We start from the raw sequence: 230686 nt of genomic DNA on the forward strand, positions 1-230686 counted from the left end.
AGGTAATTATGGCTAATATCAACATCGGTACAAAGTCCCATTTCACTTGCGCAAAACTCGCACCTTCCAAATACACCCGTTGTACCAAGTCTATGCCAAAGCGTAGCGGGTTGGCATAAGTCAGCCAATTCAACACTTCTGGCATATTTTGTACAGGAGTTAGTAAACCAGATAAAAGTGTCAAAGGCATGATCAAAAAGAAAGTATACAGCATGGCTTGTTGCATATTGAGTGCAATTGCTGAAATCGACAGTCCCACACCCACAACAGCAATATTAAAGGCAAATAATCCAAAATAAAGTAAGGCCAAGGAGCCATTCATCGGGATCTGGAACCAGAACAGAATAATTGCCAAAATAATGGAAGATTGAATAACCCCAATAATAATCGGCGGAATGGCCTTCCCAATCATAATCTGCGTCGGGGTATAAGGTGTAACTAAGAGCTGATCAAAAGTCCCTTGTTCACGCTCGCGTGCTACTGAAAGTGCCGAAAGTAACAGTGTCTGCATCATACTTAAAGTTGCAATCAGAGATGGCATGATGCCCCATCTCGACTCGACATTCGGGTTATACCATGTCCGCGCTTGTACCGTGATCGCGGAGTTGGTTCCCAAACGTTCTTGATTGACCTGCCCCACCACACTGCTGATGTAGGAGCCCGCCATACTTGCGGTCGATGAGTTTCTCCCATCTAGAATCACTTGAATCGGCGAAGCCTCTTGATTATTGAGCTTATCCTCAAAATCAGCAGGAATGATGATGACCGCCAAGGCTGTTCGATCATTAATCACCTGTTGGATTTGTTGATTATTTTGCAAATCTGCTGTTCGTTTAAAAATTCCTGAACCATCTAAATGTGCTAAAACTTGTTGTGAGCTTTGGCTTCGGCTTTGATCCAGCACAGCATAATCAACATGATTCACATCATAACTTGCGGCATAACCAAACAAGACCGCTTGGATAAATACAGGCGCGATTAAGGTCACCCGATTGGCAGGATCGACTAAAATGGCTAAAAACTCTTTTCGGATCAGCACCCAAAGATAAAGAAACCAGCGTATTAACGTTGCCATAACACCATTTTTCCTTTCGCTAGCCCAAACGCTTTTTCAGCGTACGCGCGGTCATTGCTGTGAATAGCAGAATATAAATCAATAAAATGCCACATTCTTTGAACCATAAAGACCAATCATCACCACCGAGTAATAATGTTTTAATCAAAGTCATATAGTGTGTTGCCGGTAAAACATTGCTGATGATTTGCACAATTAGGGGTAGGTTTCGTGTGTCGAACACAAAACCTGAAAGCATCAAAGCGGGCATGAAGCTGGCAAGCAGTGCCATTTGACTGGCTTGAAACTGACTTTTTGATAGGCCTGAAATCATCAGACCCAGCAGTAACGACACCATTAAATATAAAAAAGAGGCACTCATAACAGAGAGCAGTGATGCGCGAATGGGTACATCAAACAGAACATGTGCTGCAACTAAGCACATTACAATATCGATCATGCCAATTACGATATAGGGCGCCAGTTTTGAAAGTACAATTTCTAGAGGACGTACGGGCGTAACATATAATGCTTCTAAAGTGCCACGCTCGCGCTCACGTGCAATCAGCAAACCTGTTAAAAATGCGCCGACCAAGGTCAAAATTAGGACAATTAAACCCGGTACTAAAAACCACGTACTATTTGCGGACTCGTTAAACCACATACGTTGTTCAACCGTGATGATGCTAGCCATCGAAACTGCATTTGTTCGGTCTGCTTGTATCAAACTGGTGGTATTGAGCGCACTGGTAATATAACCCTGCAAGGCCGAAGCAATACTGGTGGAACGGCCATTGGTAATGACCTGAACAGCACCCGTTCCCTTTGCATATTGCTCCGCAAAGTTACTCGGTATATTGACGATGGCATCAATTTCAGCCTTGCCCATTGCGGCTTCGGCTTGGCTAAAGCTAGGATAATGCTTGACGGTAATGTATCTAGAGCCGTTTAAGCCACTCATCAGTTGCTGACTCTGTGGTGTGGGTTGTTGCTCCACCACCCCGACGCGTCCGTTGGTTAAGTCGAAAGACAGCCCATAACCAAACAACAAAATTAAAATAATCGGTAAAATGAAACCGATCGCCATACTACTTTTATCACGAAGCAGCTGTTTGGATTCTTTACGTGTCAAGGCAAACAGTCGTGTCCAGAAAGCTGAGAAATGATTCATCTGACGCTCCTCAGTGAACCTGCATGTCCGCACGGGACTGTTCAACGATGGCAATAAAAGCACTGTTCATATCATTGACACCTTCGCCATGCACCATACTTCGAATGTCTTTGGGTGTACCAAGTGCCAACATTTTCCCTGCATCCTGAATCGCGATACGATCGCAATATTCTGCTTCTTCCATAAAATGTGTGGTGATAATAATAGTAATGCCTTGATTGGCGAGCTCACCAATGGTGTACCAGAACGCACGTCGCGCCAATGGGTCGATACCACTAGTCGGTTCATCTAAAAACACAATTTCAGGCTGATGTAACAGTGCTGCTGCCATCGACAAACGCTGTTTAAAGCCATTTGGTAAATCACCACTTTTAGCATGTGGCTTGAGTTCAAACTGATGTAATGCCTGATCAATTTGTTGCTTTAGATGTTTGCCTGATAATCCATACGCACCGCCAAAAAACTTTAAGTTATCCAAAACACTTAAGTTGCCATATAGGGCGAATTTCTGAGATACATAACCAATTTTGGCTCTCGCTTGTGCACGTGCTGTACGCAGATTCATCCCTGCTACTTCGAGTACACCACTACTGGCAGGAAGCAGACCACACAGCATACGAAACGTCGTGGTTTTGCCTGCACCATTTGGCCCGAGCAATCCGAAAATTTCCCCGCGTGATACATCAAACGAGGTACTGGCCACGGCGGTAAAATCACCAAATGTACGCACAAGATCCTGAACCACAATGACAGGTGCTTCTGCGTTACTATCTAAATCTGCGTTGCTGTCTAAACGCGCTTCCTTATTCGGGACTTTTTCAGCATTGATCGGTTTGGTCTGAACGATGTTCGCATTAATGCTCTGATCATTGCTTTGGGCATAGCTTTGATCTGTGTTTAATCCTGTTATCGCCAGTTCGTTATTCTCAGCCACACCTGAGTCTACGGTGTTTTTTTCTACATGCTTTGCTTCATGCAAAAGCAACATAAATGCATCTTCAAGTTCTGCTGCTCTCGCTTCTGCAACAACACCTTGTGGCAGTTGATCAGGCGGAAGAATCGGATGTTCAGTTCGGGTAATAAAACGTACCACATCGCCTTTAGGCACTGCATCTGCAATGTATTTGTGATTATCCAGTAGATGTGCTTGTAACACCCTCGCCTTCATCCCTTGACTCGGTTTCACTTGCCATGTTTGACCTTTGGCATAGTCTGTCAGTGCTTCAGGTGAACCCTGTTTGAGGACTTGCCCTTCCAACATGACATACACATCATGACAACGTTCCGCTTCATCCATATACGCTGTGCTGATAATGACACTCAAGTTCTCATCTTTCACTAACTGTTCAATGATGATCCACAAATCACGGCGTGATAGCGGGTCAACCCCAACACTGGGTTCATCGAGCAGTAATAACTCTGGTGAACGAACTAAAGTACAAGCCAAGCCCAACTTTTGCTTCATCCCTCCAGATAACTTCCCCGCAGGTCGCTCTGAAAATCGTGCTAAATCGGTAATTTTAAGCAAGCGATCAAAACGTTCTTTACGTACATCCGCAGGTACACCATGTAGGTCGGCATATAAATCTAAATTTTCTTGAATGCTTAAATCTTCATATAAACCAAATTTCTGAGGCATATAGCTGATACGATCTTGTACAGACTGAGGGTCTTTGGCCACATCAATCCCAAGAACTTCCAAGCTTCCAGCAGTAGGCTCATACAAACCTGCAATCAATCTCAGCAATGTGGTTTTCCCCGCGCCATCAGGCCCAACCAAAGCAGCCAATTGTCCTGCCTTGATTTGCATATTCAGTCCTTGCAGCGCATACACATCTTCAGCGCCTTTTTGCTCAGCTTTGAAAACTTGCTTTAAATCCTGAGCGATCATCACGCAATCTGAAGACATCGACTTACTCGCTTGTTTTTGCTTTGGAAGATTTATCAATATTGACCGTCACAGGTTGTCCCATTTTCAACTGGTCATTCAGATCATTGACATAAATACGAACTTCATAGACCAACGTGGTACGAATGTCCTCGGTCTGAACGGTTTTCGGGGTAAATTCAGCAACAGACGAGATATAACCAATTTTTCCAGTGATTGGCTGATCTGGTTGTGAATCACGCAGAATGGTGGCCGTTGACCCCATTTTGATTTGTCCAAGCTCTGTCTCACTGGCATAGACGCGTACCCATTTTGGATCAGTTAAAGCAATGGTATAAACCGATTTGCTAGATGTCGTCATATCGCCCACCTCTTGTAAGCGTGCCCGTACAACACCATCCACAGGTGAGCGTAATTCACTTTGTGCAATTTGATATTTGATCAAATCCAAACTCGCTTTAGTCGAATCATATTGTGCTTTTGCCGCTTCGCGATCTTCTTTGCGCACCCCTTTTAACAGCAACTGCAAATTGGCTTCACTTTCACGCAAAGCTGCTTCGGCTGTTTTCATAGTGCTTTTAGCTGTATCAACTTCTTGCTTACTCACCGCTTGGCCTAGCGAACTATTGTTTAACACCGCTAGACGTTGATATTGTTTATCGGCATTTTCGAGTTGTGCTTTAGCTGATCCAACTTGTGCCTTTGCTTGGGCAATCTCTTCAGGTCGATTGCCCGCGGCTTGCTCATTTAAAGTTTGCTGTTGAACCTGCAATTGCGCATCCGCTTGTTGGGCTTGGATACTTAAAGATTCAGTATTTAAATGCGCTAGCACTTGGCCTTTTTTGACACGATCACCTTCCTGAACAGTCATATTTTTAATACGCCCTGCGGTTTCAAAAGCAAGAGAGACTTGTCGAATATCAACATTGCCATACAACACGATGTGCTGTGCATCGTCCTTATCTCGATTCAACCACCAATATGCGACTGCCGATCCAAGCAAGACCAATCCAATCAGCACCGCGACGTGACTCTTTTTCATGCACACCAGACCTTTGCTTATTTTTAATACAAGTTTAAATTTAAATTAAATTTAAACTACAATAATTAAGTAAAAAAAGATATACTCCTCTCATAATTTTTTACGCAGAGTAAACAATGTCTAGAGCTGGACGTAGCGATGGTGACTTAACCAAGTCGAAAATTTTGGATGCAGCAGGTCGTTTAATTGCTCAGAATGGTTTTGCAAAAACCACCAGCAAAGCGATTGCGAAGCTTGCCGAAGTCGATTTGGCTGCCATTAACTATCACTTCGACGGTCGTGATGGTCTATATCGTGCCGTATTAGCCGAAGCACATACGCATTATATTGATGAAGAAAAGCTGTTGGCTTTATTAAACAGCTCCCGCACCCCAACTGAAAAACTAGAAGTTTTTTTTGAAACCCTGATCAGCAAATTGGTTGAAACGGATGTGTGGCACAGCAAAGTATTTATTCGTGAACTTTTTTCGCCCACCACACATTTATACGATTTTATGCAAACTGAGGGCGCAAGAAAATTTCTATTAATCAAAAAGATCATTAGCCAAGTCTCAGGTATTGATGAAAACCACCCTGCATTATTAGCCTGCGTTTTGAGCACAGTTGCACCGTGCATGATGCTGATTATCGCTGATTCAAACTTACCTGGACCACTTAAAAATGTTTCGAAAGTTGAACCTGCGCTTTTGGTCAAACATCTCATGACCTTTTCAGTCGCAGGTTTAGCCGCCGCTAAACAACTTTATCGTTGATAAACCAACTGTCCTTGCTTATAAGTTGCAAGGACTTTGATGTCTTTGATTTTAGACGGTTCAATAGTGATTGGATTGGCGCTTAAAATAACAAAGTCACCGTATTTCCCTGTACTTAATGTGCCTTTAATATCTTCTTCAAAATACTGATATGCAGCCCAGTCTGTCATCGTTTTAAGTCCGATATACGGGCTGACTTTCTGCGCCTCACCCAAAACTTTTCCTGTTCGCGTAGTGCGATTAACCGTTGCATCCAGTACCATCATGCTTTTCGGTGGGATGACAGGAGCATCATGATGCTCGGTGAAAATTATGCCTTTTCTTAAAGCTGAACCTGTCGGTGAAATATGTTCAGCACGCTTTTCACCTAATGTTTGTGCCACATGCCAATCCCCCCAGTAGTAGGTATGCAAAGAAAAAAATGAGGGAATTAGGTGAAGCTGTTTCGCCCGATCCAGTTGATCTTCACGCATGGTTTGCGCATGAATAATCACATCACGTCGCTTTGAAGCATCATACTTCTTTTGCGCATTAGCAATCACATTGAGGTATTGATCAATCGCGGCATCACCATTGGCATGTGCCAAAATAGGCCATTGTTTCTCGAAAGCCAAATCAATCATTTGCTGAACTGTTTTTTGTTCTGGAAATGCAGGATAACCACGATAGTTTTTATCTTTCCCTTCGGGTGGAACCACATAAGGTTCGGTTAACCATGCTGTTTTACCTTGGGGTGAACCATCTAAGCTAATTTTCACGCCACCAATTCTAAAGTGATTCACATAATTTTTACTTACTCCTTTTTCAAGCATATATGCCTGTTCAGAACTAATATCGGGATAAGAGACAACATCAATCGCTAATTTGTTTTGATTGGCCAAACTACGCCAAAGCTCTGAAGTGCCACGATCAGCTCGTCCCTCTTGTACCGTGGTATAGCCATTTGCCATATAGGTCTGTACTGCAGTCAATGCCATCTGTTGCATGATTTCAGGTGGTACGGTTTTAAAAGCTTGCAGCATTGCCTCAATCACGACACTTTCTTCCAGTACACCATTTGGAATATTTGTCCCGACCACGCGTCGAATCACCCCACCACTAGGATTGCTACTTTTTTCATTAATGCCTAACAATTCGAGTGCCTTGTGATTTGCAGAGGCCAAATGTCCAGACTGATGCAAAATCAGCACGGGTTGAGTCGTTGAAATCTGATCTAAGTCCGAGGCTGTCGGATGGGCTTTCTCTTGTAGCTGGGCGTCATCATAACCATTGCCAATCATCCAACCAGAAGTGGCTTTTATAAACTGTGGATTTTGCTTTGCCCACGCCTTCATTTCTTGAACCAATGTGGCAATACTGACCACCTTACCATCTGGTGGCGGATATAAATTAGCCACGGTTTGCTGCATACCGACAGAATTTAAATGACTATGTGCATCAATAATGCCTGGGATGACTGTCTTGTGATTCAAATTCAGACGTTTCGCCTGTGGCGCAAGCTTTTCAGCCGTGGACAATGCGCCTGTATAACGGATCGTTCCATCTTGAATTAACATGGCATCGACATAGCTGGGCTGCATGCCTTGCATGGTTAAAATGGGGCCACCATAGACCAACAAGGCATTTTTCATTTGTTGTTGTGTATTTGAAACCGTACTAGACGGACTGGATGTACAACCGCTTGTCAACAACACAGAGGAAGAAAGCACAGTTGTGAGTGCAAAAGAAACTTTATTAAAAAACATGGGCTAAACACCTCATATCACTAAATATTATATTTTTACTCTGTACGAGCATTCCTTATATCTATAAAACTTGGATACATCACATCATTACTCTACCTTAGCACTTTAGGTCAGCGCTTGTCAGGCAGAATAAAGTGCTAGATATACAACAGATTATTGTAATAATTTTAAAATGTGCTGCAAACGGATGTGATCTATATTTTCTTTATACACTGCATAAATGGGTGCAATACACGGATTATTGGCCTTGAGCGCTTTATAAACAATCTGCTTATTCCAAAAGTCACGGATGGCTTCAGGCACGATGGATAAGCCAATTCCGGCAGCAATCAAATTTAAACTTGAAGTTAAACGTGGTGCTTCTTGTACGATTTTTGGACTAAAACCTGCTTGATAACAACTGGCCAAAATATTATCGAATAGATCTTGCCCAGCTAAACGTCGGTATAGCACAAAATCATGCGGTTCAAGATCCAGCAAATGAATCGGTTCGGCTTGCTCAGCCAAAGGATGATTGTTGGGTAGAGCCACAATGAGCGGCTCATCCAGTACATGCAAACTGGTTAAACCGAGGCCAATAGGTGCAGGTTTGCGTAAGAACACAATGTCATTTTTTTCATTGCTAATGGAATCAATCAGCGAGCTACTGCCATCTTCTTCCAAATGAATTGAAACACGTGGAAAAGTTTCCCGAAAGTTACGCAGCAACGCTGGTAAAAATGGATGTAAGCCAACCGAGTTGGTAAAGCCAATATTAATCTGACCTTCGACCCCCAAAGAAATATCCTGCACACGTTTGGGAATTAACTGTGCATGCGCCAATATCGCAAGGGCTTCTTTGTACAAAACCTTACCTGCTTCTGTGACCTCAACACCACGCGGCAAACGCTTTAATAGCTGCGCATTCAGTTCTTCTTCCAAGCTTTTGATAATCCGTGTCAACGGTGGTTGTTGCATATTCAAACGAACAGCGGCATGCGAAATATTACTTTCTTCTACCACTGCAACAAATGCTCTGAGTTTATGGATATCAATCATGTCCGCCCCATCAAACATACTTTTTCAGTATATATAACGTCAAAAATAGCATTTTTCAACATATCTCTACAGGTTCATACTGAGCTCATTCAACAAAAGGTGAAAGACATGAACACTGAAGTGCTCCCTGCTGAACAAATAACCCACCCGACTTCTCGGGAACTATTTGCAGGCTTTATGAAGCTGGGACTCATGGGCTTTGGTGGTGTATTGCCACTTGCACACCAAATGGTTGTAGAAGACCAAAAATGGCTCAACACGGAAGAGTTCACGCACTTATTGGGTGTCTGTCAAATCCTCCCTGGTGGAAACATCATCAATATGGCTGTTGCGATTGGCTATGAATTTCAGGGAGTTAAAGGTGCGATTAGTGCCGTTCTCGGATTAATTTTTGCACCGACGGTGATTGTGATTTTGCTGTATGAACTTTATGCACAATTTCAAAGTATCCCCGTGATTCAGCACATGATTCAGGGGCTGGCAGCAGCGGCAGCAGGTTTACTGTTTGCCATGGGTTTAAAAATGTTGAAACCGATTCTGAAAAGCTACCTCACAATCTTTACTATCGCGCTAACCATCGTCTTTATGTTGATCATTAAAATTCCACTGGCACTGACTTTACTGATTTTAGTAGGCATCAATGTCGCTGTCTTAAGCTTGAAAAAAAGAGGAAAAAACGCATGATTTTACTCACCTTAGCCATCGTTTTTACCCAGCTTTCTATATTGGCCTTTGGTGGAGGCAATGCCATTTTGCCTGAGATGCAACATCAGGTGGTTGAAGTGCATCGCTGGCTTACTGCTACAGAGTTCAGCACCATGTTTGCCATGGCTCAAGCGGCTCCTGGCCCCAATATGATGATTGTACCTTTGGTCGGCTGGCATGTGGCTGGGCCTGCTGGACTGTTCGTGACTTCACTGGCGAAGTTTGGGCCCTCTTCTGTACTGACTGTATTTGCACTCAAATTTTGGAATCAGTTTAAGGATCACCCACTACGTAGCATGTTTGAAAAGGCATTGAAACCCATTACCGTCGGCTTGGTTTTGGTTAGTGCCTATATTATTGCCGCTGCATCTGCTCAGAACTGGTTACTCATCGCAATCGTTATCGTCGCTACTGGTTTAAGCTTAGTGAAAAAACTTCATCCACTGTGGGTCATGCTCTTTGGGGCAGTATCAGGTGCACTGTTTTTATAAACAGTCTGTTCATTATAATCAGTATCCAATAACACATACTTTCTGTTTCACCGTTACTTTCAAATAAATAGTTTAAGCCTTGCATCTGAAAACCAAGATGCAAGGCTTTGCCATTTGAGTCAATAAACATGTGAAAAAAGCAAGGGTTAGGAAATATTTCCACCCAATGCAGTGATTAATTGCGCTGTATTTTTTAATTGGATTTGTTGCAACTCTAATGTGCTCTGTTCAGCTTGTAGCCTTAAATTCTGCGCCGTGACCACTTCCAAATAACTGACTAAACCTGCGTTATAACGTCGCATCACCACTTGTTCATTTTCTTTGCTCAGTTGTAGCAACTGAGCTTGTTCCAATTGTTGTTGCTTCAAACTTGAAGTCTGCATTAAGGCATCATCGACTTCCTTCCAGCCCGTAAGTACAGCTTGCTTATAGGCTGCTAATTTTTCGTCATAGCTTGCCTGCGCTTGAGCAATTTCAGCTTGACGTTTTCCACCATCAAAAATAACCGAAGCCGCTTCTAATCCCGTAGACCATAAGTATGCAGGGGCTTGGAACAATTGGCCCAACACTTGACTATTTAAACTCGCATTAAGACTAATACTAAGATCTGGTAACCAAGCCGTTTGCGCTAAACCCAACTGCGCATGTGTGCTCGCAAGCTCCCGCTCTGCACGAATCACGTCGGGACGTTGCATGAGTAAACGACTGGGTAGCTGCGCAGGTACAGCAGGAATACTCAAACGTTGCTGACGTTTTGCCAATTGAAACTGAGCCACACTTTTACCCTGTAAGACTGACAGCACATTTTCCTGTAAATTGCGTTCACGCTGCGTTTCGATTTGCTGTATTTGCACTTGTTTCAACTGCGTTTCTGCCTGTATTACATCTGCCCGCGCAATCATCCCTGCTGTATATTGATTTTTTAAAATTTGCACCGAACGTAGGTAACTTTTTTGGGTTTGCTGCAATACATCAAGTTGCGCATCCAAAACACGAATGTTCCAATAAGCCTCAGTCGCCAATAACTGCTGATTTAACTTGACTGCGGCTAAGTCAGCCTGCACCGCTTCTAAATTTGCCTGTTGTTCCTCTATCTCTTTTGCTACACGTCCCCACACATCGGGAATCCAACTGGCCTGAACCCCTGTACTAAACTGGCTATTTGGAGAAACATGCTTTGCACCATTACGGTTGGCAGCGCCTTCTAAGCTTAGATTGACAGAACGACTGGCTTTTTGCTGCTCAAGTAAAGCATTGGCTTGTCTATAGCGTGCTTCGGCCTGTTTTAGATTTAAGTTTTCTGCATTTAACTGTTGCAACAGTTGACTTAAAATAGAGTCTTGATAAATGTCCCACCATGCAACTGCCTTACCTTTTAACTTTGCGGTTTCTGTCCAATTAAGCATCGCATATTTGTATTGATCAGCCACTTGAATTATCGGTGTTTTATATTCAGGAGGACGTACGACCGCCGTAGAACTACATGCTGTCAACAACAATACACAACTTAGGCTGAAGACATTTTTATAAACCAAACCTGACATTCTATTTTCCTATTTCTTTATCTATTTGCCTAAGCTTTGCAGCACAAATTTACGTTTAAATCTTGAACAAGATTCAGCCCATTTTTCAAAGAGCAAATACAAAACAGGCGTTGTATACAAAGTTAAAAGCTGTCCAAGCGCCAAACCACCCACAATGACCACACCCAAAGGTTGACGTAACTCTGCCCCTTCACCCCAACTACAAGCCAGCGGAATCGCACCTAATAATGCTGCGGTATTGGTCATTAAAATCGGACGAAAACGTAGAGCCGCAGCAGACAACACAGCTTGATATGCTGACTTTCCTGCACGCCGTTCATATAAAGTAAAATCAATCAATAAAATGGCATTTTTCACCACGATACCAATAAGTAAAAACATGCCCAATAATGCAATCAGGGTAAACTCAAAGTTAAATATCCATAAGGTCAACAGTGCACCCAAAGCCACAGCAGGTATAGTCGATAAAATCGTTAATGGATGCACCACACTTTCATAGGTCACCCCAAGCACGATATAAATCAGCACAATCACCGCAAGAATCAGTAAGGGGGTGCTTAATCCCGCTTGTAAACTTTCTGCCTCGACATCTTTATCTGTGGTCATAAAAACGTTGTTTGGCAACATCACTTCAGTGAGGACAGATCGGATCGCGGCATCAGCCTGTTCATAGCTATAGCCCTGTTTCACCACATAACCAATACCCATCGCGGCGTATTGATTACGTCGATACACCCGATCATTGGTAATTCCATAAGACCATGTCGCAAAGTTACGCAGTGGCACAGCCTGTCCATCTTTATTGGGAACCTGTACATTGGCTAAGGATTCAGGATGTTCCGTGAAGTGTTTATCTACTTCCATGACCACATGAAACTGTTGGGTCTGATCATAAATGGTTGAAATCTGGCGCTGTGAAAATGAATTATTCAATACACTCGAAATGCTTTCAATATCAACGCCCAAACGACGTGCTGCTTCACGGTCTACATCTAGGGTGACATGCTGTGCACCTTCATCCCCCATGGTTTCGACTTCCTCAAGTTCAGGCAGTTTTTGCATGGCCTGTGCAACTTTCGGCACCCATTGGCGTAGCTGTGCAACCTCATCTGACTGTAGTAACAGCATATAATCTTGACCACTGCCACTTGAAAAAGGATCATCCAGTTCTAACTCCTGTTCCACACGCGCTGAGAAAATTGCCCCAGCCTGCCACGGCGCATTTTGTTTCATGCGCTCGACAATGGCATGTGAACTTTGCCCCTCACGTTCCGATTTGGGTTTTAAACTCACCATGAAAAAGGAATTGGTGGTTCCACCTGCTCCCCCTGAAGTTCCAACCACATCTTTTACAGCAGGATCACTCAACAAGCTTTGGCTAAAGGCTGCAATTTTGGGTTGCATAATTTGAAAAGAAAACCCGTCATCACCACGAATAAAAGCCTCAACTCGTCCTGTATCTTGCTCAGGCAATACTCGTTTAGGGAGGTGCTGATAGACATAGAATGAGGCCCCAATCGCACCTAGCCAAAATAAAATCACGACATAGCCATGTGCTAGCATCCATTTTAAAGATATTAAATAAGCATGATTGAACTGCTGCATGCAACGATGGCTAAATTGATATAAAAGCTGATGTTGGTCGCTCTCTAACGGTTTTAAACAACGTGCAGATAAGCTTGGTGTTAACACCAAGGACACAAAAACGGATAACACTACAATAAAAACTAAGGTCAGTGAAAACTCACGGAACAGCCGCTCAATCACACCGCCCATAAACAGCACTGAAATGAAAATCACTACCAATGCCAAATTCATGGCCACTAAAGTCAGCCCCACCTCCTGAATCCCTTTAATGGCGGCCTGTACAGGAGAGTCTCCCTGCTCAATATGACGCTCAATATTTTCCAGCACCACAATCGCATCATCCACCACCAATCCAATAGCGACAATCACCGCCATAATGGAGAGGTTATTGAGCGAAAAACCTGCCAAATACACTAAACTACACGCCCCGACCAAAGTCACCAGCATGGCAATACTTGGTACAAGGGCGCTTTGTACACGCCCTAACATTAAAGCAACGACAATAATCACCAACAGCATGGAAAACAACAGCGTATCTCGGGCTTCCGCTAAGCCTGCGCGAATGATTTCAGAACCATCCATCACCGTAGTCAATTGTGCGTCTGCGGGTATGAGTGATTTTAGTTCAGGCAGTTTTTCTTTGATTTGATCAATGGTCGCAACAGTATTGGCATTGGGTTGACGGCTGATTTTGATAATCACCGCGGGTTTACCATTATGAAAACCACTGACATAACGGTTTTCAACAGAATCTTGCACCTCCGCCACATCTTTTAAACGCACAATTGCTTGAGCATTACGATGAATCACCAAGTTGGCAAAATCTTGCGCTTGTTTTAAATCATGCGACAGTGCAACTTGCCAACGAAGTTGATCGCTTTCAACCACACCTAAAGCTTGTACCGTATTACTTTTTTCAATTGCAGTACGAACTTGTTCCAATGAAACACCCTGTGCAATGAGTGCATTCGGATTTAAGGTGATCCGCACCGCAGGCATAGACGCGCCATCAATTTCAACCTCACCAACTCCACTTATCTGCGCAAGATTGGGCTGGAGTTGATTGCTGGCAATTTCATATAATTTACCCGCAGATAAATGCTCTGAACTGAATGCCAAATAAAAAATTGGGCTTTGGCTGGGATTAACCTTGAAATATTCAGGTGGGCTAGGCATCCCCGATGGAAGCTGCGACATTGCAGCATTAATCGCAGCCTGTACTTCTCTCGCTGCTTCATTAATGTCCGTATCTAAGTCAAAGTGCAAAGTGACTTGCGTTGCATTTTGACTACTAGAGGAATTAATCGCTTTTACCCCAGAAACGCCCATCATGGCCCGTTCTAAAGGTGTTGCAACGGTTGCCGACATACTTTCAGGACTTGCTCCAGGTAAACTGGCCCGCACCACAATGGTCGGAATATCTGCCTGAGGTAAGGACGCCACGGGTAAGCGGAAATACGCCAATACACCAAGCAACACAATTGCAATGCCCAATAACACACTGGCAACAGGACGATGAACCAAAGCAGAGAGCAGTTTCAAGACTCGCTCCTTGTTTCATCAAATTCAGCTAAAGGCAGCTTTGGTTTTTGAAAAGCATGCTGTAAACGGTCAAAAAACAAATAGACCACAGGCGTGGTAAATAAGGTCAGCACCTGACTTAAAATCAAACCACCAACCATGACAATCCCCAGAGGCTGGCGTAATTCAGCCCCTGAACCAGATGCCAACATGAGTGGAATTGCACCGACCAATGCCGCCAATGTCGTCATTAAAATGGGGCGGAATCGCATCAACGCTGCCTGATAAATCGCTTGCTGAGGTGAAAGACCCTCTTGGCGCTGCGCTGCCAAAGCAAAGTCCACCATCATGATGCCGTTTTTCTTCACCAAACCGATCAATAAAATAATGCCGATTAAAGCAATCATATCGAGTGGTCGACCTACCATAAACAGCGCCAATAAAGCCCCGATTGCGGCAGACGGTAAGGTTGAAAGAATAGTGATGGGATGAATAAAGCTCTCATACAACATCCCAAGCACGATATACATGGTCACAATCGCTGCAATCACCAACCAAAAGGTATGCTGTTGCGAGTTTTCAAATGCAGCAGCAGCCCCTTGTAGCTGAAGCTTAACTTCAGCAGGTAAATTGAGCTGCTGTTCTACACGTTGAATGGCTTGGATGGCATCTCCCAAAGCGACGCCTGTTGCAAGGTTGAAAGAGATACCGTTGGCAGGAAATTGAGCTTGCTGCTGTAAAATAATTGGGACACGTTTTTGCACAATACTGGCCACAGAACTGAGTAAAATCGGCTCTCCGCTGGCATTATGGATATAGCTTTGTTCTAAAGCTTGTATACCTTGAGTTAATTCTGGCGCCAGCTCGAGCACAATGCGGTACTGATTCGACTGGGTATATAAAGTTGCAATTTGTCGCTGTGCAAATAGATTTTGCAAAGCCAAACTAATGTCTTCTACTGTTAAGCCGAATCTCGCTGCTGCATCTCGATTGACATCAATATACGCCTGTAAACCTTGCCCAGCATTTTCACTGCTCACTTCTGCAAACTCAGGTTGTTGGCGTAAAGCATCTACCAAGACAGGTGTCCATAGCGCTAAATCTGTGTTTTTTGCTGCTGTCAAACTGAGCTGATATTGGGTTCGACTAATTTTATCTTCAATACTTAACTCCTGCACAGGTTGCATCCAAGCTTGAATACCCTGAACATGAACCAACTCTTCACGCAGACGTGCCATCACTTGATCTGCACCCGCTCGTTCTGCATGGGACTTTAAGTTAATAAGAATTCGGCCATTACTGAGTTTCGGGTTATTGGCATCAATACCAATAAATGAAGACAGGCTTTCAACAGCGGGATCTTTTAAAATTTTAGCCGCTAGTGCTTGCTGGCGCTCACTCATGGCTTGAAATGAAATATCGTCTGGGGCTTCGGTCACTACTTGGATAACACCACTGTCCTGCACAGGGAAAAAGCCTTTCGGAATCATCCAATACAAGAACCCTGCGAATAACACTGTACTGAGCATAACTGTCAGTGTCAGGGTTTGATGCCGAAATACCCATTGTAAAGCTTTTCCATACTGCTGAATGATGCCATCCAAACTCCATCTATTCGCTGAAGTTTGATGCTCTGCTTCTTTTAGTGAAGCTTTGCCTTTGAGCAAATAAGCACACATCATCGGCGTTAAGGTTAAAGAGACCACTAGAGAAATCGCAATTGCAGCCGCCAAAGTCACTGCAAACTCATGGAATAATCGACCTACTACATCGCCCATAAACAACAGTGGAATGAGAACTGCGATCAATGAAATGGTTAAAGAAATGAGCGTAAAACCAATTTCCTTCGACCCTTTGAATGCCGCTTGCATCAGGCTTTCACCCGCTTCACGATGTCGTGCAATATTTTCCAACATCACAATCGCATCATCCACTACAAAGCCTGTGGCAATGGTCAGCGCCATTAAAGTCAGGTTGTTGACTGAAAAACCTAAAAAATACATCAGTACAAACGTACCAATGATTGAAAGTGGAACGGCAATACTCGGAATAATGGTGGCAGATAAATTTCTCAAAAAGAGAAAAGTCACCATGACGACTAAACAGACTGCAAAAACCAATTCCTTTTGTACATCGTGGATTGAACTACGAATACTCTCGGTACGATCGGTCAGTACACGAATTTTGACGTTTTCGGGCAGGTTCTTTTGCAGCTCAGGCAACAACTGCTTAATCTGATCGGCCACTTGAATCACGTTGGCATTCGGTTGGCGCTGTACATTCACCAAAATGGCGGCTTGACTGTCTGCCCATGCCGCCATATAGCGGTCTTCACTGCCTTCAATCACCTGTGCCACATCTTTTAATCGAATTGGGGCACCGTTATTCCAGCGTAAAATAAGGCTTTCATAGTCTCCAATTGAACGAATTTGATCATTGGCATCCAGCATCGTACTGCGATATGGCCCATCAAAACTGCCTTTGGGTTGACTGGCATTGGCGGCATTGATTGCCGTGCGGACATCTTCGGCACTTATTTTATAAGCGGCAAGTGCAGCAGGATTCATTTGCACCCGTATTGCTGGTCGTTGCCCACCAGCAAGGCTCACCATCCCCACACCCGTCAGTTGAGATAGCTTTTGTGCCACCCGAGTATCCACCATGTCATAAACCGTGGTGAGGGGTAAAGTTTCTGAACTAATTGCTAAGGTAATGACCGGCACATCGGCCGGATTGACCTTTCGATATACGGGTGGTGTTGGCAAATCACTTGGCAATTTACTGCTGGCAGTGCTTAGTGCAGATTGTACTTCTTGCTCCACTACACCCAATTCAGCACTTAACTCAAACTGTAAGGTAATGACAGATGCCCCAACAGAACTCTGCGAAGACATTTGTTTTAAGCCCGCAATTTTGCCCATTTCCCGTTCAAGCGGTGCAGTGATAGTCCGTTGTACCGTGTCGGGGTTTGCCCCAGGCTGAAAGGTATAGACCTGAATAATGGGATAGTCGACCTGTGGTAGGGCTGATACGGGTAAAAGTCGCCAAATCAATAGTCCACTAAACAGCAATGCCAACATCAACAACGTGGTTGCGACTGGACGGACAATAAAGAACTTTGAAATATTCATGTCTTATCCAACAGCAGGTTTTGATGTGGCCATCGCTTGAGGTTGATCCGAGACAATTTGAACTTCTTTGCCTTCTGCAAGACGATCAATCCCTTCTAAAACCACCTGCTCCGTTCCGTTTAAACCTGTTAAAACTTGAATCTGACCGTTAGAACTTAAACCCAAAGTGAGCATACGAATTTCTGCTTTTTTCTTCGGATTAACGATATACACATAAGTCCCTTTGGCCCCATGTTGCACGGCGTCACTTGGAATGCTGACAGCGTTTCGAATAGTGTGTGCATTTAAACGAACATTGACAAACTGATTGGGAAATAAGACATCATCACGATTATCAAAAATGGCTTTAATCTTTAATGTGCCTGTATTGGCATCAATCTGGTTATCCAACGCCTGTACATGACCAACCGCAAGCTGCTTTTGTTCTGCTTTATCCCATGCCTTGACTGGGACTTGATGTCCCTGTTTCATGTTGTTACGCAAATGAGCCAAATCATGTTCAGCCACTGAAAACTGTACATAAATAGGATGAACTTGAGTGATGCTGACCAAACCTGTCGTGTCATTGGCCTGTATTAAATTACCTGCATCTTTCTGCTGAAAACCAACTCGACCATTAATCGGCGAATAAATTTTGGTATAAGACAATTGTAATTTGGCTGCATCAACCTCAGCTTGATTGGCCTGTATTTTCCCTTTCAACTGATTGACTAAAGCTTGCTGTTGCTCTACTTGTTGTTTAGCAATTGAGTCTTGCTTAAAAAGCAGTTGATAACGTGCTAACTCCGTTCCTGCATTTCGGAGTTGCGCTAAGTTTTGCTGTTGTGTGCCTTCTGCCTGTGCCAAAGCCACTTGAAATGGTGCAGGGTCAACTTGAGCAAGAAGTTGTCCTTTTTGAACCGTCTGACCTTCTTTAAAATAAATCTGCTTGAGAACACCAGAAACCTGAGTTTGCACATTCACTGTATGGGTCGGAACAACTGTACCGATGGCTTTAATTTCCACCTGCAAGTCTTGTCGCTGTACAGACACGATACGTACAGGCACAGGTTTATCCCATTGACTATATTCTTCGCTAGGCTGCGACATAGTATTTTTCCAATACAGCCCTCCCATGCCTAACAACAAAATGACAATAATCAAGCCAATATAATATGTTCGACGATGAAGAAAATGCTTTGCTGGGTCGTTATTGTTCAATGGCTCACTCATTACATTTCCTATTCATTACAAAAAATTCTCGCCCAACACGTACTGTTCAAAACGATAAGACCCATACAATTTTTTAAAATTTGATCAAATTAAGTATTTAAAAAATTGACACTTCTTATTACAAATCACGCATATCTATTTATAAGACGGATGAAAACCTAAAAAAGCTCACAGCAAATGTTGCGTTTTGTAATTGCATTTAATAATGATTATCATTAATATTCAACCATTCATTTACTTATTCCACTTTTACTGCTGAGATTCAGGATATTTTTCTAGGGTCATGAGTTGAAAATATGAACTTAAATGTCCAAAAAAAAATGTGGTTTAGCCAGATATACAGCACACACCAAACCACGCTGTTGTCATGGTTTAAACATAAATTGCAACATCATCATCAGTCTGAAGACCTGAGTCAGGAGGTGTTTTATCGTGCACTTAAAAGTGAATACTGTTTTGAAAAAATTAAAGAGCCTCAAGCATGGCTCTTGGGTATTGCAAAACATGTGATTATTGATCACTGGCGACATCAACATGTTGAAAGGTTGTATTTAGATGCTTTGACTCAGTTACCTGAAAACTACTACCCTTCGGCAGAGCATGAGGTGTGCATTCGAGAAACGCTTTATCAAGTACATCGCATGCTTGAGAAGCTACCGACGCGTACAGCACAGGTCTTTCTAATGTCCCAGTTAGATGGTCTCACCTATCGGGTGATTAGTGAGAAATTGAATATTTCTGAAGCAACGGTAAAAAGAGATATGAAACAGGCTTTTTTAGCTTGTATAAGTCTTTTATAATCCTGTTGATTAATTCATCTTATTATAACACTTATGCCACAGCACTCTTCTTTACCTAATCATATCCTAGATGAAGCAGCCGATTGGCTGGTACTGATTCATTCTGGAGAGGTAACCGAGGAACAACGAGAGCAATTTGAGCAGTGGAAGTCAAAAAATAAAGAACATGCTTTGGCTATTTCACAGATTGAACGTTTTACACAAGGATTGTCTGATTTACCCAATTCTTTCCAACCAGATACCTTAGTTAAGTCTAAACATACATTTAGCACCTCTTTAAAGCACAATATGCTGTTTGGATTATCAGGGTTCTGCATTATTGGCTTAAGCCTTTATTGTATCCCTTGGGCAAAGCTACAAGCTGATTACCATAGCCAAGTGGGTGAAATTAAAACTGTGCCTTTAGCGGATGGCACAGAATTGATTTTAGCCAGTAATAGTTATGTCAATATCGACTTTTCAAAACAAACCAGACAAGTTGAATTGGTTGAAGGTGAGATTTATATTCAGACGGCAAAAGATCCGAAGCATCGCCCATTTATAGTCACGACCAAAGATGGAAAGATTGAAGCCTTAGGTACACAGTTTACAGTTCGCCAAGAAGACGAATATCGCACTAAAGTCAAAGTTTATGAACATGCGGTAGCCTTATATCCTGCCAAAACAGATACACGCAAACTTCTACAACAAGGTCAACGTACCAGTTTTGATGCCGATACAATTTCAGCCATCAATCCACTGAAGAATGAGCAACCGTATTGGACGCAACATCTACTGGTTGTGGAGCAATGGCCACTTAAAAAAGTGTTAGATGAATTGTACCGTTATCAAAATGGAACCTATTTTCTCGCTCCTGAGCTTGAAAATGTGCATGTTTCAGGCGTATTTTCATTAAAAAACCCAAAACAAAGCCTAGAGAACTTGGCCTATACCCATCAGCTTGAGCTGGATTATTACAGTTCATATCTATTAAAAATAAAAAAAAGATAAAAATATGACCCTTTTTTTGAGCTGACTCGACTTATACAGAAATACACTCCCAGTCGAGAACACCGCATGAAGGATTATCAGGCAAAAAGTAGATTAGCAATGGCTATTCGGGCAGTTTTATGGGGCATGCCACTAATGGCAGGAAGCCTTACCACTACTGCTATTTATGCTGCCACAACTTATCCTGTGAATATTACAAAACTCCCTTTGGATCAGGCATTGAAGCAACTCGCAATCCAAACGGGTACCACGATCAGCTATGACGCAAAGACACTCTCAAGTTTGCAAGCCAAAGCACTAAAAGGTAATTATGCAGTCGATGAGGCTCTGGCTGTATTATTACAGCCTTATGCTTTGGTTGCAGTAAAAGTAAATCATGGTGGTTACAGCATTCAAGCGAAACAACGAGTTCAAGCTGAAACACGAGATGTTCAACTCGAAGCTATTCATAGCCAAGCCAATAAAAATGCTCAAAGTAGTCAGGCGACGAATCCAGATGGATCAGCTCAACTTGCAACTATTTCCCTTAAAGCAGATCAAGGCAATAATTTAACAACCGAAGGTTCTGGCCTTTATACAGCTAAAGCAACCACTGCATCTACAGGTTTAGCACTATCACTAAAAGAAACGCCACAATTGGTGAGTGTCATTACCCGCCAACAAATGGAAGATCAAAACCTGACGCAACTGACCGATGTTGTTTCACAAGCCGCAGGTTTAACCATTAGCCAAAATGGTAATATCGGCAGTGATAACTCACCTATTTATGCACGCGGTCAAACAGTTGATAACTATTTGCTTGATGGCGTAAAGCTGATGAGTTCATATACCAGTATCTTTCAAAGCCAAGACACTGCTTTATTTGACCGTGTTGAAGTGGTGCGTGGCGCCAATGGTTTAATGACTGGTGCAGGCTCTGCCAGTGCCAGTATTAATATGGTGCGGAAAAACCTTTGCAAGATTTTAAAGCTTCCGTCAGCACCAGTGCAGGTTCTTGGGACACCTATCGTACCGATATTGATGTCTCTGCACCATTAAACCAAGCAGGCACGATCCGTGGACGTACTGTTCTAGCCTACCAAACGGGCGATTCTTATATTGACCGTTATAGTGAGGAACGTAAAATTGCCTATGGAGTGGTTGAAGCAGACCTTACAGAAAAAACCAAAGCCAGTTTAGGGGTCAGCTACCAACAAATAGATATTTCAGGCATTGCTCGTGGTGGTTTACCTTCATTTTATACCGATGGTAGTCTCATCAACTGGTCACGTTCAGATTCGAATGCTGCAAGTTGGAGTAGTTCTGACCGAACAACAACTGCATATTTTGCAGATATTGAGCACCAATTTAACGAACGTTGGAAACTGAAAGGCACTGCATCTCGAACAATTACCGCTTCTGATGAAATTGTCGGTTATGGGTACTCACGCTCAGGAATTAATAAAGAAACAGGGGCTGGTACTTTACTTTATGGATCTCATTGGGACTATGAACCAACTCAGGACTTATTTAACTTAACCTTAAATGGTTCATTTGACTTACTCAACCAAACCCATGATGTGGTTTTAGGTACAACCTATGCCAGAAGTAAAAATAAACGCCCAACCTATTCGGGTTGGAGTGTAAATACTTTAGATAATATTTTCGAGTGGGATGGAAATACACCTACACGCCCTGAAATGCCAATTGGCGGCTGGTACAGCAATGATGAGAAAAGCCTATCTGTATTTGGTGCAGTACGTCTAAAACTAGCAGATCCCCTAGCTGTGATTTTAGGAACACGTGTTGAAAATTGGCAACGTACAGATAATGAGTACACGTACTCAAGTCAAACTCTGGATGCTTCAAAACGCGAAGAAAAAGGTAAAGTCATTCCTTATGTGGGCATTACTTATGATTTCACAGAGCAATGGACAGGTTATGCAAGTTATACCAATATTTTCTTACCACAAGACAAGAAATCAGTCTCAGGTGGCTATGTTGATCCACTGGTAGGAAATAGTACGGAACTCGGTATTAAAGGTGAATTCTTTGATAACCAATTAAACATTGGTGCCGCACTCTATCAAACCCAAGAAGATAATAAAGCCATTGCTTTAGATGAACCAGATTCAGATGGCAATACGGTTTACCGTACCGAATCTGGCACAAAAAGTCGTGGTTTTGAAATAGAAGGCACAGGCAAGTTAACAGATACATGGCAAGTTTCTGCAAGTTTTTCACGAAATATCTCTCAGGACAAAGATGGTAATAATTTAAATACCAACATTCCAAATAATACCGCTAAATTATTTAGCACTTATACTCTGCCTTATTTCAATGAAGCATTAACTGTTGGTGGTGGACTACGCTGGCAAAGTGAGATTTATCAAGATAATGGGCCAAACGGTACTCGTTTCACACAAGACAGCTATGCATTGGTTGACTTGATGGCGCGCTATAAGATCAATGAAAACCTACTGCTGAACTTCAATTTAAATAACTTATTTAATGAAAAATATCATCTATCAACCACCAACAGCTATTATGGTGCACCTACCAACTTTAGAGTAGGTCTGAAATACGACTGGTAAACTTAAATCTAAGAAATAAGTTATACCAATCTTTCACTCATCATTGAGTTCTATATCTGCGGCATTATTTTTGTATGAAAGTAATGCCGCTTTTTTATGTATTATTTTTCTCTAATGAAACGCGTCAGCTAGACAAAACGTTATCTCTTGTCCAAAAGTGCCTTCAAATTTTGTTGTACTGCAGGCCATTCAGTTTTTAAAATACTGTACACATACGTATCTCTTAAAATATCGTTTTGTACAATTTGATGACTTCTAAGCACCCCATCTAATTTTGCCCCCAAACGCTCAATTGCCGTCCGACTTTTAAAATTAAAAGAGGATGTACGGAACTCAACCGCAATACAATTCAAAATATCAAATGCATGCGTAAGCAGCAGATTTTTACACTCCGTATTGACATAACTGCGCTGCGCGGACTGGCTATACCATGTTGAACCAATTTCAACACGGCGGTGCTGGACTTCTATATTCATAAAAGTCGTCATCCCTAACAGCCTCCCACTGTCTCGTTCTTCCACCGTAAATGGCAACATACTCCCCAACTGCTGTAAATCTAGGCGGCGTTGGATTTCCGCCGTCATCTGCTCAGGTGAAGGAATGCGGGTATACCACAGTTTCCATAGCTCGCCATCACGTACTGCATCACACAGTGCTGGTGCATGTTCCAACTTAAGCGGTTTTAATGTAATTCGTTCACCCTGTAAAACTACAGGTTTGAAGCACTGCATGGCTCACTCCTTATATTTCAATTATTTAACACAGCTCAAAATATTGTTATATGGACGTATTTTTTGCTGCTGCAATCAGATGCATCGCGTCTGCAATCTCAACCTGCCCGGTTTCTTTCAGTGCATTTGCCACACCTAGAACATCTCGCTGATCTTTGTTTTGTCCAAGTTTCAATTTGCCCTGCAAACGCGTAATTTCAATTTCAATCCCTACAATTGCTTTTAACATGGGTTCAAGATAATCCTTAGGTGCATCCGACATTTTCCATGGCTCTGGCTGTGTTGCTTCATAAGTTCGTGTCAAACGTGCCACCACACCACGCACATAACGCTCATCATCTCGAATAGTTACTCGACCATAAGCATGTACCACTCGATAGTTCCATGTCGGCACTTGCTGATGATGATCTTGTTTGCTGGGATACCACTGCGGTGAGATATAAGCATCTCCCGCTCGAAAGACCACCATCACTTCATCACCATTATTCACATCCTGCCAAACAAGATTATGTCGAGAAACATGAGCATGTAATATCCCAAGTTCAGTATGATCGACTTGTAACTCAAAAGGTAAATGGTTTGCATCTAAACCACTTCGTCCATGGGTAAACAAAATACCCAATGGATAATTCTGTATGAGCTGATGTAGCTCTTCAACTTGGGTTACTTCAAATTCTGCAGGGATATACACAGCTTTGCCTCCTTGAGCTCATTATTGCTGTATTTGTTGTTGTAAATTCTCTGGTTTAATTGGATTATTCAAAAGTACCAGTATGTATTACTTTGAGTAGACCAGAATTATGGCAAGAATGGCAAAAGTCGTAGAACTTCCTTCTATCACAAAGCTTAATAAAATACAGGGACAAATAGCCGCTCAACTGATTCAAGCCTTACGACAAGCAGTACAAAATGGCGATTTACAAGCGGGCGACCCTTTACCCTCGTCACGTGAATTGGCGATCACATTAAGTGTCTCACGGGGCACCATAATTGAAGTATATGATCAACTCTTAGCTGAGGGCGTTTTAGAAGCACGTGAGCGTCAAGGCACTTTTGTTTCAGATAACTTGGCACGTTCAAAGCGTCAGCAAACTCAGAAGTGGACAAACACACACGCTACTCAAATTCAGCTAACACCAGCAGCTCAGGCCTATGCTGAAGTATTGAAAGAATTTAAACCACTTCCCCATCTTCCCTTTGCAGTCTCTGTACCTGTTGGACGCACCCAACCAAATGATATTTGGAGAAAATTTGGCAATCGCTACCGCGCACGGGGCGTCGCAGCACCCTCTGGGTATGATGACCCACAAGGTGTATTTTCCTTACGTGTTGCAATTGCTGACTATGTACGACGCTCTCGTTCAGTACACTGTGAAGCTGAACAAATAGTCATTACTAGTGGCATCCAACAGGCACTCTATATCTGTAGTCAGATTCTATTTAAAGCACAAGATCAAGTCTGGGTCGAAGACCCTGCTTATCGAGGGACAACTGCCCTATTAGAAAACTCAATACAACCCTTAAATATTGTTCGCGTGCCCGTAGATGAAGAAGGAATTCAAGTCGATACAGGTATAAACCTTGCGCCAAATGCCCGTGCAGCCTTTGTCACCCCATCTCACCAATATCCAATTGGCATGCCCATGAGTTTAGCCAGAAGAACCGCATTACTCGCTTGGGCCAAACAGCAAAGCGCTTGGATTATTGAGGATGATTATGACAGTGAACTGCGCTACAGTGGTCAGCCTTTTCCAGCCTTGCAAGGGTTAGCACCTGAACAAGTCATCTATTTAGGGACATTTAGCAAAGTACTGTTTCCATCACTGCGACTCGGCTATGCCGTACTGCCCAAAGCTTTGGTGTCCCCTTTTTGTGGATTACGTGTTCTGATCGACCGTCATCCTCCCTCTGCTGATCAGCATGTTCTGGCTGCCTTTATTCAAGAAGGTTATTTAGAACGCCACATTCGACGGATTCGCAATGTCTATGCTGAGAACCGTCGATATTTGATTGGCATGATTGAGCGTTATATTCCAAAACACTTAGGTTATTTACAAGCTGGAGATCAAGGTATGCATATGGTGCTATGGCTTGCAGATTACATGGATGATCGGGAAATTGCTCAAGCGGCACTAGATGCTGGCATTGCAATTAAAGCGGTTTCCCCGACCTTTTCGTTAGAACGTAAACGCTCTGGATTAGTGCTTGGTTTAGGAGATTTTGATCAGGATCAGATAAAAAAAGCTATCCAAACTGTAGCAATTATTTTGAAATCTCATGCCAAACCGAACCGGATTGAAAGAAGTTAAATTAATATTTATTTCACGTGATATATCATTATATTGCGTATAATACACATGAAATGACATTCAGAGATAAAGCTACATTGTCGATAAAATGAAGCTCTCTCCCCTAAACAAAACTGCTCCATTCAGCGAATAGGTAAAAGATACAAACGAAATGAATTCAAAAAAAGCAACATTGATTGGTCTAGGTGCGATTTTATTATGGAGTTTAATTGTTGCCCTGATTAAAGAAGTAAGCCATGCTTTTGGCGCTGTTGGTGGAGCCGCCCTCATTTATTCATTGGCTTCTGTTTTTTTGCTGCTCTCCTTTGGTTGGACTCGGTTAAAAGAATTTCCTCTTCCTTATCTGATATGGGGAAGTTTACTGTTTGTCTCTTATGAAATTTGCCTTGCCCTGTCCATTGGTTACTCAACCAGTAGTCGACAAGCCATTGAAGTTGGTATGGTGAACTACCTGTGGCCGACCTTTACCATTATCTTTGCGATTGTATTTAATAAACAAAAAGCCAATTTTCTCATCGTACCCGGCTTTTTTATCTCACTAGTTGGAATTTGTTGGGTATTAGGCGGTGATCAAGGATTAAGCCTTAAGGGCATGCTAAGCAACGTTCAAAATAACCCTCTAAGTTATGGCTTAGCATTACTCGGCACCGTACTTTGGGCGTCTTATTGCACCATCACCGCAAAAATGGCAAATGGTAAAAATGGGGTGACGCTCTTTTTCATTTTAGTTTCAATTGTGCTGTGGGTTAAATGGTTGTTGTTAGGTGAAGGCACTTTGATTTTTGAACTGCAACCCACCATTTATTTAGTCCTTGCAGCCTTTGCGATGGGTATGGGCTATGGTGCATGGAATATTGGTATATTGCATGGCAATGTCACCCTATTGGCTGCTGCGTCGTATTTTATTCCTGTATTTTCCGCTGTAGTTTCCGCTGTCATTTTAAGTACGCATTTAACTTTCAGTTTTTGGCAAGGTGCTTTGATGGTCTGTCTCGGCGCTTTATTGTGTTGGGTTTCAACCAAAACCAAAGCTTAAATTCTTAACAATAGAGTCTATTTCAGGAAAATTTTCAGCTCTAACGCTTATCCTTAAAACCCGTAACTTAATAAAAAAGCCAACGATGACATTACATGCGTTGGCTTTTTTATTGTTTCAAAACAGTGGATGGATATTAGCGTTCACGCAGTGCTTCTTTGGCTTTGTTAAACGGTTTAATTAAATAGTCCAGCACCGTCTTGTGCCCTGTTTTAATATCTACGACTGCCACCATACCTGGTGTAATGTTAAATTGTTTACCCTGCTTATTGATGAGTTTGTCTGAATCTGTACGGATATAAGCACGATAATAGAACTGATCTTGTTTAACTTCATCTCTTAATGTATCGGGTGAAATGACCGTCACTTTCCCATGTAAACCGCCATAGATTGAATAATCATAGGCTGTCACTTTCACCAAAGCTTCTTGGTCAGGTCGAATAAAAGCAATATCGCGTGGCGATATACGGGCCTCAATTAAAAGCTGTTCATCTAAAGGAACGATGGTCATCAATTTTCCATTTTGTGGAATGACTCCACCAATGGTCATGACATCAATTTCTTTGACAATGCCCCGTACAGGTGTCTTGAATACAGTACGCTGCAAGGTATCCGTTTTGCCTTTAATCACCTGTGCTTGAGTTTCAATATCAATATTGGCTTTGGCCAATTCTTCCCGTGCTTTGACATAATATTGATTGCGAATATCGTTCATCTGATTTCGAAGGTCATTGGCCTCTCGTTTCAAACGAAGTACCTCAACTTCGCTGGCTGCCCCTTTTGCAACAAGGGGTTCTGTCATCGCAAGCTCCTGTTCCACTAAAACCAAAGCCTGACTTAAGCCAGATATCGAATCATTTAAATTCGAACGGCGAGATTGATATAATGCAGTTTCTTCACTGACTAGCTTCGGAATTTTTAATACATCTTCAGAGAACACCAAGGGGGTAGAATTGACCTCCGCACGAAGTCGTGCCGCTGTCGCTTTTGACGCAATTAAGAGCGACTCTGACTCACCTACATTTGAAGCAAAACGAGTCGGGTCCAACTGTGCTAAGATTTGCCCTTGCTTGACAATTTCCCCTTCACTGACATACAGCTTGGTTAATATGCCACCTTCTAAAGATTGAATCGACTGTTCTTTAGAAGATGGAATCACTTTGCCTGTACCCGTAGAGACTTCTTCTAATTCAAAAACCATGCCCAAGCCAGCAAAACGAGCAATCCAATACAAATCATCCAGATGAACTTGCTAACACTCGGCAAAGGCGGTTGAAAGTTGAGAGCAGAAACGCTTTTTTTAGTAGACTCCGTTTGACTCATGACTTCAGCACCTCAGCAGTTTTTTGTTGTTTTGATTGATTTAGAATCTGATCTCGCGGTCCATCCATCACGATCTTTCCATCATTCACCACAATAATCCGATCAACAAGTTCTAAGACCGCACGACGATGCGTCGCGATAATCATGGTTTTTGGTCTTAGCCATTGCTTCAAATGATCAATTAATTGTTTTTCTGTGACTTCATCTAAAAATGATGTTGGTTCATCAAGCAATAAAATATTCGGCTGACAAATTAATAAGCGCGCCATTAACAAAGCTTGACGTTGTCCACCTGAAAACCCAGTACCACCTTCTAAAATTTGAAAGTCGAGTCCTTCTTTCTTGGCTTGGATAAAATCGAATGCGCCTGTAATTTTTAAGACATTTAAAATTTCTTGATCACTGGCCAAGGGTGCACCCAGCGTCAAATTCTCTCTCACTGTACCAAAAAAGAGATGTGCATTTTGATTGAGCAACCCCATATCCCGTCTTACATCAGCAGGATCAATCAGCCTTAATTCAAGCCCATCAAGTTTAATTTTGCCTTGTGTAGGTTCTTGCATTCCGGATAACAATTGCAGAAGGGTCGATTTACCTGCACCATTTCGTCCAAGAATTGCAATCTTTTCACCAGGTATTATAACGAGTTGAGAAATATATAAATTGGTTTTTTCATCTCCATCACTGTATTTAAAACTGACATCTGTTAACTCATAGTTACCATTAATCACAGGACGATGAATTAAATGCACCCGATCAGGTTGATCGACCGAGCGTTTCATCAATTCATCTAGACCTGTTTTTGCAACTTTTGCCTGTTGGAAACGGCCAAGTACACCTGTAATTTGAGCTATAGGTCCAAGCATGCGGGAAGACAGCATTGAACACGCCACTAGTGCCCCTGTGGTCATTTCACCTTTCATCACAGCAAAACAACCTACTAAGACGACAACTGCAAAGGTCAACCCTTGAATCTTCTGTGTCCATGCATTCAAAACACCTACCAACTTTCTCTGACGCATAGAAATATCCGCAGAAATTTCATTCATTCGGTTCCATTGATTTTGAAACCTAGACTCAGCTCTCAATAGTTTAATGTCTTCAATGCCCTGTACCACTTCAACGAGCATGGCATTACGAATCGCACCCTCACGCATACCTTCTTTAGCCAGTTCTGCTAAAGGCTTTTGAATCAGCAGACCTGGTAAAATCATCAGGGGGACAACCACAAGCATGACCCAAAACAGATTGCCGCCAATGAGCCAAAAAATAACTAAGAACATTAAGAAGAAAGGTAAGTCGGCAATTGCTGAAATGGTGGTTGAGGTGACTAGTTCACGAACCCCTTCTAATTCTCTAATTTGAGAAATAAATGTCCCAGTAGATTTTGAACGTTCTTTATTTTTAATGCGTAAAGCATGACCAAATACCCGATCCGATATTTTTAAATCTGCTCTTTTACCGATAATGTCCGATAAAAGAACCCGTGCAACGCGTATCGAAAACTCAAAAATTGCGGCAATTAATACTCCACCTGCCAGTACCCACAACGTTGGGATTGACTGTGCAGGAATAACACGGTCATAGACATTCATAGAAAATACAACGGTTGCTAATGCAAGGATATTTGCCATTAATGAGGCAAACATAATGTCGATATAACGTTTCCAGTCCTGTAATACAATGCCCCAAAACCAACTGGCTTCATAAGGCTTGATATATTCATCAACACGGACATCACTCACCGATTTTTCAGGTCTAATGATATAAACAAAGCGAATATGTTCTTGTAGTTTAGTAATGGTATAGGTTTGTGTAAGCCCTTCGTCAGCACTGAACTGGATGCTGATATTGCCATCTGAATCTGCTTTTTCAATTACTGCAACTTGTCCATCTGATAACTCGACAACGACAGGTAACAACCATGGGTTGAGTAAATCTTGACTGAATGGCACTTGACGTAAACTCATCCCCAGTTGACGGGTTATGAGTGTCAGGGTCTCCGCGATAGAATCACTCTGATTCCAGTTCAGTTGCAAACGCAGTTGTTCTTCTGATGTTTCGATACGATAGTGCTTTGCAATACGAAGCACTGCTTTTAGCCATGGTTGGTAATTCAATGAACTGCTCATGACACCACCTCAAGCCCCTGAATAGGCGTATTATTTAACTGATAAACCGCTCTACTACGTCCAGTAATTTCAATGTATCGAATCAGTGCTGTATAAATATCATAGCGCGCAGCCTCAATTTCCTGAGCTGCACCATGTATTGCTTGTTCTGCATTGAGCAAGTCAATAACAGTTCGTGTTCCTAATTTATATTGTTCTTGATAGAGTTCTTTGGTTCGTTTTGTAGTTTCACGTCGTTGAGCAAGAACCACCATTTGCTTTTGCTTACTTTCTACTTCTGTCTGAATCAAACGAGTTTGATCAAGCACATCTAAATAAACGGTGCTCACTTGCGCTTTAGCTGCTTCTTCTGCATAGCTGGCAGCGCGGTTTCTCGCACTAATCGCGCCCCCTTGGAAAAAGGTGCTTGAAGCTTCAAGCATGATTGAATTATAAAAACCATCATCTTCGTTATTATTGGGATTGCGCCCATTTACCGCCTGACTCAGGCTGCCTTTAATATTTAATGTTGGATAGATATTTAATTTGGTTTGTTGCTTCTGAAATTTCGCAATCTGAACCGCTGTTTGCGCTGCCATCATTTTGGAAACGTTATTAAAATCAATTTCTTCGTATAACCCTGCTTTTTCAACTAAAAAACTTGGCATATTTACATTTACATTTGAAACGTCGTAGCCCAATAAAGTTCTTAGTTTTTGTTGGTATTGATGTAATTGAGCCTCCTGAACCACTTTAGTCGATTGTGCGGCTTCTAAATTTGATTGCGCCTGTATTGGGTCTGCTTGACTGCTGATACCTGCTTGTGCGCGTAACCTCGCAATTTCGGCGATACGACCAATACCGCTGATTTGCTGATCGGCAATTTTTACGAGCTCTTCATAGCGTTTGATATTCACAATCGCGTTGGCGACCTGATGTGAAATATCATCTATTTCAAGCAATAACTGCGCCTGATCTTGCATCAGTTTCGCTTGCTCTACCGTCACTGCACTTTTTACTTTTCCGAAGTCATACAACATTTGTGTCGCTGAAATACTAAAAACTTGTCGGCCACGCTCTCCCGTCGTAAAGTCGCCAGTATTGAATCCTCCTGAAATTTGAGGAAAATACTGTGATTTGACGGTATCAATATTTGCTTGCTGCTGAGCAACTTCTGCGATGCCTTGAGTAATTTCAGGGCGACGTTGCAATGCCTGCCGAATCGCATCTAAAAAATCCAGTTGGCTTCTTTTTGTTACAGCGACAGACCTTACACGACTACTTGGTATGTCAGTCGTCACTGCATCGCTTATTTTTGGTAACTCTTGGGCTGACGATGTATTACTAAATAACCGATTAAAATCATTAATTTTAATCGTATTGGCTCGATCATCAGGTTTAGGCTGCCATATTTGGCTGATTTTACTTTTAACAGGAGATGATTGCTCTGTATTGGCACTTGCGAATGTCGCGGAAAACAATAAAGCTAAACTTAAATATAAAGATAAGTGCCAAAGACCAAATCTCTTAAACATATAAACATAATGTGTTCTTTTTTCGGCAATAGATCCTTTGTTCTTTAAAATAATTGATTCAGAGTTTGATCCAGAGCGAATCATGTCCTTTTTTTTCATTGATAGAATTTCTCATTTGCCAACATGCGCACTTGCTGTGTTTTCGGATACTTTTTTTCTGTTAGCAATTTCTGCATAGCCTCCAACCCTTGTTTTTTATATGTTTTACAATAGGTTGCTGCGACAGCCAATTCATCTAATGCGCGCCATTCATAGACACTAGCATCAACAAATAAACCATCAGTTGGTACAGGGATGTCAATTGCCTGAACTGCAAAATAGCAAGCTAGATCAAAATCTTTTTTTAATCGGTGAAAACGAGCTAACTCGTAAAGTGGTTCTGCACGATGTTGCTTTGCAAGCCAACTCTTTAAATATTCACGATGTACAACTCCCTCATCCAAACCCAAACGATCAGCCATTTGTGCTGCACGGAACTGTGCCATCCAACGCTCTTCTTCCCAACCCTCTGCTGCTGCTCGTTTTAAATAGAACTCTCGACTCTTTTCAAGCATCCCAGCATCACGATAACTTTGAGCAAGATAAAAAACGTAGCGCAAATTATCTGGTTCATCTTTTAAACCCTGCTCAAGTAGTACAATGTCCTTTAAATAAGTGTCCTTGGTCTGTGCACGAGCACCGTCATGCTGAACAAAAATATTAAGTCCTTCTAATGTTTGCCAACGATGGAGTTGCTCAGAATGAAGATATTCATGTAATACACCTTTCCAACTCCACTCTAGAGCTGTAGAAATCATGGCATTGCGTCGATAACGCAATGCTCCATAAATCACAGGAAAATAATAGGCTCTCGCCGTAAGTGCAGGTAAAACAAAATCTTCAGCGGCTTGCAGTTGTTCATCCGCATCAATAAATAAAAGATAGTCCGCACTAGAAAGGTCTTCAGATACGGCAAGTTGTAGTGCCTCTGTACGGTTGTACCCAAAATTTTTCCAAGGCCGTTCATATAACTGCCCAGGAATGTCTTTTAAATAATCTTGAATAATCTCCTGCGTGCCATCTGTCGATCCTGTATCTACAATGCACCATGAATCTATCCAAGGTCTAACCGACGCCAAACATCTTAAGATGACATGCGCCTCATTTTTCACAATCATATTTAGGCGTATATGCTTTTTCATTTTTTACTTATATCCAATTCATCAAATACATAGAGAAGAGATGCTTTGTGTTTAAGCCCACAAAGCATCCTTTTTATTCATTTCCTGCTATTTAGAAAATGATTTGATTATTGTCTAACAGTGTTTTGAGTTGATCTTCGGCAGTTGCACCTAAAGAACTAGCCGTAATATTTTCTAGCACCAACAGGTCTGATTTGACAGTAAAGTTCGTTCCACTACCATCACGGTCAATTGCAATCACTGCATGTCCATTCACATCAGTTGTAACAGAAATGTAGTTTCCTATATTCGTCGCAGTCTGATGACCATCGAGCAATGCAGAGACATCAATTTTATCTGCCCCTAAACCGACCGTAAAATCAGTCCAAGTGTCAGTGCCATTACCACCTCTAGCATCTAAATTATCTAGAAGTTCATATAGCGCTGTGTCATTACCCGTTCCACCAGTGAGTCTGTCATTGCCTGACCCTCCGATCAGCAAGTCATTCCCTGCGCCACCAATGAGCGTGTCATTTCCATCACCGCCACGTAACAGATCATTACCAGCACCACCCGTTAATGTGTCATTCCCAGCATAGCCATATAAACGTACACCTTCTGTTGCCGCAGAATGGTTTAGATTGTCAGTGACATTGGAACCTTCGAAGATAAATTCATCGCCATTGCTGAAACTATCGAGCAAGTTCACATCAATTAAGCTACCGCCACTTGCTGATGAGGAGGCTCCTTGACTATCAATGGCAGTCATTGAAACCGAGTCGAGAACATTCGCAGTCAACAAATTACCTGTGAGCAATGTGCCATCTTCCGCTCTCATTTCAACAGCGGCTAAAAGCTCATTGATGGCTAAATTACTGATTGTTCCACCATCTAGCGCAGTAATAATCAACGTATTGCTATAGCCGAGTAGATTGAGTAAACCACCATCTGTCACTAAGGTCACTTTCAAACCTAGCTCAGCAGCCAACTCTGCACTTACAGTAAAGTAAGCGCGTGTTAAGCCAACATTGACTACAGGTTGATAAACCAATTCAACGCGTTGTAAGTTATTGTTTACATCGACAACCGAATAAGCTTGGCGACTTAGATCAAGTAGACCTAATGCATCTACACCGATTAGACCTAAGAGCGTAGATACTTCTAGGCTAATCTCTGGGGCTACATTATTTGAATCAAAGTCTGGTTGATACTTATTGGCATCCTCTAAACTGCCAACGGTTATGTCCACACTATGCGTATCGGTGTCTCCATCGCCATCTTTGACTTCAATGTCGATATTCAGGTGATCATCAGCTTTGATTGCATCATAGGTGCCTTGGTCAAGGGTCTGCTCACCGATAACTAATTTTCCAGATTTGAGCAAGTATGAAATGATTTCTTCTTGGCTGGCGAATTGTCCAACAAAGCCTGTTACGCCATTTAGAACAATAATTTGATCTACACCACTTACAAGATTACCTGTCGTACTGATATGGATTTCTGTATGACCTGAAACCTCAATAAACGAAACATACTTTCCAATGTTGACTGAGTTTGTACCTACGCGGTCTGCTAAAGGTAGCAAGCTTGATAGATCAAGAGCGTCTCCGCCTTGAGCAACAGATCGAATATCAAAGTCTGTGATCGTATCCCGTGCAGGTGTAGCTATAGTGCCCTGATCTCCAGACTCCCACTTAAAGACATCACGACCTAAGCCACCTGTGAGAATATCGTCACCCTTACCACCAATAATAATGTCGTTACCTGCACCAGCATTAATCGTATCAATTCCAGCACCCCCACGAATAATGTCAGCAAAGTTACTACCAGTGATGGTGTCGTTACCATCTAAACCATAAATGCGGACAGAATCAGTAGCTCCACTTTGATTTATTATGTTTGCACCTACCGTACCAGTAATAATAGCTCCTTTAGATTCATTATTCGAACCTAATAGTCCACCCAATACATCCGCACTAATTAAATTGCTATGAGTTGAAGTATCTGTAGCGTTACTACTATCAGTTGCTTTAATTGTAAAAGTTGGGGCCACACCAGTTTGTGCTAAACCACCCAAAGCGCTTGTCGCAACGTTAACAGATCCCAATAACTCATTAAACTTTTGAGCAGCGGCTTCGGGGTCACTAGTAGTAATTGTAAGGGTTTGTCCATAAATATACCCACTACCATTTGGATTTGGGATAAAAGTTGCATTTGCAGAACTCTTCGTTACAGTTAAACCCAGTTCTGTCGCTAGTATGGTTGAATAATCCAAAGAATATTGACTCAGACCCAAAGCAGAAGTCAACGAACCTAGTACACTTCCTGCATAGTTTAAAACTGCGGTTATGCCTAATGTATTCAATAGACCTGAAAGAATTCCACCAATAACAGGAATACCAGCAACTGCATTACTTATTACGGCTGACCCTAATTCAGTTGTAATTGATATTTCAACAGTTTTTAGATTTTCATTAGTATCACTTACACTAAACATTTGAGATTTCGATAAATCAACAATACCCAATACATTTGCATCAACGACGCCTAACAATCCGCCGCTAGAATTGATTGTGGCCTCAGGTGCTTCATTGACTGCAAGACCTTGACCAGTTACTTCCACTGTGTAATTTCCAGTGTCCAGATTCACTGTAACCGTTTCACCACGAGCTGTGGTAACAACCAAGGATGTCCCTGAACTATCTGATACAGTATGTGAGGCAACAACACCTGAGTTACCAAAGCCATTAGGCGTTGTCACTGTCGTACCATCATAAGTAAAGTCAACACCTTCAATGGTGACTTTACTTACATGTGCTCCATCTGCATCACCACCAAAGGTTTCAACTGCTGAACCACGATAAGTTTGCGGTATACTGATATCTAGCGTTTCTGAACCTTGAGTTATTTGTTGTGTTAAATTTGCAGTCTTATCTGTAGCTGCAACAGGAACACCATCAACTACTTCTAGTTTCAGTACATCATGCGCAGCACCAGCATCTAGAACTGGAATAGTAATCGTAATTTTGTCTGTACCGACTAAATGGTGGTCAAGGCTATGATTCTGAACAATCGTATAGTCACCATTATTATTAATGCTAATACTTAGAACAATATCAGTACCCGCTTTTGCAACAAATGGATTTGCTAGAGTTCCTGTTCCACTCCATGTCAAAGCAACGCCACCCACCATCAGTGATACTGGATTACCATTTCCATCAACTGCTGTTACTGGAGCTGCGGTATTGTCCATAGCTAGGCTTGTACCTGTTTTAACAGTACTACCTGTAACTGGTGGATTTACACCAACTCCTGCAAGTATGGAGTCATTCAGCACTGCTGGAATGTCTAAGGTATAGGCTGCATCATCGACTGCTGGCACTGATGTATTACCTGCTGCATCTATAAATACTGCCTCTACATTTACGCTACCTGCACCATCTGCAAATTGACTGCCTGAGATCGTTGCTGTCCATGTCCCTGTCAATGGGTTTACATTCGCCTGATAATCTTGCCCATTCACCGTTACCGTGATTACGGTTGTTAAAACACCATTAGGTATAGTCACTGTACCTGTAACAGTAATGTTGCCACTTGCTTCACTTGCATCTACTACATCATTGCCAGCGATTGGTGTATTAATTGACACTAAACCACCTATCGGTGCAACAGTATCAATCTCAAAACTCAATGATGGTGATTGAGCAGTAACATTATTATTACTATCAGAAACCGTATATGTAATTACATAATTTGCATCACCCCAAGCAAGCGAAGGTGTATAACTCCATTTACCATCTGCTTGCACAATAATAGGGGTTCCTGCTCCAGTCACCGCTGTACCATTGACATAAAGCGTTATGATTTCTCCTGGCAGACGCCCACTACCTGTAATTTCTGGACGATTATCATTGGTCACTGAACCATTAGAAATATTGCCTATATGCAATGGAATATCGTCAATAGCAATTGGAGCCAATGTAGGAGAATCAGGTGGTAAAGCATCAACGATGATGGAATCTGATATACGATCTACATTGCTCCATTCATCTATAGCTGTAACCTCAATCGGGTTTTGGCCTTCCCTTACCGATACATTGACATTTAACGTTTTATTGTTCACTTCCGCTACATTCAGAATATATTTGTCACCATTTACGACAACAATATCTCCAACTTTAGCATCAGTGCCTAAAGTAATTTTTATAGGGGTATAGTTTTTGCCATTTATTTCAATGGCGTTGAGCGTACCATCTACATTCGTATCACTAGTAAACGCAATAGACTCCACAATATTGCGCGCAGCACCATCAACTTGAATATCTTTCGATGTATTGTCTAAGGAAACGCCTGTGCCTGTTGAAATGTCAACTTGTAAGGTTTCCTTTTGTCCTTGAGTCACAGGCACATCATTAAAATCTACATAGCCATTGCTTATATCTGCAGCAATTACTATATGGTTAGGACTTACGCATTGACGGATTCAAAAAAGTATTAAAATACTTTATAAAGTATCTGTGATCAGACGAATTAAACATGCTTCTACAGCAACTTGTACATTACCCATTTATATGGGCTTTCTCATGACAGAACCGAACTCTATTAGCTGCACACAACTTGCCGAGACTTATAATATCTCGCATGATAGTGTAAATCGCTTTCTAGAGCGTGAAGACTACACACCTCACGACCTATATCAAGAATCAATTCAACATATTGATAATAATAAACTTATAGTCAGTATTGATGATACTGTTTTAGATAAACCATATAGTCAACATATGGACTTGGTTAGCTATTTTTGGTCAGGCAAACACCACCGATCCGTCAAGGGTATTAATCTCATTACCTTGTATGCGACAGATCGAAATGGTCAAAATATTCCAATTAATTTCCGAATTTATGACAAATCTGAAAGTAAAACCAAGAATGATTACTTTATGGATATGTTAAGTGAAGTACTCAGTTGGGGTGCAAAGATTCAATTTATTACAGGTGATAGTTGGTATTCATCGACTGGAAATCTAAAAACCATAAGAAAATATGGTATTCGATTTATGTTTGGTATCGACTGTAACCGTAAGGTTTCCCCAGAAAAAGGACAATGGTTTCAACTGCGCTTATTGCCAGATTTCCATCAGGGTCAAGTGATCTGGCTCAAAGATTTTGGCTTTGTACAATTATTTAAGACTCAGTTAAAAGAACAGCAGAGGTTTTATATTGTGCATCAAGATGAAGATGATTTATTGTCCTTTGAAGGTTTTCATGAATTACATTCAAGTCATTGGAAAATAGAGCAATATCACCGGGTGATTAAACAGGTTTGTCATATTGAAAAGTTTCAAGTAAGACGATCTAAACTGATTTTGAATCATATTTTTTCAGCCTTGATGGCCTACGTTGAGATACAAAAGAACCAGTTTGAGCGGATCTTTGAAAATATATATCGTTGGCAGAAGAAATTATTTAGACCAATTATCAAAAACTTCATTGATGACTTTATTCTCGATAAAAATCATCTGCTACCACAGAGAATCTATAAGTAATAGTGCGTAAGTCCTAATGGTTTATACCATCCAAAGTAACAACATCACCGACTCGAACATCTGCACCAAGCTGTACACGTACATCTATATTGCCACCTGCTGCACTAAGTTCGCTGTTATCAATAATGTTATTTCCATTAGTGTCACTAATAACATTGACATCACCAATGTATTTACCGTCTAACACTTCAAAGAATTTGAAGTCAATGTCTGTTTGCCCTTTAGGATTGAAAGCATCTACCCGTATGAAATTCAGTCCATCGACGACAGGTACAAGAACCGTTATTAATTGCGCATTGACATCTTGCTGAGTCAGTATATGAGGTGTTCCATTTACAACAATGGTATCACCCTCTTTTGCATCTGTACCCAAAGCAATAGTGACTGTATTTGGTGAGTCTCGAAGTTCACCCTGACTCAACTTACCATTTAAATCAACATCTGAGTTTAAAGTAATACCCGTAATCAGATTAGCCGCTCCACTTACGCCAGTAGAACCCGCTTCACCTGTACTACCCGTGGCTCCAGTTGCTCCCGTTGCGCCAGTAGAACCTGCTTCACCTGTACCACCCGTGGCTCCAGTTGCTCCCGTTGCGCCAGTAGAACCTGCTTCACCTGTACTACCCGTGGCTCCAGTTGCACCCGTTGCGCCAGTAGAACCTGCTTCACCTGTACCACCCGTGGCTCCAGTTGCACCCGTTGCGCCAGTAGAACCTGCTTCACCTGTACCACCCGTGGCTCCAGTTGCACCCGTTGCGCCAGTAGAACCTGCTTCACCTGTACTACCCGTGGCTCCAGTTGCTCCCGTTGCGCCAGTAGAACCTGCTTCACCTGTACTACCCGTGGCTCCAGTTGCACCCGTTGCGCCAGTAGAACCTGCTTCACCTGTACCACCCGTGGCTCCAGTTGCACCCGTTGCGCCAGTAGAACCTGCTTCACCTGTACTACCCGTGGCTCCAGTTGCTCCCGTTGCGCCAGTAGAACCTGCTTCACCTGTACCACCCGTGGCTCCAGTTGCACCCGTTGCGCCAGTAGAACCTGCTTCACCTGTACTACCCGTGGCTCCAGTTGCACCCGTTGCGCCAGTAGAACCTGCTTCACCTGTACTACCCGTGGCTCCAGTTGCTCCCGTTGCGCCAGTAGAACCTGCTTCACCTGCAGCGCCCGTTGCTCCTGTCGCACCATCCGCGCCTTTGAGGTAATCAATCAGGTCGTTAATGTCTGAACCCGATGGTAATTCACCTGCTTCGATCAACAATTCTAGGGCTGATTTGCCATCTGCACCTGCAGCGCCCGTTGCTCCTGTCGCACCATCCGCGCCTTTGAGGTAATCAATCAGATCATTAATGTCTGAACCCGATGGTAATTCACCTGCTTCGATCAACAATTCTAGGGCTGATTTGCCATCTGCACCTGCAGCGCCCGTTGCTCCTGTCGCACCATCCGCGCCTTTGAGGTAATCAATCAGGTCGTTAATGTCTGAACCCGATGGTAATTCACCTGCTTCGATCAACAATTCTAGGGCTGATTTGCCATCTGCACCTGCAGCGCCCGTTGCTCCTGTCGCACCATCCGCGCCTTTGAGGTAATCAATCAGATCATTAATGTCTGAACCCGATGGTAATTCACCTGCTTCGATCAACAATTCTAGGGCTGATTTGCCATCTGCACCTGCAGCGCCCGTTGCTCCTGTCGCACCATCCGCGCCTTTGAGGTAATCAATCAGGTCGTTAATGTCTGAACCCGATGGTAATTCACCTGCTTCGATCAACAATTCTAGGGCTGATTTGCCATCTGCACCTGCAACGCCCGTTGCTCCTGTCGCACCATCCGCGCCTTTGAGGTAATCAATCAGATCATTAATGTCTGAACCCGATGGTAATTCACCTGCTTCGATCAACAATTCTAGGGCTGATTTGCCATCTGCACCTGCAGCGCCCGTTGCTCCTGTCGCACCATCCGCGCCTTTGAGGTAATCAATCAGGTCGTTAATGTCTGAACCCGATGGTAATTCACCTGCTTCGATCAACAATTCTAGGGCTGATTTGCCATCTGCACCTGCAGCGCCCGTTGCTCCTGTCGCACCATCCGCGCCTTTGAGGTAATCAATCAGGTCGTTAATGTCTGAACCCGATGGTAATTCACCTGCTTCGATCAACAATTCTAGGGCTGATTTGCCATCTGCACCTGCAGCGCCCGTTGCTCCTGTCGCACCATCCGCGCCTTTGAGGTAATCAATCAGGTCGTTAATGTCTGAACCCGATGGTAATTCACCTGCTTCGATCAACAATTCTAGGGCTGATTTGCCATCTGCACCTGCAGCGCCCGTTGCTCCTGTCGCACCATCCGCGCCTTTGAGGTAATCAATCAGGTCGTTAATGTCTGAACCCGATGGTAATTCACCTGCTTCGATCAACAATTCTAGGGCTGATTTGCCATCTGCACCTGCAGCGCCCGTTGCTCCTGTCGCACCATCCGCGCCTTTGAGGTAATCAATCAGGTCGTTAATGTCTGAACCTGGCGGTAATTTACCCTCATCTATCAAAAGCTCTAAAAGTGATTTGCCATCTGCACCCGTGGCACCGGTACCGCCTGTAGCACCATTTTCACCAGTAGCACCCGTTGCGCCAGTAGATCCAGTGGCACCATTTTCGCCTGTGGTACCCGTTTCACCTGTAGCACCTTTAGAACCAGAACCTGAATCATCATCTGAATCATTTGCTGCCCAAGCTATCATGCCTCCCGCAGCTAATGGAATGGCAATCCACGCTAATGCAGACATTCCATTATCATCGTAAAGTAAAGGTTCAATATCACTTAAAGTTGAATATGTTGCATTTATAGCATCACCATTAGCAACAAAATCTACCCATACTAAGGCATTACTACCTTCTAAAACTAAACTATTATCCGATGTGAAAAAACCAACAATTGTTATAACCTCTCCATTATTTAAAATAACCTTGAGATCATTCCCTTCTTTTGAGAAACTCTTTACATTATCTTTATTCAGTTGGAGCTTGACTACTGAGGGATTCCCTTTTAATAACTGAACTTTGTTTGATTCTCCCATATTAGCTACAGCTTCTTTATGAGATTCCTTGCCTACTATTGAAACTTGAATAACCATACAAATAACCCTCTGAAATGATATTGATTTGTTATTTCCACTCAAGAATAAAAAACGTTTTTTTGTCTTATTTAAAATTAGATGACTTTCAGCTACTCACAATCTGTACATTCTTATGGTTCATTAAATAAAAAATGAGTATTAAAAGTAAATTCCTTCTTCACTCAATGGTTTTACACTAGTTTATTATTCTTTAAAATACACATGTATAAACTAACTCATGTCTCAAAAAAATTATTAAGTTTTTTTTAAATATTCTTTAAAATTTTTTAAATTCATATATTAAATTAATGTTAATTAAAATTTTTTACCTATAAAAAACAATTATATATGAATTTAAAATATTTCTTGAAAAGTGAAATAATCTATTTTATAAATTATTTACATGGAAAATAAAATTGTTTTTTTATGTAACATAAAGAATAAAAAAGCACATTTTTTATATGGTTTTTTTTGAGAACAAAATCACATTAATATATATTTAATGCATTTAAAAACACAATGTATCTCTCACCAAGATTTACCCATTAACAAAACCAAAAAATCAGTATTTTGATATTCCACATACTTTTTTATTTTAGATAACTGTACATTCAATCTTTAAATTAAATTAAAAAAATTTATCTTTTCCGAATAAAAATTACTTATACAAAATTTATATATCATCTTTATCAGTTAAAAAAACTAGAGAGAATTTTACTAATAAACTCTAGCTTTTTAGTTCCAATAGATCATACTTTGAAGAGCTAAACAAAAGATAACTGGGGTGTTACCTTATCTTCCTTTAAAACTATTTCAAGCTGGCTCAATAATGCTTCTATATGCTCTTGTGTGGTATATATTCCAAAACTAAAGCGCACCGTATATTCAGCCAGTTCCTCATTCAGTCCTAAAGCATTTAATACATGAGACTGAGTTGCATGATGTGAATTACAGGCCGATCCACTCGAAACCGCAGCAATCTGTTTAACCGCTGAAAAAATAGAATTGGCCTGCTCACCAAAAAAACTGACATTCAAATAATTGGCAACATGTTTGTTCGGATGACCATTAAGTTTCACAGGAGTTAAAGCCTGTAAACTCGTTAAAAATTGATTCCTTAATTTTTGAATACGTTGTTGTTCTTAAACTAAGTTTATTTTAGCCAGTCTACAGGCTTCCCCCATCCCAACAATTTGATGTGTCGCTAAAGTTCCTGAACGCAAACCCTGTTCATGCCCACCGCCATGAATTTGAGTCTTGATTTGTTTTTGAATGCCTTGACGCACATAGAGCGCACCAATGCCTTTGGGGCCATATATTTTGTGGGCGGATAGGCTGAGTAAATCAATATGCATCGCATGAACATCAATCTCTGTTTTTCCTGCAGCTTGTGCCGCATCAACATGAAATAAAATTTGATGCTGATGCGCCAATAGTCCAATGGCTTGAATATCAGTTAATGTACCAATTTCGTTATTGACCATCATCAGCGAAATTAAAACCGTATTGGGTTGAATAGCCTGTTCCACCTGTTCTGAGTGAATCACGCCTGTACCTAATTCAGGTTGTAAATAAGTCACCTGAAAACCGAGGTTTTCGAGGTCTGCACAGGTATCCAAAACGGCTTTATGTTCTATTTTGCTGGTAATAATGTGTTTATTTTGATTTTTATAACGATCTAAAGTTCCTTTGATCGCGAGGTTATTTGACTCTGTTGCACCAGAAGTCCAAATAATTTCTTGCGGATTGGCATGAATTAAATCAGCCACATGCTGCCTAGATGTGGCGATATGTTTTGCAGCATCCCAACCATAATGATGCGATTGTGAAGCAGGATTTCCAAAATCACCTTCTACAGACAAACATCGAATCATTGCTTGAGAGATTTCAGGGAGAATAGGTGTTGTTGCTGCATAATCCAAATAAATTAATCTGCTCATTTTAATCACTATTAAAAATAAATTTAGAATGATTATAAAGGATGAAATTTATTCTATTTATATGGATTTAATCATACCTTATCAACAATATTAAGCTTATAAAAAAAATCGTCAGCTCTAACATTCACTAACGATTTTAATATAGAAAATTACCTGATTTATATTTAAAAAAATAAGATTTAAAATTATAAAACCCGAGACAAGAAGTTTTGAGTACGCTCCTCTTTGGGATGCTCCAGAACCTGTTGAACGCTACCTTGTTCAACTATTCTCCCCTGATCCATAAACACCACATGGTCGGCAACTTCTCGTGCAAAAGCAATTTCATGCGTTACAATTACCATGGTTTTACCTAATTTCGCCAAGCTTTTGATTACATTCAAGACCTCTCCTACCAACTCAGGATCCAAGGCGGACGTTGGCTCATCAAATAAGATCACTTTGGGGTCTAATGCTAAAGCTCTGGCAATCGCAACACGCTGCTGCTGACCACCAGAAAGTTGTTTGGGCCATGCTTCAACTTTATCTCTTAGCCCCACTAAACCCAATAATTGATTGGCTTTTAAAATGGCTTGATCTTTACTGAGTTTTTTATGGGCCAATGGTGCTTCAATAATATTTTGCAAAACATTTAAATGTGGAAATAAATTAAAATTCTGAAACACATAACCGACAGATTTACGCTGTTTTAAAATATCTCGTTCTTTTAACTCATAAAGTTTATCACCTTTTTTACGATAGCCGATAAACTCATCATCAATTTGAATAAATCCTGCATCCACACGTTCTAAATGATTTATCGTTCGTAATAACGTTGATTTACCTGACCCTGAAGGACCAATAATTACCGTGACAGAGCCCGCAGGAATATCAAGGCTAATATCGTGTAATGCCGCATGTCCTGCATAGTTTTTAAATACATGGCTCACTTGAATATGACCATTTGCAGGAGATGTTGCTTGATTAATGATCATAACTAGCTCCTATACGCGGTTGAGTCGTGTGTGGCTGCGTTTTCTTGAAAAAAGCAAAACTATTAATGGCTGATTTCCGCTCGCCTTTTGCCAATATTTTTTCGATATACCATTGGACGATGGAAAAAACACTGGTGACGATGACATACCAAACGGCAGCAACCATCAACAATGGAATCACTTCTTGGTTACGGTTATAGATCATTTGTACGGTGTAAAAGAGTTCAGGCATTGCTAAAACATACACAATTGATGTGCCTTTAGATAAACCGACACATTCGTTGATAATCGCTGGAATGATACTGCGAATAGATTGCGGTAAAATAATACGTGTTGTACGACGCCACCATGACAAACCCAACGCCGCTGCTGCTTCAAATTGACCATGATCGACCGACAAAATCCCACCACGGATGACTTCCGCGGTATAAGCGCTTTGTACAATCACCAAACCGACTAAAGCCGTTGAAAATTGATCCAATGCATTAATGGTTTTAAACTGGGCAAAGACCGTGTCGGTAAACGGTACACCGACATTAATATATTCATATAAATAAGAAAAGTTATAGAGAATAATCAATACCAACAGCAGTGGTAATGATCTGAACATCCAGATATACACCCATGCCAATGAGCGAATTAACCATGAGGAAGACAGTCTCATCATGGCTACAATGGTGCCCAAAATTAAACTAAACACGATTGACCAAAAGGTCAGTTTCAGAGTCATCAACAAACCCTGAAGAATCGCAGGGTCAAAGAACCACTGTCTAAAAACAGGCCATCCCCAGTTTTTGTTGGAAAAAATCGACTCAGCAACCACTGCAATAATTAATATCGAAAATGCGACGCCAATGTAACGTAGCGGATGACGCGCTGGAACGATTTTATAGTGCTCTAAACTCATGCGACCTCCTTTTGCAGTAAGGTCTTTCTAAAAGGAAGCCCACCGTGTAAAGGTGCGCCAATATAGCGATCAAAATTAAAATCTGGGGTGAGTTCAAACTGCGGTTCATAGCCTAGACTCAAATACAATTTCACGGCTGGAATTTGTTTAAACCCTGTGGTAAGAAAAATCTTGCTATACCCCGCAGCAAGCGCACTTCGTTCCAGCTCTTTGACTATTTTTGCAGCCAGCCCTTGTTTACGTAAGTTTTGATGTGACCAAATCCGTTTCAGCTCTGCGGTTTCTGCGTCATAGCGTTTATAGGCACCCATTGCAATCACTTCATCATCACGTTTCAGTACCACAAACAATCCATGTGGCGGTAAAAAATCTTCCGCCCCTTCATAGCGTTCCCGATGTGTGGCTTTTTTACGTTCATCAATGACTTGAGCATCTTGACGTGAAAAAAAATCACCATAAATTTCTTCATATTCAGCAAATAACTGATCCAGTAAAGGCTGTGCTTCAGGCACATCAACAGGCATTTGGATAAATTTTTCTTGCATAATGACCTCTTATTTATCCTGAATCAGTGGGTTAATCACTGATTGTGGAATTCCTTCATTTTGTAAATTCCAACGTGATAGGGCTTGGGTATATGTCCCATTCGCAATGACCCCGTTTATAGATGATTGAACAGCATTCACTAAGCCTGTACCCTTTTTCACAGCAACAGCAACCGACCACGTCCCATCTAATGCGCCCACGGCTTTAATATTGGCACCATTGGCTTGTTGCCATACACCCATTACATTGGGAATGAGGTAGGCATCGACACGGCCAGATTGCAATGCCAAAGCCGCAGCTGCACCATCTTCCAAATAAATGGGCTGTGCTGGGTTCAACCCTTTTTGTCGATTGTTTTCAATCCAGTTCAACAGTAGCCGTTCTTGATTGGTGCCAGAACCAACCACAATTTTGAGTCCAGCAATATCATCAGGCATTCTAATTGCTTGGATTTTGCTATCTTTGGTCACATAAAAAGCCAACATATCCTGACGATAGGTTGCAAAATCGTATTTCTGCTTACGTTGTTCTGTGACCGCAATATTACTGAATACAGCATCGAATTTTCCCGATGCCAAACCAAGTGGCCAGTTTTCCCACGAGGTTGGAATCACTCGGAGCTTGAGACCTAAACTGTCGGCAATTAACTGTGCAATATCAATTTCACTACCTATACGGGTCTGGTTATCTTCGGCCAGAACATGGAGGGGTGGAAAACTGTTGGTTCCCACAGCAACAGTAAAATAACCCTCATTTACAAACTTAAAACCTTGAGGCAATTGAGCAATTGCCTCTAGATTTTTAGTCGTATGAATAGCCACCGTGTTATTTCTTAAAGTCTGTTGCTCTTTTTCCGAAAAAGCAGTTTTCAAATGATTTTCTTGCACATGAGTTGCTGTCTCATTGTTATAGCAACCCATCACACTTAAAGTCGCCAGTGTCAGACCAAAAGCCACCGCTGTCTGGGCGTTATACATTTTAGTCTCCCAGTCCTGGCGGGTTAATGACAGAATGTTGAATCGCTTCTGCCTGTGCTCCCCACCGTTCTAAGACTTTTTGATATTCTCCCGTTTGAATTACCCCGTTTAAAGCCGTCTGTACCGCATCAACCAAACCACTGCCTTTTTTGAGTGTGACACCCAATTCGGCAGATCGTGTTCCTCCCCCAAGTGCTGTCCCTGCCAAACGGATTTTTGCACCATTTGCCGCTTGCCATGCATAGGCAACATTAGGACCAAATAAAGCATCAACTCGCCCAGACTGGAGCGCCAAACTTGCAGATGCACCATCATCGTAATAAAGAGCCTGCCCTGGTGGCAGCCCTTTCTTTTTATTGTCCTCAATCCAGTCCAGCAGTACTTTTTCCTGATTGGTACCAGAACCAACGATCACTTTTAAACCAGAAATATCATCAGGGCCTTTGATCGTTTTAACTTTACTTTTCTCTGCGACGTAAAAAGCCAATACATCTTGGCGATAAGTCGCAAAATCAAATTTCTCTTTACGTTCTTTGGTCACGGTGACATTGGCAATGGCAGCATCATATTTGCCACTAATCACCCCGAGTGGCCAGTCCTCCCAAGACGTTCGAACTAATTTGAGCTTTAAACCCAAACTGTCTGCAATCAAACGGGCAATATCAATTTCAGTACCAATATATGTTTGATTATCAGGCCCCAATACACTTAAAGGTGGCGCTCCTGAAATAGCCGCAACGGTAAAATAACCCGTATTTACAAACTTAAAATCTTTTGGAATTTTTTGACTGGCTTCCGCATTGTGAGCAACATGAATCGGCGTCATATTCTCTTTCAACTTTGCAAGCTCACGGCTATAAAAATCGGTTTTATCAGCCGATTTTGTAGACTCGGCTGTTGAGCTGACCGTTTGTGTAGATGCCTGTTCTTTACCACATCCAACCAGAGAAATGCCTAGAAACAGTGCCAAAGCAATCGTCAAAGGTGTTTTATTCAACCGCATGAATCTGTTCCTTTTCTGATCGTTCAAATTGATTTTCTGGTCGCTTTAAACCAAAACTAGAGCGTAAAGTGGTCCCTGGATATTCGGTACGATATAGCCCGCGCTGTTGTAGCAATGGCACAACTTTTTCGATGAAGGTATCTAAAGTTTTAGGGGTTGCACCCGCAATAATGAAGCCATCTGTCGCCTCTTCTTTTACCCACAGTTCTAACTGATCTGCGACTTCTTCTACCGTTCCAGCAAAAGGTGGACGTGGTGTGGCAGATTGAAGTGCGACCTGACGTAGGGTTAAATTCTTTGCTTTGGCTTTGCGTTTAATTTCATCAGTACCACTTTTGAAGCTGTTTTCACCCAGTGTGCCTAGTTCTGGAAATGGTGCATCGAGTTCATACTGAGAAAAATCATGGTGTTCAAAGAAGCGCCCCAAATAATTCAGTGCGTCCTCTATCGTCACCAAAGCAGCAGTTTCAAGATATTGACGCTCTACGTCCTCAGCAGAATCTCCAATCAAGACTCCAATGCCTTGGAAAATCAGCAAATCATCTGCGTCACGACCATTCTTAATCACTTGTTGTTTCACATCTAAGTAAAATGCTTGTGCTTCTTCCAAAGAGGCTTGATGGGTAAAAATCGCATCGGCATGTTTCGCGGCTAATGCACGACCTGCACCTGATGCCCCTGCTTGGAATAGAATCGGGCGGTCTTGTGGCGAACGCTCTACATTGAGTGGCCCTGCCACTTCAAAATGTTTACCTTTATGATTCAAGGTATGTAATTTACTGCGTTCAAAGAATTGCCCTGTTCCTTTATTGCGAACGAAAGCACCCTCACCCCACGAGTCCCAAAGCCCTTTGGCCACTTGCAAATATTCATCTGCAATTTCATAACGTTGACTGTGCTCAGGATGCTGTTTGCGGGTATGATTTTTTGCAGTACCTTCAAGTGGTGTCGTTACGACATTCCATCCCGCACGTCCGCCACTTAAATGATCCAGACTGGCAAACTGACGCGCAATGGTAAACGGCTCGCTATACGAGGTCGACACCGTACCCACCAAACCAATATTTTGCGTCACACTGGCTAGGGCTGAAAGCAACGTAATCGGTTCAAAACGATTCAGAAAATGAGGAATTGATTTTTCATTGATATATAGACCATCAGCCACAAAGACAAAATCAAACTTTGCCTGTTCTGCCTGAAGCGCTACATTTTTGGCAAATTCAAAATTAATACTAGCATCGACCACCGCTTCAGGATGGCGCCATGCAGACATATTTCCGTTTGCACCGTGTAAGATAGTTCCAAGGCGAATTTGTTTGTTATTACTCATGTTAGACCTCTGCATGTTTATGAATAGACTCAAGTGCTTGTGTTGCTAAGGCAGCAAAGTACTGAGCAGCTGGATAAATTAAAGATTCATTGGGTTGATATTGTGGGTGGTGCAAACCGAAGTGACTGGCACTGCCGATACTGACAAATGCACCGGGGATCTGTTCTAAATAGGCGCCAAAATCTTCGCCGATCAAATAAAGCGGCGCCTCTTGCACCTCATAACCTTGCGCATGTGCAACGCTTTGACTCAGTTCAGCCCATGTTGCAGTGTTGATTAATGCAGCGGGGCCATTGTCCCAATCCACAGCAATCTCAACTGAATGAGCAAGTGCAAGACCTTGTGCAATTTGTTTAAGTTTTTGTTCAACGGCTAGGCGAACCTCTGGAGAATGGGTTCGTACCGTGCCCTCCAAGTGCGCTTCTTCTGGCAAGATGTTCCAACTGGTGCCTGCATGCACTTGGGTGATACTGACCACACAGGTATCCAAATTATTTATGCTGCGACTGGCAATGGTTTGCGCTGCACTAATCAACTGTGCCGCGACAACGATTGGATCTTTGGTTTCATGCGGACGCCCTGCATGACCGCCCTTGCCTTTAATCACAATTTTGAAGCGGTCAACGTTGGCATAAAATGCACCAGCACGTGTCGCAAAAGTGCCTAGAGGCAACTCAGGGACATTATGAAAACCGAAAATGGCGGATACATCTTCCAAGGCGCCACTATTGATTACCTCATAAGCACCACTATAGGTTTCTTCAGCGGGCTGAAAAATAACGCGCACCGTACCTTTTAGTTCAGACACTTGCGCTTGAAGTAAAATCGCAGCGCCTAAAATGGTCGAGCTATGTAAATCATGTCCGCAGGCATGCATGATCCCATCATGAGTCGAACGAAAGTCTTGTTCGATTTCCTCATGAATGGGTAAAGCGTCGATGTCTGCTCGAATAGCGACAATTGGATGACCCGTGCCAATATCCGCAATCAGTCCCGTTTTTAAACCCCAAGTTGAGGTTTCAATGCCATATTCAGACAACCATTGTTTTAACTTATCGGTGGTTCGAAACTCTTGCCCAGATAATTCTGGATGACGATGTAATTCATGTCTCCAACGGAGCAACTGCTGTTCCAGTAATGATCTATTTGGCATCAATTTCCCCAACTCAGGCTGCAAGCACAGCATGCTGTGCCAGTAAAGTTAGAGATTTCAGACGTGTTGCATGATCCAACAGTGGCGATTCCACAATAAATTCATGGATACCAAATTGTTGATGCAAAGCATGTAATTGCTGATGAACATCATCGACCGTCCCTTTGATAATATTCAGTTGCTCTTTTTTAAGGCTTTTAATTGCAGATTGAGCTTGTCTCGAAAACTCTTGCCCGCTTTGTTCATTCGGTATCTTTACGCGTTGACCATTCTCAAGCTCCAACGTCCAAACAGATAGTCCTGCTGCCAGTTCTTCCGCTTGATCGCGGCTATCTGCCACAATAATTTGTGCAGCAACAATCGCCTTTTTCCCAGAGGAGTAGCTTGAGTAAGTTTGCAAAGCATCTTGAAGCAAGTTGGCATCGCCATTCAAATGCGCAGCAAATACGAAATTCCAGCCTAAATCTGCTGCAAGTCGAGCACTTTCAATGCTCGCACCCAATAAGAACTTTTCTGCAAGTTGCTGAGGTGCTGGTGTTGCAGCAACCTGATCAGGCTGATTTCGATCTAACTTTGCATGTAAATAATGATCTAATGCTTGTAACTGCGCCTTAAAGTCGCCCTTTTGTGTCTGATCTAAACCAAGCTGTAATGCTTGAGTTGAAACAGGAAAACCACCAGGTGCTTTGCCTACACCCAAGTCCACGCGGTTATGCGCAAGACTGGCCAAAACATTAAAATTTTCCGCAACTTTATAAGGACTGTAGTGCTGCAACATCACCCCACCCGAGCCAATTCGAATACTTTTAGTCTGTGCCAACAACCATGCAATCAAGATTTCAGGTGATGGACTAGATAACAAAGCCGTGGAATGGTGCTCAGCAACCCAATAACGATAGAAACCTAACGCTTCTGCTGTTTGAGCAATTTGCAATGCATTTTTAAATGACTGTTCCGCACTGATGCCTTCAGCTTTTGGGCATTTATCCAGTATGCTTAATTTATAACTCAGCCCCATTTTCTATTTTCCAGAAGATTTAAAGTTGGAACCTATTAAACAAATTTACGGTTTGAAAATTAAATATTAAATAAACTTAAAGTTATATAAAAAAGAGCAAAAACTAATTTTAAATAATCTATTATAAAAAATAATGAATTACTTATTTAAAAACACAAAAAAACTTTTAATTAAAAATGATATTAAAATGACTATTTAATATTTAACAATAAAAAAACAGTCTATATATTGACTCACAGAATATACACATTCTTTCGTTTATTGACTCAAACAAAGCCATCCAAATCACATCAGTGGAAAACATAATGCTGCAATTCAAGTTAAAACAGCCTCTGCCTGAAAAGCCGGGTTTTAAAATATCCCCTCTCTATCAATCCATTTTTTTTGCATTAACTTGCGGAGTGACAGGTTCTCTCTATGCTGAAGATATTCAGCAAAAAGATGTGACACCTGTTGAAAAAGAAGATGTTCAACAACTCGAAAGTGTAGTGGTGGTAGGTAACCGTGGTGGTATTCGTACCATCACTGAAAGTCCCGCACCTGTGGACATCATTAGTGGTGAACAACTCGTCAAACAAGGTAACACCCTTGCTTTAAGAGATATTTTGGCAAAAGTGATTCCCTCTTTTAGTGTGGCTACCGTACCTAGCCAACCCGATGGTTATGGGGCTGTTGCACGTTCTGCGGGTTTACGTGGCTTAGGTGGTGGGCATACACTCGTGCTGGTCAACGGTAAACGTCGCCATGTCGGTGCTTTGGCCATTAACAAATATGGTTTTGGCGAGGGCTACCAAGCAGCGGACTTAGATCTGATTCCAATTGGTGCTATTGCACGAGTTGAAGTTTTACGTGATGGAGCAGCCGCTCAATATGGCTCCGATGCGATTGCAGGGGTAATCAATATTGTGCTCAAATCAGCAGATCATGGTGGCAATATTAGTGCCACCTATGGTGGTCGCGAGCATTATTCAGGCACTGACCGCAATGGAGAAACCTTCCAACTGAATGCCAACGTTGGTGCACCATTGGGTCAAGACGGATTTATTAATTTTGGTTTTGACCTAAAAAATCAGGATGCTACCACCCGTGCAGGGGCCGTTTCGGGCAACATTTATTCAAAAGTAAATGGTCAAGATGACCCGCGTGAAGCAACTGTAGATCGTAATTTAAATAAATTAGGTCTGCCATCAGTTGAACAGTTTAATGTTTCTGCAAATGCTGAGCTTCCTCTAAGCGATGCAGCCACGTTATATAGTTACACCACCGCGGGCTGGCGTGATGCCTCGACTGGTGCATCTTACCGTCGTCCAAATTCCAGATCAGGCATTGTTGAAATCTTTCCAAATGGTACAACCCCCGATGTCATTTTAAGTGAAACGGATGTGCAAACCGTTTGGGGACTAAAAGGAGATAACGTGCTCGGTTGGGCATGGGATGTGAGTAGTTCTTATGGTAAAAATACACAAGACCACTCCACTGAAAACAACTTAAATCCATCTCTTGGGCCGTCTAGCCCAACATCATTTGGCTTACAAAAATACGATGCCTATCAATGGGTCAGTAATCTTGATTTTAAAAAGACCTTTGATATTGGAATTGGTGCAACGCCACTAAATGTTGCTTGGGGACTAGACTATCGTAAAGAAGGTTGGTCTTCTAAAGCCACCGACCCTTTAGCCTATAAAAATGGCGGTTATATTATTCCTACAGGTGATAATGCGGGTTTAACTGCGACTGTGGGAACTTTTGGTGCTCGTGTACTGTTACCTGAAGATGAAGCCGATATTAGCCGTAGTAACACCGCCGCCTATTTAGACTTGGGCTTAGATGTAACCGAAAACTGGTTTGTAGGTTTAGCGGGCCGTTTTGAGCATTATGATGACAGTTCAGGCGATACCTTTAACGGTAAAATTAACAGCCGTTATGAGTTCAATCCTCAACTGGCGATACGTGGGACAGCCAGTACAGGCTTCATTGCACCCTCTTTATACCAACAAGGTTTTGCCAGTACAGGTATTGTCAGTACTGTAAACAATGGTGTTCGCTCCGATGTCTACAGTAAGTCAGTACGTACCGACTCTGCGCTGGGTCAAGCTCTCGGTGCAGAAGCACTCGATCCAACCAAATCGACTAACTTTTCACTAGGCCTAACCTATAGCCCATTTAAAAACTTTAATCTTGCAGTCGATGCTTATCGTATAGAGCTGAAAGATCGTATTGCGTCTACGGCAGGTCTTACAGGAACGGGCATCAATAACATCTTGGCAGCAAACGGTTTTTCTAACGTCAACTATGTCACCTATTATGCCAACTTATTTGATACAGAAACCAATGGTGTCGATGTTGTTGCAGACTACACCCAACAATTAGAGAAATATGGTCGTATCCGCTGGAGCTTAGGTTTCAACTGGAATGAAACAGATATTACAGCCATCGCGGATAATCCAAGTCAATTGGACGGTATCAATATTGATCGTATCACCCGTCGTACCAAGGGCATGATTACCGATGCAGATCCGAAAACCAAATTCACGTTGGCTGCAAATTGGCAATACGCAAAACTGGATTTAAATACTCGCCTATCACGCTATGGTAGTTACATTGCACGCAGTGAAACAGCAGCTACAGATCAAACTTTTGGTGCCAAATGGATTGTGGATCTAGATGCCACATATAACTTTACGGACAGTCTATCCTTTACTTTAGGTGCAGACAATTTGTTCAACACTTACCCTGAAAAATCGAACATTGTTGATGGCTTAGGTGAGAATTACTATGCACAGCTTTCACCTTTTGGACTCTATGGTGGTTATTACTACGGACGTGTTAATTACCGCTTCTAAAATCTTTTAAATCTAAATACTTTGGTGAAATTGCAATATCGCTTAGGTCTTTTGACTGTTCAGAATGACGATTGCTTAAATGCTAGATTCCACCAAAGTAACGCACTTTTATATTCTAAAATTTCTGAGAAAAATATATGAGCATCACTATTTGGGGTAGACCTAACTCTTTAAATGTCCACAAAGTACTGTGGCTAGCAGCCGAACTTGGACTTGAGTTTGAACACATTCCTGCGGGTCAGCAGTATGGCCTGACGGATACAGCTGAATTTTTAACGCTCAATCCCAATGGCCTGATTCCTGTTATTCAAGACGGTGACACAGTTCTGTGGGAGTCCAACACTATTTTACGTTATCTAACTGAAGTGTATGGAAAAAATTTATTATGGATTGAAGATCCACGCTTACGCTTTAGTGCAGAGAAATGGATTGACTGGTACACCACCACCGTCCTGCCTGTGTTTGGGATTGTATTCTTTAATTTGGTTCGTCAAGCACCAGACAAAAGAGATTTAGCCGCGGTTAAGGTCGCAGCAGAAAAACTAGAAAAAATACTGGATGTTGCCAATACTGAGCTGGCTGAACAGCCCTATTTGTCTGGCTCTCATTTTGGTGTTGCCGATATTCCTTTGGCCTTAGCACTTAATCACTGGTTCAATTTAGATGTTGAACGTCAGCATGATCATACACACTTAAAAGCATGGATTGAACGTATTAGAGCACGTGAGCACTTTTTAAAAGTGGCTAATATTCTTTAGTTAAGCATTATTGCTCTATTTTTAAAAATTTTAGCTTTAAATAGAATAAGGCTGTTCTATATGGACAGTCTTATTTCATTTAAATAGATTTATTTAGTAAATATATTTAAATGAAATCCAAAAATAGACATTGCGTAATTTCAACTTTATAAGCAGATATCATCAATACAAAATAGATTATATTTAATTATTATAAGAAATAAAAAAATCTATCTTTTATCATTTTTTATAAAAATACTAATCTAAAAAAATTCTTTCTATATTTTTCAAAAATCACTCATTATGCTTTCAATGTTTTATTTAACCAAATTAATTCACTCACCTGTGAATTAATAAAAAACTTAAAATTGAAAGAATATTTTATTATTCAAATTAAGCCAATTTAATTTATGAAATAAAAAATATTCTGCAATGAAAATTAAATCTTATTGAATGGTGCCTTACTGATATGAGTGAAGTCAGTCGAAGTCCTTATAAAAAGGCAATTTTGTTTGAACAACTTCAAAATGTTCAGTCCAATGTATTTCCAGCTGCAGATCCATTTGTTGCCCATTTGGCAAGTCCGATCGCAGCAGAAAAACCCGTTCAAACCCATAAGATCTTTTGGGCAATTGGTGCTGTTCTAGCATTGCATTACAGCATTTTTTATCTTGCAGAGCATCTTCCAACACCGCCGTTAGTGGTGAAAAAGCCTGAACCAATCGCGGTTGTAATTGAAAAACCCAAGGAAGAGCCACCTAAGGTGATTGAACCCAAACTTAAACAGGAAATACAAAAACCGATTATTCCTCCTGTTTCAGCAAAGCCTCAACCTGTACAAAAACCTGTGGTTGAAAAATCCATTCAGAAGCCTGTCGAGCAGAAGCCAATTGAGCAACCTAGACCAGTCGCTAAATCAACGCCTCAAGCTGTACCACAGGCTGAACCTACAGAAAATGTCGCACCGACCCAAAAAGTCGCTGAAGCTGTGAGTAAGCCTGCTCAAGAAAACTTGCCCGTCACGGCAGCCAAAGGTTATGCCGGTTATTTGAGTAATCCTGCCCCTGAATACCCAGAAGTGGCATTAGACCGAGGTTGGGAAGGCGTTGTGATGTTACGTGTGAAAGTCTCACCCACAGGCAGTCCTTTAGAAATCAACCTGAAAAATAGCAGCGGTAAAAAAGCACTGGATGATGCTGCTGTCAAAACTGTGAAGCGTTGGAAATTCTCGCCTGCAATGCGTGGCAATACCCCGATAGAAGGCTGGGTCGATGTTCCGATTCACTTCAAATTACCCAATTAAACTGTAAAATTTTATCTTAGGAAAATTCGATATGTCTGATATTAATACGATTATTCATGATGCAACCATTTGGCTATTGATCGGTTTTTCGATCGTAACGTGGGTGTTGATTGTGGTGAAAGCCATACAAACCTCAAAAGCCACCAAAGAAAGTAAACGCTTTGTCGACAGTTTTTGGTCAGCCCAAAACTTAGCAGAGGCGATTAACCAATCTGAAGATGCACAGGGACCTACAGCACGTATTGCTCAAACTGGTTTTAAAACTTTGACTGATGCCAATGAAAAAACCCATCAAGACTTACAACAAACGTGGAGCCGTCAGGATTTATTAGAACGACACTTACGCAAGCAAATTCTTGCTGAACGTCGCCAACTGGAGAAAGGTTCGGCTGTTCTTGCATCCATTGGTAATAATGCCCCATTTATTGGTTTATTTGGCACCGTGTTTGGGATTATTCACGCCTTACAAGCGATTGCTCAATCAGGCAGTGCCAGCATGGATGTAGTCGCAGGTCCAATTGGTCAGGCATTAGTTGCAACAGGTATTGGTATTGCTGTGGCTGTTCCTGCTGTACTTGCCTATAACTATTTTGTTCGTAAAGTAAAAGGCATTGGTGCAGATTTAGATGACTTTGCAACAGACTTTGTCAGCCTCACTCAAAAAGTAGGTTTCCAACTTCCAACCAAAACTCAAAGTACCCATGTTGCGGCAAAACCAGTGACGGCACATCAGCTGTCATCTCAAGAAAAGGAGGCTTTGGCTTAATATGGCTATTTCAACCTCTCAAGATGACGATGTCGTCAGCGACATTAACATTACCCCACTGGTCGACGTGATGTTGGTGTTATTGATCGTGTTTATCGTCACGGCGCCTTTATTAACCAATAGTGTGAAGGTCAACTTACCCAAAGCTGCACCAACACAATCTACAGATCAAAACAAAGCGCTGGTGATTAGCGTAAAACCTGATGGCGCAATCTTTTTGGATAAAGACCCAGTCAAACTCGAAAATTTTGAGCAAGAAATCACACAGCGTAAAAATACCAATGCGAAGTTAGCATTAAACTTAAATGCCGATGAAACTGTCCCTTATGGTACAGTGGCTAAACTCTTAGCCAGCATAGAGCGTGTTGGTGTAGAAAAATTATCGGTGATTACTGAACCAAAATAGTGGATTACTCACTGAAACCCAAGACATCTTCAATATTTCGATCTGTATTGATCCCAATGTTGTAGGTGTCTTTTTTATTGAACCTAAAAATTCGGGGTTACAACACTACTCTATCCTTCGCCATTTGCCATGGTAACAACATAAACAGATCACGAAAATCTTAAATAAAAAAAGCACCCTTTGAATTAGACACAATGATCCAACTTCTGGGGTGCATTTCGTACTGGTACGGTTTATTCAGTTTAAGCCAATACGATGTTAAGAGACTTAGCGACTCACTCGCTGAATAGCCTCATCATAGGTCGCACTTGGCTTGTATTGATTTGCCAATTGGTAATGTTGTTTAGCTTGAGCATAGTCCTGATTATTTTCATAAATTTTACCAATATTGTAATGTGAATACGCTTTGGTATTGTCATTGGACGCTAAAGCAATCGCCTTTTGATTTGCCCATAATGCCTCAGATGAACGATTCAACTTTTGATAAGCAACAGCAAGATTGCTATAGGTCTGCCCGACATTCGGATTGTAATCAATGGACTGTTGATAAATCAGTGCAGCTTGTTCAAATTGATTGTTTTTATACGCCTTATCCGCTCTCAAATTCAGTGCTTTAGCCCTTGCCTGTGTATTGGCTGAAACAGGAACATAATGCACCTGCATCGCTTGGCTTTGATAACTCGATACAGTTGAACCCACTTGGCTTGCCCCAATGGTTGTCCCCGAAATACGGTTAATATCTTGGATTTCACCCTCTGGACTAATGCGGAACACAGTCCATAAGTTCCCTGTCAAACCCGTTGGAATATAGTAAGAGCGGATCAAAGACTCGCCTACATAAACCATAACTTTAGCTTGGCTATTCGACAGGTTCGCAGTATTGGGTTTCGCGCGGTCTGAATAATCATGCACTGAATAAACATAATATTGCCCATCTAAACGTTTATTAATCGTCACCGTTTCAGGGCCATAAGCGTCTGTGTCGTCAACATCTAAATTGGCATCTTGCCCTTGTTTATTGTCCCAATACACATGTTGATTTTTATAACTTAAATGTGAGTCCAGATCTGAAGGACTCTGCCCCCAGTTTAAAACGATTCGCATACTGTTTAAGTCTTTCAATACAGGGCTTAAAGCATAGGTCATACCATCACAAGGACATTTTGCCACCAGTGTAGAATAGCCTGATTTTTTGATAATCAATAAATTGTCTGCGCCATTTGCACTGCTACTGTTCACCGTTGCCCGACCGTCTGCGTTGGTTGAGGTTGATGCAGACTGTTCACCATTTTTTTGTAATATGACTTGTGCATCGGCAATATTTTGATCTTTTACCGTTGCACTTAAAACATGAATATTGGTTGTATCTGCATAGCTCAAAACAGGTATGCTTAAACCCAAGATAGAAGAATAAAGTAGATGTTTTTTCATTGCGTATCTCTTATTAAGATGCTTATCTCTTTTCAAAGTCTTTTTAAGACTAGGACTTAAACGTTACATTATACAAATTATGCGATACATTGGATGTATAGACGATGGCTTAAATCTTGATCTTCTGCTTAGGCTATTTAAAAAAATACTCTGCCCATTTTTATTGTTCAGCAACACTCTAGGTCAACACGAGTATTCATCATGCTCTCGCTATCTTTAAATAATCGTATTTTAACAAATTAACTCTGTGTCTCTTCATTTTTCAAAACAGGTTCTAGGCTTAGTTTCTTTGCAATAAACTGGATAAAAACCTCGATTTTCGGTGCTAAGTAGCGTGTAGGCGGATAAAGCAACCAAGCATCCCCACTATAATAGGTCTTGAAATGCCAATCTGGTAATACTTGGATCAGTGCTTGGCTATTCAAAGCATGTCTCGCCATAAAATACGGCAAACTTGCAACGCCCATATGTTTTAAAGCTGCATCTAGACGGATACCCGTATGATTTGCTGAATAACGTCCTTTTACAGTTACACTGGTGGTTTTATTGCCTTTTTGAAATTTCCACTTTGAATCGCTGACTTGTTCACCTAAAAAAATACATTGATGTTGATTTAAATCACTCGGTTGCTGAGGCGTTCCATTCTTTTTTAAATACTCGGCTGTCGCCACTAAGACATGATCAATACGAATCAGCTGTCGGCCCTTTAAGCCCAACGGCGGTTCATTGGTAATACGTATAGCTAGGTCAATTTCATCGTCAATAAAATCTATCAACCGATCTTCCAGTAACAGTTGAATATCTATTTGCGGATACAGTTCAAGAAACTCGGGGATATAGGGGTGAATCAGATAATGCCCTACGGCTTTCGGGACACTAATCCGAACGGTGCCACTCGGTTCAGTATTGAATTTGCCTGAATGCTCAATCACTGCTTGGGCGGCTCTGACCATCTCTAGACAATGATCATAAGTTTGTTTCCCACTCTCACTTAAACGCAGTTTTCGTGTTGTTCTTTCAAGTAGCCGTGTTCCTAAAGCCCGTTCCAATCGGCTAATGGCTTTACTCACTGCGGACGGTGTATTTCCAAGCTGTCGGGCAGTTTCTGAAAAACTGCCTGTCTCCACAACTTTGACAAAAATAGCCATTTCTTGGAGTAAAGCTATACTTTGATTTGTGCTCATGAGGAAAAAGTAATTTAATTTTTTACTAGATTATCATCAATAATGAAGCCTCCTATAATCTTTTCTGTGAAATTTTGACAGAGATAATCATGACTCAAGCTTTATATCTATCCGACATCACTCAAGCTGAGGTAGAGGTTCTAAAGTGTGAACCCACTGAAGATGGTCGATTTGCGATTCAGCTCTCCAACACACCATTTCACCCGCAAGGTGGTGGCCAACCCAGTGATGTAGGTAAAATCAATGATGCAGATGTACTTCATGTTGTCATGCAAAATGATCAAATTATTCATTATTCTAATCACGCCACTACATTAGGTCTGGCGCAAGTACGAGTTGACCTCAACCGACGACGTTATCACAGTCGCCTACACTCCGCAGGACACTTAATCGGGCATGTAATGCAAGCATTTGGCTGGGAACCTACCAAAGCACAGCACTGGCCAGAGAAATGCAAAGTCCAATTTGTCAAACAAGACCATTCTGAAGACCAAGATTTAGAAACTTTAGAGCTTCTATGTAATCTATATATTTCTAGCCAACTCGTCAGACTGACTCAACAAAATGCTGATGGCTACCGTGAAGTCAGTTTTGGCGATTTACCTGCATTTCCCTGTGGCGGAACCCATGTCCAAAATTTATCTGAAATTGGGACGCTCGAAATTACAGGCTATAAACTTAAAAAAGATAAATTAACCGTGAGCTATCGCGTTTCGGATGAGCATCAATAATATGTGGATGCAATATAGTTCAGAATTTTTAGCTTTGGCTTTGGTGCATTTTTTTGCGGTCCTTTTACCTGGTCCCGACTTCGCCATTACGGTTAGAAATAGCGTGCGCTATGGCTATGCGATTGGTTGCATCACGGCTATTGGAATTGGTCTAGGAATTTCCGTTCATGTTTTATATACCCTTATAGGCTTGGGCATTGTTATTCAACAAAGTCCGTGGTTCATGCTTATTTTGAGAATAGCAGGCGCACTGTATTTAATTTATTTAGGTTGGAGCTTATTACGTGCCCCCTCGATCAATATTGATCCTTCATTTGAACAGGCATCCAATACCCCATTAAGTCGAAGCAAAGCCTTTATGACAGGCTTTATGACCAATGCACTTAACCCCAAAGCGACTATTTTTTTTCTGGCGATCTTTACTACACTGGTCAGCCCCACAACCCCGATGAAAGTGCAATTTGCTTATGGGATATGGATGTGTAGCGTCAATGCACTTTGGTTCATGCTTGTTGCTGTTTTGTTTTCTCGCCCCATCGTTCGACAGCAGTTTTTAAAAATGGGAAAAAAGTTTGAGCGAGTGATGGGACTCATATTAATCGCTCTGGCACTAAAGCTTTTATTTACCCATTTATGATGTTTTATAACTTCAACAACTATCTAATTATTCAGATTACTTAACTACCGACATCCTGAATAATTAGATAAAAGATAAGCAGTAAAGTTTTAATCATTAAATACGAAGTCATCTCGCTAAAATTTGGCTTCACTTTAATTTCATATATTTTGAAAATGCTTTTTTAAATAAAAAGCATTAAAATAAATCTGTACTAAAAATGATCAAATCAGCCATGCTGTATTTTTATATCACGTGGTAAAAAAATATATATAAAAAAAGGGGCTGACATGAAATTTAAAACATATTTATTTCTTTCACTCGGTATTTCTCTAAGCCAAAGTACAATGGCAGAAAGCTTTACAGAGACCTTTCACGGCGTACCAAAACTAAATCTGAACCTATATGCCTTTGGTGCAGATGTCGATGGAAAAATAGGCCAAGGAAACTTGAGTTATAAGGTCGATCAACCTTTAAAGGAAACCATCAAGGAGCTAGATCATTCTTTTATGGCGCACGTTGACCTGAGTAAAGGTCGCTGGGGGCTTTTTCTCGACCACCAAACAGTTGAAACCTCTCAAGAAAAAAGTGCGATGTCTGTGCCTGTTGCTCTCAGCACCAAGTTGAATCAAGCCAGCTATGGGCTTTACTATCAAGCTTATATCTCTCCCGAAACCACTACTCAAAATTATCCAAAACTCGTGATAGAGCCGACCATTGGGATAAATCACACCAAAGCCGAAGCAAACTTGAGTGCTTTAAACCAAACATTAAATATGGAGACCTCATGGAACGAATTTTTCTGGGGTTCTCGTTTTAAATATAACTTTGACTCAGCTTGGAACTTGGCATCAGAAATTACTTTTGGCGTTGAAAATACTATTTCTGTACATGCTTATTTGGGGTATCGCATTCCAATCATGAATCGAAACCTAAACCTCCGAGCGGGTTATCGTTACTTTGACCAAGATTATAAAGCGAATAATTTTCATTGGGACATTCGACAACAAGGGCCAGTGATTGGCATTAATTTACCTATTTTCTAAGAGAGCATGATAATGAACAATGTATTAAAAAGAGTATTATTTGCCGCTGGAATATTTGTAGTAGCCGAAGCTGCTATGGCATGTACCCGTGTAGTTTATCTGGGCAATAATGATGTCATAACTGCGCGCTCGATGGACTGGAAAAGCGATGTTGGGACAAATTTGTGGATCTTACCCAATAATGTCAAACGTAATGGTATGGCAGGTCCAAAATCTATTCGATGGACATCAAAATATGGCAGTGTGGTTGCAACAGGTTATGACATTTCCACCACTGATGGCGTCAATGAAAAAGGGCTCATGGCCAACTTGCTATGGCTAGTAGAGTCTGAATATCCAAATGTGCAAACCGCTAAAAAGCCGCCCTTAAGTATTTCACTTTGGGCACAATATGTTTTAGATAATTATGCCACGGTGCATGAAGCCATTCAGGCACTCGAAAAAGAGCCTTTCATCGTTGTGACTGACCAAGTTCCAGGTGAGAAACGTTTAGCTACCCTGCATTTATCCATTTCCGATGCCACAGGTGATAGTGCCATTATTGAGTATATTAACGGTAAACAAGTCATTCATCATGGTCGACAGTATCAAGTGATGACCAACTCGCCAACGTTTGATCAACAGCTCGCTTTAAATAGCTATTGGAAGCAAATTGGTGGCACAACCATGCTTCCAGGCACTAACCGCGCATCTGATCGTTTTGCCCGTGCTTCTTTTTATATCAATGCGATTCCAAAAAATGCAACTCCAGACCATTCGCTTGCCAGTGTATTTAGTGTCATCCGCAATACCTCAGTCCCTTTTGGCCTAAACACTGAAGAAGAGCCGAATATTTCCTCAACCCGTTGGCGTACGGTGGTCGATCATAAACGTAGTTTATATTTCTTTGAATCTGCCGTTTCACCAAATGTGTTTTGGGTCGATTTAAAAGAGATTAACTTTAAAGATGGTCAAACCAAAAAGTTAGAACTTGGCCCAGACCAAGCGATGACCTATGCAGGCAAAGCCAATGCTTCTTTTAAAGTCACCAAACCGTTTGAGTTTTTAGGAACCAAGCCTTAAGTTTTTAGTTAGATCATAGGCTTAAAGATATAAACACTTCTCATAATAGCCCTGCTCAAAGGGCTATTATTCCCCCAAAACAAAGTTTCTAACTCTTCTCTTTCACGACCAGATTTGACGTAGCCTTATTTATTAGCTGTTTTAAAATTTGAATTTTGACTCACATCAGCATATTCTAAACAGACCGATTTCACTTCCAAACACGCCTTGTTGCGTAGGAGTATTTATCATGTCAAAGAAGTTACCCATCTACTTCTCGGACGACGCATGGTCGTCTTTACAAGATCTCATGGGGCCCGAAGGTAAACCCAGCCCCACCATCAATAGTATGCTTGAGCAAATTGCGCAGCAAGCCGAATTTGTGGATCAACTTGGGCTGACACCTATTTTGCCTCAGTCCAAAGTCTCCCTTCCTGTCTCTTTAGAACGCATTCCCGCAGGTCCAGCCTTCAGTACAAAAGATGAGCAAGGCAAAGCCATTGATCTGAATGATTTTCTCATTCAAAACCCAATTGCGACGTTCATGGCTTATGTAGACAGTGAGTCAATGTTAGGTGTAGGTCTTGAAGTAAATGACCCGATTATTATTGATCGGAGTATTGAAGCCAAACACTACGACATCGTGGTGGCTTTAATTGATAATAAAGATTCCACCATTAAAAGGTTGATGATTACGAAAAAAATGTCAAAGTCGGACATCAAAGACATTTTTGGGGATGAAAATTACCCTTTGCCTCAAATGTGGCTGAAAGCTGAAAACCCCGAGTATGAACATATTATTCCGACAGAGAATCAAACCTTTGTCATTTGGGGAGTAGTGACGTTTAACTTAAAACGTCTGTACCACCGTTAAAAAAATAAGAAGAAGCAACATGAAAAATGAAACTGAAATATTCGCGCTCGTTGACGTGAATAATTGCTATGTCTCGTGTGAACGTGTATTTAACCCAAAACTGAATGACCAGCCTGTCATTGTGTTAAGTAATAACGATGGTTGTGTCGTTGCTCGGAGTCAAGAAGCCAAGGATCTCGGCATTCGTATGGCGGTCCCTTTTTTCCACATTCAAGAACTCGTCCAGCAGCACAATATTCAGGTATTTTCGAGCAACTACGCTTTATACGGTGCAATGTCTAGCCGCTTCATGCAGTTACTCGGGCAATATGTCGCAGCCGATGAACAGGAAATCTATTCCATTGATGAATGCTTTTTAAAGCTGACGGCCTATGAGCATTTATTCGATATCACTGATTATGCCAAAGATATGAAAGATAAAGCATGGCAATGGCTTGGACTTCCCTGCTGTATTGGCATTGGTCGTTCCAAAACAGAAGCCAAAATAGCCAATCATCTAGCCAAGAAAAATAAGGCTCTAAATGGCGTGTGCAATTTGGCACACATGGACCCGTGTACGGCTGAATACATGCTTGCACATGTGGAGGTCGGTGAGGTCTGGGGCGTTGGTCGGCAGAACTGTAAAAAACTAAATGCCATGGGCATTCATACCGTTTTAGACCTGATTGAGTCTAATCCCAGTGAAATCAAAAAGCATTTTAGTATTGTCATGGAAAAGACTGTCCGTGAGCTTCAGGGAACATCTTTCATTAATATTGAGAGCGATAAGGTTGCCCATAAACAGATTATTAGTAGTCGTTCCTATGGACAGGCTGTTTATGATATTGATGACATTAAAGCCTCTGTACGCTTATATGTTGCCAGTGCAGTGAAACGTCTGCGTCATGATCGCTCTATTTGTAAAATGATCGGGGTGTATATTCAAACTGGCCGTTTTAATCAACAGGAACGTTACTCGCCCTATACCATTATACACATGCATGAACATACCGATGATTTGCTCAAAATCACACAGGCAGCGATGAAGGGCATTGATCAAATTTACAAGGCGGGGTTCAAATACAAAAAGGCTGGCATTGTCTTGTTGGAAATTATGGATAAGACTCAATTTGTACATGACCTTTTTACTGACTATAGCCATCAAAATGACCGTGAAGTGCTGTCCAATACGATAGATGCTATTACAGAGCGTTTTGGCAACAATCTAATCTCATTAGGGCTATGCCATGAGAAAAAAGAACCCTGGCAAATGAATCAATGCAATCGCTCCCCTGCCTATTTGACCAACTGGTCTGAGCTGTTTAGAGTTGGTTAAAATCACTCACTTAAAGAGCAAAGACTAACGAGCATTTTCAGCTCAACCCTAAACCGAGAAGGATTTGTGAATGAACATCATAATTCGAGACGAACAGCCAAAAGATATTGAAGCCATTGATACGTTAACTCGCGCTGCATTTTTAAATGCAGAACATACTAGCCACACCGAACAGTTCATTGTGAACAGCCTGAGAAAAAGTGGTCAACTCACGATTTCTTTGGTTGCTGTTGAAAATGGGGAAATAGTGGGTCATGTCGCTATTTCACCTGTATCTATCTCGACAGGTGCAACAGGTTGGTATGGTTTAGGCCCAATTTCTGTCTGCCCAACTAAACAAGGTTTGGGCATCGGGTCACAACTGATACTAGCATCCCTTGAAAAATTAAAACAAGTGGGTGCAAAGGGCTGTGTTCTTTTAGGTGACCCAAATTATTATCATCGTTTTGGGTTTCGCTCTTATTTAGAGTTAGTTTTACCTGGCGTTCCTAGTGAATACTTTCAAGCCCTGAGTTTCAATGGGGAAATACCTCAGGGTGTTGTCAGCTACCATGATGCATTTAATGCCACTGAGTAAATTGAACGTTTAAATGTCAATTTACTCTGTTGTATGATGTTTGAATAAGCACTTTAAAGCGCATTTTGAATCATTTAAGGTGAAGAAAGTACGTTTATCCAGCGTAAAGCTCTATTTATGTAAGGCGAATGTAAACCAAACTTTTAAACATAAGGTATAACAAATAGTATATATGGACTTATGATTTATATATAAAAAGGTCAGTTTTATGAAAAATATTTTAGGTGCAACACTCATTACTTTAGCTTTAGTCGGTTGTACTTCTGCACCAACGGGACAAGTCACTTCAGAAAATACTGCAACGAACAAGCCTGCTGAAACTCAAGTGGTTCACTTCACAGGGCCAATGGATTTAACGATTGAACTGAAGTCATCTGATAATTTTGAAACAGCGATGATGACGGATAACTCAGACCGAACATTCATGCTTAAAAGTGCACCAGCTGCAAGCGGTATGCTCATGACTGACGGTAAAGGTGTTTCTATTCATATCAAAGGAAGTGAAGGTATTGTCGAGTTTGTCAAAGACAAACCGATCCAGATTACTGAATTCAAAAAATAAAAAAACAGCCTTCAACACTAAGATTGATCGCATAGACTTATGCACCGAAGCCCACTTTTAACGTGGGCTGTTTAAAAACAGTACAGTAGTACTTCATATAGATCTTTCACTTACTAAGTGTTATTTCAATTGAATATCAGACGGGAAATCTGGGAAAAAAACTTTAAAATCTTCTGCACTAACAGTCTCTAAATAAGTGAATGTTCGCCACTTGTTACTTTTTAGACTTCTCACGAAGATCCAATCATTCGTACTTAACTCAATATCTCCAGAAATTCGCGTTTGAATTTCTACAGGAATCACACAAATCTCTCCCACCGAAATCAGCCTATTCGCCTTTATAGGCTGTAGTTTAAATCCAGTTACAGAGTAGTTTCCCTCCCTAACGAAATCCAACACATCGGCCAACCGCGATTCATATACCTCCCGTTCAATCCATTTACCATTCACATAATATTGGTCGTTATGCAGCCTATTAAAACGAGAAGAATAATTATATTTCTGATTGTATTTAATGAGTTGCTGAACATCACCATGCTTGAGAAGATCCAGTTCCTCTTGCATAAATTGTTTGAACAGCACTAAATGGTTTGGGCACTCTAAATCTTGTGCAAATGATGTTGTCGAGATAAGTGCAAAAATGAGAGCACAGATTTTTTTCATTTATAAAAACCTTATAATATTACAAAATTTGGAAGTGCATTTTTCAAACGATTGTGGGGTTTTAACCCATGAAGAAAAATTTTACAATATTATTTATTAATCAATGCATTAAGTTCAAAATACAATAAAAAACATATCAAATGATAGGCTTAAGAATTCCCCTTAAAACAATGATTAATCTAAAAAATGGGGTATCTCAACTGATCTTCAATCCCCTCAATATTTCAGGCACAAGCATATAATTTTATTAAGTTCAGTGGTCTATCAATAATGATACCCAAGAGGGTCAGACCTATCCCAGTACTGATTCAGTTGAAGATTCAACTCTTCTTCACAGATACCCTCAAGAACATAAAAGAGTTTTAACACCCCTTCTCTTTCAAGAATCATGAGTTTGTATTTATCAAATTCTGCAAGCCCAGGTCGAGCAATGACTCTTTGAAATCCAGCACTGTAGATCACAGGAGCCGTGGGTTTTTCGTATTCACATGCCCATTCTAATTCTGTTGAATTAAAACCCACTGCAATACTTTCCCTTACTTTTCCAGCAGCAACTCCACCAATAACCCCAATTTTCACGGATATCACTTTTTATACGTTGTACTAAACCATCTATAACAGACCCATTTACATATACAAGCTTTTTATCTTAAGTAATTTCTCAACTAAGTTCTATTGCCTACTCATTTGATCTTATCAATCAAATACTTCTAGGCTATTAGCTCAACATTTTTATAGATAATTCCTCTTATCAAATGGAGCTACAGAAGCACCTAATGTGCTTCTTTAGCTCATAATCGTTTAAATCAATACTTAAAATTAAACCCGACAAAAGCCGTTCGGCCCATTAAAATGTAATCAATAGAACGTGCGACATCATCGCGCTTGGTATTGGTTAAGTTTTTAATCCCCGCTTGCATAGTAAAACTTGGGTTAAATTGATACTGCCCACTTAGGCCTAAAACATGGTAATCATCTGATTTTTTACTCTTAGAAATGGCAGGCACATAGAGCATTTGGCTACCAATATATTGATAGTTGAGGTTCAATCCCAACGCATCATTCACACGCCAATCCAAAGCCATATTGCCTGTATGACGCGGGCTATAGTCGAGTTCTTTGTCTGTATCTTTATTTTTAGCATCTGAATAGGTGTAATTAAACTTCATACCTAAAGCATCATTCACATCATACTGGCTCTCAAGTTCTACACCTTTGACTGATGCTGAATGCACATTGGTATAAGTCATGACTTTAGGACGGTATCCCGCTCTCCAACCATCGCTTACAATCATGTTTTTAATGTCGTTATCGAAGTACATTAAACTTGCATAAAACTGGTCATTTTCATACACACCACCAAACTCATAACTTGTTGCCGTTTCTGGTTCCAAGTCCGTGTTCCCCACCACCTGACACATGCCACGGCAGGCCAATACTGAATATGTAGGATCGGATTGTGACAGACTCGGTGCCTTAAATGATTTACCAATTCCCCCTTTTAAATTAAATTGATCCGTGACTTGATAAACGCTATAAAAGCGTGGGCTGAACTCACTGCCAAAACTATCATAGTCATCAAAGCGTCCAGCAAAGGTCAGAGCGAGTCGGTCAAGTTTCCATTCATCTTGTAAATAAAATGCTGTTTGATTTACCGATGCAGATCCATTCAAGTTTTGATTATGCTCTAACTCTGTTTTACGGAACTCGGCTCCGCCAGTCACTAAGTGTTGTTCTCCAATATGACCGCTCAATTGGGCATCAACCGTATGATTGGTCTGCTGAATATCTCCCGTCTTCTTATATAAATTGGTGATGATTTCTGAGTTATCCATCAAGTCTACGTTTTCATAGTAATAACGCAGTCTGCTGTTAATATCATTCCAATTTGCAGAATAAGTCAGCCCAACACTGGTACGGTCCATTTCTTGGATATTGGTCGGAAATGACAGACCATAGTTGTTCCATACCGCTTTACGGTCATCTGAACGATGGGTCAAGTCAATATCTAAAGTCTGGTTATCATTAATCAGCCAACTGACATTTGAAAGGATACTAAAACCTTTACGTTTTTCCGCTGCATCCGTATTTTTATAAATGCTTTGTTCAGAACGCCAAGCCTGCTGATCGACACCCTCAAGTACCAAATTTGCCAAGAGTTTGTTTTCTATCAGGCTGCCACCAATATAGGCACTTGCTTTATGAATTGCCCCATCATCCCCTTCAGTTGGTAGCTCATAACTATAGTTAAACGCGGTCTCTAATTGCTCACTTGGTTTCTTTAAAATAATGTTAACGACGCCACCGAGGGCATCTGCACCATATATGGATGACATTGGACCACGCACCACTTCAATACGATCTACTGCAGCCAAAGGAATAGATGACAAATCAAAATCATTTGAATAATTAGAGGTTAATGCATCTCTAGAATTCACACGGCGTCCATTGACCAATATCAATGTGTAATCTGAGTCTAGACCACGAATTTTTATTTCTTTACGACCATACGCAGAGGACGTATTAATATGGATACCCGCACTGTGTTGTAAAGCATCTGCTAAGTCATAAACAGGACGTTTTGCTAAATCTTCTTGCGTGATAACACTAATCGTTGCTGGTGCACTTTTTTGGTCATGCTCTGTTTGACTGGCTGTTACTGTAATTGTAGCTAACTTCTCTGCGATCACTTCATCTGCAAAAGCCGTAGTAGAAAGAATGCTCACCCCTAAAATACTTTGAATCGCAACACTCAAAACTTCCCGATTAAAAAAAATTTTATTTAACATATTATTAAGCTCATAATTATAAGTGATAATCGTTCGCAATTATATTGATTGGTAAATATTTTGCAACATTTTTGTATAAAAAAACCGCCTTTTCAGGCGGTTATTTTTACTAAATAAAATTTAAAATTTTGCGCGGACTGTAAACGTTACGTTTCTCGGCTCACCCCAATATACGCCATTATAGAAGCCCACATTGAGATAGTATTTTTCATCAAACAAGTTATTAATATTTAAGCTTGCAGACAACTCATCACTAAACTTATAACTCGCAAAGGCATTTGCTAAATAATACGATTTTTGTACGACTGTTCCGCCATTATAAGCATTTTGTGGTGCGGTTCCCCAGTTTTGAAAAATTTCACTTTGCCAATTGACTCCGCCTCCAACAGTAAGTTTATTAGCCCCATTCCACCAATTTTCTGGCAATGTATAGCTGGTAAAAAACTTAACTTGGTTTTGTGGAATTGTGGTCGTTGAGTTTGATATTGCTGAACTCACACTATTCACATAGGTATAACCCGCACTTACATTCCAATTGTCTTGTAACTTACCAATAACTTCCGTTTCAAAACCATTTATTTTTAATCCTTTACCCGATGACATATAGGCTGTGTCTAAATCATCTATTTTCGGAACTTTGCCTTGGTCATATTCAACATCTGTAACGGCAAGATCTTTGACTGATGACCAAAATACTGCAGCGCTTGTTAATAATTGAGCATCAAAAAATTCAGCTTTAAGTCCAAGTTCTGTACTACTACCAATCTCTGGGTCCAAATAATTACCGTTTCTATCCCTTTTGCTTGAAGGTGTAAACATGTCGGTATAACTTGCATAAGCTGTGTAGCGATCATTGAAATCATAAAGTAACCCCACATAAGGAACAAACTGCTCAAAACTCCGAGGTTTTTCAGGTTTTTGGTTCATCAACCATGTCTTGGTTTTATAATCATAGGTATTAAAACGACCGCCTAGAATTAACTTGAGTGGATCAGCCAAATTTAAACGCAGGGTTGAATAATAACCAAATAGTTCAGTGGTGGTTTTACTCCCAGCCCCTGTTTTTACATAGGTCGGCTTTGGTAAATCCCCCGTCCAATCACGATAGTCTTGAATCACCGCTGGATAATCAATCTTTCGGTCAACTTTTAGTGAAGTCGTCTCTGATTTAAAGCCACTGTAACCTACAATTAACTCATGTTCACGACCAAATAGCTGAAAAGGACCTGTTGCATATAAGTCTAAATTGAGTTTTTTACTCTCTGAGTACGGTGCTACCTGTGTCCATATACTCAGACCTTTACCTGTTGAAGGATCTGGGAATCCACTTCCGCCGTAAGCAACTAACCAACTATTATCCGATGTACTATGTGCAGCAGCCGCTTTTACCATCCAACCGTTGTCAAATTGATGCTGAATATCTGCAAAAATAGTTTCATCTTTATGTTTAATTGCACTCCAGTCTGTCGTTAAACTAAAGTTTCGTGGCAAGTGAGCAAGACTACCATCCGCATTAAAGTAAGGAACGGTTCCCCACGTCGATCCCTTAGGGTCATTGTCCTGATACTGAAATCCAAGCGACGCGGTTGTATTATCAGTTAAATCTGCTTCTACAATGGCCATGGCCGCAGTTGACTTTAGCTCATAGAAATCCATATAGGATTCTTTATCCGTATATGCAGCCATTACCCTACTACGTACACTGCCATCTTGAGTCAAGGGAATCGAGACATCAGCTGTTACACGAGTATTATTCCAGCTTCCATAAGTTGAACTTACACTCCCGGAAAAGTCTTTATCTGGGCGTTTACGTACCATATTGATCGTCGCTGACGGATTCCCTGTTGAACCCGTTAAGCCACTCGCCCCTTTAATTACCTCAACACGATCAAAGAAAAAACTGTCTGCCCTTGGGCTATTATCACCCACTGGCATGCCATCAATTTGTCGGTTGGTAATAGAAAAACCACGAGCATAATAACTTGAACGCTCACTATCTTGTTTGCTAACAGTGACACCGGGTGTCGCAGCCAATACATCATCAATGCTCACAAGATTACGTTGCTCAATCTGTTCCTGCGTGACAACACTCACAGACTGCGGTGTTTCTTTTAAACTTAGATTTAACTTCGATGAAGATTTTGATTTATTTGCTTTAAAACTGCCTGTTCCTTCAGTTTGATCAGTGATTGTTGCCTTGGAACTAATCGTCGCGAGTGTTGCTGTATCTGTGACTTGATCCTGCTCAGTTGCCCAAGCAAAATGCATTACTCCTCCATAAATTAAGATGGATTGAACAGCAAAGCTAAGGGTCTTTATTCGAAATTGTGAATTCATAATGTAGATTGAGTTAACTTTTGTGAGAATAATAATTATTATCATTATAATTTGTAATGTAAACTGCTAATGCCACCTCACATGATTGATAAAAAAAATGATACTTTTTTTGATGTCATAAAAATACCGCCTACAAGGACGGTTTATCTATATATTTCAATTAACTATATGAAAAAAATAAAGTGAAAATGTATACCATAATGCGGATATAAATTATAGATTTCTCATAATTACAAAATAAAATATGGTATTGGTACTATTTTTTTACGCTGATATCTATCTAAATAGCAATTCTAAAGTTCAACTTCCCTTTAAAATATACATATTAGACAATCAAATAAAAAACACATTATCTATATAAATAAGCTAATGAGTACTTCAATCATGATAATTACTCAACCCGCCGTCTATTATTAAGAAATACCAAAACAACAAGAAAAGGCTCATGTAGAAAACATAAAAGATGTTTCATTTATGAATAAATCGTTTTATTACATGTACAATAAAACCAAGTTTAAACATTTTCTGTCTGTCCCACCTGATGATAAGCACGATTAAAATAAACCAAGCTTTGATCCTGTTGGCTTTGCTGAATAGCGACAATACGACACATAAACACCGTATGCGTCCCAACTTCTTGAATGTCATCAATCTCACAATCAAAATTAACCAATGCATCCTTTAAAACAGGTGCCCCTGTTTCTAGCTCCGTCCAAATACCATGTTTAAAACGCTCTTCAGAAGTCATTTTGGATGCAAAGACGTTAGAAATATGCTGATGCTGTGCGCCTAAAACATTCACGGTTAAAATTTTATTATCTACAAAATGTACATGTGAACGAGAAGCTTTGTTCATACAAACCAATAATGTTGGTGGTGTATCAGTGACACTACACACAGCTGATGCGGTAAATCCATGACGATCAGACATACCTGCCGTGGTCACGACACTCACTGCACTGGTCAATAAAGACATCGCATTTCTAAAGTCTGTTGCTTCGATCATCATTTTACTCCTACACTGATCCGTACATTTTGTTTAGATTTGGTGATACCGTACTTCAATCAGATCGGCTATATCTAAAACTGCGACATAATGAAAATGAGGGCTACCTGTTTGATCAACAAGGCAAAAGCCTATCCGACAAATCAAAGTAGCCCTTTTTATCACTCGGCCACTAATACTAAGCCGATAACTCTTTACGGATGATTTCCGCACCTGCACTTAACGCATTCAGCTTGCCTCTCGCCACTTCACGAGCCAAAGGTGCCATACCACAGTTAGTCGAAGGATAAAGTTTATCTGCATCAACAAATTGAAGTGCTTTGCGTAGCGTATCCGCAACTTCTTCTGCCGTTTCAACCGTGTTGGTTGCGACATCAATCGCACCAACCATGACTTTTTTACCACGAATCAGTTCAATCAAGTCCATCGGAACACGCGAGTTTTGGCATTCAAGTGAGATAATATCAAGCTTAGATTTTTGAAGTTTAGGGAATGATTCTTCGTATTGACGCCATTCATTGCCTAAAGTTTGCTTCCAATCAGTATTGGCTTTAATACCATAACCGTAGCAAATGTGTACCGCAGTTTCACATTTCAAACCTTCAAGCGCACGTTCTAAAGTTGCAATACCCCAGTCATTCACTTCATCAAAGAATACATTAAATGCGGGTTCATCAAACTGGATAATGTCAACGCCTGCTGCTTCTAACTCTAGTGCTTCTTGATTCAAAATCTTGGCAAATTCCCAAGCCAATTTTTCACGGCTTTTGTAGTGACCATCATACAACGTGTCAATCATAGTCATTGGGCCAGGCAACGCCCACTTGATTGGTTGTGTGGTTTGGCTACGTAAAAACTTGGCATCATTAACAAATACAGGTTGCTTACGAGATACTTCACCCACAACAGATGGCACACTGGCATCGTAACGATTACGAATTCGCATTGTTTCACGTTTTTCGAAATCGACACCTTCAAGATGTTCAATAAAAGTGGTCACAAAGTGCTGACGCGTTTGCTCACCATCAGAAACAATATCAATACCTGCTTGCAACTGTTCATGTAACGATAAGCTTAAAGCATCGCGCTTGGCTTGAAGCAGTTCTTCACCTTCAAGTTTCCATGCGGACCACAGTTTCTCAGGCTCAGCAAGCCAAGAAGGTTTCGGTAAGCTGCCAGCGGTTGATGTTGGTAATAAAATTGCCATTCTAAATCTTCTATCTCTATTTCAGGTAAATTAAGCAGCGTTACTGTCTACGGTATAATTCGCAGCCCATTGCTCAAGGATGTTTTGATAAGGCTTGATAAAGTTTTCTTCCGTCCATTTACCTTGTTTTACTGCCAATTGACCACGTTCAACACGATCATAGACAATTCGTGTTAAGGAATAATCTGGGTATTCTAAACTTGCTTGATAGACCTGTGCTGCTGATGAATTTGCATTGTAAATTTCAGGACGATAAATCTTTTGGAACGTTTCCATCGTACTAATCGCACTGATCAGCTCAAAATCGGTGTAATCACGTAATAAATCACCCGCAAAATAGAATGCTAAAGGTGCAACGCTACCTTTCGGCATAAAGAAGCGAACCTGTAAGCCCATTTTATGGAAATACTCATCGGTACGAGAGTATTGGTCCTGTTTATATTCAACACCCAAAATAGGATGCTCATTGGTTGTACGCTGATAAGTTCTTGCTGTTGAAACACTCAAGCAAATCACAGGCTGTTGATTGAACGCTGCTTTAAAAGTATCTGAGTTGACGAGGTACTGATAAAGCTTGCCATGTAAATCACCAAAATTTTCAGGTGCGTACGAAGTTGAGTTTTCTTTATTATGTTCTTTAAGCACTACACTGAAATCATAGTCACGTACATAAGATGAGAAGCTATTACCAATCATGCCTTCAATACGTTGATTGGTGTGATGATCAGTAATTGTGCTTTTTAACATTTCAATAATCGGGAAAGCTTTACCATTACCTTCAATATCTAAATCGGCAGAAATAATATCAATTTCAAGTGAATAACGATCACCATTTGGGTTATCTGTTTGTGCTAAAGCATTGAAACGATTATTAATCATACGAAGTGTATTGCGTAGGTTCTGCTCACGGCTTTCACCACGCGCTAAGTTAGCAAAGTTAGTTGTTAGACGTGTGCTATCTGCTGGTTGATAGTTTTCATCAAAACGAATGCGTTTAATTGAACATGCAAACTCTGTACTCATGGCGACCTTTACCCTATTTTTGCAATAAAACCTGAATTTCTTTCATGCTCTTTTCAAACAGTCCAATTTTCTTTTGGTACACTGCTCGTTAACCACTATCCAGTGTTATCTATAGTCTGGCTAATAATTAACGATGAAGAATGTCTATCATTAAGAGCTTGGTGTAATTTATACCCGAAACTTCACATGAATAAAAATGATTTAATCTCACCCATAAGTGAGAAAAATTCATTTTCATAAATTTTATTACATCAAGAAAAAATTCCACCACCACTTCTGGTGCCATTTGTACTGATGAACTTCGTTATTTTTTTGCGATAAAAGTCATCTGAATGCACATGGTATGCAAGAATTTATCTTTCAAGAAACTGATAAATAAAAGAATATAATCATAATCCCACTACTTAGATGAGCGTAACCATGGGGTTACCGTTAAGCCTGTCAAAACACCCTCAGGACTTAAAAAGCGAGTGACAGATTGTCCCCAAGGTTCTATACGATTATTGACAAGTAATTGGTAACCTTTAGAAACCATATAAGCTGAAGCTACAACAATATCTTCTACCTCAAATTCAATCCAACTTTGAGGAATATTGAATTCCTCTGGCCACTCCTTTAGCCCAAAGCATGAATTCGCAGCTTGAGTCAAAGGCCAAAGTGCAAAATGTTTTACACCACCCAACTCACCATCATTCGTATTCATATAAGATTCATTTCCCTCCATCGCTTTAACTGGAAGATTAAGAATGTCGAGGTAGAAAGATTTACTTGCGTGATCTTCTTTGGTAATTGGTCCAAATCCAGCAACAAAAAGTATATGTACAGGATGCATTTCAATATCTCATTTTTTTTAAGTGATCTATACTTTTATACTTAGAATTGTTTACTTTTCAAGCATAAAATTAAAAATGTGAGTTCGGTTAAATCCCCCCTATGCTGTTAGGCTCTACCATTTGCTGGGATCGTATTTAGCCATCGAAATATTTATGGAAAGAACTGTGTAGAAGCACTCGCTGGCTATGCAAATGTGAAGATGACGTATAGTATTTAGAAGGTCACGAAGTGCCTAAACCTGAGTAGATTAGCTCTCGTTAATAATTGGTTTTAACTTTAAATGGGCGAGTTTTCCACATTGGGGAATTACGCCATTCCCCGAAAACAAAAAGCCCACTTTTTGAGTGGGCTTTAATCTGTTAAAATATCAACGAATTTTGGTAGGTATATCCAGACTCGAACTGGAGACCTCTACGATGTCAAGATGAAGTCAAAACCCGATATAAGCCTTTAGAATATAACAATTTCATTGCTTATTTTTGTGCGTATTTTAGTCACTTTCTTACCAAACTAGACCCAATAAAATCAATAATTTAGAGCATCATTTCTCTACAGCTTTTTTAGGCTTTTGCTTCAAATTGCTTATAGGAGTTTTGTCTTAAAATATGGCTTGTAGCCTTCGAGCACAAGATATAAAAAACCGCCCTTTCAGGCGGTCATTTTCACTTCAATAAATTGTACCTTTGATGCGGAAAGGTCTTCAGCTCGAACATATGTTGGTAGTCATACGCTGGCAGTTCTACATTGTACTTTTTGCATAGATCCGATATGGCATAGGTCATATAGAACATATTGTCATGCAGCATAGACACCAGTAGTGGATTTAGTTTTGCCAATGTGGGGCTATGGGTATTCCACCATGCCTGAAATAGTTTGGCTTGCCCACAGAGTATTTCTATAGATTGGTTTTCATCTATATGAATATCCCCTTTTGCTTTGATCTGCATGGTTTCTAGGTAGTCCACAGCGTCTTGGAAATGCATGGCCAAGAGTTCGCTATAACGTGGGATGCGAAAGTGTTTGTTATGTCTGGCCCAGAGTTCAGTGCGTTTCTTAGTACTGCCTTCACAGCGTCGGTCGACGATTTCTTTGAGTATGGCTTGTTGTTCTGCGTTAATTTTTACTCGAGTGTCGATTTTCTGCTGCAGAACTTCTTTTTCCAGTACGTCGAGTACCCATTTGCGGAATTCTTTGGCGACTGGTGTGCGGGCAAAGAATGTGATGAGATGGCAACCGCGTAAAGAAAAAACCCGTACCGTCAAATTGACGGTCTGAGGGTTAGCGACAACCTTTGTCATATCAGAAGTAAATTCATCTGACTTACGATCATAAATACGAGACACTGAATCTTCTCGCGCATATCCTAAAGCACGTGCGAGTTCAGATGATGTAATCCAAATTTGATCATCATTGCTTTGTATTGGATGAAATTGCATTGCATTAAATGTTAGACTGTTCATATCAATTGTTCTCGAAAATGATTGGTAACTCGCCCCGTGATCCGCCAAGATTATTCGGGGCGTTTTTATATCCCTGCTAGGGATGTTTTTAAATTTATTCTTATAATAACCTCTTGTCAATCCCTGCTGGGGATATTATTATTTAAAAAATCATTCAACTTCAGAGTTTGAAATATGGGAAGAAATCTTGGTGTGGAATACAAAATGCGTATGTCCCAGGAACTGAAGGATAAAATTGCTGAATCGGCTAAAGAGCTGAATCGCTCAATGAATGCGGATATTGTTGCAAGATTAGAGGATAGTTTTTTATTAAATGACAGTTCGGCTCCTACAAATGCTGATGTAAAAGTCTTTCATTTAAAGAATGGGAAAAGACGTGTTATTTTTGGGAAACTTTTAAATAACCTTAGCCTAGACTACACGCAAGAACTTGATCAACTTCGTGACGATATTCATCTTGCTCTTGAGGTATTGAGTGGTTCTTCTTTTTGGAACTCATTAAAGTTTATTGGTAAAGATGTTCTGGTTTATAAAGGCGACAATCATATTGATGTTGTAGACAACGGTAAAAAAAGTCTTGGGTGGTTGATTGTCGAAGACCATTATGTCAACACTTCAAAAAAAAGTGATTAAATCTAAGTTAAGTTAGTTTTAGTATTAAATCGAAGTTAAGTTAAAAATAAATCTATTGGACTCAAAATGAACTGGACAATAATTTTAAATTTCCTAACAGCACTTGCTATTGTTCCCCCTATTCTAAGATGGTGCTTCTTTAAAAGTTATCGCATTGAATTAAAAAGAAAAGATTATGAATCCAACTCATTGCAACTCTCTAAATATATTAAAAGCACTTATAAGGAAAAAGCCAATAAAGAACCGTCCGAATTACAGGCTGAGACAGATACTTTTTTAGTCGGAGATATAATAAGTTATAAAATTGTTTTCCATGCTCTAGACTTAAAAATTTCTCGATTATTTGATTTTTTAAAAAATATTAAATATGCAAAGATTTTTTTAGATATAGATACCACCAATGAGGTACTTACATTCAAATCTAAATTAACAAAAAATCAGATAAAATATTTTTTCAATATTACTTTTGGCCTCCATATATGCGCCTCTATTTTTTGGGTGATATCCTATTATATGGATAGAGAAACCTTTTTCGGTATATCTAAATCTTTTTTTGTTTTAATAATATTATGCACAACTGCAATACTAGTAAGGTTTTCAACACAAGCTAAAACAGTAGAGATTTTAAGTAAAGATATTAATGTTCAATTTCCTAGCAAATTAAAATAGCTAGGAAATCACCTATTTTACTATAATATGGTATAAGTAAAATTCCAAATAAAATAACAATTATCAAAATCCAATATTTTGTATATAAAGATTTTTTTTCATTTATATATGCAACCTCAATTTCTTGAGCGGATCGTCCATCCACATTAGATTGTGTTAAAATCTTTTGGAGATCCTTTTCATTTAGCAAGTCTTTATATCTATTTTCGATTTCCATATATTTACTATTAAGTCTCCTCTTTTCATCAGAAACTTCTTTTCTAGCAAATATTAAATAAAAAATAGAAATAACAACTAATGAGAAACCTATAACAGATGTGGCTAAATTAAAATTAAAAATTTCATGTAATGATTTTATTTCTGACTTTTTTTCTATAACCTTCACTAAAAAAGACATCAAGAAAAATGATAAAAAGGTCCACATACTTGTTTTAAACATTGTGAACATATCTTTTGTAATACCGGAAGCCTTCTCAGACTGAGTATAAAGAACATCAGCTATTTTATTTTTTACCTCAATGTATTGTTTTACATTATCCTTAAGGTAGAGATCATAGCCAGACTGAGCAGAATGGCAAGTGCCTCTTTCTAAAGTAGAAATATTTTCTTCTTTAATATGAATAGAAATCACATTACGGGCAATACCGATTTTATCTACAAATGGACCGTCACTATAAACCCATTCATAGATAAAACTTAATTCATTTTCAACTTCACTTGATAACTTTTCATTAATTTCACAATTTAAAGTTTTATAACCTTTTATTTTAAAATTAAGGTTATTTTCAGTTATATTTGAATAATCACTCAAAAATATTAAATTAAAGATAGTTTTCAGGTAGCTAAAATGATCTGACAGAAAAAAATATTTATTAAAATTGAAAAATTCAGGGATAAATCCATATTGATCAGCATTCACAAAATGGCTAACTTTATCTCGGCACTCAATTTTTTGTTGTAAAAGACTTTCTCTATCATTAGTTAATTGCCAATCTTGAATTTCATTTTCATCAAAGTTTGGATAAACACTTCGAATATAAATAAATTGATTAGAAACCACTTCATGATGATCAAAGATATTAACTACTAAAAATTTATTTATGAAATATTTATCATAAGCTTTCAAAATTTTATCTAAAGGTTCTTTTTTAAGAAATTCAGTAAAACTCGAAATATCAAAAATATTTAAATTTGTCCAATTTACACTTTCAAGTTTAAAGTTTACTTCATTATCTGTAGAAAAATTAGAGCGTAAAATATCAGCCCTTTCATCAAATTTATCTAAACTGGCAACTGAAAATCGTTGAGGTTCATAACCCTCTACAGTGATTGATAAATTTAGTGGGGTATTTAACTTTTTGATGATTTCAAAAAGATTTTTCAGCCCATCTGCTAAATTTTGGTTGAGCGAAACTATCCGCCCCGTACATTCAAAGCGATAAAAATTATGAACTGTATTCAAATCTTCGATTGTTCCAAGAGATTTCTGGAAATCCTCAAAAAAGCTCATTTTTTACTCAACTTGGCTCATCATCTGTAAAGTCATTATTAAACTTATCATAACCTTTTTCAGAATAGATTTTTATAAATTTTCGCCCGTCATCGTCCTCACCTCTACCAAATTTATTTTGTAAATCGGGCACATCACCAGTAACCTTTAGCTCAAAATCATCATCAATAACTATCTTAGTTACAAGGCGTGCCTTAATCTCGCCTTTCGCAATATCAAATTGAGTGTCAAAACCCTTTTTAGGATCACTTGGTAATTTTTCCAACTTTTCAATAAATTTTTCGTATTTTTCTTTTGTAAGATTATCACCTAAGGGTTCATATGTTTTTAAAGTATCAATTAAATTATCAAAATTTAAACTTTCTTGTCTAAAACTCATAATTATCTGATGTCTAAGATAATAATTTAGGACTTACGCACTATTATTTATAGATTCTCTGTGGTAGCAGATGATTTTTATCGAGAATAAAGTCATCAATGAAGTTTTTGATAACTGGTCTAAATAATTTCTTCTGCCAACGATATACATTTTCAAAGATCCGCTCAAACTGGTTCTTTTGTATCTCGACGTAGGCCATCAAGGCTGAAAAAATATGATTCAAAATCAGTTTAGATCGTCTTACTTGAAACTTTTCAATATGACAAACCTGTTTAATCACCCGGTGATATTGCTCTATTTTCCAATGACTTGAATGTAATTCATGAAAACCCTCAAAGGACAATAAATCATCTTCATCTTGATGCACAATATAAAACCTCTGCTGTTCTTTTAACTGAGTCTTAAATAATTGTACAAAGCCAAAATCTTTGAGCCAGATCACTTGACCCTGATGGAAATCTGGCAATAAGCGCAGTTGAAACCATTGTCCTTTTTCTGGGGAAACCTTACGGTTACAGTCGATACCAAACATAAATCGAATACCATATTTTCTTATGGTTTTTAGATTTCCAGTCGATGAATACCAACTATCACCTGTAATAAATTGAATCTTTGCACCCCAACTGAGTACTTCACTTAACATATCCATAAAGTAATCATTCTTGGTTTTACTTTCAGATTTGTCATAAATTCGGAAATTAATTGGAATATTTTGACCATTTCGATCTGTCGCATACAAGGTAATGAGATTAATACCCTTGACGGATCGGTGGTGTTTGCCTGACCAAAAATAGCTAACCAAGTCCATATGTTGACTATATGGTTTATCTAAAACAGTATCATCAATACTGACTATAAGTTTATTATTATCAATATGTTGAATTGATTCTTGATATAGGTCGTGAGGTGTGTAGTCTTCACGCTCTAGAAAGCGATTTACACTATCATGCGAGATATTATAAGTCTCGGCAAGTTGTGTGCAGCTAATAGAGTTCGGTTCTGTCATGAGAAAGCCCATATAAATGGGTAATGTACAAGTTGCTGTAGAAGCATGTTTAATTCGTCTGATCACAGATACTTTATAAAGTATTTTAATACTTTTTTGAATCCGTCAATGCGTAAGTCCTAATAATAATCTTGCTCTGATAATTTTCTTATATTTGACGTCAGTACCTTATTTATCTCATCGAATGCATTATTAGTATTTGTTTTAGAGTCTCGTATTGGGTCAACAACTATAAAATCTTCTCGCCAATATTGAGATATTGTTGAATTTGTATCTGATAACAAAAGACTTGTATCTGCACCAGCCGCATTAAATTTTATAATGGCTAGCTTTTGTACTCTTGTATCAAGAGGCAAACCTCTTTTCAACTGCATGTCTGTTTCTTCAAGAAATGTCTTATCATCAATTTTCACTAAGCAAATTGTTAATTCATCATTAATCTTGCATTTTACTTGAAGTAGACAACCCTCACGAATATCTCTTCCCATTTTTTCAATTTTTTTCTGCGCTTTTTTCTCCACATCTAGAAGCTTAATTGCATTATCTAAGGCTTTCGCATCCCAAACAGTATTCTTAACATCCAGTACGATTTCTTTTAAATTAGCAGCAACCCTCTCAGACATACTCTTAAATTTAAAAAACTGTCCACGAATATTTTGCTGATCTTTCGGAGGAGTAATAGCATCTTTTAGAATACGCTCTAAATATTCTTGAACATCTTTAGGATTTCCAGTTACTACTCGTGCAATTGGATCCGTTTCATTGATAGCAACAGAATGAAAAGAATATTTATCCAAAATTATTGACATTACTACCCCTCACAGTTTCTCTATTTTATGAATAAAACCAATTATATTTATTTGGCTCAGATTATTTTCACCTTTTAGGGATAAATCCGTGATTTGTCAATCAAAAATTTCCTTAATGCGGTTTTTTATCACTTAAATTAATTTTATGCGTAAAAGAAAGCGCCACATGGCGCTCTACTTATGCAAAATTTTGAACCAATTTCTTTATGACTGGTCGCTGACGCTGACTTGCGTTCCATAAATCATGCTGCATTTGTAAATTCAACCAAAACTCTGGTGACGTTTCTAAAGCCTCGCTTAAACGAATCGCCATATCTGCTGAAATACCTGTATGGCCATTCAAAATACGAGATAGATTTGCTCGAGTAACACCTAGCGCTTGAGCAGCCTCAGTCACGGGGGTTTCACCTATGTATTCCCGCAACATTTCGCCAGGATGTGGTGCATTAAACATCATATTCATAGTTCGTACTCCTACACCTTAGTGATAGTCCAGATAATCCACGATGTAGACATCGCCATCTTCAAATTTAAAAATTACTCGCCAATTACCGTTTACAGTGAGTGACCATTGATCTTGTAGGTTTCCACTGAGCTTATGCAATCGCCAATTGGGTGGAGTTCTTAAATCATTCACTGTAGATGCAGCATGTAATGCCGCAAGAATCAAACGTAATTTAGAAGAATGCGTTGCTTGGATACCTGCTGTTGTACCTGTTTGGAAAAAAGCCTGAAGACCTTTATGTTTAAAACTCTTAATCAAGCTTTAGCATCCATTCGTATAGCGTATATATACAATATACACCACTATGAAAGATATGTGTAGAGAGAAACCTCATATAAAAATAAAGCGCCTCACGGCGCTCAATTTCTTAATAATTAATTGTGTAACTTAATGCGAAAGTTCTACCTTCAGCAGGAATCGCTAACAACGTGTTCGCATTGGTCACTGCTGCCTGTTGAGCAAATACCGTTTTATATTGTTTGCCCCATACATTGTACACGCCAAAGTCCACTCGCCCTTTTGCTAACGGGAAATGTGCTAATACGTCCATCGTGGTATAGCCTTTAATCTCAGCTGCACTATTGGCATCAGTAATTCCAGCAGCTTTTAGAGCAAGGTCATCTTTATAAGCTTTATCAGTTCCTTTGATTGCCAACATTTGGGCACGTACACCATAACCTTCAGCAGTATTCCATTCAGCGAATAATGTACCTTTCATCGGTGAAACAGCAAAGGCATTTAACTCATGCCAATTATTGGCAGCGTCCTTATACTGGCCTCGCGTATAACCTAATGTACCGCCCACTTTGTAGTTCTCCATAAATGGATAACTTACTGTTGCTTCAGCACCATAAACTCGCTGATCTGTATCAACAACATTTACAGAGCGATCTGAGTTAAATTGAACGACTTTATCAGAGGTATTATAGAACCCTGTTAAACCCAAATTTAAACCTGTATCTTGGTTTAAACGCCAGCCTAGTTCATAGCTATTCACCGTGATCGGAGCGATACCAGACGTGGTTAAGGTATATGCGGCAACATCACGTAATACACGTTGTACATCTGGGTAGCTATAACCTTGTGAGAAGTTGGCATAAATTTGCTGTGCATCCGTCAATTTATAGACCGCACCTAAATTAAATAGGAATTTATCAGAGTCTGTCGAATCAGCAGCCATTAAAGTATATGGTGTACGCGCAGTTAAATAACTATCTGTATCAGCCTGAACATATTGGTAACGTACCCCAGCTTGAATATTAAGCTGATCTGTTAATGCATAATCCCCTTGTATAAAGGTACCAATATTCTGAATTTCAGTATCTGGTCCTGAGCCTTGTTTTTCGCCTGTTGGGGTATAGACTAAGCCATTATTGCTTGGCGTGTAGTAGTCCGCCCACTGATGGTCTTTTTCCCAGTCATAATCCAGACCATAAGTAAGTTTTAGATCTCGATCTACCACTTTCATATCTGACTGTAAGGTTGTACGAATACCCGCATAGTCCACATTCGACTGGCTTTGCTTTACATTCGTACCATCTTTTGAATAACCATAAGGTACAAAGCGTGACTTCTCATTGCGATAGTATGCTTCGATATTCAAAACCTGCCCTAAGAAATCCTGATTTTGGTACTGTGTATTAAAAGCATAGCGTTCTGTAAAAGGCTGATTATCTAAACTCCAACCTTTGATCGCTTTATAAGATGGGGATGTTTTGGTCAGTAAATACGAATAATCTGGTCCATATTCTGTATCTTGCTCATCTTTATAATACTGAGCACCAAAACTTAAACTCTGATTATCAGTTAAATTAAAGTTTAAACGACCATTCACATCAATGGTGTCGGTATCCATCGTACTGCCTTGCCAAGGGCTTAATGAAATACGATCCCCATTACCATCAAATTGAGATCCACGATTGGTATAATCTATCCCAAGAAAACCATCGACTTTGTCATTTGCAAATGAAGCCGTTTGCCCAACTTGATAAGCGAGGCTGTCACCACGGAAATTATCGGCTGACGTCACGCCTAGTTTGGTCTGAAAGCTAACAGGCTCAGACTTGTCAGCACGTTTGGTAATAATATTGATAATCCCGCCTGTTGCACCAGAACCATAGATACTGGTTGCACCTGAAACCACCTCAATATGATCAATCATATTCGGGCTAATACTATTCAGCTGACGTGCCACATCACGAGAACCTGTTTGTGATACGCCATCAATCATCACCAGTACATTACGACCACGCATAGTTTGGCCATAATTACTACTGGTTCCACTGCTTGGTGCTAAAGATGGTACAAGTTGAGCCAAAATATCGGCAACTTTACGCCCTGGTCCTGCCTGTTGAGAAATTTCGTCAGCTGAAATGGTTTGCACAGTTCCTGCAATTTCAGAAATGCTTTTTGGAGTACGTGTTGCTGTCATCACAATCGTTGGAAGTTGAGCTTCAGCATTTTGTGTTGTAGTACTATTTGTTACTGTGTCTTCAGCATAAAGTTGGGTACAAATAGCTACCGTAAGCAGGCAAAGACTAAAGTGTGACAAGCGCATTCTAATTTCTCAGTGGTAAGCATTAATATTGATGCAAATAGTAATCATTAATATTATTAATGTAAAAACTTTTATTTGGATTTACTTTATTTCTACGATTTATATCGAAATGAGGCTTCTAAGAAATTGTTCTACCTAAGGCTATCTCTACTTTGACTGCCCATCGCTCAACCTTTTCATTGCTTCAATGCTCGTCTTAAATCCAACTGATTTATCAATGCTGTGCGTTGCTTGCTCGATAATCCAATCTCCTGCGATCCCCTCCCGGAACCCCACAAGAGTAAGTGGCTTCTCGGCCGTAATTTCTGGATTACCTGGTAAATTCAAACTTAACCGTTCTTCACCGCGGCGTGATTGATCTAATGATGCTTGAGCTGCTGATTGTGCGCTTTTAGCATCCTGATAAATATGCCTGAGTCTTTTGACTGGCTCTCCATCACCAACTTTCACCTCATGCTTTTTGGCGCCCTTTTTATCATGCCAATATGCGATTGCAGTCCCAACACTATCACTTGTACTGGACGTCATTTCCCAATCACTGACTTGCTGTTTCGCTAAAGTTAAACTTGATAATTCAATCTCACCACGTTTAACAAAGAGCAATTTCCCACCTGCAGGTTTACACACCACATCGTATCTTTTGGCGATTCGCATTAGAAAATTTATATCCGATTCATCAGACTGATCAAAATGAGGAAGCTTCAGGGAAGACACCGAATTACTCACAATAGGCTCTAGACCATGCTCTCTTGCGATCTTAGTCACGACAGCAGAAATGGTCGTACCTTTTGGCCATGAACGTGTCTTTTGAGAAGCCAATGAAGTCATTCCGCTTTTACTGGTCAACTGTGGCACTGCACGCCCCCGAATCACCATCTTTTCAGGTGGACCAGACAACGATATTTCACTGACAATAAATAATCCCATATCTGTCATTTCAAAGTCATAGCCCATAGAAATTCTTAATTCAGCGCCCTTTTTAGGTAACTCAATCGGTCGGATCGGATCATCTATAAGTGAAATCTCACAGGTATCTGACTCATAGCCTATCCCATCTGTGACCGTAATTGACTCGTAAAGGTCTGCGATTATTGTTGTTATATCTGCTTCATTCGCAATTACAGAAAAGCATGGTATTAGTCCCATAGTTTCACCTTGCGTGTTCCAGTGCTTTGTTGTACTTCTGGTAACTCAATCAGCACACCAGCTGGTAATAATGCCTCATATTGAGATATACCAAAATTCACCTCTAGAATTCGCTCAACAACTTTGTTATTGGTATTTCCATAATATAGATATGCGATTTGATCCAGCATATCGCCATCTTTAGTTAAATATTGTGCCATGTTAAAACCCTACCGCATTCATGATTCCAGACAACAAACCTAAACGGGCTGCACTATCTGAATATTTACGCATGTTGATTGTAAATTCTTGACGGCGTGGCACACCAAATGCAGCAAACTTGGTCTGACCTTCTGTAATACTATTAATCACCCAATAGCCCAAGATCTTTCCTGTTCCGCTAATTAACAATTGGGGAACACCTGTCGCAGCCAAAGCACGAAGTTCATCAATCTGGCCTGTACCACCCTTAAACTCAGGATAAACCACACCTGTTAATGACTGCGTATCTTCACCAGGCCCCAAAAACTGTAAATTGTCCCAATCACCAAAAACAGCTTGTTCACCCCACTTATAATTTGTGGTCCTATTTAGCTCTTGATAAGCCGCAGTATAGATACAGAACTTATATGAGCCCAATCGCATCATTGTTAGAAATGTGCCGTAGATCTGACCATCCATTATTGGCTATACCCCGCATCGACCATTGTGCCACGTTGAATTACAGCCTTTGTTCGGTTAATTTTTTGCGCCACAAGGTCTGCAAGTCGGTTAATATCCTGTCCTGGTGCACCATGAATAATAATTGTTATGTTTTGACTCGGTGCTCTGTCGCTCGCACTATTACCACCACCTGAAAAGGTATTTGATGAGCCCATATTGGCAACATTTGGCCTTAAGTTTAATGTCGGCGCTGATTGATTAAACGTATCTAAAACACCACCAAATTGTTGTTTTAAAACAGGTGTACGCTTCCGCATACCAACACCAATGCCATCAACAATAAATCCACCAAGTCCTGCCATCACTCGTGATGGTGAATGAATGTCCATTTTCTTTTTCATAAAGCTTGGCATGTAGTTGTTGATTGAGGCCCATACGGTCTTAAGGCCTTCAAACCCAGACTTAATACCATTGATTAAACCATCAATAATATTTTTCCCAATATTCAACATCTTGTCTTTTAGTGTGCCCAGATACTCAAATATTTTAGTCCAACCATTAACAACACTTTGAAAAAGGGAGCTGTTGGTGATGGTTGAAATTATTCCATTCCACGCCGCAGAAACTACTGATTTAATTCCAGACCAAATAACACTTGTAAAAAGCTTCACAGATTCCCATTTGGCTGCAAACCAATCACCAATTGGGCTAAAAAACCCAACTATTGAATTCCATGCACTTGATGCACTCGAGCTAATAATTGACCATGCAGATTCAGCATAAGATTTTATCTGCCCCCATAAAGATGAAAAGAAGCCCTTAATACTTGACCAATTTGCAATAATAATGCGAGGAATGCCAATAAATGGCAGAAGAATATTTAGGATTGGGTTGTTCGCAAAAACAGTGTCTATCCCATTAATCACGCCTTTAATAAAATCAATCCCTTTATTAAACACACCCTTAATCCCCTCCCATGTTTCAGAAAGTGAGGATTTAACACTATCCCATAAGTCCGAAAAGAATCCCTTGATTGGCTCCCAGTTTTTATAGATTAAATATGCTGCACCCGCGACAACAGCAACGATAGCTACAATCGCAAGCACCATCGGATTGGCAAGCATTGCCTTCCCTACAACACCAAATACCGCCCCAATCATTTTAATCGGGGCAATCATCTTGGTCAGCATTCCAATAGCGGTCCCTGCACTCCCGCCTAGTACAGAAAAGCTACTTATTGCCAGTGCAACTGGTCCAATAACTGTAGTCACAGCAAGAGCTAGCGCTGCAATCCCCCCAATGACTGCTACTGCACCAACCGCAACTTTAGTAAGTGTAGAAGCCAACTGTGGATTTGCTTGCGCCCAACTAGTTACTGATCCAATAACATGAGACATGCTTTCTGCCACTGATGACACTACAGGCAATAATACTGTTCCAATGGTAATACCCAAGCCAACGGCATTATTTTTTAGCAATTGGAGTTTGTTTGCAGTTGTATTTGCTCGTGCTTCATACTCAGCCTGCATGGAGCCATCCCATGCTTTTTTATTTGCTTGAGATACTCCGTTTAAGTTTTTTTCTAATGCCTCCATATTTGTGAGCAATGGTGCTATCGAACCAAGAGATTCAGAACCAAAAAGATCTTTTAAAATAGCGCCCTGTTTATATTTATCTAATGTAGAAACTTGTTTTAATACGTTTAATGTAGTTGCTTCAGCATTGACCTGCATATCTTTGGCCACTTTTTCTGAATCTAACCCTAGATCCTTGTAAGCAGCTTTTTGGCTTTTAGTTGCTGACTCACCTGCAACCAAGGCAAGCATCATATTTTTGATACCAGTAGCGGCCACTTCTTCTGCTACTCCCATACCGCGGATCGTAGCTCCCAGTGCTGCAATAGAGCCTGATGCAAAACCACCAACTTCACCTAATGGCCCAATACGTTGCACAATTTCCATGATGCCTTTTGCTGCAGCAGGCGTATTATTCCCTAAGAAGTTAATCTTATCTGCCAGTGAAGTAACCTCATCTTGAGACATTTTAAATGCAGTGCGCATCTCTGCCATTGCTTGGCCAGACTCTTCGGCACCAATGTCAAAAGCTACCCCCATTTTTACAGCAGTTTCAGCAAACTTTGTTAATTCGCCCACTGCAATACCCGACTGTGCACCAGAGGCAACAATATTTGCGATATCTTTTGCAACCATTGGCAGTGTCGTAGACATTTTAAGAATTTCTGTGTTGATTGCTTTAAATTGTGAATCTGTCCCACTAAAAACTTTTTTAACATCAGCCATAGAACTTTCAAAATCAATCGCCAATTTGACAGGCACCACCATGGCCACACCAGCTGCAACTGTTCCACCCAATACGCTACCTGCAGCACTCTTCAACGAAGCATTCTTTTGTCTTAATTCTTCTACACGGTTTAATTTCTCTTGCGCTTTAGTGAGTCGGTTTAATTCTTCAGTCACGCCAGAGTAACGCATACGTAAACTATCGACATTCTTACCCATGCTACCAAAGGTTCGGATCGACTCACCTAGCATCGCTTGATTCTTTTTGACTCGTTGAATTTCGGAGCCAATTTTTCCTAATTGGGTAGTCGTACTACCAATGGCTGTTCGCAAAGATCCTGCGACTTCGCCACCAATCGTGATAATTGCACTTAATTTTTTGTTTGCCATTGCATAGAGCACACTCAGACCAATATGCAATTTTGATATTTTTATGGGTTTTTATTCATTATTCACTTATGCAAAGAAAAACCGCATTTAAGCGGTTTCTCTAGGTAGTCCATCGCACCACCATAACAACTTAGAAATTGGTAACTTCTCAATTTCAGACAGCGGCCATGAAGTAAACGAAGACAGTGCAATCACCATTTGTCGAATGTCATTTGCACTTATTCGGTAAAAAGTCGATATGACCCTTGAATACGCTTATAGTCCTTTAAGCCTAGCTTTTTAATGAAATCGGGAGCAATCTCACATAAATTTGCAAACATGGTGATTTCTTGTTCAGCATCAGATTTACCCTTACTTTGCAACTCTGCAGAAAGTAGGTCCTGTACAGTAGGTTCACGCATTTGAATATGACTGATTCCATCATAAGCACGGCTCAATGTGATCTGATTCATGCCTTCTTCTTCTTGAATATAGTCTAGTTTAGTTGTCATTTTACATTCCTAACGCTGAGCGAATATCTGCTAATACATCTGTGCCATTAATAATACGAACCATATTGATCACATCAATTTCATGGACAACAGTGCCGCCAATCGTTTGTTTGTAGTACGTCAAAGACAATTCATATTTGTCTTTTGGAGCTTCACCTGCTTTCGATGTCCCTTGACTAATCTTGACGATTTTCCCAGTAAGGTTATGCACAACAGCCGTGATCGTACCATCAAAGGACTCCATCGCCTCACGCACAGTAAATGATGTTGTACTGCCCTCTTTAACCCCAAACAACGACAGCACGTCTTTACTATGTGAATTCAAGGTGAAATCTGCAGTTAGCTTTTCCATCCCCATGGTAATGTCAATTGGTGCATCCATACCGCCTGCACGATACTCTTCGGTTTGAAGTGCCAGCTCTGGCATGTTGGCTTCATCAGTATTCCCTGCGTAACCTTTACCATCGACAAAGAGATTAAAATTCTTGCGAATATCTTGTGCTACACCCATTTCAAATACTCCTTAAGAAAAAATCTCTTTGATATAGTCATTGACTAAGTGAGAACGGAAAATGACGTGTTCTGATGGATACACAGGTGTAAAGTCAAAATCAAAATACACCTTCCCTTGTGCAATTTGATCTGCTGAATTTAGATCAGGATCTGCCCAACAAGAACCACCTAAGATCGCTTCAATATTGGTTAAATAACGTAAGTATGCATTTACGCCTTCAATAACATCTGAAACATAGGTTTTGGTAATACCACGGTCGACAGCCCATAAATGTGCAGCTTTTAATGATTCATCAATCATATCTGCTGTACGGACAACACACAGGAATGCCCATTTCTTATCGCTTGAAAGCGTACGATTCCCCCAAAGACGATAGCCATTTTGACGGATAATCGTTGCCACGTTGTTTTCATTCAGTAAATTTGCACGACAGTTAGCATCACCCATTGCGAAATCAATAGCTCGTGATGTACCAATAATGCCATTAATTTCTTGATTTGATGGTGACCACCACCAACCACGCTCATTATCTGATTTAGCAATCAGACCAGCAACACAGGCACTTGCCCATTCTGGTGATGTTTCACCGTCAACCGTTTTTAAAACTTTAGGATCAACCAGAAACACCCGCTTAGAGCCGAAGTCTTTTGAGTATGCAATTGCATCCGCATCATTCGTATTTGGACCATCAGCGATAATGACTGCTTTTAATCGTTCTGCAATACCGTTCAGTTCAGCCACAACTGGGTTTGAAGTTGCAGGAGTTTGACCAACTGCTGCAGTACGTGTATGCGTATATCCAGGTGCAATTAAAATTTTGGGTACAAAGCCCACAATGTTTTCTGCAGCTAAGAAAGCATGTACTCCTTCATAAGTACCGGTATTTGCATCGACTCCGCCTAAGACATTAGCTAACGTTGCAACCTCTGTTTCGCCTTCTTCAATACGCACGACAACCAACACGGCACCAATTTGATCAAAAATAGAATCAATCGCTTGTGGTAAAGTACCAGCCTCACCAAGTTTAGCTGCTTCGATTCGAGAACCTGCAATCAGTACAGGTTTATTCAAAGGAAAAATTAAAGGATCAGCATTCGGAGCCGATCCAATAATCCCGATAGTCGAACTTCGAACTGTAGTAATGGGACGCGAACCATCATCTACCGTGACGTTTTGAATCCCATGTAAAAAAATATCACTCATGAACCACAATCTCAGTTTAAGATTTTGGTTCATTTTTGCGATTTATTCAGTACTTTTCATTATTCAGTATTGCACTTTACAACGTCATCGCATAAATCCACATATCGTCCACTTGCTCTGGGCTCAAATTAAGTACGTCCAGCATGTATTGAACTGAATCATTGGTCCGTTCAAAACGTTCAGACTCGCTGTATTCAATCTGAATTCGGCTTTTGAGGGTTGGATCTTCAATTGCACCAATCATCTGTTCGATAGTTTCTAAAAGTTCATTTTCAAGTAACGCCAATTTAAACTGTCGACGGGTAAGTGAACTCAGTTGCTGTCTTTTTAAGGTCGTAGCTCGATCCGCATCAACGATGATATTCAGCTCATCATCAAAAACGCATGCATCAATATCGCTAATCTCAGTACTCTCAATTAATACATATCGTTCCTTTGAAATATATTGTGAAACATCTGAATCAAGCGTTAAAGCTTCAACTGTTGTCATCACTGACAAAGACTTATCTTCATTTTCATAAATAATTACGATCATTAGAATACCACCACGGAGACTTGACCAGCATCTATCGTGCCAGTACTTGAAGATGCATAAGTTGTGAGAACTTGTAGTTGAGTCGTTGATTTGACTAAGTCGCTAGAGCCATTTACAGCAACTGGAATTTTTGTAGTCGATGGATGATAAGCAGATCCTGTCCAAACATACTCCGCATCATCCAGTGCATTCGCAAAGGTTAGGGTAAATACACCACTCGCATTTCTCACAACGCTGACGATGTTCATGGATTTATTAATGCTGACGACACCACCTGATACACTGAAATTGACATAGGCACGTGCGACAGCAGTATTTTCTTTCAACTGCGTATTTATCGTGATATTGCCTGTGCCATCAAAATCCGCATTACCTGAAACAGCACCAGATAAAGCAATGTTCCGAGATGTCTTGAGTTTGGTTGTCGTGGCTGAATTACAGTCGATACCTGATGCTGTTAGACGTGCAACGATATTCCCATTCTGCGTATCTACGAAGTTGAATACAGCCCCATAACTATAAAAATTCATCCGATCAAGACCATTACGGCCCATATCTATATAGTGATATTCATCGGATTGCACTAGGCCAGTAGAAGCTGTCACTGTCCCGCTCACATGATCGGAACCATCAAATGTCTGACCAAAAATAGTTTTCGGTGTCTTTAGCTTGGTTGCAGTAGTCGCATTCCCAGCAAAACCACCTAGTGAATACAAAACACCATTCGGATCTAAATTCATCAATAAGGTGTAACTGTCTTGATTGCCATTCCACCAATCGAAGCCACCACCGCCACCTCCTTTATGGTTAATAAAGTCAGTTTTACCCAATCCACTGGTTCTATTCCAAGATAAATACGCCCCCTGTTGTGATGGTGTGTAATCCGCTTGACCATTTGCACAAAGCGTAATGGCTCTCATACTTCCATTTAAAGTGCCTCCAGTGAGCGGAAACTTTTCATCCTGTAATTTTTTACCTTGTCGGGCTGACAAGGGTTTAGTTCCATCATCGGTGGTTAAGTCGTCAACCATCGGAACGTTCTGTTCTGACACCCCTGTAATAAGACCTTTGGCATTGACTGTAAGCACAGGAATTTTTAGGGTTGATCCATAAGTACTTGCTACCACACCTGAATTGGCTAAGGTGAGAATGCAGGATGCATTGGCAGAGCCATCAAAATTGAATGAACCTGTCGCTGCACCTGAAAAGCTAATGTCTCGAGCCGTTTGTAATTTGCTTGTTGTAGATGAATTACCATTCAAGCCACCATTGAATGTTTTGGCATATACATGTTCAGGAAAAGATGTATTACCGACACCATCCAATAATATTGCTCTACGGATTATGTTGCTTGATGCATCTCGTTGGGTAGCGTAGATCTCAGCATCATTGTCATCCGTTGTCCCAATTTCAACAAAACCTCTATCTTGCCCAGTGTTGCCCACAGCCAAGTACCCGCCATCCGTGGTCGTGTAAGCCTGAATCAGTTTCTTAAATGCACCCGTTTGATCGCCAATATTTAAAACCGTGATGGTGCCACCAATAGCTAAGTCGCCCGTTACTTCCCCGCCCGATAAAGATAGCTTGGTGTCATCTTTAATGGTGATGTCTTTTGAGCCATCAAATTCAATATTGTTAATCTTTCGTGCGGTTTTAAGTTTGGTTGCTGTTGAAGCATTACCACTCATGCCATTTAACGGAGTGAATGTACCACTACCATCAATATATGCAATTAAATCAAATTTATCGTTGTCACCATTGTAAAAACGGAATCCGCCAGCGCCTAAACCACGATGGTTAATAAAGTCTGTTTCTCCTTGTCCCTCACTTTTATTCCAAGAAACGTAAGCACCTTGAGAGGTCGGTGAATTATCAAGTTGTACCTTTGACTCTTGTAAAATTTTGGCTTGGCGAGCTGACACGGGCTTGGTTGAATCATTGGTAGTGAGGTTGTCGACCAGCTCATTTCGACGGATATAATATTCATTGACCCATGCCTGGCTCGCATAGATTAATGATTCATCCAGTAAAATTTCGACTACATTCCCATCTCGAACATTCTGTGTAAATTTGAGTCGATATTCACTTACACCATCAGGATCTGCAACTTTAAAAAATGGTGCATGTGAACCATGCGAAATAAGCACATTATCAGCAATAATCCCCATTTCCCGAATCCAAAACCCGCCAATACTTGAGGGAATAATGGTCTCAATCACAATGTAATTTGCAATGGTCGGGTGTTTTGTATATTTAGTGACAGCTTGGCGATGAACTTCCTTAACCAAAGTTGATCTTGTTTTGGTTGGTGTTGGAACTGAACCATTACCATCACCGAATGCAATGTGGGTGATATTCAGTTTTGTATTATTAACAATCGCAGTGGCGATTGCCGCATCGCCAACATTAGTTGTGACGTTAAAATAATCGCTCATGCTCTTGGCTCGCTAGAAAAAGTAAACGCAGTTTGATGTGCAAGAATATTGCAGACAGTTAAAATAGGATTTGTTGTAATCGTCAGATTAGTTAAATGTCTTGACGCAGCCTTTGCATCGGAAACAAGCCGATTAATCTCGTTATAAACTTCTTGATTTAAGCTTTTACCGATAAGATCAAGTTCCAGATTAAAAGTACCTGGTATTAAATTTGGTTGAACTTGAAACCATTCAATCAACTTCACTTCATAACCAAAGGGCTCTAATGCTCGTTTAATTGCTGCTGCAGTTCCTTTAATGCGATGTTGCGCACGGGAATTCCTAATCACATCTCTTTTTAATGATTCCTGCCAAGTTTCATCCCAATAATCGACTGATTTTTGCCATGCAATAAATGGCAGAAATTGAGATGGAACAGCATCTATATCTTTAATTACCCGCATTGAAGTAAGGTCAAAAGCTTCTTTGCCCACTTGAGCAATTTTGCGTTCTAATTCACTGGCATTTGGAGGTAGTAAATTATTCATTCAACACCTCCAATCGCTATCGTTTTATCAGTACAAAATGGGTGATGATAACCATCCATAATCAAATCATTTTCTGGTGAAGTAATAACTACACGCTGAATTCCATCTACGTGTAGAGCTGCAAAAATGGCAGATCTATAAATGCTTTCCCCATTCTTTTGAGCATTTTTAATGTATTTATCTAAACGGATATTTGCAGCTTCAAGCAACAAAGCATCTTCAGCATTTTTTCCAACATATAACTGGGCTTCAATTTTATAATTAGTCGCTACACTCGATTTAACCGTTGGCCTGTCACAAACTGGACGTACTTGATCAGGATCTAACGCTTTCTGGACAGCTAAAACTAACTCTTCAGATGCTTCACCATTTAAGCTATCCACCTGTGTAATCACAATATCGAGTAGATATGGATTAACTTCATCTGAACGAACCTTAATACCATCAACACGACCATCTGCTGATAAAAGAAAAATACCGATAAGCGTTTGCAGACCCAGCTGTATTCATTCCATCAAAAGACAATAAGCAACGCTCTCGTAAGCGCTCATCTGACTCATAAACTGCATCAATCGGTGGAATGGTAGTATTATCAGCTGGCGTGACTAAAAGTCGGACTAAACCATACTCAGTTAGTGCTAAATGTTCCAAATCTGCTTTTTCTGCATAAGCCAGTAATAGTGAGCGTGCATCCGCATTACACTTCGCAGTGTAAAGTAACTCTAGGTAAGCATTCTCTTGTAAAAGCTTAGTAACTGGTTCCGATTCCCTCGTCAGAGTTTCTCGAATTTCATCTTGTTGTTCTGTATCAAAGAGAGCAATAAAATTAGCTTTCCTTGTTTCAAAAATCATTTCGAAACTTAACTCGCTAATCAGACTTGGCGGTGGTAATTGAGAAAAGTCAACAGTACTCATGAGCTCACCACTATTCCATCTAACTGAACGGTTTTGCCATCTAAAACATATTTACCCGTGATTTTTAAAGTGATCTGACCTAGCTGTGCACTGATAATATCAACTGCGCTGACAAGCAAGCGATCTTCCCATTTCATTAGTGCTTCAGCAGTAGCCGCGTAAATATCGACCAATGTGCTCCGATTTAGTGGGGCATCAATTAGAGAAAATAACTTAGAACCATAATCACGGCGCATCACACGTGAACCGATGGGTGTATTTAAAATATCCGCAATGGATTGTTTTAGATGCTCAAGACCAGTTAAGGATCTACCATTAAGTACATTCATACCCATTAATTAACCCCTCCCGTACTAGAATTACCCGATTGCACACCTTTATGCGTATGAGTTCCCCCAATGCTTTTGCCTTTGTGCGTTACATCAGGTCCGTTAAATTCAACAAGACCATCAACTACCAAATCACCATTAATAAAAACTTTTCCACCACTGCCTGATAAATCAATATTTAATGTATGGCTAACTTTGTCATACTCGACCACAGTGCCATCCGCATAAATATGCTTTGGATTTTCAGTGGTTCCCGCATTAGGGAAGGCAGTTTGAGATAAAGAAAAAGCAATCACGCCTTGAGATAAATCACCCGATGGTGAGAGCACTAAAACCTGCTCACCTTTGGAATAACCACCATTCCATGAACGATCTTCACCTGCTCGATCTTTCGCCCACTCCAAGTCAGAAACAAGCTCACCATCAAAATCGACTGTTGCTGTACCCGCATCCAAATCGACAGCATGAACTCGACCAAAACGGATTAAATTGGCTAGAATCCTATCCATTTGTGCCAGTGCATAACTCATGGTGCCTCCTGATTTAACGGGAGTTCTTGGTATTTATCTTCATTTCCTGAACCAATTTCAGGTGAATAGCTAAAGACAGGAGTTGGTGTAATGCCTGATTCTGCCCAAACATTTTCACCGACTAAAATTTGAGTAGAGAAGTCCACGCGCCATACCTCAAAACGATCAAGCTCAGGAAAAAATCCATCTTCTGAAATGTCTCCCAGTGAACTGCTTCCAACACCAAATTTCCCAAGTTGGGTAAAGTGCTTATTCTTGAAAATATAGAGCGCCAAACCTACCGCTAGTTTTCGGACATTAATCTTGGCTCTACGTTGATTAAACGTATCAATAATTCGTGCTTCAAATCGGGCAATCAAAGGCAGTTGTTCTGTGCCTTGATCACCCTGTTCATCCATATCAAAACTGGTAAGCTCAAGGAGCAGCGCTGGCAGTTCTTTTGCCGTTGGCGCTTTACGTTCCTCTTCATCACGATAAAACTGAACCAATTGAAAAACTGGAAATTGCGCTCTAAATTTGGCTTCAATCACATCATGTAATTGACCTAAATCCACACCTGCTATCGCATTTGCCATTTCAACTCATGCTCCAAAGTTTTGAAAAACTGATCTTGATATCCACTTGAAAAGGCTTGATCTTCTAGATACGAATCTGCTTTTGCTTTGATTTCGAGTGTCTGTTTCTCAATCGGCAATCGCCCCCTCCCAGATCGCTTAAACACTTGCCCTTTTGCAATAAAAGCACCATCTCTTTTATGCTTTCCTGCTGTAACGCCTTTCTTAGTTTCTCTAGCATTTAAGTGAATCAAGGAAATCCCATTCAACCCGTACCAAAGCTTGATCGTCCAGCCTGTACTTGTTTTCTGAATGCTTGTTTTTCGCATTCTTCTACGCATGACCTTTTGAATCACCTGTAATTCAGTACTTAATCCTTTAACTGTTCTGGTTTGTACCCACTTGGACATTCGATTTAGAGTACGACTCAATGCTGCGTTTACTTGCTTTTCAGTCGGTTCTAACTCAGCAATTATGGCCTCAATGCCCTGGGCACTTATATCGAGTGAAATCATTCGTTAGCTTCAAGCTTAAGTATCGAAAGACCTGTGCCATCTTGCTGTGGATAGGTCATAACATAAAATTTACGACCATCTTCGAGTAGCAATAAATCACCCCGTTTTACACCTATTACATCTGCTGATTTACAAGTAAATCGAGGCTGAGCATCATCTACTTCATATTCACCAAGTTGAGCATTTAAATACGGTTCATCAAAGATTCCTGCAATGGATTTATCCTCTGAGCCGTCCTCAAACTGCAAAATGGCTGTTATGGCAAATCCACCAAGAGAATCCGTCTGAAGAAACACATCCAAATTTTCCCAACTTGGCATAGGCTTTACTCGGCTTCTGCAGCAGCTTGAATCGCTTCAATCAATTTGTCTTTGGTGAGTGAAGAATCAAGCTCAATTTCATATTCATGTAAAGCAAATTCAATGAGCTGTGCCTTTGTCAAAGTAGCCAAATCTACTTCCTGATCTTCATCCTCGCTCTCAACCAAGGTGCCACGACCACGGCGTAACAGATCTTGTGCTAAAGCATGTGGAACTTCGACCTCATCACCTTTTTTACGAATTTCACCTTCAATTACGACGGCAGAAGTTAAAGCAATTACGACAGTTGTTTTCATGGATATATGCTCACAAAAATGGAAAGATAAGCCACCGCAGTGGCTCTTCAATTAGACAGTTTTCTTGCCGTAGCAAATGGACTCAGTGTTACGTAAAACAAAATCCACATCTTGGAAGCCCACAATGCGTAAACCGCCTTTAGCACTTAACGAATAAGGATCGATCGTGAGATCCAAACCGCCCCACATCGCAATGATCAAATCTGCAAAGTTGCCGAAGAACACGTCACCCGCTTCAATTTGATTGGTGACCTCAGTTCGATAACCATTCACGGTATTCCCTGGTTCCCAAATCGTACTTTCTGTCCCCGCTCCCATTCGTGGTGCTGTTTTGAAATGGCCACGCATGGCTGCATTAATCACATAGGACATACGATCGACATCGGCATTGTCTGAAGCAATTTCAGATTCCATCGCCACCATTTCAGCAAAGGTCGGATTAAGGGCTCCAAAGCTCACTGCGTTTACACCTGAGATATTTTTTAAACCTAGTGGCTGGTTATCTCCGCCTGTACCGTAATAAGCCGCTTTATCAATTTTCAAAGCCAAAGCACGGTTTAAATCATTCCAGACTAATTGTTCCGCAGCGGGTGAACTTTGCTGCATGAGCTTACGGCTGATCTCAACACGACCACCCACCGTTTTAGGGCTTAGTTTTAATTGACCTGTTGCAGGACTAGATGCAGGAACATCCTCTTCCTCACCCAGCCAATAGGCAGTTGCACCACCTGTTTGCTTTGGAATTTCGGCATCACCCACTAATCCATCCATAATGAAACCTAAGTTCATAATGGTTGAGCGATTACGCAGCATTTCAATGAACATATCGGAACGATGGTCAGTTCCAACCAAAGTTGCACCATTTTGAGAAGTACCCACTTCAAATACGCGACTCAGCACATCTGCAGGTACTAAAATCCCTTGAGCTGAACGACCATAGGCCTTTTGTGCCGCTTCTGAACATTCAAGCTCAAATGCTGCAGCCTCACGGTCTGCTTGTGTTGCATTCGGCAACATGGCACGTACCGCACGCATTAAACTAAATGAACGTGCTTCATCCCCCGTAAGACCGATATTGGCATTGTTGCTTTTTGGCTGCTCAGTAATAGGTTTACCCTGATTGTCATGCATACGCTCTAAAATTGCGTTTTGCAGATCGGCTGGTGACTTATTTTCATCAATGTACTGACGTACTAAATCACTCGCGCCAAAACGCTCACCTAACTGCATTAATTCGCTGACACGCTTACGCTCTGCTTCTGCACCACGTTCGGCTGTATCACCTACTGCACGTACCATTTCAATGTCGCCATAACGCTCGCCATTTTCATTAATGCGCTGACGGACTTGGTTGCCATTTGCATCTGTAAAGTAGTCCCAATTCATACGATTTGCTCTTTGCTGATTCGCTGGAATAATTGCTATAGGCTCATTTTGTGGAACGTCAGCATTATTTTCATTATTCACAATTGCGGAACGACCAACCCCTACATTGGTATCTGCAGGAATGGATACGAGGGAAATCTCATAGGGCTGCCATTCGGTAATCAAATAAACATCATCATGCTCACGCTGCTCTTTTAAGATGGCCTTTTTAATGGTGTATCCAACGCTGATATTGGTCCGAATCAGGTCATCAATGTCTTGTAGGATTTCTTCACCACGTGCAGATTTACTCAAGCGAACCAATGCACGCCCTTTACGCTGAGAATGATCTAGCCAAGCACTCTCGACTACACCCACCTGATCACGAGAGTTATGATCCATTAAAAACGGAGCACGGGTATTCAAGCGAGAAAAATCAATTGCGCCCTGGCTATGATCCAGAACTTCCACACCAAACCAACGACCTACCTCTGTTTCACTTGAAAATGAAAGCTCGACCGTTCGCTTTTCCATGTCCACTTTGAAATCATCAACGACATAGTTACGAACCAGTTTGTCTTTATTAAAATCAGGTAAAGGTTTTGTTTGAGAAGCATCTCGGGTAAACGTCATACCTGCTAAAGCCATTGCCAAATCAGTTTTCAAAAATTTCATTACATGCCCTCTTTAGGTCGTCCGACCGCTGCAGTTTGTTTCCGTCCCATACTGGCCAAGATCATTTCTTCTGCTGTATCTTTACTGATGCCTTGAGCCACTAATTCATCAATCATGGCGCGAGTATCGCGGGCTATTTCAGACCATACGGTTTGTGGATCTTTACCTTGTTCACGAATAATGGCTCCTGCAGACGTCAGCATATTGTTCTTCGACTTTTCTGCAGCTGTGACATCGGCAGATGGATCAATCCAAGCCCAACGGCGTGGCTGCCAAGTGACTTGGGTATATCGCTCAATATCCACGGCTTTCAATGGCACGTTGCCCTTCTTAATCACGCCCTTGAGCAAGACATATTCCAGCCATGCGTAATAGACAGGCTCGACTAAAGCTTCAATTAACCATTGTTGAAGTTCTTTCCAATGCTCACGCTCATCTAAAGTTCCCTGGCGAATACTGGAAAAATTCACACCCTCAAGGTCTGAGGCTAAGTTGTTATAGAGCACCCCCATACCTGCGGCCATTGAGCGCAGCATGGCTTTATGGAAAGGTAGAAATTCACCTGTTGGATAATTGGGAGACCACTCTTTGAGCTCAGCTCCTTCAGGTAACATTGGAAATTCACCGGCTTGTGATTCAATTTGGATTTCATCGTCGTCTTCAAACTTGGGACCAAAGCCGTCCTTCCACTGAATAAAACCCATTTTGTTGGCAGAGACACGCGCATTCACAATCGCTGAATCTTCAAACTCTGAGAGTTGTTTCATACGAAATAGACTGGTAGCCGTCCAAGGCATCCCGCGCTTTTGCCCAACAATTTCTTCTAAATAACCATGGATGACTTGTTCAGCAGGTACACGAATGTAGTTCCCAGAGCCAAAGCGATATTGTTTTTCTTCTTCTGAATCACTATCGAAGTAGTAAGCGATCGGACGCCCAAATGCATTAAATTCGATGCCCTGACGTATAAAACGACCACCTGAGAGTTTTGCGCTATACATAATTGGACAGCGCTGAGCATCAATCATTTGTAGGGAAAAACCATAATCCCCAGCATCAGCACCACGGATAATTCGTACAAAGAATTCACCATCTTTCGCCGCCGAAATCACACAAGAACGCTGAATAGAACGCCATGACTTTTTGCCCTGGATATCACAGTGGTTTTTCTTATTCCAATTCGACCATTCCTGCTCAACCGCATCACACAGTTTATTGTCTAATTTCCCCTGCGCATTGCGGATCTGAGCCTGAAGCGTTACACCTTGTGGACCAACGATATTTTGATGGGTTAAGCGTAAATAATTTCGTCCATAATCATTATTGGCGCATTGCTCCCGACTACGTGCAACAAGGGTTCGCTGGTATCGCTCTACGATTAAATCTGCGGGTATTGGTGTCGAAGGCCAAGCTGAGGTTAAACGATCACTCACACCTGCTTTAAACCAACGAACAGCATTGCGAAAAACTCGACTCCCTCTTTTTACGACTGACTCATCTAATACAGGGTTTATCTGCGTGACATTCGGAACTTCAGCAATTTGGCGTTTAAAAATATTCATTCAAGCGATTACCCCAATTTAACCCGTACGACACGACTAAACAGGCTTTTACCTGATGCTTTCGCCTGCTCACGAGCAACTTCAGCGCGGTATTGATTACGCAATCGAATCAAAGTCTCCATTGGAGTGCGGTATAGCTCACGGTTATTAATGCGATAGCGCTCTTGGTCTAAGCTGGCACGACCTTCAATGACCGCTTCTAATGCCGTTAAAGTTTTTTGCGCATGGCTTCTCAAATCGGCATTTTCTGTAATAGATGCAAGATCCGCTTTAATCTCAAGCGCACCTGATTCAAGTTCTACTACCTCACCCGTGTCAGAATTCACTGCACGAAGTGAGAAACCGTAATGACCAGCTTTATAGTCTTTTGAGATATTTGCAGGTACGTTGAATACATGCATATTTCCCTGCGTTGTAGACTGCAGATCAATTGCACTTACACCACGTAGATATGCATAAATTGTCCAATCAGATGCAGGATATGCCGTTAAATTCAGATTGAATCTAAACGTCGTACCCGCTTTGATTTGGTTGGGAAACAATTGACCACTCATGTATTTTTCTAACCAAAAATGCGCTTTTTCTTGGTTTTATCATCATTTTTTAAGTGGTTTTTTTCATTATTCACAATTGTAAAAAACCTCGCACATGGCGAGGTTAGATAGATTTGATAATTCAGTATTTCATAGCTTTACGTTGTAGTTTAGAACACCACACGCTTGTAGCTGTTTAAAACCCAAACCGCCTTTATGCCAGTTGTGCTTTTGGGCTAATTCGAAAATAGGCATATACACTTCACGTCCTACAATTTGTCTCGCATCCTCTGCGCCAAATTTAAAATGGTCATGGATTCCATGTCCCATCGTTGGACTTATCTTTCTTATTGAATCTCCAAACTCTGACCACCAATGGTTTAACCAAAGCATATGTCGCGCAACGGCATCTATATTTTTTGCATTTGTATGTTGGCTTTTATCTGGTTGGCCAAACATAGCAACCAAGTGATGTACATATTCCACGGCGACAGGAATTGTTTCAAATGGAATTTCTTCAATGTGTTGCACATTGAATCTTTGATGAACCAATTTATAGGCTTCGCTAAAGTTTAAATGCTTGGTTTTTGCCACCAACATATTTACAGCATCGTTGAGTGGTGAGCGATCTGACTTATGTGTTTTGGCTAAGATTTCTTGGCAATGGAAATAGCAGTCTTCGAGTTGTTCAAATACTTCCCATGCTTGGTCGGTATCAAGCATTTTTGCATGACGTGCTGCGCCACGTTGTGTCCAAAGGATTAAATGTCTAGCATTGGGACTAACCATCTTTAAGAGGGTTAGTGACTTCTTAAACTCTCGTAGCTCTTGTCCCATTAGTTTAAAAAAATGCTTACCTTCAACAAAACGATCAGTATTGCGTAAAAAGTTATTCTGAATGTTTTTTGTGTCTGCGCCATAGAAATCCGCAAGCATTTCAGTCGTGATAACTGGAACTGACTTAAAATTAATTATAGAAATTTCTTTATCTTTGATATTTGCAACTGTATTCATGTTTTACCTCGTGGTAACGGCTGCAACTTTTTGCTGCCTCATAAACACATTATGCAGTCAATTGACTGCATAATCAATAGAACAGTTTACTCTTGATTTAATTCTTCTAATAAATGAATTGCTTGAGCTACCTCCGACTCTCTTACTTTAGCAAGTTGAATTAATTGATCAACTGCCCATTGTGGCAATGTATCTCGTTTATGCCAACTTTGGACAGTCTGACGTGCAATGCTTTCCCCATCAGCATTTTTAAGTTCATTCGCAATTTGTGCTTGCCAAGATGAACCATACAGACGAGAACCTATCTGCTCAACTCTACTCACTCTGAATTCTCGCCCCCAAAGATAAATGGATTTATAAAACTATTACTATAAAGCATAGTTTTACGTAAAAAATTTCGATTTATCGAAAGATTATAGCCAAACTTATGCTTTTAGGGATGTTTTTATAAGTAAGTATGCGTAAAAAGGCATAGGGAACATAAATCAATTTATATTTTGAAGAATAAAAAAAGCACCCGAAGGTGCTTTTCTATTTATAATTAACCAACTGGGATATATCCCAATCTCAACAATTTATCTCTTTTAGTCATAAGATTCCAAGATTGAACTTCAGTGACTAAGTTATTTATTTCATTAATGAGTTTATTATATTGAACAGGAAATCCTTTGTTTGGCGATTGAATAAGCTGTTTTAGTAATTCAGCTAATTTATCAAAAATTAAATACCAACCATCAATTTTAGCAATATCAATATTTTTCACATCAGATGTTATGTCATTATTTAATAATGAAAATTTTGAATTATAAACAGTTGACCACTGACCATGAACTATCTTATTTCTTATTTCTGAAGGGTCTTTAAGAGATAAATTTACAATTTGCTTTAAAGACTGTTCACATGTTGCAATAGAGCTACCACCCACAATAGATACATTATTTTTCTTTGAAGCTAGATTAATTGCTTTAAGCCAAGCCATGGTAATATTTTTTTCTTTTTTTACCCTTAATATCGTCTTTACCTCTTGCCTATTAAATGAATTTGGCAGATGAATTAGCTTTAGTAGGTTTGCTTCTGTATAAGATGAATAAATAAGGAATGCCGCTTTCGACAAATCAGATATTATCTCCAAGTCACTTGGTCTAATATCACCCGAAGGTAAGGTTTTACTTAGTTTAATTTCTCGGTTAATTAACCGTACAACATTAGATTTTGCTTTTCTTAAACTTTTAACATTATCTACCCATCCTTTGTATAAAGGATCAGTATCAGTGGTAACTATAGACATAAATTAACTCTTTTAATTTTTTGCCATCTGGATTCGAACCAGACTCTCCTCTAACCAAAAAGGTCAAAGTTGTTTTATCCTTACCCTAAACTATAGCACAAGCAAATTATACATATAATTATTCAAATTTCAATATTAACAATAATTTATTTTTTATTCCCAAAAACCCTTTTCTTTTTAATTACGGTATTTTTAGACGCTGGAACAACGACCGATACAGCAGTTTTTTTAATAGACTTCCGCTTCAGCACTGTTTTAACTTCTGCAGTTTTTTGATCAACCTCTTTTTTCACCTGAGGTTCATCAATTTCAATAGATACACGCTCAGAGACACGCTTCAAATTCGGCTGCATAATTTTCAAAGCGGCCAAAGCATAAACACGGCAATCGAGTGCCTCATTACGTGCCCGATCTGGCTTATGCCATTCACGAATTGGTTGCCCTTTCACGTAACGAATAATTAATTTTTCGGCGGTTAATTGTCGGTACCACTCCATTTCTCGGTCATGTGGAAAGTGACAATAACCAGGTCCTTTCTTTTTCAAATCTAAACGGCGCATGACAGTCAGTTTTGCTTCATCGACTCCGACAATAAATAAATCAATTTTCCGTTTATCTTTACCTGACTGTTTACGCTGAGGACTTTGCACAATTGGCATTCCCCAACCTGCACGCCCTTTAATTGCAAAGACTTTTCTGTTTCTACGACTCTTTACATATTCATAAGCCCGTTGTGTATAACCTGCAGTACCACCCGTATCCAAACATGCAGCCGAAATACTGAGTTGAGCACCAGACTCATGCATATACGTATCTTCTAAAATATCATCGAGTTCTTCCCAAACCTCATCACCCAGCGGATCACCCCAAAGCACTCGATAATCTATGGACCAACTTTCTTCACCAACGCCCCAAGCAACAACTTCTAGTTCAAGTCGATCCATCTGCATATCAATGCCACAAGTTAGATAGACACCAGCATTGGGTATTTGAGCTGTAAATTCTTCGGCACGCAGTTGCAGTACTTCAGGATCCGCCTTGTCTCCGTTTTCCTCGTAGGTTTCACCCAATGAGACATTTACAAATACCTGTAAATCATCAAGGGCTAACTTATCCAAATAGGACTGCACAATGTCACGCATCTTACGGAAAGTCGAAAGCATCTCTGGTGCATGAAAACTAACATGGCCCTTAAATGGCTTTTCTGCCTTCCAGCCATGTCCTAATTTTTCAGCATTGCGAATCGCAGCAATACGTTCACCATCAGACCATAACTCACCACAGCATTCACAGCGATAAGCTGAAGTACTAACCTCATGATCTTGATCTAAGTCTTCTTTTGCATCTTGGAGATTCGTCGATTTACGCCCCTGCCAAATCACATTTTCCCAACGTAAAAATTGAGCCTCACCACAATGAGGACACGGAACGTAGTAACGGCGCTTATCACCTTGGTTAAATGCACTCTCCACCCGGCTCGCACCCGCAATAGTCGGCGTACTTGATTCTGTTCTTAGTGACTGATCGCCAAATGTTGCTGAACGCTGTGATAAGAGTTCAACAGGATCGCCTTCTGCAGTAGCCTCCATTCCGTCAATCTCATCCGCATGGGTGATAGGAGCTGATCGTCCACGTAATGTTTTTGGTGAGCCTGCCCAGCTAAACATCAACCAACCACCAATATACGAAATCATGCGACTATTATTCACACCATCACGGCCGCGAGGTTTTGCCATTTTCTCTGAAATGCGATCATTCGCTTCGAGCATTGGACGTAACTTGGTTTCAAGAAATGTTCGGACATCGCCTTCAGTAGGCTGCACAAAGATTTGAGATTTAGGCTCATGGGCAATAAAAAATGCAGTAATACACTGCTGTATCGTTGTTTTGCCTAATTGAGCACCAGTCATATAGGTAATACGGCGTACATCGTACTCTTTAATGGCATCAATCATGCCCCGTTGGTATGGCGCATTATCAAAACTGATAGGTCCAGGTATCGTGTTACCCAGAGGGATAACAATATTTTTTTCTGCCCATTCGCTTGGCAACATATCAGGTGGTGGAAGTAGATTAACCATGGATCGTCGCATGGCTTCATATACTGCACCAATATTTGAAAAACTATTCATCTTCTTCTGGCCAATCTAATTCAGCGGATTGCTCTAACGCCAGAACAATTTCAGCACGGAGTTTTGTTTTGAACTTTCGTTCATCTGTCTCACCTATGAGCTGCAAAACTGCACGTTGGGGAACACCTAAAATATTTTGTCTAAGCTGGCCCATTGCCAAAGACCACATACGCTCAAACTCAGCAACAAGAGCTACTTCCCCCTTTTTAGTCGCCAGTTCCAACTCAGCAAGTTCTGTTTCTGCTTTCTGTTTTCGAATTCTTAGTAATTCAATATCATCAGGTATTTCACCTGTCGCATCTTCAACATCACGCTCACGTAACCAGTTGGAAACAGTCGCAGTATTAAATTTCCATTCTTGGCCACGACCACCTTTTTGAATATACGGACAACCACTACGAACCCAGTTATCAATTGTTGGTAGTGACACACCAAAGATATCGGCTAATCCCTGTCTGGTTACCTCTTGCCCTTTAATTACTGCAGACATGGAATCCCTTTTTTACTTCGATTTTCAGAATTAATATTTAAAAACAAATATTTATAAAAAATGAGACATAAACATAAACTACGGTTTTGAAATTCACGCAGATATGAAAACCTGCGAGGTCTTTGCCCCCGCCTTGGGTGCCCCTCTGGAAGTACCTTGGGAAACTATTTTTTCATTGATATTAGATGGTTCGGTCTGACCGTTGCATAAGGCTCTGTCCTGCTGGATCAGCGCTTGAGCACTCTTGAGTTGCTCTGCTACGGCGTCTGCTCTTGCGGCATACCGAATAAGAAATTCGACATCTCTGTCGTGAAGTCCGCCTGTTGTGGTTGCATGATGACTGACGGTGCTGTCGGCAACGATGGACACATCGGGACATTTCTTGGCTTTGAGTGAGTCGCGCAAGCTGAGATTGTTAGCACGATACTCATCAATAAGAGTTGTTTCATTGTGCTGCAATTCCTTAATCTTTTCAAGATACTTAGCCTCAATTTTCTCTTGATTTTTGTAACTATTACGCTCACGATTTAACGCTTGATCAACCTGTGTTTTAAGGTCTTTAAGCTGCGTCTCATAAGTCTGTATTTGTTCTGACTGAGCACTGTTATATCCATAGTCATAACAGCACCAACCAATAAAAATACTGGTCAATAAAAATCCAAGAGCAACAATGAGTTTGATGTTCATATCGACCTACTTCAAAAATAGGAGTTTTTCTTTAGCACGGCGATTCACCAGCCCGTTAATGACTTTGCCATTGTCATAGATCCAGCGGTCGAACTGATTAGCAGCTAATCCAAACTTTGATTGGTTAAGTAGCGTCAGCATGGTGCTTTTTACAAATGCTGTTTCGCCGATGTTGTATACGAATGAAGCAAGTGCATCGAATTGGTTTTGATTGAGTTTTACTTTGATGGTTTTATCCAGGCATGCATCCACCCATTTACAATCATTCATCAACCATAAGTTTGCTTGGGCTTGAGTACAGCTATCCCCTTGTTTGACTGTCACACCATCTGGATATTTGATCGTTCCATAGCCAATCGTCCAAACACCGCCAGTATCTTTATAAGCTTGGTTCCGAAAGCCCTCACTTTCACGGATGATGGAATAGCCATAACCTGAAATATCAAACTGGCCACTTACGGCTTTGGTTAATGAAAACCCGATCAGCGTTGCGAATGTTGTTAAACCATGGCAGGCAATAATTTCATCACCAGCAATCACTTGTGACTGTTCAAGCTTTCCGCCTGACATTGCCCGTAACCACGAATATGCCTGAGCAATCTCTGTCGTTTGATCAATGCTCATGACTTGCCACCCTTTTTCCAATTCTTCATCATCTCAACAAAGAATTTTTTGAAGCTAATCTGCTTATATGCACCAGACTTAATCCAAGCGAAGAACTCTTGTAGGACCAACCCACCAAGCGCTCCAGTCAGAAAGCCAATACCGCCCGCATGACTCGGTGCGAGCGCCGTGTAATGCATGATGAGTAAAGTGAGGTAATGTGCTGTAAATGCACCTGATAGTAAAAACACGGCGTAGTCTTTGGGTGTTTTAAGCTGTTCTTTGTTGCATCGAGTTGCCACGGCTGCCCCCATCAATCCTGCAATGAAATATTGGAGTTCGCTCAAATACTTCACTACGGCTGCTAACCAATCTGTAAATGACATTCTTCTCTGTCTCTGAATCTATGGATGTATTCAGTATTTTTGTTCTTATTTCAGAGAAGTTTCATTATTCATAATTTCAGGTCGAGTTGGTTTTGGTAGAACTCAGACTTCAAAATCTTGAGGACAATCCGTTCAGTCACATTAAAGAAATCAACCAGATCAGTGATTGAAAATCCATTTTTCATCATGTTCTTAATGCCTTCATTGCGCGTCGACAGAATCATCTGATTACAGTGAGACAGCACTAAAAGCTCTCCACCAAAAACGGTCGACAGCTTGTGAGCATCTACATCACCTAATGCTTGAACTAAGTTATGCTCTGCGGTTAATTTTTTCAGCTTTGGTACATACAGCAGCAACTGGCCTCGACCTACGCGATTTTCTGTTTTGTAACGTCGACATTGGCTCACCAAGTACAGAGCCTGGTCCCGCCCAATGACTTCTGCAATACTTTTTAAATCTCCACTGAGTCCACTTAAGCTATTCATAGCACCCTCAAAACTTCGCAAATCGTTGAAACACCAACATCGCTGCATCACGTGCATGTTCATTGGTACGGCCTTTCCAACCTGTCATACGGAAAAAGTCTGTGGCTTTCTTTTTAGTGGCATTGGCTGCGGGATGAATCATCTTGTATAGGTAGCCTTGTTCCTTACACCAGTCCTCCCATATTTGGGCATCACGTTTGACCGATCCAACGCCCTGCGCCTTTTCACGACCACCCGTAAACCATGTACGTTGTCGAGCATCTTCAATATACAAACAGACGTTTTGGGCACCCCATGTTTGTACGGAGTCTTTTACTTTGCTCATGGCTTGAGTGATAGAAAGACTCTCGACCTGTTCTAACTCTCCACCCTTGCCACGGTCTGCTGCAACAGCAAACCCAGTCTTCACCCCTGTATCAATTCCAATCATGATTTTCATGCGTACATCGTCCCCAATTCGTTTTTGTTATTCATGAATATTGCGTTTACCCCACCGATATATCCGCACCATCCAAAATGTTCTTTCCAGTAAGACCAGCGACCGTTGGTGCATTTCCAAAATGTTCCATCGTTTTCGATGTGTGTTGCGCCGTGTGGAATCATGCTACCCCCTGCAAACTGCCAGTGAAGCCGACTTGCTTGAGGTATGGTTCCCATTTCTTCGCTTGGGCTGGGTTCATGAGCTTAATTTTGATTCGTGATGCAAGTTGTTCGTATGAATCGCCCGGTGCGCTCTGCTTGCTCGCAAACTCTGGGTGATATGCAAGTTTCTGTGCAAATGCCGAGATTTGTTTTTCAGTGAGCTGCTTCGGTTCTGCTGCAGGTGTTTTTGTGTATCCCGTTTTGGTTTCTTGGGAATACTTGGTTCGGTAGGCATGCAGCAGCCAATCGGCAAAGTAGAAATTCAAAAGTTCATCGCAAATGGTTTTGTCTTGGTTGTAAATTTCAAAGGCACGTTTTTCTCGTTCCACCCATTTCGCTGTCATGAGGGTTTCTGGTTCGATGCTGTCATCGGCCAAAGTAATTTCTTCACGAAGTTTTTTTGAGCAAAGCCAGTCTTTTTTATTTTTAGATTCTATTGGAAGATTCCTTGGGAGATTCTGTGTCCCAATTTCGGTACTGGTCTCGGTACCGTTTTTGGGACTGGTACTTGTTCCGTTTTCGGTACTAGTACCAATATTGGAACCTGTACCTAAATTGGAACTAGTACCGTTTTTACCACTAGTCCCCTTTTTGGTACTGGTTGGCTCATCTTCACGACCGACCACACCCAGCAGTTGGTAGACTTTTACGCCGTTACCGATAATTTTCCCTGTGAACTTAATCAAGGATTTTTCTTCAAGGCTATCTAAAACTTTGATAATGGTTTTGCGGTTCATCTTGGTGTCTTTAACCATACGCATAATGCTTGGGTAGCATTTGTGGTCTTCCCCTGCGCGGTCTGCCAGTGAAAGTAATATGAGGCGTTGTGTAGAACTGTCTACTTCCGCTCTCCAAGCCCAAATCGTTGCATCTAAACTCATATGGGTTACCTCTATTTGTCGTCTACGCACTGGTGTATTTGAGCATCCAGTTCGGCCAGTATTTCGTGTAGTCGGTGAATGACCTTAGACATGTCTATGGCTTCCCCGCGTGTGATGCGCCCGTCTGCCATCATTTCTTTAAACAGCGTATAGACGTTTCCGCCTTTCATCCCAAAGCTCAGCACTAGATCTGTGAGTGCTGTATCTCTGCATTCGGGTATGTCAGGCAGATTGATTGCGACTTTGCCGTGTTGGGCATTAAGGCTTTGCAGTATTCGGTAGTCGTTGGTCAGCGCCATCAACTTGGATGCTTCTAGTAGCGTTAAGTGATGGGTGTCTGTATTTGGATTGACTTTGCTATTGAGCACGGCGGGACTTTTTATGCCCATACGGGGTGCGAGTGCATTTGCTCCACCTTTGTAGTCGTGCACGGTATGGTAAGCAGCATCTAATATGTTCATAACGGCTTCCTTTGAACGTGTTTATTAGACGGGAGCTTTATTACTATTTTTAGTAGAACGAACAAATGCCCAATTGATGTCAGGTCTTAGTTGCTCTGCTTTCACTTCTTGATGTGTTAGTTCTTCAATCGACAAACAGCGATCTTCAGGAATTTTATTGAAATTCCATTTACTTAGAGCCCACGGCGTAATTCCTAGACTGCGGGCTAATGCTGATTTACTACCCGCTATTTTTATTGCTTTTTCTAAAGCATCCTTTGGAGATGACATAATGCAACCATTAACACTACTAAAAGTAGAAGATAATATACTACCTAAAATAGAATTGGTGCAACTTAAAATACGAGGTAAAATTCTACCTGTGGTAGAAAATGGAAAGAAACCCAAATTGCAAACAGCTAAATATCATGAATTTGCATCTAGGCTAAAAAGTCTTATGGATAAGGACGGCTCGCCTATTAAAACTGTAAATCAATTAAAAGATGCTATCGAAGTCACTTATGAAATGGCTCGTAGATATACGTTAGGCATTGCAAAGCCACGTGAAGAAAAAATGCAAATTTTGGCTGAAAAATTTAATGTCGATATTAGTTATTTAGACCACGGAACTGGCTTAGATCCGAATGTATCTACACCATTTCCAGTTGCAGGTCGTTTAATCCCTGTTATTTCTTGGGTTCAAGCTGGTGCTTGGACTACTGTTGAGGCTGTGCCTGCGGGTACACAGTTTGAAGAGTGGTTACCGCCAAACCCTAAATCAGGAAAACATGGTTATGGCTTGGAAGTTGTTGGTGAGTCCATGCTTCCAGACTTCCGCCCTGGCGATAAAATTTATGTAAATCCTGACTTTCAAACAAATGATTTAAAAACAGGTGATTTAGTTATCGTTGCTTGCGATGGTGAAACAGAAGCTACTTTCAAGAAATTGATAGTCGAAAGCAACGGTATGTATTTAGAACCCTTAAACCCCAAATGGCTTGGAAAAATCATGGATCTTCGTGAAGGATGCAAATTGGTTGGAAAAGTTGTTGGACTATATCGGGATGTTTAAACAGCTAGGAGATATAAATTGGATTTAAGCAACATAGATTGGGCTGCTACTAGCAAACTAATATTAGCTATTTTAGCAGTAGTTTTTGGAGCTACTTGGACAATTAATAGAACTAAAAATTCGTCTAAAACGAATATTACTATTAATGGTAACAATAATTCGACGAATATTGCTGACCGAGATATTAATAATGTTAGAAAATAACACTTCCTCCGAAGTAGCTGGTGATAATAATAGTGTTAATATTGCTAAAAGAGATATTAACATTCATCAGACTATAACAAATAGTGAACCAAGACCTTCAAATATTCAAAGATTACTCGAAGGAATTGCAGATCTAGAAATTTTAGAGTCTGTAGCAGAACCAGATACTCTTCCATACACCATTGAAGATAAAATTAAACATAATAAATTACTCGATTATCTGGATGATATAGACGAATATATAGATTGGAAATATAATATTGCTCAAAGATTATCATTTTTAGAATTAAATGGTTTTCCTGGTACACAGGATAAAGTAATTTCATTTGTTCGAAGAAAATGGAAGAAATTTAAATTTGAGTTTCCTGATAATCCCGATCAAATCATATATGCAATTTGTAAAGATATAGAAAGCGAACTAAGACAAGTCATTAATAGTCAGTTAAATCATGAAGATATTAGTTGCACTACTTATGTTGTATTTTATGTTTTTGCAGAATGTAAAATTTTTGAGAAACCTCCATGCTCATCTTAACTGAAAGAAATCCTGATAAATCACTTTATTATCTTGGATCTCGGATTATTGAATTCTTTTATGAAAATAATCAACAGTATTATATGACTGAACTCTACTCACACATTTCAAGAAAAATTGATATACCATTACACAGATTCATTTTGACTTTAGATTGGCTTTATATGCTTGGGGTTATAAATGAAAATGAGTCAGGAAAAATTGTTTTATGTACATTAAAAACTTAACAATTCATGATAAGAATGGAATTGCAATCAGGAATATTGACTTCTCAGCAGGCCTAAATATCGTATTAGGTATCAAAGATGATATGTCTGGAAGTACAAATAGCTTAGGTAAGACTACCTTACTTAGAGCAATTGACTTTTGCATGGATGGAAAGTATCAAATTTTCTATGAAGATAATGAGAGCAAGAATCTTGTAAATCTTGATGTGCTAAATTTTTTAAAAGAAGCTGAACTGACTTTCACTATCCAATTAGCAAAAAGTCTAAAACATAAATCTAGCTTTAATATTAAATTTTCAAGAAAATTAATATCTAAACCTACTAAAAAAAACCCCAATTCTTTTAAAATCACCCACTACATAAATAATGATGAAGTTACATCTAAAGAGTATTCAGATAGTCTTAAAGAGGCTTTATTTCAATCTAAAACTGAAAAACCATCATTTCGACAATTAATTACTAAGTTTTTACGCAAAGAAGATGAGCAGATTAGTAAAATTCTTAGATTTTTCACATTTTCTAGTGATGTTGAATATGAAACTATCCATTTTATTTTATTTGGATATAAAAACCCTCATGAAATAGAAAAAAAATTTAATTTAGAAAAAGAAATGAAATCCCTAAAGGATAAGATCAAGGTTATTGATGCACTAAAACCTACAGGACTTGAACAAATCCTTGCAGTCAACAAGTCAACACTAAGTCAGCTTACAGAAAAGCGAGATTCATTTAAAATCAATGAAAAATATAATCATGAAGAAGACACTCTAGCTAATTTAAATCAAGATATAATTAACCTAGATAACAAAATATCTACTCTTGAAGTTAATAAAGAAACTTTAATAAATAGATTAAGTATTATCGAAAAATCAAATTTTCATGATAATTCTCAGACTATTGAGTTAATCTATAAAGAAGCAAAAATTTACAACATTAGTCTTCAAAAAAAATTTGAAGAAACTGTAGAGTTTCACAACAAAATGATCGAAAATGAAAGGCAATATTTATTCAATCGCATTAATGGTCTTAATATTAATATTGAAAACTTACAAGCAAAGCGTTCTGAAATTTCGAAATTGTATTCAGAACTCTTAGAAGAATTATCTAAGAATGGTTCTTTAGCTCAATATACACTACTAAACAATCAAATTAATGAATTATCAAATAAAATAGCAGAAGATAATGCCATTCAGCTTAAATCTACATCATTACACAACGAGTTAGATGAATTAAAAAATATATATCAAGAGACAACAACATCGATAGAAAAAAATATCAATGAATTTAAATTAAAAAATATTGATATTTTTAATGAGTATTTTTCCAAATACTCTGGAATAATTTATAATCAGAGATATATCTTAGCTTTTGACAAGTATAAAGATGTATATAAATTTGAAATATCGGCTGTTGAATCAAACGTCGGTAGCGGAAAAAAACAAGCATTAGTAACTGCATTTGACTTAGCATATTCAGCATTCATCCAAGATCCAAGAATAAACTTACCATATCCTCGTTTTTGTACTCAAGATAAGGTTGAAATTATTGACTCAATGGATTTACAGAAGCTAGCAGAAATTGCAGAGTCAGCAAATTGTCAATTAATCTTCCCAATAATTGAGGACAAACATCTTAATTTAAATTTGGAAGGATCAACGTGCTTAACACTTTCACCAAAAGAGAAATTTTTTGATATTGAAAATTATCGTGAAAAGGTAAAAGAATTTCATGATAGAAAATCTACATCTGTAAACAATAGAGTATCGTAATATGAGCCTTGATCGCCAATTTCAATTAGATATTCTAAATAAAATTGCAGAAGTATACCCTTTTGCTTGGCAACATAATCTTAAAAATGATAGCGATGAATATATCAAATTGGCAAAAAACCTCCATTACCTTAAAGGACATGAACTAATAAGTGAAAGCTCTACTATCATTAGAGATAATAACTCTGGTCAAGGAGGGGGAACTTTATTAATCAATAAGCCTAAAATCACAGAAAAAGGGTTGGATTTTTTACAAGATGATGGTGGGCTATCTGCAATATTAAATACAGTAACTGTTAAATTTGAAGCAGACACATTAAAAGCTCTTTTAACCAATCAAATTAATCAATCTGATCTTGCTCCAGAAGACAAGAAATCAATGATTGCCGCTCTTGAAGACCTTCCCGCTGAGTCAATTAAACATTTAACAATGAAATTGCTTGATGAAGGTCTAGAAAACCTTCCAAATGCTCTTGTACTTATTGGGACATATCTCGGTATAACTTAATATTTTGATATCGATTTAAAGTTAAGAAACCCCGCTTTTAGCGGGGTTTCTTAACTTTAAAGCTTATATAAAGAATGAATTACTACTATTTATTGACATTAATTCTACTTTTGGTAGTATTTATCAAACAAACAACAAAAAGCCCCGAAACTTTGGACGGCGACGGGGCTTTGCAACTAAATGCGAGATAAGTATGAAACAAAAGCCTATAACCAGTCAAACGACTCCTATCCTTTTCCAACACCCTACTACTGCCGAACTACGCCCTACACGTCGCTCTATCATTTGGGCGAACATACGTGACTTTACTTTATTCACCGTATTAGCCTTCCTTTTTTGGGTTGTCATCACATCAATTTTAATGGCAGTGTTTGGAGGGTAAGCTCATGAAATTTAACTACTCCACGACTACCCAAATACTCACGGTATTTGGATCGAAAATGACGCACATATTTCATAACGTCAATATCAGTGAAATTAACGCTCTTATTTTAGATGCAAAGTTTAAGGAGGCAATTTGAAATGTCCTCTAATATCCAACGCCTCAAGCTCAGCGTATTCGCTGAACGCTATTGGCAAGACGAAGCATCCCGCCCAAAACGTGACACACTGGTCAGCCATATAAAACGTGGCTGGCTCAGTGGTCGAAAAATTGGTAAACAATGGTATGTCGAATGTACCAGTTGGGGTGCGCCGTTGTTCTATACAGATGAAGTGCCTAAGGTGGAACTAGAGTCTCCACCTAAAACGGGTAACTCCATTGCAGACCGAATTTTAGCGGAGATTTAATATGTCCCCTCGAGGTCGCAAGTCGGGGAACTTGGACTTACCTCCCCATGTCGAAGTCGACAAAAAGCCCAATGGCACCATGTACTTCCGCTACCTACTACCGAACGGACAGCGTAAGTCACTAGGTAAAGACCGTAATGAAGCCATTAAGGCAGCTCAGGCACTCAACACCGTGCTTGAGCGTAACCCAGACATTGTGTCTAAAATTCTATCTTCAGTAGAAAAAGCACATAAGCAAAGTAATATTCCAAACTTTGGCCAAGCATTGGATGAATATGAAAAGCTGCACTTACCCAAAAAGAAACTTGCTAAAAACACTTTGGTGAATGTCACGGCGAACATTGGTAAATATCAGGATATGTGGGGGCAGTTCTATTGCACCGACATTACCCTGCTTATGATTTCTGAATTCCTGAAACAGCAGACCGACTTTCAGGCAGAAAAGCACCGTTCACAGCTTATCGACATTTGGAAATACTTTGTGGCTAACGGTTGGGCACCTGAAAATATCGCAGAGAAAACATTAAAGCCGATACGACCAGAAAAGGTCAGAATGCGACATTCCAACGAATCGCTTGAAATTGTAAAAGCTGTTTGTCCGCCCTGGTTAAAACTGGCAATTGATCTGGCATTGCATTCTATTCAACGGCGTGCCGATCTGGTGGTAATGGAACGCTCAAGCATTAACATCAAAGACAACACCATGACCGTACTGCAGCATAAATCGCTGAATTATGACAAACCCGTGTTTATTGAAGTGGATATGCATCCTGAGCTACGGGAAGTCGTATTGCTGTGTATAGAGCATTCTATGCGTCTACGCTGCCCTTACCTGATTGCGACGCGACCAGACCGTATTAACGAGCAAATCCGCAATGCGAAACTGCATCCTTTTGCTGTAACGGAGGATCATATTACCAAGCAGTTTAAAAAGTATCGGGACTTGTCTGGTGCGTATGATCATTTAGAACTAAACCAACGACCATCGCTGCATGACTTACGTGCCTTGGGCATTTATAACATCACGCAGAAGTATGGAAAGAAGTACGCACAGGCACTGGCTGGCCATGCAACTGTGAAGATGACGGATCACTATTTAGACGCCAAAACCTGAACGGATTAGCTATCGTTAATCATACCAAAGCTGATGCTTCCATTTCATGGATCATCAGCTTTTGATTTCAGATAGTCGCTATTATGTTAAATTGATAGTTTCAGTAGCTATAAAAAGTGTACAGATTATGGTGATGGTAGTGTAAAGCCCACTGTTTTGTTGTATCAATTACAGTGAAATAATTGCTATAAATTTCTTCAATATTATGAATTTGTTTTACGATTTCTTTCCATGTTGTTTTTATAGTTAATTCTGTATCTGATGTAATAAATACGACTTTACTAAAAGCAATTCCTCTTTTAAAGATCCATTGATTCAGATCCTCATCTTTTTGGTTACAGTTGTCATATGATTCCACTATCTTAAAAGAATCTAGAAAATTTATTGGATAAGAATTAGAAGTTGTTAATAAATCTCGACTACATTCTAATGCTTCTATTCCTGTTAAAAATAAAAAATGATTTAAATTAATGAGGTCTGAAGTTAAATCTTGATAGTGATTAGATAACTCTTGCCTAGTCTGCCACGAATATTCTTTTTTCATTTAAACCTTTAAATAAGATTTCCTAAAATTAACATAATACACCTTATAATAAGTCAAAAATGATAGCTGTAAGCTTCTATTTTTACTATATTTTTTTAAAATTTCGTATAAGCGCCATTTTGTTAAATAGCGATTTTTTTAGTCAAAGCAAGCAAATCCACCGTATACAACTTCATTAGATAAAATTCTTGTTTCAAAATCCTTTTGAGAAAGCATCCGTTGAGCTAAATCACCATATTTCTCTTTAATATGAATAGTCCAATCTTCAAGTGGCATTTCACAAATTGGATTGAGTATCTCATCTGGATGAATTCCATCTATCAGAAATTTTTCAAATACTTTTTTTATAGCTTCCTCATAATCATTCCCACTTATATAGCAATTTACATATGCTTTGCTTGAGACAGGTATGATAGATTTTTGTAAAGCATGGACTTTACTAGTTATGATAAATACCTTCATTCTATTTATTTAAATTCCCTAAAATTAACATAATACGCGTTATACGTAATTTAATTTTTTATTTAGCTACCGTTAATCATCGTTTTTAAATTTAAATGGGCGAGTTTTCCACATTGGGGAATTACGCCATTCCCCGAAAATACCCCGAATATTCCCCGAAAACAAAAAGCCCACTTTTTAAGTGGGCTTTAATGTGTTGAAATATCAACGAATTTTGGTAGGTATATCCAGACTCGAACTGGAGACCTCTACGATGTCAACGTAGCGCTCTAACCAACTGAGCTATACACCTAAAGTTCCTGCATAATATTCACTTTTAAAAAGTATGACAAGCGCTATTTCTTGTTTTTTAACGCAGATGTGCAAGTTTTAAGCATTCGTTTAAATTGTTGAATATTTTTTGCATTCAACAGATTGAAATAACGTATTTGTTGATAATAATCAGCTGCCTGCTTAAATAAAACTTGCTGTTCAGGTTTAACCTCTTGAGCTAAGCGCAACAACCATTGATTTACCGTTTCGGCATTTTGCTTACGCTGCTCTGCGGTTAAGCTTTTAGAAAAATGCAAAATTGCAAGATCATATTCAGAAATCTGAGCACGTTTACGCCAAAATATAACGAACCAGTACAATAGAACTAATCCACCAATACTGATCATAATCAGTAATACTAATGAATAATTGGATTGAAGTCCCAATTTTTGCAACCACCCCCTTTGAGTTTCTGCATTATAACCAACGACTTTGCTTTGCCATTGATAACTGGCATAGTCACTCCAAATCCGCATTTTATTTAATACGGAATAGCGCTGTACATTCCATCGACTACTCTGCCCCCAAACCCTAGTATCTTGACTCATTAAATCTTGCATACCCTGTTCAATACGCTGTGGCGCAATCATGGCTGTTGGATCATAGCGTTTCCAGTGCCCATCCACAAAGACTTCTGCCCATGCATGTGCATCTAACTGTCGAACTTCCCAACTTTTTGCATCTGGTGAAAGCTGGCCACCTTGATAACCGACCACGATACGGGCAGGAATTCCCACATAACGCATCAACATCGCAAAACTAGAGGCATAATGTTCACAAAACCCTTGTTTGGACTGAAACAAAAACTCATCAATACGATGCTGCCCCAACAAGCCTGGCTGCAAGGTATAGCTAAAGCCATTGTTGCGATACCACTGCAAAACATTTTGGATATAACGGTTTGGATTGGCATTACTTTGTTTAAAGAGTTGTTGTGCAAATTGTTGTGCTTTCAGATCTATTTGCTCAGGCGCTTTTAAGTTAATACTTCGTTGCACATTGGATAATTTAGTTTGAGTAAGTTGGACATTTCCCATCCATTGTAGTGAAATCGGCTCTACACGCTGTACTTGACGATAAGCCTGAATACTCCAATCCTGACGTAGCTGATAACGTCGCTCTAAAGGTTGTGAATATTCCAATCCCATGATCCAAGGAATCGCGGCATCAGCGGGTAAATATTGATAGTTCCATTTTTTAGATGCAGATATTTGGCCTAGCGTCTCATTTGCAATACTTTGCTGATTGATAAAACTACTGGTCCACTTTTGACCATCATACTGATCTAAGACCATCGCACGCCAGTAAAGCTCAGAACGCTTTGGGAGCTGACTAACATCGCCAATAATACGAAAAGCCAAATGACTCGACTGAGATAATTGTGCAATATCACCAGGTGACATACTGTCGCTCATGCCTGTCACTGCTTTATTTTCAGGAATTGGAATATGCCAAAGTGGGGGTAAGCGTGGAAAAAACATAAACAACAGCACAAAAAAAGGCAGTGCGAGACCTACAAATTTAATGACGTGTTTTGCATCTTGCTTTAAAGCCAAACTACTCGAATTTTGAGATACGAAAAAACTGGTTTGAACTCGATACAGTCCCAATAAACAACTGAGCAAGCACAGTAAAACCATGGCAGCCATCATAAATGACTGACTATGTAGAAACATACTCGCCGCAACAAATAATGCAAAATTAAACAAAATGATCACATCACGCTGCGTTTTTGTTTCTAAGGCTTTCGCAAAGAGAAAGATGCTTAAAATAGCTACGCCCGCTTCCACCCCTAAAAAGCTTTGATAGCTCCAAAAAGTGACCGCTAGAGCAGCAAGGGTCAAAATGTAAATTGCCCATTTCGGGAAATGGTTGCCCGTAGATTGCATGAAATTCCACAGACAACCGATACAAATGGCGAAAATGACACTCAATAGCACAGGGCTAAAACTTAGTTGTGTGACCCAAATCAAACTCAGTGTCAGTACAATGGCAATACGAATAGAAGAATGCATATTTCTCTCCTATGCCTGTGCCAAAAGTAATTTAGCTTGAAAATATTGTTCTCGACCTATGCCTTTGGCTAGCTCAGCATGTGGTAAATACAGGGCATAGGCGTACTGCAACTGCTCACATTGTTCAACCAAGCCCATCATCAAACTTAACTTTTCTTCATGCGAAGGGCTCGGCATATGTGCATAGTGGATTTCTAAACTGTGCTGATCCTGATGTTGTTCAAAGACTTTAATGAATAAACCTTGTCCTTGCGCCACTTGTTTCCATGAAACGGCCTGTAGAGAGTCACCTTCTTTAAAATTTCGCAATTCGCGGAATTCATCCATATCAGGTTCAAAACTGTGCTGCTGTTGTTTGTTTTCAGCCGCCAAAGACTTAGCTTGAGGTGCTATCCACACAGGTGCTTGGATAAAAAAATAACTCCATGCACGAACAAGGCCAAACGGATATGTTGAGTAAATTTTGATTTGAGGGAAACCAAACTGCCCGCGATCTTTTGGAAAAAAATTTAAATCGACTACCTTATGGATATCTTGAATAAACAACTGTTCTATATGATCTGCATAAGCAATCCAGAGGTATCGAGGCTGTGAATGATGTTGTTTGAAATGCATTTGTAATTGCAATGCACTCTCAACTTGCCCTATTTCAGGTAAAACCAGATCAATACTAAGACCATGCAACTGTTTAAAAGTTAAATAAAAACTCATACACAGCACAGCGCTGATTAAGAAACAAAACGCTAAAATTAAGTTATTGGCATAATTCACCCCTGCAATAAAGGTGATGAAAATCAAAACCAAATACAAATATCCTTGCTGATAAATAAACACCAATACATCTTTTTGGGTCAGTTGTTTTTCAGCCTTAAATTGAAAGCGTTTCGTGATCCAGTTTTGCCACAGCATGCGTCTGCTTATCCTATCAGTAAACTTTGACTTGCTTCAGAAGTTGCTCAGTTTCAGCTTCACCCAGCCCAATACGATGTGCAGTCACTGCGACAAACACAGCCTGTACATCATCTGGGGTTACAAATGAGCGTGATTCTATCAATGCATAAGCTTGCGCTGCTTTTTTTAAAGCCAGTACGCCACGGGTAGATAAACCATGTCGACCTTTACGTGTTTCTGTAGCTAAATCTAAAATATAGTCCAATATTTCTTCAGACAAATAGATCTGCGGCACCATAACTTGTAAGGTAAGGATATCTTGCTCTGAAAATACCGTCATCAATTGTTGGATCAAATCATGACGGGACTGTTGTTGCAATAACGCTTTTTCTGCCTGACGTGATGGATAGCCCAAAGATAACCGCATGAGGAAACGATCAAGTTGTGACTCTGGCAGCGCATAGGTTCCACTTTGAAAAAGAGGATTTTGTGTTGCAATCACCCAAAATGGCTGTGGTAGCACATAACGACTTGCATCAATCGTCACTACACCTTCTTCCATTGCCTCTAGAAGCGCACTTTGCGTTTTTGGGCTACAGCGGTTGATTTCATCTGCCAGTAAAATTTGGGTAAAAATTGGACCTTGTTTAAACTCAAACACATGTTCTTTTTGGTTAAACATATTCACCCCAATCACATCACTCGCCAGCATGTCATTGGTAAATTGAATACGTTTGAATTGAAGACCTGCCAAATGTGCCAAGCTACTGGCCAATGTCGTTTTTCCTAAACCAGGCAAATCTTCAAATAAAATATGTCCACCAGCCAAAAGGCTAGATAAAGCCAACTTGGTTTGTTGGTTTTTATCAAGAACAATTTGATTCACTTGCTTGAGGAATTCTTGAATTTTGGGATAAAACGCATTGATTTTCGACTGATCCAGTTTATCTACTTGCGTAGGCGTAATCTTCTTTTCTGTTCCCCAAAGCACGTTGTATGCCCCCAATCAAAATATAAACCAAGGTTTAACATACAGGTTTTTAAACCATACTCAAAGATGAACTTTATAAATATTCAATATTTGCGTTAATAGGTGAGATATTGTTATTAGATCTACTCTCTAGCAGCAGCGTTCAACTGATCTTTCAAATCGCTCGCACTTATTGAAAATGATTGAGGAGATTTCTCAGCGAGTTTAACCAGTTCTATTAATCTTGCATTGATCGGAGCTTGTTGACCAGATTGCTCTGCGAGTTTTAAAACCTCACCATTAATCCAATCAATCTCTGTAAGCCGACCTGCTAGTAAATCATCTTGCATGGATGAGCGAGCCAATGGATCAATTTCTAACATCTTTCGACTTAATAATTTAAATATAGGATTGGGCAAACTCAAAATCTTAGGAATGAGATGTGTAGGAACTGCGGTTAACTTTGCAGGTTTAATCTGTGCTTCACTGAGAAGCGCCATGGCTTCTTGTTGCACCATAGCCAAACATTCGCGATATCCACGGATCGACAGTTGTTCTTTTAGTGGTTTTTTTGACAAGGCATTGATTGAATTATTTAAGTTAAGTAAAAGCTTAGCCCACTGTACAGCTAGCATGTCTTTTTCAAAAACAATCTCTAAACCTGCTTTTTGAAACGCATTTTCAAGCAAGTTTTGATTCGGATATTGCTTAACACTTAATGCACCAGACGTACCTTGATGATAATGCCCAGCTTCTTGCGTGGCGACGTTAAAAGGAACCATCCCCTCTAAAATCATCGGTCCTTGCAAAACCCTTTTTAAAATAGGGACATTACTCAAACCATTTTGAAAACTGATGATCAGTGGAGTTTTAGACCCTAAATATTCTTTGAGTTCAGATGCAACTTGCTCTGTTGCAGCCGATTTGACACAAATAAAAATCACGTCTGCATCCACAACCTGAGTAGGATCAGTCGCCAGTTTGAGTTGATGGGGTGCAAGTTTGATATTATTGCCTAAATAATCAGTGAGCTCCAACCCAAACTGAGACAGTTCTTGATAAATCCGCGGGCGGCTAATAAAGGTGACATCACTCCCAGCAGCAACCAATCTTCCACCTAAATAACACCCAATACTTCCAGCACCATAAATAAATATTTTCACTAAATTGCCCTCTTCCGAATATTCAGACAATTTTAAAACCTCTCTCCCTACAAAGCTGTCAGATATACGACATCTTCACCTATGTAGTGAATATGCTATGTAGGATGATACCTCAGCCCATCCAGCTATCGAATTCAAATAATATAACCCAATCCAGCTTGGCGCTTTGCTTATTACATCTGGTTTGCAATAAAAAACGACACCGAAGTGTCGTTTTTTAAGTCACGGACTCAATCAACAAGGGCACTTTTTCATACCGTTACTTGCAGACGGATAACGTGCATCCACACAATGGCGATAAAATGTTTTAGCATCCATCGGCTCTAAATCTGGATGATGTTTTTTCATATGTTCCAAATAGTTGGGATAGTCTGGCACTCCCACCATCAAACGGAAACTTTGTTGCAACCGTTGCCACAGCGTCGCAATTCGAGACCAATTTTTAGGATTGAGAATTAAATCTTTCTGCGACATTACGGTCATTTTGATGATTTTATAAATCATCGTCTTTCCACTTTTGGCAAACTTTAGATTCATCTAAATTCCCTTTCTAATGTCCAGATTTTGAAGGCTGAATGTCTTCAGGATCACGATAAATCGCCTCAGCTTCGTGCACTGTTGGGACAGGGCTTGCAAGCGCACGGCGAATGACCTTAATTGCAGCAAACAACATCACAATCGCCACAATCATAAAGAATCCACACAGTGCCGCATTGATCTGATTCGATAATGCAACCGTTTGCATTTCAGCTACTGTTTTTGCTGGTGCTAAAATTTCATTATTTGCAATCGCTTTGTTAAAACGTTCAGCCTGCGCTAAGAAGCCAATTTTTGGATTTTCATGGAAAATCTTTTGCCAGCCCGCAGTCATACAGGTCACTAATAAGAAAATTGTTGGAACAATCGTGACCCAAACATATTTTTCTTTCTTCATTTTAAAGAGGATTACAGTACCTAACATTAGCGCCATGGCAGCAAGCATTTGGTTACCCACACCAAACAGTGGCCATAAGCTATTGATACCACCGAGTGGATCCACCACACCTTGATAAACGAAGAAACCCCAACCTGACACAGCAACCGCTGTACCCAACAAGTTTCCAAAGAAGTTATGTGAGTTTTTCACCGCAGGAACCACAATACCTACAGTATCTTGCACCATGAAACGGCAAGCACGCGTACCCGCATCAACCGCTGTTAAGATGAACAGTGCTTCAAACAAAATAGCGAAGTGATACCAAAATGCCATCATTTCACGACTATTGAAAATCTCTGTGATGATATGTGCCATACCAATGGCAAAAGTTGGTGCTCCACCTGTACGCGACAGAATCGTACTTTCACCCACTTCCTGTGCCAACAAAGTTAAAGCTTCTGGAGTAACCACAAAACCAAGATTTCGTATTGCTTCAGCAGCAGTATCAGCACTTGTTCCAATCAATGCTGCTGGTGAGTTAATTGCAAAATATACACCTGGTTCTAATACTGCAGCACAGATCAAGGCCATGATTGCAACAAAAGACTCCATAAGCATACCGCCATATCCGATCATACGAATATCGCGCTCATTATTGACCAGTTTAGGAGTCGTTCCTGATGATACTAGAGCATGGAAACCTGAAATTGCACCGCAGGCAATGGTAATAAATAAGAATGGGAACAACGAACCTGCAAACACAGGACCTGTACCATCAATAAATTTAGTAATCGCAGGAAGTTTCATCTCCGGCATGGCAAAAATAATACCAACCGCTAAGCCTGCAATCACACCAATTTTTAAGAAGGTTGATAGATAATCACGTGGTGCAAGCAACAGCCAAACAGGCAATGCTGAAGCCACGAAACCATAAATAATCAATGCCCACGTCAATTGAGTGCCCGATAAGGTAAAGAATTCACCCCAATATGGATGTTGTGCAATATCTCCACCATAGACAATGCCCAGCATCATCAACACGAAACCAATCACAGACACTTCTGCAATCTTACCCGGACGGATAAAACGCATATAAATTCCCATAAAGAGCGCAATTGGAATCGTGGCTGCAATACTAAATACGCCCCATGGACTGTGTGCAAGTGCCTTGACCACTACAAGCGCCAAGACCGCTAGGATAATAATCATGACCCCCAATGCACCAAGCATAACCACAATGCCGGCAAAGGTTCCAAGTTCTTGTTTTGCCATTTCCCCGAGTGAACGTCCATCACGACGGGTAGAGATAAACAAGACTAAAAAATCTTGAACCGCACCTGCGAGCACTACACCCACAAGTAACCAGATGGTGCCCGGTAAATAACCCATTTGTGCTGCTAAAATAGGGCCAACCAATGGTCCTGCACCTGCAATCGCTGCAAAGTGATGTCCAAACAATACACTCTTGTTGGTCGGAACATAATCCAAACCATCATTTAAACGATGTGCAGGTGTTAAACGGCGTTCATCCAGTTCAAAAACTTTAGTTGCTATAAATAAACTGTAGAAGCGATAAGCGATGCTATAAATACAGCCCGCAGCAAGTACGAGCCAGATGGCATTGACATGCTCACCACGACTTAGTGCCAAGATCCCAAAAGAGACTGCACCGACGATGGCTACCAGTAGCCAAATGATTTTTGAAGTCAGGGTCGACTTCGGCTGAACAGATTCCATTTCAATCCCTCATATTTGTTGCATTCAATCAGCGTATTTAATTATTCGAGGTACTGCTGTTTTCCTTTGCGACTTTACTCTGCATCTCCTTGTTTTGATCTAAGACTTTGGCATAAAAAAAGGGATGATTCACATCATCCCTTCCGATAATAGTCTATTTTTAAACCATTATGCACGTTCTAAATAATCGCCTGTACGCGTATCTACACGAACGCTTTCTTCTTGCTGTACAAATAATGGAACACGCACTACAGCACCTGTTTCCAATTTTGCTGGTTTACCGCCACCACCAGACGTATCACCACGTACACCTGGATCAGTTTCAACAATTTTTAAAACAACAAAATTTGGTGGGCTAACCGTTAATGGCACGCCATTGAACAACATAATGGTACATTTTTCATTTGAATCGTCTTTTAACCATTTAGCAGCATCGCCCATTGCTGTTTTATCAGCAGCGATCTGTTCAAATGATACAGGATCCATGAAGTTCCACATTTCACCATCGTTGTACAAGTATTCCATTTCTACTTCTACGATGTCAGCCGCTTCCAGAGAATCACCAGACTTAAATGTTTTTTCTAACACTTTACCAGAACGTAAATTACGTAGTTTTACACGGTTAAATGCTTGACCTTTACCCGGCTTTACATATTCATTTTCCATGATAGAACATGGGTTACCGTCAAGCATAACCTTAAGGCCTGACTTGAAATCATTCGTAGAATAATAGGCCATGACTGGCGCACTCCAAACTAACTAACTTAAATATTTATGTCTTAATCTTAAGCACTAAAACGCTGAAACGCTTAGCTATTAAGATAGGGCATCTTTTTTGATGCCTCGTATTGTAAATGAGCAAGGCGTTATGAAGCAATGAAAATCCACTGCCTATACGCCGTAGATCTTGATAAAATAGCGCTGTTTTGTCTGTTTATGTGTTTTGAAAACATCTTTTTTGAGCCGTAGACACCTCAACAACTCGTTTCAGCATCATTACTTTTGATAGCGTAACTTCCTTTTATCTAGCATTTGATCCCTTTATTTGGCATGACACATTATTTGTACCAAGAGCAAAATTGGCAATCTCAGCTCAGTGACTTAATTACCGATCCTTTAGAATTACTTCACGTTTTAGAGCTTTCTCCTGAGCAACTGCTGTCGGGTGCCCTTCTCGCTTCGACCCAATTTAAGCTCCGTGTTCCGCGTGCTTTTGTGGCCAGAATGCAAAAAGGCAATCCTCTTGACCCACTCCTACTGCAAGTATTGCCCCATCACCTTGAACTTGAAGAACATCCTGACTTTGTGAAAGATCCACTCGGTGAAGAAGAAGCCAATCAACAACCCGGTGTTTTACACAAATACAAAACTCGCTTTTTATTAACCTTAACCGGAGCTTGTGCTGTTCATTGCCGTTATTGTTTCCGTCGACATTTTCCCTATCAAGAAAACCTGCCAAAGTCAGAAGATTGGATCAATATTCAAAACTACATTCGGTCACAACCTGACATTAATGAAGTCATTTTGAGTGGCGGAGACCCGTTAACCCTGTCAAATCGCAAATTAAAAGTGTGGATTGAGCGTTTAGAAAGTCTACCTCAACTTAAATTTTTGAGAATTCATTCACGAGTTCCTATCGTAATCCCCAACCGTGTCGATGAAGAGCTAATTTCCATCTTAAAAAACAGTAGGCTGCGCATTATTCTAGTGGTACACTCAAATCATGCATCGGAATTGGATGATTTGACCTGCCGACAATTACAGCAATTAGTCGCAGAAAAAATCACCGTTTTCAATCAGGCGGTTTTATTGAAAGGGGTCAATGATCATGTTCAAATTTTGACAGATTTGAGCTACCGTTTATTTGATGCAGGGGTTTTGCCATACTATTTACATGTTTTAGATAAAGTAAAAGGTGCGCACCATTTTGATTTAAACCCGCAGGACATTGATTTTCTTTATCAAGCATTATTGGCGAACCTACCTGGCTATCTGGTTCCCAAATTGGTGAGGGAAATTGCGGGAGAAAAGAATAAGACACCACTTTTCGGGGTTTCAACTTTTTGAGTTAAATAATAACGATGATGACGAGTACTTCAGATATCTTCCAAAAGCCAACTGAGTTAAAGTTGGACAAGCTTAGTTTCTGCCCAAGCACAGTCAAAGGCTTACAAGAATGGTTGGCGAATTTATCCATTTTGCAATTGGGCGACTCTTCTCGTTCTCTATTTCAAGCTCTCCTTGAAGTTTCAGAACTTCAAGTCAGCGAAACACTTCGCTTTGACTTAGTTCAAGTTCTTCATTCAAATTTAGAAAATGTACTGACCAGCTTAGAAAAACACTTTTTTAATCAGGGTTTAATTACCACAGATCGCAATGACCACATTATTGAGCTTGCCTTATTAATGCGTAGTCATTTTGCTAAAGTGTATATCGACATTGCAAAACGTGTTTCTCAGCAAATCACTCAAAATAAATTTTCCCTTTTTGCATTTCATCAAAAAAAGAATCTGCAAACTGCACGCACCGTGTCGAGCTACTATGCGTTACAGCAACTATCTTTGTTGTTATATCAACAGCATTTACTGTACAGCTCTCCTATTCCGGGACAATGGCTCGCTGCACACCAACTATTAGATTCAGCCATTCAAAATAACTTCTACTTGACCAATATCAATCAGGTTCAAGGGACGCAGCATCAACTTAGCAATATTAGCCAAGCTTATGCACAATTGATTTTATTAGATATTTTTAATACGCACCAAATTCGCCCAGGTGAAATTCAAGGTTTATTTTTGTGTAGCTTTGATTGGGCAAAACTAGTGCAAATTCTGCCGAAAGAAACGACCTTATCTCGCTATATTGTCGATGCGTCGAAAGACTATCCTCCAACTTATAATTCTCAAAAGAATAGTCACATACAACCCAATATTTTTATTTCGACGCAAGCTTTGCTTGATCATTTGACAGAGATGCAAACCAAACGCGCTGAACCATTGTCTCGGGATGAAAAGATTTTCCTTACTCCTGCGTTGCATTTCCATATTCATAATTTATTGACCAATAATATTGAACGTAAACATGAACGTTACGAATATTCAGCTCAGTTACAAATTTGTTTTGGCTTGTCTGTAGCGCATTTCTATTTATCTAAAGGCAAGAATTTTCACGAAACTTTAGAGCTCGAAGGAAATTATAATTTCCAGAATGAAAGTCACGTGATCAACTCGATGAATAGCAATATTCCTGTTGAAACGAGTACCGTTCGTGTCATTGATCGAGAATCTAAACAAATTTATCCAGCTGAAGTACTTGATATTAGCGTCAATGGTTATCGTATACGCTGGACAGGCCCAACACCTGCACACCTCAAAACAGGTGAATTCATTTTGGTTCAAGAAAATGCACATAGCCAATGGCGTGGCGGTGTAATTCGCTGGATTAAACAATCAAGCGAAAAAAGTTTAGAACTCGGTTTAGAAATCTTGGCACAAGACCTCTTCCCTTGTGCGGTCATGGTTAAAACAGACCGTCATAGCCAGAACTATCAGCCCGCCCTATTAGTTCAAACCTCACAGCTTGATGAAGTCCACACCAGCTTAATCGTTCCTGGTTCTAATATGTACCGTGAAAAGCAGACCATACATTTACGCTTAGGCAATCAAGATCTTAAAATTTATTTAGTCAAAGCTCATCTAATTACACAAAGTTTTATTCGTTTTGACTATGAATTATTAAACGATCAACAAGAACCTCTGGTTCAAAGTTTTATTCAAAAGCAAATGAATGCTATTAAAAATCACGATTTATGGGAAGCATTGAAGTGAGAAATCCATTATTGTCTAAAAAGTTAAAACGTATGGAAACACGTTTACTCATTATTGATGATAATCAGATCCGTTATAACCAAATTCGTGACCTTTTAACTTCTAGTGATCATCAAGTCCAAGCAACTTTGCTCGATGATTTACAAAATTTCGAAAAGCAACTTCACCTATCTTGGGATGTGGTCATTTTTGGTCGTGCATATGACTTAAAATACGAACAAGCCTTGACTCTAATTCACAATTCTAAACAAGTGAATTTACCTTTAATATTACTCAAACCAGATGACTATCAAGACAATCAATACGCAAATTTTATTCGTAAGGGTGTCTATGACATTTTGGACTTAAACCAAGCTGATCCCTTTTATTTAGGTTTATTACGCGCCTTAGCATTAAGTCGTTTATCTCAAAGCCAACAGCAACTCATGAATGAGCTTGAAACTGCACAAAATCAGGCGCAAGCTTTGGTCGAAGAAAGCAATAAAGCTGTCGCATTAATTCAAGAAGGCATTCATGTTTCAGCTAATGCAGAGTATCTCCAACTGTTCGGCTTAAACTCTGAGGACGATATTATCGGTCAACCTTTGCTCGATATTATTCAACCTCAAGATGTAAATGACTTTAAACAGCGATTCAAGAAAATTTCGCAAGGTCAATTTGACCTAGGTGCATTTGAAGTACATACCCTTAATAGCAAAGCCCAATCTAAGAATCCATTAAAAATCGAGTTCTTAGCAGCTCCTGAAGATGATGCCCTTCAACTTACAATTGAAGTTGAATCTGAAATCGCCACCACCCCAACAACACCGAACGAAAAACAGCCTATAAGTCCAAATATTTATCAACAAATTAACCGCAGTCTGACCAAGCAACCCTCAGATCACAATGCTTTGGTTAGCTTTGCTCTCAGCTCGTGTCCAGATGAAATTTTTAATGCCAACTGGGCAACCACGCGCGATTATTTCAATAATATTTACAGCTTTTTAAACGAACAGACTCATGTGCCCCTGTTCAAAGCGGGTGGACAAACGATTGTGGGATTATTCCAAGCAGAGTCCCAAGCCAAACTTGAGTCTAAGCTCATCGCCTTAAATGCACTAACTAAACCACAGCTGATTACTGTTGATCAGAGTAGCTATCCTGTGAATTTGCGTATTGGATACACTTTGTTAAAGGGTGAAGTTTCAAATCAAGACCAATTTGAAAGCTTACTCTGTACTGCATTTACGACTTCCTTGCCAACCAATCAAGACGATTGCGAAATTGACCAAAAAACAAGTATCAGTATGCCCGTAATGGAGTTCATCAATCCGACGGTTAATGAAACTCTCGAAACTGAAAAAACAGCAAACGAACCAACGATACTTAAAGCCTTACATGTAGCATTGGACCGTGGTGAAATTCACCTCAAGTACCAACAGCTCTATGATAAAGAGGATACCAATTTATACACTTACGAAGTGACTTGTGGTTTTATTTATGGCAACACATGGAAAGATCTTTCTTGTCTTAAAGAGTTAAGTGAAGACCCTGAACTGTCTATTAAACTTGATCGTTGGATTTTAGTTGAGTCATGCAAACAGTTACATAATTTTATTACTCAATATCCTGAGGCAAAACTGATTGTAAACTTAAACAAAGCTGTCCTCTTTAATGACCGCTCATTCCCTGAGTTTATTGCCAAACTCATTACGATTGTCCGTAGCAAACTCAGTCATCCAATTATCTTACAATTCTCAGAGGATGACATCAGCCAAAATCTTGCTGAAGCGCAGAAGTATATTGCTCAACTTCGTCAATACGGCGCTGAAATCTCAATTCGTGACTTTGGCAACACCATTTATAGCGAATCTATCCTACGCCAACTCGATATAAATAATTTGACTCTGCATGAAAACTTAACTCGTATGCTCAGTAGTGATGCCAACACAGAAGAATTACAAGAAAAAGTTGCGGTCTATCATCAATTGAAAAACATTCAAATTATGTTGCGTAATCTGAATGATATGACTTCGTTTGCTAATGCGTGGAATGTCGATGCCCGCTTTATTCAAGGCGACTATTTCCAGAAAAAACTGGATCATCTGATTGACGTGCAAGATCAGTAAAGCTTAAAGCTAAGTTCTCTACCTCTAAACTTTAAGACTCCTAGATGGAGTCTTTTTGTTATATGGTTGAACTCTAGGAGCTATAACTTTATAGCAAAAAGTATAGACATAAAAAAACGGGCAAATGCCCGTTTTTTTCTTTTGCTCTTAGTCGCGTTTGATAGAACGTGACATGCCAGCAAAACGTTGTTTGAACTTGTCGATACGACCGCCAGTGTCAACGTTCTTTTGCTTACCAGTGTAGAATGGGTGGCAAGCTGAACATACGTCTAGGTAAACAGTTTCTTTACCAAGTGCAGAACGAGTTTCGATTACGTTACCGCAAGAACAAGTAGCAACTAAAGTTTCGTATTTTGGGTGAATATCGGCGCGCATCGTCGATTACTCCATAAAAGTTAAAGAAGGTTTTGCTGTCATCGCAATTGATCACTCTCAAAATTGAGGAAAGGCCCACTTAATTAAATTAAGTTGCAGATCAACACCATAACAGACCATTCTTTTGGCCCACCGAGACGGATACCGTCAGAGCTAAGCACAACAAGTGGCCAATATTATAACTGAAATAGATCTATTAATAAATAGATCATTGTTGGCTTTGAGCTTTCTTCTGAGCTGCGCTTTTCATATAGTTAATATATTATTTTTCTAGCATACGTTGAAATTCAGCTTCATCAAAATGATTGAGTCGTTCAATCAAAAAAGGCCAATATTTTTTCAGTATTTACTTTTCGTATGGATGAAGACATTTCGTCCAACATGTTTTGTATTTCTTATTTAAACATAGGATCAATTGATTGATCCATTTCAGTCTCTTGAAAGATGCTTACGCCATTATACTTGATATCTTTTCCTGCTTTTACAGTATTCAGCAACTTCTGTCTCACAACTAAATAAGCTTGCTCCAGTTCAACATTCATCTGTGGTTGATTTTCTCTACAAAAATTTAACATGGGCTGCAACGACATTAATGGTATTTTTTCAACAATATCTCAATTTGTTCTCATGTTTAGGTCTTCATTTTCAAGGCTGATATTACTATAACCCAAAGAAAAATATATGTTTTTTTATTATCTTTATAACTTTATTCCCTAATATATTTAATATAAAAAAGTGTTCAACTGTGTTTAGACATTTACAAAAGCTAAGTTCAGAACTTAGCTTTTGTAAATTTTATTATTCATCCGTACTTTGTTTCGCCCAATAATTAGCAATAATTCCACACACCATCAGCTGAATTTGATGAAAAATCATAATCGGTAGAACGATCATCCCCAAAGGCTGGCCAATAAAGAGGATCTGTGCCATTGGGACACCGCTAGCTAAGGTCTTTTTAGAGCCGCAGAAAAAAATTGTTTTCTGATCCGCACGGTTAAAGCCTAACCAACGTGGCAGAAATAATCCCAAAAGCATAACAATCGTCAGTAACACTGAACAAACAACAATCAGAATCAGCAGTGTACTCAGGCTGACTTCTTGCCATAAACCCGCCACCACAGCACCACTAAAAGCACCATACACCACCATTAAAATCGAGCCCTGATCAAATGCTTTAACGATGCTCGGCATCTTTTGCATATACGGGAAAACATAAGGTCTGAGTATTTGGCCTAGCACAAAAGGCACCAAAAGCAATAAGGTAATTTGAAGAATAGAGGATGTTGGGTCAAAACCATGTTCTGACTTGCCTAAAATAAAAAAGGCCACCATTACAGGAGTAATAAACATCCCGATCAAATTTGAAAATGATGCACTACAAACCGCCCCCGCCACATTCCCTTGCGCAACCGAAGTAAACGCAATAGAAGACTGCACTGTCGACGGCAAAAAGCACATAAACAAAAACCCCCAGTACAATTCTTGCCCAAGTAGTGGCACCAATACAGGTTTTGCCAGTAAACCTAAAATAGGAAAAAGAATAAAGGTAAAGGCAAACACCAAAGCATGCAGTTTCCAGTGCATCATGCCCTGAATCACTGCTTCACGGGATAACTTAGCACCATGTAAAAAGAATAATATGGCAATCGCAACCGTCGTAAGTACGCTAAATACACCTGCAGCCTGACCAGAAATTGGAGCAAAGCTAGCTAAGAGCACCATAACAAAGAGTAATAGCGTAAACCGATCAAATGCCAATAATTTCAACATACCAACATCCTGTCATTCCTCTAAAAATGAAAAAGCCCAGCGACTCATTTACCTTTGGGTAAATTCATCTTACTGAGCTATATAAATAAAGCTAGCATTTACAGGATATGTTCAATATTTTTTTAATTAATACTGAAAATTTTTCTCTGTTCATTGCCGAGCCACCGCTTAATTATTACGCGCATTGTTATCTTGCTGAATGAGTTCAATTTTATAACCATCTGGATCTTCAACAAATGCAATCACCGTAACTCCACCTTTCATTGGACCTGCTTCACGCACGACATTGCCACCGCGTGCTTTGATTTCCTCACAAGCTTTATATGCATCATCTACAGCAATAGCTATGTGGCCATAAGCATTGCCCAATTCATAACTATCCGTATCCCAGTTATGTGTCAGCTCTAAAACTGTATGATTGTCTTCATCGCCATAACCCACAAATGCCAAAGTAAAACGACCTTCTTCATAATCTCGCTTACGAAGTAAAGTCATACCAAGCACTTCAGTATAGAACGCCAAAGATTGTTCTAAATTGCCTACACGTAGCATGGTATGTAACATGCGCATTGGAATTACCTCTTGATTTTGTTTCAGCCACCCAATATAGGCAATGCTGCTCTATATTTCAAATCTCAGCCATAAAAAAGTAGCCACAATGACTACTTTCTCATTTCGATATAAATAGATGCTTTAACTTTGTTCAGCAGCATGCTCACGTAGAAGTTTCGCCACCCAAACCACCAAAATTAAAATAGGTATGCCAATCAGTGTCGTCATCAAGAAAAAATTTGGATAGCCAATATTCGACACAATCGTCCCTGAGTATCCACCTAAAATTTTAGGTGTTAATGTCATCAAGGAACTAAAAATTGCATATTGAACAGCAGTAAAAGACACACTGGTTAAGCTTGACAAGAATGCAATAAATGCAGCACCTGCTAAACCTGATGCCAAGTTGTCGACAATAATCGCAAAATAGAGCCATTTTGAACTATATTCTTTAATCACCTTTCCTTTAACTTCTAACTGCCCATCAACCGCTTTGTTTAAGTTGATTGGTTGAAGATCAACATCTAAAGTCGAAGAGTTCACAGAAGCAGTGTTCACGTTGTAGCTTAATGTAGCCTCTTGCAGTACGCGCTTATTTTGCATCAATGTGGCATTCAGCTTTTTAGAGTTTGAATCAAGAAGCTGTTTCGCAGGAATAGCTGCACTAAACACACCGTCTTTGTCTAACTTTGCATCAAAGCTTTGACCATCTAAGTTCAATTGAATACTCTGGTTTTCAGCCAGTGTCGCAAGGTATTGACCTCGTACCACAATGCTTCCTTCAGCCTCTCGTTGATTAATCAAATTATCAGCCGTGATCGGAAGCAACAGCAATGCCGTAGATGCAGCTGTTTGGCTGATATATGGCAATGTGACCGAAATAGGCTGTGAAGTACCATTCTGAAAACTTGCGGTTGCAGTTAGACTTTCATTTGCCTGAAGCTGCTCAACAGGAACCTTAATTTTCCATGCACCTGTCTCATCCACTTGGGCTGTGAAACTTTGCTCACCGACATGAATCACCACATCATTTAAAGGCTGGCCTGATTTGACCAAACCAATAAAGATAAGATTGGTCGAACTGGCCAAGATTGCTCCGACAAACATCAATTTCATGATGTTCATGCGCTGCGCCAGTAGTCCTCCTAAAAAGCCACCAACCAAACTAAAAATCACCCCATACACTTTTACAGCTTCAGCAATCTGCTCTTTGGTGAAATTTAAATCTTGATAAAAGACATTCGAGATCACACCTGCAATGATGTCGGAAATACGATAAAAGCCAATCAACAATAGCAATACCAACGCCAACTTTACGCCATAACGCTTGAAAAAGTCGGCAACAGGGTTGACCCATGTTTCATAGGCCATTTGTTTGTTCACAGCGCCCATTTTTACTAGGCTTGAACCCACAAAGAAAGCCACAGCACCAGAGCCAATAAAACGTATAGCTTCAAAACAAAACAGTGCAAAACTATCTTTGATAGACCAAAGCTGAATCAACATTTCTGTAAGCTTGCCAGAGTAAATATAACTCAGTACAAAACTCACCACAGACACAAAGAAAACCGCCACCAAACGGTAATAATCGACTCGTTTATATTCTTTACGCACCCGATCCACTTGTGGTTCACGTATACATAAAGTGGTTACAATCCCGACCAGCATGACCGCAGCCATTGCCAAATAGGTCCACTTCCACGCCTCATAAATATAGTTGCCTTTGGCTGTACCCAAATAAGCCGCTAAAAATAACGCACCCGCGCCCGCAACGATCATGCCGATGCGGTAGCCTGCGTTATAAGTCGAAGCCAATACCGTTTGCATTTGCGTTTCTGCTAGCTCAATACGATAGGCATCAATCACAATATCTTGTGTTGCAGCAGAAAAACCTAAAAGCACAGCACCCGCAGCCATTTGGTAAAGATAGCTCTGACCAAGAGATGGATCTGAAAAGGCCATAATACAAATCGCACAAATAATTAAAATTTGTGCGATTAATAACCATGCACGGCGACGTCCTAACAGTTTAGTCAGCCCTGGTACGGGTAACTCATCTATCAAAGGTGCCCAAACAAATTTGAAGGAATAACCCAACGCTGCCCAACTAAAAAAAGTCACAGCACTTTTATCAATACCTGCTTCACCTAACCATAATGATAAGCTAGAGAAAATTAACAGGATTGGGATACCTGCTGAGAAACCCAAAAACAGCATGATCAACGCACGGCGATCTAAAAATGCAGTAAAAGCGGATTTCCATCCTGAAGATTGTGTTGTCATTACATTTTTGTTGTCTTAAAACCAATGTTGCTATTCAAACCCTTAATACAATTTGTTTCAACCTGATTTATAAAATCAATGTTCTATTTTTGTCGACAAACACTGCGACTTTGCTTGATCTTTTACCCTAAACCTGTATACCTTTAAGTTTCTAACGCAATCTTTAGTTTCGGATTTCAAAGTGACCCAAAAACACGATCAAATGAACTCTTCTTTATCTGCAAATATCCAATTAAATCCCCCAGAAACTCTAGAAAACAACCTTAGTTCAGCATTTGACCAACCCGAAATTCAAACGACTTTAGCAAAGACTCAACTTCAAGCAGAGCAACTGACGCATAGCCCTGCTCTGGATAAGATTCCAGCCTCAACGCGTCGTATTAAACCGCTCAATAATTTTTTAGGGCAAGACCGCGCACGTGCTTCAGTTGAAGCAGGCATTTCCTTACCTTATTCTGGCTATAACATCTTTGCCGTAGGTACAGCTGGCTTGGGCAAGCGCACCATGGTCAAGCGTTTACTACAGCAACACGCCAAGAATATGCCGACACCGAACGATTGGGTTTACGTCTATAATTTTAAAAGTCCACGTCAACCGATTGCTTTAGAGCTCCCTGCAGGTCAGGCGGTAAAATTTCAAACCATGTTGCATCAAACATGGCAAACCACACTAAAACAACTTGAACGTCGTTTTACTGCTGAAACCTACCACAACCGTATAGAAGCCATTCGCCAACAAACGGGTGATGTTCAGCAACAAGCTTTGATTGAACTAACCAAAGAAGGTGAAGAGCTCGATCTGAAACTGGTGTCTCGCAATGATGAGCACTGCTTTATTCCCGTCCAATATGTAGACGATAAAGTCTTAGAAATGACACAAGCTGACATTAACGCACTCAGCTCTAAAGAACGCTCTGAAATTAATGCCAATATCCGCCATATGGATAAAAAACTTGAACGTTTGGGTATGCATTTAGGTGACTTGGAAGATGATGCCCGCGATAAAGTTCAAGTATTAAACCGTGATATTGCCAAGCAAGTTTTATTGCCTAAAGTCGAACAGTTACTCACTAAGTTTACTGAAGTTGAAGGCTTAAAAGACTATTTAAAACATTATGCCGAAGATATTATTAACAATGTTGAAATAGTCTTAGAACAAGAGGAAGACGATTTTAGCCCAGGTCTATTCAGCCGTATTCCCTCACGTTACCAAGCCAATGTCATTGTGTCGCATAAGCCTAATGCTGGCGCACCGGTTATTTTTGAAGATTTCCCAACCCATTACAATTTACTTGGTCACGTAGAGCAACTGACTCAACATGGCACCATTACTACAGACTTTACCTTAATCCGCCCGGGCACATTACATAAAGCCAATGGTGGTTTCTTAATGCTCGAAGCAGAACAACTGCTTGAACAACCTTATGCATGGCAGGGTTTAAAGCGTGCGTTAAAGTCAGGTCAGTTAAAACTATCCTCCTTGGAACACATGTTAACGCTTACGGGGAGTATTTCGATTGAACCAGAGTCGATTCCACTGAACTTGAAAGTGGTGCTTCTTGCTGAACCTGAAATTTACTATGAAATACTCGAGGTCGAGCCAGAACTAGGCAGCGTTTTTAAGATTCGTGCCGATTTTACCGACACGCTACAGCGTAATGAAACCAATGAACAAGCCTATATGCAGCTCATTGCAGACTATGTACAGGCCGATAAACTGCTTCCTTTTGATCGATCCGCCCTTTCTGCGCTTTTGACCGACTCTAGTCGTCAAGCCGAAGATCAAAGCTCCTTATCTCTACATGCCCTCACATTGGGTGATTTGATCCGTGAAGCCCATCACCATGCATTTCAAGCAGGTGATAAAATCGTTTCGGATCAACACATTAATATGGCATTAGACCATCGCAAATATCGCTTAGGCTATTTACGTGAGCTCTATTGGCAGGATTTGTCACGTGGTACACAGCTCATCGAAACGCGCGGACACCGTCTCGGTCAAATTAATGCACTTTCGGTCATTCACTATGCGGATGTTGAGTTTGGCTTACCATCACGTTTAACAGCCTCCGTGTATCAAGGTGGCGGCGATATTCTAGATATCGAACGTAGTGTCGAGCTCGGTGGCTCTCTGCATGCCAAAGGCGTGTTACTTATGTCATCATTCTTAAAAGCACATTTCGGTCGTGAACAAACTCTGCATTTCTCTGCAGCACTTGCCTTTGAACAAAGTTATGGTCAAGTCGATGGTGACAGTGCTACGGTTGCAGAACTCTCTGCTTTAATCTCAGCGATTAGCCAACTGCCGATTGATCAATCTTGGGCGATTACCGGCTCAATGAACCAATTAGGTCAAGTTCAACCGATTGGTGGTGTTAATGCCAAAATTGAAGGCTTCTTCGATGCATGTAAACTTCAAGGTTTAACTGGTAAACAAGGTGTGATTATTCCGCGTCAAAATATGCAGCATCTCATGTTACGTAAAGATGTGATTGAAGCGGTTTCAAATGGCCAGTTCCACATTCATGCCATAGACACGATTGATCAAGCACTTGAGCTACTTATGGCTCGACCAGTCGGCACTTTAGACAAAAAAGGACGCTACACCAAGAAGTCTATTTATGCGGCGGTGATGGATCAGCTAGATTATTGGCAAGCCATTGAAGATGGTGCTGAGTTTGAAGAAGAGCCGAAGAAAAAGAAAAAAAAGAAGAAAGACAAAAAAAAGACAAAAGCTGAAAAGAAGGCCATTGCAACTGAAAACGCAGTGGAACCATCTCCTGAAAGCGAAAGTACTGTAACTACAGTGGATTAACCCCTTCCCTCAAACAAAAAAAGCGCCTCAACGGCGCTTTTTTACAACTGAAGATTAAGCTTCAGGTGCTGGACTATACTGTTCAACTAAAGGTTGTAATTCACCTTTTTGGAACATGTCTAAAATAATATCACTACCACCGATCAACTCACCGTTGATCCATAACTGCGGGAATGTAGGCCAGTTTGCAATTTGTGGTAACAAAGCACGAATATCTGGATTTTCAAGAATATTCACATAAGCAAATGGACGACCAATTTGACTAAGCGCTTCTACAGCACGTGCAGAGAAACCACATTGTGGAAACTGTGGGGTGCCTTTCATATAAAGAAGTACAGCGTGTTTTGCAATTTGGTCACGAATTAACGCTTCGGTATCGCGTGCTTGTTCAGTCATTGATCAATCCTCAACTAATCTAACCCGCATTATACCCAAAACGTAGAAAAACAGTATGCCTAAAGCAATATTTCGGTTTTTATTTGAATTTAGGCTTTAAAACTACAAGCATAATTGCTTAATATTGACTTTCACTTACCCTCTAACAGATAAGAGTTAGTCATGAATAACATTACCCTTGCTCCTGTACAAACTGATCAACCCACTCATTTGATGCCCGTATTTGGCCGTCAGCCGATCAGCTTTGTCCGAGGCCGAGGGTCTTATCTTTATACAGCGGATGGTACTGAATACTTCGATGCACTAACAGGCATTGCAGTTTGTGGTTTAGGTCACGCACATCCTGTTATTGCAGAAGCAATTGCAGAACAAGCTGCAACGCTCATTCATACCAGTAATTTGTTTGAAGTGCCTTGGCAAACAGCAGCCGCACAGAAACTTGCTGAAGTTGCTGGCATGGAGGAAGTATTCTTTTCAAACAGTGGTGCAGAATCCAATGAGGGTGCAATCAAAATTGCCCGTAAATTTGGCTACATGCAAGGCATTGCCAACCCCAAAATCATTGTCGCAGAACACTCTTTCCATGGTCGTACTATGGCGACCCTATCAGCAACAGGCAATAAAAAAGTCCAAGAAGGCTTTGGCCCATTGGTTGAAGGTTTTATTCGTGTCCCATTCGGCGACATTGAAGCCATTGAAGAAGCCGCAATTCATCATCCAGACATCGTCGCCATCTTTGTCGAGCCAATTCAGGGCGAAGGTGGAGTCAATACTGCTCCACAAGGCTTTAGCTATTTGGAAGAGATTCGTCAGATCTGTAATCAGCACAACTGGCTGATGATGCTTGATGAGGTTCAAACAGGGAATGGTCGTACAGGTGAATACTTTGCGTACCAACACACTAACATCATTCCTGATGTACTGACCACAGCCAAAGGTTTAGGCAATGGTTTCCCGATTGGTGCAGTGATGACTCAAGGTCGTGGTGTAGGCGTACTAACTGCAGGTAACCACGGTTCAACATATAGTGGTTCAGCATTGGGTTCTCGTGTGGTGTATACCATCATCGACATTATGCAGAAAGAAAACATTGTACAAAATGCAGCTGAACAAGGCGCTTACATCGTAGAACAACTGCGTAAGCAACTTGCCGATCAAAATGTGATTGTCCGTGGCTTTGGTTTAATGATTGGTATTGAACTACCAAAAGCATGTGGTGACTTGGTCAACATCGCTCGTGATGAATACCACACCATTATTAACGTCACTGCGGGTTCTGTGGTGCGTTTACTACCGACGTTGAACATTAGCAAAGAACAGGCGGATCAACTGATTGAGCGTCTAGTGAAAATGATTAAAGCTTACTTAGTTTAAGACAAAAAAATCTGGTTCTAAAATTGCTTTAGGCACATTTTGGAACCAGACTTTTAAGATGAATTGGCTAACTAAAAATTAAAGTTTTGGATCACGTATTTGAACCAAATTTGCATTGGTTTTAGTTAAGGTTTCCATCACTTTATTCATGACAGCTGGTACTAAGGCATCTGCCATTTGCGCGGCCTGTAAACCTAATTTTTCACCCAAAGTTGGTTTCTTACGTGTTGAGATGATATACGTATCATGATCTGCCAATAAACTTAATAGATAAGCATCTGAAGTTTGTAACTGATCGACCAAATTCAAATCTAAGGCATCTTGACCATACCAATGCTCACCTGTTGCTACTTTTTCAACATTGAGTTGTGGACGGTATTTTTCAACAAAGTGTTTAAACAGCACATGCGTCTGTTGGAGCTCTTCTTCAAACTTCGCCTTACCTTCTGTTGTATTTTCACCAAACATCGTCACAGTACGTTTATATTGACCAGCGGTATACAGTTCAAAATCAATATTGTGCTCTTTCAATAAACGATTAAAGTTAGGCACTTGCGCGACTACACCAATTGAACCAACAACCGCAAAAGGGGCAGCAATAATCTGATTGGCGATACATGCCATCATATAACCGCCACTTGCTGCAACTTTATCGACACAGATAGTGAGGTTGAAACCCGCATCACGTAAACGCACCAATTGAGCAGCAGCCAAACCATATCCATGCACCATACCGCCTGGGCTCTCTAAGCGCACCACAACACGATCACGCCCTGCTTTGGCTGTCGCTAGAATCAAGGTAATTTCTTCTCGTAATGTCTCTACCGCAGATGCAGCGGTATCCCCCTTAAAGTCCAAAATATAAATTTTCTGATTAGCTTTCTTACGGTGACGAGCCTCTTTTGCTAACTGTTGCGTCAATTGTAATAGTTCAAGCTTAGATGCTGTTGTTTGCGCAATTTTTTTACGTTGTTCATTAATACGCGCGTTTAAATGTGTAATTCGAATTTCAGCGGGAAGTTTCGGTAAATGAAATAACATAGAAATTATATTCTCTAAAATAATACATCGGTATATGACCTAGATTAGGTCAATGGCATTTTTTTTCAATAGCCATTTTTTGTTTTATTCTGTAATGCATTATCTTTCACATTTAATCATTTATAAGATGAGTCAATCTCGTAGACAGCACACCTGCTCACCTATTGTCTACTATGACTCTAATACACAATTCCCATTATCATAGCTTTTTAATCAGCAAACTAAATGCTCGTTCAAAAAAAACAGAGCACTTAGGCTCTGTTTTTTTAAATATTTCAAATTATTCAAATTAACCAAAACGACCGGTAATATAAGCTTCGGTTAGCTGATGATCTGGCTGAGTAAAGACTTTCTCCGTTGAGTTTACTTCAATCAAGTCACCTAAATGGAAGTAAGCGGTACGGTCTGATACACGTGCCGCCTGCTGCATTGAGTGCGTCACAATAGCAATCGTATACTGCGTTGAAAGCTCAGAAATTAGCTCTTCTACTTTCGCTGTTGCAATCGGGTCAAGCGCTGAACATGGCTCATCCATCAAAATCACTTCAGGACTCACTGCAATCGTACGCGCAATACATAAACGTTGCTGCTGACCACCAGATAAGCCTGTGCCCGGTTGGTTTAAACGGTCTTTAACTTCATCCCAAAGACCTGCTTTACGCAAGCTGTTTTCTACAATTTCTTCTAAGTCATACTTATCACGTGCTAAACCGTGTAGTTTAGGACCATAAGCCACGTTGTCAAAAATGGACTTTGGGAATGGGTTTGGTTTTTGGAATACCATACCGACTTGAGCGCGAAGCAATACCACATCGAGGTTTGGGTCATAGATATCTTGATTATCCAACATCACTTTGCCCGTCACACGACAGCTATCAATCGTATCATTCATACGGTTCAACGTACGTAAGAAGGTCGATTTACCGCAGCCCGATGGCCCAATAAATGCAATCACTTCATTTTCGTAGATATTCAGATCAATCCCTTTAATCGCCTCAGCTTCACCATAGTAAACATGTACATCTGACGTGCTGAGTTTGATTTGGCCCTGTGCTTGATCTTTCTTAGCAGAAGCAGGTGTTTCGAACTGCGACACAAATGAAGTACCCTGCTGACCATTTGTCGGATTTGGGTTTGTAAATTGAGTGTGTTCTTGATTCACTGTCTGATCCTGATCTAAGGAGTTTTTAACAACGGTATTCATATTTTGCCCTCACTTACCAGCGGACTTCAAATTTCTTACGTAACCAAATTGCAATACTGTTGAGTCCAATCATCATTGCAAGGAGGACAATAATTGCTGCGGCAGTACGACCTTCAAAGAAGTTTCGTAATTCATTCCCCTGCCATAAGAAGATCTGTACAGGTAAAGCACTCGATTGGTCAAACGGTGTTGCAGGTACACTTGCAACGAATGCGCTCATCCCAATTAACAATAATGGTGCAGTCTCACCTAATGCTTGTGCAACACCAATGATTGCCCCCGTTAAAATCCCCGGTAGTGCAAGTGGTAAAACGTGATGGAATACGGTTTGTACACGTGAAGCACCTAGCCCTAAAGCTGCCTGACGAATTGAAGGTGGTACAGCTTTCAACGATGCCCGTGTCGTAATAATCACCGTTGGTAAAGTCATTAGGCTCAGTACCAAACCACCGACCAAGGGTGCAGAAAGCGGTAAATGCATCCAGCCAATAAAGATCGCAGCACCCAGCAAACCAAAGACAATAGATGGTACAGCCGCAAGGTTGTTAATGTTGACTTCAATGACATCAGTAATCCAGTTCTTTGGCGCAAATTCTTCAAGATAAATCGCTGATGCCACACCAATTGGAATCGAAATAATGATCACGATTAACATCATGAACAATGATCCCATGAATGCCCCTGCTAAACCTGAAGTTGCAGGAGAACTACGTGAATCTGGACTAACAAAGATGTTGGTATTAAAGGTATTTTCCATCACACCTGAAGCTTTCATTTGGTCTGCAATTTGACGTACTTCTGGGCTCAGCTGTTGTTGCTCATCTGGTAAAGCACGGTCAATGTTCCCTGCGAGCCACACATCTACATTGGCATCAGCAAGGATTTTAATATCCTCTTTTTTACCAATGAGTGTTGGATCCTTCATCACCATATCTCGTAAGCGATATGCTTCCGAACTGGTATAGATAGATGCTAAATCATCACGCTTGCTTGCAAGTGCTGGATCTTTTGCAATCATCGCATTCACAATGAGCGCATCCCAATCCACCATCCCCACTTCAGTCTGCCAAGCAATAAAACGCTCTTCAAACTGTGCTGGAGATTCACCTGCACGCTGCACTGGTTTTGCCCCAGTGGTAATAATAGCCGGATCAAAGTACACAGGTAGGTTCATACTACTTTGCCAAAAAGCAGGTAGACCTTTAGACAAAATACTACCAAAAAGAAGTGCAACAAAAAGTAGGCCTGCAATAACTGCAGAGAAGCCTAAGATGCGAAATGTCTTTTCTTTACGGTGACGTTTAGCCAAAGAATTACTGATCGTTTGCTTACGCTTTTCTCGTAATTCTGCCGCAAGTTGTGGATCAAAAACTTGATCTGCTGTGCTATTAGAAGTCGTCATTAGTCGTATTGCTCACGATATTTACGCACGATGTACAGTGCTACAATGTTCAAACCAAGGGTAATCACGAATAAAGTCAGACCCAATGCAAAAGCCACCAATGCTTGCGGACTTGCAAAGTCTGTATCGCCTGTTAATTGGTTTACGATGGTAATCGTTACCGTTGAAATCGCTTCAAGTGGGTTCGCATGAAGTAAGGGACTGTTTCCTGCTGCTAACACCACAATCATGGTCTCACCAATTGCACGTGATGCAGCAAGCAAGAACGCACCAATAATACCGGGAAGTGCTGCAGGTAAAACGACCTGACGGATCGTCTCAGACTTTGTCGCACCTAAACCCAATGAGCCATCACGCAATGCACGTGGCACCTGTGTGATAATGTCATCTGAAAGTGATGAAACAAAAGGAATGATCATGATTCCCATCACGAAGCCTGCAGTAAGTGCACTGGTCGCATTGATCTGCAATCCAACCGATTCACCGACCATTTTAAAGAATGGACCAATAATCATCAGTGCAAAAACACCATAAACAATGGTTGGAATCCCTGCGAGAACTTCAATGGTTGGTTTTGCCCAAGCACGGAAACTTGGCGATGCATATTCGGCCAAGTAGATAGCAATCATCAGACCTACAGGAACTGCAACCAGAAGAGCAACACCACTCACCATGAGCGTGCCCCAAAGTAATGGCAGCAAACCATAGCTTCCTTCTGCATTACCAGATGTACTAAAACCTGGATTCCATTCTGTGCCGAAGAAAAAGTCAAGTGGACTCACAAAGTGGAAGAATCGCATTGCTTCACTAAACATCGACATGACAATACCGATGGTCGTTAGGATCGCAACACCCGAACACAGTGCAAGTGCAATATTGATGGTCTTTTCAACTTGGTTACGTGCACGGAATTGGGTTCCAATACGTTTCTTTGCAACCACTAGACCGGCTAATGCAGCACAAATCACCACGGCGATTTTTGCAAATGTACCAATACTTTGAAACTTAGCCAGTTGCTCAGCAGCAGCAAGTTCATACGCTGCTGGTGTATCGGTTACACCGAAACCTGATGCAATCGCTTCTACACGATTGATCAACACATCTGTACTTGCTGCATCTAAGGTTGCAGCAACTTGTGCTGGCACATGGTTTAACACCACATGATTCAAAATGTTTGGTTCAACAATATTCCAAACAATCAAAATTAAAAAAGCAGGGATACCACACCACAAAGCCACCAACGCACCGTAATAACCCGGACGCGAGTGTAATTTTGCAGAATTATTTCCCTTACCTGCTAAGTTACGGCTCTTGCTTAAGCCAATTTGGTAGGCTATGGCAATCAGTGCCAATAACACACCTATTAGTAGCAGATTCATGTATTCTCCACGGTTCTTTCAATTTTCATTATTTGAAAAAACTTGATCCTAGTAAAAAAAGCCAAAGGTAGGACTTGCCTACCGTTGACTGTTTCTATGCTAATTACTTAACGGCTTTGCCTGCTTTAAAGTTCGCAAGCACTGCTGCACGTTCTTTGTCTGACATTGGGATCAAACCAGCACGCTCAAGCTTTGAACCTTTTCCTGAAACTTTTTTGCTGATGAAGTATTCAGTATATTCTTTCAAGCCTTTGATTGATTTTAAGTGCTCACCTTTCACGTAGAAGAAGAGTGGGCGAGAAACTGGGTATGAACCGTTCAAGATTGTTTTTTCAGATGGCGCAACATTATTTACTGTCGCTACACGTAACTTGTCGCGGTTTTGGTCATAGAAACCAAGACCAAACACACCTACAGCATTTGGAGATGTTTTTAAACGTGCAAGCGTTTCAGTGTAGTCGCCCGCAATTTCGATCACTTTGCCATCTTTACGGAAAGTTGAACACGCTTTCTTTTGTGCATCTTTATCCATTGCTTTGATTGCTGCGTAAGTTTCGCAACCTGCATCAACCATTTTTTCTTGGAATACTTCACGTGTACCGTGGTTTGAAGCAGGAATCACTAAAGTGATGGCTTCATTTGGAAGGCTTTTGTCAATTTGATTCCAACGTGTATATGGGTTTGCTACCATTTTACCGTTAGATGGCAATTGAGCTGCTAAAGCTGCATATACGTGCTGTGGACGTAATTTATAAGCTGCTTTGTTTGCATTCGATGCAAATACAATACCGTCGTAACCAACTTTGATTTCTAGAATTTGGTTTACGCCTGCTTTCTTACAAGCAGCCAACTCTGTATCTTTAATTTTACGAGATGCGTTTGCAATATCAATTGTATTATCACCCACACCGTTACAGAATTGCTTTAAACCACCTGAAGTACCACCTGAACCTACAACTGGTGCTTTAAATTGTGGGAAAGTATTACCAAACTCTTCAGCAACAATACTTGCATATGGTAAAACTGTTGAAGAACCAGCAATTTGTATTGTGTCACGAGCTGCATTTGCCGTGGTTGCTACAGCTGCCCCAGAAACAACTACTGCAAGTGCGATATGGTTTAAGCGCATATTTGTTATCTCACATATTAAACATTTTGGAGTACGCCACTTTTTTATTCAGTCTTGTACTTTTTGGATAACTGCATTTTGATTTCAGAATATGACAAGCAAGTTACAGCATTGTGACACTTTCATGATGTTTAGTTTTATTTGTCCATGATTCGTTACACTTTGTTCACCTTTTACTTGCTCTAAACGGCTTGGGAAATACGGATTATTAATGATATTATGCGTCGAAACATTGCCACAACTATCCATAAAAATATTTAAAATCAATAATTAATAAAAATACAGCACATTTTTTATTTTCTATATTTTAGACTTTACTCCTATTGCTAGAATGATAAACCTACAGCAATTCACCCTCATAGAGCACAGAAATTAACCGCAGATAAATGACAAAAATTTTAGCCATATTGAAAAAATAGACCATCATTTATGTTCTTTTCTCCCTCACATATCTTATTTATGACGGACAAAATGACAGCGCTACCATTAACAGTTACATCATTTTTTATTTCTTCACCACAGGTCTTTCTATTTTTTAGAAAAACTTGTCCGAATAATTGAAATTTCAGAGAACAGTTCTTTGTCCTATATTTTGTAAAAGACAGCGCAAAGAAATGAATATGAATAGCAAAACAATCCGTACTTTTGACCCAGATCTTCCTATTCACCTGACATTTGAGGAACAGGACTGGCACATTTTGGCTGAATACTGGTATCCCATTGCTTTAGTGAGGGACTTAACGGAACAACCAACTTCAACTCTGCTTTTAGACATGCCATTGGTCATGTATAAAATGGGAGATGAAATCATTGTGGCAAAGGATGCCTGTCCCCATCGTGGCGTCCCTTTGAGTTTGGGCAAGAATGACGGACAAGGTGTCGTCTGCCGCTATCATGGCTTACGCTTTGGACATGAGGGCAAATGCAATCGCATCCCCGCCCATCCCGAACACAAGATATCTGAGCGCTTTAACCTCAAAACCTATGCGCATGTAGAGCGTTATGGCTTACTGTGGTGCTCTCTCAAAGCAGAAATAGGTAGCATACCCCATATTCCTGACATGCCCCATTGGGATGAAATGGAGTTTCAACAACTGGTATGTCCACCTGTAGACATCCAATGCTTCGCAGGTCGTCAACTGGAAGGCTTTATTGATGTAGCGCATTTTGCATGGGTACATCCCGATACGTTTGGTGACCCAGACGATACTGAAGTGCCTGATTATAAAACCACTGAAACTGCGAATGGTTTTAGTGCCGACTATATAAGCAGTGTAGGACGCTACCCAATTGGAGAAGTGCAACGTGGCGAAGCAGGCTTCCAGTGGCTCAGGCATTTTGAGGTTCATCTCCCCTTTACAGCCACTTTAACCATTCATTTTCCACACGGGACACGACAAGTGATCATGAACGCGGCTTCACCCATGTCCGCACGCCAAACACGCCTTTTCGCACCTATTTGCCGTGATTATGACAAAGACCTACCTGTGGAAGATGCTTATGCTTTTAACTTAAAAATCTTTGAAGAGGACCGCCTAATTGTAGAAAACCAAAAACCTGAATACTTGCCATTAGACCTGAGTATTGAAGCCCATTTCCCTGCGGATCGCAGTTCCAGCATGTATCGAAAATTACTCAGAAAAAAAGGATTTAGCCCATTATTTGCAGCTTAAAAGTGATCAATACATGCCTCAATCTTAGACTGAGTTAACTTAGCTGACTTGCTGTATACATGCTATTAGGTAGCATTGGGGGATAGGACATTCCTCCAATGCTGCCTACATAGGATGTTGCTACTTTTGATCGCTAAAAGTGCAAACACGACTTTTACAATCTAATTCCTCTTCCCAAAAACGCATAACTTCAGAAATAGCTTCATGTAGAAATCGACACCCGACATATTCGCCATTTATTTCAATTTCTTGTTCAAACTGGATAAAAACAAAATTCGACTCTGCAAACATGCCATCAAATCCATCAACAAATAGGCCCTCAATTTGCTCTGTAGAATGAATACTTTTTGGAATATTTGTATCGCTTTTAGATTCTCTCAGTATTCCATGCTTAGTTGCATTACAAACATCGCGGATCAATGCTACTTCTGAACAAATACTATAAATTTCTTCTTTCAACAATTTTTCTGTAATAGACCATTCCGTATTTTTATTTAAATAAATTGCCCAATAATCTCGCATATGATCTAAAACAATAGCAGCAATTCTACCTTTTCGCAGATCATGCTTATATTCAAAGAAATCTTGCACCATTGGTTACACAATATTTAGCCAATAGTCGAATATATATTCATTTTTATTCATATCTTTTCTTAAAATAGTATTTTCAAAGAAATTATGCCGTAAAAAAGGGAGCTCATGAGAGCTCCCTTTTTTACACAAACAATCGTTTAAGAAATTGCAGGTATATAGGTTCCATCTGCGATTGGACCTTTGATACGATCCGCTTCTGCAAGCACAAGGCCAAGCAGGTTCTTCACGTTATCTAAAGTCGCAACTGGGCTTAAAGTCGTCATTTTCAATGATTGATTTTGACCTACTTTAGTAACGCCAATATTCGCTTCACCACGTGCAAACAATTCATCTGCAACGTTTTGGTTTAAGGTATCAAGCAATTCTACTGGGTAGTCTGCTGGAACCACACGGAACAAGACAGATGCAAATTGTGGATCAACCAACATCTCTAAACCCGCAGTTGCATTGATATAATCAGCAACGTCACGGGTCAGTGTTACACCGTGGTCAATCATAGAACCATAAAGCTCTTCACCTAGTGCTTCAACAGTCATCCAAAGTTTCAACGCATCAAAACGACGGGTTGTTTGAAGTGACTTAGACACCAAGTTTGGCACGCCATGCTCTTCGTCATAAGCAGAGTTTAAATACTCAGCTTCGTAGTGCATGAAACGATAGTTCGCTTCATCTTTTAACAAGAACGCACCACAAGAGATGGTTTGGAAGTAATGCTTATGGAAATCCAGCGTAATGGAGTCTGAAAGCTCGATCCCATCCAACATATCACGGTGATTGTTCGATAAGATTAAAGCACCACCCCATGCTGCGTCGATATGCATCCACGCACCATATTTGTTGGTGATTTCACGAATTTTCTTGAGTGGATCAATCGCACCTGCATCGGTTGTACCCGCAGTTGCAACCACACATGCCACGATTTTACCTTCAGCTTGAAGGTGCGCCATGGTTTTTTCAAGTGCATCCACATCCATCTGCGCGTTTTCGTTCACAGGAACGGTCACAACAGATTGGAAACCCATGCCCATCATCGCCATGTTCTTTTGCACAGAAAAGTGTGCATTTTCAGAACAAATAACTTTGACGTTACGCATCGCATCGCCTGGCACACCATCACGCTGTACAGACCACGGATTACCGTTTTCGTCTTTCCAGTTTTTCGCGATACATGCATCACGTGCAAGCAGTACACCCATCAAGTTTGACTGTGTACCACCAGAAGTGAATACGCCTGCTTGACCTTCGCCATAACCTACTTTTTGACGAAGCCAATCAATCAACTGTACTTCCATCAAAGAACCAGCAGGGCTTTGATCCCATGAGTCCATTGATTGGTTTGTTGCATTAATCAGCACTTCAGCAATTTGACTGGTGACCATGGTCGGACAATGCAAATGTGCAAGCGAGTGTGGGTGATGGACTTTTAAGCTTTTATTTAAGAAAAGCTCAACCATACGTTCAAGTGACTTTTGTACACCCAAACCCTCTTTAGAAGGATTAAATGCAATCGCACTGCGGAGCTCTTTGATGCTACCGCCTGTGTACATCTTGTCGTTTTGCAACCATGCTGCAACTGCTTTAGTCGCTTGATCCATCGCTGACGAGTAGTCAGCAATAGATGCAGCATCATTGCAGAGTAACGCCTTACGGTGTTCTGCAAAATCAACCATGATTACGCGCCTCGAGTTGCAACAAGTGCTTCAGCAATTGCTTTCTTAAAGCGAACAATTACTTCTTCACATTCAGCTTGAGTGATAATAAGTGGGCAAAGTAAACGAATCACTGTACCGTTACGACCGCCTTTTTCTAACAATAACTTGTTGTTAAAGCATGCCGCTTGAATTGCTGCTGCCAATTGACCATCTGCAGGTAAAGACCCCATATGATCCGCTGGTTTACGCTCATCAACAATTTCAACACCAATCATCAAACCACGGCCACGCACGTTACCGATACATGGGAACTCTTGAGCCAGCTTTTTAAATTCAGCTTGTAAGAAATCACCACGTTCTTGTGCATTCTGCGCAAGGTTTTGTTCTTTGATGGTTTTGATGGTTGCAAGACCAGTACCCATCGCCAATTGGTTACCACGGAAAGTACCCGTGTGACCTGCTGGTTGCCATGCGTCGAACTTACGCTTAATGCCCAGTACAGCAAGCGGTAAGCTACCACCTACAGCTTTAGACATGACAACAACGTCAGGTTCAATACCTGCGTGTTCAAATGCGAACATCTTGCCTGAACGTGCAAAGCCTGCTTGAACTTCGTCAAGAATCAACACGATATTGTGTTTTTCAGTCACTTCGCGGATTTTTTTCAACCATTTAGTTGGCGCTGTTACCACACCACCTTCACCTTGAATTGCTTCAAGAATCACAGCAGCTGGCTTAGTTACACCACTTTCAACGTCTTCGATGAAATTTTCAAAGAAATACGTTAAAGCATCCACACCCGCTTCACCACCTAAACCAAGTGGGCAACGGTATTCATGCGGATACGGCATAAATTGAACGCCTGGCATCAAACCATTTACAGCATTTTTAGCAGACAAATTACCTGTCATAGCAAGCGAACCATGTGTCATACCATGGTAGCCACCAGAGAAGCTAATCACTGTACTACGACCCGTATAAGTCTTTGCTAATTTAATTGCTGCTTCCGTGCCATCTGCACCAGATGGACCACAGAACTGTAAACAATACTCTTCTTTACCACCAGGTAATTGCTCAAGTAATGCTTCAGTAAACGCATCTTTTAAAGGTGTCGTTAAATCCAAAGTATGTAATGGTAGACCGCTTGCAAGCGTATCTTGGATACTTTGAATTACCGCAGGATGATTATGGCCCAAAGCCAATGTTCCTGCCCCAGCTAAACAATCGAGGTACTCTGTACCTTCAACATCAGTAACCCAGCAGCCTAATGCTTTGGCTATCGCTAACGGTAATTTCCGTGGATAGCTACGAACATTGGATTCCATCTGACTTTGGCGAGTCAAATAGTATTCGTTAGTAGAATTAGTGGCAGGGTTTACAGAAGAAACGCTCATATCGAATTACCATCTCTGATATGGGTTGAAAGAAATAAGTCGGGTGACTTTTGGTCCTTTGACTCGGCGCTTTATAAAATCTAGTTAGATAGTGTTCAGATACTTCATAACTAGGAGGCGGATGATACAGAAATTTTCAATAAAATAAACAGCTTTTGGATATTATCTGTCATAAATTTACTAAAAAAATAGATCGTCCTAAACCATAGCTTAAATTATCATCTTACAGTGTGACAACGTAAAGAAAACCCGATGATTTTATTTATTTTTCAACTTTGCCAAAAAATATAATAAAGTTCAGCTTAGATGAAAATTAAGCGATTGAAAAAATTAAATATATCTAGACTTTATTGAAAAATAATATGTACTCATTTTTACAATCGAACCACAATATTTTCGCAAATTCACCACAAATTGGCTTTAAGCTTTTTATAAATGTTGCAAAACTCCTCGTAAATAAAAAAGGAATAAAAATGCGTCAATTCTTCATCCCAGCCATCGCACTTAGCACTTTATTTAGCTCCGCAGTTTTTGCACAGTCAGATAACCAATTAAACTACAATATTGTCAACGTTCAAGCCGAAGCAACACGCCAAGTTTCCAATGATCTCATGAATGCAACGTTGTACATTGAACGCAGCAATAAGCAACCTGCTGAACTGGCTACTCAAATTACACAGTTGATGAATCAAGCCACTGCTTTAGCACGCAAATACCCAAGTGTAAAAGTCGAAACGGGCTCTCAAAGCACTTACCCAATTTATAATGATGACAACCAAAAGCTAAAAGAATGGCGTGGTCGTGCAGAAATTAATTTAGAAAGCACAGACTTTAAGGCAGCAAGTCAGTTGATTGGTGAGTTACAACAGAACTTCCAAACCCAATCTATTGGTTTTAGTGTATCTGATGCACAACGTAAAAAAGTCGAAAATGAGCTGATTATTGAAGCATCGAAAAACTTCCAACAACGTGCGCAATCTTTAGCACAAGCATGGAACAAATCAGGCTATAACTTGGTGAACTTGAACATTAACACCAGTAACTATTACCCTCGTCCAGTGATGATGCGTGCTGAAAGTGCAAAATTTGCAATGGCTGATGCAGCACCAATGCAAGATGTGGCAGGTGGTGAGTCTAAAATCACCGTAAATACAAATGGTACTGTTCAATTTAAATAAAGAAATAGCGCTCATTCAATGTGAAAAGCGACATTAAACTTAGCTTTTAAATTCAGTGCGCAACGTGATTTTACTTTTAAAGCTGACAGCCAATTCACTCAAATCCATGCAGCAGATAAAAAAGACTACATTTTTGTGGTCTTTTTTATTTTAACAATATGACAAAATTGTGACACATTTTCGCACTTTATAAATATCACCCTACTTCATGACCCTTTCTGAACTTAATTTATCGCTTTTTTCATGGATTAATGCATCTCCCGAAGCTAGCAATACCAGTATTCATTTTACTATTTTCATTGCCAATGACCTGCTCTATTGTATGATTTTACTATTTGCTTGGTTTTGGCTACGTGGTAACTATGACACTAAAAAGCAGATATTGAAGGCATTTATCTTTACCAGTATCGCCATTTTGATCAGCCAATGTATTTCGCATGTGTATTATCACCCACGGCCTTTTGTCATGGATGTTGGACGCACTCTCATTTACCATGCACCTAATGGTTCATTCCCGAGTGACCATATGCTGATTTTTAGCAGTATTGCCTTTTCTTATCTGTTCTCGGCACAGCGCAAACTGGGAGTTTTTCTCTTGATCGTGGCTTGGCTGGTTGCATGGTCACGTGTCTATCTCGGTGTACACTTCCCTTTAGATATGCTCGGCGCTTTTCTATTGGCTTTTGCCTTAAACTTCTTTGGTTTAAAGCTTTGGCATCTCTATAAAGAGAAAATCATGCAATGGGCACTCACCATTCACTTTTACTTATTTAAGCCACTGATTCAAAAAGGCTATATCAAATAACTTTCTCTTTAAAACAAAAAATCCCGCTCGAGAGCAGGATTTTTTCATGCGTTTAAATCAGTAGATTGCCATGTGGTTACGATGAATCATCTCAAGTGACCGTGCTTCACCTAGAACTTGATGAACTTTATCTGACGCCAAGCCCTTGACCAACTCCGCAGAACGCGAACTAAAGTTGACACGTCCGACCGCAACGCGACCACCTTGAATATCAACACATTCAACCACGTCACCGCGCTCAAAATGCCCTTCCACAGCTTTCACGCCAACTGGAAGTAAACTACGATGATTATCTTTAATGGCCTTAACCGCACCATCATCCAACACCAAACGACCTGCTGTTTGTAAGTGAGCCGCTAACCATTGTTGATGAGCAGTAATGCGGTCATTGTCAGTAATAAACAATGTCCCAAGCATTTCACCATCCATCAAACGTGCAAGCACATTATCACTTTCACCACTAGCAATCAGCGTTGGACAGCCAGACTTTGCAGCCAAGCGTGCAGCACGGACTTTGGTCAACATGCCGCCACGACCAAACTTACCGCCACCGCCAGCCATATCAAACAAGCTTTCATCTAAAGCACGCACGGTATGGAACAGTTTCGCATCTGGGTTTGAACGTGGGTCTGAGTCAAACATACCCTGCTGATCAGTCAAAATAATTAACAAATCAGCATGGACTTGACCTGCAACCATCGCGGCCAGCGTGTCATTGTCACCAAAGCGAATTTCATCGGTCGAAACCGTGTCATTTTCATTGATCACAGGGATCACATGCCATTCAATCAAGTTCTGTAAAGCGTCACATGAGTTCAAATAACGACGACGGTCTGCCAAGTCATCATGGGTCAACAACACTTGTGCAGTCTGAATGTGATGTTTTTCAAGCACACTCGACCATGTATGAATCAGGCCCATCTGACCAATGGCAGCACACGCCTGAAGACTGGGTAGATCGGTGGGTCGGCTGTCTAGCTTCATACGAACCATACCTTCAGCCACAGCTCCTGATGACACCAGAATAATCTCATGTCCTGCATTGTGTAGATCTGCAATTTGTTTCGCCCAATGCGAAATTGCATCTATATCTAAACCTTGCCCATTTGCTGTGAGTAAAGATGATCCGATTTTAACAACGATTCGTTTACAAGCTTCGAGCTTACGTTGCCCATCTACCACTTCTATCATCTTGTCCTCAGTTACTCATTACGAGCTTAACGTACGTAGTACACTTCCATTTCGCCATCATCTTCATCATCGTCTTCATCATCACCCAACAATCCTGCAAGACGTTGTTGGCGACGCATTTCACGATACGCTTCTTTAGCGGCAATCGTTTGTTCGCGTGTTTCAGCTTCAAGCTGCTCACGGAATGCTTTCACTTCTGCTGCATAGTCTGGATCTTCAAGCTCACGTTCACGTTGTTGCTCAATTTGATCCATCAGGTAATACACAACTGGTTTTGTCCCTTCAGACATCAAACCTGAAGTTTTAAATACAGGGCCATCCCACTGCATTTCATCTAAGATATGCTGACACCATTCATCACGCGTATCATCTGCCAGTTGGTCAACTTTGTTTAACACTAAAACGATCGGTAACTTTGAAAGTGTCGGAGAGAATTTCTCTAACTCCGCCAAGATCGCTTTTGCATTGTATGCTGGATCAGAACCATCAATCGGCTGAACATCGACAATGTGAAGCAGAATACGCGCATGCGCGCCAAGTGCTTTAAGAAACGAATACCCAGACCCGCACCTTCTGACGCCCCTTCGATCAAGCCAGGAATATCTGCCATTACAAATGAACGGTGACTGTCCGCATCGACTACACCAAGGTTTGGAACCATTGTAGTAAACGGATAATCTGCAACCTTAGGTTTTGCTGCTGATACGGCACGAATAAAAGTCGATTTACCTGCATTTGGCATACCCAGTAAGCCGACATCTGCCAGTACTTTTAGTTCTAAGCGAATTTCACGGAATTCGCCTTTAAAACCATGGGTACACTTACGCGGCGAACGGTTCGTCGATGATTTAAAATGAGTATTACCCAAACCACCATCACCACCCGCTGCAACAAGCACACGCTGACCACTTTCAACCAAGTCGCCAATAATGTCACCCGAATCAGTGTCAACAATCGTTGTACCTACAGGAACCTTTAGTACAGTGTCTTCACCGCCACGGCCAGCGCAGTTTGCACCACGACCATTTTTAGCTCGCTCCGCACGAAAGCGGCGCGTATAACGAAAGTCTACAAGGGTACTGGTATTATCATCAGCTTCGATAAATACGCTACCACCACGACCACCGTCACCACCATCTGGCCCGCCAAAGGGTACGAATTTTTCACGGCGAAAACTGGCTACGCCATTGCCACCGTCGCCAGCCTCTACGGTAATGACTGCTTCATCAACAAAGCGCATGCTGCCAATCCTCTAAATACTTTAAAACCGCATATTCTGCCATATTTTACAAAATTTCTCGAATAGAATTATTGAGCGAAACATGAAATTTAGTGACAAATCACTTAAAAACGTGCATTTAGCTCTTTTTCTCTTGATTTTCTTCAGTTTTGTCCCTGAAAACAATCAACCTAATCCCATGCTCAACTTACATAAATTAAGCAGCATATACTCTGTTACAAGCAAATCTATGGCTTTTTGTGAAACCTATAACTCACTTAATTCAAACCATTTATTCTGCTTATTTTGTTGTTAAGTTATTTTTTTAAAGCTGAGACTCGCTCTTTATTTTCCAAGATCTCAGGCAAACTTTTTTCAATCCATCCAATTAGATACATGGTTTTTTCGGCCGCTTGGGAGCCCAGTATCGTCAATTGATACTCAACTTTAGGTGGAACTACAGGATAAACCGTCCGTAAAATAAAACCATCTTGCTCAAGTGTTTTAAGGGTTTGGGAAAGCATTTTCTCACTCACCCCTTCTATACGCTGTCTCAATTCACTAAAACGGTGTACACCATCACTCAAACAACGCAACACCAGTACTGACCATTTGCTCGTAAGATGTTCCAATATGTCACGAGATGGGCACTCAGTGGATAAAACTTGACCTAATAGTTTGCTTGTTGCATAGGTGTGCATCATTTCTCTCCATTTGGTTTATTACTTACTTTTTGGTACGTACTTTCATTTAGTAAGTTATCAGATTAAGATAAAACCATCAAGTACAGAAAACAACCAATATAGGTGACTTATGAAAATTGCAATCACAGGTGCAACAGGCCAATTGGGTTCTATTGTGATAGAAAAACTTTTACTAGAAACTGAGGTCAACAACATTGTTGCGCTTGTGCGAAACCCAGCTAAAGCGACACATCTCACAGCACAAAATATTGAAGTACGTGAGTTTGACTATGACCGACCTAAAACTTTAGTCCCTGCTCTATCAGGTATAGATAAATTATTACTCATTTCTGCAAATGAAGTCGGTCGCCGTACACCTCAGCACAAGGCAGTGATTGATGCTGCAAAAGTGGCCGGTGTTCCTTATCTTGCTTATACTAGCTTACTACGTGCAGATACATCGCCACTCGGCTTAGCCCAAGAACACCGTGAAACTGAAAAACTGATTCAAGATAGTGGACTACGCTACACCTTCTTAAGAAATAACTGGTATAGCGAAAACTACCTTGCAGGTGTTGCTCACACCATTGAAATTGGGACGCTTTTTGGAGCAGCTCAAGATGGTCGCATTAGCTCGGCATCACGCATAGATTATGCTGAAGCTGCAGCGAAAGTCTTAACGTCAACTGGCCATGATAATCAAACCTATGAACTAGCAGGTTCACAAAGCTTTAGCCTCTCAGAGCTTGCAACATTGATTGGTCAAGCAGCGAGTAAAACCATTAATTATCAAAACCTAAGTGCGGAAGAATACACTCAAGGCCTAACTCAGGTGGGCTTACCTGCTGGCTTAGTTGAGGTCATCGTTGATGCAGACATTCAAACTATACAAGGTGCAATGTATAGTGACAGTCAAGACCTAGAACAATTGATTGGACGTAAAACTACGAACATTCAAGATGCGATCAAAGCTGCACTTTAAGCCACCCTTTTGATTTTCACATGAAAACACCACCAATGATTGGTGGTGTTTTCTTTATGGATGAATATTCTTCACAGGTAGTGTCATATTCATCTCCAAGCTCGCTGTCGTACTCCGCTCCGTGTTATACATGGTGGCATTGAAGCTTGCTATTTTTCGCATAGTCATTGGATCATTCAAATTAAGCTGTGGCGCAAACTGATGCAACACATGCAGTCGTACTTGCTCATTGAACTCAAAATAAACCAAGCCATTAAACATAATTTTGATCGGAATCTGATAGTCTTGCTTTAAATGAAATGGCACAGCCAGTTTAATCGGAATATCCAAAGTGAGTGGAAACTTAGGCAACAGTTTATTCTGATAAATTAAATCCGTATTGGTCTCCAACGGCATGTTTTGATCAATAAGCACCTCGGTTTGATAATCAACCGATACAGAAACAGGTACTTCTACTTCGAACTCCAAATTTGCCAAATATTTTCCATGTAAAGGCAAATTAATTTTTTGATCAATTTTCAGTTGCGTATCTAAAGTTCCAACAGATTGAGTTTCTAAATAATTACCGACTTGTATTTTTGTCGGTAAAGAGTCTGACAGTTGAATTTGTGCCTCATTTGCAGACACTTGCATACTGGCTTGAATATTCAGGTACAACCAAAACAGCGCACCCGCCAAAATGACAACGCACACAAAACTCAAGACAAGTCGCTTCGCGGACTGGAATATCCACATACTCCCTCCTATGGCTTCACGTGTTCTTGAGATAGAGGTTTTGCACGCAGTAATTGCAAACTATTGAGTGGAATCTTCAACTCCCCCTGCTTAATTTGAATTGGCAATGTATTTTGCACATCCACCGAAGCTTTCAATGCCGTTTTAATAGGAACGTTTAAATGCCCTTGTATTGGAATATTGGTCTTAACCACTGTATTTACTGGAATATGTAGATTTTCTTTCAGTACAGTTTTCACAGGTGCATCAAATTTGAGGTGTACTTGCTGTTCCAGTGGCACATCAATATGAATTGGAACATCCAACTGAATAGGAATATTACCTTTTAAAGGCAAAGTTACATCTCGTCCCATGACTTTCACCTGCACCTTGGTATCCACAGGCATACTCTGATTAATTTTCAAGATTTCACGCACTGGAATGCTGGTTTTGATCGGGACTTGATTATCAAAATACACACGTGGTGTCAGAGTTTGGGTCAGTGGAATATTCAGGTTTTCTCGGATCGGAATTTCAGCATTCACACGCCCTGTCACATCCACATCTAAAGCGTCATGAATTTTGACCTCAGCTTGTAAAGGCTCTTGTAGATCAATACTGACTTTTTGATTTTCTAAGGGAATATAGATATTAAAGTGTTTAAACATCCAAATAGCGATGAATACACCACACATGGTTGCTAACACAATAAATACCAATCCACTGAGCAGGTGTTTCACTTGCAAAGTCAAATTCCTTTTTTTATTTTGATTCTTCATCTGACAAGTCTAATCCTTTTGTCAGCCCAGTCTGTTTACAGGTCATCCCAACCTGACTCGATAAATATATAAATGTCTATTTCGATAAAAACGTTCCAATTATTCTAAGTAAATAAGTCAGAATTAAGCATTGGCAACTCTTACCATGAAATTCAATACTTATGCCAATCCTGACATATATGTACAAACTTTATAAATCAGCAAGTAAAAAAAGAGCCTCATATGAGGCTCTTTTTGATCACTACTACAAATTATGCATTTGTTTCAGTAGGAATTTTAGGATAGCTTACGCCACCCATTTGCTCTGCAATACGTAATACTTGGCAGCTATAACCTACTTCGTTATCGTACCAAACATACGCAGTTAAACGGTTGCCCGAAGTAATGGTTGCTTGCGCATCAAATACACCAGCAGTACGCGAACCGATAAAGTCAGATGATACAACTTCAGTCGAGTTGGTATAACCGATCTGACCTTGAAGGCTTGAGCTGATTGAGATTTTACGAATGTATTCGTTCACTTCATCACGATCAACTTCTTTGTCTAAAGTTAAATTTAGAATCGCAAGTGAAACGTTTGGTGTTGGAACACGTACAGAGTTACCTGTCAGTTTACCTTGCAGTGCTGGAAGTGCTTTAGCAACCGCTTTAGCCGCACCAGTTTCAGTAATTACCATGTTCAATGTTGCAGCACGACCACGGCGGTCTGCTTTATGGTAGTTGTCAATTAAGTTCTGGTCATTTGTGAATGAGTGAACTGTTTCAACGTGACCATTCAACACTGTGTATTTGTCATGTAGTACTTTAAGTGTTGGTGTAATCGCGTTTGTAGTACAACTTGCAGCTGAGATGATTTTGTCTTCATCAAGAATGTCTGCTTGGTTCACACCAAATACCACGTTCTTCATGTCACCTTTACCAGGTGCAGTTAGAATTACACGTGCAGCACCAGGACATTTAAGGTGTTGAGCAAGACCTTCTGCATCACGCCATTTACCCGTGTTGTCAATCACAAGCGCATTGCTGATGCCATAATCAGTGTAGTCAACTTCAGATGGGTTAGAGGCATAAATCACTTTGATGAATTGACCATTTGCAATAATTGCTTCGTTTTCTTCATCAACAGAAATCGTACCAGAGAAAGGACCATGGATTGAGTCACGGCGTAATAAAGACGCACGTTTTTCTAAATCACCATCAGAAGACTTACGAACCACAATCGCTTTTAAGTTCAAGCCACGTCCAAGGCCAGACTGACCAATCATTAAACGCGCAAGAATACGACCAATACGACCAAAACCGTAAAGTACAACGTCACGGCCTTCTACAGAAGTTGGGCGACCTTCTACAGATTTAACTGCTGCTGCAACAAATGCATCAACATCGCCACCTTGTTCTTTGAAAGCAACGGCTAATTTGCCTAGATCAATTTCAGCAGTACCAATATTTTCAATTTTAGCGAGCGCTTCAAGAATGGGGAATGTATGCACAACTGAAAGCTCAACGTCCATCATACGTGTGAAACGGTGTGCTTTTAAAATTTGAATTACTGAACGGTTAACTAAAGAACGTCCAAACACTGAAACTACAATATTTTTTTCACGGTAAAGCTGACCGATCAAAGCGATCATTTGTTCTGCGATTTCTTCACGGTTTTTCCAGCGACCTTGGTGTTCTGCGTGTAGGGCGATGATAGTCTCTTTGCTCACAGATACGTCCTCTAATTAATTTAATCTAAGCATAAATTTCAAAACCCAACAATTGTAAAGGATTTAGTGCCAAGTTTGAATCGAAAGCTGTAAATGCATGATGTTTTTTATCGTATATTCATTATTAATTTCAGAAATGATTGAATTTAGTCCAATGATTTTTCAGTAGAAAAATCTAAAACTAATTTTTTTAAATAGAAAATAAACAGTTACACAAATGATGTTTTATCAAACAGTCAACTATTCTTAAAGAGCAATAGACAAATAAGAGACTTAGTCATCGTCCAAATTCCAGCACAATAGCAACATCAAACATAATCAGATCAGTCTGGATGCTGCTGTTTTTCAAAATGCTCAATATTTCGCTCGAGTTGTTTTTTATTTTGCTGTTGTTTATATAAATGCAGAGTGCCTTCAATAATCAGCAACAAAACAGCAAACCAGATAGGAATATAGGTGAACCACTCACCCGCCTCAACACGCTCACCCATCGTAATGGATGCACCAGCTAACAGCACTGGTTCTAAATAACTCAGCAAACCAAAAATCACAAAAGGTAAATAACGACTTGCTAAAATATAACTTCCCAAGCCCATCGCACTTAGAAAACCTAAACCAATGACAGCAAGAATAAGATGCGGAAACTGCTGCATCAACATTAAACTATCACTCTGTACAAATCCTAAATAAAATGCGACAGGGAGAATTAAACACAGATCCCACCAGAAGCCCCCCAAATGATCTGTTTTACAAACACGGCGCAAGAAGAAATACAAAGGATAAGCCACAGCAACATAGACTGTTTCCCATGCCATACTGCCAATACGCCAAATTTCATGTCCAACCCCAAGTACAGCAAAAGCGACCGCAACCATTTGCCAGCGGGATAGCTTTTCCTTGTAAAGGATGCAACCAACCAATACCATGACCAAAGGCAGTAAAAAATAGCCGAGTGACACTTGTAAGCCACGACCATTCATCGGCCCCCATAAAAACAGCCATAGTTGGGTTGTACATAAAAACGAACTGAATAATAACCATGCAATCATCCATGGTTGTTTAAAAATACGCTTAAATAACTCAATGATCAGTTTTAAGTCACCACTCCACCACATAAATGCCGTTAAAAAAGGAAGTGTGGCAAACATACGCCAAGCAAAGGTTTGCTCACTATCTAAAGGTTTTAGAAAAAAGGTATAAAAATATAACACCCCAAAAGTGACGGATGCTAAAACTGATAATGCAACACCTTTATACATCCTTCACTCCATATACATTGTGGGCAACTTTAAATTCGACCAATTATAAAGCTTTCATCCAAATAAAGCTTTATTATTCAAGTTTTAATAGGCTTAAAATAATGCCTAGAAGTAAAAAAGCCATGCTTCCGCATGGCTTAGACAATACTATCAATTTTACTTTAGCAGCTGTTTGGTATGGATTAAATCATTTAAGTCATAGCCTACCGACTTAGCATATTCCAAGTATTCATTAATAACTTTAGGATCTGCTTGCGGTGTACGAGAAAGCACCCACATATATTTGCGACGTGGCTCACCTACAAGCACTGTTTGATAGTCATCATCAATTTTTAAAATCCAATAATCCCCACGCGCCACAGGCAACCACCGCACAGCCTCAGGTAAAAAACTCACTTTCAACTTACTGTTAAAAGGTGGGTTTTGTACAAATGCCTCACCTATCGACTGCATCAGCTTGCCATCTTGAGCATAACAGCGGTTATCGACACTGACATTGCCATTTTCATTGAGTGTATAAATCGCTGAGACATTAGTTCCGCATTTATTTTGGAAATACATAGGCTTACGCGCTATTTCATACCATACTCCCAAATAACGATCCAATTCGATCTTATCCACCACAGCTAAAGGCTTACTTTGAGCATAAGCCATGGTTGCCATACCTAAGCCCACCAGAACAGCACCACCTACAGCAATTTTGGCAAGGGTAAAACCCGCCTTGGGAAGATTTGCAGACATAAACTGTACCTTTAATATTTCAGAATTTATGATCTAAAAATAAACATCTCTTTAAAAAATAATGCTTTCTGCCCAAATTACTGTAGCGTTATGTAAATATAGACTAAGCCAAAAGCTGCGATTTTAAACGCAAAATTTCATCGCGTAGTCGCGCAGCTTGCTCAAACTGTAACTCTTTAGAGGCTTTGAGCATTTCTTTTTCCAACTTGCTTAAGTGTTTCGCAAGAAGTTTTGGATCAGACAATAAATGCTGTTCGTCTGCACTGAGTGTCTGATGTTGATCGGCAATATTGCTCTCAACTTGCTCATCCGTCAGTACTTCACCTGTATCAATATCCTTTTTATTTTGTCGAATGGTACTACGTGGAATAATGCCATGCAGTTGATTAAACGCCATTTGTTTTTGACGACGACGTTCCGTTTCATCAATGGCTTTTTGCATAGAGTCGGTGATACGGTCTGCATATAAAATAGCCTTACCTTTTACATTACGGGCTGCCCGACCAATGGTTTGAATCAAAGACCGTTCAGAACGTAAAAAGCCTTCTTTATCAGCATCCAAGATAGCGACCAAAGAGACTTCTGGCATGTCCAAGCCTTCACGTAGTAAGTTAATCCCGACAAGCACATCGTAGACACCTGAACGTAAGTCATGAATGATTTTCACTCGCTCAACAGTGTCAATATCTGAGTGTAGATAAGCCACCTTCACTCCATATTCTTTCAAATACGAGCTTAGATCCTCTGCCATACGTTTGGTTAAAGTCGTCACTAACACACGCTCATCGAGATCTTTACGGATATTGATCTCAGACAACACATCATCCACTTGAGTCAGTACTGGACGCACTTCAATTTCGGGGTCAATCAGACCTGTAGGACGAACCACCTGTTCAGCCACCTGTTCGGCTTTTTCAAGCTCGTATTTGGCTGGTGTTGCACTGACATAAATCGTTGCTGGGGTAATCCGTTCCCACTCTTCAAACTGCATTGGGCGGTTATCTAAAGCACTAGGAAGACGGAAACCATAATTCACCAAGTTTTCTTTACGCGAACGGTCACCTTTATACATCGCGCCAATTTGCGGTACAGTCACATGCGACTCATCAATAATCAGTAAGGCGTCATCAGGGACATAATCGAACAAAGTTGGTGGTGCTTCACCCGCAGGCCGTCCTGACAAATGCCGTGAATAGTTTTCAATACCGTTGGTATAGCCCAACTGCTGCATCATTTCCAAGTCATAGCGGGTGCGTTGCTCAATTCGCTGTGCTTCAAGCAATTTGTCATGGGCACGAAAGAAACCTAAACGCTCTTTTAATTCTTCACGAATCGTGCCGATGGCGCGTTCTAAATTATCTTTCGGTGTTACATAGTGGCTTTTTGGATAAATAGTTACACGCGGAACTTTACGTACCAGTTTGCCTGTCAGCGGGTCAAACCAGCGAATCGAATCCACTTCATCATCAAACAACTCAATCCGAATTGCATGTTGATCTGATTCCGCTGGGAAAATATCAATAATTTCACCGCGGATACGATAAGTACCACGTAAAAACTCAAGTTCATTGCGACTATATTGCATTTCCACCAAACGACGGATGATATCATCACGTGCAATACGGTCTCCCTGCACAATATGTAGCAACATGCTCATATAGGCATTGGGGTCACCCAAACCATAAATAGCAGAAACTGAAGCAACAATAATTGCGTCGCGACGTTCTAAGAGCGACCGTGTTGCAGATAAACGCATTTGGTCAATGTGGTCATTGATCGCTGAATCTTTTTCAATAAATGTATCTGAAGATGGCACATAGGCTTCAGGTTGGTAATAATCATAATAACTAACAAAATATTCGACAGCATTGTTCGGAAAGAAAGATTTGAACTCACCATAAAGCTGTGCAGCTAAGGTTTTATTATGTGCCATAACAATAGTCGGACGTTGCGTCCGCGCAATCACGTTGGCCATGGTATAGGTTTTACCTGAACCCGTAACTCCAAGTAATAACTGGTCGTGATAGCCCTTTTCTATTCCAGCAACAAGCTTTTCAATAGCTTGCGGCTGATCACCTGCGGGTTGGTAATTGGTGACTAAATCAAAAGGTTGTTTCTCACTCACAGACATATCCCAAGATTTGCTTCTTCAACCAACTATTTTAACAGATTCAATCCCGAGCAAATCTTGCTTTTAAATTTTTAATGTAATTTACTGAAAATATTACAAAGATTTTTCACTTGACCCTCCTCAGTTTCAAGGGCAACATGAAGTGAAGAAGAGCGAAAAATCAGAGCCTATGACTTACCAATATCATGACGAAAGCATCGTCAAAAACTTAGATGAACAGACTGTATTTGTTTTTGGTAGTAACATGGCAGGCCAACATGCAGATGGTGCTGCACGTACCGCACTCGAACATTTTGGGGCGATGAAAGGTGTTGGACGTGGTTGGTCGGGGCAAAGTTATGCCATTCCTACCATGAACGAACACTTACAACAAATGCCGCTCTCACAAATTCAACACTATATTGATGATTTTAAAATCTATACCAAGAATCATCCGAAAATGACTTATTTTCTCACCTCTATCGGCTGTGGTATTGCGGGTTATAAAGTCGAAGAAATTGCTCCCATGTTTAAAGGCATTTCGCATAACGTTATCTTTCCTGCATCATTTCGCCCATTTGTAGAAAGAACACTGCCTCGTCTAAACAAAAAGTTTCTGCATACCATTTTTAACGATGCTGTGATTTTCAGTACCCAAAATGACGACATGCTGGTTCAGCATCTGGCTCTAACTGATAATGAAAAAAGCTTAGCCAAAATTATTCTAAATACTCGGATGTATCCAACGGACAGTAATGGACGTGATCGTGCTTTTGAAATTGAAGATATTTTGCATGTTCTGTCTGGCAAAATATTTGACTTTGAATCAAATGCAGAAGGTTCCATGCTCTTTGGCGGTGTCATTTTAGCGTTGCTTGAACTTTATAATATTAATGAGCAAGACTTTATCGAAGTATGGCAAGGCACCCGAGAAATATCACCGCCTAAACCTGAACACCGTGCACGTAAAACGACACGCTAAATACAAGAATATATTTATTGCAGATTGGAGTCTTGATTGGAGCTATCATAGCTTAACAAGAATTCAATCTAGCAAATTTAATGCCAACTAAATCACAAAATGAATTATAAATCTTTTATTTACCTCACGATTTCAAAAAGAAAAAATAGACTCTATACTACGTTCACTTAAAAATAATTAAGAGCAAAAAAATGGAGATTCTGGATTCTTCAGTTTTCGATTTGTCCCCAATAGCAATGTGGTTAGAAGATTTTAGTGAAGTAAAGCAGCAATTTGAAATCTGGCGACAGCAAGGTGTTGAGAATCTACAAGAGTTTTTACAAGAGGACGAAGCTCGTGTTTTCCTTTGTGCACGTAAAATTAAAATTTTAAAAGTAAATCCCAAAACACTGGAACTATTTGAAGCAGATAATCTGGAGCATCTGCAACAAAATCTAGATCTTGTTTTCAAACAAGACATGGCCAAAACGCATATTCAAGAGCTATCGAGTCTATGGAATGGTCATAATGAATTCATCAGCACAACAGTGAATTACACAATTAAAGGTACCCGATTAGATATTCAGTTACGTGGTACTGTTATACCTGGCTATGAACATGATCTATCTCGTTTACTCATCACCACAGAAGACATCACCTCATATAAAACAGCCTGTCGATTAGAAGAAAAAAACCGACAGTTAGCCGAATCACGTTTTCATTTCTCACCAACCTCACTCTGGGTTGAAGATTTTAGCCGTATCAAAGCGCGGTTAGACCAAGTCCGTCATTTAGGTATAGATGACTTTAAAACCTTTTTAGATGTGCATCATGATTTTATTATGCAGTGTATTCAAGACATTATTATTATTGATGTCAACCAAGCAACCTTAGATTTGTTTGGTGCTGCGGATAAGAATACTTTGCTGAAAAATACCCATAAAATTTTTGCTAAAGAAATGGTGCAAACCTTTAGAGAGCAGTTAATTGAATTATGGAATGGCAATATTCACCATCAGCGCGAAGCCGTAAATTATGCTCTTGATGGCAGTATCCGCCATGTTTTACTGCAATTTACCGTATTCCCAGATTATCGAGATGACTGGAGTATGGTACAAGTTGCTTTGACCGATATAACTGCACGCAAAAAGGCGGAGAACTATTTAGAATACCTAGGCAGACATGATGTTTTAACTAAACTCTACAATCGCTCTTTCTACACCGAGGAAGTAAATCGTTTAGAACGTAGTCCTATCCGACCTGTATCATGTATTTTTCTCGATATGAATGGTCTAAAAGAAGCGAATGATAACTTTGGACATGATGTAGGCGATGGTTTATTACGTCGTGTAGGAAGTATTTTAAATCAGCTTATACAAAACACGCTTTATTCTGCATCCCGTATTGGTGGGGATGAATTGGTGATTCTAATGTCAGGTGCTGATGAAGCTGCTCTACATAACTGCCTACATAGTTTGCATGAACTTATTCATGTCGATAATCAATTCTATTCTAGCCAACCGATTAGTCTGTCTATCGGATCTGCTACCGTCAGAGAGAATGAACGGATTGAGGATATGTTGAAACGCGCAGATCAGCTGATGTACCAACAGAAGAATCAATACTATGCAGACAATGAACGTCGCGCACGTTAATTTTAATCCACACAACTCTTAAAAAATCTTTGTTTCTCATACATTCCCTAAGCCTTATGTAGGAGTTTAAAATTAAACTCCTACATTTTTGATTCACTCGCGTGAAAATGTATAAAAATAATTTTAATCTCCTCACTTAACGCATACTCTTTAAGACCTAATACCCTTGCCATGCACCACCTTGATGCTCTCCCCATTCTATTCAATTCTAAATGTACAAAAATGGGCATGTTTTCTTTCGCTTGCACCAAATACGCTCAAAACACGATGAGATACATACAGTTAGACCAGAAATACTCCCCCCGACTAACAGCCCCTACCCGCCAAATCAAATGCATATATTCACCGTAAACCTATAAGTAGCCTACTACAGTAAAAATAAGATTTTGAATTTCTGTCCTTGGATTTACATTTGGCATCTATATTGCTATTCGAGGACGCTCGAATCACAATAAAATCTGGGAAATGAATGAAAAAGATATTATTAAACAAGGCTTTTTTTATACCCTGCTTGCTTGGTCTCAGTTTTTTACTGGGGGGTGCCAAAAAGAACCTGATCAAGAGACAGCTGCTCAACCTTTAGCTGTTGAAAAAACCAGATTAACCATTGGCTTTGTAAAATTAACCGATATGGCTCCCCTTGCAATTGCAGTTGAAAAGGGATTTTTTAAAGATGAAGGGCTCGAAGTCAAACTTGAAGCACAACCTAGTTGGACTGAACTTTACAAACATGTGCAGAGTGGTGAGCTCGATGCTGCTCATATGCTTGCAGCAATGCCTATAGCATCAATAATAGATACATCCTCAGAAAAAACACCAATCGTTACACCATTCACCCTTTCCTACAATGGTGCCGCCATTACGGTTTCAAATAATGTTTGGAATGAGATGAAAAAAACCGTAGTTATGGAAAATAATCGACCGAAGCACCCCATTAGTGCGAGTAATTTAAAACCTGTGATTGCGGAATATAAGCAACAGCAGAAAATATTTAAATTAGGCATGACTTATCCAATGGGGACACATAACTATATGATTCGCTATTGGTTAGCTGCTGGCGGAATTCATCCGGGCACTTATGATTCTGCACATAATGACACCACAGGAAATACAGGTTCAGATGTAGATTTAACCGTTATTCCACCTCCAGAGATGGTATCAACAATGGTTGAAGGTGTGACATCAGGCTATAGCGTTGGTGAGCCATGGAATCAGAAAGCCGTAAAAAAAGGTTTTGGTGTACCTGTCATCACCTCAGATGCCATTTGGGAAAATGGTTCAGACAAAGTCTTTGGTCTAACTAAAAAATTTACTGAACAAAATCCAACGACTACACTTAAACTGGTTAAAGCTTTAATACGTGCATCAAATTGGCTAGATGAAAATAACGGTGCAAACCGTAAAGAAGCAGCAAAAATTATTGCACAAGATAATTATCTACGTGTCGATGAAGATATTATTATCAATAGTATGACTGGCGTATTTGAGTATGAACAAGGCGATGTTCGACCAGAAAAATCATTTCATACATTCTTCAAGGGACAATATGGCATTCCCTATTATTCAGATGCAGTATGGTGGCTAACACAAATGCGTCGTTGGGGACAAATCAGCACTAGTCAAACAGATCAATGGTACCTAGAAACAGCCCAAAAGGCCTATCGTCCTGATATTTATGTACAAGCTGCGCAAGCATTAATTCAAGAAGGTAAGATGCAGGATACGCAATTTCCAAGCCTAAAAAATAATGCCTTCATCAAAGCTCCTCAAACTAGCGCCCTTGACCACATTGTATTCGACGCAAAACAGCCAAATCAATTCTTGGCTGCATTTAAAATTGGCTACAAATAAATTCTATGTTTATATGTGGTTAGTAAGTATCTGATGATGATTTCTGTACCGATGATCCGTATTGGAATGCATTAACGTTTATGTCTTACTAGCCTCATGATTTCATTTGATATATTTCGTTAAGTGAATAAAAAAAGCCAACGCTACAGCATTGGCTTTTTTATTACACGTTTTTTAAACCTTAGCGTTTACCCATTGAACGGCGTGTACCACGAGGTGGCATCCACGTTCGATCTGCATATTGCTCAGGTTTTGGGCGCACCTGATTATGTGCAACATCATCAGAACTGCCTTCTACGTTCGGCATTGGGAAAGGGAGATTCACCAAAGGTTTTTTTGAAGTAGGCTGTTGCTTACTCATGACCATCACTCTCATCAAATTAGGTTTATTTTAAAGTTTTTTTCTTTGAGATGCGAGAAACTTCCACATTCTGTCAATTTTTGTATTTCGAAACCCAAAATTTAAAAAAAATTATGTTTTTTTCAAAAATTCTGCGTTTTTAAACGCCTTGCTAGAGTTTTTTGAGCTAAGATAGTGTGCTTTTTATTTTTTAATCCCCATAAGAAGGAATATGCCGTGGACGTACGTCTCTCTGATCGTGTAAATGCCATCAAACCGTCCCCAACTCTTGCTGTGACCAACAAAGCTGCTGAATTAAAAGCAGCTGGCAAGAATGTTATTGGCTTGGGCGCAGGTGAACCTGACTTTGACACCCCACAACACATCAAAGATGCAGCAATTGCAGCGATTAACAACGGTTTCACAAAATATACCGCTGTAGATGGTACGCCAGGCCTTAAAAAAGCAATCATTGCAAAATTCAAGCGCGACAATAACCTTGATTATGCAGCAAACCAGATTTTGGTTTCTTGCGGTGGCAAGCAGTCATTCTTTAACTTAGCACTTGCTTTGTTAAACAAAGGTGATGAAGTGATCATCCCTGCACCATTTTGGGTAAGCTACCCAGACATGGTAATCATCGCTGAAGGCGTTCCTGTTATTGTGAAATGTGGCGAAGAACAACGTTTCAAGATCACCCCTGCTCAACTTGAAGCAGCGATCACAGACAAAACACGCTTAGTGGTTTTAAACAGTCCATCAAACCCAACAGGCATGATCTACACTAAAGCTGAATTAGAAGCTTTGGCTGACGTGCTTCGTAAATATCCTGAAGTATATATCGCATCTGACGATATGTACGAACCAATCCGTTGGGATGATGAGTTCTACAACATCGCAACAGTTGCACCAGACCTTTATGACCGTACAATCGTGTTAAACGGTGTGTCTAAAGCGTATGCAATGACTGGCTGGCGTATTGGCTATGCAGCAGGTCCTGCTAAGCTGATTGGCGCAATGAAAAAAATCCAGTCTCAATCAACTTCAAACCCAACTTCAATTTCACAAGTTGCTGCTGAAGCTGCGTTGAATGGGCCTCAAGACGTTCTTGAGCCAATGATTGAAGCATTCAAACGCCGTCATGACTTAGTAGTTAGCGGTTTGAACGACATCAACGGTATTTCTTGCTTACCTGCTGATGGTGCATTCTATGCATATGCAAACATCCGTCCATTGATTCGTGCGAAAGGTTTAAAATCTTGCACAGAATTCTCTGAGTGGTTATTGGAAGAAACTGGTGTAGCCGTAGTTCCTGGTGATGCATTTGGCTTAGGTGGCTTCATGCGTATTTCTTACGCAACTGCTGACGAAGTGCTTGTTGATGCGCTTGCTCGTATCAAGAAAGCTGCTGATTCACTCGAAGGCGTAGATGCTGCGATTGCTTCAATTGCTGCTGAAAAATAATTTAACCCTTTAAAGTTAGATTAGAGAAACCCGCGAACTTCGCGGGTTTTTTATACAAATCTTAAGTGAATTTACTTAGTTTAGATATTTGCGATAGTACAAACAAATCAGACATAAAATTGCTGAACTTGCATAAGCAAAGGTAGCAAAAACCCAAAATGAATGGATACCCATCGAAGGGATATTTATCTCAAAAAAACTCATCGGGTGAAAGGCAAAATACCAACCACCACCCAGCCCAACGACAAGCAACATAAAACTATAAATGAACATTGGAAGCAAAGTGACCTGCCAACAACGTAGTAAATTTACAGCGATCGCAAGCATTGCATCTGCGATGTGAAATAGACAGACCAATACAATCAGTGATGAAACCATAAATGCAACGGATTGATCTGAAGTAAATAAAACAACAAATTGCTTTTGAAATAAAAACAAGCTGAAAGACAAAATTGACGCCACCGTCAACACGATATAAACAGCTTTTTGGCTTAATTGCCAAGCTTGTTCTTGGCGACCTTCTCCAATTTTTATCGACAGTAATATGCTAAATGTTACAATCAGCGCATTAATAACATTAAACAACCAATAACCCGCCACCATCACAATTTGGTTTGCCGATAATGCAATATCCCCTAATGGAACAGCAAGCAATGAAATTGAAGTAAATGCAAAAATATCAATGAAAATAACTATACTTGCAGGGATCCCTATACGTAAAATTTTTATTAAAATGTTAAAGTTGAAAAATGGGGCTTTCCATTGAAGCCGATAGTTTTTATCCATAAGAAAAATATAGAAAGTTATAAATATAATACAATATGCTAAAAATGAAGAAATAAATGCACCATAAACACCGTATGCTTTTAAGCCCCAAAGTGGGATACCAAAGATAAATACACCTGACAAAATCAACTTTGCAATTAGAAATAAAATATTGCCATAAAAAACCAGCTTAGCTTGACCACAAGTCTGTGTCACAATAAAAAAAACACGCAGTAATAATTGAACGGGTATAATAAACATGCTGATCTTTAAACAAACTAAGATCATATCTTTTAATGTTGCATCTGCACCAAGTAAATCGACAATAAAATCAGCATGACTGAGTACACATATACCAAACAGGCCCCAAAGCAATACACTCCATATCCCTTGTTTAACGATCAAATCTATCTGATGTAACTCGCCACTCCCCTTTGCTTCGGCTAAAGTCTGCATCATGCCTTGTAAAAGCCCAAAACCAAAGATAAAGACCATACTATATAAAGATATTGCAATTGCTAAGACTGCCACATGTTTTGCACTAAAATGCGATAAATACAGCGTATCGACCAAGCCACTGACCGCAATTGTCACATTCCCTAATAATAAAGGAATAAATAAATCCCAAAATTTTTTCATTATTAAACCAAGACGTTTCTCTAAACTTAAAGAGAAAGGTACTTATATCTACGATATACCTTTTACTTTTGTATTTTTGTAGCACAATTAAGCAACATTTCATTTTTACTGAAACTGTATCTTGATATACAAGTTTCATGCCGAATATTTTTGTTTTATTTAATGACGCCGAACAAAATGAAAATATATCTAGCCTATTTACTAAAAATCAATTTAGTTCATTCCATTTTTACATGATATAAAATTAAAATAAGAACAACGACAAAACCTAGCCTCTATCTCAAAAGCTAAAGTCAAAATTAGTTATGGATGAATTGAAATTTACTTATGGACGTTCAGAACCGATTAAATCCGATTTATTTGAATTGGTGCGGTGAGACGATGCCGAAATCACCAAAGCAATCCCGACTAAAACAATCACTGCAGAAATGATAATTCTAAAGCTCAGTGCTTCACCTATAAACAATGCCCCACCCAGAATCGCTAAACACGGCACAGACAATTGCACACTACTGGCTGTCACACGGTCAATCTGCTTCACTATGGCATACCACAGCACATAAGCTCCACTCGATGCTAGACCGCCAGACAGCACTGCTAAAATTACACCTTGTGGCTTGATAAAAGTTTGCGTGAAAAATGCTAAATAAACCAGCAATACAAAAGGAATCGCCAGTACAAAATTTGCCAAGCTACTTGCTAGTGGGTTATGCATATTTTTACCTGCAATACTATACATCGCCCATCCCATACCTGAAAGTACCATCATCGTGGCATAGCCCAAATGAGGTGCTGAAGCCCCAGGCAACAACAAAATGAGCATACCTAAAAGTGCAATCGCTAAACCAAGACCACAACGCAGATTGATCTTTTCACCATGATACAATCCATAAGCGACCATACTGAGCTGAACCGTACCAAAGAGGAGCAGCGCTCCCACACCTGCATCAATATGCAAATAAGCAAGTGAAAAAGCAACGATGTATAAAGCGAGCAAGAATCCGTTTTTTATGTTCCATTCTATTTTCGCCTTATGTGTAGAAAACCTATAAAGTACCCATAATACTGCGGCACCACTACACACCCGAATCAGGCTAAAACTCATAGGATCAATCTGCTGATCAGCCAAAGCTAAACGACACAGTACAGAATTCGCAGCAAAGGCCAACATCGCTACACAAATTTTAAGCAGCATGTTTGAGCATCCTTATTCAACAGCTTACTTTAGATATATCTAATATAATTTATTAAATCTATAGTGATTTTCTCATTCAATTTATCAGGAATATTGATGTAAATTTCAAGCTCTATACAACCGACAACTATCTTTCTTTTTCATTTGGGGAAAATAAGGCAATAACATCTGCTTCCGTGAGCTGTTCTGTAGAATACTTAAATTGGTAAAAGTCAGGTTTGTTATCAATATAAATCTCCGTACTAAGCTTTAAGTCTTTCGGCTGCTCGTCCATAGCAAATACATTGATATTACAATAGCTCCCATCTTGAGTACGCCAAAAAAGTGACGTGCCACATTCGCTACAAAAACCACGCTCTCCCCATTCAGACGACTGAAACAGCTTTAAATATGATTGGTCTTGGAATGTTAAACTACTTGGTTCGACATCAATGCTCATGAGTACACCACTCGACTGTTGACGACACATCGAACAATGACAAGCATGTACATCATGATTTTTAAGCTCAGCTTGGAATTTGGTTTTACCGCATAAGCAAGATACATTCATTATTATTTCCTTGATTATTAAAATACGATATCAATCGACATCAAAATATTGTTTATTCCATATATAAATCAAAAGTATTCCGATGCCTAAAACTTATGCATTATTTTTGAAACAATTAGCTTCTTTAATTCACTGATTCATAAAGCTCGATAGACCATCATCTGCAAATTCAGGAATATAACGCCCCTGAAGCTCAACCATCTCTCTTAGCAATCTCAATATAAGGGATTTCTATAAGTTTTTTACTGATCAGCTCACAATCTAATATTGACCTAATGATTAAATTTTGATTAATTTCCTATTAAGTTCCAAAAAGGAACTTAATAATACAAAGGAAGCTATAATGAACCCTAAAGAAATGACTGGACTACAACTTCTACAAGCTATGTGTACTGGAAATATACCACCCGCGAGCATTAGTGAAACCATTCCCATGCAGCCTTATGAAGTGTCAGAAGGGAAAATTAGCTTTAAAGCAAAAGCGGATCATCGTCATTTAAATCCACTAGGTGGCGTGCATGGTGGATTTGCTGCAACAGTGCTCGACTCCGTTACAGGTTGTGCTGTACATAGCATGCTTGAAGCTGGCGTAGGTTATGGCACGATTGATCTGAATATTAAAATGTGTCGTCCAATTCCAAAAGATAAAGAGTTACTTGCTATTGGCAACGTCATTAACATCAGTAAAAACCTAGGCATTTCAGAAGGTCAAATTGTCGATGAAGATGGCAAACTATATGCACATGCCACTGCAACTTGTATGATTATTCGCCCATAACAACCAAAGGCACTGATAATTCAGTGCCTTTTTGCTCAATCAAATCAATCACTGTCTGCTAGATCGCTGTTTTAAAAGAACTGTTCGTATATGGTTTCTCAGCTTCAGGACGTTGTGCACCTTTAAAAATACAATAATACTTAAATGTACTATCCAAACTTACGTCTAAGCTTTTCCCTTCAGAGACAGACCACACTTTAGAGCGATTACTTCCAGACAATGCACTACCTGAGAGTTGGTATAGATATAAATCATGTTCACGTTGAAAGGACTTTTTAACACTACGCTCGGTCTGCACAGACAATAACTGACATGGACTGCTAATTAACCAGCGTTCACTAAACCAAAGCTGTAGTAAGTCACCTAAATACAAATCAGTGCGACCTACGGGCCAAACATCAATATACGCAGATTCTACAGCCGTATAATACTGTTCAGGGTCTGAAATGATCGAAAGATACTGGTTTTGATAATCAGAAAGATGATTGAAAAGATCGGAAATTGTCAGCGTATTCATTCGCTTTCTCCTGTTTAGCCATTTTAGTGCTGGCAAGTTGGTGATAAATCCACACTGTTTAAGTTTTAATTAAACGCTCTGTTGTTGAATTCAGACTATCAACGCCATTTCAACATTGCAAGTAATTCGGTACTTTTTTTTTGAAAATATTTTTTTTGTTCAAATTAGAAGCATCCGAAACAAAAATGACAGCAACATGACATTTTAGACTTGACCCACTATAAAATGTCCTTATAATCGCATGCAGATTCTCCAATAGCTCAGTCGGTAGAGCGACGGACTGTTAATCCGCAGGTCCCTGGTTCGAGCCCAGGTTGGAGAGCCAAATTCAAGAAAGCCCACGCAATATGACGTGGGCTTTTTTTTGCCCAAATATCAGCATCACCATACTTGCCTGATTATAAATTCAACTCTGCTGTCAGCTCCTTGCAAAAGCAATCTCTGTATTTTTTCCAATTTTGATCTAAATTTGTAACAGATCAAAAAACAAGCTTTCTAAATCCCAAAACATAATGTAACATGTGTTACATATAAAAATTAAGATAGCTAAGCATGAGCGACTTGCCTTTAAAGAAATACCGAAAGAAAAGCCAACAGGCCTTAGTCAGTGAACAAGACCGTTCAAATTCACAGGTCATTTATGAGGCTTTATTCGAGCTGTTGCTCAGTCAAGGCTATGCAAATATTTCCCTACAGCAACTATCAAAATTGACAGGGATTAGTCGCACAACACTGTACCGAAGATGGTCATCCCTTGATGATTTAATTGTGGATGCTATTGCAAAGAAAATCCAAGATTCCATTGAGATACCGCAAGAATTAGCACCAATAGATGCCTTTAAAATCATGTTGCAGCAACTTGCAATGTTTTTACAGTCCCCACTTGGTCACTCATTCTTGCAAGCATCATTAAACATTAAGGATGAAATCAGTATTCGTAAGCGTCAAGATTTATGGCATGCACGTTACCAACTCATTGCCCAAAGTTTTCAGAGATTACTCCCTGAAAACCAGCAACAACAAAATATTCATGACATCATCAGCATGACGCTAGGAAGTTTTTACTTTCAAATTTTTATTGAAAATAAAAAAGTTGATGATTCTTTTATTAATGCCGTTTTAAGAAACAGCTTAACCCTACTCCAATCTAGATAGGTGAATCATTATGTATGTCGGACATTTAGCCATTGGTTTAGCCATTAAATCAAAATTCCCAAAAGTTCCAACCCTTCCCATCATGCTCGGTGTTGGTTTTCTCGATATCATTGATGGTTTACTCATCATGTTCGGTCTAAATCATGTCACACCAAATCTGCAAGCAGGCCCCTACTTATTCTTTGATTTAACGTTTATTGACTGGGATCATTCCCTAGTTATGGCTGTGATCCTCTCTATCGTTTGGGCTTTATTTTTTAGGAAAGACAAACGTGTTGCGCTCATCGCAGGGTTCGCTTGTTTCTCGCATTGGCTTGCCGATTGGCCTATGCACAATATGGATTTAGCACTGTATCCATATTCTGCTGAGCACATGGGTTATGGCTTATGGGGAAAATGGGGTACTGGTTCATGGATTTTTGAGGGTCTGTTTAGCCTTGCACTCATTTTTTATGCATGGAGAAACTTTGGCAGAGAACATATTTCCATCTTATGGCCAACTGTCTTGTTGGTTATCAGCTTTTTTCAACTTTCTCCATGGCTATCGCCAATGAAACACGCAGCAACCCTACAAGAGCCTGCGGCCTCTCTCGTTCACGGTTTTCTAGTACTTTTAGGCTTTCTGGTTCCAGGTTTACTCATAACATGGCTAATCAATCGAGCTGAGAAAAAAAGCCTTAACTCATAAAAAATAAAAGCCCAATCTCACTAGATTGGGCTTTTATTTGCATCGTTCAGCATGACGTAAAACGAGAGATACACTTCAAAAACCAGTAAAAGACTAAGCCACTTTGACTGGTACACCACTATGGAAACGAAACAGATCATCAGAGGTACTAATCAGCTCTTTTTCAACGTTACGGATATGGTCAATACGCGCTTGAATATCCTCTTTCGGGTTTTTCAATTTACCCGTTTGTGCAACTTCTAAAGCCAAAGCCAAATAGTCTTCAAAATGACGGGATTCTGACTTTAATAAATAACGATAGTAACGGCCTAATTCTTCATCCACCATGGGTGCCAACGCATAGAAACGTTCACACGAACGCGCCTCGACAAAAGCACCAATGATTAAAATATCAATTAAAGCTTCAGGCTCATACGTTCGTACTTCTTTACGTAAACCACCCGCATAGCGACCTGCACTCAGATTGCTCCACTCTAGCCCACGCTTTTTCATAAATTCAAGCACTTGCTCGTAATGTAGCATTTCTTCACGAACCAATTGTGCAAGCTTGACTTGTAAATCGGTAAAGAAGCTATACCGAAACATCAGGTTCATCGCTGTGCCTGCTGCTTTTTTTTCACAATTCGCATGATCTTGCATCAGCACATCAAGATTATTGATAGCTTCATCCAACCAAGCTTTTGGTGTTTCACAACCCAAGAAACCAATGACGGGCTTCATGAGTTCATCATAATTGATATTCGACATATTTAAATCTTAAAACTTTAAAATTAACGTGCAGCTTTAATGACCGCTTTCATTTCACGCACCGCTTGTTCCAAACCGACAAAAATGGCATCCGCAATTAGGGAATGTCCGATGTTTAATTCGTGGATCTGTGGAATTTGCGCAATTGGAGTCACGTTTTCAAGGTTGAGTCCATGCCCAGCATTCACAACTAAGCCTTTAGATGCTGCATATTCGGCACCTTTGACAATACGTTCAAGCTCATGTTGCTGAGCTTCAGGTGTTTCAGCATCAGCATAAGCACCCGTATGAATCTCAATGGTTGGCGCACCACAAGCAACCGCTGCATCAATTTGCGCAAAGTCAGCATCAATAAACAAAGACACATCACAACCAATCTCAGACAGCGCTTGAGTCGCAGCTTTGACATCATCAAAATGGCCCACCACATCCAAGCCCCCTTCGGTCGTGACTTCTTGGCGTTTTTCAGGAACGAAACATACGTGATGCGGTTTAATTTCTTTGGCAAATGCAATCATTTCATCTGTCACTGCCAGTTCCAAATTCATACGTGTCTTTAGCGCTGGGCGCATACGACGTACGTCGTCATCTTGAATATGACGACGGTCTTCACGTAAATGCAAAGTTATCCCTTCCGCCCCTGCTTGCTCACAGATCAGTGCTGCATTGACTGGATCTGGATAAGACGTTCCACGCGCTTGTCGTAAAGTTGCCACGTGGTCAATATTTACACCAAGTAATGCAGCCATATTCATTTCCTAATTACGATTGAGTTTGAGTGTTCTGAATCCACAACTGACGACTTTTTAAGGGACGATCGCCTAACAACGAGCTAATCATTTGTCGATACAACTTGGTCAGTAATTGTAACTGTTCCAAACCAAAATCCCTACCCTTTTCATATTGGCACATGCTTAAAATTTGCTGTCCATTTAAGGTCGCTCGCGAGGCTTGCGCAGTAGGAATAAAGCCTTCATTCAACTGAAAAATATAGTTAAGCGAGGCTTGTATTTCGAGTTGATTGGCATCGGTCGAAAAATCTAAAGCATAGCCCAAATCTTCCAGCAGTTCGTGCTCAAACTGTCTTAGAATTTGTTTTAAAAATTGATTTGGATTGGCTTGCTGCGTCAATTGCTGTAACTGTGTTAGCGTATGTGCATATTGAGCAAAGCTTTGCTCCATTTGAACTTCAAGTGGACAGAGCCTGAGTAGAATTTCATTGAGATAAAAACCTGAAAAAAAAGCATCTCCAAAGAAAAAAATCGGCTGATTCACAATTTCAAGTTTTGTAAAATTTTTGAGCTCAGATTTACCCGAAGCCTGCAGACAGATCGGTTGGTATTGCGGTGGCGGGGTTTGTCTTAAAATACCATCAACCCGCCCATGCTCTTGGGTAAATAAATGCACAATATGACTACGTTCACGGTATTTCCTATGGTGAATTAAGTAACCATGCAGTACTTCATTGCGCATGAGAAATTAACTAATCTTTTTTATCTTTATCTTTCTTTTCACTGTCTTCATCATCCCCATCTGGGATAACAGCCCCAACCACTGCTGCGGTTCCTTTTACCACGCCTTTAGTGGTTTTATAAGCGATCTTTACAGGAACGGTGACGATTTTGTGGATACACCCTTGCAAAAATAACATACAAGCGATTACCGCAAACACTTTGACCATAACACCATTCCTATAAAATTCGTTTTACTTTAACTTAGATATCACTATAACCTAAGCTTTTTAATGCACGCTCATCATCAGACCAGCCGCCTTTAACTTTCACCCAAAGTGTCAGCATGATCTTCTGCTCAAACATTTTTTCCATGTCAACACGAGCATCCATCCCAATTTTCTTCAGCTTACTGCCTTTTTCACCAATCACAATGGCTTTTTGACCTGGACGATCGACAAAAATCGTTGCATCAATATAAGTACATGCTGGTTTTGGACGACCTGTTTTTTCATTCACTGTCGCCTCTTCCGTCTTAAATGACTCAATTTGTACAGTTAAATCATAAGGTAGTTCTTCACCCAACTGACGCATAATCTTTTCACGGATAATTTCCGATGCTAAGAAACGCTCAGAACGATCGGTTAATTGATCCAATGAATATAATGGTGGTTGGAAGGGTAAATATTTTTCAATCGTATCGCGCAAATGATCTAAGTTTGCACCACGAAGAGCAGAAACAGGAACAATCTCCGCAAAATTCATCAGTTTTGCGCGCTCTTGAATCAAAGGTAATGCATGATTTTTATTTTCAAGTGTATCAATTTTATTGATCACTAAAATGACAGGCATATCTGCGGTTTTAAGTTTTTCCAAAACTAGTTCATCGTTTTGAGTCCACTTGTCTGCATCCAAAACAAACAATACCAAGTTAACATCACGCAATGCAGAAGATGCAGCACGGTTCATCATTTTATTGATGGCGCGAACTTCTTTCTTATGCATCCCTGGCGTATCCACAAACACTGCTTGAGATTTTGAGCGCGAATCAATACCCACAATCTTATGACGTGTAGTTTGTGGTTTACGGGAAGTAATTGATAATTTCTGACCCAACAAATGGTTCATCAACGTAGATTTCCCTACGTTTGGACGACCAACAATTGCGACAAAGCCACTACGAAAATCTGAAGGAATTTCGGTACCTTGCGCACTAAAAAACTGGCTAATTAAATCATTACTGTCGCTTTGCGACTCGTGATCAGCATCAATGTGATCGGAAGAATTTGACATGGCAGATTACTGCTCCAATAGTTTTAAAATATCTGCCGCTGCAGCTTGTTCAGCAAAGCGACGACTTGTACCTTCACCTTTTACAACAGGCAATCCATCGACTTTACATTCCACTTTGAAATGTTGATTCGGTGCATCACCTTGAATATCGACCACATCATAAACTGGGAGAGCTTTTTTTCGTGCCTGTAGATATTCTTGTAAACGTGATTTTGGATCTTTAAGTTGATCGGTCGGCTCGATATGGTCTAAATACGGCTCATACCATTTTAGCACAATCGGCTCTAATACCGTTAAATCACTGCAATCCACATAGATTGCACCAATAATCGACTCAACCGTATCCGCAAGAATGGACTCACGATGATGTCCACCTGACTTTAACTCACCAGTGCTTAAAATGAGCGACTGACTGAGTTTTAAATCATTTGCAATTTTACCTAAAGCTTCCTGACGTACCAAAGTCGCACGCATACGCGTTAAGCGTCCTTCATTTTCAGTTGGGTAAGCTTTATAAAGATAATTTGCAATAATCATCCCTAACAAAGAATCGCCTAGAAACTCTAGGCGCTCATAGTTGTATTTGTGGCTCACCGATCGGTGGGTCAGTGCAAGCTGAAGTAATTCAGGTTGTTTAAACTGATAACCGATACGGCTCGCTAAGCGGGCTTCACTTAGCTTGGACTGAGCTTTGATCAAAACTTTTCTCGAACTTTAATACCAAATCTATATTCAGCAAGAAGGGCTTTCTTACTTCATACTCCTTTTTCACCTGCAACCCTTCGGTATTGGTGACCTGCATAATCTCTTTAATTTTTACATCTCGAATGTTATTCATTTCCAAACGCTGAGAAAGCTTACTTTCAAACTCGGCTGGCTGCATATTTTTCGGACTATTTTGAAATAGTTCCTCAATTTGGCTATTGATCATCCGATCATCAAAATATGGAGCCCATACCGCAATCGCCACTTTCGCCATAAATGCAAACCCCATGATTGCAAATAAAATGGCGATATAAGATGCCCCTTGTTGATTCTTACGCATTTTTTATTTTTCCGAAACGATATACTAGTCAATGCTACCGTTACGGTTAAATGACGGTAGCTTAAAGCCAGGTTCCTTATGCATCCAAATGTAGAATGCACGACCTGTCAGGTTCTGTTCAGGAACCATCCCCCAAAAGCGGCTGTCAGCACTTTGATCACGATTATCCCCCATCGCAAAGTACTCACCTTCTTTTACTTTCACTTCCCAATATAAACCATTTTCAGCAGAGTATTTACCATTTTCTACAAAGTTAATATATGGTGCTTGCCGTGCAACATTCACCCCTTCTAACTCACGCATGGTAAAGGTATGCTTGCCAATCGTTTCTTTGTGATAAATAGAGGTTGGTGTGTCCAAACTGTCTTTTTCACGACTAAACTGGACAGGAACTTTAGCCACTTTTTGACCATTAATACTTAATTGCCCATGATCAAAAACAATATGGTCCCCTGGAATACCCACTACACGTTTAATATAGCTGATTGTTGGTTGAGGTGGATAACGGAATACAATTACATCCCCACGCTCAGGCTCCCCAACATCAATCACTTTTTTATTCACAATTGGAAGGCGTACACCATAGTCAAATTTGTTGACCAAAATGAAATCACCTGTCTCTAATGTCGGCACCATTGAATCTGAAGGAATGTTAAAAGGTTCATAAAAGAATGAACGTAAGCATAGAACGATTGCGAGGACTGGCCAAAAATCATAAGCCCAAGTAATGACAAAATTTTCATTCCCCTTGCCTTTTGTCGCTCGCTGCTTGAATACGAACTTATCAAGCAACCACACCAAAAAGAATATGAGCGTGACAGGAACAAGTATTAAATTAAAATCAAAATCCATGGGCTTATCGTCCTACCTTATTATCTTTCTACTTTCAACACAGCCAAGAACGCTTCTTGTGGAATTTCTACACTTCCCACTTGCTTCATACGTTTCTTACCTTCTTTTTGCTTCGAGAGAAGTTTCTTCTTACGAGAAACATCGCCACCATAACATTTAGCCAAGACGTTTTTACGCATCGCTTTTACAGTGGAACGAGCAATAATTTGTGCACCAATTGCAGCTTGAATCGCGACATCAAACATTTGACGTGGAATCAAATCTTTCATTTTTTCAACCAGTGCGATACCACGGTGACGCGCATCTTGACGGTGACAAATCATGGCTAAGGCATCAACTTTTTCACCGTTAATTAGAACATCAACTTTGACCAATGATGAACTTTCAAAACGGACAAAGTTATAATCTAAGGATGCAAAACCACGTGAACACGACTTCAACTTATCAAAGAAGTCCATCACCACTTCCGCCATTGGAATTTCAAAGGTAATCGAAACTTGGTTCGCCATAAATTTCATGTCTTTTTGCACACCACGGCGCTCTACACACAGAGTCATGACATTACCCAAATACTCTTGCGGTACAAGGATATGGCACTCGGCAATCGGCTCGCGTAGATCTTCGACTGTTGAACCATCTGGCATTTTTGATGGGCTGTCGATATAAATCGTTTCACCATTCTTCATCACCGCTTCGTAAATCACTGTCGGTGCAGATGAAATGAGGTCTAAATCATACTCACGCTCTAAACGCTCTTGTACGATTTCCATGTGTAGCATGCCTAAGAAGCCACAACGGAAGCCAAAACCTAAAGCATCTGAGCTTTCAGGTTCAAAGAATAACGCAGAATCATTGATCTGGAGTTTATGCAAAGCTTCACGAAATGGTTCAAATTCACTTGAATCAATCGGGAACAAACCTGCATACACCTGTGGCTTCACTTTTTTAAAGCCTGGCAAAGTTTTAACTTCTGGTGTACTTGCAAGGGTAATCGTATCACCCACTGGCGCACCAAAAATGTCTTTAATCCCTGCAATAACGAAACCAACTTCACCCGCTTCAAGAATGTCTGTTTCAGTATGCTTAGGATTGAAAATACCCACAGAAGTAATAATGTGCGTTTGACCTGTTGATTTCATCAACATCTTGTCGCCCTTACGCACACGACCTTCTTTCACACGTACCAAAGAAACCACGCCCAAATAGTTATCAAACCAAGAGTCGATAATTAAAGCTTGTAATGGCGCATCACGATCACCTACTGGTGCAGGAATGACATTGACTAATGTTTCTAAAACGCTATCAATCCCAAGCCCTGTTTTCGCCGAACAGGTTGGCGCTTCCGTCGCTTCAATACCAATAATGTCTTCAATTTCTTGAATCACACGTTCAGGCTCAGCCTGTGGCAAATCAATTTTGTTGAGTACAGGAAGAACCTCAAGGCCTTGTTCAATAGCGGTATAACAGTTCGCAACCGACTGTGCTTCCACGCCTTGCGCTGCATCTACAACCAACAATGCACCTTCACAGGCAGCTAGTGAGCGTGACACTTCATATGAAAAATCGACGTGCCCTGGGGTATCAATAAAGTTCAATTGATACTCTTGCCCATTTGGATGGGTATAATACAAAGTAACCGACGCAGCCTTAATAGTAATACCGCGCTCACGCTCAAGCTCCATGGAGTCTAGTACTTGTGCTTGCATTTCACGATCTTGCAAACCACCACAGGTCTGAATAAAACGATCAGCAAGCGTCGACTTACCGTGGTCGATATGCGCAATAATCGAGAAGTTACGGATATTTTTAATATCAACAGATTTTTTAGCTTGCGCCATGGGCTACCTTGAACAAAATGAAGCGTTATGCAGACAAATTTCGATGCATAACAAAAGCCGAATAGAAATTGCGAAGGATTATAGCAGATGGTTTTTTCAAAGTATCCATAATAATACGCTTCCTTCTCACAACTCAGACGCTTTTTTACGTTTTTCGCTTCGCACTGAGCTTTTTGAATAATCCATTGAAAAATCTAGGGCATTCACATCTTTTGCAAGCGGTTGGTAAGCTTGGGTAAAACTGGGTGACATTCGTTTCGGGCGTCCCGTTTCAATTTCAACACATGCCCACTTGGTTTGTGCAACAAATAAAATACTATTGTCTTTAGGTCTATAAAACACATACTGGCGTGATGAATATAAAGCGTTTATATCGTCAAACCATGTCCGTAAGATGATTTCATCCGCTTCAAATGCAGCTTTTCGGTACTGCACATGATGCTCAACCGCAACCATGGCATGTTTTAATTCAATATATTCTTTTAAGCCCAAACCCAAAGCATCAATATGTGCTGTTGCAACATCCTGCATCCAATGCATATAAACCACATTATTCACATGGCCCAACTGGTCGATATGTTCTGCTTGTACCTGAAGGTTTAAATCAAAAATACTACTCATAAGAACTCTATCTAATCCCCATTTCCTCGAAGAATGTCGCAGTGTACGCCAATCAAAGACAGCATCAAATTGCAAAAAATAAAAAACCACTCTTACGAGTGGTTTTTACACTTATTTATTGGATACGCATACCCAAGATGGCTGGTGTACCTTGTCGAATGATTCCAACCCGAGCAACCTGACCTTTTTTCAAATCAGATACAGCCTGAACAAAATCATTAGTATCAGTAATCAACTTGTTATTAATACGAGTGACAACATCTCCAGCGGTCATACCTGCCTGTGCAGCTGCTCCACCACGCTTCACTTCTTGAATGAGAACACCACCTTTTAGCTTTAATTGAGATGATTCAACTGGCGATAAATTACGAATCGCCACACCTAGAACAGGTCCTTTTGCTTGTGCAGTTGCATCTGACTTTGCTGGTGTATCATCTGGTGCAGTGGTCAGTGTCGCTGAAATATTGCGCTTTTTATCGTCACGTAAAATCTCTAACTGTACCGTTTGATTTGGCATAGTACGGTTTAAATAATTCAATAATTCAGATGTTCTTGAAATCGGTGTTCCATTAAATTTTAAAATAATATCGCCTGCTTTTAACCCTGCTTTTTCTGCAGGTGAATTTGGCTGTACATTAGTAATCAGTGAACCTTCTGGTTTCGGTAAATTATAAGATTCAGCCAAATTGCGGTCTAAATCCTGTAAATTGAAACCTAAATAAGAACGTGTGACTTTACCTGTTTTTTTCAGTTGGTCAGCAATGTCCATGGCAACGTCTATAGGAATCGAAAAAGACAGTCCCATATACCCGCCCGTACCACTGAAAATACGTGAGTTCACCCCAACCACTTCACCCTGTTGATTAAACAATGGTCCACCTGAGTTCCCAGGGTTTAAAGCTACATCAGTTTGAATAAAGGGTACAGACGTTTCCCCCATCATATTACGCATCTTGGCACTGACAATACCTGCTGAGGCAGAGTAATCAAAACCAAAAGGAGAGCCAATCGCAAGCACAGGTTCGCCTACACGCAGTTGGTCAACATTACCAGCACGCAATGATGGAAAATTCGTACCATTCACCTTAAGTAAGGCCACATCGGTTCGTTCATCGCTACCCACCACGGTCGCATCCAGTTCACGGCGGTCATTAAACATAATGGTGACTTTCGATGCATCTTCTACAACGTGGTGGTTTGTCAGCAAGTAACCATCTTTACTAATAAAAAATGCGCTGCCATAAGCCGTTTTTTCTTGCGGTGCTTGCTGCTGTGGAATAATGACTTGATTGCCAAAGAAACGCTTTAAAATTTCAGGTATCTGCTGTTGCATTAACTCTTCTTGAGTCATTTTCTTTACAACATTGACACTGACTACCGCAGGGCTGACTTGCTCAACTAAATTTGAGAAATCAACAGGTGCTGCCTGTGTTTGTACGGCAGCCATTGTGCATGCAACAGCAAAAAAACCAGTGTGTATAGCGCGACTTTTCATATCAAGCATTGACCTATGTGTTTGTTATCAATTTATGTATTAGCGTTTTTAGCATAAAGTTTGTCTATCTTGGGTAATAATATGTTCTATTATGTTTGTATAAACAGATGCTTAAACTTTGCTTAAAAAACAAGTTCTTTATTTATATTTTCCATAATTTGAATAGATATTGCCCTTGCCTTTTTGTGAAAAAAGCGCTGTGATTAGCAAACTTTTTCCAAATTAGCTGACGGACATGTCTAATTTAAGCACAACGCATCATTTTGATGTGATTATTGTGGGAAGTGGCGGTGCAGGCCTGAGCTTAGCCTTATCGTTGCCTCAACATTTCAATATTGCTGTTCTTGCAAAATCAAACCTGACCGATGCAAGTACCTTCTATGCGCAAGGTGGCGTTGCTGCTGTTTTAGACGAAACGGATTCTATCGAACAGCACATTGATGACACCATGATTGCTGGTGCTCATCTTTGTGAGGTTGATGCCGTTAAACAAACAGTTGAAGGTGGCAAACCTTCTGTTGATTTTCTGCTGAAACATGGCGTGCAATTTACCCTTGATGATCAAGAACAATTGCACCTGACCCGTGAGGGTGGGCATTCACAGCGCCGTATTATTCATGCTGCCGATGCTACAGGCCGTGCCATTTCAACAACCTTAGTTGAACGTGCAATTGAAAAAGACAACATCACTATTTTTGAAAATTATATTGCGATTGATTTAATCACCTCTCAAAAATTAGGCTTAGAAGAACAGAATAATCGGGCTCTCGGTCTTTATGTACTGGATGAAAAGACTGAAAAAGTCCATACATTTTTAGCACCTTTCACTGCTTTAGCCTGTGGCGGGGCAATGAAAGCTTACTTGTATACTTCAAACCCTGACATTGCAACGGGTGACGGTATTGCCATGGCTTTTCGAGCAGGCTGCCGCGTGGCCAATATGGAATTTAACCAATTCCACCCAACCTGCCTTTATCATCCACAAGCACGCTCTTTTCTGATTACTGAAGCGATGCGCGGTGAAGGTGCTTATCTGCGTCTACCCGATGGTGAACGCTTTATGTTGCGCTTTGATGAGCGCGCTGAACTTGCACCCCGCGACATTGTGGCACGTGCCATTGACTATGAAATCAAACGCTTAGGTATTCGTCATGTCTGGCTCGACATTAGTCATAAACCCGAAAGTTTCATTAAAGAACACTTTCCGACCTTGTATGCACGTTTGCTCGAACTTGGCATCGACATTACCCAGGAAATGATTCCTGTAGTTCCTGCTGCGCACTATACCTGTGGCGGTGTCGTGGTTGATGAACATAGTCAAACTGACATTCAAGGTTTATATGCGATTGGTGAAACATCATATACAGGTTTGCATGGTGCTAACCGTATGGCGAGCAACTCACTCTTAGAATGTTTTGTGTATGGTATGAGTGCTGCGGAACACATCGAGAAAAGTTTTGATTCAAATTACCAATCTCCAACGGCTCCAGCTTGGGACGATTCCCAAGTGACAAATCCTGATGAAGATGTGGTGATTTTGCAAAACTGGGATGAACTGCGTCAGACCATGTGGAACTATGTCGGCATTGTCCGCACCACAAAACGTCTTGAACGCGCACTCCACCGTATTGAAATGTTGAAGCGGGAAATTACCGAGTATTACCAAGATTATCAAGTTAGTAAGAACTTAATTGAGCTGCGGAATTTGGTTTTAGTCTCTGAAATGATCGTGCGCTGTGCTATGGAACGCAAAGAATCTCGTGGTTTACACTACACTTTAGATTACCCTGAGCTATCAAATGAACTGCGTAAAACGGTACTTACTCCGCCCAACTTCGAAGTTGAAACACCTTTAGTGAACAGTTAAATTTAACCCCTAATAAAAGCCTGACTATCAGGCTTTTATTTTAAAATTATTATCTTAGGATTTTGGCGGAATAGAATATGTGCCCACCACATGTGCAATCGGCTCATCCTTCCCGACAGAATATAACCACACATCACCAACCACCAGCGCTTTGCCTACTTTCATCAGTTTACACTCACCACGTATATTTGCTGAAGCAACAGGTTTACTGAGAAAATTAATCGAAAAATTAGTGGTCACAGCTAAACCGACTATCCCAATCTCTCCTAAAATAGCAATATACAACGCATAGTCAGCAAGGGTCATCATAGTTGGGCCTGAAACCGTACCGCCTGGTCGCAAGTCGCGGTCATCAACTTGATAGAGCACAGTTGCAGCACGCTCAGTGACTGACTCAATACAACATTTTTCTAAACTTTGTGGAAATTCCTTTTCTAAAAAAGCCACAATTTCGGTTAAGTTACTTTTCATTTTCCCTGCTATTTACAATCCTTTGTGACTGACTATAAAAGAAAAATTCATTTCACTACAATCCCGAAATGGAAATTTCAGGATAGTTTTTAGTTTAAATATTGCAACGCTTGTGCAAAAACCTGCTCTGGTGACTGGGTCGCATCCAAGCGTTTGACCCGCTCAGGATACTGCTCCCAGAGCTGCTGATAACCTGCCCGTACTTTTTCAAAAAAAGTGACTTTTTCTTGTTCAAAGCGGTCTAAAGCCCCACGTTCACGTGCGCGCGACATACCTGTTTCAATCGGTGCATCGAGCCAAAATGTAATATTTGGCATATGACTCACAAAGTGATCATTCAAGAGTTGCAACTTCGACTGGCTTAAACCGCGTCCTGCACATTGGTAAGCAAAGCTCGCATCGGTAAAGCGGTCGCATAGTACTGTTTTTTGTTCAGTCAATGCAGGAACAATCACTTGCTGTAAATGCTGTGCACGTGCTGCATACATTAACAATAGTTCCGTGTCATTTGACATCGACTCTTCATGATTAACAGAGAGTAACAAGGCACGGATTTGCTCAGCCATCGGTGTACCGCCTGGTTCACGGGTTAAAACAACCTGTTGGCCTTGTTGCTCTAGATGCTCATAAATTTTGCGAATCAGTGTGGTTTTACCGACACCTTCTGTGCCCTCAAAACTAATAAACATCTATTCACCTTTCTTGGTTTTTAAAACGCTGAGATATTCTTGTACAGCTTGATTATGCTGCTCCAAAGTCTCACTAAATGTGTGACCACCATTGCCCGTTGCAACAAAGTAGATGTTTTTGCTGTTGTCTGGATGCATGGTGGCTTCAATGGCTTTTTTACTTGGTAAAGCAATTGGCGTTGGCGGTAAGCCATTGATGGTATAAGTATTATAAGCGGTTGGCGTACGTAAGTCTTGGCGGCTAATATTGCCTGTATACTTATCCCCCATACCATAAATCACGGTTGGGTCCGTTTGCAAACGCATACCAAGTTGAAGGCGACGCGCAAACACACCTGACACTTGCTCCAGTTCACGGTCAACATTGGTTTCTTTTTCAATGATAGAGGCCATGATCAAGGCTTCGTATTTGTCTTTATACGGCAAATTTGCCGCACGGTTTGCCCACGCTTCATCTAAAGTTTTCATTTGGCGTTTGTATAAATCCGTTAAGATTTTTTTGTCCGACTCACCTTTAGCAAAAAAGTAAGTATCTGGCGCAAACAGTCCTTCTGCATGGTCATAAGGAATGTCTAAAGCTTTTAAAAGCTGATCCATGGGCAAATTAGACACTTCTTTTTTGACGAGAGCATCTTTTTTTAACGCTTCGACCAGTTGTTTAAAAGTCGTGCCTTCTATTACCAATATACGGTTCATTTGCGCATTATCGACATTGGAAATCATATCCAAAACTTGGCGAATACTCATACCTTCATGTACTTCATAAACGCCCGCTTTCAGCGTGTCATGAATAAAAATCTTTTGATAGAGCTTTAAAATAATCGGAAAATTTGCAATATCATCTTTGGCCAAACGGTCGATAAAACCAGAATAGGTATCGCCTGAATTAATGGCCAGTAATTGCTTTTTGCCTTCAATCGGATAGGACTTAAATAAACTTGACCACAGTACAACCATTACTAAAACAAGGATGCTTACAGCAATCAATAACAAAGCTTTGATTTTACGTTTGGGCGGTTGTATTTTCTTTTTCGATTTGGTTTTGGCTGCGGACATACTAGTGCATCTGATTAAGTTGAAGACGATAAAACAAATCTATACATGGTTGAGCATCTAAATGCTGATGGTTCAAACTTTTGGCTATTTTCATAGGGCTCAAGGCATTGCAAAAAAATACACTTTGAAAGTGTGGAATTTCTTCCATATCCACCATTCTCAGCTCACAGGCAATACCTTGCTGTTGCATACGCGCCAATATTTCTGCGCGCATAACGCCATGCACGCCATTATAACGAAGTTCAGGACTAATCCACCGATCATTTATCAGAATGAAACAATTACTGCTCACACCTTCAACAACAGAACCTTGTACATCGGTCACCAATGCTTCCAACCAGCCTTGCTGCTCTGCCTCACGCTTGAGTAAAACTTGCTCTAAACGATTCAAACTCTTCACACCAACCAACTGTGGCATATTCAAGCCCATCGCAAGTTGCAGCACTCCTGAATCAATTTCACTGTATGTCAACGCTTCTAATGCTTGCGGATAAAAAAAGACCCAAACATCCGCAGGCTGTGTTGGCAAACTATAACCTCGTTGCCCTTCACCCCGACTGACCACAATTTTCATAGTGCCATTTAAATTTACATGGTCTTGTTTGAAAAGTTCGATGGTTTGTTGAATATAAGATAAGTCTGCTGACAACAGCAAACGCTCACAGCCCAAATGCAAACGAGCTATATGCAATGACTCTAATTCAATCACACCATTACAAACTCTTGCCGTAGTAAAACATCCATCACCATAATGAAATGCACGGTCTAATAATTCTATTTGTTTGACTTTTTCTGCATTTTTATAGCATTGCATATCTATTTGCCTTGAAACAATGATCCGCCTTAGTTTAATGAATTCAGCGCAGAACCTCTTTTCATTTTTATTCATATAAAATTCGTTTTTTATTATTTTTTTAGCAATAAGACTCGCAGTATTCTTGGCTCATATTTAAAAACGCTTAAAATTTGAGGTCTCACATGAGCTTATCGAAGTTAAAAATCGGGGTACTAGCAACGCTAGTTTCAGTTACATCTTTTGGCGCAGTCGCAAAAGATTTTCTAAATGTCTCGTATGATCCAACACGTGAGTTGTATGAAAATGTCAATAAACAGTTTGGGGCATATTGGAAGCAGCGTACTGGACAAGACATCAACTTTAAACAATCCCACGGTGGTTCAGGTAAACAGGCGCGTTCAGTCATTGATGGTTTAGGTGCAGATGTCGTAACACTTGCACTTGCAGCGGACATTGACGTGATTGCTGAAAAAGCAAAACTCTTACCAACCAACTGGCAAAAGAAGCTTCCAAATAACTCGACCCCGTATACATCAACAATTGTATTCCTCGTACGTAAGGGTAACCCTAAAGGTATTAAGGACTGGGGTGATTTGGTTAAACCTGATGTTGCGATTATCACACCAAACCCAAAAACTTCTGGTGGCGCACGTTGGAACTATTTAGCCGCTTGGGCTTGGGCAAAGCATCAACCTGCGGGCAATGATGCCAAGGCACAAGAATTCGTGCGTAAAATTTATAAAAATACCAAAGTACTTGACTCAGGTGCACGTGGTGCAACCACAACTTTTGCTGAACGTGGCATTGGAGACGTCTTACTCGCATGGGAAAACGAAGCTCATTTAGCACTTCGTGAACAACCAGGTAAGTTTGAAATTGTGACTCCATCACTGTCTATCTTGGCTGAACCACCTGTTGCTATTGTTGAAAAGAATGCAGAAAAAGACGGCAATCTGAACTTAGCCAAAGCATATTTGAACTATTTATATTCGCCAGCGGGTCAAGAAATTGCAGCAAAAAACTTCTATCGCCCACGTAATGCAAGCGTCTTGAAAAAATATGCAACCACATTCAAACCGTTGAAATTGGTGACCATTGATAAAGAATTTGGTGGTTGGACCAAAGTACAAAAACAACACTTTGAAAATGGTGGTGTGTACGACCAAATCGTGAAAGCAAATACTGCAAAATAAGCAACGAATCAAGTAAACATCTGTAAGGGAGCATCGACATGATTCATACTGTAATTGTACCGGGCGTGGGTGGAAGTGAACATGACCACTGGCAATCATGGTTACAACGTCAGCTCAAGTCGTGCTCTCGTGTACAGCAACAGGATTGGAATAAACCTGTACTCCATGAATGGATTGAACAATTTGTCAAAACAGTGCAGTCCGTTTCAGAACCCATCCAAATTGTGGCGCATAGCTTTGGATGCTTAACCACAGTTGCGGCATTAGCTCAGCATCCAGAACTGAATCAGAAAGTTAAAAATCTTGTTTTAGTTGCACCAGCTAATCCCGCACGCTTTGGGGATTTAGGTTTTGCACGTGATAGTCAAAATGACTATCAGCAATACTTTCACCACCTTAAAATTCAAGTTCCGACACAAATGATCATTAGTGAAAATGATCCTTGGTTAGGTTTTGAAGATGCAATGCAACTTTCTAAAGCTTGGAAAATTAAACCTAAAAATTTAGGTCAAGTTGGGCATATCAATGTTGCATCAGGTTTTGGTCCATTTCCTGAAATTTATGATTTTTTGATTTCAGAAAATGTACTAAAAAATGTCGATTTCCGCAATGAAAGCAATTATTTATTTAAATTTGCTATTTAAACACTGCAAATAATGTTTGTGCCGAAATTTAGTTTTATTTGGGCTGACCACTTTTGAGTCAGTCTTCTCTCTTTGAGGAGTAATCATGTCGCAGCGATCCCGAGTGCTGCCAGGATTTGGTCTTTCTCTAGGCTTTACCCTAGCATATCTGTCATTAATTGTTTTGATTCCGTTGTCTGCCGTTTTTATTAAATCCTTAGGCATCGGTTGGGATGGTTTATGGGAAATTTTAAGCTCAGAACGTATCTTAAAATCTCTACAGCTCAGTTTTAGTGCTGCATTAATTGCTGCGTTTATTAATGTGGTCTTTGGTTTATTACTAGCATGGTGCTTGGTTCGTTATAGCTTCCCAGGCAAACGTATTGTCGATGCTTTGGTCGATTTGCCTTTTGCCTTACCCACTGCGGTTGCAGGTATTGCACTGACTTCTCTTTATGCGCCTACAGGCTGGATTGGTCAGTATCTTGAGCCTTTAGGGATTCAAGTGGCATACACTCCAATTGGGATTACTCTAGCCCTTATTTTTATTGGTATTCCTTTCGTAGTTCGTACCGTCCAACCTGTACTGAGCGACTTGGAAACTGAGTTAGAAGAAGCAGCATCGGCATTGGGTGCAAACCGTCTGCAAATTGTCACGAAAGTCATTTTTCCGATTTTATTTCCAGCACTTATCACGGGTTTTGCTTTGGCATTTGCACGTGGGGTCGGTGAATACGGCTCGGTGATCTTTATTGCAGGCAATCAGCCTTTCAAAACTGAAATTGCGCCACTCATGATTATTTCGCGTCTAGAAGAATATGACTATGCAGGTGCAACCACGATTGCTGTCGTCATGTTAGTGCTGTCATTCGCTATTTTATTCCTGATTAACTTGTTACAAGCATGGGCCAGCCGCCGCACAGGGAGAACTGCACGATGAATATCAACAGTAATGCACTGGCTGAAAAACTCCAATCGCGTGATGCGACACGTGAACCCACTTGGGTTCGCTACACCCTGATTACTATTGCTCTGCTGTTCTTTCTGAGCTGTTTGATCTTACCGCTGATTTTGGTGTTTGTTGAAGCCTTTAAACAAGGTGTGGGCGTCTATACCCAAGCCTTGGTTCATCCTGATACATTATCTGCAGTCAAACTCACTTTATTAACTGCTGTGATTGCAGTTCCACTAAATGTGGTATTTGGTGTTGCAGCAGCATGGTGTGTTGCCAAATTCAACTTCCGTGGTAAATCAATCCTAACCACGATTATTGATATGCCTTTTTCTGTGTCACCTGTTATCGCAGGTTTAATGCTGGTGTTGATTTTCGGTACACAAGGTTGGTTTGGCGGTTGGCTCATGGATCATGACATCAAGATTCTCTATGCTGTTCCTGCCATTGTATTGGCAACGATCTTTATTACTGTTCCTTTTGTAGCACGTGAGCTGATTCCTCTAATGGAAGCTCAGGGAACTGAAGAAGAAGAAGCGGCGATTGTCCTTGGTGCATCAGGCTGGCAAACATTCTGGAAAGTCACTTTACCGAACATTAAATGGGGTCTGATCTACGGCGTCATTCTATGTAATGCCCGTGCAATGGGTGAGTTTGGTGCGGTATCTGTTGTTTCTGGACACATTCGTGGTGAAACCAACACTTTGCCATTGCACGTTGAGATTCTCTATAACGAATATACTTTCAGTGCTGCTTTTGCTGTGTCTTCACTGTTGGCGCTATTAGCGATTGTAACGCTTGTTTTAAAAACATGGGTTGAGCTACGCCAAGAAAAGCAAAACAAACAAAATGATTCAACCGTTTAAAGGAATGACCTCATGAGTATTCAAGTTAAAAATATTGAAAAACACTTTGGTGCATTCCATGCGCTGAATAACATTTCCCTCGATTTTCCTGATGGTCAATTGGTTGCGTTACTTGGCCCATCAGGCTGTGGTAAAACCACTCTACTCCGCATCATTGCGGGGCTTGAGTCTGCAGATGGCGGTCAAGTCATCTTAGAAGGTGAAGATGCGACCAATGTCCACGTACGTGAACGTGAAGTCGGTTTTGTATTTCAGCACTACGCATTGTTCCGCCATATGACTGTATTTGAAAATATTGCTTTTGGCCTTCGTGTACGACCACGTTCAACACGTCCTTCTGAAGCTGAAATTAAAAAACGTGTCACACGTTTGCTGGATCTAGTCCAATTGGGCTTTTTGGCAGATCGCTACCCTGCGCAACTCTCAGGCGGTCAACGTCAACGTATTGCGTTGGCACGTGCTTTGGCCGTTGAACCACGTGTACTATTACTGGATGAACCTTTTGGAGCACTAGATGCCAAAGTACGTAAAGAGCTCCGTCGTTGGCTACGTACACTGCATGATGAATTACATATTACTTCCATCTTTGTCACCCATGACCAAGAAGAAGCACTTGAGGTTGCAGACCAAATCATCGTAATGAACAAAGGTAATGTCGAACAAATTGGATCACCACGTGAAGTGTATGAAAAGCCTGCAACACCGTTTGTATTCGATTTCCTTGGTCAAGCAAACCGTTTCGAAGGACAAAATAATGCAGGTACAATCCAGATTGGTGAAGACCGTATTCAATTAGACAGTTTACGCAATGCACCATCTGGTGAAGTCATCGCCTTTGCCCGTCCAGATGAATTACGTATCCATGCACAGCCTCAAGACAATGCCATTCAAGCAACCTTTGTTCGTGAATTATGGATTGCAGGAAAAGTAGTTGCTGAATTACATGACCGCCAAGGTAAACTGATTGAAATATCACTCACGGCAGAAGAAGCAAGATTACACCAATTTAGACCGAACCAAACGGTATGGTTAAGCCCTTCTAACTTACATTTATTTGCAAAACCTGCGGCTTAAAACCAAGATGAAGGGGCATGTTGAATGCCTGCTTCATGATAAAAGAGATCCAAAATATGAACTTTCAACAACTTAGAATTATTCGGGAAACGGTGAGACAAAATTTCAACCTTACCGAAGCCTCTGCCGCACTGTACACCTCTCAGTCAGGTGTCAGTAAGCATATTAAAGACCTAGAAGATGAACTAGGCGTTCAGCTGTTTATTCGTAAAGGAAAACGCTTACTCGGTTTAACCGAACCTGGTCAAGCCCTACTGGGTATTGTTGAACGTATGTTGGTCGATGCCGATAATATTAAACGTCTTGCAGATGATTTTAATCGTGTCGATGAAGGAACATTAACAATTGCAACAACGCATACACAAGCACGTTATGTATTGCCGCCTAATGTTAATCAATTTAAAAAAGAGTTTCCAAAAGTTCATCTCATTTTGCAACAAGCGAGCCCTGTAGAAATTACTGAGATGCTTCTTCAAGGCGAAGCCGACATTGGTATTGCGACTGAATCACTCACCGCAGAAGATAATCTGGCCAGCGTACCATTCTATAATTGGCAGCACAGTATTATTACCCCACAAAACCATCCACTGGCAAGAAAACAAAATATTAGTATTGTAGACTTGGCGGAATATCCACTGATTACTTATCATGGTGGTTTTACAGGCCGTTCAAAAATTGACAAAGCTTTTGAAGATGCTGGTGTAGATGTTGACATCGTCATGTCTGCTCTAGATGCCGATGTCATTAAAACCTATGTCGAACTCAACATGGGCGTTGGTATTGTCAATAATGTAGCCTATGATGTTGAACGCGACTATCGTTTAAAACAAATCCCAACCGATATTTTTGGTCTCAACACGACATGGATTGCCGTGCGTAAAGGTCACTTACTACGTGGTTATGGCTATGAATTTATTTCACTCTGCTCACCAGATGCGGATATTAAAGCACTGAAAAGAGTCGCTTATCCAGAAGACTAATTTATTAATACTTTCAAAAAGAGGCTAACGAGCCTCTTTTTTTCCGCTAAACGCGTACATTTCAAGTAAATATAGTATATGATTTAATCGCTTGATAAAAAAACTAATGAGCTCAAACAATGAAAAAGAAACTATTGAGCTTCCCTTTACTCTGTTTATATTCCTCAAAATTATGCTTTGCTGCTGCTTTTGAACTGTCAGGTCAAACCATACAACCTTTTTTTGAACCTAAAAATTATGCTGAGTTTTCTCTTGCCTACATCCAGCCACAAGTTTCTGGCCAAGTTCAGCATAGTGAGGCATTACAACAATTTGGTGTAACTGACTTTTCAACAGGAAATTTTAGTAATAAACAAGTAATGATGGGGGCTGCATTAAAATTAGAACTCAACCCTCAAGTCAAATTTGCAATCATTTATGACCAACCTTTTGCTGTAGATATCGACTATCGTTACCGTCCAATCATCTATGGAGAAAAACATGAAATCGAAGCAGCCAGTATAAATTTTAAGAGCCATAACCTAACTACACTTTTAGGCTATCAAATCACGCCCAATTGGGATGTTTATGGAGGACTAAGCTATCAAAGTCTTGAAGGTTCTTTAAACATGAAAGGCAAAACATATTCTGTGTTTGATGGTTATGATGCCGATTTTAAAAAAGATGAGGGTCTGGGCTGGTTAGCAGGTATAAGTTATCAGATGCCAGAGTATCATTTTAGAACATCTTTGACTTATCGCTCCCCCATCAAACATCAACTCAGCACAACCGAGTCTATCGAAATTGGTGTTAGCACCCCCAATACAACACATATAAAAACGCCCCAATCAGTCAATTTTGATTTTATGACAGGGCTACCCTATCAGAATCTTTTGTACGGTAGTGTGAGATGGGTCAATTGGGAAGAATTCGTCATTCATCCCCCCAAATTTGAAGCTGTCATTGATTATGCTGCAATATTCTACCCGGAAGTAAAAGATATCAAACTGATTAGCTATAAAGAAGATCAATGGTCTACAAAACTTGGGCTTGCACATTTATGGAATGAGAAATGGATCAGTGCATTAGAGTTACTGTGGGACTCTGGTACCAATAACCCTGCATCTACGCTTAATCCAAGTGATGGCTATAAAGGAATTGGGCTTGCCGGCATGTACAAATTGCGACCTGAATTGAATATTGCAATGGGTCTTTATTATTTTCATTTCGATACCCCAAAAGCGCCCAATGATTCAAATCCATTTGAAAGTATAACAGGGCTTTCAGCACTCAATGATAATGATGCATGGGCCTTTGGTATTCGTTTTGCCCATCATTTTTAAAATGAGACAAAATAACTAGACATAAAAAAACGAGCCTTGGCTCGTTTTTTTATGTCTTGAATTACCAGTGGTAACTGACACCCAATTTTGCAACTGGAAGCCATTTATATTTATCATCATTGGCAATCTTGCGTGCTTCATTATCTGCAGCTGTTTGACCTGAAGTCGAACCACCCACTTCAACCAAACCAGTCGAGTTCAAATCCACAGATGGATTACCAGTGTAGTAAGCACCAACTTCACCAAATACACCCCAGTTTTGATTAATCTTAGGAGCTAAACCAAAACCTAGATATGGAGCAATATCATTTTTATATGATAAAGAACCATCTACAGAACCACTACCTGATGGCGCATAAAAATTCTGACCATCAATCTTAATTGTATCGTTTGAGTTGTTCAGACGTTTGGTTAAGGCATAATCATTATCAATATAACCTACACCAGCAGCAACATATACGCCTTGAGCCCATCGGTTTGTACTTGCACCCCACGGACGAATTTCAGCATTTAAATATGCAAGGCTGTTATCCATATCCATGTCGTATTTTGTGCCGTCGATAGACAAATCATCAGACCATGAAATATCACCACCGTTATAACCTAAAGCTAAACCCACGTATGGGTTTGCTGTCCACAATAAAGCACCGCCGTAGCCTGTTGTACCCACTTCAGCACGGACGCCTGTAGGAATGAGTTTATTTTGGTCAAAAGCATAGCCATCTTTTACGACAGCATCATCAGCAAAAGCTGTACCTGCAACCGCTGACATTGCAGTTGCGATTGCAATTAAACGTAATGATTTCATGTTTTTCTCCTCTAAAAAATAAAGATTTTTTACATCATTTACCATTTTTTGATGAGCCCATCTTAAAACAGCCCCAGACTGTTTTTTATTCGAGATTTGCTCAGTTTTTGTTATTTTTTGATACATTTTAAGCTTTATTGTTGTTGTAAATAACATTTATTTACTTAATTTTTCAAACCCAACTAGCTTAAGTGCCTTATTCCCAATCATTCATTATTATTTCCGATCCTATGCTGTTTTTTCATCTATTCTCCGCACAATTTAGTGTAAAATCAGGAAAATTTTTTTTCTGGAAGGAAGATCATGTCTCAGCTTTCAACAATTATTGAACAAGCGTTTGAAGACCGTGCGAATTTTACAGCAGCGGACTGTTCTGCTGAAGTTCGTGCAGCAGTTGAAGAAGTCATTGCTGGTTTAGATAACGGGACATTACGTGTTGCTGAAAAAATTGATGGCGAGTGGGTTGTTCATCAATGGGTGAAAAAAGCCGTGCTTTTATCATTCAAACTAAATGACAACAAACCAATTGAGTCATGTGACCTTCAATTCTACGACAAAGTAGATACTAAATTTACAGGTTGGACTGAAGAACAATTTAAAACAGCAGGCGTTCGTGTTGTTCCGCCAGCAGTTGCGCGTAAAGGTTCTTTCCAAGCGAAAAACGTAGTGTTAATGCCTTCTTATGTGAACATTGGTGCTTATGTAGATGAAGGTACAATGGTTGACACATGGGCAACTGTTGGTTCATGTGCTCAAATTGGTAAAAACGTTCACTTATCTGGTGGTGTAGGTATTGGTGGTGTTCTTGAGCCACTTCAAGCGAACCCAACAATTATTGAAGACAACTGCTTCATCGGCGCACGTTCTGAAATTGTAGAAGGTGTGATTGTAGAAGAAGGTTCTGTGATTTCTATGGGCGTATTCATTGGTCAATCGACTAAGATTTATGACCGTGCAACTGGCGAAATTCACTACGGCCGTGTACCAGCAGGTTCTGTTGTCGTTGCAGGTAGCTTACCTTCTAAGTGCGGTACTTACAGTCTATATGCTGCAATCATCGTGAAAAAAGTAGATGCGCAAACGCGTTCTAAAACGAGCTTGAACGATTTATTACGCGACGAATAAACTTTTATTCATCTTGTTGCGGAGCTAAAGTTCCTCATCTCTACGGTTAAGACTAGCCGTAGAGATTTTTGTTTTTCTAACCTGTGGTTTAATTTTGCTATGAATACGCTTCGATCTTCTGCTATCCCTGTTTCTGACCCTTCTGCGGGTCTACGTATCACGGAGATCTTTTATTCTTTGCAAGGCGAAGCCAATACCTCTGGACTTCCAACAGTTTTTATTCGTTTAACAGGTTGCCCGCTTCGTTGTACCTATTGTGATACCACTTATTCATTTGAAGGTGGTGAGCGCCAATCTTTAGATCAGATTATTCAAACCACGCTTGGTTTTAAAACCCCTTATGTCTGCGTGACAGGTGGTGAACCCCTTGCACAGCCCAATGCCTTGCCTCTAATGCAACGTCTTGCAGATCTTGGCTGTGAAGTTTCTTTAGAGACCAGTGGTGCTTTAGATGTGTCTAAGGTTGACCCACGTGTTTCAAAAGTATTAGATTTAAAAACCCCAACTTCAGGTGAAGTTGCACGAAATTTGCTTTCGAATCTGGACCATCTAACCCAACACGACCAAATCAAGTTTGTGATTTGTAACCGTGAGGATTATGAATGGTCAAAACAGCAAGTTGAAGACTATAAACTCAATGAAAAAGTCAGCACAGTATGGTTCTCTCCTGCTTTTGCAGTTGAGAAAGGTGCTGCTCGTTTACCTCAACTTGCGCGTGACTTAGCGCAATGGATATTAGAAGACCATCTCCCTGTTTGCTTCCAACTCCAACTCCACAAGTTGCTTTGGAATGACGAAACTGGTCGTTAATGCATTGCCTATTCATCTTTAATTTATATTTGGAGAAATTTGTATGCGCCCTCGTGCCATAGTTTTGTTATCTGGCGGTTTAGACTCAACAACTTGTTTAGCATGGGCGCAAGCACAGTATGACTGTACAGCGCTCAGCTTTATGTATGGTCAACGCTCAACTACCGAGCTGGACGCTGCACGTGAACTGACGAAAAAAGCAGGTGTAGAACATCGTGTTATTAATATCGACTTAGGTAATTTAGGCGGTTCTGCGTTAACAGACCATAGCATTGATGTTCCAGATCATGAACAAGTCGGTATTCCTGTAACTTATGTTCCAGCACGTAACACAATTTTCTTGTCTTATGCATTAGCAGCAGCAGAAGTTTTAGATGCTGAAGCCATTGTGATTGGTATTAATGCTGTTGATTATTCAGGGTATCCAGACTGTCGCCCTGAATTTATTGAGGCATTTGCCAATATGGCTCGCCTTGCAACCAAGGTTGGCGTTGAAGGAAAACCTCTTAAATTTGAAACACCTCTGTTACATTTATCCAAAGCAAATATCATTCGCTTAGGTATAGAACATGGCGTAGACTATAGTCAAACGGTGTCTTGCTACCAAGCAGATGACCAAGGACGTGCATGTGGGAAATGCGACAGTTGCCGTCTTCGTAAAGAAGGTTTTGCAGATGCTGGCGTAGAAGATCCGACACGTTATATACCGTAATAACAAGGTACAGTTTATGAAAAATTTAAAATCAAACATTTTGCTTTCTACATTGGTGTCTGCAGCTGCATTGTTCGCAACAGCTTCACATGCTGCTGAATCGAACAAACTACAAGAAGCGTATAAAAGCACCAATGTAAAATCTGCATTGATCAATGTTTGTAAAGAAGAAACTGGGAAAAGCAAAAAGCTTAGCGCAGCGGAAGTAAGCAAATACTGTACTTGTGCAGTTGAAGCAGATGGTAAATTGACCAATGCACAAAAATGGGAAATCCAAAGTGCAATTAATCAAAAGAAAAGCCCATCTACTTTAGCTTTTGTACAAAAACAAAATAAAGACCTTCAAACATGTTTCGGTCCACAGTTAACAGGCAAATTAAAGTCTTTAACTGAAGAAGCAATGAAAGCTGCTCCGAAAAAATAATTCACAATATGTGAATGAAGCCTGCTCTATGCAGGCTTTTTTATATGCTTCAAAAGATAGAATATTTAAATATGCTTGTTGAATGGAATACAAACGTACAAGACCGCAAATTTGTTGCTTCTTACAGTGGTGGTAAAGACAGTAGTCTGGCTTTATACAAAGCCATACAAATGGGTGAAGCTATTGCATTGATTGTCATGTTAGAAGAGCAAGGCCAAAAGTCACGCTCACACGGGATGTCACTCGATATTATTCATGCGCAGGCAAAAGCAATTGGGCTTCCCATCTACAGTGCCTCTGCAACGTGGCAAGACTATGAGAACCAGTTCATTCAACTGCTACAAAAAGCTCAAAGTTTAGGTGCAGAAACCTTAGTCACAGGTGATATTGATTTAATGGCACATGCCGAATGGAATCAATCCGTTTGCGATAAAACTGAGCTCAGTTTATGTATACCACTGTGGCAACGCCCACGTTTAGACATTGTGCATGAGTTTATTCGACTCGGTTTTCAAAGTATCATCGTTACAGTCAACTTAAATTTAGGGATGAAAATTGAGGATTTAGGTCAAGCGCTTAGCCTTAAATATATTGATGCATTGGTTGCAAGAGGCATTGACCCTTGCGGCGAAGCGGGTGAATTCCACACCACGGTGATTGATGGCCCAATTTTCAAACATCCACTTTCAGTCGTTAAAGGTGATATTCTGTATCACGAAAATTATGCCTTTTTACCACTTGAATTAGAACAGCGCGACATTTAAGGATAGAACATGACTGATACGATCCAACTTCCAAATCAGAACTTTCCAGCGACAACAGGCAACGTAAACTTAACTGAAGTACCGACTGAATGGCTGATTGTGTATTTTTACCCGAAAGATTCAACACCTGGTTGCACAACTCAAGCCGTTGGTTTTTCATGTTTAAAAGATCAGTTTGATGCCCTGCAAACCACAATTATTGGTATTTCACGTGACTCGGTTAAAGCGCATCAGAATTTTACAGAAAAGCAGGCTTTAACCATTAATTTAATTAGCGACAAAGAAGAAGTGCTGTGTAAACACTTTGATGTGATTAAAGAAAAAAATATGTATGGTAAAAAAGTGATGGGCATTGAGCGCTCAACGTTTATTTTTCATAACGGCAAACTGGTGAAAGAATATCGTAAGGTGAAAGCCGCGGGGCATGCGGAACAAGTTTTAGAAGACTTAAAAGCATTACAAGCTTAATTCACATCAGCCCGCAGATGCGGGCTTTGTTCTGTGTGATTTTTTTATTTCATAGATTTTATTGTACATGCTTTTTATTTCACAAGCAGTGAAATAGCGATCCCCCACATCACCAGTGCAATGATCGCATCGAGGACATTCCACGCTTTCGGATTTGAAAAAATGGGAGTAAGCATACGAGCACCATAGCCCAAAGCAAAAAAGAATAACCAAGACGCACACACTGCCCCTAGGGCAAAGTACGCAGGTTGCTCAAACTGTGTTGAAATTGAACCCAGTAAAATAACTGTATCTAAGTACACATGCGGATTAAGCCAAGTCAGCGCTAAACACAGCAAAATAATATTTAACAGCTGATGCTTTTCAATGGCACTTGCTTCCAAGCCCTGCTGTGATTTGAAGGCCCGTAGTAAATGTTGAAATCCATAACAAAATAAAAAAAGCGCCCCTGCCCATTTGGCAAACTGAATAATTTCAGGATAGTGCTGAAGCACTTTTGAAAAGCCAGATACACCCAATACAATTAAAATCGAATCTGATAATGCACAAACAAAACATACCCAAAAAACAAACTGCTTTTTGAGGCCTTGTTTCAGCACAAATGCATTTTGCGCACCAATAGCAATAATAAGACTCATCCCGACTGCAAGCCCTTGCATATATGTACTTAACATTTTGACTTTTCAACTTAATTGATAATGTCAGGATTATCTTTCATTTTTGATTAAATTAAGTATTATTTAGAAAATATCAATATAACTAAAATATTTTTAGTTTTAAGTGAGTCTCGATTATGCTCAATCATAAACAGTGTGATGCATTTTTAGCAGTAGCAGAAACAGGAAGTTTTGACCTTGCTGCCGAACACTTATGCATTACCGCTTCTGCCGTCACTTTACGTGTACAAAGCCTAGAAAAAAGTTTGGGACATTTATTGATTGTACGAGAAAGACCCTGCCGTCCCACCCAAGCTGGACAATCGCTGTTACATTACTTGCAGCATAGTCGTCTGCTAGAGCAAAGCTTCATTCAGAACCTTACTGGTCATATAAACACCTCTGCTTTTTATCAGATCAACATTGCAACCAATGCCGACTCTTTAGCCACATGGCTTTTACCCGTGTTACAGCCAACATTGATTGATGAAAAGATTGTGGTACATTTTCAGGTCGATGACCAATCACAAACTCACCATTTACTTGAAGCTGGTTTAGTGAATGCCTGCGTGACGGATGAATCTCAAGCCATGAAAGGCTGCGTGGCCGAATATCTTGGGGATATGAACTACCGTTTTGTTGCAACACCTACTTTTACACAGCAATGGTTTAACCAAGGTGTAAACCGAGAATCATTACGTGCTGCTCCAGCCCTAATCTTTAATGCAAAAGATGTGCTCCATACGGCCTATATCCAACAAAAATTCGGACTTAATCCAACTCAATATCCGCATCACTTTATTCCATCTTCCAGTGCATTTTTTGATGCGATTACCTTAGGACTCGGCTATGGCTGGTTACCTTACTATCAAGCCAAGTCTTGTTTGGAAGAAGGCTCATTGGTTGAAGTGGATCCTCAGCTCAATATTGATCAACCTTTGTATTGGCACCATTGGAAACAGCAGTCGGTGCAATTAAATGTGCTGACAGATATCTTGGTGAAAAAAGCACACGCAGAGATGAATGAGCAAAAAGTTAACTCAGAATTCTAAGCCACGCAAGCTATTGCACTTTCCACTGGCCTGACAGTTGAATATTCACTTTTTCACCTACACCACCAATCGCTTTTTTCATACCGAAATCACTGCGGTTAATCATGGCTGATGATTGAACGTCCAACAAATTAGCAGTATTTGCACTCGGTTTTAGCGTGGTACTAAATGTGACAGGTTTGGTGATGCCGCGAAGTGTTAAATTCCCAGCAATATTATATTTCCCCCCACCCAAATCTTTAAAACTGGTGCTTTTGAACGTGGCTGTTTTGTATTTGGATGCATAAAACAAATCTTCACCCAAAATCATATTTTTCAATGAAGGCTTGCTCAAGCTTAGGCTATTTACATCCATAACAAAATTTGTCGAAGCATGCTGTGGTGCTTTAGCATCAAACTGCATGCTGGATTGCACACGATTGAACTTGGCTTTTACTACAGTCACACCTAAGGATTTAATTTCAAAGCCTACATTGCTTTGTGGTGTCAACGTCCAAGCTTGAGCTTGCGCGTGTGTACTACAGGCAAATATAACACCTGCAATCATCAAGGTATTTTTAATGACAGTATTAGATATCGTCTGTTGTTTTCTATCCATTGCAGTTGGTCCTCGTCGAAATATTTTTATTCGACTGAGAACCTTAGTCTAAATTGGATGTGTCCTGAGTTAAAAATTTGTGTTGCAACTGTTTATAAATTTCACTTTGTTGGAATTTATGTAAAAAATCACTCGTCCCTAAAGGAAACGCTTGTTCTAAAATTTCCCCACGATAGTAAGCTTCACGAACAGGTGTAGCAGACATCGCATCTTGCAGGCTATCGAGTTCTACCATTTCCCACTCTGGAAAAAGCTGTAAATAATATGATGAATCGTCTTTAAAATGGCCAATGAGTCCAACTTTAGCATCAGGTGTGACTACATGATTCACTAATTTCTTTACCAGTTGCACCCATTTAACATCATTATAAACGTCAATTACATGTACAAAGTGAATCCGTTTTTGATGCGCTTCTGAAAAGTTAGATAAAATCATTTCTTCACGTTCAGCCGCTAAGAATGGATTTTTCGTATTTCGTTCATTTTGCGCAGAGCCTAAAGCCAAAATGACATTTTGACTTTGTTCCAAAGCAATCTTGATGGTTTGCATATGTGCCAAGTGAAATGGCTGGAAACGACCAATGAATACGAGATAATCAAATGTATATGGCATAAATCTTTTACTTTTTTATGAACTGGTCAGTTATGTCGATCATAAAATTATGCGACATAATGAACCCATAAAATTAAATCAGACTTTCAAGCAAGGATAGTACGATGACACTGAGCTGTATTCAACAACCTCATCAACATTTGAATGCAAAATTAGATAATGGTGTACTGACATTAGCCATTAATCGTCCTGAAGCAAAAAATGCATTGTATAGCGAACTTTATTTGTGGATTGCAAAAGCTTTAGATGAAGCAGATCAGGACAATAGCGTTCGTACCGTGATTCTACGTGGTGAAGATGCAGACTTTACCGCAGGCAACGACATGCAAGACTTTATGAAATCTGCGGCGCAAAAAGGCCAAGCACCTGCATCTGAAGGCCCTCCATTTATTTTACTCAAATCTGCAGCGAAGTTTTCTAAACCATTGATTGCTGCTGTACGTGGCGTGGCGATTGGTATTGGAGTAACGATCTTATTACATTGTGACTTGGTGTATAGCGACAACACTGCCCTATTCCAAATTCCATTTGTCAGCCTTGGCTTATCACCTGAAGGAGCTTCGAGCAAATTATTGGTTGAACAAGCGGGTTACCACAAAGCTGCGGAATTATTGCTGACTGCTCAGAAATTTGACAGTGCAACTGCAGTTGCTGCAAATATTGTGAACAGTATTGAAGATGATGTATATGCAGTAGCAGCTAAAAAAGCAGCACAATTGTCTGCTTTACCTTTAGCATCCTTGGTTAAGTCTAAAGGCCTGATGAAACATAATGTGAATGAAATTGTAGCTTGGATTGATCATGAAGCTGAAATTTTTATGGATCGCGTTGGTTCGCCTGAAATGATGGAAGCTGTAGCAGCATTTATGCAAAAACGTAAACCTGATTTTTCCCAGTTCAATTAAGGCTTTATAACTTGACTGAAAAAACCACTACGTTTATTAAAACGCAGTGGTTTTTTTACTTTTAGTCCCAACATATTTTAAAACCCAATCTGGAAATACTTCTTATGTCGAACACTACAGAAAAAAACGCTATTTTGAGCCCGCGCCACAAGACATTGATGTTGAGAATTTTAAAAAAGTCATTCAAAGTCGCCGTTCTGTTCGTAAATTTACGGATAAGACCATTCCAGCCGAAGTGCTTGATGACTGTTTAGATTTGGCACTACTTGCACCAAATTCATCCAACTTACAGCCTTGGACTTTTTATGTGGTTCAAAATCCAACGAAAAAGAAACTATTGGTTAAAGCTTGCCTAAATCAGCTTGCAGCAAAAACAGCGTCAGAACTGATCGTGTGTGTCGCACGTACTGACCGTAATGATGAAATGGCAAAACGTAACATTACAGAGTTCCCTTTCCCTGAAGCCCCTGCAAGTGTACTCAAATATTACAAGTTTATTCCTTATAACTATAAAACAGGTTACTTAAATGCGTTAGGTAACTTTAAGAAAGTTGCTTTCAAAATCGCACGTAGCTTAGACAAACAACTACCCGTAACCACATTTAACCAAGCAGATACAAAACTTTGGGCAAGTAAAACCACAGCTTTGGCTTGTGAAAACCTTGTCCTAGCTTTACGTGCCTATGGTTTTGATAGTTGTATGATGGAAGGTTTTGATGAGCCTTTGGTTCGCAAAATTTTGAATCTAAACGAGCAGCAATATCCTGTGATGGTGATTGGTGCAGGTGAGCGTGCGACCGATGGGGTGTTTTTCCCGCAGTATCGTTTTGATCGTGAGTTATTTATTCAGAAGGTTTAATATTAGTTTTCTCAATGGAATCTTTTCATTAAAGTTTTAATTTCAGGATTAACCTTCGGTTCGACCTACTTTTCTTTCGGGAAAAGTAGACAAAACCATTGTCATTCGCAAAACTCGTTCTATTCCGTCGTTTATCAATTTAGTCGCAGAAACTTTATCTAATAAATTAAGTCCTGCCTCAAACAGTTGCGAATGCCGTTAACGTGTATCAAATATATTTTTAGGTTCATCATTAAAGTACATCGACCATCTGAATAAACTCAAAAGCGGGTTCTTCATAGGGATGACTTAATTTTAAAGCCTTTGCCACAGCAGAAGCCTTTTCCTCTGGAACAATGGTTTCCACCCGCCACTCTGGAATTTTCTCCAAAGCATCCAACTCACCTATAAACGGATTTGCGCCTTTTACAGGTTTAAACTGGCCTGTACCTAGAACCTGCCAAGCACAGTGTTCATAGTTTCCTATGCCACCAGCCCCTGCTTCAAAAATGGCAAGTTTGGTGGATGCAAGGTGAGATTCGGGAACATAGTAGATGAGTTTGAGCATTAATATTGTCTAATTTATCGAGTCTAACTTTTATAGCATATAACTTTGAATATGCTTCAATAGCTTCTATTACATCTTTTTTTTCATCATAAAAATTTGGTTGAGGTTGTTTATTCAATATAATCTTCTCAATCATGTCATCTTTAAGCTTAATAGATAACATTTTAGGAGAGTTTAGTTCATCAAAATTATTATAAACTGTCTTATGGGACTGATGTATTAATTTTAATTTTCCATATTGAACAATTAATAAAACATGCAACACTTTTTCAATTTCATTTCTAAGTTTATCTACAACCCCAAATTTTTGAACTTGCTCATAGACATTAAGAAAAGTTTTTATTCTTGGGTCAACTCTGCTTAAAGTAGTTTGAGAATCTTGTAATATTTGAGGAATCATTAATCTAAATAATTCAGTCTTAGCTTCTTGTAATTCTTCAATCTTTTTTTCTGCCTCATTTTGTTAAATCTTTCAATTTAACACCATTTCCTGCAATCGAAAATTCCTGAATTTCCGCAGCAAAAGCGATAATCAATCCAATCACTGAAAAACCAAGTACTAAAGCTACAAATTCTGAACCAGTTATTTTATTTTCGAAAAAGATCAAAAGCCATAAACCACAGACTATTCCGACCAAACCAACAAGGATTCCAAAAATAGTATTAACTTTTGATTTACTCTTTTTATCTTTCAATTTTTATCTCATAAAGTTTTATAACTAACCCATGATATCAAAAGAAAAAAAATAATTAATAATATTTGATCACATAACTAGCGACATAGATGTCACGCGTCAGACTGTCAAACAAAACCGCTCCATCAGCCTGACCAAGTATTTCTATTCCCTTACAGAAATAGACTCTTTATGTTTCAAAAGTAATATCCTTCTATTAAAAAAACCGCCTCACGGCGGTTTCTTCATTCTCTAAATTACATCTGCAACGCATAACCCAAAATCAAAAAGATCAATTGCAAGCTCAAAATCACAGCAAACAACTTCCATCCTTTTTTACGCAACGCAGACTTATCGACTGCTTCGTATGTAACTGTTTTAATCATGTCATCACCTCATACATGAGTGTTGATACTGAAATTGTTTAGTAATCCATCTTTCTTCTATTTTGCATGATATTTGTGCATTTATTACACAATATCACTTTCACACAAATATAAAAGCAAAATCTAAACCAACATCAGCGGGAGAAATAAAAAATTAAAAAACAAAAAAGATGATTCAATAAAAAAGCCACCCGAAGGTGGCTTTTAAAACACTGACTTCAGATTAACCAATGAACTTACGTGCATTGCGGAACATACGTAACCATGCACCGTCTTCAGTCCACTCTTCAGGCTTCCAAGAATGCTGTACAGCACGGAAGTTACGTTCAGGGTGCGGCATCATAATCGTTGCACGACCATCTTTCGATGTGACACCTGAAATCGCTTCTGGTGAACCATTCGGGTTCATTGGATAGTGCTGAGTTGGATTCCCTTGACTATCAACATAACGCAAGATCACTTGATGACCTGCATTTAATGCAGCCAAGTTATCCGCGCTTGTCACCACACGACCTTCACCATGTGCCACAGCGATCGGTAGGATTGAACCTTCCATACCTTCTAACAATACAGAGTTCGATTTTTCAACACGAACGTTAACTGCACGTGCTTCAAACATCTCAGAAGTGTTGCGATGGAAACGCGGCCAAGCTTCAGCACCCGGAATCAGTGGAGCCAATTGCGACAACATTTGACAGCCGTTACAAATACCAAGAGAGAACGTTTCATCACGGTTGAAGAATTTTTCAAATTGGTCGCGAAGTTTCGGGTTGAACAAAACTGATTTCGCCCAGCCACCACCAGCACCCATGACATCACCGTAAGAGAAACCACCACATGCCACAAGACCTTCAAAGTCATCTAGGCTGATACGACCTGCAAGTAAGTCGCTCATGTGCACATCTACAGTGTTAAAACCAACTTTGTCGAATGCCGCAGCCATTTCAACATGACCATTTACGCCTTGTTCACGTAAGATCACCATGTTTGGACGACGTTCGTTGATATACGGTGCTTCAATTGGCTCATTCAAATCAAATGTAGGTTTTGCAATAATACCTGCATGTGATTTGTCCGTGATCAATGCAAATTCTTGATCCGCTGTTTCCACGTTATCACGTAGACGTTGAATCTGATGTGACACTTCAGTCCACGCCACTTGCAAGTCTGCACGTTCAAGCACTAATCCATTTACAGTCAACTGATCAGTATTGTTTACCTTACCAATCACCGCAATTGCATCACATAATATAGATGCCGAAACTTCGTCTGCAAGTGTTGCCCAATCAGATGCGCTGATTTGAAGCACTGCACCAATTTCTTCTGCAAATAGACTTGCAGTTGATTGATCTTCTAAAGCCACACCGAGACGTGCTGCAAACATCATTTCCGCAACAGTTGCAAGCAAACCACCATCACCGATGTCGTGGTAAGCCTTAATTAAGCCACGGTTGTTCCAATCTTGAACCAATGCAAAGAAAGCTTTGAACTCATCAAAACTATCCACATCAGGTGTCACTGAACCAATCGCTTTATAAACCTGAGCAAGGATCGAACCACCTAGACGGAACTGACCTTTAGAAAGATCAATACGAACCAGTACTGATTCTTCGTCTTTCAATTCAGGCGTTAAGGTTTTACGTACATCAGTTACAGGAGCAAAGGCTGTGATTACCCCTGACATCGGTGAAGTCACCGATTTGTCTTCGCCTTCATCATTCCAAGTAGTACGCATTGACAATGAGTCTTTACCCACTGGAATTGCAATACCGAGTGCAGGACACATTTCCATACCGATGGCTTTTACACCTTCGAATAAAGCTTGGTCTTCACCTTTTTGCCCAGCCGCCGCCATCCAGTTTGCAGACAATTTAATGTCACTGATCTGGTCGATTTTTGCAGACATAATATTTGAGATCGACTCTGCAACTGATAAACGCGCAGATGCCGCAGGATTTAACAACGCAACGGGGGGACGTTCGCCCATAGCCATTGCTTCACCTGTGTAACCTTGTAAGCTTGTTGTCGTCACTGCTGCATCTGCAACAGGAACCTGCCAACGGCCTACGAACTGATCACGTGCAACCATACCTGTAATTGAACGGTCACCAATGGTGATCAAAAATGATTTCGATGCAACCGTTGGGTTTTTAAGTACACGGTAAATCGCATCTTTCAAATCTGTAACTTTAGATGCATCAAAGTCATCGCCTTGACGTTCAATCGTTTCATACGAACGGCTCATACGAGGTGTGCCACCTAGCATGACTTGCATTGGCATATCCACGGCTTTATTGTCAAACAATGGATCGTTCACCGTCAATTGACGCGCTTCAGTTGCTTCACCTAAAACGGCAAACGGACAACGTTCACGCGCACATAATGATTCAAATAGTTCTAAAGAACTTGGACGAATCGCCAACACATAACGCTCTTGCGCTTCGTTTGACCAGATCTCCATTGGAGACATGCCCGGCTCAAGCGATGGAATCTTACGCAAATCAAGAATCGCGCCCAGTTCGTGGTCATTCACCAGTTCAGGCATTGCATTTGAAACACCACCTGCACCCACGTCATGCACAGACACGATTGGGTTGAAGTCTTCCATACGCCAGCATGCATCAATCACTTCTTGGCAACGACGTTCCATTTCAGGGTTTTCACGTTGTACAGAAGCGAAGTCTAGGTTTTCACCGAGTTTACCGCTGTCCACAGAAGATGCCGCACCGCCACCAAGGCCGATCAGCATTGCAGGGCCACCAAGAACAATCAGTAAATCGCCTGGTTGAATCGCATCTTTTTCCACGTGGTCTGGACGGATGTTACCGTAACCACCAGCAATCATAATTGGCTTATGGAAGCCTTTCACATCGCCATTCACGTTTTGCTCAAAAGTACGGAAGTAACCGTTTAACGCAGGACGACCAAACTCGTTGTTGAATGCAGCACCGCCCAAAGGCCCCTCAATCATGATTTGAAGTGGCGATGCCATACGAGATGGTTTACCGTAGTTTTCTTCCCAAGGCTGTTCAAAGCCCGGAATATTTAAGTTTGAAACCGTAAAGCCTGTTAAACCTGCTTTTGGTTTACCACCACGACCTGTTGCGCCTTCATCACGGATTTCACCGCCTGAACCGGTCGCAGCGCCCGCAAATGGCGCAATCGCTGTTGGGTGGTTATGCGTTTCCACTTTCATGAGGATGTGAGCGGCTTGGCTCTTATACTTATAAACGTGGTGACCAGTCGCTTCATCTTTCTTCGGATAGAAACGCTGAGTATCAAAACCAACAATCACTGAAGCATTGTCTTTATATGCTGACAATACATCTGTTGGTGATTCTTTATAGGTGTTTTTAATCATTTGGAACAATGACAATGGCTGTTTTTCACCATCAATTGTCCATTCAGAACCAAAGATTTTATGACGACAGTGCTCTGAGTTTGCCTGAGCAAACATCATCAGTTCGATATCGTGTGGATTACGACCGAGCTTGTTAAAAGCAGCAACTAAATAATCAATTTCTTCATCAGAGAGTGCAAAACCAAACTCAGAGTTCGCTTTTACTAAAGCATCTTTGCCCTGACCTAAAATGTCGATTGCATTTAAAGGCTTTGGAGCCGTTTCAGAGAACAATGCAGCAGCGTCTTCAATTTGATTGAACACACTTTCAGTCATACGGTCATGTAAAACTTGTTTTACTGCATCCGATACTTCAGAAATACCTTTTAAAGTAAACAAAACACCGCGTTCTAAGCGGTGTATCGGGGTATTACAGTTAGCAAAAATATCCGTTGCCTTTGATGACCACGGCGAGATTGTACCTACACGTGGCGTCACAAGGACTTGAACTTCATCACTTGTCGCTTCGCGAACTTGGAAGGTTGCGCCATCATTTAATAGCTGCAAAGCAGATTGCTGTTGTTGCTCGTCGAGCGCTTGGTCGAAAAGGTAAACCCATTGGCTTTCTATTGATTGAACAGAACTGATAGACGATAGACGTGTTAAAAGTTGTGTTTGCTTAAAAGAAGAGTGTGCAGGTGCACCGGCAACGATAAACATGCTGTTTTTGGCTCCACGGGCAGGTCTAGACAACCTACCTCAATGTGACTTGAAGAGAGCGCATATTCTACTGTGTATTGCCAAAATCAGCTAGTCGTCTACGACTTAAAAAAGTGAGATTTCTTTGTTTTAAAAGATCAATTTACTTTGACTTTAAAAATCAAACATGATTAGTAACAAATGTTTTAAGGGATAAATTTCAAAGATGCCCGACTTTTGGGCTTTTGTTGGGTTCTAAAAACCATTTTCAATTGATACTCAGGCTACAAATAAAGAAGTTGATAGCCTCCTTGAGAACAAACAAGACTGCTTTAAGATGTTCTATTGATGAAAACTTCATACTGCGTAAATTAAAAGACAACTTATGTCGCAGCCCTCTAGAGCTCGTCACACTTTTTTGGCATGATGAAGCCAATAACTCACTGAATAACGATAAATGATGCAAATGCGTTGGTTAGAACTGCTCTCAACAGTTCGTATTGGAAGTAAAAAACAAAACACAGAATTGGCACGCAGCCCATTTCACAAAGATTATGACCGAATTATTTTTTCCCAAAGTTTTCGCCAACTGAACCGAAAAACCCAAGTCCATCCACTAACTCAACACGATGGCATTCATACTCGTTTAACCCATTCACTCGAAGTCTCCTGCATTGGGCGCTCTCTCGGCATGCTCGCAGCGGAAAAAATCAAAGACGAACTACCAATGTGGATTTCCCCTGCCGATGTTGGAGCCATTATTCAAGCGGCTTGTTTAGCACATGATATTGGGAACCCACCGTTTGGTCATGCAGGTGAATATGCCATTCGTGAATGGTTTGATGATGCATCACACGGCAACTTTTTGGAGAAACTTTCCGCAGAGGAACAAGCTGATGTGCGTCAGTTTGAAGGCAATGCCCAAGGTCTGCGTCTACTGACTAAAATTGACTATCATCCTAATGATGGTGGCATGCGTCTAACCTATGCAACATTGGGAGCTTACTTAAAATATCCGTGGCTATCGAAAACCATCGAATCACAAGGCGATACCCCAGCCAGTAAACGTGCCAAATTTGGCTGCTATCAAGCAGAAAAAGAAATCCTGCAACAAATCGCAGAGCAACTCGGACTGATTCAACTGGGTGAATATCATTATTGTCGCCATCCACTGACTTATTTACTTGAAGCAGCAGATGATATTTGCTACGCCCTGATTGACCTTGAAGATGGCATCATTTTAAACATGTTGTCTTATGAAGAAGTTGAACCGATTTTTTTAAGCTTGCTTGGTGAATATAGTGCGCCAGTAGAACTCTCTATGCCAGATACCACGTGGCAGCAAAAAATTGCAGCGTTGCGCGGACGGGTGATGAAACGTCTGGTTGAAGAAGTCACATCCGCTTTTGCCAAGCATCATTTTGAAATTTTAAGTGGACAACTGGCTGGCAGTTTATTGCAATACTGTGCTGCTGATATTGAGTTAGGCATTAACCGTGCTAAGGATTTAGCCCGCGATAAAATATTTGAACACCCGCAAAAAGCTGGTTTGGAAATTATTGCTCATCAAAGTTTGCAAAATATTTTAGATGCCTTTATTCCGCTCACTACACCGCATAAAACCTTAAGTTTTAAAGAGCAGCGCTTAATGGCCATTTTATGTCGTTCTGGTGCACACTTTGGCAGTAACCATTATGAAAATATCATGCAGGTCTTAGATATTATTTCTAAGTTTTCAGACCACCAAGCCTATAACTTGTCTCAGGAATTACAAGGTAATAAAGCAGGATTGATTTAAACCTCTCATCAGCATCCAATTTGATGATAAAGCCATCAATCCGAACTCAATTTTCCGTGAGTCTTTTGCCTTTCTGCGCAATGCTCACTACTATGCAACCATTGATAAAAAAGTGAATCACACAACATGATCGGATGTCTTATTGGTGAAGTCTTCGCACTAGAAGCACCCACCGTACTTTTAAATGTAAATGGTGTCGGTTATGAAATTGATACACCACTGACGACCTTCTGCCAACTACAAAAAGGCCAGAAAATTACCTTATGGACACACCTTGCCGTGCGTGAGGACGCTCAACTACTTTATGGCTTCCTGCACCAACAAGAAAAAATCATTTTTCGCACGCTGTTAAAGGTCAACGGTGTCGGCCCTAAAATGGCTTTAGGCATTCTGTCCACACTCAGTGTCGATATGCTCATTCATACTGTCGAACATGAAGATATCAATACTCTGGTTAAAGTACCGGGCGTGGGTAAAAAAACCGCTGAACGTTTGATGATTGAGCTACGTGATCGCTTTAAAGCGATGTCTTCAGGCACAGCGCCAAGCAACTCAACCGTTGAACAAATCCAGTTCACAGGCAACTCTGCCGTTGCAGAAGCCGAAGCTGCATTGCAGTCTTTAGGGTACAAACCTCTAGAAGCACAGAAATTGGTCAATGCTGCAAAAGGTGATTTTACTGAGGCGAGCGACATCATCCGCGCCGCACTCAAATCCATGAATAAATAATTCAAATAGACACACCAATACACCTAAATTGGATACACGAAGGCGACATGGATGTCGCCATGTTGGATTGGGATATAAGGACATATCCTCAATCCAACACAAGATTTACTTGCGGACTTTTAAATATATTTAAAAGCCCTCATTTTGATCTTTCAAAAGTAAGGCAATGCCTACACAATGGTACCTAAACACAAATCATAATTTGAGGCTGTGCCTCGAAAGTTCAGCCAGAGATTGATTTAACTATATGCAAGACCGTCTCATCGGTGGTTCCGAAAAACCCGAAGATCATATCGACCGCGCAATCCGCCCGACCTCACTCGATGACTACATCGGTCAACCCGTGGTTCGTGAACAAATGGAAATCTTTATTGGTGCAGCCCGTGGTCGTGGTGAAGCCCTTGATCACACCTTAATTTTTGGTCCACCGGGACTGGGTAAAACTACACTGGCCAATATTATTGCCCGTGAAATGGGTGGAAACCTCAAGTCGACTTCGGGCCCTGTACTAGAACGTGCTGGGGATTTGGCAGCCATGCTGACCAACCTTGAAGAAGGTGATGTGCTATTTATTGATGAAATTCATCGTCTTTCCCCCGTGATTGAAGAAATTCTGTACCCTGCGATGGAAGACTACCAACTCGATATTATGATTGGTGAAGGTCCAGCGGCTCGTTCCATTAAACTCGACTTACCCCCTTTTACTTTAGTTGCTGCAACCACACGTGCAGGACTCCTCACCTCTCCTTTACGTGACCGTTTTGGTATTGTGCAACGCCTTGAGTTCTATTCAGTCACTGACTTGACGCATATTGTGACTCGTTCAGCCAATTTGATGGATGTACCGATTACGCGAGAAGGTTCAGCAGAAATTGCACGTCGTTCTCGTGGTACACCGCGTATCGCCAACCGTTTACTACGTCGAGTCCGTGACTATGCGCAAGTCAAAGGTACAGGTGAAGTCACACAAGATATGGCGCAACGTGCACTCGATATGCTCAATGTCGACAAAGACGGTTTAGATACTTTAGACCGTCGTTATTTGAGTATGTTACTTGAGCGTTTTGATGGTGGGCCTGCGGGCGTAGAAGCTTTAGCAGCAGCAATGGCTGAAGACTCAGGTACGCTTGAAGATGTGATTGAACCGTATTTGATCCAGCAAGGTTATGTGATGCGCACCGCTCGGGGGCGTATCGCCACCAATATGGCATATTTACAGTTTGGACTGACCCCGCCTGAACCCAAAGACAAATAAAAACATGATGTCATCTTAAAAAGAACAGCGAACTGAGCTGCTAGCTAAATAGGGCCACTACATTCGCTGTTCTGTATTTGACAGTAAGAGCTATACATCAAAGCTAAAAATTAGCATATTATCAAATACTTAACCAAGTATAAGCGCTTTTTAATTTACGATGAGAAGCAACTTATTGCATGTTTTTACGTTGCTTTTTTTGCAGGTACATTTGTTGATCCGCGAACTCAATTAAAGGATCAATTTCCAAAGCATCCTCGGGGTAGATTGCAAGTCCGACACTCGCCCCTATTTTTAAATCTAATTGTTCAAAGCGAAAAGGCAACCCACACGCTTCAGCAATTCGATTCATCGCTGATGTAGCTAAATCTCTATTCGCAACACTGCTGAGTATTACTGCAAACTCGTCACCGCCAAGGCGTGCAACTAAATCCTCTTGTCTTATATTGTTTTTGATGCGATGTGCAATTTCTTTTAACGCGACATCTCCCATACGGTGACCAAATTGATCATTGATCGTTTTTAATCCATCCATATCAATCATCAAAACACCAATATGCTTTCCGTGTTTCTTGGCCTGTAGCACGCCTTGTCTTAAATAATCTAAAAATAATGCACGATTGGATAAACCCGTCAGGTGGTCTTGAGTCGCAAGTTTATATAACTCCTGCGCACCAAACTTGGTGGCGTGGTACATTGCTGCGGCAATTAACTCTGACATCAAGCTCAAGAGTTGCAAATCACTTTCTTGAAATGCTTCTACATCTTCAGAATAAATTTTTAGCACGCCCACCGCTTCACCACAATGAGTTAACGGTACTACAGCCATTGACCTCAGCCCGACTCGTCGGCATGCTTCACGATCCACACGCGAATCATTTTCACTATCGGTACAATACAAAGTCGTGTTTTGTTCTACACATAAGCCAGACAAACTATTGAGCTTATGAAGCCGTAGCCCAAGTAAGTGGGCTGCTCCACCAGATACAGCGCGATACACCATATCGCCATTTTCATCAAGCTCGACTACAGCACCTTTTGCATTGGTGATTTGCTGTGCTTGTTCAGCAACCAATGTCATGACTGCGTTGAGATCCAAACCAAGTTTTGCGATAGACGTTTGCGTCTGAATCACGGACATAAGTTGCGATGGTGTAGGTTGGTTGGCGTTGCTCATAACATCTATAAACACTTACATTTTTGGATTATTTAAAAAAATTATACAATTTGCATCGCATAAACTGAATCTTTTCAAGCGATAAGCGATCAAATACAGATGACACTACCACGTGATAATCACTGTCTTCATGTGATAATCATGATAAATCTTCAGCAATAGACCCCATACCCTTGGTATGTTGCACCAATATAAGCAGCCAAGACAACTGCTTCTTTATACACAGCGGTAAAGACATATATGTGCATACAGCCGAGTTAAAGAATTCAAATACGTCCCCATCACCAAAAATAAAAGCTACTTTCTCAACTAGAATGTGCTTAATGCCACCTATAGTTACACAGTGAAATAGTTGTATGATCAGGAACCCTAATATTTGACACCTTGTGCCATTGGAGTGAAATCTCAAACTGCTAAACTTCGAGCCGTTACTCCACTTGACGTATCTAAATTTTAAGGCTGTATACTTGAATATAAAAGCGTCAAGGAACTTAAAATCAATTCATAAACTGAATAAAACGGAATACCCTCATGGCGAATAAATTCGAATTCAACATTCGTGTCTATATTGAAGATACCGATGCAGGTGGCATTGTTTACCACGCCAATCATATTCGCTTTATGGAACGTACTCGTACCGAATGGCTACGTGCTGCGGGTGTAGACCATTACTGGCACCAAAAAGACTATAATTTTGTAGTACACAAAATTAATGTGAAATATTCACGTCCAATTTTAATGGATGATTTAATTACTGTTACAGCAAGTGTTGTTTCGTGTAAGGCGACGTCATTTGTGTTGCAACAAAATATTTATCGTGGTGAAATCATGCTTGCATCTGGCGAAGTCGAATTGGCATGTATCAGTTCAGAAATGAAACCACGTCGCTTGCCAGATGAAATTCGTAACCTGATTCTGAAGGAATTAGGACAAGACTAAAAAAATTATTGGCACATGTAGTAACTATGGCAACTCAACTCGAATCATCTCTTCAAGTTTCAGATCTAATTTTACAAGCAAGCCCTGTCGTACAACTGATAATGCTGGCTTTACTTTTGGCCTCGCTGTTTAGCTGGTATCTGATTGCCAAGTTACACATGAGTTATAAAAAAGCACAGGCAGACGATGAGCATTTCCAAAAAATTTTTTGGTCGGGTGCTGAGCTGAATACGCTATATAACAATGCGCAACTTAACTCCAAACGTGTCGGCCTTGAAGACATTTTCTATCAAGGTTTGGGAGAGTTTTTAAAACTAAAAAAACGCAATGCTGCACCAGCACAAACCATTGAAGGTACAGAACGTATTTTACGTGTAGGGCTAAGTCGTGACCAAAGCCAACTTGAACAAGGCTTAGGTGCTTTGGCCAGCATTGGTTCTGTTGCCCCTTATGTCGGTTTATTTGGTACCGTGTGGGGCATCATGAATGCGTTCATTGGTTTAGCTGACGTAGATCAAGTCACCCTTGCAACAGTTGCACCAGGTATTGCTGAAGCACTCATTGCTACAGCGATTGGTTTATTTGCTGCTATTCCCGCAGTATTGGCATTTAACCATTACACAGGAAAAGGCGAAACGGTTTACTCCGATCGTGCTTTATTTGCAGAGGAAATGGTTGCGTTATTACAACGTCAGTCTTTGGGTGAAACTAAGGAACATGACTAATGGCAATTCAACGTTCAGGACGCTTCGAGCGCATTAAAAAACCACTAAAAAGTGAGATGAACGTCGTCCCATATATTGACGTCATGCTCGTATTATTAGTCATCTTCATGGTGACTGCACCCATGATTACCAGTGGCATCAATGTCGATCTGCCACAAGCCAATGGCAACCCTATTGAATCAAAAGATGCACCTGCAATGGTCAGCTTAGATAAAGAAGGTCGCTATTTTCTTAAATATAAAACGCATAGTTCAACTGAACCTTTGGCTTTATCTGAATTGACGTCTATTTTAAGTGAAGCACAACAACAAGCTCAGGCTGAAAACAAAACTTTAACTGTTGTTGTAGAAGGTGAACAGTCTCGCTCTTATGGCGAAGTCATGTCACTTATGAACAGTCTACAAGAAGCGGGTCTCACCCAAGTTGGATTACTCACAGAGCCATTAAAGTAATTTATGAAAGATTTTAAAAAGCCACCTTTTAAACAAAAAGCCATCGCGCTTGGATTTACCTTTGGTATCCATGTGATTGCTGTTGTTGGCTTACTTTATCTTGGTATGAGTAAACCACCTGAGCCACCGAAGCAAATCAAGACTGTTCTGATTAAACCCGAGGACTTAAAGCCTGTTACGCTTGAAGAAACAGAGTTTACTGAAACAGCACATGAAAATGTAGCCAAAGAAATCACACAAACGGCTCCCCCCACTGTAGAGCCTGCACCTGTTATTCCAACCACACCGCCTATAACACCAGTTGTGCCAAAGGTCGATACTCAAAAAGCAGCTGCGGATGCCAAAGCCGCTGAAGCGGCAGCGCGTAAAGCAGAAATGCAAAAGCAGTTAGAAGCACGTACGAAGGCTGAAGCTGAAAAACTTAAAGCACAGCAAGAGCGTGCCGAAGCCCGAGCTGCCGAACAAGCGAAAGCTGCTGAAAGAGCTAAACTGGATGCTGCCACAAAAGCCGAAGCAGATGCAAAACACCGAGCAAACTTAGAAGCATTGAAAAAAGCGGAAGCTGTACAAAAAGCGAAGCTTGAAGCACAGAAGAAAGCTGATCTCGCTAAAAAGCAGCAACAAATTACTGATGCCAATAAAGCTAAAGCTACGGCGGATGCAAAGGCCAAAGCGGATGCAGATAAAGCCAAGGCTGCCGCTGATGCAAAACGTAAAGCCGATGCGGACAAAGCAAAAGCCGCCGCTGATGCGAAGGCTAAAGCAGATGCCGATAAAGCCAAGGCAAATGCCGATGCTAAAGCTAAAGCAGATGCAGCGAAAACCAAAGCCGACGCTGATGCGAAACGTAAGGCCGATGCGGATAAAGCTAAGGCAAATGCTGATGCAAAAGCCAAAGCAGATGCAGAAAAAGCCAAGGCTGCCGCTGATGCAAAACGTAAAGCCGATGCCGAAGCAAAAGAGCGTGCAGCGGAAGAAGCACGTGCTTCATCTGCCAAACAGGCTGCCGAAGAAGCTGCACAAAAGAAAGCTGAGGCCAAACAAATTGCGTCCACGGCAAAACGAGACTTTGAAAATAAAATTAAGCGTGCATGGGATACCCCTGCCGGCTCAAGTGGGAAAACAGCGACAGCACGTGTGACGCTATCAGATAATGGTACTGTGCGGTCCGTCATTGTGAGTTCTAGCGACCCAGACATGAAAGCCAGTGTTGAAGCCGCGGTTCGTTCTGCTGCACCCTACCCTATGCCATCAGACCCAGAGGCGCGCAGACAAGCTCAAAGTTTTACTTCATCATTTACTGCAAAATAAAAATATCCCCTGAACAAAATCAGGGGATATTTATTTTGAGCACAATATGAAGTTTTTGTAGCGTTCTATGACCTAAAAGTACGTCAACTTTATACATCAAAATTATTTGATGTTTCAGCTATTCCATAACCGTTTCCGTACATCTATGACCTTGATCGGGTGATTCCTTTTCCTATTTACGCTTAAACCACTTAATTCGTACTCACTTTTCACAGTGTTATAACAGATCAATCATAATTTCATGCTTTCAATATTAGAAAATCATGCCATTATGTAGAACAATTAAATCCACAATAAAAGACGTTTGTTTGAGTAAATAACGAATGATGGAAATGACGCGTAAACACCTTGTTAGCCTAGCTATTTTAACTGCTTTTAGCCCAGTCTTAGTGACTCAAGCACATGCCCAGCTTCATTTAGAAATTGCAAAAGCACCTGAAGAAGCACCGAAAATTGCAATCGTGCCATTTAGCAATGACAGCAGTCTTTATCCTATTATTGAAACGGATTTAAATCGCTCAGGAAAATTCACCAGTTCCTCAAAAAATCTACCCGCGACAGCCAGTATGAACACACCTAATGCAGCTAACTGGCAGGCAGCTGGTGTACCGTATGTGGTGACTGGTACAGTTAAGCCTGCTGCAAATGGCGGTTTCGAAGTCCAGTACCAACTTTATGATGTCCAGAAACAACAATACCTTTTAAATGAATTATTAACCGTTCCAGCATCCCGTGTGCGCTCTGCCGCACACATGATTAGTGATGCTATCTATCAAGCACTTACAGGTATTCCTGGTGACTTTAGCGGACGGATTGCTTATGTACTACGTAATCCAGCTACGCCAGAACAACGCTACACACTTCAAATTGCCGATACCGATGGTGAGCAACCTCGGACGATCTTAACGTCACGTGATCCAATTTTATCGCCAGCTTGGACTCCAGATGCCAAGAAAATTGCCTATGTGTCATTTGAAACTAAACGCCCCGCAATTTACGTTCAAGACCTTTCTACAGGTACACGAGAAAAACTTGCCAGCTTCCGTGGTCTTAATGGTGCGCCAAGTTTCTCACCAGATGGTAAGAGCATGTTGTTTACCGCATCTATGCATGGCAACCCTGAAATCTACCAAATGAACTTAGAAACCCGTCAGTTACAACGTATGACCAATGACAGCGCGATTGATACTGAAGCGCGTTATGCTCCTGATGGCAAATCGTTTATTTTCACGTCTGACCGTGGTGGCTCTGCGCAGATTTATCGTTACGACTTCGACAGCAGTAACTATAAACGCCTAACTTTCCGTGGCGCATTCAATGCACGTGGCACACTCAGTGCCGATGGCAAAAAACTGGCACTAGTACACCGTCCAAGTGGCAGTAACTATAAAGTCGCGATTCAAGACCTAAACTCAAGTGTCACCAATATTTTAACGCCAACCAGTTTGGATGAATCACCAAGTTTTTCACCAAACGGACAAATGGTGGTCTATGCCACACGTGAAGGCTCACGTGGTTTGCTCTCGATCATGTCATTGGATGGACGCTTCCGTATGAACCTTCCAAGCGAACAAGGTGAAGTACGCGAACCCGCTTGGGCGCCTAAATAATTTTTAACTGTCTTTTTTAGTAATCATCAGTTTTCATGGAGATGAAGAATGAAATCAATCAAACTTTTAGCCCTTCCGATTTTAGCAACTGCTCTAGTTATGACTGGTTGTGCAAGTCGTAAACCAGCAGCAACAATTGAGGCGGGTCAAAACCCAAATGGTGCCACCACAGTCAACACACAAGGTCTAAGTGAAGATGCTGCATTAAATGCACAAAATCTTGCAGGTGCATCAGCAAAAGGTGTGACTGAAGCAAACAAAGCATTTTTAGCAAAACGTGTTGTTCACTTTGACTATGATAGTAGCGAACTCAGTAATGAAGACTATCAAACTTTGCAAGCACATGCTCAGTTCCTCATGGCTAATGCAAACTCTCGCGTAGCGTTAACAGGCCATACCGATGAACGCGGTACACGTGAGTACAACATGGCATTAGGCGAACGTCGTGCTAAAGCTGTTGAGAGTTTCTTAATCACTACAGGTGTAAGTCCAAACCAACTTGAAGCCGTTAGCTATGGTAAAGAAATGCCTATCAATGCCGGTCATGATGAAAATGCATGGAAAGAAAACCGTCGCGTAGAAATTAACTACGAAGCTGTACCGCCACTATTAAAATAGTAGTCGTTTCTTCAGCTATAAAAAAAGCGCTCAATTTCGTGGGCGCTTTTTTTATGACTAAACTTGTTCAGGCTTGGGATCTTGGTCAGACTCTTCAGCGTGTTGCATAGACTCAATCATGTCATGCTTATTGAACTTTTTGTACTCAGCTTTGGCTTCATAATCTTGCCATGCTTTTTTTACACTATCCGCTGAAATGTCATCTAGAGTAATCCCTTCGCTCGGCGTTGGAGTCGCATCAAATTTTTGCGTAGTCATTGTTGTGCTCCTATTTTTACCTGATGTTCCTTTCATCAACATAGCACTTTCCACGAGACTTGCAAGGGTAAAATCACAGCAAATAGTCGAGTTTAATTGTTCTTTTGCCTCGTTCTCGACTAAAATATAGCGCAAAGTTGATTTTATTATGTATTCAAGTTTTAGTGGAGCCTTCCCCCTTATGTCATATCTCAATCTGTCCCAATTCTTAGAACAACAAACGGGAAATCTTACGCCTGAATTGGCTCAAGTGATTAGCACAATTGCCAATACTTGCCAGACCATTGATCAAGCTTTGCAAAAAGGTGCCTTAGCAGGAGTTTTGGGCAGTGCACAAAATGAAAATGTGCAAGGTGAAGAACAAAAAAAATTAGATGTGATTTCAAATGACTATTTAATTGATGCTTTAAAAGTACACCCACAGGTTGGTGGTTTAGCTTCTGAAGAATTAGATGAATTCACCCCAGCTCAAGAAAATGGCAAATATTTAGTGTTATTTGACCCTCTTGATGGTTCAAGCAACATCGACATTAATATGTGCGTGGGTACTATTTTCTCAATCTTGCCTGCAAAAAATACAGTAACTCAAGCTGAAGACTTTATGCAAGCAGGCAACCAGCAAGTTGCTGCGGGTTATGTGCTCTATGGTCCATCCACCATGTTAGCGTTAACAGTCGGTGCAGGTACTGTGTTTTTCACTTTCGACCCTGAAACTCAACAATTCTTGCTCACTTCTGAAAATATTCAAGTAGCAGCAGATACCAAAGAATATGCAATTAACTCATCCAATCAACGTCACTGGGAGAATCCAGTAAAACGTTATATTGAAGAACTTCTTGCAGGTAAAACAGGTCCGCGTGAGAAAGACTTCAACATGCGTTGGGTTGCATGTATGGTGGGCGACATTCACCGTATTCTTTGCCGTAGTGGTATTTTCATGTATCCATACGACTTAAAAGATCCGACAAAAGCAGGTCGTCTTCGTCTAATGTATGAAGCAAACCCAATGAGTATGTTAATTGAACAGGCTGGCGGTGCATCTACAACGGGTCGCGTTCGTATTTTAGACATTCAACCGACTGACCTACACCAACGTGTCCCTGTGATTATTGGTTCTAAAAACGAAGTCGATTTAGTGACTGGCTACCACAACTAATTTTTTAAAATGCGCATAACCATCTAACGCGTTATGCGCACGAGTCTCCCTCATGTCAATCGTTTTTCTTGAATCAAAAGACAACCCAAAGATTAAACATCTGCGTGGTTTAATCGAACAAAGTAGTTACCGTAAAAAGCAAGGTCAAACCGTGCTTGAAGGGACACACTTAGGCTTAGCTTGGGTTGAAAAAAAGAAGAAACTCAATTCTATTTTCACCACTGAAAATGCACTCGAACACCCTGATATTTGCGATATTTT

214 protein-coding genes, 2 tRNA genes and 4 pseudogenes (2 of these 220 running past the window's edge) are annotated in these 230686 nt (G+C 40.4%); 77 read left to right on the forward strand and 143 right to left on the reverse strand.

Annotation, left to right across the window (positions count from 1 at the left end):
• The 4 genes in view from ACZ8ZH_RS10180 to ACZ8ZH_RS10195 are tightly spaced (at most 19 nt apart) and all read right to left on the reverse strand, a layout consistent with a single transcriptional unit that may run on beyond the window.
• Positions 1-1075, reverse strand: the 5' portion of a protein-coding gene (locus tag ACZ8ZH_RS10180) for an ABC transporter permease (RefSeq protein ID WP_470247671.1). Its footprint begins 41 nt before the window's first position; only the first 1075 of its 1116 coding nucleotides appear in the window; its start codon is at positions 1073-1075; the stop codon falls past the left edge of the window.
• 19 nt (positions 1076-1094) lie between these two features.
• Complete coding sequence (locus tag ACZ8ZH_RS10185; protein WP_470247672.1) at positions 1095-2225, reverse strand: ABC transporter permease; 1131 nt, start codon at positions 2223-2225, stop codon at positions 1095-1097.
• 10 nt (positions 2226-2235) lie between these two features.
• Entirely contained in the window at positions 2236-4134 is a 1899-nt protein-coding gene (locus tag ACZ8ZH_RS10190) for an ATP-binding cassette domain-containing protein (protein WP_470247673.1), read from the reverse strand.
• Between the two features lie 4 nt (positions 4135-4138).
• On the reverse strand, positions 4139-5155 hold the full coding sequence (locus tag ACZ8ZH_RS10195) for an HlyD family secretion protein (RefSeq protein WP_119063817.1): 1017 nt from the start codon (positions 5153-5155) through the stop codon (positions 4139-4141).
• A 116-nt stretch (positions 5156-5271) separates the two neighbouring features.
• Between ACZ8ZH_RS10195 and ACZ8ZH_RS10200 the strand changes: the two genes are divergently transcribed.
• Entirely contained in the window at positions 5272-5907 is a 636-nt protein-coding gene (locus tag ACZ8ZH_RS10200; RefSeq protein WP_086209368.1) for a TetR/AcrR family transcriptional regulator, read from the forward strand.
• Here the strand turns inward: ACZ8ZH_RS10200 and ACZ8ZH_RS10205 are convergent.
• Together ACZ8ZH_RS10205 and ACZ8ZH_RS10210 are read right to left on the reverse strand one after the other, a co-directional pair.
• Positions 5898-7652: an amidohydrolase gene (locus ACZ8ZH_RS10205; protein WP_119063816.1), complete on the reverse strand. Its 1755-nt coding sequence runs from the start codon at positions 7650-7652 to the stop codon at positions 5898-5900. The two genes, ACZ8ZH_RS10200 and ACZ8ZH_RS10205, sit on opposite strands and share 10 nt — an antisense overlap.
• A 153-nt stretch (positions 7653-7805) precedes the next feature.
• Entirely contained in the window at positions 7806-8690 is an 885-nt protein-coding gene (locus ACZ8ZH_RS10210; protein WP_086209596.1) for a LysR family transcriptional regulator, read from the reverse strand.
• Between the two features lie 108 nt (positions 8691-8798).
• On the opposite strand from ACZ8ZH_RS10210, the gene ACZ8ZH_RS10215 reads away from it, so the two are divergent.
• A complete protein-coding gene (locus ACZ8ZH_RS10215) occupies positions 8799-9374 on the forward strand; it encodes a chromate transporter (protein ID WP_086209370.1) in 576 nt (191 codons plus the stop codon).
• Positions 9371-9886, forward strand: a complete 516-nt coding sequence (locus ACZ8ZH_RS10220) for a chromate transporter (protein WP_086209371.1) — start codon at positions 9371-9373, stop codon at positions 9884-9886. The genes ACZ8ZH_RS10215 and ACZ8ZH_RS10220 overlap by 4 nt, the downstream gene beginning before the upstream one ends.
• Positions 9887-10032: 146 nt before the next feature.
• Here the strand turns inward: ACZ8ZH_RS10220 and ACZ8ZH_RS10225 are convergent, their stop codons facing one another.
• Genes ACZ8ZH_RS10225 through ACZ8ZH_RS10240 form a run of 4 tightly spaced genes read right to left on the reverse strand, consistent with a single transcriptional unit; the run spans position 10033 to position 18881 of the window.
• Positions 10033-11430 carry an efflux transporter outer membrane subunit gene (locus ACZ8ZH_RS10225; protein WP_470247674.1) on the reverse strand — a complete coding sequence of 466 codons (1398 nt, stop codon included), beginning with the start codon at positions 11428-11430 and terminating at the stop codon, positions 10033-10035.
• 21 nt (positions 11431-11451) lie between these two features.
• Positions 11452-14559: an efflux RND transporter permease subunit gene (locus ACZ8ZH_RS10230; protein ID WP_119063814.1), complete on the reverse strand. Its 3108-nt coding sequence runs from the start codon at positions 14557-14559 to the stop codon at positions 11452-11454.
• Complete coding sequence (locus ACZ8ZH_RS10235; RefSeq protein ID WP_119063813.1) at positions 14556-17669, reverse strand: multidrug efflux RND transporter permease subunit; 3114 nt, start codon at positions 17667-17669, stop codon at positions 14556-14558. Before ACZ8ZH_RS10235 ends, ACZ8ZH_RS10230 begins: the two co-directional genes overlap by 4 nt.
• Positions 17670-17672: 3 nt before the next feature.
• Positions 17673-18881: an efflux RND transporter periplasmic adaptor subunit gene (locus ACZ8ZH_RS10240; RefSeq protein ID WP_119063812.1), complete on the reverse strand. Its 1209-nt coding sequence runs from the start codon at positions 18879-18881 to the stop codon at positions 17673-17675.
• A gap of 296 nt (positions 18882-19177) precedes the next feature.
• Between ACZ8ZH_RS10240 and ACZ8ZH_RS10245 the strand changes: the two genes are divergently transcribed.
• The 3 genes and pseudogenes from ACZ8ZH_RS10245 to ACZ8ZH_RS10255 all read left to right on the forward strand — a co-directional run bounded on the left by ACZ8ZH_RS10245 (position 19178) and on the right by ACZ8ZH_RS10255 (position 23244).
• The gene (locus ACZ8ZH_RS10245) at positions 19178-19681 is read left to right on the forward strand and encodes a sigma-70 family RNA polymerase sigma factor (protein WP_470247675.1); all 504 of its coding nucleotides are present in this window, start codon (positions 19178-19180) and stop codon (positions 19679-19681) included.
• A gap of 33 nt (positions 19682-19714) precedes the next feature.
• A complete protein-coding gene (locus ACZ8ZH_RS10250) occupies positions 19715-20671 on the forward strand; it encodes a FecR family protein (RefSeq protein WP_086209377.1) in 957 nt (318 codons plus the stop codon).
• Between the two features lie 66 nt (positions 20672-20737).
• Positions 20738-23244 (forward strand): annotated as a pseudogene (locus tag ACZ8ZH_RS10255) (TonB-dependent siderophore receptor).
• Positions 23245-23384: 140 nt separating this feature from the next.
• Here ACZ8ZH_RS10255 and ACZ8ZH_RS10260 read toward each other — a convergent pair.
• Both ACZ8ZH_RS10260 and ACZ8ZH_RS10265 read right to left on the reverse strand, forming a co-directional pair.
• Positions 23385-23975, reverse strand: a complete 591-nt coding sequence (locus ACZ8ZH_RS10260) for a GNAT family N-acetyltransferase (protein ID WP_119063809.1) — start codon at positions 23973-23975, stop codon at positions 23385-23387.
• A 46-nt stretch (positions 23976-24021) separates the two neighbouring features.
• Positions 24022-24666, reverse strand: a complete 645-nt coding sequence (locus ACZ8ZH_RS10265; RefSeq protein WP_119063808.1) for an FMN-binding negative transcriptional regulator — start codon at positions 24664-24666, stop codon at positions 24022-24024.
• Positions 24667-24775: 109 nt separating this feature from the next.
• On the opposite strand from ACZ8ZH_RS10265, the gene pdxR reads away from it, so the two are divergent.
• Positions 24776-26284, forward strand: a complete 1509-nt coding sequence (pdxR, locus tag ACZ8ZH_RS10270; RefSeq protein WP_119063807.1) for a MocR-like pyridoxine biosynthesis transcription factor PdxR — start codon at positions 24776-24778, stop codon at positions 26282-26284.
• 151 nt (positions 26285-26435) lie between these two features.
• Complete coding sequence (gene yddG, locus ACZ8ZH_RS10275) at positions 26436-27320, forward strand: aromatic amino acid DMT transporter YddG (RefSeq protein ID WP_119063806.1); 885 nt, start codon at positions 26436-26438, stop codon at positions 27318-27320.
• 136 nt (positions 27321-27456) lie between these two features.
• On the opposite strand, the pseudogene ACZ8ZH_RS10280 reads toward yddG, so the two are convergent.
• The 5 genes and pseudogenes from ACZ8ZH_RS10280 to ACZ8ZH_RS10300 form a co-directional block, all read right to left on the reverse strand.
• Positions 27457-28643 (reverse strand): annotated as a pseudogene (locus tag ACZ8ZH_RS10280) (beta-barrel domain-containing protein).
• Positions 28640-30775, reverse strand: coding sequence for a type I secretion system permease/ATPase (locus tag ACZ8ZH_RS10285; RefSeq protein WP_119063804.1), 2136 nt, complete (start codon positions 30773-30775; stop codon positions 28640-28642). The pseudogene ACZ8ZH_RS10280 and the gene ACZ8ZH_RS10285 overlap by 4 nt, the downstream one beginning before the upstream one ends.
• Complete coding sequence (locus ACZ8ZH_RS10290; RefSeq protein WP_119063803.1) at positions 30772-32388, reverse strand: TolC family protein; 1617 nt, start codon at positions 32386-32388, stop codon at positions 30772-30774. Before ACZ8ZH_RS10290 ends, ACZ8ZH_RS10285 begins: the two co-directional genes overlap by 4 nt.
• Entirely contained in the window at positions 32385-33470 is a 1086-nt protein-coding gene (locus ACZ8ZH_RS10295) for a tetratricopeptide repeat-containing glycosyltransferase (protein WP_119063802.1), read from the reverse strand. The genes ACZ8ZH_RS10290 and ACZ8ZH_RS10295 overlap by 4 nt, the downstream gene beginning before the upstream one ends.
• A 91-nt stretch (positions 33471-33561) precedes the next feature.
• On the reverse strand, positions 33562-37851 hold the full coding sequence (locus ACZ8ZH_RS10300) for a beta strand repeat-containing protein (RefSeq protein ID WP_470247676.1): 4290 nt from the start codon (positions 37849-37851) through the stop codon (positions 33562-33564).
• Between the two features lie 115 nt (positions 37852-37966).
• Between ACZ8ZH_RS10300 and ACZ8ZH_RS10305 the strand changes: the two genes are divergently transcribed.
• The gene (locus tag ACZ8ZH_RS10305; RefSeq protein WP_086197162.1) at positions 37967-38995 is read left to right on the forward strand and encodes an IS701 family transposase; all 1029 of its coding nucleotides are present in this window, start codon (positions 37967-37969) and stop codon (positions 38993-38995) included.
• A 13-nt stretch (positions 38996-39008) separates the two neighbouring features.
• Here the strand turns inward: ACZ8ZH_RS10305 and ACZ8ZH_RS10310 are convergent, their stop codons facing one another.
• From ACZ8ZH_RS10310 to ACZ8ZH_RS10355, 10 genes and pseudogenes are all read right to left on the reverse strand, one after another.
• Positions 39009-42125: a BapA/Bap/LapF family prefix-like domain-containing protein gene (locus ACZ8ZH_RS10310; protein WP_470247677.1), complete on the reverse strand. Its 3117-nt coding sequence runs from the start codon at positions 42123-42125 to the stop codon at positions 39009-39011.
• A gap of 746 nt (positions 42126-42871) precedes the next feature.
• Positions 42872-44047 (reverse strand): annotated as a pseudogene (locus tag ACZ8ZH_RS10315) (cysteine desulfurase family protein).
• Positions 44048-44232: 185 nt separating this feature from the next.
• A complete protein-coding gene (locus ACZ8ZH_RS10320; protein ID WP_119063593.1) occupies positions 44233-45021 on the reverse strand; it encodes an amino acid ABC transporter ATP-binding protein in 789 nt (262 codons plus the stop codon).
• Entirely contained in the window at positions 45011-45928 is a 918-nt protein-coding gene (locus ACZ8ZH_RS10325) for an amino acid ABC transporter permease (protein ID WP_119063594.1), read from the reverse strand. Before ACZ8ZH_RS10325 ends, ACZ8ZH_RS10320 begins: the two co-directional genes overlap by 11 nt.
• A complete protein-coding gene (locus ACZ8ZH_RS10330; RefSeq protein WP_086209386.1) occupies positions 45925-46473 on the reverse strand; it encodes a GNAT family N-acetyltransferase in 549 nt (182 codons plus the stop codon). Before ACZ8ZH_RS10330 ends, ACZ8ZH_RS10325 begins: the two co-directional genes overlap by 4 nt.
• A gap of 9 nt (positions 46474-46482) precedes the next feature.
• A complete protein-coding gene (locus tag ACZ8ZH_RS10335; RefSeq protein WP_119063595.1) occupies positions 46483-47451 on the reverse strand; it encodes an ABC transporter substrate-binding protein in 969 nt (322 codons plus the stop codon).
• Between the two features lies 1 nt (position 47452).
• Positions 47453-48454, reverse strand: a complete 1002-nt coding sequence (locus tag ACZ8ZH_RS10340) for an ABC transporter substrate-binding protein (RefSeq protein ID WP_119063596.1) — start codon at positions 48452-48454, stop codon at positions 47453-47455.
• Positions 48441-49784: an LLM class flavin-dependent oxidoreductase gene (locus tag ACZ8ZH_RS10345; protein ID WP_119063597.1), complete on the reverse strand. Its 1344-nt coding sequence runs from the start codon at positions 49782-49784 to the stop codon at positions 48441-48443. The genes ACZ8ZH_RS10340 and ACZ8ZH_RS10345 overlap by 14 nt, the downstream gene beginning before the upstream one ends.
• A gap of 1 nt (position 49785) precedes the next feature.
• Positions 49786-50937, reverse strand: coding sequence for an amidohydrolase (locus ACZ8ZH_RS10350; protein WP_119063598.1), 1152 nt, complete (start codon positions 50935-50937; stop codon positions 49786-49788).
• A 13-nt stretch (positions 50938-50950) separates the two neighbouring features.
• Complete coding sequence (locus tag ACZ8ZH_RS10355) at positions 50951-51955, reverse strand: MsnO8 family LLM class oxidoreductase (RefSeq protein WP_086209391.1); 1005 nt, start codon at positions 51953-51955, stop codon at positions 50951-50953.
• A 305-nt stretch (positions 51956-52260) separates the two neighbouring features.
• Between ACZ8ZH_RS10355 and ACZ8ZH_RS10360 the strand changes: the two genes are divergently transcribed.
• The 5 genes from ACZ8ZH_RS10360 (at position 52261) to ACZ8ZH_RS10380 (ending at position 58010) form a co-directional block, all read left to right on the forward strand.
• Positions 52261-54798: a TonB-dependent receptor plug domain-containing protein gene (locus ACZ8ZH_RS10360; RefSeq protein ID WP_119063599.1), complete on the forward strand. Its 2538-nt coding sequence runs from the start codon at positions 52261-52263 to the stop codon at positions 54796-54798.
• A 137-nt stretch (positions 54799-54935) separates the two neighbouring features.
• Complete coding sequence (locus ACZ8ZH_RS10365) at positions 54936-55556, forward strand: glutathione S-transferase family protein (RefSeq protein WP_119063600.1); 621 nt, start codon at positions 54936-54938, stop codon at positions 55554-55556.
• Between the two features lie 448 nt (positions 55557-56004).
• Entirely contained in the window at positions 56005-56838 is an 834-nt protein-coding gene (locus tag ACZ8ZH_RS10370) for an energy transducer TonB (RefSeq protein WP_119063601.1), read from the forward strand.
• A gap of 31 nt (positions 56839-56869) precedes the next feature.
• Entirely contained in the window at positions 56870-57604 is a 735-nt protein-coding gene (locus ACZ8ZH_RS10375; RefSeq protein ID WP_119063602.1) for a MotA/TolQ/ExbB proton channel family protein, read from the forward strand.
• Position 57605: 1 nt separating this feature from the next.
• Positions 57606-58010, forward strand: coding sequence for an ExbD/TolR family protein (locus ACZ8ZH_RS10380; RefSeq protein ID WP_086209396.1), 405 nt, complete (start codon positions 57606-57608; stop codon positions 58008-58010).
• Between the two features lie 267 nt (positions 58011-58277).
• Here the strand turns inward: ACZ8ZH_RS10380 and ACZ8ZH_RS10385 are convergent, their stop codons facing one another.
• Both ACZ8ZH_RS10385 and ACZ8ZH_RS10390 read right to left on the reverse strand, forming a co-directional pair.
• On the reverse strand, positions 58278-59441 hold the full coding sequence (locus ACZ8ZH_RS10385) for a tetratricopeptide repeat protein (RefSeq protein WP_119063603.1): 1164 nt from the start codon (positions 59439-59441) through the stop codon (positions 58278-58280).
• 239 nt (positions 59442-59680) lie between these two features.
• Positions 59681-60625, reverse strand: a complete 945-nt coding sequence (locus ACZ8ZH_RS10390; RefSeq protein WP_086209398.1) for a LysR family transcriptional regulator — start codon at positions 60623-60625, stop codon at positions 59681-59683.
• Between the two features lie 89 nt (positions 60626-60714).
• Here ACZ8ZH_RS10390 and ACZ8ZH_RS10395 point away from each other — a divergent pair, with 89 nt between their 5' ends.
• From ACZ8ZH_RS10395 to ACZ8ZH_RS10430, 8 genes are all read left to right on the forward strand, one after another.
• Positions 60715-61356: an alanyl-tRNA editing protein gene (locus ACZ8ZH_RS10395; protein WP_119063604.1), complete on the forward strand. Its 642-nt coding sequence runs from the start codon at positions 60715-60717 to the stop codon at positions 61354-61356.
• A gap of 1 nt (position 61357) precedes the next feature.
• A complete protein-coding gene (locus ACZ8ZH_RS10400) occupies positions 61358-61993 on the forward strand; it encodes a LysE family translocator (protein WP_119063605.1) in 636 nt (211 codons plus the stop codon).
• Between the two features lie 269 nt (positions 61994-62262).
• The gene (locus ACZ8ZH_RS10405) at positions 62263-63018 is read left to right on the forward strand and encodes a hypothetical protein (protein WP_119063606.1); all 756 of its coding nucleotides are present in this window, start codon (positions 62263-62265) and stop codon (positions 63016-63018) included.
• A 12-nt stretch (positions 63019-63030) separates the two neighbouring features.
• Entirely contained in the window at positions 63031-64080 is a 1050-nt protein-coding gene (locus ACZ8ZH_RS10410) for a linear amide C-N hydrolase (protein WP_119063607.1), read from the forward strand.
• A 229-nt stretch (positions 64081-64309) separates the two neighbouring features.
• Positions 64310-64933 (forward strand): LexA family protein, encoded by a 624-nt coding sequence (locus ACZ8ZH_RS10415; protein ID WP_119063608.1) that lies wholly within the window; start codon positions 64310-64312, stop codon positions 64931-64933.
• A gap of 19 nt (positions 64934-64952) precedes the next feature.
• Positions 64953-66248, forward strand: coding sequence for a Y-family DNA polymerase (locus tag ACZ8ZH_RS10420; protein ID WP_119063609.1), 1296 nt, complete (start codon positions 64953-64955; stop codon positions 66246-66248).
• A 70-nt stretch (positions 66249-66318) separates the two neighbouring features.
• Positions 66319-66825 (forward strand): GNAT family N-acetyltransferase, encoded by a 507-nt coding sequence (locus ACZ8ZH_RS10425; protein ID WP_119063610.1) that lies wholly within the window; start codon positions 66319-66321, stop codon positions 66823-66825.
• A gap of 208 nt (positions 66826-67033) precedes the next feature.
• Positions 67034-67387, forward strand: a complete 354-nt coding sequence (locus tag ACZ8ZH_RS10430; RefSeq protein WP_119063611.1) for a putative periplasmic lipoprotein — start codon at positions 67034-67036, stop codon at positions 67385-67387.
• A gap of 120 nt (positions 67388-67507) precedes the next feature.
• Here ACZ8ZH_RS10430 and ACZ8ZH_RS10435 read toward each other — a convergent pair whose 3' ends face one another.
• The 9 genes from ACZ8ZH_RS10435 to ACZ8ZH_RS10475 form a co-directional block, all read right to left on the reverse strand.
• Positions 67508-68050 carry a hypothetical protein gene (locus tag ACZ8ZH_RS10435; RefSeq protein WP_119063612.1) on the reverse strand — a complete coding sequence of 181 codons (543 nt, stop codon included), beginning with the start codon at positions 68048-68050 and terminating at the stop codon, positions 67508-67510.
• Positions 68051-68314: 264 nt separating this feature from the next.
• Positions 68315-68629, reverse strand: coding sequence for a hypothetical protein (locus ACZ8ZH_RS10440; RefSeq protein WP_086209408.1), 315 nt, complete (start codon positions 68627-68629; stop codon positions 68315-68317).
• A 227-nt stretch (positions 68630-68856) separates the two neighbouring features.
• Positions 68857-70839, reverse strand: coding sequence for a TonB-dependent receptor domain-containing protein (locus ACZ8ZH_RS10445; protein WP_119063613.1), 1983 nt, complete (start codon positions 70837-70839; stop codon positions 68857-68859).
• A gap of 120 nt (positions 70840-70959) precedes the next feature.
• Positions 70960-73176, reverse strand: coding sequence for a TonB-dependent siderophore receptor (locus ACZ8ZH_RS10450; RefSeq protein ID WP_119063614.1), 2217 nt, complete (start codon positions 73174-73176; stop codon positions 70960-70962).
• 514 nt (positions 73177-73690) lie between these two features.
• Positions 73691-74182, reverse strand: a complete 492-nt coding sequence (locus ACZ8ZH_RS10455) for a flavin reductase (protein ID WP_086209411.1) — start codon at positions 74180-74182, stop codon at positions 73691-73693.
• A 178-nt stretch (positions 74183-74360) separates the two neighbouring features.
• The gene (locus ACZ8ZH_RS10460; protein ID WP_119063615.1) at positions 74361-75389 is read right to left on the reverse strand and encodes a methionine synthase; all 1029 of its coding nucleotides are present in this window, start codon (positions 75387-75389) and stop codon (positions 74361-74363) included.
• A 30-nt stretch (positions 75390-75419) separates the two neighbouring features.
• A complete protein-coding gene (locus ACZ8ZH_RS10465) occupies positions 75420-76412 on the reverse strand; it encodes a DUF1852 domain-containing protein (protein ID WP_119063616.1) in 993 nt (330 codons plus the stop codon).
• 400 nt (positions 76413-76812) lie between these two features.
• Positions 76813-77244, reverse strand: a complete 432-nt coding sequence (locus ACZ8ZH_RS10470; protein ID WP_119063617.1) for a VOC family protein — start codon at positions 77242-77244, stop codon at positions 76813-76815.
• Positions 77245-77908: 664 nt separating this feature from the next.
• Entirely contained in the window at positions 77909-78706 is a 798-nt protein-coding gene (locus ACZ8ZH_RS10475; RefSeq protein ID WP_470247678.1) for a BRO-N domain-containing protein, read from the reverse strand.
• A 174-nt stretch (positions 78707-78880) separates the two neighbouring features.
• Here ACZ8ZH_RS10475 and ACZ8ZH_RS10480 point away from each other — a divergent pair, with 174 nt between their 5' ends.
• Positions 78881-79339 carry an Arc family DNA-binding protein gene (locus tag ACZ8ZH_RS10480; RefSeq protein ID WP_470247679.1) on the forward strand — a complete coding sequence of 153 codons (459 nt, stop codon included), beginning with the start codon at positions 78881-78883 and terminating at the stop codon, positions 79337-79339.
• 66 nt (positions 79340-79405) lie between these two features.
• Entirely contained in the window at positions 79406-80008 is a 603-nt protein-coding gene (locus tag ACZ8ZH_RS10485) for a hypothetical protein (RefSeq protein ID WP_470247680.1), read from the forward strand.
• Here the strand turns inward: ACZ8ZH_RS10485 and ACZ8ZH_RS10490 are convergent.
• The 41 genes from ACZ8ZH_RS10490 to ACZ8ZH_RS10690 all read right to left on the reverse strand — a co-directional run bounded on the left by ACZ8ZH_RS10490 (position 79992) and on the right by ACZ8ZH_RS10690 (position 113893).
• Complete coding sequence (locus ACZ8ZH_RS10490; RefSeq protein WP_470247681.1) at positions 79992-81518, reverse strand: hypothetical protein; 1527 nt, start codon at positions 81516-81518, stop codon at positions 79992-79994. The genes ACZ8ZH_RS10485 and ACZ8ZH_RS10490 overlap by 17 nt on opposite strands.
• 7 nt (positions 81519-81525) lie before the next feature.
• Entirely contained in the window at positions 81526-81897 is a 372-nt protein-coding gene (locus ACZ8ZH_RS10495; RefSeq protein ID WP_470247682.1) for a hypothetical protein, read from the reverse strand.
• 43 nt (positions 81898-81940) lie between these two features.
• Complete coding sequence (locus tag ACZ8ZH_RS10500; protein WP_470247683.1) at positions 81941-82969, reverse strand: IS701 family transposase; 1029 nt, start codon at positions 82967-82969, stop codon at positions 81941-81943.
• Between the two features lie 53 nt (positions 82970-83022).
• Positions 83023-83712, reverse strand: a complete 690-nt coding sequence (locus ACZ8ZH_RS10505) for a hypothetical protein (protein WP_470247684.1) — start codon at positions 83710-83712, stop codon at positions 83023-83025.
• A 178-nt stretch (positions 83713-83890) separates the two neighbouring features.
• On the reverse strand, positions 83891-84175 hold the full coding sequence (locus ACZ8ZH_RS10510) for a HigA family addiction module antitoxin (RefSeq protein WP_044738567.1): 285 nt from the start codon (positions 84173-84175) through the stop codon (positions 83891-83893).
• Between the two features lie 18 nt (positions 84176-84193).
• Entirely contained in the window at positions 84194-84475 is a 282-nt protein-coding gene (locus ACZ8ZH_RS10515) for a type II toxin-antitoxin system RelE/ParE family toxin (protein ID WP_086209418.1), read from the reverse strand.
• 109 nt (positions 84476-84584) lie between these two features.
• Positions 84585-86774, reverse strand: a complete 2190-nt coding sequence (locus ACZ8ZH_RS10520; protein WP_470247685.1) for a TonB-dependent receptor — start codon at positions 86772-86774, stop codon at positions 84585-84587.
• Between the two features lie 147 nt (positions 86775-86921).
• A complete protein-coding gene (locus tag ACZ8ZH_RS10525; RefSeq protein WP_470247686.1) occupies positions 86922-87920 on the reverse strand; it encodes a phage late control D family protein in 999 nt (332 codons plus the stop codon).
• Positions 87911-88120: a tail protein X gene (locus ACZ8ZH_RS10530; protein WP_470247687.1), complete on the reverse strand. Its 210-nt coding sequence runs from the start codon at positions 88118-88120 to the stop codon at positions 87911-87913. Before ACZ8ZH_RS10530 ends, ACZ8ZH_RS10525 begins: the two co-directional genes overlap by 10 nt.
• A 1-nt stretch (position 88121) precedes the next feature.
• Positions 88122-88580, reverse strand: a complete 459-nt coding sequence (locus tag ACZ8ZH_RS10535) for a phage tail protein (RefSeq protein WP_470247688.1) — start codon at positions 88578-88580, stop codon at positions 88122-88124.
• Complete coding sequence (locus ACZ8ZH_RS10540; RefSeq protein WP_470247689.1) at positions 88580-91252, reverse strand: phage tail tape measure protein; 2673 nt, start codon at positions 91250-91252, stop codon at positions 88580-88582. Before ACZ8ZH_RS10540 ends, ACZ8ZH_RS10535 begins: the two co-directional genes overlap by 1 nt.
• A gap of 218 nt (positions 91253-91470) precedes the next feature.
• The gene (locus ACZ8ZH_RS10545) at positions 91471-91743 is read right to left on the reverse strand and encodes a phage tail assembly protein (protein ID WP_470247690.1); all 273 of its coding nucleotides are present in this window, start codon (positions 91741-91743) and stop codon (positions 91471-91473) included.
• Between the two features lies 1 nt (position 91744).
• On the reverse strand, positions 91745-92254 hold the full coding sequence (locus ACZ8ZH_RS10550) for a phage major tail tube protein (RefSeq protein WP_470247691.1): 510 nt from the start codon (positions 92252-92254) through the stop codon (positions 91745-91747).
• 12 nt (positions 92255-92266) lie between these two features.
• Positions 92267-93460, reverse strand: coding sequence for a phage tail sheath subtilisin-like domain-containing protein (locus ACZ8ZH_RS10555; RefSeq protein WP_470247692.1), 1194 nt, complete (start codon positions 93458-93460; stop codon positions 92267-92269).
• Positions 93461-93536: 76 nt separating this feature from the next.
• On the reverse strand, positions 93537-93995 hold the full coding sequence (locus ACZ8ZH_RS10560; protein ID WP_470247693.1) for a hypothetical protein: 459 nt from the start codon (positions 93993-93995) through the stop codon (positions 93537-93539).
• Positions 93995-96430, reverse strand: a complete 2436-nt coding sequence (locus tag ACZ8ZH_RS10565; protein ID WP_470247694.1) for a phage tail-collar fiber domain-containing protein — start codon at positions 96428-96430, stop codon at positions 93995-93997. The genes ACZ8ZH_RS10560 and ACZ8ZH_RS10565 overlap by 1 nt, the downstream gene beginning before the upstream one ends.
• On the reverse strand, positions 96427-96957 hold the full coding sequence (locus ACZ8ZH_RS10570) for a phage tail protein I (protein ID WP_470247695.1): 531 nt from the start codon (positions 96955-96957) through the stop codon (positions 96427-96429). The genes ACZ8ZH_RS10565 and ACZ8ZH_RS10570 overlap by 4 nt, the downstream gene beginning before the upstream one ends.
• Positions 96954-97340, reverse strand: coding sequence for a hypothetical protein (locus tag ACZ8ZH_RS10575; RefSeq protein ID WP_470247696.1), 387 nt, complete (start codon positions 97338-97340; stop codon positions 96954-96956). The genes ACZ8ZH_RS10570 and ACZ8ZH_RS10575 overlap by 4 nt, the downstream gene beginning before the upstream one ends.
• A gap of 61 nt (positions 97341-97401) precedes the next feature.
• Entirely contained in the window at positions 97402-97872 is a 471-nt protein-coding gene (locus ACZ8ZH_RS10580) for a baseplate J/gp47 family protein (RefSeq protein ID WP_470247697.1), read from the reverse strand.
• Positions 97869-98207 (reverse strand): GPW/gp25 family protein, encoded by a 339-nt coding sequence (locus tag ACZ8ZH_RS10585; protein WP_470247698.1) that lies wholly within the window; start codon positions 98205-98207, stop codon positions 97869-97871. The genes ACZ8ZH_RS10580 and ACZ8ZH_RS10585 overlap by 4 nt, the downstream gene beginning before the upstream one ends.
• Entirely contained in the window at positions 98207-98731 is a 525-nt protein-coding gene (locus tag ACZ8ZH_RS10590) for a phage baseplate assembly protein V (protein WP_470247699.1), read from the reverse strand. Before ACZ8ZH_RS10590 ends, ACZ8ZH_RS10585 begins: the two co-directional genes overlap by 1 nt.
• Positions 98728-99306 (reverse strand): hypothetical protein, encoded by a 579-nt coding sequence (locus ACZ8ZH_RS10595; protein ID WP_470247700.1) that lies wholly within the window; start codon positions 99304-99306, stop codon positions 98728-98730. Before ACZ8ZH_RS10595 ends, ACZ8ZH_RS10590 begins: the two co-directional genes overlap by 4 nt.
• Positions 99291-99800, reverse strand: a complete 510-nt coding sequence (locus ACZ8ZH_RS10600) for a phage tail protein (RefSeq protein WP_110974770.1) — start codon at positions 99798-99800, stop codon at positions 99291-99293. Before ACZ8ZH_RS10600 ends, ACZ8ZH_RS10595 begins: the two co-directional genes overlap by 16 nt.
• Positions 99797-100096 (reverse strand): head-tail joining protein, encoded by a 300-nt coding sequence (locus ACZ8ZH_RS10605; protein ID WP_470247701.1) that lies wholly within the window; start codon positions 100094-100096, stop codon positions 99797-99799. Before ACZ8ZH_RS10605 ends, ACZ8ZH_RS10600 begins: the two co-directional genes overlap by 4 nt.
• Positions 100097-100125: 29 nt before the next feature.
• Positions 100126-100416, reverse strand: coding sequence for a hypothetical protein (locus ACZ8ZH_RS10610; protein ID WP_470247702.1), 291 nt, complete (start codon positions 100414-100416; stop codon positions 100126-100128).
• A gap of 51 nt (positions 100417-100467) precedes the next feature.
• Positions 100468-102456 carry a phage major capsid protein gene (locus ACZ8ZH_RS10615; RefSeq protein WP_470247703.1) on the reverse strand — a complete coding sequence of 663 codons (1989 nt, stop codon included), beginning with the start codon at positions 102454-102456 and terminating at the stop codon, positions 100468-100470.
• On the reverse strand, positions 102456-104018 hold the full coding sequence (locus ACZ8ZH_RS10620) for a phage portal protein (RefSeq protein ID WP_470247704.1): 1563 nt from the start codon (positions 104016-104018) through the stop codon (positions 102456-102458). The genes ACZ8ZH_RS10615 and ACZ8ZH_RS10620 overlap by 1 nt, the downstream gene beginning before the upstream one ends.
• Positions 104019-104026: 8 nt before the next feature.
• Positions 104027-104572: a hypothetical protein gene (locus ACZ8ZH_RS10625; protein WP_470247705.1), complete on the reverse strand. Its 546-nt coding sequence runs from the start codon at positions 104570-104572 to the stop codon at positions 104027-104029.
• 129 nt (positions 104573-104701) lie between these two features.
• A complete protein-coding gene (locus ACZ8ZH_RS10630) occupies positions 104702-105565 on the reverse strand; it encodes an ORF6N domain-containing protein (RefSeq protein WP_470247706.1) in 864 nt (287 codons plus the stop codon).
• 86 nt (positions 105566-105651) lie between these two features.
• The gene (locus tag ACZ8ZH_RS10635; RefSeq protein WP_470247707.1) at positions 105652-105888 is read right to left on the reverse strand and encodes a hypothetical protein; all 237 of its coding nucleotides are present in this window, start codon (positions 105886-105888) and stop codon (positions 105652-105654) included.
• Between the two features lie 218 nt (positions 105889-106106).
• Complete coding sequence (locus ACZ8ZH_RS10640) at positions 106107-106853, reverse strand: hypothetical protein (protein WP_470247708.1); 747 nt, start codon at positions 106851-106853, stop codon at positions 106107-106109.
• A gap of 146 nt (positions 106854-106999) precedes the next feature.
• On the reverse strand, positions 107000-108985 hold the full coding sequence (locus ACZ8ZH_RS10645; RefSeq protein WP_470247709.1) for a phage terminase large subunit family protein: 1986 nt from the start codon (positions 108983-108985) through the stop codon (positions 107000-107002).
• On the reverse strand, positions 108978-109475 hold the full coding sequence (locus ACZ8ZH_RS10650) for a terminase small subunit (protein WP_110974762.1): 498 nt from the start codon (positions 109473-109475) through the stop codon (positions 108978-108980). The genes ACZ8ZH_RS10645 and ACZ8ZH_RS10650 overlap by 8 nt, the downstream gene beginning before the upstream one ends.
• A 93-nt stretch (positions 109476-109568) precedes the next feature.
• A complete protein-coding gene (locus ACZ8ZH_RS10655) occupies positions 109569-110162 on the reverse strand; it encodes a hypothetical protein (RefSeq protein WP_470247710.1) in 594 nt (197 codons plus the stop codon).
• A 6-nt stretch (positions 110163-110168) separates the two neighbouring features.
• Positions 110169-110786, reverse strand: a complete 618-nt coding sequence (locus tag ACZ8ZH_RS10660) for a lysozyme (RefSeq protein WP_470247711.1) — start codon at positions 110784-110786, stop codon at positions 110169-110171.
• A complete protein-coding gene (locus tag ACZ8ZH_RS10665; protein WP_470247712.1) occupies positions 110783-111151 on the reverse strand; it encodes a hypothetical protein in 369 nt (122 codons plus the stop codon). The genes ACZ8ZH_RS10660 and ACZ8ZH_RS10665 overlap by 4 nt, the downstream gene beginning before the upstream one ends.
• 68 nt (positions 111152-111219) lie before the next feature.
• Positions 111220-111639, reverse strand: a complete 420-nt coding sequence (locus ACZ8ZH_RS10670; RefSeq protein ID WP_470247713.1) for a hypothetical protein — start codon at positions 111637-111639, stop codon at positions 111220-111222.
• 7 nt (positions 111640-111646) lie between these two features.
• The gene (locus ACZ8ZH_RS10675; RefSeq protein WP_470247714.1) at positions 111647-112078 is read right to left on the reverse strand and encodes a hypothetical protein; all 432 of its coding nucleotides are present in this window, start codon (positions 112076-112078) and stop codon (positions 111647-111649) included.
• 160 nt (positions 112079-112238) lie between these two features.
• Complete coding sequence (locus tag ACZ8ZH_RS10680) at positions 112239-113162, reverse strand: helix-turn-helix domain-containing protein (protein ID WP_470247715.1); 924 nt, start codon at positions 113160-113162, stop codon at positions 112239-112241.
• An 11-nt stretch (positions 113163-113173) separates the two neighbouring features.
• Positions 113174-113623: a phage regulatory CII family protein gene (locus tag ACZ8ZH_RS10685; protein ID WP_470247716.1), complete on the reverse strand. Its 450-nt coding sequence runs from the start codon at positions 113621-113623 to the stop codon at positions 113174-113176.
• Positions 113624-113647: 24 nt separating this feature from the next.
• Entirely contained in the window at positions 113648-113893 is a 246-nt protein-coding gene (locus ACZ8ZH_RS10690; RefSeq protein WP_470247717.1) for a Cro/CI family transcriptional regulator, read from the reverse strand.
• Between the two features lies 1 nt (position 113894).
• Here ACZ8ZH_RS10690 and ACZ8ZH_RS10695 point away from each other — a divergent pair, with 1 nt between their 5' ends.
• From ACZ8ZH_RS10695 to ACZ8ZH_RS10730, 8 genes are all read left to right on the forward strand, one after another.
• Complete coding sequence (locus ACZ8ZH_RS10695; protein ID WP_470247718.1) at positions 113895-114674, forward strand: LexA family protein; 780 nt, start codon at positions 113895-113897, stop codon at positions 114672-114674.
• Positions 114675-114692: 18 nt separating this feature from the next.
• Complete coding sequence (locus ACZ8ZH_RS10700) at positions 114693-114878, forward strand: hypothetical protein (RefSeq protein ID WP_470247719.1); 186 nt, start codon at positions 114693-114695, stop codon at positions 114876-114878.
• Entirely contained in the window at positions 114865-115413 is a 549-nt protein-coding gene (locus ACZ8ZH_RS10705) for a hypothetical protein (protein ID WP_470247720.1), read from the forward strand. The genes ACZ8ZH_RS10700 and ACZ8ZH_RS10705 overlap by 14 nt, the downstream gene beginning before the upstream one ends.
• Positions 115401-115640 (forward strand): ABC-three component system middle component 6, encoded by a 240-nt coding sequence (locus ACZ8ZH_RS10710; protein ID WP_470247721.1) that lies wholly within the window; start codon positions 115401-115403, stop codon positions 115638-115640. Before ACZ8ZH_RS10705 ends, ACZ8ZH_RS10710 begins: the two co-directional genes overlap by 13 nt.
• Positions 115622-117409, forward strand: a complete 1788-nt coding sequence (locus tag ACZ8ZH_RS10715; protein ID WP_470247722.1) for an AAA family ATPase — start codon at positions 115622-115624, stop codon at positions 117407-117409. Before ACZ8ZH_RS10710 ends, ACZ8ZH_RS10715 begins: the two co-directional genes overlap by 19 nt.
• 1 nt (position 117410) lies before the next feature.
• On the forward strand, positions 117411-117917 hold the full coding sequence (locus ACZ8ZH_RS10720) for a hypothetical protein (RefSeq protein ID WP_470247723.1): 507 nt from the start codon (positions 117411-117413) through the stop codon (positions 117915-117917).
• 522 nt (positions 117918-118439) lie between these two features.
• Positions 118440-118706, forward strand: a complete 267-nt coding sequence (locus tag ACZ8ZH_RS10725; RefSeq protein ID WP_336929386.1) for a hypothetical protein — start codon at positions 118440-118442, stop codon at positions 118704-118706.
• Between the two features lies 1 nt (position 118707).
• Positions 118708-119820 (forward strand): tyrosine-type recombinase/integrase, encoded by a 1113-nt coding sequence (locus ACZ8ZH_RS10730; protein WP_470247724.1) that lies wholly within the window; start codon positions 118708-118710, stop codon positions 119818-119820.
• A gap of 100 nt (positions 119821-119920) precedes the next feature.
• Here ACZ8ZH_RS10730 and ACZ8ZH_RS10735 read toward each other — a convergent pair whose 3' ends face one another.
• The 10 genes from ACZ8ZH_RS10735 to efp all read right to left on the reverse strand — a co-directional run bounded on the left by ACZ8ZH_RS10735 (position 119921) and on the right by efp (position 129568).
• On the reverse strand, positions 119921-120364 hold the full coding sequence (locus ACZ8ZH_RS10735; RefSeq protein WP_470247725.1) for a hypothetical protein: 444 nt from the start codon (positions 120362-120364) through the stop codon (positions 119921-119923).
• Between the two features lie 138 nt (positions 120365-120502).
• Complete coding sequence (locus ACZ8ZH_RS10740; protein ID WP_470247726.1) at positions 120503-120826, reverse strand: hypothetical protein; 324 nt, start codon at positions 120824-120826, stop codon at positions 120503-120505.
• A 215-nt stretch (positions 120827-121041) separates the two neighbouring features.
• Positions 121042-121118, reverse strand: a tRNA-Val gene (locus tag ACZ8ZH_RS10745).
• Between the two features lie 43 nt (positions 121119-121161).
• Complete coding sequence (locus tag ACZ8ZH_RS10750) at positions 121162-123153, reverse strand: transglutaminase TgpA family protein (RefSeq protein WP_119063618.1); 1992 nt, start codon at positions 123151-123153, stop codon at positions 121162-121164.
• Positions 123154-123162: 9 nt separating this feature from the next.
• Positions 123163-124062, reverse strand: a complete 900-nt coding sequence (locus ACZ8ZH_RS10755) for a DUF58 domain-containing protein (RefSeq protein ID WP_086209563.1) — start codon at positions 124060-124062, stop codon at positions 123163-123165.
• Positions 124063-124078: 16 nt separating this feature from the next.
• Positions 124079-125035: an AAA family ATPase gene (locus ACZ8ZH_RS10760; RefSeq protein ID WP_119063619.1), complete on the reverse strand. Its 957-nt coding sequence runs from the start codon at positions 125033-125035 to the stop codon at positions 124079-124081.
• A gap of 122 nt (positions 125036-125157) precedes the next feature.
• The gene (locus tag ACZ8ZH_RS10765; RefSeq protein ID WP_119063691.1) at positions 125158-126177 is read right to left on the reverse strand and encodes a 2-dehydropantoate 2-reductase; all 1020 of its coding nucleotides are present in this window, start codon (positions 126175-126177) and stop codon (positions 125158-125160) included.
• Between the two features lie 234 nt (positions 126178-126411).
• Positions 126412-126714: a YbdD/YjiX family protein gene (locus ACZ8ZH_RS10770; RefSeq protein ID WP_086209564.1), complete on the reverse strand. Its 303-nt coding sequence runs from the start codon at positions 126712-126714 to the stop codon at positions 126412-126414.
• Between the two features lie 13 nt (positions 126715-126727).
• Entirely contained in the window at positions 126728-128830 is a 2103-nt protein-coding gene (locus ACZ8ZH_RS10775) for a carbon starvation CstA family protein (protein WP_086209565.1), read from the reverse strand.
• Positions 128831-128998: 168 nt separating this feature from the next.
• Positions 128999-129568 carry an elongation factor P gene (gene efp / locus ACZ8ZH_RS10780; RefSeq protein ID WP_086209566.1) on the reverse strand — a complete coding sequence of 190 codons (570 nt, stop codon included), beginning with the start codon at positions 129566-129568 and terminating at the stop codon, positions 128999-129001.
• 312 nt (positions 129569-129880) lie between these two features.
• Here efp and epmB point away from each other — a divergent pair, with 312 nt between their 5' ends.
• Genes epmB through ACZ8ZH_RS10795 form a run of 3 tightly spaced genes read left to right on the forward strand, consistent with a single transcriptional unit; the run spans position 129881 to position 134765 of the window.
• Positions 129881-130897 (forward strand): EF-P beta-lysylation protein EpmB, encoded by a 1017-nt coding sequence (epmB, locus tag ACZ8ZH_RS10785; protein ID WP_119063620.1) that lies wholly within the window; start codon positions 129881-129883, stop codon positions 130895-130897.
• Between the two features lie 14 nt (positions 130898-130911).
• The gene (locus ACZ8ZH_RS10790) at positions 130912-132657 is read left to right on the forward strand and encodes a GTPase (protein ID WP_086209568.1); all 1746 of its coding nucleotides are present in this window, start codon (positions 130912-130914) and stop codon (positions 132655-132657) included.
• Positions 132639-134765 (forward strand): EAL domain-containing protein, encoded by a 2127-nt coding sequence (locus ACZ8ZH_RS10795; protein WP_470247727.1) that lies wholly within the window; start codon positions 132639-132641, stop codon positions 134763-134765. Before ACZ8ZH_RS10790 ends, ACZ8ZH_RS10795 begins: the two co-directional genes overlap by 19 nt.
• Before the next feature lie 147 nt (positions 134766-134912).
• Here ACZ8ZH_RS10795 and rpmE read toward each other — a convergent pair whose 3' ends face one another.
• The 5 genes from rpmE to ACZ8ZH_RS10820 all read right to left on the reverse strand — a co-directional run bounded on the left by rpmE (position 134913) and on the right by ACZ8ZH_RS10820 (position 139745).
• Positions 134913-135140: a 50S ribosomal protein L31 gene (rpmE, locus tag ACZ8ZH_RS10800; protein WP_086209570.1), complete on the reverse strand. Its 228-nt coding sequence runs from the start codon at positions 135138-135140 to the stop codon at positions 134913-134915.
• Between the two features lie 395 nt (positions 135141-135535).
• A complete protein-coding gene (locus ACZ8ZH_RS10805; protein ID WP_162622330.1) occupies positions 135536-135682 on the reverse strand; it encodes a hypothetical protein in 147 nt (48 codons plus the stop codon).
• Between the two features lie 256 nt (positions 135683-135938).
• Positions 135939-136910: a bile acid:sodium symporter family protein gene (locus ACZ8ZH_RS10810; protein WP_110974741.1), complete on the reverse strand. Its 972-nt coding sequence runs from the start codon at positions 136908-136910 to the stop codon at positions 135939-135941.
• Between the two features lie 168 nt (positions 136911-137078).
• Positions 137079-137480: a lactoylglutathione lyase gene (gene gloA, locus ACZ8ZH_RS10815; protein ID WP_086209572.1), complete on the reverse strand. Its 402-nt coding sequence runs from the start codon at positions 137478-137480 to the stop codon at positions 137079-137081.
• A 123-nt stretch (positions 137481-137603) separates the two neighbouring features.
• A complete protein-coding gene (locus tag ACZ8ZH_RS10820; protein ID WP_119063623.1) occupies positions 137604-139745 on the reverse strand; it encodes an AmpG family muropeptide MFS transporter in 2142 nt (713 codons plus the stop codon).
• 181 nt (positions 139746-139926) lie between these two features.
• Here ACZ8ZH_RS10820 and ACZ8ZH_RS10825 point away from each other — a divergent pair, with 181 nt between their 5' ends.
• Entirely contained in the window at positions 139927-142560 is a 2634-nt protein-coding gene (locus ACZ8ZH_RS10825; protein ID WP_086209574.1) for a Lon protease family protein, read from the forward strand.
• A gap of 54 nt (positions 142561-142614) precedes the next feature.
• Here ACZ8ZH_RS10825 and grxD read toward each other — a convergent pair whose 3' ends face one another.
• Positions 142615-142956, reverse strand: coding sequence for a Grx4 family monothiol glutaredoxin (grxD, locus tag ACZ8ZH_RS10830; protein ID WP_086209575.1), 342 nt, complete (start codon positions 142954-142956; stop codon positions 142615-142617).
• Positions 142957-143118: 162 nt separating this feature from the next.
• Here grxD and ACZ8ZH_RS10835 point away from each other — a divergent pair, with 162 nt between their 5' ends.
• Positions 143119-144330: an aspartate aminotransferase family protein gene (locus tag ACZ8ZH_RS10835; RefSeq protein ID WP_119063624.1), complete on the forward strand. Its 1212-nt coding sequence runs from the start codon at positions 143119-143121 to the stop codon at positions 144328-144330.
• A 78-nt stretch (positions 144331-144408) separates the two neighbouring features.
• Here the strand turns inward: ACZ8ZH_RS10835 and sohB are convergent, their stop codons facing one another.
• The 5 genes from sohB to ACZ8ZH_RS10860 all read right to left on the reverse strand — a co-directional run bounded on the left by sohB (position 144409) and on the right by ACZ8ZH_RS10860 (position 150485).
• Positions 144409-145392 (reverse strand): protease SohB, encoded by a 984-nt coding sequence (gene sohB, locus ACZ8ZH_RS10840; RefSeq protein WP_322887892.1) that lies wholly within the window; start codon positions 145390-145392, stop codon positions 144409-144411.
• Positions 145393-145660: 268 nt separating this feature from the next.
• Positions 145661-146575 carry a phosphate ABC transporter ATP-binding protein PstB gene (pstB, locus tag ACZ8ZH_RS10845; protein WP_110974736.1) on the reverse strand — a complete coding sequence of 305 codons (915 nt, stop codon included), beginning with the start codon at positions 146573-146575 and terminating at the stop codon, positions 145661-145663.
• A gap of 13 nt (positions 146576-146588) precedes the next feature.
• On the reverse strand, positions 146589-147977 hold the full coding sequence (gene pstA, locus ACZ8ZH_RS10850; protein WP_086209579.1) for a phosphate ABC transporter permease PstA: 1389 nt from the start codon (positions 147975-147977) through the stop codon (positions 146589-146591).
• Complete coding sequence (pstC, locus tag ACZ8ZH_RS10855) at positions 147977-149356, reverse strand: phosphate ABC transporter permease subunit PstC (RefSeq protein WP_086209580.1); 1380 nt, start codon at positions 149354-149356, stop codon at positions 147977-147979. Before pstC ends, pstA begins: the two co-directional genes overlap by 1 nt.
• 103 nt (positions 149357-149459) lie before the next feature.
• Positions 149460-150485: a substrate-binding domain-containing protein gene (locus tag ACZ8ZH_RS10860; protein WP_086209581.1), complete on the reverse strand. Its 1026-nt coding sequence runs from the start codon at positions 150483-150485 to the stop codon at positions 149460-149462.
• 620 nt (positions 150486-151105) lie between these two features.
• Here ACZ8ZH_RS10860 and ACZ8ZH_RS10865 point away from each other — a divergent pair.
• Positions 151106-152158 (forward strand): Rieske 2Fe-2S domain-containing protein, encoded by a 1053-nt coding sequence (locus ACZ8ZH_RS10865; protein ID WP_470247728.1) that lies wholly within the window; start codon positions 151106-151108, stop codon positions 152156-152158.
• Between the two features lie 120 nt (positions 152159-152278).
• On the opposite strand, the gene ACZ8ZH_RS10870 is transcribed toward ACZ8ZH_RS10865, so the two are convergent.
• From ACZ8ZH_RS10870 to ACZ8ZH_RS10880, 3 genes are all read right to left on the reverse strand, one after another.
• Positions 152279-152752: a hypothetical protein gene (locus tag ACZ8ZH_RS10870; RefSeq protein WP_119063627.1), complete on the reverse strand. Its 474-nt coding sequence runs from the start codon at positions 152750-152752 to the stop codon at positions 152279-152281.
• Positions 152753-152889: 137 nt separating this feature from the next.
• The gene (locus tag ACZ8ZH_RS10875; RefSeq protein ID WP_119063628.1) at positions 152890-154422 is read right to left on the reverse strand and encodes a pyridoxal phosphate-dependent decarboxylase family protein; all 1533 of its coding nucleotides are present in this window, start codon (positions 154420-154422) and stop codon (positions 152890-152892) included.
• A 2-nt stretch (positions 154423-154424) separates the two neighbouring features.
• Positions 154425-155798 (reverse strand): diaminobutyrate--2-oxoglutarate transaminase, encoded by a 1374-nt coding sequence (locus ACZ8ZH_RS10880; RefSeq protein WP_086209584.1) that lies wholly within the window; start codon positions 155796-155798, stop codon positions 154425-154427.
• A gap of 473 nt (positions 155799-156271) precedes the next feature.
• Here ACZ8ZH_RS10880 and ACZ8ZH_RS10885 point away from each other — a divergent pair, with 473 nt between their 5' ends.
• Together ACZ8ZH_RS10885 and ACZ8ZH_RS10890 are read left to right on the forward strand one after the other, a co-directional pair.
• Positions 156272-156976, forward strand: a complete 705-nt coding sequence (locus tag ACZ8ZH_RS10885; protein WP_086209585.1) for an SIMPL domain-containing protein — start codon at positions 156272-156274, stop codon at positions 156974-156976.
• Between the two features lie 208 nt (positions 156977-157184).
• A complete protein-coding gene (locus ACZ8ZH_RS10890) occupies positions 157185-157781 on the forward strand; it encodes a phosphatase PAP2 family protein (protein WP_119063629.1) in 597 nt (198 codons plus the stop codon).
• 57 nt (positions 157782-157838) lie between these two features.
• Here ACZ8ZH_RS10890 and proB read toward each other — a convergent pair whose 3' ends face one another.
• From proB to ACZ8ZH_RS10905, 3 genes and pseudogenes are all read right to left on the reverse strand, one after another.
• The gene (gene proB / locus ACZ8ZH_RS10895) at positions 157839-158972 is read right to left on the reverse strand and encodes a glutamate 5-kinase (protein WP_005399671.1); all 1134 of its coding nucleotides are present in this window, start codon (positions 158970-158972) and stop codon (positions 157839-157841) included.
• A 26-nt stretch (positions 158973-158998) separates the two neighbouring features.
• Positions 158999-160212, reverse strand: a pseudogene (gene cgtA, locus ACZ8ZH_RS10900) (Obg family GTPase CgtA).
• Between the two features lie 296 nt (positions 160213-160508).
• On the reverse strand, positions 160509-160892 hold the full coding sequence (locus tag ACZ8ZH_RS10905) for a winged helix-turn-helix transcriptional regulator (RefSeq protein ID WP_086210870.1): 384 nt from the start codon (positions 160890-160892) through the stop codon (positions 160509-160511).
• 112 nt (positions 160893-161004) lie between these two features.
• Between ACZ8ZH_RS10905 and ACZ8ZH_RS10910 the strand changes: the two genes are divergently transcribed.
• Complete coding sequence (locus ACZ8ZH_RS10910; protein ID WP_119063630.1) at positions 161005-161856, forward strand: SDR family oxidoreductase; 852 nt, start codon at positions 161005-161007, stop codon at positions 161854-161856.
• 54 nt (positions 161857-161910) lie between these two features.
• Here ACZ8ZH_RS10910 and ACZ8ZH_RS10915 read toward each other — a convergent pair whose 3' ends face one another.
• The 6 genes from ACZ8ZH_RS10915 to uvrB all read right to left on the reverse strand — a co-directional run bounded on the left by ACZ8ZH_RS10915 (position 161911) and on the right by uvrB (position 169183).
• Positions 161911-162591: a hypothetical protein gene (locus tag ACZ8ZH_RS10915; protein ID WP_119063631.1), complete on the reverse strand. Its 681-nt coding sequence runs from the start codon at positions 162589-162591 to the stop codon at positions 161911-161913.
• A gap of 8 nt (positions 162592-162599) precedes the next feature.
• Positions 162600-163349 carry an MFS transporter gene (locus ACZ8ZH_RS10920; RefSeq protein ID WP_416332346.1) on the reverse strand — a complete coding sequence of 250 codons (750 nt, stop codon included), beginning with the start codon at positions 163347-163349 and terminating at the stop codon, positions 162600-162602.
• A 251-nt stretch (positions 163350-163600) separates the two neighbouring features.
• Entirely contained in the window at positions 163601-165058 is a 1458-nt protein-coding gene (locus ACZ8ZH_RS10925; protein WP_086210867.1) for a glyceraldehyde-3-phosphate dehydrogenase, read from the reverse strand.
• Between the two features lie 323 nt (positions 165059-165381).
• Positions 165382-166317 carry an EamA family transporter RarD gene (gene rarD / locus ACZ8ZH_RS10930; protein ID WP_086210866.1) on the reverse strand — a complete coding sequence of 312 codons (936 nt, stop codon included), beginning with the start codon at positions 166315-166317 and terminating at the stop codon, positions 165382-165384.
• Positions 166318-166473: 156 nt separating this feature from the next.
• Positions 166474-167058, reverse strand: coding sequence for a lipocalin family protein (locus ACZ8ZH_RS10935; protein WP_119063632.1), 585 nt, complete (start codon positions 167056-167058; stop codon positions 166474-166476).
• Between the two features lie 103 nt (positions 167059-167161).
• Positions 167162-169183: an excinuclease ABC subunit UvrB gene (gene uvrB / locus ACZ8ZH_RS10940; protein WP_119063693.1), complete on the reverse strand. Its 2022-nt coding sequence runs from the start codon at positions 169181-169183 to the stop codon at positions 167162-167164.
• A 175-nt stretch (positions 169184-169358) separates the two neighbouring features.
• Between uvrB and ACZ8ZH_RS10945 the strand changes: the two genes are divergently transcribed.
• From ACZ8ZH_RS10945 to ACZ8ZH_RS10955, 3 genes are all read left to right on the forward strand, one after another.
• Positions 169359-170150 (forward strand): A1S_2505 family phage non-structural protein, encoded by a 792-nt coding sequence (locus ACZ8ZH_RS10945; protein WP_110975889.1) that lies wholly within the window; start codon positions 169359-169361, stop codon positions 170148-170150.
• Between the two features lie 191 nt (positions 170151-170341).
• The gene (locus ACZ8ZH_RS10950) at positions 170342-171784 is read left to right on the forward strand and encodes a sensor domain-containing diguanylate cyclase (RefSeq protein ID WP_086210863.1); all 1443 of its coding nucleotides are present in this window, start codon (positions 170342-170344) and stop codon (positions 171782-171784) included.
• Between the two features lie 465 nt (positions 171785-172249).
• The gene (locus ACZ8ZH_RS10955; protein ID WP_470247729.1) at positions 172250-173635 is read left to right on the forward strand and encodes a CmpA/NrtA family ABC transporter substrate-binding protein; all 1386 of its coding nucleotides are present in this window, start codon (positions 172250-172252) and stop codon (positions 173633-173635) included.
• A gap of 181 nt (positions 173636-173816) precedes the next feature.
• Here ACZ8ZH_RS10955 and ACZ8ZH_RS10960 read toward each other — a convergent pair whose 3' ends face one another.
• Positions 173817-173996, reverse strand: coding sequence for a hypothetical protein (locus tag ACZ8ZH_RS10960; RefSeq protein ID WP_062032428.1), 180 nt, complete (start codon positions 173994-173996; stop codon positions 173817-173819).
• A 216-nt stretch (positions 173997-174212) separates the two neighbouring features.
• On the opposite strand from ACZ8ZH_RS10960, the gene ACZ8ZH_RS10965 reads away from it, so the two are divergent.
• The gene (locus tag ACZ8ZH_RS10965) at positions 174213-175439 is read left to right on the forward strand and encodes a pyridoxal phosphate-dependent aminotransferase (protein WP_119063633.1); all 1227 of its coding nucleotides are present in this window, start codon (positions 174213-174215) and stop codon (positions 175437-175439) included.
• Positions 175440-175514: 75 nt separating this feature from the next.
• Here ACZ8ZH_RS10965 and ACZ8ZH_RS10970 read toward each other — a convergent pair whose 3' ends face one another.
• From ACZ8ZH_RS10970 to ACZ8ZH_RS10980, 3 genes are all read right to left on the reverse strand, one after another.
• Positions 175515-176843: an MATE family efflux transporter gene (locus ACZ8ZH_RS10970; RefSeq protein WP_119063634.1), complete on the reverse strand. Its 1329-nt coding sequence runs from the start codon at positions 176841-176843 to the stop codon at positions 175515-175517.
• A 325-nt stretch (positions 176844-177168) separates the two neighbouring features.
• Positions 177169-178038, reverse strand: coding sequence for a DMT family transporter (locus tag ACZ8ZH_RS10975; RefSeq protein ID WP_119063635.1), 870 nt, complete (start codon positions 178036-178038; stop codon positions 177169-177171).
• A 127-nt stretch (positions 178039-178165) separates the two neighbouring features.
• Positions 178166-178588, reverse strand: coding sequence for a GFA family protein (locus ACZ8ZH_RS10980; protein ID WP_086210859.1), 423 nt, complete (start codon positions 178586-178588; stop codon positions 178166-178168).
• A 340-nt stretch (positions 178589-178928) separates the two neighbouring features.
• Between ACZ8ZH_RS10980 and ACZ8ZH_RS10985 the strand changes: the two genes are divergently transcribed.
• Positions 178929-179366, forward strand: a complete 438-nt coding sequence (locus ACZ8ZH_RS10985; protein ID WP_162900268.1) for a PaaI family thioesterase — start codon at positions 178929-178931, stop codon at positions 179364-179366.
• Positions 179367-179424: 58 nt separating this feature from the next.
• Here ACZ8ZH_RS10985 and ACZ8ZH_RS10990 read toward each other — a convergent pair whose 3' ends face one another.
• Positions 179425-179883, reverse strand: a complete 459-nt coding sequence (locus tag ACZ8ZH_RS10990; protein WP_119063636.1) for a hypothetical protein — start codon at positions 179881-179883, stop codon at positions 179425-179427.
• 249 nt (positions 179884-180132) lie between these two features.
• Between ACZ8ZH_RS10990 and ACZ8ZH_RS10995 the strand changes: the two genes are divergently transcribed.
• From ACZ8ZH_RS10995 to ACZ8ZH_RS11005, 3 genes are all read left to right on the forward strand, one after another.
• Positions 180133-180208 (forward strand) — tRNA-Asn (locus tag ACZ8ZH_RS10995).
• A gap of 227 nt (positions 180209-180435) precedes the next feature.
• A complete protein-coding gene (locus ACZ8ZH_RS11000; protein WP_119063637.1) occupies positions 180436-181038 on the forward strand; it encodes a TetR/AcrR family transcriptional regulator in 603 nt (200 codons plus the stop codon).
• Between the two features lie 10 nt (positions 181039-181048).
• Entirely contained in the window at positions 181049-181726 is a 678-nt protein-coding gene (locus tag ACZ8ZH_RS11005; RefSeq protein WP_119063638.1) for a hypothetical protein, read from the forward strand.
• Positions 181727-181819: 93 nt separating this feature from the next.
• On the opposite strand, the gene ACZ8ZH_RS11010 is transcribed toward ACZ8ZH_RS11005, so the two are convergent.
• The 11 genes from ACZ8ZH_RS11010 to ACZ8ZH_RS11060 all read right to left on the reverse strand — a co-directional run bounded on the left by ACZ8ZH_RS11010 (position 181820) and on the right by ACZ8ZH_RS11060 (position 191068).
• Positions 181820-182473, reverse strand: a complete 654-nt coding sequence (locus ACZ8ZH_RS11010) for a MiaE family protein (RefSeq protein WP_086210854.1) — start codon at positions 182471-182473, stop codon at positions 181820-181822.
• 23 nt (positions 182474-182496) lie between these two features.
• A complete protein-coding gene (gene pdxJ / locus ACZ8ZH_RS11015) occupies positions 182497-183222 on the reverse strand; it encodes a pyridoxine 5'-phosphate synthase (protein ID WP_004980400.1) in 726 nt (241 codons plus the stop codon).
• A gap of 13 nt (positions 183223-183235) precedes the next feature.
• Complete coding sequence (recO, locus tag ACZ8ZH_RS11020; protein ID WP_086210852.1) at positions 183236-183946, reverse strand: DNA repair protein RecO; 711 nt, start codon at positions 183944-183946, stop codon at positions 183236-183238.
• A gap of 10 nt (positions 183947-183956) precedes the next feature.
• Entirely contained in the window at positions 183957-184154 is a 198-nt protein-coding gene (locus ACZ8ZH_RS11025; protein ID WP_110975701.1) for an NF038104 family lipoprotein, read from the reverse strand.
• A 34-nt stretch (positions 184155-184188) separates the two neighbouring features.
• A complete protein-coding gene (gene era, locus ACZ8ZH_RS11030) occupies positions 184189-185217 on the reverse strand; it encodes a GTPase Era (protein ID WP_086210850.1) in 1029 nt (342 codons plus the stop codon).
• A 6-nt stretch (positions 185218-185223) separates the two neighbouring features.
• Positions 185224-185916: a ribonuclease III gene (rnc, locus tag ACZ8ZH_RS11035; protein ID WP_086210849.1), complete on the reverse strand. Its 693-nt coding sequence runs from the start codon at positions 185914-185916 to the stop codon at positions 185224-185226.
• Entirely contained in the window at positions 185888-186262 is a 375-nt protein-coding gene (locus ACZ8ZH_RS11040) for a DUF4845 domain-containing protein (RefSeq protein WP_119063639.1), read from the reverse strand. The genes rnc and ACZ8ZH_RS11040 overlap by 29 nt, the downstream gene beginning before the upstream one ends.
• A gap of 24 nt (positions 186263-186286) precedes the next feature.
• Positions 186287-187114, reverse strand: a complete 828-nt coding sequence (gene lepB, locus ACZ8ZH_RS11045; protein WP_086210847.1) for a signal peptidase I — start codon at positions 187112-187114, stop codon at positions 186287-186289.
• A 20-nt stretch (positions 187115-187134) separates the two neighbouring features.
• Positions 187135-188952: a translation elongation factor 4 gene (gene lepA, locus ACZ8ZH_RS11050; RefSeq protein ID WP_086210846.1), complete on the reverse strand. Its 1818-nt coding sequence runs from the start codon at positions 188950-188952 to the stop codon at positions 187135-187137.
• A gap of 126 nt (positions 188953-189078) precedes the next feature.
• Positions 189079-189573, reverse strand: a complete 495-nt coding sequence (locus tag ACZ8ZH_RS11055; RefSeq protein ID WP_110975702.1) for an acyl-CoA thioesterase — start codon at positions 189571-189573, stop codon at positions 189079-189081.
• 115 nt (positions 189574-189688) lie between these two features.
• A complete protein-coding gene (locus ACZ8ZH_RS11060) occupies positions 189689-191068 on the reverse strand; it encodes a Do family serine endopeptidase (protein WP_110975709.1) in 1380 nt (459 codons plus the stop codon).
• A 235-nt stretch (positions 191069-191303) separates the two neighbouring features.
• Between ACZ8ZH_RS11060 and nadB the strand changes: the two genes are divergently transcribed.
• Positions 191304-192935, forward strand: coding sequence for an L-aspartate oxidase (gene nadB, locus ACZ8ZH_RS11065; RefSeq protein ID WP_119063640.1), 1632 nt, complete (start codon positions 191304-191306; stop codon positions 192933-192935).
• A 54-nt stretch (positions 192936-192989) separates the two neighbouring features.
• On the opposite strand, the gene ACZ8ZH_RS11070 is transcribed toward nadB, so the two are convergent.
• From ACZ8ZH_RS11070 to pabC, 4 genes are all read right to left on the reverse strand, one after another.
• Positions 192990-193406, reverse strand: a complete 417-nt coding sequence (locus tag ACZ8ZH_RS11070; RefSeq protein ID WP_119063641.1) for a PaaI family thioesterase — start codon at positions 193404-193406, stop codon at positions 192990-192992.
• Between the two features lie 89 nt (positions 193407-193495).
• The gene (tmk, locus tag ACZ8ZH_RS11075) at positions 193496-194095 is read right to left on the reverse strand and encodes a dTMP kinase (RefSeq protein WP_086210842.1); all 600 of its coding nucleotides are present in this window, start codon (positions 194093-194095) and stop codon (positions 193496-193498) included.
• Positions 194096-195151 (reverse strand): endolytic transglycosylase MltG, encoded by a 1056-nt coding sequence (gene mltG / locus ACZ8ZH_RS11080; RefSeq protein WP_119063642.1) that lies wholly within the window; start codon positions 195149-195151, stop codon positions 194096-194098. It abuts the gene before it with no gap.
• A 1-nt stretch (position 195152) separates the two neighbouring features.
• Positions 195153-195965, reverse strand: a complete 813-nt coding sequence (gene pabC, locus ACZ8ZH_RS11085) for an aminodeoxychorismate lyase (protein ID WP_119063643.1) — start codon at positions 195963-195965, stop codon at positions 195153-195155.
• Positions 195966-196129: 164 nt separating this feature from the next.
• Here pabC and ACZ8ZH_RS11090 point away from each other — a divergent pair, with 164 nt between their 5' ends.
• From ACZ8ZH_RS11090 to ACZ8ZH_RS11120, 7 genes are all read left to right on the forward strand, one after another.
• Positions 196130-197140, forward strand: a complete 1011-nt coding sequence (locus ACZ8ZH_RS11090; RefSeq protein ID WP_086210839.1) for a sulfate ABC transporter substrate-binding protein — start codon at positions 196130-196132, stop codon at positions 197138-197140.
• A gap of 38 nt (positions 197141-197178) precedes the next feature.
• Entirely contained in the window at positions 197179-197784 is a 606-nt protein-coding gene (locus ACZ8ZH_RS11095) for an RBBP9/YdeN family alpha/beta hydrolase (protein ID WP_086210838.1), read from the forward strand.
• Positions 197785-197869: 85 nt separating this feature from the next.
• Entirely contained in the window at positions 197870-198703 is an 834-nt protein-coding gene (cysT, locus tag ACZ8ZH_RS11100) for a sulfate ABC transporter permease subunit CysT (protein ID WP_110975707.1), read from the forward strand.
• A complete protein-coding gene (cysW, locus tag ACZ8ZH_RS11105) occupies positions 198700-199581 on the forward strand; it encodes a sulfate ABC transporter permease subunit CysW (protein ID WP_086210836.1) in 882 nt (293 codons plus the stop codon). The genes cysT and cysW overlap by 4 nt, the downstream gene beginning before the upstream one ends.
• A gap of 12 nt (positions 199582-199593) precedes the next feature.
• Positions 199594-200655, forward strand: a complete 1062-nt coding sequence (locus ACZ8ZH_RS11110; protein ID WP_086210835.1) for a sulfate/molybdate ABC transporter ATP-binding protein — start codon at positions 199594-199596, stop codon at positions 200653-200655.
• Positions 200656-200711: 56 nt separating this feature from the next.
• Complete coding sequence (locus ACZ8ZH_RS11115; protein WP_119063644.1) at positions 200712-201635, forward strand: CysB family HTH-type transcriptional regulator; 924 nt, start codon at positions 200712-200714, stop codon at positions 201633-201635.
• A gap of 119 nt (positions 201636-201754) precedes the next feature.
• The gene (locus ACZ8ZH_RS11120) at positions 201755-202957 is read left to right on the forward strand and encodes an outer membrane protein transport protein (protein ID WP_119063645.1); all 1203 of its coding nucleotides are present in this window, start codon (positions 201755-201757) and stop codon (positions 202955-202957) included.
• A 61-nt stretch (positions 202958-203018) separates the two neighbouring features.
• On the opposite strand, the gene carO is transcribed toward ACZ8ZH_RS11120, so the two are convergent.
• On the reverse strand, positions 203019-203765 hold the full coding sequence (gene carO, locus ACZ8ZH_RS11125; RefSeq protein WP_086208870.1) for an ornithine uptake porin CarO: 747 nt from the start codon (positions 203763-203765) through the stop codon (positions 203019-203021).
• Positions 203766-204068: 303 nt separating this feature from the next.
• Here carO and dapD point away from each other — a divergent pair, with 303 nt between their 5' ends.
• The 6 genes from dapD (at position 204069) to ACZ8ZH_RS11155 (ending at position 208068) form a co-directional block, all read left to right on the forward strand.
• A complete protein-coding gene (gene dapD, locus ACZ8ZH_RS11130) occupies positions 204069-204890 on the forward strand; it encodes a 2,3,4,5-tetrahydropyridine-2,6-dicarboxylate N-succinyltransferase (protein WP_086208264.1) in 822 nt (273 codons plus the stop codon).
• A 99-nt stretch (positions 204891-204989) separates the two neighbouring features.
• Positions 204990-205700 carry a 7-carboxy-7-deazaguanine synthase QueE gene (queE, locus tag ACZ8ZH_RS11135; RefSeq protein WP_086208265.1) on the forward strand — a complete coding sequence of 237 codons (711 nt, stop codon included), beginning with the start codon at positions 204990-204992 and terminating at the stop codon, positions 205698-205700.
• A gap of 43 nt (positions 205701-205743) precedes the next feature.
• The gene (queC, locus tag ACZ8ZH_RS11140; RefSeq protein WP_086208266.1) at positions 205744-206412 is read left to right on the forward strand and encodes a 7-cyano-7-deazaguanine synthase QueC; all 669 of its coding nucleotides are present in this window, start codon (positions 205744-205746) and stop codon (positions 206410-206412) included.
• A 16-nt stretch (positions 206413-206428) separates the two neighbouring features.
• Positions 206429-206836, forward strand: a complete 408-nt coding sequence (locus ACZ8ZH_RS11145) for a hypothetical protein (protein WP_086208267.1) — start codon at positions 206429-206431, stop codon at positions 206834-206836.
• A 71-nt stretch (positions 206837-206907) separates the two neighbouring features.
• Complete coding sequence (locus ACZ8ZH_RS11150) at positions 206908-207600, forward strand: Dph6-related ATP pyrophosphatase (RefSeq protein WP_119063695.1); 693 nt, start codon at positions 206908-206910, stop codon at positions 207598-207600.
• A 9-nt stretch (positions 207601-207609) separates the two neighbouring features.
• The gene (locus ACZ8ZH_RS11155; protein ID WP_086208268.1) at positions 207610-208068 is read left to right on the forward strand and encodes a peroxiredoxin; all 459 of its coding nucleotides are present in this window, start codon (positions 207610-207612) and stop codon (positions 208066-208068) included.
• Positions 208069-208142: 74 nt separating this feature from the next.
• Here the strand turns inward: ACZ8ZH_RS11155 and ACZ8ZH_RS11160 are convergent, their stop codons facing one another.
• On the reverse strand, positions 208143-208742 hold the full coding sequence (locus tag ACZ8ZH_RS11160) for a LysE/ArgO family amino acid transporter (protein ID WP_086208269.1): 600 nt from the start codon (positions 208740-208742) through the stop codon (positions 208143-208145).
• Positions 208743-208861: 119 nt separating this feature from the next.
• On the opposite strand from ACZ8ZH_RS11160, the gene ACZ8ZH_RS11165 reads away from it, so the two are divergent.
• The gene (locus tag ACZ8ZH_RS11165) at positions 208862-209776 is read left to right on the forward strand and encodes a LysR family transcriptional regulator ArgP (RefSeq protein WP_119063646.1); all 915 of its coding nucleotides are present in this window, start codon (positions 208862-208864) and stop codon (positions 209774-209776) included.
• A 10-nt stretch (positions 209777-209786) separates the two neighbouring features.
• Here ACZ8ZH_RS11165 and ACZ8ZH_RS11170 read toward each other — a convergent pair whose 3' ends face one another.
• Positions 209787-210374 (reverse strand): YceI family protein, encoded by a 588-nt coding sequence (locus ACZ8ZH_RS11170; RefSeq protein ID WP_086208271.1) that lies wholly within the window; start codon positions 210372-210374, stop codon positions 209787-209789.
• A 43-nt stretch (positions 210375-210417) separates the two neighbouring features.
• A complete protein-coding gene (locus tag ACZ8ZH_RS11175; protein WP_119063647.1) occupies positions 210418-210987 on the reverse strand; it encodes a nicotinate-nicotinamide nucleotide adenylyltransferase in 570 nt (189 codons plus the stop codon).
• A gap of 104 nt (positions 210988-211091) precedes the next feature.
• On the opposite strand from ACZ8ZH_RS11175, the gene ACZ8ZH_RS11180 reads away from it, so the two are divergent.
• A complete protein-coding gene (locus ACZ8ZH_RS11180; RefSeq protein WP_086208273.1) occupies positions 211092-211892 on the forward strand; it encodes an enoyl-CoA hydratase-related protein in 801 nt (266 codons plus the stop codon).
• A gap of 154 nt (positions 211893-212046) precedes the next feature.
• Positions 212047-212751 (forward strand): nitroreductase family protein, encoded by a 705-nt coding sequence (locus tag ACZ8ZH_RS11185; protein ID WP_470247932.1) that lies wholly within the window; start codon positions 212047-212049, stop codon positions 212749-212751.
• A 232-nt stretch (positions 212752-212983) separates the two neighbouring features.
• Here ACZ8ZH_RS11185 and ACZ8ZH_RS11190 read toward each other — a convergent pair whose 3' ends face one another.
• From ACZ8ZH_RS11190 to purL, 5 genes are all read right to left on the reverse strand, one after another.
• Complete coding sequence (locus ACZ8ZH_RS11190) at positions 212984-213298, reverse strand: YqfO family protein (protein ID WP_119063648.1); 315 nt, start codon at positions 213296-213298, stop codon at positions 212984-212986.
• Positions 213234-213698, reverse strand: a complete 465-nt coding sequence (locus tag ACZ8ZH_RS11195; protein WP_228199423.1) for a hypothetical protein — start codon at positions 213696-213698, stop codon at positions 213234-213236. Before ACZ8ZH_RS11195 ends, ACZ8ZH_RS11190 begins: the two co-directional genes overlap by 65 nt.
• Positions 213699-213753: 55 nt before the next feature.
• Entirely contained in the window at positions 213754-213993 is a 240-nt protein-coding gene (locus tag ACZ8ZH_RS11200) for a DnaJ-like cysteine-rich domain-containing protein (RefSeq protein ID WP_228199424.1), read from the reverse strand.
• A gap of 236 nt (positions 213994-214229) precedes the next feature.
• Positions 214230-214358: a KGW motif small protein gene (locus tag ACZ8ZH_RS11205; RefSeq protein WP_004693854.1), complete on the reverse strand. Its 129-nt coding sequence runs from the start codon at positions 214356-214358 to the stop codon at positions 214230-214232.
• Positions 214359-214581: 223 nt separating this feature from the next.
• Complete coding sequence (gene purL / locus ACZ8ZH_RS11210) at positions 214582-218418, reverse strand: phosphoribosylformylglycinamidine synthase (RefSeq protein ID WP_119063649.1); 3837 nt, start codon at positions 218416-218418, stop codon at positions 214582-214584.
• Positions 218419-218854: 436 nt separating this feature from the next.
• Here purL and ACZ8ZH_RS11215 point away from each other — a divergent pair, with 436 nt between their 5' ends.
• From ACZ8ZH_RS11215 to ruvB, 3 genes are all read left to right on the forward strand, one after another.
• A complete protein-coding gene (locus ACZ8ZH_RS11215) occupies positions 218855-220195 on the forward strand; it encodes a deoxyguanosinetriphosphate triphosphohydrolase (RefSeq protein ID WP_086208278.1) in 1341 nt (446 codons plus the stop codon).
• A gap of 126 nt (positions 220196-220321) precedes the next feature.
• Complete coding sequence (gene ruvA / locus ACZ8ZH_RS11220) at positions 220322-220924, forward strand: Holliday junction branch migration protein RuvA (RefSeq protein ID WP_004693861.1); 603 nt, start codon at positions 220322-220324, stop codon at positions 220922-220924.
• Positions 220925-221171: 247 nt separating this feature from the next.
• Positions 221172-222179, forward strand: coding sequence for a Holliday junction branch migration DNA helicase RuvB (ruvB, locus tag ACZ8ZH_RS11225; protein ID WP_110974580.1), 1008 nt, complete (start codon positions 221172-221174; stop codon positions 222177-222179).
• Between the two features lie 172 nt (positions 222180-222351).
• On the opposite strand, the gene ACZ8ZH_RS11230 is transcribed toward ruvB, so the two are convergent.
• Positions 222352-223356 (reverse strand): sensor domain-containing diguanylate cyclase, encoded by a 1005-nt coding sequence (locus tag ACZ8ZH_RS11230; RefSeq protein WP_086208281.1) that lies wholly within the window; start codon positions 223354-223356, stop codon positions 222352-222354.
• 531 nt (positions 223357-223887) lie between these two features.
• Between ACZ8ZH_RS11230 and ybgC the strand changes: the two genes are divergently transcribed.
• The 6 genes from ybgC to pal all read left to right on the forward strand — a co-directional run bounded on the left by ybgC (position 223888) and on the right by pal (position 229011).
• Positions 223888-224295: a tol-pal system-associated acyl-CoA thioesterase gene (gene ybgC, locus ACZ8ZH_RS11235; protein ID WP_086208282.1), complete on the forward strand. Its 408-nt coding sequence runs from the start codon at positions 223888-223890 to the stop codon at positions 224293-224295.
• Between the two features lie 26 nt (positions 224296-224321).
• Entirely contained in the window at positions 224322-225020 is a 699-nt protein-coding gene (tolQ, locus tag ACZ8ZH_RS11240; protein WP_086208283.1) for a protein TolQ, read from the forward strand.
• On the forward strand, positions 225020-225472 hold the full coding sequence (tolR, locus tag ACZ8ZH_RS11245) for a protein TolR (RefSeq protein ID WP_086208284.1): 453 nt from the start codon (positions 225020-225022) through the stop codon (positions 225470-225472). The genes tolQ and tolR overlap by 1 nt, the downstream gene beginning before the upstream one ends.
• Before the next feature lie 3 nt (positions 225473-225475).
• Positions 225476-226783 carry a cell envelope integrity protein TolA gene (gene tolA / locus ACZ8ZH_RS11250; RefSeq protein WP_119063650.1) on the forward strand — a complete coding sequence of 436 codons (1308 nt, stop codon included), beginning with the start codon at positions 225476-225478 and terminating at the stop codon, positions 226781-226783.
• Positions 226784-227109: 326 nt separating this feature from the next.
• Positions 227110-228393 carry a Tol-Pal system beta propeller repeat protein TolB gene (gene tolB / locus ACZ8ZH_RS11255; RefSeq protein WP_162900269.1) on the forward strand — a complete coding sequence of 428 codons (1284 nt, stop codon included), beginning with the start codon at positions 227110-227112 and terminating at the stop codon, positions 228391-228393.
• Positions 228394-228441: 48 nt separating this feature from the next.
• Positions 228442-229011, forward strand: a complete 570-nt coding sequence (pal, locus tag ACZ8ZH_RS11260; protein WP_110974577.1) for a peptidoglycan-associated lipoprotein Pal — start codon at positions 228442-228444, stop codon at positions 229009-229011.
• A gap of 57 nt (positions 229012-229068) precedes the next feature.
• Here the strand turns inward: pal and ACZ8ZH_RS11265 are convergent, their stop codons facing one another.
• Positions 229069-229269 (reverse strand): NF038105 family protein, encoded by a 201-nt coding sequence (locus tag ACZ8ZH_RS11265; RefSeq protein ID WP_086208288.1) that lies wholly within the window; start codon positions 229267-229269, stop codon positions 229069-229071.
• Positions 229270-229450: 181 nt separating this feature from the next.
• Between ACZ8ZH_RS11265 and ACZ8ZH_RS11270 the strand changes: the two genes are divergently transcribed.
• Positions 229451-230425: a class 1 fructose-bisphosphatase gene (locus ACZ8ZH_RS11270; protein WP_119063652.1), complete on the forward strand. Its 975-nt coding sequence runs from the start codon at positions 229451-229453 to the stop codon at positions 230423-230425.
• A gap of 52 nt (positions 230426-230477) precedes the next feature.
• Positions 230478-230686, forward strand: the beginning of a protein-coding gene (locus ACZ8ZH_RS11275) for a TrmH family RNA methyltransferase (protein WP_119063653.1). The gene runs 568 nt beyond the window's last position; only the first 209 of its 777 coding nucleotides appear in the window; it begins with the start codon at positions 230478-230480; its stop codon lies off the right edge, out of view.

The organism is Acinetobacter sp. SW-226 (assembly GCF_055632855.1).

Excerpts from the sequence above, each read along its gene's own strand:
- ACZ8ZH_RS10795 (WP_470247727.1), top strand. The coding sequence starts at position 132,639 with ATGGGAAGCATTGAAGTGAGAAATCCATTATTGTCTAAAAAGTTAAAA.
- ACZ8ZH_RS10390 (WP_086209398.1), bottom strand. The coding sequence starts at position 60,625 with ATGAGCACAAATCAAAGTATAGCTTTACTCCAAGAAATGGCTATTTTT.
- ACZ8ZH_RS10445 (WP_119063613.1), bottom strand. The coding sequence starts at position 70,839 with ATGTTAAATAAAATTTTTTTTAATCGGGAAGTTTTGAGTGTTGCGATT.
- ACZ8ZH_RS10520 (WP_470247685.1), bottom strand. The coding sequence starts at position 86,774 with ATGCGCTTGTCACACTTTAGTCTTTGCCTGCTTACGGTAGCTATTTGT.
- ACZ8ZH_RS10225 (WP_470247674.1), bottom strand. The coding sequence starts at position 11,430 with ATGTCAGGTTTGGTTTATAAAAATGTCTTCAGCCTAAGTTGTGTATTG.
- ACZ8ZH_RS10600 (WP_110974770.1), bottom strand. The coding sequence starts at position 99,800 with ATGATTTCACTCGATATAAGTGCCCAGGGCATTGAGGCCATAATTGCT.
- ACZ8ZH_RS10640 (WP_470247708.1), bottom strand. The coding sequence starts at position 106,853 with ATGTCTATAGTTACCACTGATACTGATCCTTTATACAAAGGATGGGTA.
- ACZ8ZH_RS10625 (WP_470247705.1), bottom strand. The coding sequence starts at position 104,572 with ATGAGTGGTCAATTGTTTCCCAACCAAATCAAAGCGGGTACGACGTTT.
- ruvA (WP_004693861.1), top strand. The coding sequence starts at position 220,322 with ATGATCGGATGTCTTATTGGTGAAGTCTTCGCACTAGAAGCACCCACC.
- ACZ8ZH_RS10910 (WP_119063630.1), top strand. The coding sequence starts at position 161,005 with ATGAAAATTGCAATCACAGGTGCAACAGGCCAATTGGGTTCTATTGTG.
- ACZ8ZH_RS10385 (WP_119063603.1), bottom strand. The coding sequence starts at position 59,441 with ATGAAAAAACATCTACTTTATTCTTCTATCTTGGGTTTAAGCATACCT.
- ACZ8ZH_RS10420 (WP_119063609.1), top strand. The coding sequence starts at position 64,953 with ATGAAAAATGAAACTGAAATATTCGCGCTCGTTGACGTGAATAATTGC.
- lepB (WP_086210847.1), bottom strand. The coding sequence starts at position 187,114 with ATGGATTTTGATTTTAATTTAATACTTGTTCCTGTCACGCTCATATTC.
- ACZ8ZH_RS10540 (WP_470247689.1), bottom strand. The coding sequence starts at position 91,252 with ATGGCAAACAAAAAATTAAGTGCAATTATCACGATTGGTGGCGAAGTC.
- ACZ8ZH_RS10735 (WP_470247725.1), bottom strand. The coding sequence starts at position 120,364 with ATGAAAAAAGAATATTCGTGGCAGACTAGGCAAGAGTTATCTAATCAC.
- ACZ8ZH_RS10465 (WP_119063616.1), bottom strand. The coding sequence starts at position 76,412 with ATGAGTACAGAGTTTGCATGTTCAATTAAACGCATTCGTTTTGATGAA.
- ACZ8ZH_RS11170 (WP_086208271.1), bottom strand. The coding sequence starts at position 210,374 with ATGGATAGAAAACAACAGACGATATCTAATACTGTCATTAAAAATACC.
- ACZ8ZH_RS11265 (WP_086208288.1), bottom strand. The coding sequence starts at position 229,269 with ATGACTACGCAAAAATTTGATGCGACTCCAACGCCGAGCGAAGGGATT.
- ACZ8ZH_RS10905 (WP_086210870.1), bottom strand. The coding sequence starts at position 160,892 with ATGCACACCTATGCAACAAGCAAACTATTAGGTCAAGTTTTATCCACT.
- ACZ8ZH_RS10325 (WP_119063594.1), bottom strand. The coding sequence starts at position 45,928 with ATGAGTTTAGAGCACTATAAAATCGTTCCAGCGCGTCATCCGCTACGT.
- ACZ8ZH_RS10395 (WP_119063604.1), top strand. The coding sequence starts at position 60,715 with ATGACTCAAGCTTTATATCTATCCGACATCACTCAAGCTGAGGTAGAG.
- ACZ8ZH_RS10970 (WP_119063634.1), bottom strand. The coding sequence starts at position 176,843 with ATGAAAAAATTTTGGGATTTATTTATTCCTTTATTATTAGGGAATGTG.
- ACZ8ZH_RS10550 (WP_470247691.1), bottom strand. The coding sequence starts at position 92,254 with ATGGGTGTAGCACAAGATATTCGCAAGAATTTTAATCTCTTTGTCGAT.
- ACZ8ZH_RS10950 (WP_086210863.1), top strand. The coding sequence starts at position 170,342 with ATGGAGATTCTGGATTCTTCAGTTTTCGATTTGTCCCCAATAGCAATG.
- ACZ8ZH_RS10565 (WP_470247694.1), bottom strand. The coding sequence starts at position 96,430 with ATGAGCGATTATTTTAACGTCACAACTAATGTTGGCGATGCGGCAATC.
- ACZ8ZH_RS10335 (WP_119063595.1), bottom strand. The coding sequence starts at position 47,451 with ATGTATAACGCCCAGACAGCGGTGGCTTTTGGTCTGACACTGGCGACT.
- ACZ8ZH_RS11195 (WP_228199423.1), bottom strand. The coding sequence starts at position 213,698 with ATGATTCCTCAAATATTACAAGATTCTCAAACTACTTTAAGCAGAGTT.
- ACZ8ZH_RS10320 (WP_119063593.1), bottom strand. The coding sequence starts at position 45,021 with ATGATCATTAATCAAGCAACATCTCCTGCAAATGGTCATATTCAAGTG.
- ACZ8ZH_RS10980 (WP_086210859.1), bottom strand. The coding sequence starts at position 178,588 with ATGAATGTATCTTGCTTATGCGGTAAAACCAAATTCCAAGCTGAGCTT.
- queC (WP_086208266.1), top strand. The coding sequence starts at position 205,744 with ATGCGCCCTCGTGCCATAGTTTTGTTATCTGGCGGTTTAGACTCAACA.
- ACZ8ZH_RS10560 (WP_470247693.1), bottom strand. The coding sequence starts at position 93,995 with ATGATCGTAATTATTTATGAAAATGAAGATAAGTCTTTGTCAGTGATG.
- ACZ8ZH_RS11160 (WP_086208269.1), bottom strand. The coding sequence starts at position 208,742 with ATGTTAAGTACATATATGCAAGGGCTTGCAGTCGGGATGAGTCTTATT.
- ACZ8ZH_RS10725 (WP_336929386.1), top strand. The coding sequence starts at position 118,440 with ATGTCCTCTAATATCCAACGCCTCAAGCTCAGCGTATTCGCTGAACGC.
- ACZ8ZH_RS10810 (WP_110974741.1), bottom strand. The coding sequence starts at position 136,910 with ATGTTGAAATTATTGGCATTTGATCGGTTTACGCTATTACTCTTTGTT.
- ACZ8ZH_RS11060 (WP_110975709.1), bottom strand. The coding sequence starts at position 191,068 with ATGAAAAGTCGCGCTATACACACTGGTTTTTTTGCTGTTGCATGCACA.
- ACZ8ZH_RS10215 (WP_086209370.1), top strand. The coding sequence starts at position 8,799 with ATGAACACTGAAGTGCTCCCTGCTGAACAAATAACCCACCCGACTTCT.
- dapD (WP_086208264.1), top strand. The coding sequence starts at position 204,069 with ATGTCTCAGCTTTCAACAATTATTGAACAAGCGTTTGAAGACCGTGCG.
- ACZ8ZH_RS10880 (WP_086209584.1), bottom strand. The coding sequence starts at position 155,798 with ATGAGCGTTTCTTCTGTAAACCCTGCCACTAATTCTACTAACGAATAC.
- ACZ8ZH_RS10375 (WP_119063602.1), top strand. The coding sequence starts at position 56,870 with ATGTCTGATATTAATACGATTATTCATGATGCAACCATTTGGCTATTG.
- ACZ8ZH_RS10975 (WP_119063635.1), bottom strand. The coding sequence starts at position 178,038 with ATGCTGCTTAAAATTTGTGTAGCGATGTTGGCCTTTGCTGCGAATTCT.
- ACZ8ZH_RS10620 (WP_470247704.1), bottom strand. The coding sequence starts at position 104,018 with ATGAATATTTTTAAACGCCAAATTGCTGAAGTTCCGAATGTCACGCAG.
- ACZ8ZH_RS10960 (WP_062032428.1), bottom strand. The coding sequence starts at position 173,996 with ATGAGTAAGCAACAGCCTACTTCAAAAAAACCTTTGGTGAATCTCCCT.
- ACZ8ZH_RS10430 (WP_119063611.1), top strand. The coding sequence starts at position 67,034 with ATGAAAAATATTTTAGGTGCAACACTCATTACTTTAGCTTTAGTCGGT.
- ACZ8ZH_RS10425 (WP_119063610.1), top strand. The coding sequence starts at position 66,319 with ATGAACATCATAATTCGAGACGAACAGCCAAAAGATATTGAAGCCATT.
- purL (WP_119063649.1), bottom strand. The coding sequence starts at position 218,418 with ATGTTTATCGTTGCCGGTGCACCTGCACACTCTTCTTTTAAGCAAACA.
- ACZ8ZH_RS10330 (WP_086209386.1), bottom strand. The coding sequence starts at position 46,473 with ATGCAAGAAAAATTTATCCAAATGCCTGTTGATGTGCCTGAAGCACAG.
- ACZ8ZH_RS11175 (WP_119063647.1), bottom strand. The coding sequence starts at position 210,987 with ATGCCATATACATTTGATTATCTCGTATTCATTGGTCGTTTCCAGCCA.
- ACZ8ZH_RS10935 (WP_119063632.1), bottom strand. The coding sequence starts at position 167,058 with ATGTCTGCAAATCTTCCCAAGGCGGGTTTTACCCTTGCCAAAATTGCT.
- grxD (WP_086209575.1), bottom strand. The coding sequence starts at position 142,956 with ATGACTGAACAAGCACGCGATACCGAAGCGTTAATTCGTGACCAAATT.
- ACZ8ZH_RS10310 (WP_470247677.1), bottom strand. The coding sequence starts at position 42,125 with ATGGTTATTCAAGTTTCAATAGTAGGCAAGGAATCTCATAAAGAAGCT.
- gloA (WP_086209572.1), bottom strand. The coding sequence starts at position 137,480 with ATGCGCATGTTACATACCATGCTACGTGTAGGCAATTTAGAACAATCT.
- ACZ8ZH_RS11005 (WP_119063638.1), top strand. The coding sequence starts at position 181,049 with ATGTATGTCGGACATTTAGCCATTGGTTTAGCCATTAAATCAAAATTC.
- pstC (WP_086209580.1), bottom strand. The coding sequence starts at position 149,356 with ATGAATCTGCTACTAATAGGTGTGTTATTGGCACTGATTGCCATAGCC.
- ACZ8ZH_RS10240 (WP_119063812.1), bottom strand. The coding sequence starts at position 18,881 with ATGAGTGAGCCATTGAACAATAACGACCCAGCAAAGCATTTTCTTCAT.
- ACZ8ZH_RS10770 (WP_086209564.1), bottom strand. The coding sequence starts at position 126,714 with ATGAATCTAAAGTTTGCCAAAAGTGGAAAGACGATGATTTATAAAATC.
- pabC (WP_119063643.1), bottom strand. The coding sequence starts at position 195,965 with ATGCAATGCTATAAAAATGCAGAAAAAGTCAAACAAATAGAATTATTA.
- ACZ8ZH_RS10205 (WP_119063816.1), bottom strand. The coding sequence starts at position 7,652 with ATGTTTTTTAATAAAGTTTCTTTTGCACTCACAACTGTGCTTTCTTCC.
- pdxR (WP_119063807.1), top strand. The coding sequence starts at position 24,776 with ATGGCAAGAATGGCAAAAGTCGTAGAACTTCCTTCTATCACAAAGCTT.
- ACZ8ZH_RS11010 (WP_086210854.1), bottom strand. The coding sequence starts at position 182,473 with ATGTCGAATATCAATTATGATGAACTCATGAAGCCCGTCATTGGTTTC.
- ACZ8ZH_RS10350 (WP_119063598.1), bottom strand. The coding sequence starts at position 50,937 with ATGCCAAATAGATCATTACTGGAACAGCAGTTGCTCCGTTGGAGACAT.
- ACZ8ZH_RS10885 (WP_086209585.1), top strand. The coding sequence starts at position 156,272 with ATGCGTCAATTCTTCATCCCAGCCATCGCACTTAGCACTTTATTTAGC.
- ACZ8ZH_RS10820 (WP_119063623.1), bottom strand. The coding sequence starts at position 139,745 with ATGACAACACAATCTTCAGGATGGAAATCCGCTTTTACTGCATTTTTA.
- ACZ8ZH_RS10245 (WP_470247675.1), top strand. The coding sequence starts at position 19,178 with ATGAACTTAAATGTCCAAAAAAAAATGTGGTTTAGCCAGATATACAGC.
- ACZ8ZH_RS10485 (WP_470247680.1), top strand. The coding sequence starts at position 79,406 with ATGAACTGGACAATAATTTTAAATTTCCTAACAGCACTTGCTATTGTT.
- pal (WP_110974577.1), top strand. The coding sequence starts at position 228,442 with ATGAAATCAATCAAACTTTTAGCCCTTCCGATTTTAGCAACTGCTCTA.
- ACZ8ZH_RS10345 (WP_119063597.1), bottom strand. The coding sequence starts at position 49,784 with ATGAGTAATAACAAACAAATTCGCCTTGGAACTATCTTACACGGTGCA.
- ACZ8ZH_RS10450 (WP_119063614.1), bottom strand. The coding sequence starts at position 73,176 with ATGAATTCACAATTTCGAATAAAGACCCTTAGCTTTGCTGTTCAATCC.
- ACZ8ZH_RS10455 (WP_086209411.1), bottom strand. The coding sequence starts at position 74,182 with ATGATCGAAGCAACAGACTTTAGAAATGCGATGTCTTTATTGACCAGT.
- ACZ8ZH_RS10670 (WP_470247713.1), bottom strand. The coding sequence starts at position 111,639 with ATGAATAGCTTAAGTGGACTCAGTGGAGATTTAAAAAGTATTGCAGAA.
- ACZ8ZH_RS10685 (WP_470247716.1), bottom strand. The coding sequence starts at position 113,623 with ATGAACATATTAGATGCTGCTTACCATACCGTGCACGACTACAAAGGT.
- ACZ8ZH_RS10865 (WP_470247728.1), top strand. The coding sequence starts at position 151,106 with ATGAATAGCAAAACAATCCGTACTTTTGACCCAGATCTTCCTATTCAC.
- ACZ8ZH_RS10220 (WP_086209371.1), top strand. The coding sequence starts at position 9,371 with ATGATTTTACTCACCTTAGCCATCGTTTTTACCCAGCTTTCTATATTG.
- proB (WP_005399671.1), bottom strand. The coding sequence starts at position 158,972 with ATGATAGAAGTGGTAGATGGGCAACGTAAGCTCGAAGCTTGTAAACGA.
- yddG (WP_119063806.1), top strand. The coding sequence starts at position 26,436 with ATGAATTCAAAAAAAGCAACATTGATTGGTCTAGGTGCGATTTTATTA.
- ACZ8ZH_RS11180 (WP_086208273.1), top strand. The coding sequence starts at position 211,092 with ATGACACTGAGCTGTATTCAACAACCTCATCAACATTTGAATGCAAAA.
- ACZ8ZH_RS11055 (WP_110975702.1), bottom strand. The coding sequence starts at position 189,573 with ATGAGTAGTATTTTTGATTTAAACCTTCAGGTACAAGCAGAACATATC.
- pstA (WP_086209579.1), bottom strand. The coding sequence starts at position 147,977 with ATGACGACTTCTAATAGCACAGCAGATCAAGTTTTTGATCCACAACTT.
- ACZ8ZH_RS10590 (WP_470247699.1), bottom strand. The coding sequence starts at position 98,731 with ATGAGTTATGCACTGGCACAAATGGATAGGATTCTAGCCAATTTAATC.
- ACZ8ZH_RS11120 (WP_119063645.1), top strand. The coding sequence starts at position 201,755 with ATGAAAAAGAAACTATTGAGCTTCCCTTTACTCTGTTTATATTCCTCA.
- ACZ8ZH_RS10505 (WP_470247684.1), bottom strand. The coding sequence starts at position 83,712 with ATGTCAATAATTTTGGATAAATATTCTTTTCATTCTGTTGCTATCAAT.
- ACZ8ZH_RS11145 (WP_086208267.1), top strand. The coding sequence starts at position 206,429 with ATGAAAAATTTAAAATCAAACATTTTGCTTTCTACATTGGTGTCTGCA.
- ACZ8ZH_RS10290 (WP_119063803.1), bottom strand. The coding sequence starts at position 32,388 with ATGAAAAAAAAGGACATGATTCGCTCTGGATCAAACTCTGAATCAATT.
- queE (WP_086208265.1), top strand. The coding sequence starts at position 204,990 with ATGAATACGCTTCGATCTTCTGCTATCCCTGTTTCTGACCCTTCTGCG.
- tmk (WP_086210842.1), bottom strand. The coding sequence starts at position 194,095 with ATGTTTATTAGTTTTGAGGGCACAGAAGGTGTCGGTAAAACCACACTG.
- ACZ8ZH_RS10435 (WP_119063612.1), bottom strand. The coding sequence starts at position 68,050 with ATGAAAAAAATCTGTGCTCTCATTTTTGCACTTATCTCGACAACATCA.
- ACZ8ZH_RS10360 (WP_119063599.1), top strand. The coding sequence starts at position 52,261 with ATGCTGCAATTCAAGTTAAAACAGCCTCTGCCTGAAAAGCCGGGTTTT.
- nadB (WP_119063640.1), top strand. The coding sequence starts at position 191,304 with ATGTCTAATTTAAGCACAACGCATCATTTTGATGTGATTATTGTGGGA.
- ACZ8ZH_RS10870 (WP_119063627.1), bottom strand. The coding sequence starts at position 152,752 with ATGGTGCAAGATTTCTTTGAATATAAGCATGATCTGCGAAAAGGTAGA.
- ACZ8ZH_RS10530 (WP_470247687.1), bottom strand. The coding sequence starts at position 88,120 with ATGGCACAATATTTAACTAAAGATGGCGATATGCTGGATCAAATCGCA.
- ACZ8ZH_RS10210 (WP_086209596.1), bottom strand. The coding sequence starts at position 8,690 with ATGATTGATATCCATAAACTCAGAGCATTTGTTGCAGTGGTAGAAGAA.
- cysW (WP_086210836.1), top strand. The coding sequence starts at position 198,700 with ATGAATATCAACAGTAATGCACTGGCTGAAAAACTCCAATCGCGTGAT.
- ACZ8ZH_RS10525 (WP_470247686.1), bottom strand. The coding sequence starts at position 87,920 with ATGGGACTAATACCATGCTTTTCTGTAATTGCGAATGAAGCAGATATA.
- pdxJ (WP_004980400.1), bottom strand. The coding sequence starts at position 183,222 with ATGGCTGCATTACTTGGTGTAAATATTGACCACGTGGCAACTTTACGA.
- ACZ8ZH_RS10480 (WP_470247679.1), top strand. The coding sequence starts at position 78,881 with ATGGGAAGAAATCTTGGTGTGGAATACAAAATGCGTATGTCCCAGGAA.
- ACZ8ZH_RS10340 (WP_119063596.1), bottom strand. The coding sequence starts at position 48,454 with ATGCGGTTGAATAAAACACCTTTGACGATTGCTTTGGCACTGTTTCTA.
- ACZ8ZH_RS10470 (WP_119063617.1), bottom strand. The coding sequence starts at position 77,244 with ATGCATCCTGTACATATACTTTTTGTTGCTGGATTTGGACCAATTACC.
- ACZ8ZH_RS10720 (WP_470247723.1), top strand. The coding sequence starts at position 117,411 with ATGAGCCTTGATCGCCAATTTCAATTAGATATTCTAAATAAAATTGCA.
- ACZ8ZH_RS10460 (WP_119063615.1), bottom strand. The coding sequence starts at position 75,389 with ATGGCAATTTTATTACCAACATCAACCGCTGGCAGCTTACCGAAACCT.
- ACZ8ZH_RS10615 (WP_470247703.1), bottom strand. The coding sequence starts at position 102,456 with ATGAAATTTTTGAAAACTGATTTGGCAATGGCTTTAGCAGGTATGACG.
- ACZ8ZH_RS10805 (WP_162622330.1), bottom strand. The coding sequence starts at position 135,682 with ATGAATGTTGAACTGGAGCAAGCTTATTTAGTTGTGAGACAGAAGTTG.
- ACZ8ZH_RS11070 (WP_119063641.1), bottom strand. The coding sequence starts at position 193,406 with ATGAAAAGTAACTTAACCGAAATTGTGGCTTTTTTAGAAAAGGAATTT.
- ACZ8ZH_RS10775 (WP_086209565.1), bottom strand. The coding sequence starts at position 128,830 with ATGGAATCTGTTCAGCCGAAGTCGACCCTGACTTCAAAAATCATTTGG.
- ACZ8ZH_RS10680 (WP_470247715.1), bottom strand. The coding sequence starts at position 113,162 with ATGAGTTTAGATGCAACGATTTGGGCTTGGAGAGCGGAAGTAGACAGT.
- lepA (WP_086210846.1), bottom strand. The coding sequence starts at position 188,952 with ATGGCGCAAGCTAAAAAATCTGTTGATATTAAAAATATCCGTAACTTC.
- ACZ8ZH_RS10595 (WP_470247700.1), bottom strand. The coding sequence starts at position 99,306 with ATGGCAAATGCGATAGCAGGTGTGGATTTAGGTCAATTACATGATGTG.
- ACZ8ZH_RS10740 (WP_470247726.1), bottom strand. The coding sequence starts at position 120,826 with ATGAAGGTATTTATCATAACTAGTAAAGTCCATGCTTTACAAAAATCT.
- ACZ8ZH_RS10250 (WP_086209377.1), top strand. The coding sequence starts at position 19,715 with ATGCCACAGCACTCTTCTTTACCTAATCATATCCTAGATGAAGCAGCC.
- ACZ8ZH_RS10285 (WP_119063804.1), bottom strand. The coding sequence starts at position 30,775 with ATGAGCAGTTCATTGAATTACCAACCATGGCTAAAAGCAGTGCTTCGT.
- ACZ8ZH_RS10555 (WP_470247692.1), bottom strand. The coding sequence starts at position 93,460 with ATGAGTGATATTTTTTTACATGGGATTCAAAACGTCACGGTAGATGAT.
- ACZ8ZH_RS11040 (WP_119063639.1), bottom strand. The coding sequence starts at position 186,262 with ATGCGTAAGAATCAACAAGGGGCATCTTATATCGCCATTTTATTTGCA.
- tolQ (WP_086208283.1), top strand. The coding sequence starts at position 224,322 with ATGGCAACTCAACTCGAATCATCTCTTCAAGTTTCAGATCTAATTTTA.
- ACZ8ZH_RS11190 (WP_119063648.1), bottom strand. The coding sequence starts at position 213,298 with ATGCTCAAACTCATCTACTATGTTCCCGAATCTCACCTTGCATCCACC.
- tolR (WP_086208284.1), top strand. The coding sequence starts at position 225,020 with ATGGCAATTCAACGTTCAGGACGCTTCGAGCGCATTAAAAAACCACTA.
- ACZ8ZH_RS10790 (WP_086209568.1), top strand. The coding sequence starts at position 130,912 with ATGATGACGAGTACTTCAGATATCTTCCAAAAGCCAACTGAGTTAAAG.
- ACZ8ZH_RS10695 (WP_470247718.1), top strand. The coding sequence starts at position 113,895 with ATGCAACCATTAACACTACTAAAAGTAGAAGATAATATACTACCTAAA.
- ACZ8ZH_RS10915 (WP_119063631.1), bottom strand. The coding sequence starts at position 162,591 with ATGTGGATATTCCAGTCCGCGAAGCGACTTGTCTTGAGTTTTGTGTGC.
- ACZ8ZH_RS10860 (WP_086209581.1), bottom strand. The coding sequence starts at position 150,485 with ATGCGCTTAAACCATATCGCACTTGCAGTAGTTGTTTCTGGGGCAGCT.
- ACZ8ZH_RS10580 (WP_470247697.1), bottom strand. The coding sequence starts at position 97,872 with ATGAGTACTGTTGACTTTTCTCAATTACCACCGCCAAGTCTGATTAGC.
- pstB (WP_110974736.1), bottom strand. The coding sequence starts at position 146,575 with ATGAATACCGTTGTTAAAAACTCCTTAGATCAGGATCAGACAGTGAAT.
- ACZ8ZH_RS10715 (WP_470247722.1), top strand. The coding sequence starts at position 115,622 with ATGTACATTAAAAACTTAACAATTCATGATAAGAATGGAATTGCAATC.
- rarD (WP_086210866.1), bottom strand. The coding sequence starts at position 166,317 with ATGTATAAAGGTGTTGCATTATCAGTTTTAGCATCCGTCACTTTTGGG.
- ACZ8ZH_RS11110 (WP_086210835.1), top strand. The coding sequence starts at position 199,594 with ATGAGTATTCAAGTTAAAAATATTGAAAAACACTTTGGTGCATTCCAT.
- ACZ8ZH_RS10755 (WP_086209563.1), bottom strand. The coding sequence starts at position 124,062 with ATGCTGTGGCAAAACTGGATCACGAAACGCTTTCAATTTAAGGCTGAA.
- ACZ8ZH_RS10675 (WP_470247714.1), bottom strand. The coding sequence starts at position 112,078 with ATGAAAATCATGATTGGAATTGATACAGGGGTGAAGACTGGGTTTGCT.
- ACZ8ZH_RS10510 (WP_044738567.1), bottom strand. The coding sequence starts at position 84,175 with ATGAATATGATGTTTAATGCACCACATCCTGGCGAAATGTTGCGGGAA.
- ACZ8ZH_RS10990 (WP_119063636.1), bottom strand. The coding sequence starts at position 179,883 with ATGAATACGCTGACAATTTCCGATCTTTTCAATCATCTTTCTGATTAT.
- ACZ8ZH_RS10660 (WP_470247711.1), bottom strand. The coding sequence starts at position 110,786 with ATGAGCATTGATCAAACGACAGAGATTGCTCAGGCATATTCGTGGTTA.
- ACZ8ZH_RS11095 (WP_086210838.1), top strand. The coding sequence starts at position 197,179 with ATGATTCATACTGTAATTGTACCGGGCGTGGGTGGAAGTGAACATGAC.
- ACZ8ZH_RS10400 (WP_119063605.1), top strand. The coding sequence starts at position 61,358 with ATGTGGATGCAATATAGTTCAGAATTTTTAGCTTTGGCTTTGGTGCAT.
- ACZ8ZH_RS10415 (WP_119063608.1), top strand. The coding sequence starts at position 64,310 with ATGTCAAAGAAGTTACCCATCTACTTCTCGGACGACGCATGGTCGTCT.
- ACZ8ZH_RS10585 (WP_470247698.1), bottom strand. The coding sequence starts at position 98,207 with ATGGGTATGAATGTACTTAATGGTAGATCCTTAACTGGTCTTGAGCAT.
- ACZ8ZH_RS10195 (WP_119063817.1), bottom strand. The coding sequence starts at position 5,155 with ATGAAAAAGAGTCACGTCGCGGTGCTGATTGGATTGGTCTTGCTTGGA.
- ACZ8ZH_RS11025 (WP_110975701.1), bottom strand. The coding sequence starts at position 184,154 with ATGGTCAAAGTGTTTGCGGTAATCGCTTGTATGTTATTTTTGCAAGGG.
- era (WP_086210850.1), bottom strand. The coding sequence starts at position 185,217 with ATGTCAAATTCTTCCGATCACATTGATGCTGATCACGAGTCGCAAAGC.
- ACZ8ZH_RS10355 (WP_086209391.1), bottom strand. The coding sequence starts at position 51,955 with ATGGGGCTGAGTTATAAATTAAGCATACTGGATAAATGCCCAAAAGCT.
- cysT (WP_110975707.1), top strand. The coding sequence starts at position 197,870 with ATGTCGCAGCGATCCCGAGTGCTGCCAGGATTTGGTCTTTCTCTAGGC.
- ACZ8ZH_RS10650 (WP_110974762.1), bottom strand. The coding sequence starts at position 109,475 with ATGTCTGCAGTAATTAAAGGGCAAGAGGTAACCAGACAGGGATTAGCC.
- ACZ8ZH_RS10665 (WP_470247712.1), bottom strand. The coding sequence starts at position 111,151 with ATGTCATTTACAGATTGGTTAGCAGCCGTAGTGAAGTATTTGAGCGAA.
- ACZ8ZH_RS10690 (WP_470247717.1), bottom strand. The coding sequence starts at position 113,893 with ATGTCATCTCCAAAGGATGCTTTAGAAAAAGCAATAAAAATAGCGGGT.
- ACZ8ZH_RS10295 (WP_119063802.1), bottom strand. The coding sequence starts at position 33,470 with ATGAAAAAGCATATACGCCTAAATATGATTGTGAAAAATGAGGCGCAT.
- recO (WP_086210852.1), bottom strand. The coding sequence starts at position 183,946 with ATGCGCAATGAAGTACTGCATGGTTACTTAATTCACCATAGGAAATAC.
- carO (WP_086208870.1), bottom strand. The coding sequence starts at position 203,765 with ATGAAATCATTACGTTTAATTGCAATCGCAACTGCAATGTCAGCGGTT.
- ACZ8ZH_RS11155 (WP_086208268.1), top strand. The coding sequence starts at position 207,610 with ATGACTGATACGATCCAACTTCCAAATCAGAACTTTCCAGCGACAACA.
- tolB (WP_162900269.1), top strand. The coding sequence starts at position 227,110 with ATGGAAATGACGCGTAAACACCTTGTTAGCCTAGCTATTTTAACTGCT.
- ACZ8ZH_RS10955 (WP_470247729.1), top strand. The coding sequence starts at position 172,250 with ATGAATGAAAAAGATATTATTAAACAAGGCTTTTTTTATACCCTGCTT.
- ACZ8ZH_RS11165 (WP_119063646.1), top strand. The coding sequence starts at position 208,862 with ATGCTCAATCATAAACAGTGTGATGCATTTTTAGCAGTAGCAGAAACA.
- ACZ8ZH_RS10705 (WP_470247720.1), top strand. The coding sequence starts at position 114,865 with ATGTTAGAAAATAACACTTCCTCCGAAGTAGCTGGTGATAATAATAGT.
- ybgC (WP_086208282.1), top strand. The coding sequence starts at position 223,888 with ATGGCGAATAAATTCGAATTCAACATTCGTGTCTATATTGAAGATACC.
- ACZ8ZH_RS10490 (WP_470247681.1), bottom strand. The coding sequence starts at position 81,518 with ATGAGCTTTTTTGAGGATTTCCAGAAATCTCTTGGAACAATCGAAGAT.
- ACZ8ZH_RS10410 (WP_119063607.1), top strand. The coding sequence starts at position 63,031 with ATGAACAATGTATTAAAAAGAGTATTATTTGCCGCTGGAATATTTGTA.
- ACZ8ZH_RS10730 (WP_470247724.1), top strand. The coding sequence starts at position 118,708 with ATGTCCCCTCGAGGTCGCAAGTCGGGGAACTTGGACTTACCTCCCCAT.
- tolA (WP_119063650.1), top strand. The coding sequence starts at position 225,476 with ATGAAAGATTTTAAAAAGCCACCTTTTAAACAAAAAGCCATCGCGCTT.
- ACZ8ZH_RS10190 (WP_470247673.1), bottom strand. The coding sequence starts at position 4,134 with ATGTCTTCAGATTGCGTGATGATCGCTCAGGATTTAAAGCAAGTTTTC.
- ACZ8ZH_RS10630 (WP_470247706.1), bottom strand. The coding sequence starts at position 105,565 with ATGAATACAGTTGCAAATATCAAAGATAAAGAAATTTCTATAATTAAT.
- ACZ8ZH_RS10570 (WP_470247695.1), bottom strand. The coding sequence starts at position 96,957 with ATGAATAATTTACTACCTCCAAATGCCAGTGAATTAGAACGCAAAATT.
- ACZ8ZH_RS10655 (WP_470247710.1), bottom strand. The coding sequence starts at position 110,162 with ATGAACATCAAACTCATTGTTGCTCTTGGATTTTTATTGACCAGTATT.
- ACZ8ZH_RS11090 (WP_086210839.1), top strand. The coding sequence starts at position 196,130 with ATGAGCTTATCGAAGTTAAAAATCGGGGTACTAGCAACGCTAGTTTCA.
- ruvB (WP_110974580.1), top strand. The coding sequence starts at position 221,172 with ATGCAAGACCGTCTCATCGGTGGTTCCGAAAAACCCGAAGATCATATC.
- ACZ8ZH_RS10750 (WP_119063618.1), bottom strand. The coding sequence starts at position 123,153 with ATGCATTCTTCTATTCGTATTGCCATTGTACTGACACTGAGTTTGATT.
- ACZ8ZH_RS10875 (WP_119063628.1), bottom strand. The coding sequence starts at position 154,422 with ATGGTTGATTTTGCAGAACACCGTAAGGCGTTACTCTGCAATGATGCT.
- ACZ8ZH_RS10945 (WP_110975889.1), top strand. The coding sequence starts at position 169,359 with ATGACTTACCAATATCATGACGAAAGCATCGTCAAAAACTTAGATGAA.
- ACZ8ZH_RS10610 (WP_470247702.1), bottom strand. The coding sequence starts at position 100,416 with ATGAAAACAACTGTCGTAATTGCTTTAACTTCTGCCGTCGTAATTGAA.
- ACZ8ZH_RS10260 (WP_119063809.1), bottom strand. The coding sequence starts at position 23,975 with ATGCAGTGCTTCAAACCTGTAGTTTTACAGGGTGAACGAATTACATTA.
- efp (WP_086209566.1), bottom strand. The coding sequence starts at position 129,568 with ATGGCCTATTATTCTACGAATGATTTCAAGTCAGGCCTTAAGGTTATG.
- ACZ8ZH_RS11000 (WP_119063637.1), top strand. The coding sequence starts at position 180,436 with ATGAGCGACTTGCCTTTAAAGAAATACCGAAAGAAAAGCCAACAGGCC.
- ACZ8ZH_RS10890 (WP_119063629.1), top strand. The coding sequence starts at position 157,185 with ATGACCCTTTCTGAACTTAATTTATCGCTTTTTTCATGGATTAATGCA.
- ACZ8ZH_RS10920 (WP_416332346.1), bottom strand. The coding sequence starts at position 163,349 with ATGAAGAATCAAAATAAAAAAAGGAATTTGACTTTGCAAGTGAAACAC.
- ACZ8ZH_RS11270 (WP_119063652.1), top strand. The coding sequence starts at position 229,451 with ATGTCATATCTCAATCTGTCCCAATTCTTAGAACAACAAACGGGAAAT.
- ACZ8ZH_RS10645 (WP_470247709.1), bottom strand. The coding sequence starts at position 108,985 with ATGAATAGTTTTTCAAATATTGGTGCAGTATATGAAGCCATGCGACGA.
- ACZ8ZH_RS11115 (WP_119063644.1), top strand. The coding sequence starts at position 200,712 with ATGAACTTTCAACAACTTAGAATTATTCGGGAAACGGTGAGACAAAAT.
- ACZ8ZH_RS11215 (WP_086208278.1), top strand. The coding sequence starts at position 218,855 with ATGATGCAAATGCGTTGGTTAGAACTGCTCTCAACAGTTCGTATTGGA.
- ACZ8ZH_RS10365 (WP_119063600.1), top strand. The coding sequence starts at position 54,936 with ATGAGCATCACTATTTGGGGTAGACCTAACTCTTTAAATGTCCACAAA.
- epmB (WP_119063620.1), top strand. The coding sequence starts at position 129,881 with ATGACACATTATTTGTACCAAGAGCAAAATTGGCAATCTCAGCTCAGT.
- ACZ8ZH_RS11205 (WP_004693854.1), bottom strand. The coding sequence starts at position 214,358 with ATGATTAAAACAGTTACATACGAAGCAGTCGATAAGTCTGCGTTGCGT.
- ACZ8ZH_RS10235 (WP_119063813.1), bottom strand. The coding sequence starts at position 17,669 with ATGAATATTTCAAAGTTCTTTATTGTCCGTCCAGTCGCAACCACGTTG.
- ACZ8ZH_RS10405 (WP_119063606.1), top strand. The coding sequence starts at position 62,263 with ATGAAATTTAAAACATATTTATTTCTTTCACTCGGTATTTCTCTAAGC.
- ACZ8ZH_RS10380 (WP_086209396.1), top strand. The coding sequence starts at position 57,606 with ATGGCTATTTCAACCTCTCAAGATGACGATGTCGTCAGCGACATTAAC.
- mltG (WP_119063642.1), bottom strand. The coding sequence starts at position 195,151 with ATGTCCGCAGCCAAAACCAAATCGAAAAAGAAAATACAACCGCCCAAA.
- ACZ8ZH_RS10370 (WP_119063601.1), top strand. The coding sequence starts at position 56,005 with ATGAGTGAAGTCAGTCGAAGTCCTTATAAAAAGGCAATTTTGTTTGAA.
- ACZ8ZH_RS11230 (WP_086208281.1), bottom strand. The coding sequence starts at position 223,356 with ATGAGCAACGCCAACCAACCTACACCATCGCAACTTATGTCCGTGATT.
- ACZ8ZH_RS11150 (WP_119063695.1), top strand. The coding sequence starts at position 206,908 with ATGCTTGTTGAATGGAATACAAACGTACAAGACCGCAAATTTGTTGCT.
- ACZ8ZH_RS10545 (WP_470247690.1), bottom strand. The coding sequence starts at position 91,743 with ATGACAACTAAACTAGACTATATTCAAGAAGAAGAAGGCATGAATCAG.
- ACZ8ZH_RS10835 (WP_119063624.1), top strand. The coding sequence starts at position 143,119 with ATGAATAACATTACCCTTGCTCCTGTACAAACTGATCAACCCACTCAT.
- ACZ8ZH_RS10200 (WP_086209368.1), top strand. The coding sequence starts at position 5,272 with ATGTCTAGAGCTGGACGTAGCGATGGTGACTTAACCAAGTCGAAAATT.
- ACZ8ZH_RS10475 (WP_470247678.1), bottom strand. The coding sequence starts at position 78,706 with ATGAACAGTCTAACATTTAATGCAATGCAATTTCATCCAATACAAAGC.
- ACZ8ZH_RS10495 (WP_470247682.1), bottom strand. The coding sequence starts at position 81,897 with ATGAGTTTTAGACAAGAAAGTTTAAATTTTGATAATTTAATTGATACT.
- ACZ8ZH_RS10710 (WP_470247721.1), top strand. The coding sequence starts at position 115,401 with ATGCTCATCTTAACTGAAAGAAATCCTGATAAATCACTTTATTATCTT.
- rpmE (WP_086209570.1), bottom strand. The coding sequence starts at position 135,140 with ATGCGCGCCGATATTCACCCAAAATACGAAACTTTAGTTGCTACTTGT.
- ACZ8ZH_RS10185 (WP_470247672.1), bottom strand. The coding sequence starts at position 2,225 with ATGAATCATTTCTCAGCTTTCTGGACACGACTGTTTGCCTTGACACGT.
- ACZ8ZH_RS10535 (WP_470247688.1), bottom strand. The coding sequence starts at position 88,580 with ATGGATGGTCAGATCTACGGCACATTTCTAACAATGATGCGATTGGGC.